193 protein-coding genes are annotated in these 202,285 nt (G+C 73.2%); 87 read left to right on the forward strand and 106 right to left on the reverse strand.

The window, feature by feature from the left end; all coding sequences use genetic code 11:
* Positions 1-188 precede the first annotated feature (188 nt).
* From ABZ459_RS30715 to ABZ459_RS30730, 4 genes are all read right to left on the reverse strand, one after another.
* The gene (locus tag ABZ459_RS30715; RefSeq protein WP_357977596.1) at positions 189-770 is read right to left on the reverse strand and encodes a 2'-5' RNA ligase family protein; all 582 of its coding nucleotides are present in this window, start codon (positions 768-770) and stop codon (positions 189-191) included.
* 164 nt (positions 771-934) lie between these two features.
* Positions 935-1,576 (reverse strand): SDR family oxidoreductase, encoded by a 642-nt coding sequence (locus tag ABZ459_RS30720; protein ID WP_357977599.1) that lies wholly within the window; start codon positions 1,574-1,576, stop codon positions 935-937.
* Entirely contained in the window at positions 1,573-2,418 is an 846-nt protein-coding gene (locus ABZ459_RS30725; protein WP_357977601.1) for an SGNH/GDSL hydrolase family protein, read from the reverse strand. The genes ABZ459_RS30720 and ABZ459_RS30725 overlap by 4 nt, the downstream gene beginning before the upstream one ends.
* 52 nt (positions 2,419-2,470) lie before the next feature.
* Complete coding sequence (locus ABZ459_RS30730; protein WP_357977604.1) at positions 2,471-3,250, reverse strand: SDR family NAD(P)-dependent oxidoreductase; 780 nt, start codon at positions 3,248-3,250, stop codon at positions 2,471-2,473.
* A 69-nt stretch (positions 3,251-3,319) separates the two neighbouring features.
* On the opposite strand from ABZ459_RS30730, the gene ABZ459_RS30735 reads away from it, so the two are divergent.
* On the forward strand, positions 3,320-3,787 hold the full coding sequence (locus ABZ459_RS30735; protein WP_357977606.1) for a MarR family transcriptional regulator: 468 nt from the start codon (positions 3,320-3,322) through the stop codon (positions 3,785-3,787).
* 123 nt (positions 3,788-3,910) lie between these two features.
* A complete protein-coding gene (locus ABZ459_RS30740) occupies positions 3,911-4,678 on the forward strand; it encodes a sigma 54 modulation/S30EA ribosomal C-terminal domain-containing protein (protein ID WP_357977609.1) in 768 nt (255 codons plus the stop codon).
* 50 nt (positions 4,679-4,728) lie between these two features.
* On the opposite strand, the gene ABZ459_RS30745 is transcribed toward ABZ459_RS30740, so the two are convergent.
* Positions 4,729-5,154 (reverse strand): pyridoxamine 5'-phosphate oxidase family protein, encoded by a 426-nt coding sequence (locus ABZ459_RS30745; protein WP_357977612.1) that lies wholly within the window; start codon positions 5,152-5,154, stop codon positions 4,729-4,731.
* A 212-nt stretch (positions 5,155-5,366) separates the two neighbouring features.
* Here ABZ459_RS30745 and ABZ459_RS30750 point away from each other — a divergent pair, with 212 nt between their 5' ends.
* The 9 genes from ABZ459_RS30750 (at position 5,367) to ABZ459_RS30790 (ending at position 14,912) form a co-directional block, all read left to right on the forward strand.
* On the forward strand, positions 5,367-6,533 hold the full coding sequence (locus tag ABZ459_RS30750) for a globin domain-containing protein (protein WP_357977615.1): 1,167 nt from the start codon (positions 5,367-5,369) through the stop codon (positions 6,531-6,533).
* Between the two features lie 71 nt (positions 6,534-6,604).
* Positions 6,605-7,096, forward strand: coding sequence for a hypothetical protein (locus tag ABZ459_RS30755; protein ID WP_357977618.1), 492 nt, complete (start codon positions 6,605-6,607; stop codon positions 7,094-7,096).
* 14 nt (positions 7,097-7,110) lie between these two features.
* Complete coding sequence (locus ABZ459_RS30760) at positions 7,111-7,668, forward strand: hemerythrin domain-containing protein (protein ID WP_357977620.1); 558 nt, start codon at positions 7,111-7,113, stop codon at positions 7,666-7,668.
* Positions 7,661-9,082: a nitronate monooxygenase gene (locus ABZ459_RS30765; RefSeq protein WP_357977623.1), complete on the forward strand. Its 1,422-nt coding sequence runs from the start codon at positions 7,661-7,663 to the stop codon at positions 9,080-9,082. The genes ABZ459_RS30760 and ABZ459_RS30765 overlap by 8 nt, the downstream gene beginning before the upstream one ends.
* Entirely contained in the window at positions 9,079-10,269 is a 1,191-nt protein-coding gene (locus tag ABZ459_RS30770) for a TIGR04053 family radical SAM/SPASM domain-containing protein (protein WP_357977626.1), read from the forward strand. Before ABZ459_RS30765 ends, ABZ459_RS30770 begins: the two co-directional genes overlap by 4 nt.
* Positions 10,270-10,276: 7 nt before the next feature.
* Positions 10,277-10,648 (forward strand): hypothetical protein, encoded by a 372-nt coding sequence (locus ABZ459_RS30775; RefSeq protein ID WP_357977629.1) that lies wholly within the window; start codon positions 10,277-10,279, stop codon positions 10,646-10,648.
* Positions 10,645-11,082: a hypothetical protein gene (locus ABZ459_RS30780; protein WP_357977632.1), complete on the forward strand. Its 438-nt coding sequence runs from the start codon at positions 10,645-10,647 to the stop codon at positions 11,080-11,082. The genes ABZ459_RS30775 and ABZ459_RS30780 overlap by 4 nt, the downstream gene beginning before the upstream one ends.
* Positions 11,083-11,192: 110 nt before the next feature.
* Positions 11,193-12,197 (forward strand): hypothetical protein, encoded by a 1,005-nt coding sequence (locus ABZ459_RS30785; RefSeq protein WP_357977635.1) that lies wholly within the window; start codon positions 11,193-11,195, stop codon positions 12,195-12,197.
* 57 nt (positions 12,198-12,254) lie between these two features.
* Positions 12,255-14,912, forward strand: coding sequence for a multicopper oxidase domain-containing protein (locus ABZ459_RS30790; RefSeq protein WP_357977638.1), 2,658 nt, complete (start codon positions 12,255-12,257; stop codon positions 14,910-14,912).
* 16 nt (positions 14,913-14,928) lie between these two features.
* On the opposite strand, the gene ABZ459_RS30795 is transcribed toward ABZ459_RS30790, so the two are convergent.
* Positions 14,929-15,378, reverse strand: coding sequence for a hemerythrin domain-containing protein (locus ABZ459_RS30795; RefSeq protein ID WP_357977640.1), 450 nt, complete (start codon positions 15,376-15,378; stop codon positions 14,929-14,931).
* A 202-nt stretch (positions 15,379-15,580) separates the two neighbouring features.
* On the opposite strand from ABZ459_RS30795, the gene ABZ459_RS30800 reads away from it, so the two are divergent.
* Positions 15,581-16,372: a class I SAM-dependent methyltransferase gene (locus ABZ459_RS30800; RefSeq protein ID WP_357977643.1), complete on the forward strand. Its 792-nt coding sequence runs from the start codon at positions 15,581-15,583 to the stop codon at positions 16,370-16,372.
* Here ABZ459_RS30800 and ABZ459_RS30805 read toward each other — a convergent pair.
* The 3 genes from ABZ459_RS30805 to ABZ459_RS30815 are packed head-to-tail and all read right to left on the reverse strand — an operon-like array spanning position 16,319 to position 19,367.
* On the reverse strand, positions 16,319-17,314 hold the full coding sequence (locus ABZ459_RS30805; protein ID WP_357977646.1) for a Gfo/Idh/MocA family oxidoreductase: 996 nt from the start codon (positions 17,312-17,314) through the stop codon (positions 16,319-16,321). The two genes, ABZ459_RS30800 and ABZ459_RS30805, sit on opposite strands and share 54 nt — an antisense overlap.
* Complete coding sequence (gene rhmD / locus ABZ459_RS30810) at positions 17,311-18,492, reverse strand: L-rhamnonate dehydratase (RefSeq protein ID WP_357977649.1); 1,182 nt, start codon at positions 18,490-18,492, stop codon at positions 17,311-17,313. Before rhmD ends, ABZ459_RS30805 begins: the two co-directional genes overlap by 4 nt.
* Positions 18,492-19,367, reverse strand: coding sequence for a MurR/RpiR family transcriptional regulator (locus ABZ459_RS30815; RefSeq protein WP_357977652.1), 876 nt, complete (start codon positions 19,365-19,367; stop codon positions 18,492-18,494). Before ABZ459_RS30815 ends, rhmD begins: the two co-directional genes overlap by 1 nt.
* 158 nt (positions 19,368-19,525) lie before the next feature.
* On the opposite strand from ABZ459_RS30815, the gene ABZ459_RS30820 reads away from it, so the two are divergent.
* The 7 genes from ABZ459_RS30820 to ABZ459_RS30850 are packed head-to-tail and all read left to right on the forward strand — an operon-like array spanning position 19,526 to position 27,967.
* Positions 19,526-20,284, forward strand: a complete 759-nt coding sequence (locus ABZ459_RS30820; protein WP_357977655.1) for an SIS domain-containing protein — start codon at positions 19,526-19,528, stop codon at positions 20,282-20,284.
* A gap of 14 nt (positions 20,285-20,298) precedes the next feature.
* Complete coding sequence (ngcE, locus tag ABZ459_RS30825) at positions 20,299-21,699, forward strand: N-acetylglucosamine/diacetylchitobiose ABC transporter substrate-binding protein (RefSeq protein WP_357977658.1); 1,401 nt, start codon at positions 20,299-20,301, stop codon at positions 21,697-21,699.
* A 6-nt stretch (positions 21,700-21,705) separates the two neighbouring features.
* Complete coding sequence (locus ABZ459_RS30830; RefSeq protein ID WP_357977662.1) at positions 21,706-22,608, forward strand: sugar ABC transporter permease; 903 nt, start codon at positions 21,706-21,708, stop codon at positions 22,606-22,608.
* Positions 22,609-22,610: 2 nt separating this feature from the next.
* The gene (locus ABZ459_RS30835) at positions 22,611-23,522 is read left to right on the forward strand and encodes a carbohydrate ABC transporter permease (protein WP_357977665.1); all 912 of its coding nucleotides are present in this window, start codon (positions 22,611-22,613) and stop codon (positions 23,520-23,522) included.
* Positions 23,519-24,730: a BadF/BadG/BcrA/BcrD ATPase family protein gene (locus tag ABZ459_RS30840; protein ID WP_357977668.1), complete on the forward strand. Its 1,212-nt coding sequence runs from the start codon at positions 23,519-23,521 to the stop codon at positions 24,728-24,730. The genes ABZ459_RS30835 and ABZ459_RS30840 overlap by 4 nt, the downstream gene beginning before the upstream one ends.
* Complete coding sequence (locus ABZ459_RS30845; protein WP_357977671.1) at positions 24,727-26,970, forward strand: hypothetical protein; 2,244 nt, start codon at positions 24,727-24,729, stop codon at positions 26,968-26,970. Before ABZ459_RS30840 ends, ABZ459_RS30845 begins: the two co-directional genes overlap by 4 nt.
* Before the next feature lie 28 nt (positions 26,971-26,998).
* A complete protein-coding gene (locus ABZ459_RS30850; RefSeq protein ID WP_357977674.1) occupies positions 26,999-27,967 on the forward strand; it encodes an acetylxylan esterase in 969 nt (322 codons plus the stop codon).
* Positions 27,968-27,980: 13 nt separating this feature from the next.
* Here the strand turns inward: ABZ459_RS30850 and ABZ459_RS30855 are convergent, their stop codons facing one another.
* The gene (locus ABZ459_RS30855) at positions 27,981-28,562 is read right to left on the reverse strand and encodes a hypothetical protein (RefSeq protein ID WP_357977677.1); all 582 of its coding nucleotides are present in this window, start codon (positions 28,560-28,562) and stop codon (positions 27,981-27,983) included.
* A gap of 138 nt (positions 28,563-28,700) precedes the next feature.
* On the opposite strand from ABZ459_RS30855, the gene ABZ459_RS30860 reads away from it, so the two are divergent.
* Positions 28,701-29,303 carry an RICIN domain-containing protein gene (locus tag ABZ459_RS30860; RefSeq protein ID WP_357977679.1) on the forward strand — a complete coding sequence of 201 codons (603 nt, stop codon included), beginning with the start codon at positions 28,701-28,703 and terminating at the stop codon, positions 29,301-29,303.
* Between the two features lie 46 nt (positions 29,304-29,349).
* On the opposite strand, the gene ABZ459_RS30865 is transcribed toward ABZ459_RS30860, so the two are convergent.
* A complete protein-coding gene (locus tag ABZ459_RS30865) occupies positions 29,350-30,762 on the reverse strand; it encodes an FAD-binding oxidoreductase (RefSeq protein ID WP_357977682.1) in 1,413 nt (470 codons plus the stop codon).
* Between the two features lie 95 nt (positions 30,763-30,857).
* Between ABZ459_RS30865 and ABZ459_RS30870 the strand changes: the two genes are divergently transcribed.
* Positions 30,858-31,337 (forward strand): MarR family winged helix-turn-helix transcriptional regulator, encoded by a 480-nt coding sequence (locus ABZ459_RS30870; protein ID WP_357977685.1) that lies wholly within the window; start codon positions 30,858-30,860, stop codon positions 31,335-31,337.
* On the opposite strand, the gene ABZ459_RS30875 is transcribed toward ABZ459_RS30870, so the two are convergent.
* Complete coding sequence (locus ABZ459_RS30875) at positions 31,276-32,694, reverse strand: MDR family MFS transporter (protein ID WP_357977688.1); 1,419 nt, start codon at positions 32,692-32,694, stop codon at positions 31,276-31,278. The genes ABZ459_RS30870 and ABZ459_RS30875 overlap by 62 nt on opposite strands.
* A 99-nt stretch (positions 32,695-32,793) precedes the next feature.
* Here ABZ459_RS30875 and ABZ459_RS30880 point away from each other — a divergent pair, with 99 nt between their 5' ends.
* Positions 32,794-33,438, forward strand: a complete 645-nt coding sequence (locus ABZ459_RS30880) for a TetR/AcrR family transcriptional regulator (RefSeq protein ID WP_357977691.1) — start codon at positions 32,794-32,796, stop codon at positions 33,436-33,438.
* Here ABZ459_RS30880 and ABZ459_RS30885 read toward each other — a convergent pair.
* From ABZ459_RS30885 to ABZ459_RS30905, 5 genes are all read right to left on the reverse strand, one after another.
* Positions 33,428-34,018 (reverse strand): response regulator transcription factor, encoded by a 591-nt coding sequence (locus tag ABZ459_RS30885; protein ID WP_357978136.1) that lies wholly within the window; start codon positions 34,016-34,018, stop codon positions 33,428-33,430. The two genes, ABZ459_RS30880 and ABZ459_RS30885, sit on opposite strands and share 11 nt — an antisense overlap.
* Before the next feature lie 44 nt (positions 34,019-34,062).
* Positions 34,063-35,280: a histidine kinase gene (locus tag ABZ459_RS30890; RefSeq protein WP_357977694.1), complete on the reverse strand. Its 1,218-nt coding sequence runs from the start codon at positions 35,278-35,280 to the stop codon at positions 34,063-34,065.
* A gap of 77 nt (positions 35,281-35,357) precedes the next feature.
* Complete coding sequence (locus ABZ459_RS30895; RefSeq protein WP_357977697.1) at positions 35,358-35,501, reverse strand: hypothetical protein; 144 nt, start codon at positions 35,499-35,501, stop codon at positions 35,358-35,360.
* A 177-nt stretch (positions 35,502-35,678) separates the two neighbouring features.
* Positions 35,679-36,293 carry a TetR/AcrR family transcriptional regulator gene (locus tag ABZ459_RS30900; RefSeq protein WP_357977700.1) on the reverse strand — a complete coding sequence of 205 codons (615 nt, stop codon included), beginning with the start codon at positions 36,291-36,293 and terminating at the stop codon, positions 35,679-35,681.
* A gap of 45 nt (positions 36,294-36,338) precedes the next feature.
* Complete coding sequence (locus tag ABZ459_RS30905) at positions 36,339-36,833, reverse strand: DUF6653 family protein (protein ID WP_357977703.1); 495 nt, start codon at positions 36,831-36,833, stop codon at positions 36,339-36,341.
* Positions 36,834-36,945: 112 nt separating this feature from the next.
* Between ABZ459_RS30905 and ABZ459_RS30910 the strand changes: the two genes are divergently transcribed.
* Entirely contained in the window at positions 36,946-37,923 is a 978-nt protein-coding gene (locus tag ABZ459_RS30910) for an aminoglycoside phosphotransferase family protein (protein ID WP_357977706.1), read from the forward strand.
* A gap of 15 nt (positions 37,924-37,938) precedes the next feature.
* Here ABZ459_RS30910 and ABZ459_RS30915 read toward each other — a convergent pair whose 3' ends face one another.
* Positions 37,939-38,532: a pyridoxamine 5'-phosphate oxidase family protein gene (locus ABZ459_RS30915; RefSeq protein ID WP_357977709.1), complete on the reverse strand. Its 594-nt coding sequence runs from the start codon at positions 38,530-38,532 to the stop codon at positions 37,939-37,941.
* A gap of 75 nt (positions 38,533-38,607) precedes the next feature.
* Here ABZ459_RS30915 and ABZ459_RS30920 point away from each other — a divergent pair, with 75 nt between their 5' ends.
* A complete protein-coding gene (locus tag ABZ459_RS30920) occupies positions 38,608-39,075 on the forward strand; it encodes a cupin domain-containing protein (RefSeq protein WP_357977712.1) in 468 nt (155 codons plus the stop codon).
* A 28-nt stretch (positions 39,076-39,103) separates the two neighbouring features.
* On the opposite strand, the gene ABZ459_RS30925 is transcribed toward ABZ459_RS30920, so the two are convergent.
* Both ABZ459_RS30925 and ABZ459_RS30930 read right to left on the reverse strand, forming a co-directional pair.
* Positions 39,104-40,006 carry a DJ-1/PfpI family protein gene (locus ABZ459_RS30925; protein WP_357977714.1) on the reverse strand — a complete coding sequence of 301 codons (903 nt, stop codon included), beginning with the start codon at positions 40,004-40,006 and terminating at the stop codon, positions 39,104-39,106.
* 13 nt (positions 40,007-40,019) lie between these two features.
* A complete protein-coding gene (locus ABZ459_RS30930) occupies positions 40,020-40,604 on the reverse strand; it encodes an isochorismatase family protein (protein ID WP_357977717.1) in 585 nt (194 codons plus the stop codon).
* Positions 40,605-40,804: 200 nt separating this feature from the next.
* On the opposite strand from ABZ459_RS30930, the gene ABZ459_RS30935 reads away from it, so the two are divergent.
* Complete coding sequence (locus tag ABZ459_RS30935) at positions 40,805-41,323, forward strand: hypothetical protein (protein ID WP_357977720.1); 519 nt, start codon at positions 40,805-40,807, stop codon at positions 41,321-41,323.
* Positions 41,324-41,348: 25 nt separating this feature from the next.
* On the opposite strand, the gene ABZ459_RS30940 is transcribed toward ABZ459_RS30935, so the two are convergent.
* Positions 41,349-42,266, reverse strand: a complete 918-nt coding sequence (locus ABZ459_RS30940; protein ID WP_357977722.1) for an AraC family transcriptional regulator — start codon at positions 42,264-42,266, stop codon at positions 41,349-41,351.
* A 116-nt stretch (positions 42,267-42,382) separates the two neighbouring features.
* Between ABZ459_RS30940 and ABZ459_RS30945 the strand changes: the two genes are divergently transcribed.
* The 6 genes from ABZ459_RS30945 to ABZ459_RS30970 all read left to right on the forward strand — a co-directional run bounded on the left by ABZ459_RS30945 (position 42,383) and on the right by ABZ459_RS30970 (position 49,527).
* Entirely contained in the window at positions 42,383-42,937 is a 555-nt protein-coding gene (locus ABZ459_RS30945) for an NAD(P)H-dependent oxidoreductase (RefSeq protein ID WP_357977724.1), read from the forward strand.
* A 39-nt stretch (positions 42,938-42,976) separates the two neighbouring features.
* Positions 42,977-45,328, forward strand: coding sequence for an excinuclease ABC subunit UvrA (locus tag ABZ459_RS30950; RefSeq protein ID WP_357977727.1), 2,352 nt, complete (start codon positions 42,977-42,979; stop codon positions 45,326-45,328).
* On the forward strand, positions 45,328-46,107 hold the full coding sequence (locus ABZ459_RS30955; RefSeq protein ID WP_357977730.1) for an LLM class flavin-dependent oxidoreductase: 780 nt from the start codon (positions 45,328-45,330) through the stop codon (positions 46,105-46,107). Before ABZ459_RS30950 ends, ABZ459_RS30955 begins: the two co-directional genes overlap by 1 nt.
* 98 nt (positions 46,108-46,205) lie before the next feature.
* On the forward strand, positions 46,206-47,978 hold the full coding sequence (locus ABZ459_RS30960; RefSeq protein WP_357977733.1) for an IlvD/Edd family dehydratase: 1,773 nt from the start codon (positions 46,206-46,208) through the stop codon (positions 47,976-47,978).
* Entirely contained in the window at positions 47,965-48,969 is a 1,005-nt protein-coding gene (locus ABZ459_RS30965) for a C-terminal binding protein (RefSeq protein ID WP_357977736.1), read from the forward strand. The genes ABZ459_RS30960 and ABZ459_RS30965 overlap by 14 nt, the downstream gene beginning before the upstream one ends.
* Before the next feature lie 150 nt (positions 48,970-49,119).
* Positions 49,120-49,527: a nuclear transport factor 2 family protein gene (locus ABZ459_RS30970; RefSeq protein ID WP_357977739.1), complete on the forward strand. Its 408-nt coding sequence runs from the start codon at positions 49,120-49,122 to the stop codon at positions 49,525-49,527.
* Between the two features lie 19 nt (positions 49,528-49,546).
* Here the strand turns inward: ABZ459_RS30970 and ABZ459_RS30975 are convergent, their stop codons facing one another.
* The 3 genes from ABZ459_RS30975 to ABZ459_RS30985 are packed head-to-tail and all read right to left on the reverse strand — an operon-like array spanning position 49,547 to position 52,026.
* Entirely contained in the window at positions 49,547-50,107 is a 561-nt protein-coding gene (locus tag ABZ459_RS30975; RefSeq protein WP_357977742.1) for a GNAT family protein, read from the reverse strand.
* A gap of 21 nt (positions 50,108-50,128) precedes the next feature.
* Entirely contained in the window at positions 50,129-50,836 is a 708-nt protein-coding gene (locus ABZ459_RS30980; protein WP_357977745.1) for a response regulator transcription factor, read from the reverse strand.
* Positions 50,821-52,026 (reverse strand): histidine kinase, encoded by a 1,206-nt coding sequence (locus ABZ459_RS30985; RefSeq protein WP_357977748.1) that lies wholly within the window; start codon positions 52,024-52,026, stop codon positions 50,821-50,823. Before ABZ459_RS30985 ends, ABZ459_RS30980 begins: the two co-directional genes overlap by 16 nt.
* A 155-nt stretch (positions 52,027-52,181) precedes the next feature.
* Between ABZ459_RS30985 and ABZ459_RS30990 the strand changes: the two genes are divergently transcribed.
* Together ABZ459_RS30990 and ABZ459_RS30995 are read left to right on the forward strand one after the other, a co-directional pair.
* On the forward strand, positions 52,182-53,135 hold the full coding sequence (locus tag ABZ459_RS30990) for an ATP-binding cassette domain-containing protein (RefSeq protein ID WP_357977751.1): 954 nt from the start codon (positions 52,182-52,184) through the stop codon (positions 53,133-53,135).
* Positions 53,132-55,405: an alpha/beta fold hydrolase gene (locus ABZ459_RS30995; RefSeq protein WP_357977754.1), complete on the forward strand. Its 2,274-nt coding sequence runs from the start codon at positions 53,132-53,134 to the stop codon at positions 55,403-55,405. Before ABZ459_RS30990 ends, ABZ459_RS30995 begins: the two co-directional genes overlap by 4 nt.
* 9 nt (positions 55,406-55,414) lie before the next feature.
* Here the strand turns inward: ABZ459_RS30995 and ABZ459_RS31000 are convergent, their stop codons facing one another.
* Entirely contained in the window at positions 55,415-56,641 is a 1,227-nt protein-coding gene (locus tag ABZ459_RS31000) for a cytochrome P450 (protein ID WP_357977757.1), read from the reverse strand.
* Between the two features lie 197 nt (positions 56,642-56,838).
* On the opposite strand from ABZ459_RS31000, the gene ABZ459_RS31005 reads away from it, so the two are divergent.
* On the forward strand, positions 56,839-58,452 hold the full coding sequence (locus ABZ459_RS31005) for a hypothetical protein (protein WP_357977759.1): 1,614 nt from the start codon (positions 56,839-56,841) through the stop codon (positions 58,450-58,452).
* A gap of 20 nt (positions 58,453-58,472) precedes the next feature.
* On the opposite strand, the gene ABZ459_RS31010 is transcribed toward ABZ459_RS31005, so the two are convergent.
* Both ABZ459_RS31010 and ABZ459_RS31015 read right to left on the reverse strand, forming a co-directional pair.
* Positions 58,473-59,231 (reverse strand): class I SAM-dependent methyltransferase, encoded by a 759-nt coding sequence (locus ABZ459_RS31010; protein ID WP_357977761.1) that lies wholly within the window; start codon positions 59,229-59,231, stop codon positions 58,473-58,475.
* A 75-nt stretch (positions 59,232-59,306) separates the two neighbouring features.
* Positions 59,307-59,879, reverse strand: coding sequence for a TetR/AcrR family transcriptional regulator (locus ABZ459_RS31015; RefSeq protein ID WP_357977764.1), 573 nt, complete (start codon positions 59,877-59,879; stop codon positions 59,307-59,309).
* A gap of 82 nt (positions 59,880-59,961) precedes the next feature.
* Here ABZ459_RS31015 and ABZ459_RS31020 point away from each other — a divergent pair, with 82 nt between their 5' ends.
* Positions 59,962-61,035, forward strand: coding sequence for a DUF2867 domain-containing protein (locus ABZ459_RS31020; protein ID WP_357977767.1), 1,074 nt, complete (start codon positions 59,962-59,964; stop codon positions 61,033-61,035).
* 47 nt (positions 61,036-61,082) lie between these two features.
* Here the strand turns inward: ABZ459_RS31020 and ABZ459_RS31025 are convergent, their stop codons facing one another.
* Entirely contained in the window at positions 61,083-61,508 is a 426-nt protein-coding gene (locus ABZ459_RS31025; protein ID WP_357977770.1) for a nuclear transport factor 2 family protein, read from the reverse strand.
* 129 nt (positions 61,509-61,637) lie between these two features.
* Between ABZ459_RS31025 and ABZ459_RS31030 the strand changes: the two genes are divergently transcribed.
* The 3 genes from ABZ459_RS31030 (at position 61,638) to ABZ459_RS31040 (ending at position 64,493) form a co-directional block, all read left to right on the forward strand.
* A complete protein-coding gene (locus tag ABZ459_RS31030) occupies positions 61,638-62,135 on the forward strand; it encodes a GyrI-like domain-containing protein (protein ID WP_357977774.1) in 498 nt (165 codons plus the stop codon).
* 133 nt (positions 62,136-62,268) lie between these two features.
* Positions 62,269-63,090, forward strand: a complete 822-nt coding sequence (locus ABZ459_RS31035; protein WP_357977777.1) for a helix-turn-helix transcriptional regulator — start codon at positions 62,269-62,271, stop codon at positions 63,088-63,090.
* A gap of 77 nt (positions 63,091-63,167) precedes the next feature.
* Complete coding sequence (locus ABZ459_RS31040) at positions 63,168-64,493, forward strand: serine/threonine-protein kinase (RefSeq protein ID WP_357977779.1); 1,326 nt, start codon at positions 63,168-63,170, stop codon at positions 64,491-64,493.
* 13 nt (positions 64,494-64,506) lie between these two features.
* Here ABZ459_RS31040 and ABZ459_RS31045 read toward each other — a convergent pair whose 3' ends face one another.
* Complete coding sequence (locus ABZ459_RS31045) at positions 64,507-64,824, reverse strand: hypothetical protein (protein ID WP_357977782.1); 318 nt, start codon at positions 64,822-64,824, stop codon at positions 64,507-64,509.
* A gap of 172 nt (positions 64,825-64,996) precedes the next feature.
* On the opposite strand from ABZ459_RS31045, the gene ABZ459_RS31050 reads away from it, so the two are divergent.
* Positions 64,997-65,806 carry an alpha/beta fold hydrolase gene (locus tag ABZ459_RS31050; protein ID WP_357977784.1) on the forward strand — a complete coding sequence of 270 codons (810 nt, stop codon included), beginning with the start codon at positions 64,997-64,999 and terminating at the stop codon, positions 65,804-65,806.
* Positions 65,807-65,828: 22 nt separating this feature from the next.
* A complete protein-coding gene (locus tag ABZ459_RS31055) occupies positions 65,829-66,734 on the forward strand; it encodes a MerR family transcriptional regulator (RefSeq protein ID WP_357977787.1) in 906 nt (301 codons plus the stop codon).
* Here ABZ459_RS31055 and ABZ459_RS31060 read toward each other — a convergent pair.
* From ABZ459_RS31060 to ABZ459_RS31070, 3 genes are read right to left on the reverse strand one after another with little or no spacing between them, the layout of a single operon-like run.
* The gene (locus tag ABZ459_RS31060) at positions 66,618-67,649 is read right to left on the reverse strand and encodes an alpha/beta hydrolase (RefSeq protein WP_357977790.1); all 1,032 of its coding nucleotides are present in this window, start codon (positions 67,647-67,649) and stop codon (positions 66,618-66,620) included. The genes ABZ459_RS31055 and ABZ459_RS31060 overlap by 117 nt on opposite strands.
* A 29-nt stretch (positions 67,650-67,678) precedes the next feature.
* The gene (locus ABZ459_RS31065; protein ID WP_357977793.1) at positions 67,679-68,158 is read right to left on the reverse strand and encodes a DinB family protein; all 480 of its coding nucleotides are present in this window, start codon (positions 68,156-68,158) and stop codon (positions 67,679-67,681) included.
* A 33-nt stretch (positions 68,159-68,191) separates the two neighbouring features.
* A complete protein-coding gene (locus ABZ459_RS31070) occupies positions 68,192-68,803 on the reverse strand; it encodes a class I SAM-dependent methyltransferase (protein WP_357977795.1) in 612 nt (203 codons plus the stop codon).
* An 88-nt stretch (positions 68,804-68,891) separates the two neighbouring features.
* Between ABZ459_RS31070 and ABZ459_RS31075 the strand changes: the two genes are divergently transcribed.
* The 5 genes from ABZ459_RS31075 (at position 68,892) to ABZ459_RS31095 (ending at position 75,620) form a co-directional block, all read left to right on the forward strand.
* On the forward strand, positions 68,892-69,482 hold the full coding sequence (locus tag ABZ459_RS31075; RefSeq protein ID WP_357977797.1) for an XRE family transcriptional regulator: 591 nt from the start codon (positions 68,892-68,894) through the stop codon (positions 69,480-69,482).
* A 103-nt stretch (positions 69,483-69,585) separates the two neighbouring features.
* Positions 69,586-70,752 (forward strand): glutamate--cysteine ligase, encoded by a 1,167-nt coding sequence (locus tag ABZ459_RS31080; RefSeq protein WP_357977799.1) that lies wholly within the window; start codon positions 69,586-69,588, stop codon positions 70,750-70,752.
* A gap of 31 nt (positions 70,753-70,783) precedes the next feature.
* Entirely contained in the window at positions 70,784-72,571 is a 1,788-nt protein-coding gene (locus tag ABZ459_RS31085) for an N-acetylglutaminylglutamine amidotransferase (protein ID WP_357977802.1), read from the forward strand.
* Complete coding sequence (locus tag ABZ459_RS31090; RefSeq protein WP_357977804.1) at positions 72,571-74,382, forward strand: S9 family peptidase; 1,812 nt, start codon at positions 72,571-72,573, stop codon at positions 74,380-74,382. Before ABZ459_RS31085 ends, ABZ459_RS31090 begins: the two co-directional genes overlap by 1 nt.
* Positions 74,383-74,438: 56 nt before the next feature.
* Positions 74,439-75,620, forward strand: a complete 1,182-nt coding sequence (locus ABZ459_RS31095; RefSeq protein ID WP_357977806.1) for an amidohydrolase — start codon at positions 74,439-74,441, stop codon at positions 75,618-75,620.
* Positions 75,621-75,659: 39 nt separating this feature from the next.
* On the opposite strand, the gene ABZ459_RS31100 is transcribed toward ABZ459_RS31095, so the two are convergent.
* The 8 genes from ABZ459_RS31100 to ABZ459_RS31135 form a co-directional block, all read right to left on the reverse strand.
* Positions 75,660-76,031 (reverse strand): hypothetical protein, encoded by a 372-nt coding sequence (locus tag ABZ459_RS31100; RefSeq protein WP_357977808.1) that lies wholly within the window; start codon positions 76,029-76,031, stop codon positions 75,660-75,662.
* 16 nt (positions 76,032-76,047) lie between these two features.
* The gene (locus tag ABZ459_RS31105) at positions 76,048-78,573 is read right to left on the reverse strand and encodes an ADP-ribosyltransferase (RefSeq protein ID WP_357977811.1); all 2,526 of its coding nucleotides are present in this window, start codon (positions 78,571-78,573) and stop codon (positions 76,048-76,050) included.
* A gap of 69 nt (positions 78,574-78,642) precedes the next feature.
* Complete coding sequence (locus tag ABZ459_RS31110) at positions 78,643-79,152, reverse strand: hypothetical protein (protein ID WP_357977814.1); 510 nt, start codon at positions 79,150-79,152, stop codon at positions 78,643-78,645.
* Positions 79,145-79,549 (reverse strand): YbaB/EbfC family nucleoid-associated protein, encoded by a 405-nt coding sequence (locus ABZ459_RS31115; protein WP_357977818.1) that lies wholly within the window; start codon positions 79,547-79,549, stop codon positions 79,145-79,147. The genes ABZ459_RS31110 and ABZ459_RS31115 overlap by 8 nt, the downstream gene beginning before the upstream one ends.
* 148 nt (positions 79,550-79,697) lie before the next feature.
* Positions 79,698-80,099, reverse strand: coding sequence for a hypothetical protein (locus tag ABZ459_RS31120; RefSeq protein WP_357977821.1), 402 nt, complete (start codon positions 80,097-80,099; stop codon positions 79,698-79,700).
* 36 nt (positions 80,100-80,135) lie between these two features.
* Positions 80,136-81,023, reverse strand: a complete 888-nt coding sequence (locus tag ABZ459_RS31125; protein WP_357977823.1) for an alpha/beta fold hydrolase — start codon at positions 81,021-81,023, stop codon at positions 80,136-80,138.
* A gap of 3 nt (positions 81,024-81,026) precedes the next feature.
* Positions 81,027-83,768 carry an AAA family ATPase gene (locus ABZ459_RS31130; protein WP_357977826.1) on the reverse strand — a complete coding sequence of 914 codons (2,742 nt, stop codon included), beginning with the start codon at positions 83,766-83,768 and terminating at the stop codon, positions 81,027-81,029.
* Positions 83,769-83,820: 52 nt separating this feature from the next.
* Complete coding sequence (locus tag ABZ459_RS31135) at positions 83,821-84,078, reverse strand: hypothetical protein (protein WP_357977829.1); 258 nt, start codon at positions 84,076-84,078, stop codon at positions 83,821-83,823.
* Positions 84,079-84,169: 91 nt separating this feature from the next.
* Between ABZ459_RS31135 and ABZ459_RS31140 the strand changes: the two genes are divergently transcribed.
* Entirely contained in the window at positions 84,170-85,012 is an 843-nt protein-coding gene (locus tag ABZ459_RS31140; RefSeq protein ID WP_357977831.1) for a helix-turn-helix domain-containing protein, read from the forward strand.
* 74 nt (positions 85,013-85,086) lie between these two features.
* Positions 85,087-85,698: a dihydrofolate reductase family protein gene (locus tag ABZ459_RS31145; RefSeq protein WP_357977834.1), complete on the forward strand. Its 612-nt coding sequence runs from the start codon at positions 85,087-85,089 to the stop codon at positions 85,696-85,698.
* Here ABZ459_RS31145 and ABZ459_RS31150 read toward each other — a convergent pair.
* On the reverse strand, positions 85,695-85,880 hold the full coding sequence (locus tag ABZ459_RS31150) for a hypothetical protein (protein WP_357977837.1): 186 nt from the start codon (positions 85,878-85,880) through the stop codon (positions 85,695-85,697). The two genes, ABZ459_RS31145 and ABZ459_RS31150, sit on opposite strands and share 4 nt — an antisense overlap.
* A 65-nt stretch (positions 85,881-85,945) precedes the next feature.
* Between ABZ459_RS31150 and ABZ459_RS31155 the strand changes: the two genes are divergently transcribed.
* From ABZ459_RS31155 to ABZ459_RS31165, 3 genes are all read left to right on the forward strand, one after another.
* Positions 85,946-87,853 (forward strand): histidine kinase, encoded by a 1,908-nt coding sequence (locus tag ABZ459_RS31155; protein ID WP_357977840.1) that lies wholly within the window; start codon positions 85,946-85,948, stop codon positions 87,851-87,853.
* On the forward strand, positions 87,850-88,503 hold the full coding sequence (locus ABZ459_RS31160) for a response regulator transcription factor (protein ID WP_357977843.1): 654 nt from the start codon (positions 87,850-87,852) through the stop codon (positions 88,501-88,503). Before ABZ459_RS31155 ends, ABZ459_RS31160 begins: the two co-directional genes overlap by 4 nt.
* A 78-nt stretch (positions 88,504-88,581) precedes the next feature.
* Positions 88,582-89,841, forward strand: a complete 1,260-nt coding sequence (locus tag ABZ459_RS31165; protein ID WP_357977846.1) for an alpha/beta hydrolase — start codon at positions 88,582-88,584, stop codon at positions 89,839-89,841.
* A 103-nt stretch (positions 89,842-89,944) separates the two neighbouring features.
* Here the strand turns inward: ABZ459_RS31165 and ABZ459_RS31170 are convergent, their stop codons facing one another.
* Entirely contained in the window at positions 89,945-91,687 is a 1,743-nt protein-coding gene (locus tag ABZ459_RS31170; protein ID WP_357977849.1) for a leucine-rich repeat domain-containing protein, read from the reverse strand.
* Positions 91,688-91,838: 151 nt separating this feature from the next.
* Between ABZ459_RS31170 and ABZ459_RS31175 the strand changes: the two genes are divergently transcribed.
* The 4 genes from ABZ459_RS31175 to ABZ459_RS31190 all read left to right on the forward strand — a co-directional run bounded on the left by ABZ459_RS31175 (position 91,839) and on the right by ABZ459_RS31190 (position 94,967).
* Positions 91,839-92,618, forward strand: coding sequence for a class I SAM-dependent methyltransferase (locus tag ABZ459_RS31175; RefSeq protein ID WP_357977852.1), 780 nt, complete (start codon positions 91,839-91,841; stop codon positions 92,616-92,618).
* 114 nt (positions 92,619-92,732) lie between these two features.
* Positions 92,733-93,479, forward strand: a complete 747-nt coding sequence (locus ABZ459_RS31180; RefSeq protein WP_357977855.1) for a class I SAM-dependent methyltransferase — start codon at positions 92,733-92,735, stop codon at positions 93,477-93,479.
* A 54-nt stretch (positions 93,480-93,533) separates the two neighbouring features.
* A complete protein-coding gene (locus ABZ459_RS31185) occupies positions 93,534-94,424 on the forward strand; it encodes a LysR family transcriptional regulator (RefSeq protein WP_357977858.1) in 891 nt (296 codons plus the stop codon).
* A gap of 57 nt (positions 94,425-94,481) precedes the next feature.
* Positions 94,482-94,967 (forward strand): nuclear transport factor 2 family protein, encoded by a 486-nt coding sequence (locus ABZ459_RS31190; protein ID WP_357977861.1) that lies wholly within the window; start codon positions 94,482-94,484, stop codon positions 94,965-94,967.
* 71 nt (positions 94,968-95,038) lie between these two features.
* Here the strand turns inward: ABZ459_RS31190 and ABZ459_RS31195 are convergent, their stop codons facing one another.
* From ABZ459_RS31195 to ABZ459_RS31205, 3 genes are read right to left on the reverse strand one after another with little or no spacing between them, the layout of a single operon-like run.
* Positions 95,039-95,725: a DUF3618 domain-containing protein gene (locus ABZ459_RS31195; RefSeq protein WP_357977864.1), complete on the reverse strand. Its 687-nt coding sequence runs from the start codon at positions 95,723-95,725 to the stop codon at positions 95,039-95,041.
* Positions 95,701-96,093: a phage holin family protein gene (locus ABZ459_RS31200; RefSeq protein ID WP_357977867.1), complete on the reverse strand. Its 393-nt coding sequence runs from the start codon at positions 96,091-96,093 to the stop codon at positions 95,701-95,703. The genes ABZ459_RS31195 and ABZ459_RS31200 overlap by 25 nt, the downstream gene beginning before the upstream one ends.
* On the reverse strand, positions 96,090-96,779 hold the full coding sequence (locus ABZ459_RS31205) for a hypothetical protein (protein ID WP_357977870.1): 690 nt from the start codon (positions 96,777-96,779) through the stop codon (positions 96,090-96,092). Before ABZ459_RS31205 ends, ABZ459_RS31200 begins: the two co-directional genes overlap by 4 nt.
* A gap of 253 nt (positions 96,780-97,032) precedes the next feature.
* Here ABZ459_RS31205 and ABZ459_RS31210 point away from each other — a divergent pair, with 253 nt between their 5' ends.
* Positions 97,033-99,306, forward strand: a complete 2,274-nt coding sequence (locus ABZ459_RS31210) for a catalase (protein ID WP_357977873.1) — start codon at positions 97,033-97,035, stop codon at positions 99,304-99,306.
* A gap of 145 nt (positions 99,307-99,451) precedes the next feature.
* A complete protein-coding gene (locus ABZ459_RS31215; RefSeq protein WP_357977876.1) occupies positions 99,452-100,027 on the forward strand; it encodes a hypothetical protein in 576 nt (191 codons plus the stop codon).
* A 154-nt stretch (positions 100,028-100,181) separates the two neighbouring features.
* Here the strand turns inward: ABZ459_RS31215 and ABZ459_RS31220 are convergent, their stop codons facing one another.
* A complete protein-coding gene (locus tag ABZ459_RS31220) occupies positions 100,182-100,361 on the reverse strand; it encodes a hypothetical protein (RefSeq protein WP_357977878.1) in 180 nt (59 codons plus the stop codon).
* Between the two features lie 534 nt (positions 100,362-100,895).
* Here ABZ459_RS31220 and ABZ459_RS31225 point away from each other — a divergent pair.
* Positions 100,896-101,765: a GNAT family N-acetyltransferase gene (locus tag ABZ459_RS31225; RefSeq protein WP_357977881.1), complete on the forward strand. Its 870-nt coding sequence runs from the start codon at positions 100,896-100,898 to the stop codon at positions 101,763-101,765.
* Between the two features lie 15 nt (positions 101,766-101,780).
* On the opposite strand, the gene ABZ459_RS31230 is transcribed toward ABZ459_RS31225, so the two are convergent.
* Positions 101,781-102,893, reverse strand: a complete 1,113-nt coding sequence (locus ABZ459_RS31230; protein ID WP_357977884.1) for an ABC transporter substrate-binding protein — start codon at positions 102,891-102,893, stop codon at positions 101,781-101,783.
* A 192-nt stretch (positions 102,894-103,085) separates the two neighbouring features.
* Here ABZ459_RS31230 and ABZ459_RS31235 point away from each other — a divergent pair, with 192 nt between their 5' ends.
* Positions 103,086-104,552, forward strand: coding sequence for a multicopper oxidase family protein (locus tag ABZ459_RS31235; RefSeq protein ID WP_357977887.1), 1,467 nt, complete (start codon positions 103,086-103,088; stop codon positions 104,550-104,552).
* Here ABZ459_RS31235 and ABZ459_RS31240 read toward each other — a convergent pair.
* Together ABZ459_RS31240 and ABZ459_RS31245 are read right to left on the reverse strand one after the other, a co-directional pair.
* Positions 104,539-105,300, reverse strand: a complete 762-nt coding sequence (locus ABZ459_RS31240) for a hypothetical protein (RefSeq protein WP_357977890.1) — start codon at positions 105,298-105,300, stop codon at positions 104,539-104,541. The two genes, ABZ459_RS31235 and ABZ459_RS31240, sit on opposite strands and share 14 nt — an antisense overlap.
* A 93-nt stretch (positions 105,301-105,393) precedes the next feature.
* Positions 105,394-105,615 (reverse strand): DUF3072 domain-containing protein, encoded by a 222-nt coding sequence (locus ABZ459_RS31245; RefSeq protein WP_357977893.1) that lies wholly within the window; start codon positions 105,613-105,615, stop codon positions 105,394-105,396.
* A gap of 170 nt (positions 105,616-105,785) precedes the next feature.
* Here ABZ459_RS31245 and ABZ459_RS31250 point away from each other — a divergent pair, with 170 nt between their 5' ends.
* A complete protein-coding gene (locus tag ABZ459_RS31250) occupies positions 105,786-106,742 on the forward strand; it encodes a helix-turn-helix domain-containing protein (protein ID WP_357977895.1) in 957 nt (318 codons plus the stop codon).
* 30 nt (positions 106,743-106,772) lie between these two features.
* Here the strand turns inward: ABZ459_RS31250 and ABZ459_RS31255 are convergent, their stop codons facing one another.
* Positions 106,773-107,462 (reverse strand): NUDIX domain-containing protein, encoded by a 690-nt coding sequence (locus ABZ459_RS31255; protein ID WP_357977898.1) that lies wholly within the window; start codon positions 107,460-107,462, stop codon positions 106,773-106,775.
* A gap of 235 nt (positions 107,463-107,697) precedes the next feature.
* Between ABZ459_RS31255 and ABZ459_RS31260 the strand changes: the two genes are divergently transcribed.
* On the forward strand, positions 107,698-108,606 hold the full coding sequence (locus ABZ459_RS31260) for a hypothetical protein (protein ID WP_357977901.1): 909 nt from the start codon (positions 107,698-107,700) through the stop codon (positions 108,604-108,606).
* A 76-nt stretch (positions 108,607-108,682) separates the two neighbouring features.
* Positions 108,683-109,654: a helix-turn-helix domain-containing protein gene (locus tag ABZ459_RS31265; protein ID WP_357977904.1), complete on the forward strand. Its 972-nt coding sequence runs from the start codon at positions 108,683-108,685 to the stop codon at positions 109,652-109,654.
* Between the two features lie 4 nt (positions 109,655-109,658).
* Here the strand turns inward: ABZ459_RS31265 and ABZ459_RS31270 are convergent, their stop codons facing one another.
* Both ABZ459_RS31270 and ABZ459_RS31275 read right to left on the reverse strand, forming a co-directional pair.
* Positions 109,659-113,144 carry a S8 family serine peptidase gene (locus tag ABZ459_RS31270; protein ID WP_357977907.1) on the reverse strand — a complete coding sequence of 1,162 codons (3,486 nt, stop codon included), beginning with the start codon at positions 113,142-113,144 and terminating at the stop codon, positions 109,659-109,661.
* 203 nt (positions 113,145-113,347) lie between these two features.
* Positions 113,348-115,153 (reverse strand): hypothetical protein, encoded by a 1,806-nt coding sequence (locus ABZ459_RS31275; RefSeq protein ID WP_357977911.1) that lies wholly within the window; start codon positions 115,151-115,153, stop codon positions 113,348-113,350.
* A gap of 108 nt (positions 115,154-115,261) precedes the next feature.
* On the opposite strand from ABZ459_RS31275, the gene ABZ459_RS31280 reads away from it, so the two are divergent.
* A complete protein-coding gene (locus ABZ459_RS31280) occupies positions 115,262-116,272 on the forward strand; it encodes a hypothetical protein (protein WP_357977914.1) in 1,011 nt (336 codons plus the stop codon).
* Between the two features lie 39 nt (positions 116,273-116,311).
* Here ABZ459_RS31280 and ABZ459_RS31285 read toward each other — a convergent pair whose 3' ends face one another.
* Positions 116,312-116,914: a TetR-like C-terminal domain-containing protein gene (locus ABZ459_RS31285; protein ID WP_357977916.1), complete on the reverse strand. Its 603-nt coding sequence runs from the start codon at positions 116,912-116,914 to the stop codon at positions 116,312-116,314.
* A 143-nt stretch (positions 116,915-117,057) separates the two neighbouring features.
* Between ABZ459_RS31285 and ABZ459_RS31290 the strand changes: the two genes are divergently transcribed.
* The 3 genes from ABZ459_RS31290 to ABZ459_RS31300 are packed head-to-tail and all read left to right on the forward strand — an operon-like array spanning position 117,058 to position 119,861.
* Positions 117,058-118,497 carry an MFS transporter gene (locus tag ABZ459_RS31290; RefSeq protein ID WP_357977919.1) on the forward strand — a complete coding sequence of 480 codons (1,440 nt, stop codon included), beginning with the start codon at positions 117,058-117,060 and terminating at the stop codon, positions 118,495-118,497.
* Between the two features lie 33 nt (positions 118,498-118,530).
* Complete coding sequence (locus tag ABZ459_RS31295) at positions 118,531-119,376, forward strand: alpha/beta hydrolase (protein ID WP_357977922.1); 846 nt, start codon at positions 118,531-118,533, stop codon at positions 119,374-119,376.
* Positions 119,373-119,861 carry a hypothetical protein gene (locus ABZ459_RS31300; protein WP_357977925.1) on the forward strand — a complete coding sequence of 163 codons (489 nt, stop codon included), beginning with the start codon at positions 119,373-119,375 and terminating at the stop codon, positions 119,859-119,861. Before ABZ459_RS31295 ends, ABZ459_RS31300 begins: the two co-directional genes overlap by 4 nt.
* Positions 119,862-119,866: 5 nt before the next feature.
* Here the strand turns inward: ABZ459_RS31300 and ABZ459_RS31305 are convergent, their stop codons facing one another.
* The 7 genes from ABZ459_RS31305 to ABZ459_RS31335 are packed head-to-tail and all read right to left on the reverse strand — an operon-like array spanning position 119,867 to position 129,786.
* Positions 119,867-121,273, reverse strand: coding sequence for a glycoside hydrolase family 20 protein (locus ABZ459_RS31305; RefSeq protein WP_357977929.1), 1,407 nt, complete (start codon positions 121,271-121,273; stop codon positions 119,867-119,869).
* Entirely contained in the window at positions 121,266-122,978 is a 1,713-nt protein-coding gene (locus ABZ459_RS31310) for a beta-galactosidase family protein (RefSeq protein WP_357977932.1), read from the reverse strand. Before ABZ459_RS31310 ends, ABZ459_RS31305 begins: the two co-directional genes overlap by 8 nt.
* A 21-nt stretch (positions 122,979-122,999) precedes the next feature.
* Positions 123,000-125,345 (reverse strand): discoidin domain-containing protein, encoded by a 2,346-nt coding sequence (locus ABZ459_RS31315; RefSeq protein ID WP_357977934.1) that lies wholly within the window; start codon positions 125,343-125,345, stop codon positions 123,000-123,002.
* 20 nt (positions 125,346-125,365) lie between these two features.
* A complete protein-coding gene (locus ABZ459_RS31320) occupies positions 125,366-126,259 on the reverse strand; it encodes a carbohydrate ABC transporter permease (protein WP_357977937.1) in 894 nt (297 codons plus the stop codon).
* Positions 126,256-127,206 (reverse strand): sugar ABC transporter permease, encoded by a 951-nt coding sequence (locus ABZ459_RS31325; RefSeq protein WP_357977939.1) that lies wholly within the window; start codon positions 127,204-127,206, stop codon positions 126,256-126,258. The genes ABZ459_RS31320 and ABZ459_RS31325 overlap by 4 nt, the downstream gene beginning before the upstream one ends.
* Position 127,207: 1 nt before the next feature.
* Entirely contained in the window at positions 127,208-128,503 is a 1,296-nt protein-coding gene (locus tag ABZ459_RS31330) for an extracellular solute-binding protein (RefSeq protein ID WP_357977942.1), read from the reverse strand.
* A 5-nt stretch (positions 128,504-128,508) separates the two neighbouring features.
* Complete coding sequence (locus ABZ459_RS31335) at positions 128,509-129,786, reverse strand: Gfo/Idh/MocA family oxidoreductase (RefSeq protein ID WP_357977945.1); 1,278 nt, start codon at positions 129,784-129,786, stop codon at positions 128,509-128,511.
* Between the two features lie 132 nt (positions 129,787-129,918).
* Here ABZ459_RS31335 and ABZ459_RS31340 point away from each other — a divergent pair, with 132 nt between their 5' ends.
* From ABZ459_RS31340 to ABZ459_RS31350, 3 genes are all read left to right on the forward strand, one after another.
* Positions 129,919-131,049 carry an ROK family transcriptional regulator gene (locus tag ABZ459_RS31340; RefSeq protein WP_357977948.1) on the forward strand — a complete coding sequence of 377 codons (1,131 nt, stop codon included), beginning with the start codon at positions 129,919-129,921 and terminating at the stop codon, positions 131,047-131,049.
* 47 nt (positions 131,050-131,096) lie between these two features.
* Entirely contained in the window at positions 131,097-133,082 is a 1,986-nt protein-coding gene (locus ABZ459_RS31345) for a right-handed parallel beta-helix repeat-containing protein (protein ID WP_357977951.1), read from the forward strand.
* Between the two features lie 139 nt (positions 133,083-133,221).
* Complete coding sequence (locus tag ABZ459_RS31350; protein ID WP_357977953.1) at positions 133,222-133,845, forward strand: DsbA family oxidoreductase; 624 nt, start codon at positions 133,222-133,224, stop codon at positions 133,843-133,845.
* Positions 133,846-133,859: 14 nt separating this feature from the next.
* On the opposite strand, the gene lgt is transcribed toward ABZ459_RS31350, so the two are convergent.
* Positions 133,860-134,696 carry a prolipoprotein diacylglyceryl transferase gene (gene lgt, locus ABZ459_RS31355; protein ID WP_357977956.1) on the reverse strand — a complete coding sequence of 279 codons (837 nt, stop codon included), beginning with the start codon at positions 134,694-134,696 and terminating at the stop codon, positions 133,860-133,862.
* A 213-nt stretch (positions 134,697-134,909) separates the two neighbouring features.
* Between lgt and ABZ459_RS31360 the strand changes: the two genes are divergently transcribed.
* Both ABZ459_RS31360 and ABZ459_RS31365 read left to right on the forward strand, forming a co-directional pair.
* Complete coding sequence (locus ABZ459_RS31360) at positions 134,910-135,815, forward strand: RDD family protein (RefSeq protein WP_357977959.1); 906 nt, start codon at positions 134,910-134,912, stop codon at positions 135,813-135,815.
* A gap of 113 nt (positions 135,816-135,928) precedes the next feature.
* Positions 135,929-137,245: a hypothetical protein gene (locus ABZ459_RS31365; RefSeq protein ID WP_357977962.1), complete on the forward strand. Its 1,317-nt coding sequence runs from the start codon at positions 135,929-135,931 to the stop codon at positions 137,243-137,245.
* 44 nt (positions 137,246-137,289) lie between these two features.
* Here ABZ459_RS31365 and ABZ459_RS31370 read toward each other — a convergent pair whose 3' ends face one another.
* Positions 137,290-138,444 carry a serine hydrolase domain-containing protein gene (locus tag ABZ459_RS31370; protein WP_357977965.1) on the reverse strand — a complete coding sequence of 385 codons (1,155 nt, stop codon included), beginning with the start codon at positions 138,442-138,444 and terminating at the stop codon, positions 137,290-137,292.
* 129 nt (positions 138,445-138,573) lie between these two features.
* Positions 138,574-139,743, reverse strand: coding sequence for a cytochrome P450 (locus tag ABZ459_RS31375; RefSeq protein ID WP_357977968.1), 1,170 nt, complete (start codon positions 139,741-139,743; stop codon positions 138,574-138,576).
* Between the two features lie 96 nt (positions 139,744-139,839).
* On the opposite strand from ABZ459_RS31375, the gene ABZ459_RS31380 reads away from it, so the two are divergent.
* A complete protein-coding gene (locus ABZ459_RS31380; protein ID WP_357977971.1) occupies positions 139,840-140,460 on the forward strand; it encodes a TetR/AcrR family transcriptional regulator in 621 nt (206 codons plus the stop codon).
* 71 nt (positions 140,461-140,531) lie between these two features.
* Here ABZ459_RS31380 and ABZ459_RS31385 read toward each other — a convergent pair whose 3' ends face one another.
* From ABZ459_RS31385 to ABZ459_RS31395, 3 genes are all read right to left on the reverse strand, one after another.
* Entirely contained in the window at positions 140,532-142,061 is a 1,530-nt protein-coding gene (locus ABZ459_RS31385) for an FAD-dependent monooxygenase (protein WP_357977974.1), read from the reverse strand.
* 36 nt (positions 142,062-142,097) lie between these two features.
* Complete coding sequence (locus ABZ459_RS31390; RefSeq protein ID WP_357977977.1) at positions 142,098-143,360, reverse strand: erythromycin esterase family protein; 1,263 nt, start codon at positions 143,358-143,360, stop codon at positions 142,098-142,100.
* A gap of 97 nt (positions 143,361-143,457) precedes the next feature.
* A complete protein-coding gene (locus tag ABZ459_RS31395) occupies positions 143,458-144,102 on the reverse strand; it encodes a CatB-related O-acetyltransferase (RefSeq protein WP_357977980.1) in 645 nt (214 codons plus the stop codon).
* A 231-nt stretch (positions 144,103-144,333) separates the two neighbouring features.
* On the opposite strand from ABZ459_RS31395, the gene ABZ459_RS31400 reads away from it, so the two are divergent.
* Positions 144,334-145,269, forward strand: coding sequence for a GNAT family N-acetyltransferase (locus ABZ459_RS31400; RefSeq protein ID WP_357977983.1), 936 nt, complete (start codon positions 144,334-144,336; stop codon positions 145,267-145,269).
* Between the two features lie 112 nt (positions 145,270-145,381).
* Positions 145,382-145,969, forward strand: coding sequence for a TetR/AcrR family transcriptional regulator (locus tag ABZ459_RS31405; RefSeq protein ID WP_357977986.1), 588 nt, complete (start codon positions 145,382-145,384; stop codon positions 145,967-145,969).
* A 714-nt stretch (positions 145,970-146,683) separates the two neighbouring features.
* Here ABZ459_RS31405 and ABZ459_RS31410 read toward each other — a convergent pair.
* Positions 146,684-148,108, reverse strand: coding sequence for an amidase family protein (locus ABZ459_RS31410; protein ID WP_357977989.1), 1,425 nt, complete (start codon positions 148,106-148,108; stop codon positions 146,684-146,686).
* A 725-nt stretch (positions 148,109-148,833) separates the two neighbouring features.
* Between ABZ459_RS31410 and ABZ459_RS31415 the strand changes: the two genes are divergently transcribed.
* Positions 148,834-149,727 (forward strand): Gfo/Idh/MocA family oxidoreductase, encoded by an 894-nt coding sequence (locus ABZ459_RS31415; protein WP_357977992.1) that lies wholly within the window; start codon positions 148,834-148,836, stop codon positions 149,725-149,727.
* 913 nt (positions 149,728-150,640) lie between these two features.
* Here the strand turns inward: ABZ459_RS31415 and ABZ459_RS31420 are convergent.
* From ABZ459_RS31420 to ABZ459_RS31435, 4 genes are read right to left on the reverse strand one after another with little or no spacing between them, the layout of a single operon-like run.
* Entirely contained in the window at positions 150,641-151,597 is a 957-nt protein-coding gene (locus tag ABZ459_RS31420; RefSeq protein WP_357977995.1) for an SAM-dependent methyltransferase, read from the reverse strand.
* Positions 151,552-152,337, reverse strand: coding sequence for an isochorismatase family cysteine hydrolase (locus tag ABZ459_RS31425; protein ID WP_357977998.1), 786 nt, complete (start codon positions 152,335-152,337; stop codon positions 151,552-151,554). The genes ABZ459_RS31420 and ABZ459_RS31425 overlap by 46 nt, the downstream gene beginning before the upstream one ends.
* Positions 152,334-153,404: an isocitrate/isopropylmalate family dehydrogenase gene (locus ABZ459_RS31430; RefSeq protein WP_357978001.1), complete on the reverse strand. Its 1,071-nt coding sequence runs from the start codon at positions 153,402-153,404 to the stop codon at positions 152,334-152,336. Before ABZ459_RS31430 ends, ABZ459_RS31425 begins: the two co-directional genes overlap by 4 nt.
* 52 nt (positions 153,405-153,456) lie before the next feature.
* On the reverse strand, positions 153,457-153,987 hold the full coding sequence (locus tag ABZ459_RS31435; protein WP_357978004.1) for an EF-hand domain-containing protein: 531 nt from the start codon (positions 153,985-153,987) through the stop codon (positions 153,457-153,459).
* A 694-nt stretch (positions 153,988-154,681) separates the two neighbouring features.
* Here ABZ459_RS31435 and rph point away from each other — a divergent pair.
* Positions 154,682-157,279 carry a rifamycin-inactivating phosphotransferase gene (gene rph, locus ABZ459_RS31440; protein ID WP_357978139.1) on the forward strand — a complete coding sequence of 866 codons (2,598 nt, stop codon included), beginning with the start codon at positions 154,682-154,684 and terminating at the stop codon, positions 157,277-157,279.
* A gap of 30 nt (positions 157,280-157,309) precedes the next feature.
* Here rph and ABZ459_RS31445 read toward each other — a convergent pair whose 3' ends face one another.
* The 4 genes from ABZ459_RS31445 to ABZ459_RS31460 form a co-directional block, all read right to left on the reverse strand.
* On the reverse strand, positions 157,310-157,522 hold the full coding sequence (locus tag ABZ459_RS31445) for a hypothetical protein (RefSeq protein WP_357978005.1): 213 nt from the start codon (positions 157,520-157,522) through the stop codon (positions 157,310-157,312).
* A gap of 314 nt (positions 157,523-157,836) precedes the next feature.
* The gene (locus ABZ459_RS31450; RefSeq protein ID WP_357978007.1) at positions 157,837-158,880 is read right to left on the reverse strand and encodes an alcohol dehydrogenase catalytic domain-containing protein; all 1,044 of its coding nucleotides are present in this window, start codon (positions 158,878-158,880) and stop codon (positions 157,837-157,839) included.
* 527 nt (positions 158,881-159,407) lie between these two features.
* Positions 159,408-159,989 carry a DUF1707 domain-containing protein gene (locus ABZ459_RS31455; RefSeq protein ID WP_357978009.1) on the reverse strand — a complete coding sequence of 194 codons (582 nt, stop codon included), beginning with the start codon at positions 159,987-159,989 and terminating at the stop codon, positions 159,408-159,410.
* Between the two features lie 62 nt (positions 159,990-160,051).
* Positions 160,052-160,684, reverse strand: a complete 633-nt coding sequence (locus ABZ459_RS31460; protein ID WP_357978012.1) for a TetR/AcrR family transcriptional regulator — start codon at positions 160,682-160,684, stop codon at positions 160,052-160,054.
* Between the two features lie 153 nt (positions 160,685-160,837).
* On the opposite strand from ABZ459_RS31460, the gene ABZ459_RS31465 reads away from it, so the two are divergent.
* Complete coding sequence (locus ABZ459_RS31465; RefSeq protein WP_357978015.1) at positions 160,838-161,797, forward strand: hypothetical protein; 960 nt, start codon at positions 160,838-160,840, stop codon at positions 161,795-161,797.
* Here ABZ459_RS31465 and ABZ459_RS31470 read toward each other — a convergent pair.
* The 3 genes from ABZ459_RS31470 to ABZ459_RS31480 are packed head-to-tail and all read right to left on the reverse strand — an operon-like array spanning position 161,794 to position 164,646.
* A complete protein-coding gene (locus ABZ459_RS31470; RefSeq protein WP_357978018.1) occupies positions 161,794-162,999 on the reverse strand; it encodes an MFS transporter in 1,206 nt (401 codons plus the stop codon). The genes ABZ459_RS31465 and ABZ459_RS31470 overlap by 4 nt on opposite strands.
* Before the next feature lie 54 nt (positions 163,000-163,053).
* The gene (locus ABZ459_RS31475) at positions 163,054-163,647 is read right to left on the reverse strand and encodes a helix-turn-helix domain-containing protein (protein ID WP_357978021.1); all 594 of its coding nucleotides are present in this window, start codon (positions 163,645-163,647) and stop codon (positions 163,054-163,056) included.
* A 9-nt stretch (positions 163,648-163,656) separates the two neighbouring features.
* Positions 163,657-164,646 (reverse strand): DJ-1/PfpI family protein, encoded by a 990-nt coding sequence (locus tag ABZ459_RS31480; protein WP_357978024.1) that lies wholly within the window; start codon positions 164,644-164,646, stop codon positions 163,657-163,659.
* Positions 164,647-164,750: 104 nt separating this feature from the next.
* Between ABZ459_RS31480 and ABZ459_RS31485 the strand changes: the two genes are divergently transcribed.
* The gene (locus ABZ459_RS31485; protein ID WP_357978027.1) at positions 164,751-165,686 is read left to right on the forward strand and encodes an NAD-dependent epimerase/dehydratase family protein; all 936 of its coding nucleotides are present in this window, start codon (positions 164,751-164,753) and stop codon (positions 165,684-165,686) included.
* A gap of 20 nt (positions 165,687-165,706) precedes the next feature.
* Here ABZ459_RS31485 and ABZ459_RS31490 read toward each other — a convergent pair whose 3' ends face one another.
* From ABZ459_RS31490 to ABZ459_RS31505, 4 genes are all read right to left on the reverse strand, one after another.
* A complete protein-coding gene (locus ABZ459_RS31490) occupies positions 165,707-165,955 on the reverse strand; it encodes a heme-binding protein (protein WP_357978030.1) in 249 nt (82 codons plus the stop codon).
* A gap of 41 nt (positions 165,956-165,996) precedes the next feature.
* A complete protein-coding gene (locus ABZ459_RS31495) occupies positions 165,997-167,196 on the reverse strand; it encodes an MFS transporter (protein ID WP_357978033.1) in 1,200 nt (399 codons plus the stop codon).
* A gap of 496 nt (positions 167,197-167,692) precedes the next feature.
* The gene (locus tag ABZ459_RS31500; protein ID WP_357978035.1) at positions 167,693-168,115 is read right to left on the reverse strand and encodes a spore-associated protein A; all 423 of its coding nucleotides are present in this window, start codon (positions 168,113-168,115) and stop codon (positions 167,693-167,695) included.
* A 70-nt stretch (positions 168,116-168,185) separates the two neighbouring features.
* Entirely contained in the window at positions 168,186-169,358 is a 1,173-nt protein-coding gene (locus ABZ459_RS31505) for a serine hydrolase domain-containing protein (protein ID WP_357978038.1), read from the reverse strand.
* Positions 169,359-169,584: 226 nt separating this feature from the next.
* On the opposite strand from ABZ459_RS31505, the gene ABZ459_RS31510 reads away from it, so the two are divergent.
* Positions 169,585-170,292, forward strand: coding sequence for a MarR family transcriptional regulator (locus tag ABZ459_RS31510; RefSeq protein WP_357978041.1), 708 nt, complete (start codon positions 169,585-169,587; stop codon positions 170,290-170,292).
* The gene (locus ABZ459_RS31515; RefSeq protein WP_357978044.1) at positions 170,293-170,874 is read left to right on the forward strand and encodes a TetR/AcrR family transcriptional regulator; all 582 of its coding nucleotides are present in this window, start codon (positions 170,293-170,295) and stop codon (positions 170,872-170,874) included. It abuts the gene before it with no gap.
* A gap of 11 nt (positions 170,875-170,885) precedes the next feature.
* On the opposite strand, the gene ABZ459_RS31520 is transcribed toward ABZ459_RS31515, so the two are convergent.
* On the reverse strand, positions 170,886-171,776 hold the full coding sequence (locus tag ABZ459_RS31520) for an NAD(P)-binding domain-containing protein (protein ID WP_357978047.1): 891 nt from the start codon (positions 171,774-171,776) through the stop codon (positions 170,886-170,888).
* Between the two features lie 154 nt (positions 171,777-171,930).
* On the opposite strand from ABZ459_RS31520, the gene ABZ459_RS31525 reads away from it, so the two are divergent.
* Positions 171,931-172,284, forward strand: coding sequence for a helix-turn-helix domain-containing protein (locus ABZ459_RS31525; RefSeq protein ID WP_357978050.1), 354 nt, complete (start codon positions 171,931-171,933; stop codon positions 172,282-172,284).
* Positions 172,285-172,380: 96 nt separating this feature from the next.
* Here ABZ459_RS31525 and ABZ459_RS31530 read toward each other — a convergent pair whose 3' ends face one another.
* The 7 genes from ABZ459_RS31530 to ABZ459_RS31560 all read right to left on the reverse strand — a co-directional run bounded on the left by ABZ459_RS31530 (position 172,381) and on the right by ABZ459_RS31560 (position 178,755).
* Positions 172,381-173,349: a helix-turn-helix transcriptional regulator gene (locus ABZ459_RS31530; protein ID WP_357978053.1), complete on the reverse strand. Its 969-nt coding sequence runs from the start codon at positions 173,347-173,349 to the stop codon at positions 172,381-172,383.
* 460 nt (positions 173,350-173,809) lie between these two features.
* Entirely contained in the window at positions 173,810-174,010 is a 201-nt protein-coding gene (locus ABZ459_RS31535; RefSeq protein WP_357978056.1) for a hypothetical protein, read from the reverse strand.
* Positions 174,011-174,087: 77 nt separating this feature from the next.
* Positions 174,088-174,561: an HTH domain-containing protein gene (locus ABZ459_RS31540; protein WP_357978058.1), complete on the reverse strand. Its 474-nt coding sequence runs from the start codon at positions 174,559-174,561 to the stop codon at positions 174,088-174,090.
* The gene (locus tag ABZ459_RS31545; RefSeq protein WP_357978061.1) at positions 174,558-175,376 is read right to left on the reverse strand and encodes an alpha/beta hydrolase; all 819 of its coding nucleotides are present in this window, start codon (positions 175,374-175,376) and stop codon (positions 174,558-174,560) included. Before ABZ459_RS31545 ends, ABZ459_RS31540 begins: the two co-directional genes overlap by 4 nt.
* A gap of 19 nt (positions 175,377-175,395) precedes the next feature.
* Complete coding sequence (locus ABZ459_RS31550) at positions 175,396-176,172, reverse strand: methyltransferase domain-containing protein (RefSeq protein ID WP_357978064.1); 777 nt, start codon at positions 176,170-176,172, stop codon at positions 175,396-175,398.
* Between the two features lie 177 nt (positions 176,173-176,349).
* The gene (locus ABZ459_RS31555) at positions 176,350-177,543 is read right to left on the reverse strand and encodes a cytochrome P450 (RefSeq protein ID WP_357978067.1); all 1,194 of its coding nucleotides are present in this window, start codon (positions 177,541-177,543) and stop codon (positions 176,350-176,352) included.
* Positions 177,544-177,804: 261 nt separating this feature from the next.
* A complete protein-coding gene (locus tag ABZ459_RS31560; protein WP_357978070.1) occupies positions 177,805-178,755 on the reverse strand; it encodes a LuxR C-terminal-related transcriptional regulator in 951 nt (316 codons plus the stop codon).
* Between the two features lie 149 nt (positions 178,756-178,904).
* Here ABZ459_RS31560 and ABZ459_RS31565 point away from each other — a divergent pair, with 149 nt between their 5' ends.
* Complete coding sequence (locus ABZ459_RS31565) at positions 178,905-179,153, forward strand: heavy metal-associated domain-containing protein (RefSeq protein ID WP_352360044.1); 249 nt, start codon at positions 178,905-178,907, stop codon at positions 179,151-179,153.
* 61 nt (positions 179,154-179,214) lie between these two features.
* On the opposite strand, the gene ABZ459_RS31570 is transcribed toward ABZ459_RS31565, so the two are convergent.
* The 6 genes from ABZ459_RS31570 to ABZ459_RS31595 form a co-directional block, all read right to left on the reverse strand.
* On the reverse strand, positions 179,215-180,072 hold the full coding sequence (locus ABZ459_RS31570; RefSeq protein WP_357978073.1) for a fumarylacetoacetate hydrolase family protein: 858 nt from the start codon (positions 180,070-180,072) through the stop codon (positions 179,215-179,217).
* Between the two features lie 31 nt (positions 180,073-180,103).
* Positions 180,104-181,162 (reverse strand): Gfo/Idh/MocA family oxidoreductase, encoded by a 1,059-nt coding sequence (locus tag ABZ459_RS31575; protein ID WP_357978076.1) that lies wholly within the window; start codon positions 181,160-181,162, stop codon positions 180,104-180,106.
* Between the two features lie 59 nt (positions 181,163-181,221).
* A complete protein-coding gene (locus tag ABZ459_RS31580) occupies positions 181,222-182,052 on the reverse strand; it encodes a carbohydrate ABC transporter permease (RefSeq protein ID WP_357978078.1) in 831 nt (276 codons plus the stop codon).
* A 4-nt stretch (positions 182,053-182,056) separates the two neighbouring features.
* Complete coding sequence (locus ABZ459_RS31585) at positions 182,057-182,989, reverse strand: sugar ABC transporter permease (protein WP_357978081.1); 933 nt, start codon at positions 182,987-182,989, stop codon at positions 182,057-182,059.
* An 86-nt stretch (positions 182,990-183,075) separates the two neighbouring features.
* Positions 183,076-183,999 (reverse strand): 3-keto-5-aminohexanoate cleavage protein, encoded by a 924-nt coding sequence (locus tag ABZ459_RS31590; protein WP_357978084.1) that lies wholly within the window; start codon positions 183,997-183,999, stop codon positions 183,076-183,078.
* Between the two features lie 56 nt (positions 184,000-184,055).
* A complete protein-coding gene (locus tag ABZ459_RS31595) occupies positions 184,056-185,429 on the reverse strand; it encodes an extracellular solute-binding protein (protein WP_357978087.1) in 1,374 nt (457 codons plus the stop codon).
* 394 nt (positions 185,430-185,823) lie between these two features.
* Between ABZ459_RS31595 and ABZ459_RS31600 the strand changes: the two genes are divergently transcribed.
* The 4 genes from ABZ459_RS31600 (at position 185,824) to ABZ459_RS31615 (ending at position 189,797) form a co-directional block, all read left to right on the forward strand.
* On the forward strand, positions 185,824-186,864 hold the full coding sequence (locus tag ABZ459_RS31600) for an alcohol dehydrogenase catalytic domain-containing protein (RefSeq protein ID WP_357978090.1): 1,041 nt from the start codon (positions 185,824-185,826) through the stop codon (positions 186,862-186,864).
* On the forward strand, positions 186,861-187,718 hold the full coding sequence (locus tag ABZ459_RS31605; RefSeq protein ID WP_357978093.1) for a sugar phosphate isomerase/epimerase family protein: 858 nt from the start codon (positions 186,861-186,863) through the stop codon (positions 187,716-187,718). Before ABZ459_RS31600 ends, ABZ459_RS31605 begins: the two co-directional genes overlap by 4 nt.
* A complete protein-coding gene (locus ABZ459_RS31610; RefSeq protein ID WP_357978096.1) occupies positions 187,715-188,479 on the forward strand; it encodes an IclR family transcriptional regulator in 765 nt (254 codons plus the stop codon). The genes ABZ459_RS31605 and ABZ459_RS31610 overlap by 4 nt, the downstream gene beginning before the upstream one ends.
* Before the next feature lie 91 nt (positions 188,480-188,570).
* A complete protein-coding gene (locus tag ABZ459_RS31615) occupies positions 188,571-189,797 on the forward strand; it encodes an acyltransferase (protein WP_357978099.1) in 1,227 nt (408 codons plus the stop codon).
* On the opposite strand, the gene ABZ459_RS31620 is transcribed toward ABZ459_RS31615, so the two are convergent.
* From ABZ459_RS31620 to ABZ459_RS31650, 7 genes are all read right to left on the reverse strand, one after another.
* A complete protein-coding gene (locus tag ABZ459_RS31620; protein ID WP_357978102.1) occupies positions 189,785-190,606 on the reverse strand; it encodes a class I SAM-dependent methyltransferase in 822 nt (273 codons plus the stop codon). The genes ABZ459_RS31615 and ABZ459_RS31620 overlap by 13 nt on opposite strands.
* 4 nt (positions 190,607-190,610) lie before the next feature.
* On the reverse strand, positions 190,611-191,246 hold the full coding sequence (locus tag ABZ459_RS31625; RefSeq protein ID WP_357978104.1) for a TetR family transcriptional regulator: 636 nt from the start codon (positions 191,244-191,246) through the stop codon (positions 190,611-190,613).
* 93 nt (positions 191,247-191,339) lie between these two features.
* A complete protein-coding gene (locus ABZ459_RS31630) occupies positions 191,340-192,512 on the reverse strand; it encodes a hypothetical protein (protein ID WP_357978107.1) in 1,173 nt (390 codons plus the stop codon).
* Positions 192,509-193,018 (reverse strand): SigE family RNA polymerase sigma factor, encoded by a 510-nt coding sequence (locus tag ABZ459_RS31635; protein ID WP_357978109.1) that lies wholly within the window; start codon positions 193,016-193,018, stop codon positions 192,509-192,511. Before ABZ459_RS31635 ends, ABZ459_RS31630 begins: the two co-directional genes overlap by 4 nt.
* 97 nt (positions 193,019-193,115) lie before the next feature.
* Positions 193,116-194,312, reverse strand: a complete 1,197-nt coding sequence (locus tag ABZ459_RS31640; protein WP_357978112.1) for a hypothetical protein — start codon at positions 194,310-194,312, stop codon at positions 193,116-193,118.
* Complete coding sequence (locus ABZ459_RS31645) at positions 194,309-194,833, reverse strand: sigma-70 family RNA polymerase sigma factor (RefSeq protein ID WP_357978115.1); 525 nt, start codon at positions 194,831-194,833, stop codon at positions 194,309-194,311. The genes ABZ459_RS31640 and ABZ459_RS31645 overlap by 4 nt, the downstream gene beginning before the upstream one ends.
* Before the next feature lie 53 nt (positions 194,834-194,886).
* A complete protein-coding gene (locus ABZ459_RS31650; RefSeq protein WP_357978118.1) occupies positions 194,887-195,717 on the reverse strand; it encodes a patatin-like phospholipase family protein in 831 nt (276 codons plus the stop codon).
* A 220-nt stretch (positions 195,718-195,937) separates the two neighbouring features.
* Between ABZ459_RS31650 and ABZ459_RS31655 the strand changes: the two genes are divergently transcribed.
* Positions 195,938-196,096 (forward strand): hypothetical protein, encoded by a 159-nt coding sequence (locus ABZ459_RS31655; protein WP_357978121.1) that lies wholly within the window; start codon positions 195,938-195,940, stop codon positions 196,094-196,096.
* A 212-nt stretch (positions 196,097-196,308) separates the two neighbouring features.
* Here the strand turns inward: ABZ459_RS31655 and ABZ459_RS31660 are convergent, their stop codons facing one another.
* On the reverse strand, positions 196,309-197,298 hold the full coding sequence (locus tag ABZ459_RS31660; RefSeq protein WP_357978124.1) for a LuxR C-terminal-related transcriptional regulator: 990 nt from the start codon (positions 197,296-197,298) through the stop codon (positions 196,309-196,311).
* A gap of 119 nt (positions 197,299-197,417) precedes the next feature.
* Here ABZ459_RS31660 and ABZ459_RS31665 point away from each other — a divergent pair, with 119 nt between their 5' ends.
* A complete protein-coding gene (locus ABZ459_RS31665) occupies positions 197,418-198,557 on the forward strand; it encodes a hypothetical protein (protein ID WP_357978127.1) in 1,140 nt (379 codons plus the stop codon).
* A 60-nt stretch (positions 198,558-198,617) separates the two neighbouring features.
* On the opposite strand, the gene ABZ459_RS31670 is transcribed toward ABZ459_RS31665, so the two are convergent.
* Positions 198,618-199,559, reverse strand: a complete 942-nt coding sequence (locus ABZ459_RS31670) for a pyridoxal-phosphate dependent enzyme (RefSeq protein WP_357978130.1) — start codon at positions 199,557-199,559, stop codon at positions 198,618-198,620.
* Positions 199,556-202,285: MFS transporter (locus ABZ459_RS31675; RefSeq protein ID WP_357978133.1), on the reverse strand; the 2,730-nt coding region annotated here is incomplete at its 5' end. The genes ABZ459_RS31675 and ABZ459_RS31670, both read right to left, overlap by 4 nt.

A 202,285-nucleotide genomic window follows, 5' to 3' on the forward strand; every position in this document is an offset into this window, starting at 1 on the left:
CCCGACCACCCGCCGCACCCGCACAGCCTCAGGCACCGCCGCCCGCACCCGCGCGACGACATCGATCCCGCCCTCTTCCCGAGGGGCCGCCGAGAGCGGGCCGCCCCCCGTGCCCTCTGGAAGCGCCACCGTGTCCAGGTCGGCCTCTTCAGGCACCGTGTCCAGGCCAGCCTCTTCAGGCGCCGGGTTCAGGCCCGTGCCATCGCCGCCCGGGAGCGTCCCCTGCATGCTCTGCGGCCCTCGGTGTTCGGGAGGACGGCCACCAGGTCGATGTCGGCGGCGGGGAGGGCGCAGCCCATCCGCCGGGAGCCCGCCACCTGCACGACCCCGGGGCACAGCGCTGCGGTAAGGCGGGCGACGATGCGGTCGGCCAGGTCGCCGGGAGCGGGACCGGACGCCGGGGTGGTGGCGTCGGGGTTCGGGGTGGTGGGGTCGGGGAGCCAGCGGAGGTCGCCCGTGCCCAGGGCGATCACGGCGCGGGGTCGTATGGGTTCCCCGGCTCGGCGTGACAGCAGCACGATGGCACCGACGCGGGCGATCATCGGGTCGAGCCTGATGCCGGAAACGCCCGGAAGGTTCGTACGGCCCAGGGTCAGGTGCGGCGTGAACCCCTCGGGACGGCCCAGGCAGCGGGGGAAACGCTTCTGGAGAACGCGGCGCAGGCGCGCCCACGCCTCAGAACCAGCGGCGGAGGCGACGGTGCCCGAGTCCGCGGTGGCAGGGGCGGGGGCGGCGGGGTCCAGCCAGATGGTTGTGTCTCGCGGCCACATGCCCGCCTCCCGCTGCGTCGTCTGCCGCAGTCTGACACGCCGGACGCGCACGAGTCAGCCGGAGTGTGTCCTTCGCCGGCGTTCGCGCGCCGGGTCAGGAGCCGCCCTTGATCGCGAGGACCGCCGGGGTCAGGAATCGCCCGCGCTCGCGAGGACGGCCGGGGTCAGGAGCCGCCGGCGATCTCCACGACGGCGTGGCGGTTGTGCTCGTCGGTGAGGTGGTCGAGCAGGTAGTGGGCCAGGTCGGCGCGGGAGATCGAGCCCGCCTTGGCCAGGGGCGCGTTCTCGGCGGTGCGGTAGCGGCCGGTCATCGGGCCGTCGGTGAGCATCGGCGGGCGCACGATCGTCCAGTCGATGTCGTGGGCGGCGGTGACGGCGGTCTCCATGCGTCTCATGTCGGCGTAGCCGTGCCGGTAGAGGCGCTGGATCACGAAGCGGGTGACCAGGCGGCGGCCCAGCGGCGTGCCCGGCGGGATGTCCAGGCCAGCCGACGACAGGCACAGCAGGCGGCGCACCCCGCTGTCGCGCATGGCGGCGATGACATTCGCAGTGCCCTGGGAGTAGACGGTGGTGGGGTGGCCGCGGTCGGTGCTGCCCAGGCACGACAGCACGGCCTCGTGCCCGGCGACGGCGTCCCGCCAGGGGCCGGGGGTCAGCACGTCGCCGCCGATCACGCTCACCCGCTCGCCCGCCGGGACGCGGGCGGGGTCGCGGGCCAGGACGGTGACGTCGTGCCCGGCGGCGACCGCCTGCTCGACCACCTGGCGTCCGGTTCCGCCGGTCGCGCCGAGGAGCATCAGCTTCATGCCGCACCGGCCAGGGCCCGTACGACGGCCTCGGCGATCTCGCTCTGGCCCTCGATGCTCAGGTGCACGCCGTCGTCGACGAAGTGGTGGTCCTCGCGGACGGCGAGCCTGGTGTCCACGGTCGGCTCGGGACGGCTCAGCAGGTGGTCGGCGGTGGCGTCGACGTCCTTGTTGGCCCAGGTGATGCCGGCGCGCCGGAAGTGCGGGTAGGCGGCGGCGCGCGGCTCGTCGAAGGGGCTGGGGGTGAGCCAGACCCAGCGCGCGGGCCCCCGCTGCTGGGCCAGGTCGTGCAGCATGGCCAGGTTGCGCTCGGTCTCGGCGGCGCTGACCAGGGTCGGCGCGTCGGGGGCCAGGTGCTGGGCGTCGTTGGCGCCGATCATGCAGAGCACCAGGTCGGGCCGCTGGAAGCCGAGGGCGGGCAGCTGGGTGAGCGCCTGCGTGGTGGTGCTGCCGGAGATCGCCAGGTTGGTGAAGCGGACGGCGTCGCCGGGACGGCGCAGCGCGACCAACTGGCGCAGGATCTCGAACCAGGACAGGCGGTCGGCGGTGGTGCTCTCCCCGACGGCGACGACGTGGAAGGCGTCGCGGGCGTCGCGGGCGTCCTCGGGGTGCAGGGGCAGCCGGTCGACGGCGTCGGCGAGGCCGGGACGGGCCAGCAGCGTCTCGGCGGCCTGCCGGGTCTGGCGGTCGAAGTCGTCCAGCAGCGCGCGGTAGGCGCCGGCGTCGAGGCCGAACAGGGCGGCGACGCGGGCCTCGTCCGCGCCGATCAGGTACGGCAGGGATCCGGGCCGCTGGGACCGCACGAGCCGCACGGTCATCGGGTCGATCATCGGTTCGGTCATGACATGGCCTCCGTCGGGACGGTGGGTGCGAGGGACGGGCGGAGCACGGCGTTCATCCGGAGACCCGTCCGCCGGTGAGGTCGAGGGTCGCCCCGGTCACCCAGGAGGCGGCGGGCGAGGCGAGATAGAGGACGGCCTGGGCGACGTCGGCGGGACGGCCGACGCGCCCGAGCGGGAACGCCGCGGCGAGCTGGGCGAGCCGCTCGGCGGGCAGGGCGGCGAGCTTGTCGTTGAGCACGGCCGAGGGCGCCAGGCAGTTGACCCGCACGCCGTCGCCGCCCACCTCCGCGGCCAGGTGCCGGGCGAACATGACCACGCCGGCCTTGGCGGCGGCGTAGGCGGCGTTGGCGCCTCCGGGCTGCCGGCCCGCGGTGGACGACATCAGGATGATCGACCCGGCGCGCCGCTCCAGCATGCCGGGCAGGAACTCGTGGACGGTGAGGAACACCGAGGTCAGGTCGGACTCCAGCACGGCGCGCCAGCGGCCGGGGTCGAGCCCCGCGGTCGGCGCGGGCGCGCCCTGCCCGCCGGCGAACGGGGCCAGGACCTCCACCGGGCCGAGCGCGGCCTCCACCTCGGCGCGGATGCGGGCCAGGGTGCCGGCGTCGGTCACGTCACCGGGCACGGCCAGCGCCCGGCCGCCCTCGGCGGTGATCGAGGCGACGACGCGGTCCACCGCCTCGGTGTCGCGGCCGGTGACCGCGACCTGGACGCCGTTGGCGGCCAGCGCGTGGCAGGTGGCCGCGCCGATGCCGCGGGAACCGCCGGTGACGAGGGCGACCTTGCCCTCCAGTCCTGGATGTCTGGGCCAGTCAGGCCGGTCGGTGGTCATCGCATATTGCTTCTCTCTAGAGAAAGGTTCACTCTTATGAATGGTTCTGTGCGGAGTACAGTATGCGCTGTGTCCGCGTCCCGCAACCGCCCGATGGGCGTCGCCTTCCTGCTCGCGCAGCTCGGCGCGCACGCCGCCGGCCGGTTCGCCGCGCGGGTCGCCGAGCTCGGTTTGTCGCCGTCCGACGTCGGGCTGCTGCGGATGATCGCCTTCCAGCCCGGCCGCAGCCAGCAGTCGCTCGCCGCCGACCTCGGCGTCGTGCCCAGCCGGGTCACCGCGCTGCTCGACCCGCTCGACCGGGCCGGCCTCGTGGAGCGGCGCCGCTCGGCCGGCGACCGCCGCAACCACGAGCTGCACCTGACCGAGCAGGGCGCGAAGGTGATGGAGGACATCAAGCGCACCGCGATGGCGCACGAGGCCGACCTGACCTCGTGCCTCAGCCCCGACCAGCGCGGCCAGCTGTTCGCCCTGCTGGAGCTGGTCGCCGCCGACCAGGGCCTGACGCCGGGCGTGCATCCCGGCTACCGCCGCTCCTGAGGCCGCCCGCCGCCCCCGCGGGCCGTAGGTCACCGCGCGGTGGGACCTACGGCTCTGGCAGCCGCATCCGCCCAGGCCAGAGGCTTGGATCATCACCACCGGATGCGAAGAAGGTGTTCACGAATGAGGCACAGGCCCATCGCCCTTGACGCCGACGACGTGCAGGTCAGGATCCGCGGCGGCGGCGTGCGCGCGGCCGACGTGCGGCGCGCCCGCCACACCGTGGCCGACCTGACCCGGCTCGCCCACGAGCCGGTGCTCGGCGCGACGGTCAAGCTCGCCGCCACACCGCAGGTCGCGGGGGAGCAGCGGACGGCCGAGGCCGTGGTGGACGTCCAGGGCCGGCTCATCAGGGCACGGGCCGGCGCCTCCTCCACCCGCGCGGCCATCCACCTGCTCGGCGACCGGCTGCGGGCGCGGCTGCTGGAGAGCACCCGGGACTGGGAGAACCGGCGCGGCCGCCACCCCCGGCCGCCCCACCCCGCCCCGCCCGCCGGGGAACGCCGGATCGTCCGGACCTGCACGGCCGCCCGCGCCGTGCCCGACGAGGCGGCGGTGGACATGGACGAACTCGACTACGACTTCCTGCTGTTCACCGAGACCGCGACCGGCCAGGACAGCGTGATCTACCGCACCGGCGACGGCTACCGCCTCGCCCAGCTCGACCCCCGTCCCGACCTGCCGGCGCCGACCTGCGCGGCGATCTCGGTCAGCCCGCTGCCCGCCCCCCGCCTCACCGCCGGGCAGGCCCTCGACCGGCTGGAGCTGACCGGTTTCCCGTTCGTCTTCTTCGCCGACTCCGGCACCGGAGCGGGCTGCCTCCTCTACCGCCGCGACGACGGGGACTACGGCCTGGTGACCACCGCGCACGAGGACCGGCACGAAGGCTGAGGACCGGCGCCGCCCCCGACCGGGGGCGGCGCCGACCTCTCGAAGACCCGTCACAGGACGGGCGCGCGGGCGGGGGCGATACGGCGGCCGGAGATGTGCTCGGCCTCGACCACGATGTAGTGGTCCCGGTCGCCCGGCGCCCACGTCGTCAGCGGCAGCTCCGCCAGCCGGGCCAGCTCGGCGGCGTCGGTCACCTCGCGGGCGTGCCCCACCGCCGTGACCGACCAGCCGGTACGCGGCCCGGCGTCGAAGTCGTCGGCCTCGAAGGCCACCACGGTCCGCCGGGTGGCCGCCGCCAGCTTCGACCCGGCCGCGGTGCGGATCACGATGGACCGCCCGTCGAGACAGAAGTTCACCGGCTGGACGGCGGGCAGGGCGCGATCGGTGAACACGATCCGCCCGATCGGCATCGAGGACAGCAGCAGGAAGCACTCCTCCTCGGAGAGCACCTGAAGTCCGGACGAGTCGAGCTGCATGGTCTCCAGGATCCCCGGTCCGCCGCCGCCCGCGGCAGGGACGAAAGTCCCCTCTTCCCCGGCGACCGGCCCGCGGGTGGCCGGATGTCCCGTCCGGGACCTTCGGCCCTTCAAGTGCGGACGTTCGCCCCGGTCAGCAGGCAGGCCGCGCTCCCTAGCCTGAGAACCGGCCCGCGGTCGCGGGTCTCACCCCTGGGACTGTGGAGGTCACAATGTTGTCCGCGGAATCCGCCGCCGTCGTCCGCGCCACGCTGCCCGTCGTGGGCGCCTCGCTCGACGCGATCACCGAGCGGTTCTACGCGACGATGTTCGCCGACCGGCCCGAGCTGCTGGACGGCCTGTTCAACCGCGGCAACCAGGCCAGCGGCGAGCAGCGCAAGGCGCTGGCGGCCTCCGTCGCCGCCTTCGCCACCATGCTCCTGGACCACCCCGACCAGCGGCCCGACCACCTGCTCGGGCGGATCGCGCACAAGCACACCGCGGTCGGCGTCACCGACGACCAGTACGTGATCGTGCACAAGTACCTGTTCGGCGCGATCGCCGAGGTGCTGGGCGAGGCCGTCACCCCGCAGGTCGCCGCCGCCTGGGACGAGGTGTACTGGCTGATGGCCGGCGCCCTGATCGCGATGGAGGCCCGCCTCTACGCCGAGGCCGGCGCCGTCGAGGGCCGCACGTGGCGGCGCTGGCGGGTCGCGGGCCGCCGGGAGGAGACGCCCGACGTCGTCTCCTTCCTGCTCACCCCGCTCGGCGAGGAGCCCCCGCCGCCCGCCCGCCCCGGCCAGTACGTCAGCGTCCAGGTCGAGATGCCCGACGGCGTGCGCCAGCTCCGCCAGTACACGCTGTCCAACGCCGGCGACGGCCTGCGCAGGATCACCGTCAAGCGCGTGGACGACGACCCCGCCGGCGAGGTGTCCACCCTGCTGCACGCCACCGTCCGCCAGGGCGACGAGCTCACCCTGTCGGCGCCCTTCGGCGACGTCACCCTGGACGACTCCGAGGCGCCGCTGGTGCTGGTGAGCGCCGGCATCGGCGGAACCCCCATGGTGGCCATGCTCGACCACCTCGCCGCCACCGGTTCCCGCCGCCGCGTCCTGGCCCTGCACGCCGACCGCTCGCCCGACCGGCACGCGCTGCGCGAGGACATGACCCGCCTGGCCCCCGAGCACGTCTTCTGGTACGAGCACGGCGCCCAGGCCCCCGACCGCGACGGCCTGATGGACCTCGGGGGCGTGCCGATCCCGCAGGGCGCGGTCGCCTACCTGTGCGGGCCGCTGCCGTTCATGCGCGAGGCGCGCGCCGCGCTGCTGAAGGCCGGCGTGGCGGCGCGCGACGTGCACTACGAGGTCTTCGGGCCCGACCTGTGGCTCGCCGCCGGCTGACCGCCCGCATGCCGATCACCCGCTGACCCACCTGCCGATCCACCGGCGATCCACGTGACCAGGAGTATGAGATGAGCGTTGTCCGAGGCGCGGCGAGGGCGCTTCTGGGCGCCGCCGGCGCCGCGATGGTGGCCGCCGGTCCCGTCATGGCCGCCCGGGGCGTCCAGGCGCGCGGCGAGATCCGCGGCGAGCTGCGCCGGCAGGCCATCAGCTTCCCCGGCAAGGGGCTGCCCGCCGAGCTCGCCGCCCACCAGGGCCGCGCCGTCCTGACCGGCCCGCAGGCCAGGGCCTACGCCCAGGTGATCGGCCGCAACGTGCTGACCGCCACCGGCGGCCGGACGTACGCGCAGGTCAGCGCCGAGCTGTTCGCGGCGGGCGGCGCGGACGCCGAGCTGGAGAGCCTGCGGCAGACCGCCTTCACCGGCCAGATGCTGCGCGCCTCCCTGCTCAACGCCTACCAGGCCTGGCAGCTCGGCAACCTGGCCATCGGCCTGGGCGGGCTGCTGACGCTCACCGGCGCCGCCCTGCTGACCTGCGGCGCCACCCTCGCCGCCGACCGGTGACGGGGACGGGAACCATGCGACCGGCGACGTCCGGAACCATCCAGCTGGAGGACTGTGTGCTGTCCATCGGCCATCACTTCACCGAGACCTTCCACGCCGAGCACCGCGAGGTCAGGGACCTGCTGCTCGCGCTGATCGACGCCTTCGGCACCGGCGACGCGGCGCGGGCCGGGAAACTCGTGGCTGCCCTGTCGGCGGCCGTCGGGCCGCACTTCCGCTACGAGGAGGAAGCCATGTACCCCGGCCTGAAGCCCGTCCTCGGCGCGCACTACGTGGACAAGCTGCTCAGCGACCACGACGACACGATCCGCAACATCCGCGAGCTGGCCGAGCTGGCCGACCTGGCCGCGCTCGACGGCCTGGGCGAGATCGACGAGAACCAGGCCGCCTGGGGCATCGCCCTGGCACGGGAGATCCTGCCGCACGTCAGCGACTGCGACGGCCTGTCGCTCATGGTCGAGACGCTGCCCGAGGACGACGTCGTGCACATCCTGGCCACCCGCGAGGTGGCCAGGGAGATCAACGCCGACGTGCTCACCTGGGCCGGCACGCTGCGGGCGCGGCGTGTCTGAGGCCGGGCTCCCCGTCCTGATCCAGGGCGGCATGGGCGTCGCGGTGTCCGGGTGGCGGCTGGCGCGCGCGGTCGCCCGTACCGGGCAGCTCGGCGTGGTGTCGGGCACCGCCCTCGACGTCGCCCTGGCCCGCCGCCTGCAGCGCGGCGACCCCGGCGGCGACCTGCGCCGGGCGCTGGCCTGCTTCCCGATCCCCGAGATCGCCGGACGGGTGCTCGGACGCTACTTCGTGCCCGGCGGGATCGCGCCCGGCACGCCGTACCGGCCGGTGCCCCGGCTCGGGCTGCGGCCCAGCCGGGCCCGCGACGAGCTGGCCGTGGTCGCCAACTTCGCCGAGGTCTTCCTGGCCAAGCAGGGCCACGACGGGCCGGTCGGCGTCAACTACCTGGAGAAGATCCAGCTCGCCACGCCCGCCGCCGCCTACGGCGCGATGCTGGCCGGCGTCGACTACGTGCTGATGGGCGCCGGCATCCCGGCGGAGATCCCGGCGCTGCTCGACGCCTTCGCCGCCCACCGCCCGGCCGAGCTCACCGTCGCCGTGGCCGAGGCCGGCGACGCCCGCCACACGGTCGGCCTCGACCCGGCGGCGCTGTGGCCCGCGCCCGCCGAGCCGCTACGGCGCCCCAAGCTGCTGGCGATCGTCTCCTCCCACGTGCTGGCCGCCTACCTGGCCCGCTCGCCGGTGACCAGGCCCGACGGGTTCGTCCTGGAGACGCCGGTGGCCGGCGGGCACAGCGCGCCGCCGCGCGGCCGGCTGGTGCTCGACGAGCGCGGCGAACCCGTCTACGGGCCGCGCGACGAGGCCGACACCGCCAAGGTCGCCGCGATCGGGCTGCCGTTCTGGCTGGCCGGCGGCTACGCCACCCCCGGCGGGGCGGCCGGCGCGCGGGCCACCGGCGCCGCCGGCATCCAGGTCGGGACGGCCTTCGCGCTGTGCCGGGAGTCGGGCCTCGACGACGGCCTGCGGCGGCGCATGCTGAGCCGGGCCCGCCGGGGCGCGCTGGAGGTGCGCAACGACCCCCGCGCCTCGCCCACCGGCTTCCCGTTCAAGGTCGCGAGCCTGCCCGGCACCCTGTCGGAGCCCGAGGTGTTCGACCGGCGTCCCCGGCTGTGCGACCTGGGCTACCTGCGCACCCCGTACGTCAGGCCCGGCGGCGCGATCGGCTACCGCTGCCCCGCCGAACCCGTGGACGCCTATGTCCGCAAGGGCCGGCCCGCCGAGGAGGCCGAGGGCCGCCAGTGCCTGTGCAACGGGCTGACCGCCGCCATCGGCCTGGGCCAGCACCGCGCCGACGGCTACCAGGAGCCCGCCCTGCTCACCCTGGGCCAGGACCTCGGCTTCCTGGACGGCCTGCCCGACGACCACTCGGCCGCCGACGTCGTGGACCACCTCCTGCGAGGAGCACCCGCATGACCGCACCACCCGGCGGGCGGCCGCTGCGCCGCGTCCGGCGCGACGTCGCCGCCAGCCCGTTCATCGTGATCTGGGAGGCCACCCGCGCCTGCCCGCTGGCCTGCCTGCACTGCCGCGCCGAAGCCGTGCCCGACCGGCACCCGGAGGAGCTGGCCACCGAGGAGGCGTACCGGCTCATCGGCCAGGTGGCGGACTTCGGCACGCCACCGCCGCTGTTCGTGATCACCGGCGGCGACCCGTTCGAGCGGCCCGACCTGCTCGACCTGGTCCGCCACGCCCGCGCCCGCGGCCTGGCCCCGGCCGTGTCCCCGTCGGCCACCCCCGCCCTCGACCCGGCCAACCTCGCCCGGCTGCGCGAGGCCGGGGCCGCCGCCGTCTCGCTCAGCCTCGACGGCGCGACCGCGCCCGTCCACGACGCCTTCCGCGGCTACGACGGCGTGTTCACCCGCACCCTGCGCGCCTGGCGGGCGGCCCGCGAAGCCGGGCTCAAGGTGCAGATCAACACCACCGTGACCCGCCACAACCTGGCGAGCCTGCCGGACATCGCCGCCCTGGTACGCCAGGAGGGCGCGCTGCTGTGGAGCGTGTTCTTCCTCGTGCCCACCGGCCGGGGCCGCGACCTGTCGGCCCTGACCCCGCAGGAGACCGAGGACGTGCTGCACTTCGTGCACGACGTCGGCACCGCGATCCCGGTCAAGACCACCGAGGCCCACCACTTCCGCCGGGTCGCCGTGCAACGGCTCGTCCTGGCCGGGCAGGGCGTGGACCACGCCGAGGCGCTCCGGCTCGGCCCGCTCTACCGCACCCTGCGGCGACGCGCCGAGCAGGCCGGGCTGATCGAGGAGCGGCGCACCCGCCGCCCGCCCGTCGACGTCAACGCCGGACGCGGGTTCGTCTTCGTCTCCCACACCGGGACCGTGCACCCCTCGGGCTTCCTCCCGCTGGACGCCGGGAACGTGCGCGACCGGCCCCTGACCGAGATCTACCGCTCCTCGCCGCTGTTCACCGCGCTGCGCGACCCCGACCGGCTGACCGGCCGGTGCGGCGCGTGCGAGTTCCGGACGATCTGTGGCGGCTCCCGCTCCCGCGCCTACGCTTGCTCAGGAGACGTCCTCGGCGAGGAGCCGTGGTGCTCCTACGAGCCCGGCAGCTTCCCCTACCAGAAGGAACTGGCCGCCCATGTATGAGCCGCCCGTGCATGACAGGAGAAGGGCCGGCGGGCTGGCCGCGCCCTACGACACGATGCTGGCCGCCTACGCCGCCGCGCTGGCCGGCTCGCCGCTGGCCGCCTCCAGCAAGGCCAGCTACCTGCGCCGCGTCGGCCGCTACCTGACCTGGGTCGCCGCCGCCTCGGCCGGCGGCCTGCTGGCGGGCGAGCCGCTGGCCGACACGACCGTGGCCGTCCGCACCGCCCACGCCTACCACGGTGAGCTGGACGGCCGCTACGCCGCCAGCACGATCAACAGCACCCTGGCCGCGCTGGAGGACTTCTACGCCCGGCTGCACCTCGGCGCGACCGGCATCCCCCGCCGGCCGGCGCCCGGCGACCGGGTGGGCGCGCGATGACCTGGTGGTCGGTGGTGCGCTTCCTGCACGTGCTCGGGGCCGCGCTGTGGGTCGGCGGCCAGCTCGCCGTCTCCCTCGTCCTGCTGCCCCTGGCCCGGCGCCTGCTGGACGACGAGCGCCGCGCCCAGGTGCTCGGCGCCGTCGGCCGCCGCTTCGGGCTGCTCACCGCCGCCCTGTTCCTGCCGCTCCAGCTCGCCACCGGCGTGGCCATCGCCTGGCACAAGGGCGTCACCTGGGCCTCGCTCGCCGAACCCGGCTACGGCCGCATCCTGGCCGCCAAACTTCTGCTGTTCTGCGCCGTCATGGCCGCCGCCGCCCTGCACGGCTGGGCCGCCGCCGGCGCCCGCCCCCGCCTGGCCCGCGCCATGGCCGTCAGCGCCCTGGTGGGGTCGATCGGCGTCGTGCTGCTGGCCGCCGCGCTGCCCGCCACCTGAGCATGGCCGATCGGAGGCGCGGAAAGGGACTTTGGTCCCTGACGGGAGCACCGCCGGCCGCGACATCGTGGAGACATGCCCGCAGTTACCGTCGTGCCGGGAGCCCCGCGATGACCGACGCCGGCGTCCCCGGCGCCCGCCCCTGGGACGGACCCTTCGCCTCACATGCCGGCGTGCGCCGGATCGTCGCCTCCGCCGTCGCGGCGCCCTCGGTGCACAACACCCAGCCCTGGCGCTTCCGCCGCCTCGACGACACCACCATGGAGCTGTACGCCGACCTCGACCGGCTGCTCGCCGTCACCGACCCCCTGGGGCGCGGGCTCGGCATCAGCTGCGGGGCCGCGCTGTTCAACCTGCGGCTGGCGGTCCGGATGACCGGGCACGACCCCGGCGTCCTGGCGCTGCCCGACCCGACCGGCCGGCCCGACCTGCTGGCGACCGTACGGGCCACGCCCGGCGGGCCGCCCACCCCGGACGAGCGGCTGCTGCACGACATGATCCCGCACCGGCGCACCAACCGCTTCCCCTTCGAGCGCCGCCCGCTGCCCAGGGACGTCCTGCTCGACCTGGTCAACGCCGCCCACGACGAGGACGCCACGCTGCTCCTCGTCAAGGGCGGGACGGCCAGACGGGTGCTGGACATGGTGGCCCTGGCCGACGACACGCTGACGGCCGACGCCGCCTACCGGGCCGAGCTGGCCCGCTGGACCCGTCCCGGGGCGGCGGGCCCCGACGGCGTGCCCGCCCACGCCTTCGGCCCGCGCCCGCGCTCCGGCGAGCTGCCCATGCGCGGCTTCGGCGGCGGCGAGGTCGCCGACTTCGAGGCGGAGCCGCAGCTCGTCGCCCTGTTCACCCGGGGTGACGGCCCGCACGACTGGCTGCGCGCCGGGCAGGCCCTGCAACGCGTCCTGCTGACCGCCACCGCGCACGGCGTGGCTGCCTCGATGTTCAGCCAGCCGCTCGACCTGCGCCCACCGCAGCACCGCGGCGACCGGCCCGGACCGTTCGGGCACGTGCAGATGCTGATCAGGCTCGGGTACGGCCCGCCGGTCCCGCGCGTCCCCCGGCGCCCGGTGTACGAGGTGCTCGACCGGACGGCGGCGCGGCGTGCCTGAGCGGCGCGGCTCCCGATTCACCCGGCCTCGCCGGCCACGGACAGGAAGGTGCCCGGGATGCCGGTCGACATCCGTATAGAGAGCGGCAGGCCGATCGACCTGCCGCCGCCGCCGAGGCGGGCCCGCGCGTCCTGGCACCTGCGGGCGAACGCGATCGTCGTCGCCTGGCTGGCGCTGACCGTCGTGGCCGCCCTGGCGGGCGACGTGCTGCCGGCGCCGTCGTGGCTGCTGATCCACGTGTTCCTGCTCGGCGCGGTCAGCACGGCCGTGCTCATCTGGAGCGAGCACTTCACGGTGGCGCTGCTGCGCGTCCGCGGCCCGTCCGAGCGGGGAAGCCTGACCCGGCTGACCCTGCTCAACACGGCCGCGGTCGCGGTGCTGGCCGGGGTGGCGTACGGGCCGTGGCACCTGGCGGCGGCCGGCGCGGCGCTGCTGACGGGCGTGGTGCTGTGGCACGCGGCCGTCCTGGTCCGGCTCGTCCGCGGCGCGCTGCCCGGCCGGTTCGGCCACGTCATCGGCTGGTACGTCACCGCCGCCTGCGCGCTCGCCGCCGGCGGCGTCCTCGGCGGGCTGATGGCCGCCCGGACCGTCCAGGGCACGCTCCACGAGCGCATGAGCGCCGCCCACTCCCAGGTGAACGTCTTCGGCTGGATCGGGCTCACCGTGCTCGGCACCCTGTTCACCCTGTGGCCGACGGTCCTGCGCACCCGCATGTCGGACCGGACCCGCCGGGCCTCGCGCGTGGGGTTGTGGCTGGCCGCGCCGGGACTGGCGGTGGCCGTCGCCGGGCTGCTGGCGGGCTGGCGGTGGGTGGCCCTGGCCGGGCTGGCGGCGTACGCGGCCGGCGGGCTGGCGGTGCTCGTCCCCCTGGGCGACGCGCTGCGGCGCAGGCGGCCGCACACCGGCGCGGCGTGGATGCTGGGAGCGGCGATCGTCTGGTTCGAGGTGGCGCTGGCCGCCGATCTGGTCGTGGTGACCACCAGGCCGGCGCACCAGGTCGCCGCCGCGCTGGCCCCGCTGCTGCCGCTGGTGCTGGTCGGGTTCGTGGCGCAGGTGCTGCTCGGGTCGCTGCTGCACCTGCTGCCCGCGGTGCTGGGCGGCGGCCCGGCCCGGTTCAAGCAGAACGCGGCGCTGCTGGAGCGCGGCTGGCCGGCGCGGCTGGTGGCGCTCAACGTGGGGGTGCCGCTGCTGGTCCTGCCGGTGCCGCGGCCGGTCGTGCTGCTGGGATGGGCGTCGGTGCTGGCCGCCGCGCTGGCCTTCGTCGCCCTGGCGGCGACCGCCCTGACCCGCACCCGCCCGCCCGCCGCCTCCCCGCCCGCCGCCTTCCCGGCCGCCGGGGGCGGCGCGGGGTGGCGGCGGTCGCTGCCCGCCCTCGCCGGGGTGGTCGCCGGCTGCCTGCTGACGGCCGCCGCGGTCGTCGTCGCCACGTCCGGCGGGTCGGGACCGGCGGCGGTGACCGCTACCGGCTCCCGGACGGTCGAGGTGACGCTGTCCGGGATGCGGATCCGCCCCGCCGTGATCGAGGCCCCCGTGGGGACCGTGCTGACGTTGCGGGTCACCAACGCCGACGCCCAGCGGCACGACCTGCGCCTGGCGACCGGCGAACGCACCCCGATGCTGGCCCCCGGCCAGAGCGCGACGCTGCGCCTGGCGCCGCTGGGCGGGCCGGTGGACGGCTGGTGCACGGTCGCCGGGCACCGCGCCGCGGGCATGACCATGCGCCTGGCGCCGACCGGCTCCTCGGCGGCGGCATCCCGGCCCCGGGACGCCACCGGCCACACCGGTCACACGACGACGGAAGCCGCCTCCGCCGCGCCCGCCGTGCCAGGGGCGCTCGACCTGGCGGCGCCCATGTCGTCCGGCTGGCGACCCCACGACGCCACGCTCCGGCCCGCGCCCGGCGGCACCGAGCACCACGTCGAGATCCGCGCCGACGACCGGCTCGTCCAGGAGGTCGCGCCCGGGGTGCGGCAGCGCGTCTGGACGTTCAACGGCACCATGCCGGGCCCGGTGCTGCGCGGCAAGGTCGGGGACGTGTTCGTCGTGACGTTCGTCAACGCCGCCACCATGGGCCACGGCATCGACTTCCACGCCGGCGCCACCGCACCGGACGGGCCGATGCGCACGATCCAGCCGGGCGAGCGGCTGACCTACCGCTTCCGCGCCGACTACGCCGGGGCGTGGCTCTACCACTGCTCGACCATGCCGATGACCCAGCACATCGCCAACGGCATGTACGGCGCCGTCGTCATCGACCCGCCGGACCTGCCCGAGGTCGACCGCGAGTACCTGCTGGTCCAGGGCGAGCTGTATCTCGGCGAGCCGGGCGGCGAGGCGCAGGTCGCCAAGATCCGGCAGGGCGCCCCGGACGGCTGGATGTTCAACGGCACCGCCGCCGGCTACGACCACGCCCCGCTGCCGGCCACGGCGGGGGAGCGGGTCCGCATCTGGGCGGTGGCCGCCGGCCCCAGCTCGGGCACGTCCCTGCACGTGGTGGGCGCGCCGTTCGACACGGTCTACAAGGAGGGCGCCTACCGGCTGCGCACCGCGGACGCGGGCGGCGCGCAGGCGCTCGACCTGGCCCCGGCGCAGGGCGGCTTCGCCGAACTGGTCTTCCCGGAGGCGGGCACGTACCCGATCGTGGACCACACGATGCGGCAGGCGGAGGCGGGCGCGCACGGCCTGTTCAAGGTCGGCGCCCCGCCGGAGGACTGACCCGCCGCCCGGCCGGTCAGCCGGTCGGCGCCGGGGACTGGCCGGGCGTGATGCGGTCCCAGGCGGCCAGCGGCAGCATGATGACGGCCGCGGGGAACAGGCCGTGCTCCTCGTGGTCGATGTGCCGGTGGAGGCGGTCGAGGGCGTCCAGCACGGCGGGCCAGTCGGGCGCGGCCGGGTCGATCGCGCCGAGGACGCCGTGGATGTCGGCGTGCTCGGCGCACAGCCGTTCCACCTCCTCGGCCAGCGACCCCTCGGCGCGCAGCTCGGCGAACAGCCCGCCCTCCTCGGTGTCGGTGTGCGGGACGAGCCGGGCCATCAGGTCCGCCAGCAGCGTGACGGCGTCACCGTGGCGCAGCTCCCCGACGGCGCGGCGCAGCGCCCCCGCGCACTCCTGGATGTCCCAATGCTCCTGGGACAGGCGGCCGATCAGTGGGAACTCCCGGCAGCCGCAGTAATTGCACATGGTCACGTCCTTGCAGGAGGGTCGCTTCTCGACGGCGGCGGCCGGGGCGCGCGCACACGCGTACCGCTCCCCGGGCCGCCCCTTGCCTCCACCCTTTCCGCCGGGACGACGCGCCGGTCAGGGCCGAAAGTCCCTGATCGCCACCGACCTCCGTCGGAAAACCGCGTGACGGGCGGCGGCGTCGTCAGGGACGATCACGGCCATGGAGTACGGCGAACTGGTCACGCGGGCGTCGGCGGCGGCGATCGAGGGCTGGGACTTCGCCGCCCTTCACGGCCGGGTCGTCGAGGAGCCGCTGCCCTGGAGCTACGAGCGCCTCCTGCGCGACCGGCTGCCCGGCGCGGCCTCCCTGCTCGACATGGGAACCGGCGGCGGCGAGTTCCTGTCCGGCCTGGCGCCGCTGCCGCCGCGCACCGCCGCCACGGAGGGCCACCCGCCCAACCTGCCGCTCGCCCGCCGCCGCCTGGAGCCGCTCGGGGTCGAGGTGGCCGCGATCCGGGAGGACGACGTGCTGCCGTTCCCCGCCCAGGCGTTCGCCGTGGTGGCGAACCGGCACGAATCGTACGACCCGCGCGAGGTGCGCCGCGTGCTGGCCGACGACGGGGTCTTCGTCACCCAGCAGGTGGGCGGCCGCGACCTCGAAGAGGTCAACCTGGCCCTGGGCGCGCCGCCGCTCGCGTACCGCGGCTGGGACCTCGCCCGTGCCGCCGCCGGGCTGGCCGGGGCGGGACTCACCGTGACGTGGAGCGCGCAGGCGCGGGTGCGGACGACGTTCCACGACGTCGGGGCGCTCGTGCTGTTCCTGCGGATGGTGCCGTGGCAGGTCCCCGATTTCGACGCCGTCCGGTACGACCGCCGCCTGCGCGCCCTGCACGAGCGGATGGCGGGCGGCCGGCCGCTGACCGCCCACGCCCACCGCTTCGCCCTGCTGGCCCGCCGCTCACCCGGAGCGGGGGCGCGGGGGGACGGTGACAGGGCGGCCCGTCCCGGCTGACTCGTAGGCGGCCTCGACCAGGGCGACCGCCGCCGCCGCGTCGTCGCCCGGCGCGTGGTTCGGGCCCCGGCCGGCGATCAGCTCCCCGAACGCCTCCACCGGCGCGTGCTTGGCCCACGCGGCGTGGCTCGGGTCGGGGGACACGCGGATGCGGGCGCCGTCCGGCCGGTGCACGGTGGCGGTGCCGTGCTGGAGGTCGTGCTCGACCATGCCCGCGGTGCCGTACAGGCGCAGGCGCTGGCGGGTGGGCAGGCCCTCGGGCACGGTCCCGGTGGCGGTCAGCGAACCCACCGCGCCGCCGGTCAGCCGGACGGTGACCGCGTCGACCACGTCGACCGGCAGCGAGCGGTGGTCCATGAAGGCGAAGACCTGCGCGGCGCCCTGCCCCGTGGCCCTGGTCAGCCCGCCGGCCAGGTGCGTGAGCTGCGAGTGACCCTGGCCTCCGGCGGCCGGGGCGGCGTAGGTGGGCGCGCCGGTGAACAGGCTCATCATGACGGAGGAGAAGTCGCCGTTGACGCAGACCAGCTCGCCGATCTCCCCCTCCAGCACGGCCTGCCGCACCCGGACGGCGGCGGCGCTGTACTGCCCGGTGTAGCCGACCGACAGGTGCGTCCCGGTGCGCTCGGCCGTGGCCACCAGGTCCCACGCCTCGGCCGCGGTCGTCGTCATGGGCTTCTCGACCAGCACGTGCACCCCGGCCTCCAGCGCCGCCCTGGCCAGCGCGTGGTGGGAGGCGTGCGGGGTGGCGATGACGACGCCGTCCACCAGGCCGGAGGCGTACAGCTCGGCCGGGTCGGCGAAGGCGGGCACGCCCGGCTCGGCGCGTCCCGGATCGGGGTCGCACACGGCGGCCAGGCGCAGGCCGGGAGCGGCCGCGATGGCCGGAAGATGGGCGAAGCGGGCCCACCACCCCAGCCCGACCACCCCGAGCCGGACGGTCACGCGACCCTCCGCAACGGCACGGACGGGTCGAGCTCCAGCCCGAACCCGGGCGCGTCGCCGAGCCGCACCCGGCCGTCCACAGGGAACGTCTCACCGGTGCAGAGGGGATGTTGCGGGACGAGCCAGTCGCAGTCGCCCACGAACATGCCGAACTCGGCCAGCGGCGGCTCGGGCCGGGTGGCGATGAAGTGGTAGGCGTAGTGTCCGCCGGTGTGGGGGACCAGCCGCACGCCGTGCGCGCGGGCCACCGTCGAGATGCGGCGCAGCTCGGTGAGCCCGCCGCACCAGTTGGGGTCGGGCTGGACGACGTCCACGCCCGACTCGCACAGCAGGCCGAAGCCGGCGGCGGTGTACTCGTGCTCGCCGGAGGCCAGCGCCATCGGCGCCGGCAGGCGGTCGCGCAGCCGCCGGTGTGCGGCGTAGTCGTCGGGGCGCAGCGGCTCCTCGATCCAGTCGAAGCCGAGCGGGGCGACGGCGTGGGCCAGGCGGGCGGCGTAGTCGACGTCGAGCGACATCCAGCAGTCGTACATCAGCGGGAAGTCCGGGCCGGCGGCCTGGCGGGCCTGCTCGGCGATCGAGACGTTGGCGCGGAAGCCGTCCTCGCCCTCGACGGGGGCGTAGGTCAGCGGGATCTTCGCGCCCCGGAAGCCGAGCTTGCGGGCCGCCTCGGGGCGCGGGCCGGTCGCGTACAGCTCGACGCCGTCGTGCACCGCCCCGCCGAGCAGGGTGTGCACCGGGGTCTGGGTGATGCGGCCGTGCAGGTCCCAGATCGCCAGGTCGACGGCGGAGATCGCGTGCAGGGCCAGGCCCTTGCGCCCGTAGTGCAGGGTGCTGTTGAACATGCGGTCCCACAGCCGCTCGTGGTCGAAGGGGCTCTGCCCCCGTACGAGATAGGCCAGGTGGAGGGCGGCCAGGGTGGCGACGACCAGGCCGCCGTTGGTGGTGCCGAGACCGACGTGCCCGGACGCGCTCTCGACCTGGACGACCACCGTCTGCTGCGAGTCGGGCCCGATGGCGGCCATGCGGTCGTCGCGGAAGTCGGCGTGCTGCGACATGGGGCTGGCGACCTTGCGCCGCTTCCACTGGCGTAACGCCTCGCCGTCGCCGGGGTCGGCCGCCGCGGGCGGCAGGTTGACGTAGTCGGCCACGAAGACGCGGACGTCGGTGATCCGGTCCATCAGCTCTCCTGGTTCTTGTACGGCCGGACGGCCTGCTGGGCCGCGGCCATGGTCTCGCCGGCCTGGTCGAAGGTGCGCTGGGCGACGGTGATGAACAGCACGTCGATCACGGCGAGCTGGCCGTGCCGGGTGGCCAGCGCCTCGGTGCGGAACCCGGTCTGTACCCGGGTCAGCAGCGTGAGCTCGGCGCGGGCGGCCAGCGGCGAGGCGGGGTCGTTGCAGATCGCGATGGTCGCCGCGCCGTGCGACGTCGCCTCGCTCACCAGGTCGACCGCCTCCTTGGTGCGGCCGCTGTGCGAGATCGCCACCACCACGTCGCCGGGGCCGAGCAGCGCGGTGCCGCTGAGCGCGATGTGCGTGTCGGTCGAGGTCCAGGCCGGCACGCCGACGTGGTAGAGCCGTTGCTGCAGCTCCGAGGCCACCGTGGAGCTGCCGCCGGCGCCGAACACCCACACCCTGCGGGCCGTGGCGAGCAGCGCGCAGGCGCGTTCGGCCGCCGCCAGGTCGAGCCCGGCCAGCGTCTCGGTGGTGGCCTGGGCGATCGCCGCCGAGACCACCTCGGCGATGCGCGGCAGCCCGTCGTCCTCGGCCACGTCGGCGCCGATGCTCACGCTCCACGGCTCGGCCTTGGACCGGCCGCTGTCGGAGGCCAGCGCCAGGCGCAGCTCGGCGTACCCGTTCAGGCCGAGCGAGCGGCACAGCCGGGTGACGCTGCCGGTGGAGACGCCGCACCGGTCGGCCAGGTCGAGGATCGTCAGCCGGGCCACCGCGCCGGGGTCGGCCAGCACCAGGTCGGCGATGGCGCGCTGCGCCTCCGGCATCGACGGCGCCATCTCGGCGATCCGGTCGACGACGCCCTCCAACGGGCTCTGCATGGATGTCCTGCCTCTCATCATCGCAACGGAGAATAATTTGTCTTCGTGTAACGCGTCAACGGCGAAGTTGTTATCCGAACTCCCTTGACGAAGGGCCGAGGTGTCCCGCACCTTAGCGGCCACAGAGAAAAATTCATCGCTACCAGAACGGGGTGCCGATGTCCTTCCTCTCCGCGGCCGGCTATTTCAGCGCGCTTCAGGACGTCCTGACCAAGGTGAGCACGTCCCAGGCGCCGCTGGTGGACAAGGCGGCGGCGTTGATCGCCGACGCGGTCGAGGCCGGCGGGGTGCTGCAGGCCTTCGGCAGCGGCCACTCCGAGGCGTTCGCCCTGGAGCTGACCGGCCGGGCCGGCGGGCTCGTCGCCGCCAACCGCATCGAGCTGCGCGACCTCGTGCTGCTCGGCGGCGCGGAGCCGGGCGTGCTCTCGGACCCGCTGCTGGAGCGCGACCCCGCCGTCGCGCTCCGCCTGTACGAGCTGGCCGCGCCGCACCCGCGCGACGTGTTCGTCATCGCCTCCAACTCCGGGGTCAACGGCTCGATCGTCGAGCTCGCCGCCCTGGTCAAGGAGCACGGCCATCCGCTGATCGCGGTCACCTCGGCCGAGCACTCCGGCCGCATGCCCTCCCGTCACCCCTCGGGACTGCGTCTGAGCGATCACGCCGACATTGTGCTCGACAACGGCGCGCCGTACGGCGACGCGATCCTGCCGCTGCGCGACGGCGGCCGCGCCTGCGGCGTCTCCTCCATCACCGGCGCCCTGCTGGCCCAGCAGATCGTGGCCGAGGTGGCCCGCCGTATGGAGGCGTCGGGGACGCGGCCGCCGGTGTACCTGTCGGCGAACGTCCAGGGCGGCGACGAGCACAACCGCCGCCTCGAAGAGCGGTACGACGGGCGCATCCGCCGTACCACCAGGTAACCAGGAGTACCACCATGAACCACCTCTCCCGGCGGCAGCTCCTGCGCGGCGCCGCCCTGACCGGGGCCGGCCTGCTGGCCACGGCCTGCGCCACCCCCGGCGACCCCGCCGCCCCCCGGCCGGCCGCCACCGGCGCGCGCAGCGCCGCCAACCCGCTCGGCCTCGACGAGAACGGCCCCCTGGAGATCGTCATCTTCGACGGCGGCCTCGGCGACGCCTACGCCACCACCATCCACGAGCCGCTGTTCCTGAGCCGCCACCCCAAGGTGCGGCTCAAGCACTCCAGCACCAAGGAGATCTCCGGCACGCTGCAGCCGCGCTTCGTCGGCGGCAACCCGCCCGAGGTCATCAACAACGACGGCGCCCAGGCGCTCGACCTGGCCGCGCTGGTGCAGGGCGGCCAGCTCCAGGACCTCACGCCGCTGCTGGAGGCCCCCTCCTGGGACGACCCGGGCACGAAGGTGCGCGACGTCCTGCTGCCCGCCGCCATCGAGGCGGGCTCCTTCGACGGCCGTCCCTACAGCGTGCCGTACGTGTTCATGATCTTCGGGTTCTGGCACTCCGCCAAGCTGTTCGCCCAGAAGGGCTGGACGGCCCCCGCCACCTGGGACGAGTTCCTCACCCTGTGCGGCACGATGAAGAAGGCCGGCATCGCGCCGTTCGCCTACGCCGGCAAGTACCCCGGGTACGTGTGGGAGGCCATCCTCACCATGGCCGTCAAGCACGGCGGCCCCGAGGTGATGAAGCGGGTGGACAACCTGGAGGACGGCGCCTGGCAGGCCGACGCCCTGACCGCGGCGGCCGGCGCGTTCGGCGAGCTGCACGCCAGGGGGTTCCTGCTGCAGGGCACCGAAGGGCTCAACCACACCGAGTCGCAGGCCCGGCAGAACAGCGGCGAGGTCGCCGTCATCCCCAACGGCTCCTGGCTGGAGAACGAGCAGAAGAAGGTCGCCCCGGCCGACTTCGGCTACGCCATGTTCCCCGTCCCCGCGCTGGAGGCCGCCGAGGCGATGCCGGGCACCGCCCTGCACGCGATGCCCGGCTCGGGCTTCGTCGTCGCGGCCAGGAGCCGGAACCCGGCGGCGGGCATGGAGTACCTGCGCGCGATGGTCTCCCGCGAGGGCGCCGGCAAGTACAGCGGCCTGGTCAGCACCCTGACCACGGTCCGCGGCGCGGCGCTGCCGCCGCAGGCCGGGGCCGGGCTCAGGAGCGCCGCCGCCGCGCTCGAGGCCGCCGGGACCGGCCTGGTCAACTGGCGGGTGCACGAGTGGTACAAGGAGATCGCCACCGAGCTCGACGCCGCCACCGGGCAGCTCATGACCGGCGGCGTCACCGCCGCCCAGTGGGCCGAGCGGCTGCAGCGCAAGGCCGACGCCGTCAAGAAGGACTCCTCGATCAAGAAGTTCTCGAGGTAACCCGCCGTGCGGCACGGACGGCGGCGCTTCGCCGCGACCTTCCTGGCCCTGCCCGTCCTCCTCTACGTCGTCTACGTCATCTCCCCGTACGCGCAGGCGTTCCAGATCTCCCTGACCGACTGGCGCGGGATCGACGCCCGGCCCGCGTTCGTCGGGCTGGACAACTTCCGGCGCCTGCTGGCCGACCCGGTCTTCTGGAAGGCCATCTCGCACAACGCGATCCTGCTGGCCGCGCTGCCGGTCATCACCCTGGGGCTGGCGCTGCTGTTCGCGTACCTGCTCAACGCCGGCGGCGACCGGCCCGGCACCGGCGTCACCGGGTCGGGCTTCTACCGGGTGGTCTTCTTCTTCCCGCAGGTGCTGTCGGTCACGATCATCGCGGTGATGTTCCAGTCGGTGCTCCGCCCCGACCGCAGCGGCGTGCTCAACGGCCTGCTCATGCAGCTCGGCCTGGACCCCGTCGGCTTCCTCACCGACCCCGGCCTGGCCCTGTGGTCGATCCTGGGCGTGCTGGTCTGGCAGGCCGTCGGCTTCCACGTCGTGCTGTTCTCGGCCGGTATGGCCGCCATCCCGCGCGAGCTGCACGAGTCCGCGCAGATCGACGGGGCCGGGCGGGCCGCGTCCTTCTTCCACGTCACCCTTCCGCTGCTGCGGCACACCGTGCAGGTCGGCTGGGTCTACCTCGGGGTGGCCGCCTTCGACGCGTTCTCGATCGTGTTCGTGCTGTCGGCCGAGCGCGGCGGCCCCGACTACAGCACCACCGTGCTGGCCAACGAGGTCTACCGCAACGCCTTCGGCTACGCGAAGTTCGGCTACGCCTCGGCCCTCGGGGTCGCCCTGTTCTTCTGCACGATCACCTTCGCCGCGCTCACCCTCCGGCTGACCCGGCGCGACAAACTGGAGTACTGACGATGGCAGTCGACGTCCGTCCCGCCGTGGGGCGGCGCGCCGCGAGCCCGGCCCGGCGCGAGCTCGGGCTCCGGCGGTCGGCGCACGTGGTGCTCGCCCTCTGGACGGTCCTGGTGGTCGTCCCGATGGCCTGGACCCTGCTGGCCTCCTTCAAGGACACCGCGGAGATCTTCGGGCCCGCCTGGACGCTGCCCGCCCGGCTGCGGGCGGACAACTGGGTCCGGGCCTTCGAGCAGGCGCACATCGGCACGTACCTGGTCAACACGGTGGTCGTCGTGGTGCTGTCCACGACGGGCACCATGGTGCTGGGCTCGATGGCCGCGTACGTGCTGGCCCGCTACCCCTTCCGCGGCAGCGGCGCGGTGTACCTGCTGTTCGTCTCCGGCATGGCCTTCCCGGTCTACCTGGCGCTGACCCCGCTGTTCTTCGTGGTCAGGAACAGCGGCTCGATCCCGCTGATCGGCCCGCTCATCGGGCTGGACACGCGCGGCGGGCTGGTGCTGGTCTACATCGCCTACTCGCTGCCGTTCACCGTGTTCTTCCTGACGGCCTTCTTCAGGACGCTGCCCGGCTCGGTCGCCGAGGCGGCGTTCATGGACGGCGCCTCCCACACACGGGTGTTCGTCCAGGTCATGCTGCCCATGGCGCGGCCCGCCCTGACCGGCATCACCGTCTTCAACGTCCTGGGCCAGTGGAACCAGTACCAGTTGCCGCTGATCCTGCTCAGCGGCAACGCCCGGGACAAATGGGTGCTCACCCAGGGCATCGCCGACATCTCCACCGCCACCGGCTACAGCGCCGACTGGGGAGCCCTGTTCGCCGCGCTCAGCCTGTCGATCCTGCCCATGCTGGCTGTTTACGTCGCCTTCCACCGGCACATCCAGGCCGGCATGACCGAGGGGGCGGTCAAATGAGCCTCGTCCTCGGCCTCGACGTGGGCGGCACCACCACCCGCGCCCTGGTCGCCGACCTGGACGGCACGGTGCTGGCCAGGGCGTCGGGCGAGGGCGGCAACCCGGTCGCCCACGGGGCGGCGGCCGTGGAAAGGGTCGGCGCGACCGTGTGTGAGGCGCTGACCGGGCTCGACCCGGGCCGCGTACGGGCCGGGGTGATCGGGCTGGCCGGCGGCATGGGCCGGTACGCCGCCGACTTCGACCGGCTCTGGGCCCGGCTCGGGCTCGGCAGCGTGCCCCGGCTGATCAGCGACGTCGAACTCGCCTTCGCCGCCGGAACGGACCCGGCCCCTGGCACCGGTCAAAGGCCCGGCCTCGCCCCGGCCCTCGGCACCGAGCAAAGGCCCGGCCTCGGGCCGGCCCTTGGCACCGGTCAAAGGCCCGCCCCCGGGCCGGTCGTTGGCACTGAGCAAAGGCTCGGCGTCGGGCCGGAGCCCGCCTCCTGGCCGGACTCCGGCTCCGTCCTGGTCTGCGGGACGGGCGCCGCCGCCTGCCGGATCACCGGCGGGCGTACGGTCCGCTGCGCCGACGGGCACGGCTGGCTGCTCGGCGACCTCGGCTCCGGCGTGTGGATCGGCCGCCAAGCCATCCGCCACACCCTACGCGCCATCGACCTCGCCGCCTCCACGCCCCTGCCGCCCTCAGCCTCCCCGCCCACCTCCACCGCCCTTCCGCCCTCAGCCCCTCTCCCCACCTCCACCGCCCTTCCGCCCTCTACCTCCTGCACGCCCTCCACCTCCTCCGCGTCCTCCACCGGCCTCTCGCCGCTGGCCGCGGCTGTGCTGGTGCAGCTCACCGGCGGACTCGTTGCGGACCGGGCCGTGGCCGGGAAGGTGATCGAGGCCGTGCACGCCGCCCCCGTCGCCGCCATGGCGGCGCTGGCCCCCGTGGTGACCCACCTGGCACTCCAGGACGACCCCGACGCCGCCGGCATCCTGGCCCGCGCCGCCGCCCACCTGCTGGCCACCCTCGCCGCCGTCCGGGAGCCGGGGGAGCGCACGCCCCTGGTCCTGGGCGGCGGCCTGCTGGCAGCCGGATCCCCGCTCGCCGCGACCGTACGGCGGCAGGCCGCCGCCCGCTGGCCCGCGGCCCCGATCAGTCACGCGGGCGACGGCGCCCTGGCCGCGGCCCGCCTCGCCCGCCACGACCTGCGAAAGGCGCTCCGATGAAACGCACCCTGTTATGCCTCGCCCTGCTCGCCTCCGGCCTGACGGCCCAGCCCACCCCGGCGACCGCCGCTGTGACGCCGCAGCTCACCGACACCTTCGAGCACGCCCGCGACACCCACCCCACCTACGGCCTCAACGACTCGCTCGGAGCCCGGCAGAGCGGCGGCGCGCGCGGCGTCACCTACACCCGCGTGTCCGGCTCGTGGACCACCGCCACCCCGCCCGAGCCGTACTACTCCCAGGTCAACCATCCCGACCACCCGGGCAAGCTGGTCTTCGCCCTGGCCCGCTCGGCCGTCCGCCTGGACGCCCCCCTCGCCCAGGACCAGGACGACGCCTACACCGTCTCGGTGACGGTGGACCCCGACCCCGAGCTGCGCGGCATCGACGGCGACTGGAGCTCGGTCATGTTGTCGCGCAGCCCGTCCTCGACCGGGTACGTCACCAGCGCGGACGTCCAGCTCGGGCTGACCGTGGCGCGCAACGGCGAGGTGCAGCTCTTCCGCGCCGGCAACGCCCTGTGGAGCGGCACGCTGAAGACCACCCGCGCGGGCGACGGCTTCCATGTCACCATCGCGGTCTCCGGCGCGTCGAAGGCCGACCCGTCGGTCACCGTCACGGTCAACGGCGTCACCCGCACCACCGGCCTCGGCACCCCGATCGCCAAGCCCTACCTCTACCTCGGCGCGTACGTCAGCAACGACAAGCAGGTCAGCACCGCCGACGACCTGACCGTCAGCCGCCTGTCCCGCTTCGCCGACACCTTCGACGACGCCCAGGACACCGAACCCGGCTACGGCCTGAACGACGCGCTCGCCAAACGGCAGCCGCCGCTCGGCACCTCGGCCTACACCCGCGTCTCGGGCGACTGGCAGTCCTTCGACCAGCCGCCGCCGTACTACTCGCAGGTCAACCACCCCGACTACCCGGGCAAACTGGCCTTCGCGCTGCGCCGCTCGGCGGTCCGCCTGGACGCCCCCGTCACGCCCGGCCAGGACGACGCCTACACCGTGTCGGTGACGGTGGACCCCGACCCCAAGCTGCGCGGCACCGACGGCGACTGGAGCTCGATCATGTTGTCCCGGAACCGGGACTCCAGCGGCTACGTGGCCAACGGCGACGTGCAACTGGGCCTGACCGTGGCGCGCAACGGCGAGGTGCAGCTCTTCCGCGCCGGCAACGCCCTGTGGACCAGCACGCTGAAGACCACCCGCGCGGGCGACGGCTTCCACGTGACCATCGCGGTGACGGGGGCGTCCAAGGCCGACCCGTCGGTCACCGTCACGGTCAACGGCGTCACCCGCACCACCGGCCTCGGCACCCCGATCGCCAAGCCCTACCTCTACCTCGGCGCGTACGTCAGCAACGACAAGCAGGTCAGCACCGCCGACGACCTGACGGTCAGCCGCGTCGACCTCTACCCGAACGTGGAGTACTACGGCTACTTCGCCACCGACGCCCTGAGCAGCTGGGGCAACCACCTGCCCGAGGTCACCGGCTTCGCCAACCTGCACTGGATCAGCGTCTCCCCGGACTGGGACGTCCCCGGCAGCGGCTACCGGACCTCCGACCTGGCCGGCTGCCCGCCCCGCTCCTGCGCCCTGTACGTCGGCGAGGAGTTCTTCCCGCCGGAGACCTGCAAGGGCAACGGCGTGTGCCCGATCGACGCCTCGCTCAAGCGCTGGAAGGCGTTCGTCGAGCTGGTCAAGCCGTACAAGGACCGGATCGGGGCGATCTACCTCAAGGACGAGCCGCAGATCTACGGCGTCACCAACGCCGACCTGCAGACCATGGCCACGGCCGTCAAGGAGTCGATGGCGCCGGGCAAGGGCTTCGGGCCGTACCCGATCATGCTGACCCTGGCCAGCGGGGACGTGAAGCCCTCCACCCTCATCCCCGCCGAGGTCGACTGGATCGGCGTGGACGACTACGCGGCCGACGAGGCCAGGCTCGACGGCCTGCTCACCACCCTCGAACGGATGACCGGCGGCACCAAGCGCACCTACCTGTTCCCGCCGACCGCGGTCGCCCGCTACACCGGCCCGTACGACACCGACGAGAAGATCGAGGCCGTCCAGCGCGTCTACTACGACCTGGCCAAGAAGCACCAGAGCGTCATCGCGATCATGAACTTCGGCGTCTGGGTGGTCACCGACAGCCCGATGACCTACCCGTACCAGATTCCGCGCATCTGGGACGTCCAGGAGAGGTTCGGCGTCGCGGTCACCGTCAAGAACTGACGCCCACCCAGGACCCCGAGGAGAACTCATGCCGCTGTTCGACCTGCCGCTCGACGAGCTCGTCGCCTACCGTCCCGCCGTGCCCTGCCCGGACGACTTCGACGACTTCTGGGCGTCCACCCTCGACGCCCACGCCCCGGCCGCCCCCGTTTTCACGCCGGTGGACGCGGGCCTGCCGCTGGTGGAGGTGTTCGACGTCACCTTCGCGGGGTACGGCGGCGCCCCCATCCGCTGCTGGCTGGTGCTGCCCGCCGCCGCCTTGCCGGTGCCCTGCGTCGTGCAGTACCTGGGTTACGGGCGGGGCAGGGGCGAGCCGTACTCGTGGCTGACCTGGCCCGCCGCCGGGTACGCCACGCTCGTCATGGACAGCAGGGGGCAGGGCCTGCTGTCGGCCGAGCACGCCGGGGCCACCCCCGACCCCGCCGGCGCGACCCAGGGCATGCTGACCCACGGCCTGCCCGACCGTGACGGCTACTACTACCGCAGGCTCTACACCGACGCGGTGCTGGCCGTCGAGGCGGCCCGCGCCCATCCGGCGATCGACCCGGCCCGGATCCTGGTGGCCGGCGGCAGCCAGGGCGGCGGCCTCGCGCTGGCCGTCGCGGGCCTGCGCCGGGACGTGGCGGGCGCGCTCGTCGACGTGCCGTTCCTGTGCCACTTCCGGCGGGGCGTGGAACTGGTCGGCACCGAGCCGTACGCCGAGATCACCCGGTTCTGCGCCGCCAACCGGCACGCCGTGGACCGCGCCTTCGACACCCTGTCCTACTTCGACGGCGTCAACCACGCGGCCAGGGCCACGGCCCCCGCGCTGTTCTCCGTCGGCCTGATGGACCAGACGTGCCCGCCCTCGACGGTCTACGCCGCGTTCAACGCCTACGCCGGGCCCGCCGAGATCGTCGTGCACCCGTTCAACGGGCACGAGGGCGGCGCCTCCACCCGGCTGCGCGGCCAGCTCGCCTGGGCGGAGAAGGTCACCGCGGGCACCCCCCTGCCCTAGGCGGCGTCCGGTCTCACCTGCTCCACGCCTCGTGGACGGTGGTGATGGCCGAGGAGACGGGCCGGCCGCCGGGCCGCGTGACGGCCGGCCGGCCCGGCACGGGGACGCCGTCCACGGTGATCGAGGCGTGCTCGCACGGGATGATCTGCATCGACAGCCCGTGGCTGACGCCCAGCAGCGGGAAGTCGGCCATCGAGAACGGCCTGGCGTCCAGCGGCCCGGTGATGCTGACCGCCAGGCCGGCCGCGCTGGCGTGGGCGCCCGTGACGGGGTCCACGCGCAGGTCCACGGCGGCCTGCTGCACCCGCGCGACGGGCCAGGACGGCAGCGCGGCGGCCTCGTCGAAGTGCCGGACGAAGTGCTCCTCGATCCACGTCCCGAGCTCGGGGTCGTCGCTCACGACGCGCAGGCCGGCGGGCGTCCACACCACCATCACCGCGCCGGCGCCGTGCGTGGACCAGTCGACCTGCCACAGGGAGGCGTACCCGGTGGGGACGTCGCCGTCGTAGAGGGTGACGTACGGGTTGGCGCCGGCGAGCAGTGGCCGGCGGGTCACGTAGGCGCTCATCGGCGCGCCCTCACTGGTGCTGAGCATGAGCCGATCATGGACGCTCCCACCCCTCGATGGCCAGCCCGCCGCCGCATCCCGCTCACCTGAGTAGGGCGGTACTCATGCCCTCCGGCCGCCGGCGGCGCACCCTGCAAGGGACGGAACGGCGGAAAGGAGCATGCGGTGCGCAAGGGCGTACATCTTCGACGGATCGGCCGCCGGGGGCTGCTGGCCGTGATCATGGTCGTGTCGGTCGCCGTGCCCCTGTGGTCGGCGGCGGCCCCGGCCTCCGGGGCCGTGGCGGCCCGCGGGCGAACGCTCGCCGAGCCCTGGTCCTACCTGTTCGAGATCCGCCGGCGCTTCCCCGCGCCGGAGAAATGCGTGGACGTCGACAACGGCTACACCTTCGACGGCGCCAACGTGAAGCAGTGGGAGTGCGTCAACGTCCCGCAGCAGCACTGGCAGTACCAGCGGGTGGCCCCCGGGAGCGAGTGGTTCTTCCTGCGCGCCCAGCACAGCGGCAAGTGCCTGGACGTCGACAACGGCTACACCTTCGACGGCGCGAACGTGAAGCAGTGGGAGTGCGTGAACGTCCCGCAGCAGATGTGGCGCTGGAAGTACGCCTACACCGACGCGTGGTGGAACACCTTCTACTTCCTGGAGAACCAGAAGAGCGGCAAGTGCCTCGACGTCGACCACGGCTGGACGCACAACGGCGCCAACATCCAGCAGTGGACCTGCGACGAGTACGCGGGCCAGCAGTTGTGGTACTTCCGGCCGGTGTGACCCGGCCGGACGGCGCCGGCCCGGACCCCTCCTGGCCGGCGCCGCCTCACCGCGCGGCCGGGGCGATGTTGTGGTTGACGCGGAACAGCCGGTCCGGGTCGTACCGGGCCTTGAGCGCGGACAGCCGCCGGTGGTCCGCCTCGGAGTAGGCCCGCCTGACCCGGTCCGGGGTCGCGTCGTGGTCGAACATGAACCCCGGCAGCATGGCGCCGGTGTCCCAGCGCCGCAGCCGGTCCAGCACCTCGTCGGCGGCCGCGCGCGCCGTCTCGGCCTGGCCGGGCGGGGCCGGCAGCCGCATCCACAGCAGGAAGGCCGCGCCCCGGGTGCCGGCCGCGTGCGGGCGGGCGGGCGGCCGGTCCAGCGCCCCGCCCAGGTGACGCAGCTGGATGCCGGGGAACGGGCCCCGCGTCCGCGCGGGGTCGATGAACGAGGCCAGCTCCGCGGCGGCGTCGTCGTCCAGCTCGCGCAGCAGCGCGCTGCGCAGGTGCGCCGAGACCGGGTGACGGGGATCCTGGTAGATCTCGGTGATCCGGGTGTACGGCATGGCCGCGCAGGTGTCCTTCTCCGGGCCGAGCTCGCGCAACGGCTGCACCAGCCGGGCGCCCCGCTCCTCGTCCCCGACGTACACCGTCCGGACCTGCACCATCGAGCGGCCGCGGAACTCCCGCGGCAACTGCGGCGCGTCGGGGAAACGCACCAGCGTCACGGAGGACGACATCTCCTCCGGCTGCTCCTTCGCCCAGGCCAGATAGGAGCGCAGGACGTGGGCGGTGTGCCCGGGGTCCTCGCCCGGGTAGTACAGCTCGCCGCCGTAGACCGTACGCAGCGGCAGCAGCTCGATCTCGGCCGCGACGACGACGCCGAAGTTGCCCTTGCCGCCGCGTACCGCCCAGAACAGGTCGGGCTCCGCGCCGGGCGAGACGGTCCGCAGCCGGCCGTCGGCGGTGACGACGTCGAGCGAGCGGACGCGGTCGGCGGCGAACCCGTACGTGCGGGCGGCCAGCGGGAGCCCGCCCCCGGTCAGGAAGCCCATCACCCCGACCTCGGCGGACGACCCGCACAGCGGCGCGAGCCCGTGGGGGGCCGCCGCGGCGACCACCTCGCCCCAGCGCAGGCCCGCGCCGATCCGCGCGGTGCCGGCGTCCGGGTCCACCGACAGCTCGCGCAGCTCGCCGGTGGCGATGAGGACGGCTCCGTCGGCGGGCAGCGACTTGCCGTGCCCGGTCGACTGCACCGCGACCGCGCGTCCCGTCCGGGCCGCGTACGTGACGGCGGTGACCACGTCGCCGGCGTCGGCGGCGACCACGACCACCGCGGGCCGGTGCTCGACCGTCAGCAGCCAGCCGGAGCAGGCGTCCGCGAAGCCCTCGTCGCCCGGCTGGAGCGTGCGGCCCCGGATCAGCGCGGCCAGTGCCGCCACGTCGTGCGGCAGGCCGGTCCGGACATCGGTCTCAGACATGTTGCACCTCACCTGATAGTTGGTTGGGCCAACGTTGGTTTGGCCAACAATACAGACAATCGTGGGTGGTGCCAATGACTTGTTAGATTGCCTCTGTGAACACCCCAGAGGGGAAGCTGCCGGAGCGGCTGCGCGCGCTGCCGAGCAGGCTGACCAACCACGCGGCGCTGACCGCCAACCGGATTGTGGACCAGGCGTTCGCCCAGGCCGAGGTCCGGCGCTACCACTACGCGCTGCTCGCCGCGCTGGAGGAGTACGGCCCCGCGAGCCAGGCGGCGCTCGGCCGGCGTACCGGCATCGACCGCAGCGACATGGTGGCGACCGTCAACGACCTGGCCGGGCGCGCCCTCGTCGAACGTGCGCCCGACCCGGGGGACCGCCGCCGCAACATCGTCACCATCACGGCGGAGGGCCGCCGCCGGCTGGCCGAGCTCGACCGCCTGCTGGCCCGCGCCCAGGACGAGTTCCTCGCCCCGCTGCCCCCCGCCGACCGCGAGCGCCTGGTCGACCTGCTCACCCGGCTGGCCGACCACCACGGTGCGCCGGGCGGAAGAAGGCCACCGGGAGCAGAGTGACCAGGCACAGTCCGAAGGCCCACCAGAACGCGGTGCCGTAGGCGTGCGCCGGGCCCGCGCCCTGGCGCAGCCCGCTGTCCAGGACGGTCGTGAGGATGGCGGTGCCCAGCGAGCCGCCGAGCCGGTTGACGACGTTCAGCGCGCCGGCGGCGCCCGGCGTCTGCTCCCTGTCGACCGAGGCGTAGGCCGCGGCCATGGTGGGCGCGGAGACGCCGCCGATGCCCAGGCCGTACAGGACCAGGCAGAGGGTCAGCAGCCAGGTGTCCGGACGGGCGGGGGCCTGGGTGAAGGCGAGCAGCCCGGTCAGTGAGAGCACGAGCCCGCCGGTCACGACGGCGCGCGGGCCGTGGCGGTCGGCCAGCCGTCCGGCGGCGAACGAGCCGACGGCGGCCCCGAGCGCCTGCGGGGTGAGCAGCAGGCCCGTGGAGAGCGTGTCGGCGTGCCGGTCGTGCTGGAAGAACAGCGGCAGCAGGATCATGGAGCTGTAGAGCGAGGCCCCGAGCAGGAACAACGCCACGCAGGCCGCGGTGAAACCGCCCCTGGCGAACAGCCGTACGTCGATCAGCGGCTGACGGCGGGTGCCTAGTGCGTGCACGAGGTAGCCCGCGACCAGCGCCAGCCCCACGCCGATCAGCATGGCCGGCGTCCACGCCCCCTCGCGCCCGCCCGCCGAGGTCAGCCCGTAGACCACCGCCGCCAGGCCGGGTGAGAGCAGCGCCAGGCCGAGGAGGTCGAGCCTGGGCGCGTTGTCGGGCCTGGCCTCGTCCCGGTTCAGTACGCGGGCGGCCACCGGCAGGACGAGCAGGCAGACGGGCAGGTTGAGGTAGAAGATCCAGCGCCAGTCGAGCTGCTGGACGACCAGGCCGCCCACGATCGGCCCGAGCACCGGGGCGAACATGACGGGGATCGTCAGCACGCTCATGGCCCGGCCGATCCTGGACGGCCCGGCCGCCTGGGCCAGGATCGCCTGGCCGACGGGGTTCATCAGCCCGCCGCCGACGGCCTGCACGAGCCGGAAGGCGATGAGGGCCGGCAGTGACCAGGCCAGGCCGCACAGGGCCGAACCGGCCGTGAAGACCGCCACGGCGGCCATCCACGTGCGCTTGGCCCCGAACCGCCGGCTCAGCCAGCCCGACAGGGGCATGACCACCGCGATCGCGAGCAGGTAGCCGGCCGCCACCCACTGCACGTCGGTCAGCGACGTGCGGAAGTGCGCCGCCATCGCGTCGGCCGCGATGCCCACGGCGGTGGCGTCGATGGTGGCCAGGATCGGGGCCGCGATCAGGACGATCCCCATGCGCAGCAGGTGCGGATCGAGCCGGTCGCGCGCGGCCCCGGCCGCAGAGGTGGTGGTCATCGAACACCCTTAGGATCGATTGACTAGGACGACTCCAAACACTAGGTCCGACCTATTCACTAGGTCAAACCTAATGAACGCGCGGAAGGGCGGCAGCTCGTGACCGAACGATCCAAGGGCTTGCGGGAACGCCAGAAACACCAGACCCGGCAGCTCATCTCCGATGTCGCGACCGGCCTGTTCCTGGAGCGCGGCTACGACGACGTCACCATCGCCGACGTCGCGGCCGCCGCCGGCGTGGCCAAGATGACCGTCACCAACCACTTCCCGCTGAAGGAGGACCTCATCCTCGACCGGCACGAGGAGGTGGTCGACGGCCTGGCCGGGGCCGTGTCGCGGCGCGAGCCCGGCGAGTCGGCCCTGGAGGCCGCCCACCGCGACTACGACGAACGGCTGCGCCGCCGCGACGGCGCGATCCCCGACGCGGGCGCCGACTGGCAGCGGATGGTACGCGACACGCCGGTGCTGCGGGCCCGCCTGCGCCAGCTGCACGACCAGGCCGAGGCCAAGCTCGCCGCCCTCCTGGCCGAGGAGACCGGCGACCCCGGCCTCACGCCCCGCCTGGTGGCCGCCGCGCTCGCCGCGGTGGAGCGGCTGCTGTTCGACGAGGCCCAGCGCCGGGTCCTCGCGGGAGAGGAGTCCGAGCAGATCTTCGCGGCCCTCGCCCGCACCGCGCGGCAGGCCTACGACCTGCTGCGGCCCGCCATCGGCGACTACGCCCGCCGCGGCGCGGTCAGCGGTTGAGATAGGCGAGGACGGCCAGGACCCGGCGGTTGTCGTCCTCGGACTCGGGCAGCTGGAGCTTGCCGAAGATGCTGGAGATGTGCTTGTTGACCGCGCTGGCGGAGATCACGAGCTGGTGCGCGATCGCCGTGTTGGACCGCCCGGCGGCGATCAGGCTCAGCACCTCCCGCTCGCGCGGGCTCAGCTCGCCGGTGCGGCCACGCGCGTCGCCGCGGGTCAGCAGCTTGGCGATGACCTGCGCGTCCATCGCCGTGCCGCCCCGGCTCACCGAGGTGACCGCGTCGATGAACTGCCCGGTGTTGGCCACCCTGTCCTTCAGCAGGTAGCCGACCGCCCCCGCGCCGTCGGCCAGCAGCTCGCGGGCGTAGAGCTGCTCCACGTACTGCGACAGCACCAGCACCGGGAAGCCGGGCCGGTCGCGGCGCGCCTGGATCGCGGCCTGCAGCCCCTCGTCGGTGAACGACGGCGGCAGCCGCACGTCGACGACCGCCACGTCCGGCCGCTCCTCGGCCAGCGCCTTGCGCAGCGACGGCCCGTTGTCGACGGCGGCCACGACCGTGAAGCCGTGCTCGGTCAGCATGCGGACCAGCGCGTCCCGGATGAGGAACAGGTCCTCGGCGACGACTACTCGGACCTGATCGCGCACGGCACCTCCAGACGCACCCGGGTGGGCCCGCCGGGCGGGCTGTCGACGGCGATCGTCCCGTCGAAGACGGCCAGCCGGCTCTGGATGCCGCGCAGCCCGGTGCCGTCGGCCGGATCGACGCCGCCGCCGCCGTCGTCCACGACGTCGCAGCTCAGTATCCCGTGCCGGTAGCCCAGCGTGATCTGGACCGTCGCGGCGCCGGCGTGCTTGCTGGTGTTGGCGAGCAGCTCGTTGACGGCGAAGTAGACGGCCGACTCCACCGGCGGCGCGGGCCGTCCGGCCAGGTCGGTGGTGACCTCGACGTCGAGCAGGCAGTCCAGCGCCAGGGCCCGGATCGCGTCGGCGAGGCCGCGGTCGGCCAGGACCGGCGGATGCACGCCGCGTACCAGGTCGCGCAGCTCGTCCAGGGCCTTGGAGGAGGACTCTCGGGCCGTGGCCAGCAGGGCGCGGGCCGTCTCCGGGTCCTCGTCGAACAGCCGCTCGGCGTGGCCCAGGCCCATGCCCAGGGCGACCAGCCGGGCCTGCGCGCCGTCGTGCAGGTCGCGCTCGATCCTGCGCAGCTCGGCGGCCTGGGCGTCCACGCTGCCGGCGCGCGTCTCCACCAGCGTCTCGACCCGCTGCTCCAGCGAGGCCGTGCGCGACGGCCCGAGCAGCGCGCCGGCCCACCGGGCGCGCAGGCGCAGCAGCGCGGGGCCGATGTACAGGCCGAGCGCGATGAGCGCGAGCCCGACCGGGATCGCCGCCAGCGCGGCGGCCGTCGAGGTGACGTGGATGACGCCGTAGGCGTTCGCACCGCCGGCCCGCAGGTTGGCCCGCCACACGAACGGCTGCACCGCCACGCCGTACAGGCCGTAGAGCGGCATGCCGAGCGCCAGCGCGGACGCCCACGTGCCCATGAGCGGGTCGAGGACGCCCCACAGCACGTCCCGCCAGGTCGCCGGGTCCTTCAGCAGCGCGGACGCGTCCGTCCCCGGGCCGTAGGGACGCTCGACGCGCACGCCGAGCCGGCCCGCCAGCCGCCGGGCCGCGCCGGCGACCGTGCGCAGCAGCGACACCGCCGGCGGGAACACCCACCGGCCCAGGCCGGCCACCGCCGGCAGCGCGCTGATGACGACCAGGACGGCCGCGACGACGCCGGCCACCGACAGCCCGATCATGGCCAGCGCCAGCACCGGCGTCGCGAGTCTCGCCTTCACTCCTCGTCTCCCTGTCGTCCGCGTCTTCCCGTTCCGCGCCCGTGGCATCATCGCACCTTCCTCCGGATATCCCATGGTCAGCCCCGGTACGCGGCCCGCCGCAGCACGGCCAGCCCGGCCGGCCCGCCCGAGCTCCGGGTGAAGCGCATGAGCCCGATGGAGAACAGCCACCCGGCCGGCGGGATCGACCACTCGCTGTTCGTACCGAACAGTCCGAGCACGATCCCCGCCGCCGGCCAGGCGTATCTTCGACGGCCGCCGGCCAGGTGGGGGATTGCCGTGGTTGCGGTGTATGCCATGCCCAGGAGCCTCGCCGATCGCGCGGCGGCCGCCATTGCGGCTGACTCTCGACTCTCCCTGTAGATATCTCCACCCCCGGGAGGCCGTCCGCCGGGAGGTCAGCCGCCGGGACGGGCCAGCCCCGCGGCGACGATGTCGATGAGCAGGTCGATGATCCCGGAGTGCAGGGCCGGGTCGCCGAGCCGCTCGGCGAACATCGGCACCAGCAGCACGCACTGCAGCACGCCGATGATGACGGCGGGCTCCGCGTCGACCAGCTCGCCCGCGGCCCGGCGGGCGGTGACGTACTCGGTGAGGGCGGCGGCCGGGCTGCCGGACATCGCGGCGACCCGTTCGGGGTCGAGCTTGCGGGCCACCGCCTGCATCTCCTCCGGATGGGTCATCAGCCGGCGCCACAGGGGGTTGACCGACAACTCCTCGACGGTGGCGTGCAGGAACCGGCGCAGCGCCTCGCGCGGGTCGTCGGCGCTCATCAGCGCGCCGTCGATGACCCGGCGCCGCACCTCACCGGTCTGGCGCAGCATCAGCTCCAGGTACAGCGCCTCCTTGGAGTCGAAGAAGACGTAGAAGCTGCTCTTGGCCACCCCCGTGGGGGCCATCAGCTCCTCCAGGGAGGTCTTGCGCAGCCCCTGGCCGGTGAACAGCTTCTCGCCGTTCGCCAGCAACAGGGCGGTGATGCGGGCCTTCTCCTCTGCGGTGAACGCGGGCGGCATCGGGGACAACCTTCCTGCACGACCAGTTATGCCGATCAGATGTTTTCACGAACCCGCGACGGCGGCGCGGCGCAGGCCCTCCTCGTAGATGGCCACGAAACGGTCGATCTGCCACAGCTGGGAGACGATGATGAGCGTCAGGCCGAAGACGGACGGCCACGGCTCGACGCGGACGAGCCCGTACGCCATGACGCCCAGGCCGACGGCGGCCATGGCGAGCAGCCGGCGGATCGTCTGGCGGTGCGCCGCGGCGGCCGGCGAGTGGTCGGCGGCGTACAGCTTCTCGCCGTAGATGCCCTTCGAGGCCCAGCTGCGCGGCTCGTGGACCGGCCGGAACGCGTGAGGGTTGAGCCACATCCAGATCACGCCCGCCGCGATCGGGGCCAGGGCCCACCAGCCGAGCGCCTCGCGGAAGTAGATCGGCAGCAGGATGGGCGCCAGCCCGGCCATCCGGGTCCACACGCTCCACGGGTTGGCGTGCCGCTTCCATGCCTCGTCGTCGAGTCCGAACGTGGCCGCCGCGGCCTGGGTGAGCTTCATCGTCGCTCCTTGAGGGGGAACCGCCGGGACCTCCCCGGCGGACTGAATCTATAAAACCAGTTTGGAGTTTTGTTTTCAACGCGCGAACCCCGGGAGTGATAGAAAAACGATCATGACCAGAACGTTCCTGCGGCCCGACGACGTACGCGACCTGGTCGCCGAGCAGTTCGGCGCCGACCGGCGGCCGGCCGCGCTCGACCGGCTGACCGGCGGCAGCAAGAAGGGCGTCTACCGGCTCCGGCTGGACGACGCGACCAGCGTGATCCTCTACGTCTGGGCGGCCGGCGAGAACTACTGGCCGCCGTCCCCGGCGGTCGAGGACGACCCCTTCACCGACGCGTCGGGAGCGGACCTGTTCGCCGCCGGCCACGCCGCCCTGACCGCGGCCGGCGTGCGGGTCCCCCGGCTGCTGGCGCTCGACCCCGGCGGCCGCCACCTCGGCGCCGCACTCGCCCTGGTCGAGGACGCGGGCGCCACGACGCTGGAGGCCCTGATGGAACGCGACCCGGCCGCCGCCGCCGGGCCGCTGGCCGCGCTCGGCGACGCCCTGCGCCGCATGCACGCCACCCTCGGCCCGTCCTACGGCAAGCTCGCCCACCTGGCCGACGGTCAGGCCCGGCCGTCCCGGCCCGCCGAGGACGTCATCATGGACCGCGCGCTCGCCCATCTCGCCGCCGTCGCCACCCGCGATGCCCGGATGGGCCGGGCGCACGACCGGATCGCCGCCCACGTACGCCGTCTGCGCGACGCGGTCGCCCCCCGCGAACGGTACGGGCTCGTGCACGGCGAACTCGGGCCGGACCACGTGCTCGTCACGCCCGCGGGCGAACCCGTCATGATCGACTTCGAGGGCCTGACCTACTTCGACGTCGAGTGGGAGCACGCCTGGCTGCACATGCGCTTCGAGGACGCCTACCCGGCGCTGCGACCGGTCGCCCTCGACCCCCACCGGCTGGAGCTCTACCGGTACGCGCAGGTGCTCTCGCTGATCGAGGGTCCGCTGCGCATCGCCGAGACCGACTTCCCCGACCGGCGCTGGATGCTGGACCTGGCCGAGTGGAACATCGCCAAGGCACTCGCCGTCCTGTGACGCCGGTCCGTCCGGTCAGTCGTCGAGGGGGAGCTGGGGCAGCGGGAGCGGCAGCCCGGGAAGGCCGTCGATGCTGGTCGCCACGTGCTCCTTCTTGTGGAAGTACGCGTCGAGCGACTCGTCGTCCTCGCGGGCGAAGCGGGAGCCGTGCAGCGGGCGGTCGGCGTCGTAGGTCATGAACGGGACGGCGTACCCGCAGGTGTCGCGGATCAGCCGGGCGGTCACGACGATGATCGCGCGCAGGCCGTGCGGGGCCGGGTCGATGTCCGGGAAGTGCCGCAGCAGCCCGGCCCAGCGAGGGTCGTCGCGGAAGACCGGCTCGCCGTGGCCGTGCACGCGCACGATGTTCGGCGGGCCGTCGAAGGCGCACCACATCAGCGTGACGCGGCCGTTCTCGCGCAGGTGGGCGATGGTCTCGGCGTTGCTGCCGGCGAAGTCGAGGTAGGCCACGGTGTGGTCGTCCAGGACGGCGAACGAGCCCTTCAGGCCCTTGGGCGAGAGGTTGACCGTGCCGTCGCCGGCCAGGGGGGCGGTCGCCGTGAAGAAGATGGGCTGTGACTCGATGAACGTGCGCAACCGGCCGTCGATCCGGTCGTAGGTCTTTCCCATGATCCGGATTATCCCCTTTCGCCGTTTCGCGTAGGGGCGGGGGCCGTCGTTGCCTCGGATGGCAGAATGCCCGGCATGATCGCGAACGAGAGCTCCGAACCGCGTCCTCTGCTCCGGCGTCCCGCCGAGGGCGAGCTCATCGACGTCGCCGGCGTCCGGCACTTCTTCCGGCTGACCGGGGAGCACACGGGGGACCGGTTCGCGTTCGAGGAGTTCACGCTGGACCCGGGCGTCGTCGGGGCGCGCCCGCACGTCCACCACGGCCACGACGAGTACTTCTACGTCCTCGACGGCGAGCTGACCCTGCACGACGGCGCGGGCGAGGTGACCGTCGGCCCCGGCCACCTGCTGGCGGCGACGCGCGGCACCCCGCACGGCTTCAGGAACGCCGGTGACGACACCGTGCGCGCGCTCTGCCTCTACACGCCCTCGGGCTACGAGGGGTACTTCCGCGAGGTGCACGCGGCCGTCGCCGCGGGCGCGCGGATCACCGACGAGCTGCTGGCGGAGTTCCGCTCCCGCTACCGCACCACCTCGCTCTGACCCGCCGCCTGACCTGCCGCGCCGACGGTCAGGACGCCGTCGCGCGGGTGCGCAGCCGGCGCAGCATCCGGGCGTCGGCGAAGCCCACCTCGCGCGCGGCGACCTCGGCCGTCGCGCCGCGGCCGAGCAGGTGTCCGGCCCGCTCCAGCCGCAGCGCGGTCTGGTAGGCCAGCGGGGTGAGCCCGGTCGCCCGCCGGAACAGCCGGGTCACCGTGCGCTCGCTGCATCCCACGGCTTCGGCCAGCAGGCTCAGCGGCAGCCGTTCGGTGAACCTGGTCTCGATCAGGTCCTGGAGGCGGTGGACCGTCTCGTCCACGTGCGACCGCCGCCGCAGCAGTGGGCTGACCTGCTGCGCCGTGCCGTCGCGGTGGGCGTGCACGAGCATCGCGCGGGCCACCTGCCCCGCCGCGTACGGCCCGTGCCGGGTGGTCACCAGGTGCAGCGCCACGTCGATGCCGCTGGCCACGCCCGCCGAGGTGACGATCCGGTCGTCCTCGACGTACAGCGCGTCCCTGACGACGCTCGCCCGCGGGTAGAGGCGGGCCAGCTCGTCCTGGACGGTGTGGTGGGTCGTGCACCGGCGGCCGTCGAGCAGCCCGGCCCGGCCCAGCGCGTCGGCCCCCGCGCACACGCTGGCCACCGTGCCGCCCGCCGCGTGGTGTTCGCGCAGCCGGCGCAACGTCTCGCCGCTCGCCGGCCGGGCCGGCCCCCGCCAGCCCGGCACGACGATCAGGTCGTCGGGCGTCAGGGACGGCCACGAGGTCCGCGCGTGCAGCGTCAGCCCCTGCACGCTGGCCACCTCGCGCTCCTCGGCGACGTAGTCGATGGTGTACGGCCGGCCGAGGTCGGCGGCGGTGGAGAACACCTGGGCCGGCCCGGCCACGTCGAGGAGGTGCACCCGCGGGATGAGCAGGAAGACGACTCGGGACATGACCGGCTCCTCCTCAGCTCCCGGTGAGCTCGTCCACGGTCCTGATCGTGGCGAAACGGCCCGACAGAGCGTATTCGGTACGGGCGAGGATCTCGTCCACGCCGAGCGTGCGCGGGTCCCGCACGAGCTCGTCGAAGGGGACGTCCTCGGGCGCGTCGCGGTGGGGGAGCGGCGTGGTGGCGGTGGCGTCGATGGCGAAGTCGACCTCGAAGCCCAGGTCCGAGGCCAGGCGCGCAGTGGTCTCGCAGCACTGCTCGGTCCGGATGCCGCAGACGGTCAGCCGCCTGACGCCGCGCCGGGTGAGGAACTGGTGGAGGTTGGTGGTGGTGAAGGCGTTGTGCGCCGACTTGGTGAGGACGGGCTCGTCCGGAAGGGGCTCCAGGCCGTCCATCAGCTGGACGAACCCGCGGGCGGGATCGAAGACCGTGCCCGAGCCGGGCCGCGACCCGAGCACCCACACGACCGCGTCCCCGGCCTGCCTGGCGGCCGCGGCCAGGCGGTTGACCTGCGGGACGATGTCCGGCCTGGAGGTGTGCCGCCAGTCGGGAAGCTGCAGGAAGGAGTTCTGGACGTCGATGACGACGAGGGCGCTGATCATGCCATTCAGGCTGGCCGGACGAGGGCCCCCGGCGGAAGGCACGACCTGGTCAGCGTGTGGACCGATCCAGTCGGCGCTCCCGTGCCGGGCCGATATTCCCCCAGCGTGACACCGTAATCCGCGGGCCCTCGCAAGGGCCGGTGCCGCCTGCCACCATGGAGGCGCCGACTGATCCGGACGATCTCTGGAGGGGGCGTGCCATGAGGTGGTGGGAGGGCGACGACGGACGCCATGAAGGCTGGGATGCCGCCGTCTTCCCGGACGGCCGGGTCTCCACCGGCCCGGCCGACGGCGGGGCGAGGGTGCACCCGATCGGCTCCGACGGCCGCATCGGCTACGGCCGCGGCGACGTCGTGGACGGCCGCACCGCGATCGGCTGGCGCGGCCACTGCGCCTGCGGATGGCAGGGGCCGCTGTGGGAACGCGTGGCCCAGATGCGCCACGACTTCGCGGCCCGGCGCATCTACGCGCTGAGCGAGTGCCTGCTGTCCGGCGCCGCCCCCGACGACGTGGCCGTCGCGATCCGCGCGGAGTGGGAGACCCACCTCGACCCGCCGAGCCTGGTCGCCGTCCGCCAGGCCGCCGAGGCCGTGCGCCGGGCCCAGGGCCACCTGGACGCCGCCGTGCGCGCGGCCCGCAAGGACGGCCGTTCCTGGACCCGGATCGGGGAGTCGGCCGGCGTCCGCCGGCAGTACGCCCAGGAACGGTGGGGGCCCTGACCGGCCGGCTCGCGGGGGCCGGGGATCAGGCCGCCGACCGGCGGTAGCGGCCGGGGGCGACGCCGAACTCGCGCTTGAAGGCGTTGCCGAAGGCGAACTCCGACCCGTACCCCACCTGCTCGGCCACCCGCGCCACCGGCGCGTCGGACTCGCGCAGCAGGCGGGCGGCGCTCATCAGCCGCCACCACGTCAGGTACGCCAGCGGCGGCTGCCCCACCAGCCCCGTGAATCGGCGGGCGAAGCCGGCCCTGGACATGCCCGCGTGCGCGCCGAGCGACTCGACGGTCCAGCGGCGGGCCGGGTCGCGGTGGATCGCGTCGAGCGCGCGGCCGACGACGGGGTCGGCCAGCGCGGCGGCCCAGCCGGAGACCGTGCAGGGCTCGTCCTGGGTCTCGAAGTAGGCCCGCAGGACGTACAGCTGCAACATGTCGAGCAGGGACGACACGACGGTGTCGGTGCCGGGCCGCGGGCCGTCGATCTCGGCGGCCAGCAGCTCGACGGCGGCCCGCAGCTCCGGACGGCTGCCGAGCGTCGCGGGCAGGTGGATCACGCCGGGCAGCGAGCCCAGGATCGGGTGGGTCCGGTCGAGGTCGAGCCGGTAGCCGCAGGACAGGACCACCGTCTCGGCACCCGTGCCGCCGAAGCCGGCCGACGCGAACAGCTCCGAGTGCGGCTCGCAGTCGGCCTCGGCCAGCGGGCGGGCGGGATCGTCGGCCAGCCCGAAGTCGTCGCCGTGCGGCAGGAACACCACGTCGCCCACACTGAGCGGAACGGGCTCGCCGTCCGGCGGGATCAGCCAGCACGAGCCGCGCAGCACCACCTGGAAACCCGCCGACCCCGGCACCGAGCGGAACGCCACCCCCCAGGGCGCCCGCCAGGAGATGCGGGAGGAGGTGGGGCGCCCGCACCGCATGAAGGCCATCACGTCGCTCAGCACGTCCATGGGAGCTGAGTCTAAACGCTGAGACGCTCGCGTATAAATGGTGGATAGCAGCGCATTCAGTATCTCAGCCGCTCTCCCTACGGTTGGTTTCCGTAACCGAACTGAGGGAGAGGGACATGCTCAAGGTAGGCATCATCCTCGGCAGCACCCGTCCTGGCCGCAACGGCGAGGCGGTGGCCCACTGGGTCCGCGATCTGGCGGCCAAGCGGGGCGACGCCGAGTACCAGCTCATCGACCTGAAGGACTACGACCTGGGCAACCTGGACGAACCCGAGCACCCCGCCATGGGCAACTACCGGCACGAGCACACCAGGCGCTGGTCGGCCACGGTGTCGGCGCTGGACGCGTTCGTGATCGTGACCCCGGAGTACAACAACTCCTACCCGGGCGCGCTCAAGAACGCCCTCGACTTCCTGTACGCGGAGTGGGCCGACAAGGCGGCGGGGTTCGTCGGCTACGGTGTGGACGGCGCGCCCCGGGCCATCGCCCACCTGCGGCACGTGCTGGGCCTGCTCAGGGTGGCCACCGTGGCCAACCAGGTCGGGCTGTCGATCCACACCGACTTCGCCGACGGCTTCCGTCCCGCCGCCGCCCACGAGGACCGGCTGAACGCCGTCCTCGACCAGGTCCTCGCCTGGGGCTCGGCACTGCGCCCGCTGCGGGCGGCCTGATCGCGCCACGGTAGCCGTCCGGCGGTGGCACGGCGGGCGATGGGTAGATTGCGCAGAGTGGAAGATGAGGCGGTCAGCGGCATCCGGGTGCGCGGCGCGCGCGTGCACAACCTGCGGGACGTCGACGTGGCGATCCCGCGCGACGCGCTCGTGGCGTTCACGGGGGTCTCCGGGTCGGGCAAGTCGTCGCTGGCGTTCGGCACGATCTTCGCCGAGTCGCAGCACCGGTACCTGGAGTCGGTCGCGCCCTACGCGCGGCGGCTGCTGCAGCAACTGCCGATGCCCGACGTCGACGACATCACCGGCCTGCCGCCCGCGGTCGCGCTCGGCCAGCGGCGTTCCACGCCGTCCGCGCGGTCCACGGTCGGCACGCTGAGCCGGGTCTCCAACTCGCTGCGCATGCTGATGTCCCGCGCCGGCGCCTACCCGGCGGGCGCGCCGCGCCTGGACTCGGACGCGTTCTCGCCCAACACCGTCGCCGGCGCCTGCCCGCAGTGCCAGGGGCAGGGGGTGTTGCACGAGGTCACCGAGGAGTCGCTGGTGCCCGACCCGTCGCTGAGCATCGCGGAGGGCGCGATCGCCTCGTGGCCGGGCGCCTGGCAGGGCAAGAACCAGCGCGACATCCTGGCGACGCTCGGCTACGACATCCACGCGCCCTGGCGCAGCCTGCCGCGGGAGCAGCGCGACTGGATCCTGTTCACCGACGAGGAGCCGGTGGTCACCGTCCATCCCGTACGCGAGGCGGCCCGGATCCACCGCCCCTACCAGGGCAAGTACGCCAGCGCCCGGCGGCTGGTGCTCAAGGCGTACGCGTCCTCGGCCAGCGAGAAGAGCCGCCTGCGCGCCGAACGGTTCATGACCGCCCGCACCTGCCCGCTCTGCGGCGGGCGGCGGCTGCGTCCCGAGGCGCTGGCGGTCACGTACGCGGGCCGCACCGTCGTCGAGCTGGCCGCGATGCCGATGGGCGAACTGGCCGGCGTGCTCGGCCCGCACCGGGACGAACCAGGACCGGCGGGGGCGCTCACCCGCGACATCCTCGACCGCATCGACGTGCTGGACGAGCTGGGGCTGGGCTACCTGAGCGTCGCCCGGCCCGCGCCGACCCTGTCCAGCGGCGAGCTGCAGCGCATCCGGCTGGCCACCCAGCTGCGCGCCGGGCTGTTCGGCGTCGTGTACGTGCTGGACGAGCCCTCGGCCGGCCTGCACCCTGCCGACTCCGCCGCGCTGTCGGACCTCCTGCGCCGCCTGCGCGACACCGGCAACACCGTCTGCCTGGTCGAGCACGACATGGACGTCGTGCGCCAGGCCGACTGGGTGGTGGACGTCGGCCCCGGCGCGGGCGGCGACGGCGGGCGCGTCCTGTACAGCGGGCCGGTTCCCGGGCTGCGCGAGGTCGCCGGGTCGGTGACCCGCCGCTACCTGTTCCACACCGTCGTGCCGGAACGACCGGCGCACCGGCCGACGGGCCGGCTGGAGCTGCGCGGGCTCACCCGCAACAACCTGCGGGACGTGGACGTCGACGTGCCGCTGGGCGTGTTCACCGCCGTCACCGGGGTGTCGGGGGCGGGCAAGAGCAGCCTGCTGGCGGCCGTCGCCGAGGCCGCCGCCGGGGAGCGGCGGGTGGTCTGGGTGAACCAGCAGCCCATCGGCCGTACCCCGCGCTCCAACCTGGCCACCTACACCGGCCTGTTCGACACGGTGCGCAAGCTGTTCGCCGCCACCGACGGCGCGCGTTCCCACGGCTACGGCCCGGCCCGGTTCTCCTTCAACGTGCCCGGCGGACGCTGCGAGACCTGCCAGGGCGAGGGCTACGTCGCGGTCGAGCTGCTGTTCCTGCCCACGACGTACGCGCCCTGCCCCGACTGCGGCGGCGCCCGCTACAACCCCGACACACTGCGGGTGACCTACCGCGACCGCACGATCGCCCAGATCCTGGAGACGACGGTCGACGAGGCCACCGGCTTCTTCGGCGACGTCCCGGCCGTACGCCGCCCGCTGGAGACGCTGCACGAGGTCGGGCTCGGCTACCTGCGGCTCGGGCAGCCCGCCACCGAGCTGTCGGGCGGCGAGGCCCAGCGCATCAAGCTCGCCGCCGAGCTGCAGGGCCGCCGCGCCGAGTCCACGATCTACCTGCTCGACGAGCCGTCCACCGGCCTGCACCCGCACGACACCGACGTGCTCATGGACCGGCTGCACGACCTGGTCGGCGGCGGCGGCACGGTCGTGGTCGCCGAGCACGACATGCGGGTGGTGGCGACCGCCGACCACGTCATCGACCTCGGGCCGGGCGGCGGCTCGGCCGGCGGCACGGTGGTGGCCGCGGGCACGCCGGCCCAGGTCGCCGCCAGCCCGCGCAGCCGTACCGCGCCGCACCTGAAGGGCCTGCTGTGATGCGCCGCGCGCTGTACCTGCCGCCGTTCGGGGAGCTGGCCGATCCGCGGGTGCTCGCCGACCTGGCCGCCCGCGCCGAGGACGCCGGGTTCGACGGCGTCTTCCTGTGGGACCACGTCGTGCGCCCGCTGAGCCCCGGGCTGGCCGTCTGCGACGCCTGGATCGCCCTGGCCGCGATCGCCGCCGCCACCGAGCGCATCCGGATCGGCACCAGGGTCACGCCGCTGTCGCGGCGCAGGCCGTACGAGGTGGCCAGGCAGGCCGCCGCCCTCGACCACCTCAGCGGCGGGCGGATGGTGCTCGGCGTCGGGCTGGGTTCGGACAACGGCGGGGAGCTGAGCAGGCTCGGGGAGACCGGCGACCCCCGCGTCCGGGCGGAGATGCTCGACGAGGGCCTCGACGTCATCTGCCGGCTCTGGACCGGCCTGCCCGTCCGCCACCGGGGCCGCCACTACCGCGTCGACGACCTGGCGTTCCAGCCGCAGCCCGTGCAGCGGCCGCGGATCCCCGTCTGGGTCGCCGCCCAGTCGGTCAAGCAGGGCCCGCTCCGCCGCGCCGCCCGCTTCGACGGTCTCTGTCCCGAGACCACCCCGATCGGGCTGCGGGAGATGCTGGCCGTCGTCGCCGAGCACCGGGGCGGGCTCGAGGGCTTCGAGGTCGCGGTCGGCGTGCCGCCGGGGGTGCATCCCGGCCCGTACGAGGACGCGGGCGCGACCTGGTGGCTCATCGAGTTTCCCGAGGTCAGCAGCGTCGAGCAGGTGATGGCGACGATGATCTGAGGCGTTTGGGCGGTGGCGGCGGCGGGGTAGGCCAGTCATCGCCCGCCCGAGGTGCACCGACACCCGGCCGGCGGCCCGCGCGAGTGAGGAGCGAGCTGATGCGTCCGACCGGGCATCCCGAGAGCGGCGGCCTGCGCAGCCAGGCCTGGTGGGACAACGCCGGCAATCCGGAGATGACGGCTCTCTACCTCGAACGTTTCCTCAACTTCGGGCTGACCCCGAAGGAGCTCCAGTCCGGCCGGCCGATCATCGGCATCGCCCAGACGGGCAGCGACCTCGTGCCCTGCAACCGCCACCACCTCGCCCTGGCCGACCGGGTCAGGGACGGCATCCGCGACGGCGGCGGCATCCCGCTGGAGTTCCCCGTCCATCCGCTGCAGGAGACCGGCAAACGCCCGACCGCCGCCCTCGACCGCAACCTCGCCTACCTCGGGCTGGTCGAGGTGCTCTACGGATATCCGCTCGACGGTGTCGTCCTGACGACGGGCTGCGACAAGACCACGCCCGCGTGCCTGGCCGCGGCGGCGACGGTGAACCTCCCGGCGATCGTCCTGTCCGGCGGGCCGATGCTCAACGGCTACCACCAGGGCAGGCGCATGGCCGCGTCGGGGTCGGGGCTGGTGATCTGGCAGTCGAAGCGGCTGCTGGCCACCGGCGAGATCGACTACGACGAGTTCATGGCGCGCGTGGCCGCCTCCGCGCCCAGCATCGGCCACTGCAACACCATGGGCACCGCCCTGTCGATGAACAGCCTGGCCGAGGCGCTCGGCATGTCGCTGCCGTGCTGCGCGGCGATCCCGGCGCCCTACCGCCGCCGGGCGCAGATGGCCTACGACACGGGCCTGCGGGCGGTGCAGCTGGTACACGAGGACCTCACCCCGCGCAAGATCATGACCATGCGGGCCTTCGAGAACGCGATCGTCGTCGCCTCGGCCATCGCCGCCTCCACCAACGTGCCCATCCACGTCAACGCCATCGCCCGGCACGCCGGGGTGCCGCTGACGATCCACGACTGGCAGCGCGTCGGAGCCGACGTCCCGGTGCTGGCCGACGTCGCCCCCGCCGGCGAGTTCCTGGGGGAGGACTTCTACCGCGCGGGCGGCGTGCCCGCCGTCATGCGGTCGCTGCTGGCGGCCGGGCGGCTGCACGGCGAGGCCATGACCGTCTCCGGCCGTACCGTGGCCGAGAACCTGGCCGACGCCCCGCCCGCCGACCCGGAGGTCATCCGCCCCTACGACGACCCGCTCGCCGCGCGTGGCGGGCTGCTCATCATGACGGGCAACCTGTTCGACTCCGCGGTCATGAAGACCTCGGTACTCGGCGAGGAGTTCCGCACGGCCCGCGACTACCGCGCGATCGTCTTCGAGGGGCCCGAGGACTACCACGCCCGCATCCAGGATCCGGAGCTCGGCGTGGACGAGAGCTGCATCCTCGTCATCCGCTACACCGGGCCGATCGGCTACCCGGGGTCGGCCGAGGTGGTGAACATGGAGGTGCCGTCCGCGCTGCTGCGGCTGGGCGTCACCACGGTGCCCACGCTCGGCGACGGCCGCCAGAGCGGCACCTCCGACGCGCCGTCCATCCTCAACGCCAGCCCCGAGGCCGCCGCCGGGGGCAACCTCGCCATCCTGCGCACCGGCGACCTCGTGCGCGTCGACGTGGACAACGCGCGCGTCGACGTGCTGCTCACGGAGGAGGAGATCGCCGACCGGTGGGCCCGCCACACGCCGCCGGCGCTGGAGAACCAGACGCCGTGGCAGGAGATCTACCGCGCCACGGTCGGGCAGCTCGACGGCGGGGGCTGCCTGGAGCTGGCCCTGTCGTACCAGGACCTCGTACACACCAAGGGGATTCCCCGTGACTCGCACTGACGCCAGAGGCACCATCATGATCGCCGACTCCGACTTCGGCGACGTGGACATCGAACGCGCGATCGTCGAGAGCGCCGGGTTCGAGCTCCGCGCCGAGCAGTGCAAGAGCGAGGACGAGGTGATCGAGAAGGGCCGGGACGCCGACGGCGTCCTGACCCAGTACGCCCGGATCGGCTCCCGAGCCGTCGACGCCCTCACCCGCTGCCGGGTGATCGCCCGCTACGGCACGGGCGTGGACATCGTCGACGTCGAGGCCGCGACCAGGCGCGGCATCCAGGTCACCAACGCGCCGAACGAGTGGTGCGCCGAGGAGGTCGCCGACCACGCCGTCGCGCTCTGGCTGGCCGCCGCCCGCAAGATCTGCGAGTACGACCGCGCCACCCGGCGCGGCGTGTGGCGCTGGCAGACCGGCGAACCGATCCGGCGACTGCGGGGCCGGGTGTTCGGGCTGCTGTCCTTCGGCGCCATCGCCCAGCTCATCGCCGCCCGCGCGCGGCCCTTCGGCGTCGAGGTCTGGGCGCACGACCCCTTCATGGACGACGCCGAGCTCCTGTCGCACCACGTGCGGCCGGTGTCGTTCGACGAGCTGGTGGCGGGCGCCGACTACCTGGTGATCCAGGCGCCGCTCACCTCGGGGACGCACCACGCCTTCGACCGCGCGACGCTGCGCAGGATGAAGCCGGACGCGGTCCTCGTCAACACCGCGCGCGGCCCGATCGTGCAGGACGAGGCGCTCTACCAGGCGATCGCCGAGGGGTGGATCGCCGGCGCGGCCCTGGACGACCTGGAGGAGGAGCCGGCCAAGCAGCGCGACTGGCGTCCGGACAACCCGCTGTTCACGCTGCCCGGCGTGATCGTCACCCCGCACGCCGCCTACTACTCCGAGCAGGCGGTCGAGACGGTGCGGCGGTTCGCCGCGGAGGAGGCCGTACGGGTGCTGACCGGGCAGGCGCCCCGCAGCCCCGTGAACGACGTGACGGCCCGGCCCTGACGGGCGGTCGTGTGGTCCCGGCGCCGTAGCCGCGCGGGGACGTACGACGGCGGGAGTAGCGCCGACCGTCTCCGGCCGTACGACGACGGCGGCGGGCGCCGGCGGCGAGGATCGGGACGGCAGCCACCCCCACTCCCACAAGGACGCTTCATGGGCATCACCTGCGAGCGCGACCTCGCCGACTTCCTGACCACCTACACCCGGGACATGGCCGTCTCCGCCGAGGAGCCCGCCACGATCATCGACCGCTACTTCGTGCCGGACTTCGAGTACTGCAACGACGGGCTGGTGATCGACCGGCAGCGCATGATCGACCATGTCCGCCCCGTCCGGCGGAACGTCGACACAGAGGCGATGGCCGCCGGCGACCGGGCCGGTGTCGAGATCCACGAGACGCTGGTCTCGGGCGACCGGATCGCCGCCCGCTGGACCCTGCGCACCAAGCTGCGCAAGGGCAGGACCTTCGCGGCGGAGATCTTCATGTTCGGGCGCCTGGCCCCGGACGGCCGCATCCGCCGGATCGACCAGACCACCAGGCAACTGGACGAAGCCGGGTAGCCGCGGATCCGGACGCGGTTCAGTCCTTCCGGCGGCCGGCCCGCCATTCCGGGGCGAGCACGGACCAGACCTCGACGTCGTGCCGTACGCCCCGGAGGGGGTAGCTCTCGCGCAGGACGCCGTCCTTGCTCATCCCGAGCCGCCGGGCCACGGCGATGCTGGCGGTGTTGCCCGCCGCGGCCTGCCACTCCACGCGGTGGATGCCGCGTTCCTCGACGGCCCAGTCGATGATCACGCGGACGGCCCTGGTCACCAGGCCCCTGCCCGCCGCCGACGGCTCCAGCCAGCAGCCCGCCTCGGCGGTGCCGTGCCGGACGTCCATCGTCCGGAACAGCACGCCGCCGACCAGCCTGCCGCCGGCCCAGATGCCGTAGATGCGACCGGTGTCGGCCGCGGCCTTGTCCGCGTACGCCTGCAGCACCGACCTGGCGGACCCCACGTCGGTGACGAGGTCGGGCAGGGAGATGAACCGGCCGATGAACTCGCGTCCGCGGTCCATGTGGCTCAGGAACTCCTCGGCCCGCCAGGGCTCCAGCGGACGCAGCTCCGCGCCGTCATCGCCCAGGGAGATCGCGAACATTACTGCCTTTCCGTCCCGGATTCACCCGTCTTGCGGGGAAATCCTCTCACGGGCGGTCCGCGGCGTTGATCCCGGCGGGACGGGCACGGCCTGCAGGTAGGTCAGCACCGCCATGACGCGCCGGTTGTGGTCGTCGGACGGAGGAAGGCCGAGCTTGGCGAAGATGTTGTTCGTGTGCTTGCCGACCGCCTTGTCGGTGACCTGGAAGTGCGCGGCGATGGCCAGGTTGGACAGGCCCTCCGCCATGAGCGTCAGCACCTCCCGCTCGCGGGGCGTCAGCGCGGCCAGCGGTTCGTCCCGGTCGCGGCGGGTCAGCAACTGGGCGACGACCTCCGGGTCCATCGCGGTGCCGCCCGCGGCGACCTGGCGCACCGCGTCGACGAACCGGTCGACGTCGCCCACCCGGTCCTTCAGCAGGTAACCGACCCCGCCGGAGCGGTCGGACAACAACTCCCTGGCGTACAGCTGCTCCACGTACTGCGACAGGATCAGCACGGGCAGCCCCGGCACCCGGGCGCGTGCCTCCAGCGCGGCGCGCAGGCCCTCGTCGGTGAAGCCGGGCGGCAGCCGCACGTCGATCACGGACACGTCAGGACGGTGCCGGACCAGCGCCGCCAGCAGCATGGGCCCGTTGTCCACCGCCTCCACGACGGTGCAGCCGTGCGCCGACAGCAGGCGGACCAGCCCGTCCCGCAACAGCGCGAGATCTTCGGCTATGACAACGCGCACGGGACCTCCATGGTCAGTTCGGTCGGGCCGCCGGGAAGGCTGCTGACGGTGAGCGAGCCGTCGAAGGCCGACAGCCGCTCCTCGATGCCGCGCACGCCGGTGCCCCGGTCGCGCCGGACCGGGCCCCGGCCGTCGTCGCCCACGGTCAGCCGGAGCACGCCGGCCGTGTGCCGCAGCCGCACCCAGGCACGGGAGGCGCCGCTGTGCTTGGCCACGTTGGTCAGCGCCTCGGCCGCGGCGAAGTACACGGCGGACTCCACCGGCGGCTGCGGGCGGCCGGGCAGGTCGATGTCGATCTCGACCGGCATCGGGCAGAGCAGCGCGGACGCCTCGATGGCGCCGGACAGGCCGCGATCGGTCAGCACGGGGGGATGGATGCCGCGCACCAGGTCGCGCAGGTCGCTCAGCGCCTGGCCGGCGATCTCCCGCGCCTCGTCGATCATCCGCAGGGTCTCGTCCGGGTCGCCGGAGCCGCGGGCCAGCCCCAGCTGCATGCGGATGGCGATCAGCTTGGCCTGCGCGCCGTCGTGCAGGTCGCGTTCGATGCGGCGCAGCTCGGCCGCGCGCGCGTCGACCAGCGCGGCCCGGGACGCGGTCAGCTCCCGGATCCGCGTGTCCGGCGTGGGCCGGGCGTCCAGCAGCCGCCGCGCCAGCCGCGCCTGGCCGGTACGGAACAGCGGGACGGCCATGAGGACCACCACGGCGATGGCCACGGTGGACATGCTCAGGGCGAACGTGTTGAGCAGGCTCGTCTCGGCCGGCCGCAGCCGGAGGAAGACGTAGTCCAGGGCGGACAACATCGCCCACACCGCCACCACGGGGGCGGGCCCGGTGACGCCGTGCACGGCCAGCCAGGCCAGCTCCCGCCACCTGCCCGGATCGCCGGAGCCGTCCACGGTGCTGTTCCTGTCGCCGTTCGCGTCGCCGTCCAGGCCGAGCGTCCGGCCCGCCCAGCGGCGCTGGAACCCGGCCAGGCGGCGGGCGGCCCCGAGCAGCCGGCCGAGCGGCGCCCGCCCGAGACCGGCCACCGGCACCAGGACGGCACAGACCGGCACCAGGACGAGCAGCGCCAGCGCGGCCACGCCGGTGACGGCGTTCAGCGCCAGGCCGGTCACCGCGTTCAGCGCGTACGCCGCCAGGCCGGTCACCGCCCGCCACGCCGGCCCGCCGGGCCGGGGTCGTCTCCCCATCACAGATGCAGTCTGCCCGGTCGGCGAGGAGAAGGCGGTGGGGCCGGCCCCACCACCCGGGGTGGCGTTCTCCCACCCCGCCGGTGGGCGCGCCCCCATGGAGGCCGAGGCCGCGGCCCGCGAGGCTCGACGAGACCAGCCGACGAGGGGGAGACGTGATCGAGGTAAGAGGACTGACCATGCGCTACGGCCGCACACTCGCCGTGGACGACCTGAGCTTCACCGTGAGACCGGGCCTGGTGACCGGATTCCTGGGCCCGAACGGCGCCGGGAAGTCCACGACCATGCGGGCGGTGCTCGGGCTGGAGGTGCCCGCCGCCGGCGCGGCGCTGGTGGACGGGCGCCCCTACGCGTCGCTGCGCCGGCCCATGCGCACGCTGGGGGCGCTGCTCGACGCCGGAGCGGTGCACGGCGGCCGCACGGCCCGCGCCCATCTCGGCTGCCTGGCACGCAGCAACGGCATCGGCCCGCGGCGGGTGGCCGCGGTCCTCGGCCAGGTCGGGCTGGAGGACGTCGCGGACCGGCGGATCGGCGGGTTCTCCCTCGGCATGAAGCAGCGGCTGGGCATCGCGGCGGCGCTGCTGGGCGACCCCAAGGCGCTGATGTTCGACGAGCCGCTGAACGGGCTGGACCCCGAGGGCATCCGCTGGATCCGCGACCTGCTGCGCTCGCTCGCCGCCCAGGACCGCGCCGTCCTGCTGTCCAGCCACCTGATGAACGAGCTGGCGCTCACCGCGGACCACGTCGTCGTCGTCGGACGCGGCCGGCTGATCGCCGACACGACCACGGACGCCCTCGCCGCCCGTTTCCAGCGCGACGTCCTGGTGCGCGCGACACAGCCGGAACGGCTGGCGGAGATCCTGCGCGCGCACGGCGCGACCGTCACCGCCCAGCCCGCGGACCCGCCCGCGGACGACCCGCCCGGGACCGGCGGCCTGTCCGTACGGGGGCTGGACGTTGCCGGGATCGGCGACCTGGCGCTGCGGGCCGGGATCGCGCTGCGGGAGCTGACCCCGCGCAGCGCGTCGCTGGAGGAGGCGTTCCTGGAGCTCACCGAGGACAGCGTCGAGTACGGCGCCCGCCCCGTCACCGCGGAGGCGGCCCGATGACGGCCCGGACGACGGACGCCGTCGCCGCCGAGTGGCTCAAGCTGCGCTCCCTGCGCTCGAACGCCTACCTGCTGGCCGTCTCCCTGCTCGCCGTGCTGGCCTGCGCCGGGGTGGCGTACCTGATGGCACGGGGGTTCGACCACCAGACGGCCGAGGAGCGGCTGCGCTTCACCGGCAACGGCAACGGCCTGGGCACCGGACTGCCGGTCGCCTACTTCGTGTTCGGCGCGCTGGGCGCCCTCACCATCACCTCCGAGTACGCCACCGGGATGATCAGGACGAGCCTGGTGGCGGTGCCGCGGCGGCAGCTGTTCCTGTTCGCCAAGGTCCCCGGACTGGCCGCCGTCACCCTGGTCGCCGGTCAGCTGCTGGCGTTCGCCATGCACCTGGCCGCCCAGGCCGTGCTCGGCGAGCGCGCCGGTCAGGTGCTGCTCGACGGGCAGACCCTGGGCACACCGCTCTCCGATCCCGGGGTGCTCACCTCGGTGGTGGCCGCCGGGCTGTCCATGGCGGCCGCGGCGCTGATCGGGCTGGGGGTGGGCGCGGCGCTGCGGTCCACCCCCGGAAGCCTGGTCGCACTTGTCATGATCTTCCTGGTGCTCCCGGTCGTCGCCCAGGCCCTGCCGTCGCCGCTGCGGGCGCGGGCCGGGTCGTACATGATCGAGAACCTGCCCGCCCAGATCGCCGGGGTGGGCGGCGGCCTGCTGCCCCCGGCGGCGGCGGCCGCGCTGCTCCTCGCCTACCTCGCCGCCGCGCTGACGGCGGGCGCGGCGGTCACCGCGTCGAAGGGGGGCAAGGGCAGGGTCCTGGCCGTGGGCGCCGCCGCGACGCTCCTGACGGGCCTGGTGGCGGTGCCCGCCGCCGGCGACTCGACGCACGCCGGACCGTCCGCGCCGGTCTGGCGGCCGTGCGCGGACAAGGACGCACCCCGGGACATGCGGTGCGCCTCCGTCCAGGTGCCCGTCGACTGGAGCAGGCCGGGCGGACGGAAGATCGTCGTCCCGCTCGGCCTCCTGCCCGCCTCCGGCGGCCGACGCCGGATCGGCACGGTCTTCTCCGTCCCCGGCGGCCCCGGCGCGTCGGGCATCGACGACCTGAAGCAGTTCCAGGGGAAGCTCGCGGCGTTGCGTGACCGCTTCGACGTGGTCAGCTTCGCCCCGCGCAACACGGTCAAGCCCGGCGGCGCACTGCCGTACGAGTGCCTGGCCACCGGCCCGTGGATCACCCTGCCGCGCGACCGCGCCGAGTACGCCGCCCTCGCCCGGACGAACCGGGAACACGCGCAGCGGTGCCGCGCCGCCGACCCGGAGCTCTTCGACCACATGGACTCGGCCTCCGTCGCCCGGGACATCGAGGCGGTCCGCGTCGCCCTGGGCGAGGACCGGCTGAGCTTCCTCGCCAACTCCTACGGCGGACGCCCCGCGGCGGCCTACGCCCGCCTGTTCCCCTCCCGCGTCCGCGCCATGGTCATGGACGGCGCCGCCGGCCACGCCGAGGACACCACGGCCGGCGAGCCCCGCATGTACGCGCGGGCCGAGCGGCAGCTGCGGCGCTTCGCCGCCTGGTGCCGCACGGCCACGGCCTGCGCCCTGCACGGCCGGGACGCGGGCGAGGTGTGGCGCGGCCTGGTGACCGGCGCGGACCGCTCACCGGTGCCGGTGCGGAACGATCCGTCCGGGGCCGCCTACACCGGGTTCGACCTGAAGGTCGCCGCCGCCCCCAGCTTCACCTCACCGGGCCAGGAACCCGACGTGCCGCGCTGGGTGCAGCTCGCCGCCGCGATCGACAAGGCCGCCGACGGCGACGCCTCGGGGTTCGCCGACTACGTGCGGCAGGCGTCGGGCAGCCCGAAGGTTCCCTCGCTCGCCGGGCAGAACATGACCCAGTGCCTGGACGGCGCGGGATACGGCAGCTACGCCGCCTATCACGAGGCGCTCCGCAGGGCGCAGGAGCTGTCGCCGGACTTCGCCGGGCAGCGGGCGTGGTGGCCGCTGGCCTGCGCCGGCTGGCCGGCGCCGGTCACCAATCCGCCGGCGCCGCTGCCCGTCCGCGGCCTGACGCCGTTCCTGGGGGTCGGCAGCTGGACGGACCACGACGAGGTGGCGGAGGTCATCCGCCCCGTGCCGGGCTCGTCCAGCGTCCGGTACGAGGGGCACGGCCACATGCTCTACCTCTACGGCAGGACCGGCTGCGTCACCGCCCACGTCAACCGCTACCTGACGAGCCTGCGGCTCCCGCCGCCCGGCACCACCTGCCAGGCCACCGGATGACCGCCGGCCTCACCAGGTCACGGGGAGCTCGTACACCCCGTACACCTGGCCGTCGTGCTTGAAGGGGATCTTCTCGAATTCGGTGGCCAGGGCGAGGGTGGGGACGCGCCTGTAGAGCGTGCCGTAGGCGACCTGCAGCTCCAGCCGTGCCAGGGGCTGGCCCAGGCACTGGTGGACGCCGAAGCCGAAGGCCACGTGCCGGCGGGCGTCGCGGCGCACGTCCAGCTCGTCCGGGGCGGGGAAGATCTCGGGGTCGCGGTTGCCGATGTCGTTGGCCACGATGATGCCCTCGCCCGCGCGGATGATCTGGCCGCCGACCTCGATGTCCTCCTTGGCCACCCGGCGGCGTCCGCCGTGGGTGATGTTCAGGTAGCGCAGCAGCTCCTCCACCGCGCCCGCGATCAGCGCCGGGTCGTCGCTCCCGCGCAGCAGGGCGAGCTGGCCGGGATGGCGGAGCAGCGCGAGGGTGCCGAGGGCGATCATGTTGGCGGTGGTCTCGTGGCCGGCCACCAGCAGCAGCACGCCCATCTGGGCCGCCTCCTGCCTGGTCAGCTCGCCCGCCGTGACCCGGGCGGCCACCTGGGACAGCAGGTCGTCGCCGGGGCGGACGAGCTTGTCGCCGACCAGCCCGTCCAGGTACTGCCTCAGACGCCCGCCCGCGGCCGTCCGGTCCTCGACCGACACGTCCCGCCTGACGATGATCTGGCTGTTGTCCTGGAAGAAGCCGTGGTCGGCGTACGGGACGCCGAGCAGCTCGCAGATCACCAGCGACGGCACCGGCAGCGCGAACGCCTCCACCAGGTCCACCGGTCTCGGCCCGGCCAGCAGGTCGTGGATGAGGCGGTCGACGATGCGCTGCACGGCCGGGCGCATGGTCTCGACCCGTTTGACGGTGAACGCCCCCTGCACCATGCGGCGCAGCCGGTGGTGCTCGGGGTCGTCCATGAAGACGAAGCTGATCGTGTTGTCGGGCCGGTCGGGCGCCGTGATCGGCAGCGGGTAGCCGGGCCGGGTGACGTCGGAGCTGACCTGCGGATGGCTGAGCACCGCCTTCTGCTCGGCGTAGCCGGTGACCAGCCACACGGTGCCGCCGTCGCGCAGCCGTGCCCGGGTCAGCGGCGTGTGCTGCCGGAGCGCCCGCAGGGCCGGCGGCGGGTCGAACGGGCACGCCGCCGCCCTGACACCGGGGAACTCGGGCAACGCGCCGGACATGTCCTGATCCGGGATGGCCGACATGACGGTGTTCCTTCCGCTCGTCGGGGCACGACGGCGCTCATCGACTTCCGGCCTGACGCACCAGCGCTCTCCTCGGTCATGTCCAGTAACCGACGCGCGCTCCCGTAAGTCAAGCGACTGCTTGGACGGCCTCCATGGCCCGGTGCGCTGGACGGCATCACCCCGCTATGCGAATATGTGTTCGATTAGCGAAGATCGTGGCAGCGGCCCTGCTCGTCACCCAGACGCCCGCCGCCGCGACCGCCGCGACCGTCTCCGACCTCGGCGTCGCCGGGGAGGGCGGCGACGTGGTGGCGCGCAACAGGAAGGTCTTCGTCGCCGCCGGCGACCGGATCGTGGTCACCTCCACCGACGGCAAGGTCGTCGGCACGATCCCCGGCCTGTCCGGCGCCGTCGCCCTGGCCTCGCCGGAGGACGGCAGGAGGGTGTACGCGGCGCTGCGCGACTCGAACGAAGTGATCGAGATCGACAGCACCACGCTCGCCGTCATCAGGCGCATCGACCTCGCCGCCTACCCGTGCCCGTCGAGCCTGGCGCAGGAGTACGACCGGCTGTGGATCGGGTTCGGGTGCGGCGGAGCGGGCGGGGGAGGCGTCCTCGGCCTCGTCACGTCGGCGGCGACGCCTGTGCTCGTCCGGGTCGGACCGGCCACGACCCGCGCTCCGCTCGTCGCCGTCGCCGGGAACACGCTGGTGGCCGGGGAGTCCGGGGTCAGCCCCGCCACGGTCGAGGTGTACGACATCGGCACCACGCCCCTGACGTCGCGCGGGAAGATCACCGGGGACGCGAACGGGCTGCCGGCCCTGCGGGATCTCGCACTCGCCGAGCACGGGGCGACGGCGCTGTCGGCGCTGGACGACACCCGCCGGTTCGACGCCTGGGACACGACGGCCCTGACGCGGGGCCGCGCCTACGACCGCAACGGATTCGGCGACCAGGGGATCCCCGCCACCGTCGGGGCCAGCCCGGACGACGCCTACGTCGTGGGCGGCTGGAACTCCCCGGCGGGCGACGCGGCCGAGCTCGTGGTGTACGACGCGACCACCGCGGAGGTCGTCTACACGGCCGCCCACCAGGGGAAGGCCGTGGTGGCGGGCAGCGTCGAGTTCTACGGCACGGTCACCTTCGCGGTCCTGAAGGAGCCCGGCACCGGCCGTATGCACCTCTGGCGGCTGCCGCCCTCGCCCTACCACTCCTCCACGCTCACCCTGACCGCTCCCGCCAAGGTGACCGCGCTCAAGGAGTCGCCCTTCACCGGACGGCTCACGCTGAGCAGCGGGCTGCCGCTCGGCGTGCAGACGCTCGAGCTGTACCGCTGGCTCCCCGACGGCACCTCCAGGCCGTTCACGGAGGTCACCACGGCGGCGGACGGGACCTACCGGTTCACCGACGCGCCGCCGTCCACCGGGGCGTTCAAGTACCAGCTGTACTGGCCGGGCAACTCATGGTTCCGGGGGAGCGGCTCCTCGGTGACCGTCACGGCGGGCCTGTACGAGCCGACGCTCACCGTGACCGGACCGGCGACGGGCGACGTCGGCACGCGCCTGGCGTTCAGCGGCACCTTCGGCGCCGACGGCATCACCTTCCCGCGGACGATCATGACCGTCTCGCTGCGGGTCGTCGGCCCGGACGGCACCGTCACCGCGAGGAACGTGGCGAAGCCGGTCCCCGCCGCCGACGGGTCGTTCAGCTTCGCCGACACGCCGACCACGGCCGGTGAACACACCTACACCGTCAACCTGGTGGGCAACTCGACCGTGGAGTCGGCGCGCACCACCCACGTGGTCACCGTCCGCCGGCCGCCCGCGTGACGTCCTGACGCCGGGCCGCTTCAGCCGGCTTCCAGGACGAAGAACAGGAAGCTCAGGAACCTGGCGCCGGTGATCTCGCGGAGCTCCTCGGGGAACAGCTCGCGGGCCTCCGGCGCGTACGGCGGTTCGCTGATGACGCTGATGCGGAAGCCCGCCGTGGTGAAGGCCTCGGTCATCGCGTGCAGCGGCCGGTCCCAGAAGCTGAGCCGGCCGGTCTGCCCGCCCATGGTCCATTCCTCGACCCGGTTGCGGATCCCGAAGTAACCGGGCCTCTCCCCGGCCTTGTGCTGCGTGAGGGTGATGGCGAAGGGGTGATCGACCGAGACGAGGAGCCGGCCGCCGGGCCGCAGCACGCGGCGCAGTTCGGCCAGCGCCGGCCCCCAGTCCTTCAGGTAGTGCAGCACCAGCGACGCGATGACGTCGTCGAAGGTGTCGTCGGGGAAGGGCAGCGGGCCGGCCAGGTCGGCGACCCGCAGGTCCGCGTCGGCGCCCAGCCTCCGCCGGGCCATCTCCAGCATCCCGGCGCTCGCGTCGAAGCCGGTGACGACGGCGCCTCGATCGCGCAGCTCGGCGAACAGGGGGCCCGAGCCGCAGCCGGCGTCGAGGATGCGCCGGCCGGTCACCTCCCCGGCGAGCTCCAGCATCGCGGGCCGCTCGTAGTACGCGTTCACGAGGCTGGTCTCGTTCTCGGCCGTGTAACCTTCGGCGATCGCGTCGTAGGCGTTGCTCTCGGGTGAGTCCGCGACGCGGTTCTCGGGCATGGTCGTCATATGGGCCATTTTGGTCCGCCTGTCACAAGGTGCGCAGAGATTCGGCCCCTTTGTCGTGGCCGAGCGCACGTCCGCGGGGCCTGGCTAGTCTCCCGCCTTGTCGAGCAGCAGACCGGCCGCCCGCGCGAGCACCTGCGCCCGGGTGCGGCCACCGTGGTCGGCGGCCAGGAAGTGTTCGCCGATCGCCACGCAGAAGGCGAGCAGGCTGCGTGCCTCGACCTCCTCGGGGTCGGAGCAGAAGCTGCCGATCATCTCGCGCAGCAGCGCCATGCGCCGGTTGTCCACCCGCCGCAGGCGTTCGGCGACCGCCTCGTCGCGCCTGGCCCAGTCGCGGACGGCGAGGTCGATGGGCAGCAGGCGGTCGTCGGAGAAGGTGAGCACGCCCGCGCGCCTGATCTTGGTCTTCGGGTCGCCGCCCTCGCGTTCGACGCGCTCGATCACCTCGTCGGTGCTCTCCCGCTCCCAGGTGTCCAGCATCGCATTGAGCAGCGCCTCCCGGTCGGCGAAGTATCCGTAGAACCCGCCCTTGGTGACGCCGAGCCGCTTGGCCAGCGCCTCCACGCGCACCGCGTCGGGGCCGCCGGCGGCCAGCGCCCGCAACCCCTCCTCGATCCACCCCTCACGTGTCGTACGGACCGCGCCCACAGTGTGTGCCACCTCACTCGGAATACATATATACGCCACCGTATAACCGTGGTTAACCTCAGTATATACGGCAGCGTATAGATCTGGAGGGATCATGAGGCTGGCGAACGCCGCCCACACCGGCCGGCCCTGGCGCATCCACGACATCGCCGCAGGTTTCGAGCTGGAGGACGTCTGGCTGATCCGCACCCCCGGTGCCGGACGGGAGGACTTCTCCGCCGTGCTCGCCGCGCTGCGCGACTCCAGCGGCGGTCCCCTGCCGCTGCGGCTGCTGCTCGCGGCGCGCTGGAAGCTGGGCGCCCTGCTCGGCTGGGACAGGCCGTCGGCGGGCGTCGGAAGGCGCGTCCCGTCGTTGTGCGACCGTCTGCCCGCCGACCTGCGCCGGGCCCCGCGCGGCTCCGACGCCGGCCTGGCGCCCTTCTCCCCGGTCTACGCGCTGGACGACGAATGCGCGCTGGAGCTGGCGAACCGCACCGTGCACGCGGTGATGCACCTGGCGTGGGCGCCGGCCGCCGGCGGCGGGCGCGAGCTCCGCATGGCGGTCCTCGTGCGCCCCAACGGCCTGCTGGGGCGGTGCTACATGGCCGCCATCACGCCGTTCCGCCGGACCCTCGTCCTGCCGGCCTTCGTCCGGCGGCTGGAGCGCGCCTGGCGGGAGCGCGGCACGGGCGTCCTGGAGTCCGCCGTCGGGACGGGCGACCTCCCGCCGTCCGCCCGCGCGCTGAGCTCCTTGCCCGTCATCGACTACGCCGACCACTTCGCCCTCGCCACGGACGCCCTCGCCACGGACGCCGCGGATGCCGGGGCGACGGCGGAGCGGTGGGCGCGGGCGATGTTCGGCGACGTGCCCAGCACGGCGGAACAGTTCATCTGGCGGGGTCTCCTGGGGCTCCGGCTCGTCCCCGGCCGATCGCCCGCCACCGTGGCCGGGTGGCGGATCACGGCACGTGGCGACGACTGGATCCGGCTGGAGACCGCGTCCTGGTTCCTGACCGCCAACCTCGTCGTACGGGCGGCGGACGGGCGGGTGTCGCTGACCACCCTCCTGCGCTACGACCGGCGCCTCGGGCGCGTCGTGTGGCCGCCCCTGTCGGCGATCCATCGCCGGCTGGCCCCCGGGGTGCTCCGCGACGCCGCCGCGCGGATGACCCGCGGCGGCGTCCGGTAACGCCCGGTCAGGCCGCCGGAGCCGCACCCTGACCGGGGACGGCGGGGTCAGCCGCGCCTGGCGGACGGCCAGCCGTGCCCCCAGCCGCCCTGGACCATGGTCTGGAACGCCCACCCGTCCTCGGTGCGCACCAGCAGGTCGGCGTAGTGCATGCGGTGCTCCTCGCCCTCGATCGTCATCGTCGCCTCGGTCTCCACGACCACCAGGTTCCGGCTGACGAAGCGCGGGGTGCGCGTCGAGCGCAGGTCGAGCCCGGCGGTGCCGCCGCCCATGGCCTGCTTCATGCCCTCGACGTACTCGGCCCGCGTCCACTGGCGGACGCTCGCGTGGCCGTCGGGCACGTCGGTGGCCACGTTCATCGGGAAGACCGCCAGGTCGGCGAGCCGCTCGATCGCGCCCTCCTCGGCCAGCGCGTCGTAGGCGGCGAACCAGTCGTCGATGTTCTTCAGTTCCTCGGCGCTCGGCTGGTACATGCTGCTCCTCCTCAAGTCGTACAACGTACCGTACAGCATACGGAGAGCAGTCGCGCACCGATGTTCAAGCCTCGCCCCGACCGGTTCGGACAGGATGAGACGCGACCAGCCGGCCAGGAAAGGACGACGATGACGCAACAGCCGCACGGGCCCACGTTCGAGATCCTCCACCGCGGTCCCCGGACCACGGTGAGCATCAGGACGACGGTCGCGATCGCCCGCCTGGCGGAGGCTCAGGGTGAGGGGTTCGCGGAACTGTGGAAGTACACCCAGGAGTCCGGCGTGAGAGTGGATGGACAGCCTTTCGTCAGGTACCACACCTTCACCGACGGCGAGACGGACGTGGAGGTCGGCGTGCCCGTGGCCGGACGCCCGGTCAGCGCGGGACGCGTCGCCGCCGCCGAACTGCCGGGCGGCACGGCCGTCGCCACCTGGCACCTCGGATCGCACGACAGTCTGGGCGAGACCTACGCCCTGCTGGACGCATGGCTGAAGGAGCACGACCGCGAGCCCGACGGCGGGGCGTGGGAGATCTACCACTGGTTCGACCTCGACACGCAGCCCGATCCGGCGAGCTGGCCGGCCCCCGAGACCTGGCGCACCCAGCTGATCCAGCCGATTCGCTGACGCCGGTCGTCCGCCGCCGGAGCCCCACCGCCGGCGTCGCGCTCCGCAGGCGATCGCGCGACCGGCCCAGGTGTTGCCGAATCGCGATGATCTCGACGCCGGTGAGGGCGATCGGGCGGCGAGTCTGGATGTCATGTGGCGACAGGAGCTCGGCAAGGATCCCGGCTTGGGCGTGTCCGTCCATGACATGCGCAGTGGAGGGCAGGTCAAGGGCTGGTCGCCGTGGGCTCCGGACGTCGGCCACGCCGTGGTGCTGATGCGGATGGGCGGCTTCCGCCGGCACGCGTCGGGGCAGGACTCCTTCCTCGACGCGGCCGGCGGCTACGTGACCAGCGAGGGGCTGGAGGAACGCTTCGCCTATCCGTCGGCGGGCGAGATCCGCTACACCTGGATCGCGTTGACCCCCGACGCCTACGACGAGCACGTCGCGGGCGTCCAGGGCGCCCCGGGCTGGATGCTGGCGATCACCGCCCTGCTCGACCTGCGCCATCGCGAGCTGCTGTCCGCCTGCAGGAAGGGCGCCGACCGCCTGGAGGTGGGTGAACGGGTGCAAAGCCTGCTGGCGGCCCTCCCGCCCCGGACCGAGCGGCCCGGCCCCGGCATGCCGCCCACGACGCGGGTGATCCACCGCCGCATGACCGTCGCCGTGCAGGAAGCGCTCTCCTGCGGTCATCTCAACGACGGAGTCGAGGACCTGGCGCGGCTGGTCGGCGCCTCGCCCAAGCATGTCGGCCGGATCTTCCGCCACGTCACCGGGCGCACGATCAGCGAGTACCGCAACGAGCTGAGGGTGCGGGCCGTGCTGGAGCACCTGGCCGACGGCGGCGCCCAGCTCGCCGAGCTGGCCACCATGTACGGCTTCGCCGACCACGCGCACCTGACCCGGACGGTCCGCAAGCATCTCGCCGAGACGCCCAGCGCCCTGCGCGCCCGCCTCGACCCCGGCGAACTCTGATCGTCAGGTGACCCGCCGGCCACCCCGTCCAGTGGCTATTGTGATCACCGTCATACAGGGCAAGAGGGCGGATGGTCATGACATCGGCGCAGCCTGGTCACCTGGTCGGCGGACGTTACCGGCTGGTCGCCCTCCTCGGCGCCGGCGGGTTCGGGCAGGTCTGGCGCGCCCACGACCAGGTCCTGGACGTCGAGGTGGCGATCAAGGAACTGCGGCTGCCGCCCGGCCTGCCGCAGGCGGAGCAGGACAGGCGGCTGGAGCGCACCGCGCGCGAGGCGCGCAACGCCGTCCGGCTGCGGGCGCACGAGAACGTCGTCGCCGTCCACGACGTCGTCCAGGACGGGCTGCCCTGGATCGTGATGGAGCTGGTCGAGGGCCGGTCACTGCAGGAGCACCTCGACACGCACGGGCCGTTGCCGGTGGACCGCGTCGCACAGCTGGCCGCCGGGCTGCTGGCGGCGCTCGGCGCGGCGCACCGGGCCGGGATCGTGCACCGCGACGTCAAACCGGCCAACGTCATGCTCGCCACGGACGGCAAGGTGCTGCTCACCGACTTCGGCATCGCCGTCCACACCGCCGACACCGCCCTGACGACCGCCGGGATGCTCGTCGGCTCACCCGAGTACACGGCCCCCGAACGGCTTCGCGGCGCCGACGGGCTCCCGGCCGGTGACCTGTTCTCCCTCGGCGTGACCCTCTACCAGGCCGTCGAGGGCGTCTCGCCGTTCCGCCGCGACACCCAGCCGGCGACGCTGACCGCCGTCCTGCTGGAGGAGCCCCCGCCGCCACGTCGGGCCGGCCGGCTCGCGCCGCTCATCACCCGGCTGCTCGACAAGGAGCCGCACGGCCGGCCGACCGCCGAGGAGGCGCCGGCCCTGCTCGGCGGGCAGCAGCCGGGCCGGGTCGACGCCGGGGACCGCACCAAGGTCCTGCCGCCCGCCGAGGTCCCCCGGCGGGGGTGGCAGCGCAGGGCCGTCACGGTGATGACGGCGGCCGTCGCCGTACTGGCGGTGCTCGGTCTCACGAAGGTGCTCGGCCTCGTCGAAGCCGGCGACCCCTGGCATTACATGAGCTCGCTGGCGACGGGACACCGTTGGGGCGCCGCCCTCGCCGCCGTCCTCGTCGTCGACGCCGGCCTGGCCGGCCTGCTGTGCGCCCGGGTCGCCCGGTTCCTGGCGCCGGTCACCGGTACGACCGTCGCGGTCGCCGGAGGAGCCGCGGGGTTCCTCGCCGGGGCCGCAGCCGTGGCGCTCGCCTTCGACGGCATCGCCGTGTTCCTGGCCATGGCCGGCGTCGAGCGTGGCGACCGGATCTGGGTGATCCCGTTGATCGTGATCACGTCCGTCCTGGTGCTCACGGCCGGTTGGGCCTGGGAGTCGAGGCGCCGGACGCACCCGTCGTAGGGGCGCCCGCCGGTCAGCGGGGCCGGCTGAGGGCGGCCTCGGCCAGATCCGTCCACTTCTCGGCCGAGGAGTGCGGCACGACCACCCAGTCCTTGACCACCCTGCCCTTTCCCGAGGGATCGAACAGGCACGCCCCGGCCAGCTCCAGCGCGGCCGCGTGCTCAGAGGTGTCCCTGACCAGCCGGAACACCATCGCGCCGTCACGCTGCAGGCTGGCGAACACCTTGCCCGCCTGATCCTTGAGCGCCGGCCTCCCCATCATCCTGGAGACCTGCACCCCCAGGTCGGCCAGCTCGGCGCCGACCTGCAGGAAATCCTCTTCCGCGCTCATCGTCAGTCGGCCCCAGACTCCATGGCGGCGCAGGCCGAGCGGCTCGGCTCCCGCACTCCGGCAGAAACGGCGATCAGGTTAGCAGGATCATGCCGAACCGGGAGAACTCGCGCCCCCGGGCCGCGTCCGGCGCTCTTCCCCTGACGCAGGGTCAATGTCCCAGCATGGGGGCATGACCTCTCCCACCAGTACGAACCGCCCGCCGTCCGGCGAGCTGACGGCCCACCACGACGGCCTCGCGATCCCGCTGTCCCGCGGCGGACGGGGACGCCCGCTGGTGTTGTGCCCCGGGCTGAACTCGACCCAGGCCGACCTGCGCGAGCTGATCGGGCTGCTGCGGCGCGACCACGACGTGGTGACCTTCGACCTGCGCGGCCACGGCCGCACCCCGGCCGCGGACCGGTACTCCTTCGAGGCGTTCCTCGGCGACCTGGACGCCGTGATGGCCCGGGTGGGCCGGCTCGGCCTCGACGAGGCCCCCGTGCTCGTGGGGTACTCGCTGGGGGCCGACCTGGCCGTGCACCACGCCGCCGGGCATCCCGGGAGCGTCGCCGGGCTCGTGCTGATCGACGGGGCGAACCCGGTGCCCGAGCCGTTCCTCACCGAGGACGTCCTGCCGGAGTTCCGCGCGATGTGGGAGCAGCTGGCGGCGCAGCAGCTGAGCCGGCGCGGCACCCCGCGCCAGGTGCTGCTCACCGCGCGGCAGATCCTCGACCTGAACGTCGAGATCGACGTGGTCCGGTCCGGGATCCTGTCCCGGTACGGCATGATCGACCGGCCGATCAGCATGATCATGTCCACCTCGATGGCGGGCGAGGGCGGCGAGCCGGCCGCGCGGTTCAACCGGAACTGGCGGGCCGGGATCGAGCGGCTCGTCCGGCGGCAGCCGCGCATCGCCACGACCTGGCTCGACGCCGACCACGGGCTGGTCTTCACGCACGCCCCCGAGATCGCCCGGATCATCCGGACGGCGGCTTCTTGACGACCCCTGGAAGGCTGGACCCATGCTGACGATCGGCGAACTGGCCTCGTACGCGGGGGTGACCGTGCGAGCGGTGCGGCACTACCACGCCAAGGGGCTGCTGCCGGAGCCCGGGCGCGACCGCCACGGCTACCGCAGGTACGACGCCGCCGCCGTGGTCGAGCTGATCAGGATCCGGACCCTCGCCGAGGCCGGGGTGCCGCTCGCGCGGGTGCGGGAGCTGCTGCGCGCCGGAGAGGAGGAGTTCGCCGCCGCGCTCGCCGACATCGACCGGCGGCTGCGCGCCGAGATCCGGCGGCGGCAGCGCCACCGGGAGCGCATCGCCCGGCTGGCCGCCGGGGACGGCCTGGCGCTGCCGCCGGAGGTGGTCGGCTACCTCGACCGGCTGCGGGCCCTCGGCGTGGACGAGCACATCGTCCAGGCCGAACGCGACGGCTGGATCCTGCTGGCCGCGCACTCGCCCGGACGCGTGCCGGAATGGATGGCCCGCAAACGGGAGCAGCTCGCCGACCCCGACTTCGTCGGCTTCTTCCGCATCCTGGGCAAGGCGCTCACGCTGTCCGCCGACGACCCGCGGCTGGCCGAGCTGGCCGGCGAGCTGGCCGCCTGCCTCACCCGGCTGACCGGCGAGCAGGGTGAGGGCTACGTCGACGACCTCGACGTGGAGCCGCAGTTCGTCCGCCTGATGGACGCCCTGGCGTTCGACGCCGTCCCGCCCGCCCGCCGGCTGATCGAGCTGCTGCGCCGACGAGGCTGGACCGGCTGGTCCAAGCTGGCGCGGGTGGACCCGCCGTCCTGGTCGTCGGCCGGGTCAGCCGTCGAGGAACCGCTCCAGCTCCGCGGTGACGAAACCGGGATTCTCCTCGACGAGCCAGTGCCCGGCGCGCGGGACGTCCACCGCGCGGACGATCCTGGTCAGGCGCGGTGACACCGTGGCCCGGATCGCGTCGAGCTGCCCCTGGGCGGTCATGAGCAGCGCCGGGACGCGTACCGGCGGCGCCGCCGTCGTGTCGCGCACGTCCTGGTCCAGGGTGCGGTAGAGCTCGAAGCCGCCCGACAGGGCCTGCGGCCGGCTGTAGGTCCGGGCGTACTCGGTGATCTCGGCGTCGGTGAACGGGGAGCGCTCCGAGGTGCCGCCGAACGCCGTTCCGCCGTAGGAGACCTGGGGGTAGAACAGCGCCAGGTACTCGCGGACGTCGTCGCCCACCACCGCCTCGGGCACCCGGCGCTGGGAGTGGAAGGCGATGTGCCAGCTCAGCGACCGGTAGGTGGCCGCGTCGACGGCCGGGCCGGGCAGCGGCAGGTCCAGGTAGCCGAGGCGGGCGGTGTCGGCGGGGAACCGGCTCGCGTACTGGAACGCCACCGCGGCGCCGAAGTCGTGGCCGACGACGGCGGCGTCCCGGATCCCGAGCCGCCCGGCGATCAGCTGGTGCACGTACCGCGCCAGCGTGGCCTTGTCGTAGCCGGTGGGCGAGCCTTCGCTGTCGCCCAGCCCCGGCAGGTCCACGGCGTAGACGGTGTGGTGCCGGGCCAGGTCCGGCATGATCGGCCACCAGCCGTACCAGGTCTGGGGCCAGCCGTGGATCAGCACCACCGGCGTGCCGGTCCCGCCCTTCACGTAGTGCATGCGCACGCCGTCCACCTCGGCGAACTCGTGCCGGAACGTCTTGCTGAACCGCGGGTCGTCCTGGGTGGCCGTGGTGTGGGAGGCGGCGGGCGGGGGAGCGGCGGCCGGTGTCGAGCAGGCGGCGGCCAGCGGGAGCAGGAGGGCGAGCGCGACGGTCGCCGCCGTGCGCGCGGATCGGGCGAGGCGGCCCGGCGACGGCCGTGGAGCGGTGGTCATGTGGTCCCGTCCTGAGAAGAGTGGCGGCGTCAACGGCCGGTGCTGCCGTCGATGAGTTCGCGGAGGATGTCGGCGTGGCCCGCGTGCCGGCCGGTCTCCTCGATCATGTGGGTGAGCGCCCAGCGCACGCTGGGCGCGGGCCGGCCCGGCCGTGGGCGGGGGACCGGCGCACCGAGGTCGGAGCAGGTGTCGAGCACGGCGTTCGCCTGCTCGACCGCCTCCCGGTAGCGGGCGACGACCTCGGCCACGCCGTCCGCCGGGTCGGCGTGGAAGGTCGCGGGCCAGGCGGTGACCTCCGCGCCGAGGAAGATCGCTCGTTCGACGTGGGTGACGTGGTTGAGCAGGCCGAGCAGGTTCGTGCCCGAGGGCACGGCGGCGGTCCTCACCTGCGGTTCGGGGGCGTCCTCGACCTTCGTGGCGATCGAGGAGCGTAGGTGATCGAGGAAGCCGCGCAGGGTCTCGATCTCGCTGCCTCCGGTGCGGGGCGGCGGGGTGTCGCGGCGGCGCACGGTCGTCTCCTTTCGTGGTCGTCTTCGTGGTGGTCAGGCGGTGCGGCGGAGCACGAGGACGTGGTCGGTGACCTCGGCGGTGCGCCCGTCCGGCCCGGTGGCGGTCCGGCGGGGTGCGTCGGCGCGCTCGGTCGTCCAGGCCGCCGCGTCCAGCGCGAGGTCCGCGGCCACCTCGCGCGGGCCCGGGTGCCGTACGCCGGGGTCCTGGTTCCACGACCAGGGCGCGGTCGAGCCGTGGTCGACCACCAGCAACCGGCCGCCGGGGCGCACGGCGCGGGCGGCCGCGCGCAGGACGCTCGCCCGGTCCAGGTCGCCCGGGGTGTGCAGGTAGTGGGCGCAGATCAGGTCGAACTCCCCGGCGGGGAAGGACGTGCCCAGGTCATGCCGTACGGGGGTGAGCCGGTCGGCCAGCCCGTGCCCGCGGGCCAGGGCGGCCAGCCGCTCGACCGCCACGGCCGAGACGTCGGCGGCGGTGACCCGCCAGCCCCGCCGGGCCAGCCACAGGGCGTCGCCGCCCGCGCCGCATCCCAGGTCCAGCGCGTCGCCCGGCGGGAGGTCCGCGACCACCTCGGTGAGGCGGACGTTCGGCCGCGGATCGGCCGCCGGGGGACGGGCGGCGTACACGTCGTCCCAGAACGTGCTCATAGGTGCTCCTTCCGTGGGTGTGGGAGCAATCCGACCAGCCGCCCGCCGATCTGGCACGAAAACTTGCGGTTATGGCAAGATGGCCGTCGTGCACGACGACATGGACGAGGTGCTGGGCGCGGTGGGCCCGCGCCTTCGGGCCCTGCGCCGTCACCGCGGCATCACCCTCGCCGAGCTCGCGACCACGACCGGCGTCTCGGAGAGCACGCTGTCCCGGCTGGAGAGCGGTCAGCGCCGGGCGACGCTGGAGCTGCTGCTCCCGCTGGCCCGCGTCTACGACGTCCCGCTCGACGACCTGGTCGGCGCCCCGCGCACCGGCGACCCCCGGATCCACCTCAAGCCGATCACCCGGTTCGGGATGACCTTCGTGCCGCTGTCCCGGCGGCCGGGCGGGGTCCACGCGTTCAAGATGATCATCCCCGCGCGGCCAGGACCGCTCGAACCGACCCCGCAGACCCACGACGGCTTCGAATGGCTCTACGTCCTCACCGGGCGCCTGCGGCTCGTCCTCGGCGACCGCGACCTCACGCTGCCGGTCGGCGAGGCGGCCGAGTTCGACACGTCCATGCCCCACTGGCTGGGCAGCGCCGACGGCGGCACCGTCGAGCTGCTCATCCTGTTCGACCCCCAGGGCATGCGCACCCACATCCACGCCGGCCCGCACCGGCCCGCCCACTGAGCATCCGACGGGCCGCATTCGCGGCCTGACCTTCATTTGTGGAGGTCAACAGGTGCTGAAGCCCGTTTTCGGGGGAGAAGGGGGTGGCTTCGAGTGCCTAGTGATGGGAGTGGTGACCGTGGAGGGGTCCGGGGGAGCGATCCGGGTCGGTGTGGAGGAGGAGTACCACATCGTCGACGCGACCACACGCCGGGTGACCGCGCGGGCGGGGGCGCTGCTGAGCGCGCTGCCCGAGGAGAGCTTCACGCACGAGCTGCAGCGGTCGATGGTCGAGGCCAACAGCGCGCCGTTCCTGGCCCTGGACGACCTGGCCCGCGACGTGTGCCGCCTGCGGCGCAAGCTGATCTCCACCGCCGACGAGCTGGGGCTGGGGATCGCGGCGGTCGGCACGCCGCAGCTCGCCGACCTCGACGAGGTGAAGGTGTTCCCCGACCAGCGTTACGAGAAGATGCTCAGCGACTTCCAGGTGCTGACCCGTGAGCAGCTCATCTGCGGCACGCACGTGCACGCGGAGGTGCCCGACCCGGACCTGGCGGTCGCAGTGGCGCACCGGCTGACGCCCTGGCTGGCGCCGTTGCTGGCACTCAGCGCCAGCTCGCCGTTCTGGGACGGCGCCGACACCGGTTATGCCAGCTATCGCACGCTGGTCTGGCAGCGGTGGCCGACGACGGGGCCGATCGGCAAGTTCGACTCGGCGGCCGAGTACCAGGAAATGGTGCGGGGCCTGATCCGGTCCGGGGTGATCAGCGACGCGGGGATGCTCTATTTCGACGTCCGGCCCTCGCAACACGTGCCGACGGTGGAGCTGCGGATCTGTGACGCGTGCCCTCGGGTGGAGGACGTCGTGCTGATCGCCGGGCTGTTCCGGGCGCTGGTGGCCAGGGAGGTGGCCGCGGCGCGTCGCGGTCCTGGGCCGGAGGTGCAGGTGGAGGCGGCGCGCGCGGCGACCTGGCAGGCGGCCCGGTGGGGGCTGGAGGGTGACCTGGTCGATCCGGTGGAGGGCCTGCCGCGCCCGGCCAAGGAGGTGGTCGAGAACCTGGTGACGAGCCTGCGCCCGCAACTGGAGGCGGCCGGTGACTGGGAGCTGGTGACGAGGCTGACCCGGCAGGTCCTGCAGACGGGCACGTCGGCGGCCCGCCAGCGGGCGGCGTACGCCGAGCGGGGCAGTCTGGCGGACGTGGTCGACCTGGTGCTCAGCGAGACCCGCACGTGCGAGTGGGACCGGCCGACGGGGGACCACGACCTCCCTTCGTACCGGCCGGCGGCCTGATGGCCGGCGGTCGCGAGGCGGGGGTGGCGACATGTGCGGGCTGAGCGGCGAGTTCAGGTTCGACGGCGAGGAAGCCGACATCGGCGCGGTGGGCCGGATGACCGACGCGATGCACGACCGCGGGCCGGACGGCTCCGGCCTGTGGGCGCAGGGGGCCGTCGCGATGGGCCACCGGCGGCTCAAGATCATCGACCTGTCGGAGAAGGCGGCCCAGCCGATGGTGGACGCCGGGCTCGGCCTGGCGGTGGTGTTCAACGGCTGCCTGTACAACTATCGCGAGCTGCGCGAGGAGTTGCGCGGCGCGGGCTACCGGTTCTACTCCACCTCCGACACCGAGGTGCTGCTCAAGGCGTACCACCGGTGGGGCGCCGACTGCGTCGGCCACTTCAAGGGCATGTTCGCCTTCGCGATCCACGAGCGTGACAGCGGCCGGCTGGTGCTCGGCCGCGACCGGCTCGGCATCAAGCCCATGTACGTCAGCCACGACGCCCGCCGCCTGCGCTTCGCCTCGACCCTGCCCGCGCTGGCCGCGGGCGGGGGCCTGGACACCGGCATCGACCGGGTGGCGCTGCACCACTACATGACCTTCCACTCGCTCGTGCCCGGCGAGCGCACGATCCTCGCCGGCGCGCGCAAGCTGCCGGCGGCCACCGTCCGGGTCGTCGAGGCGGACGGCACGAGCACCGACCACCGCTACTGGGAGCCGCCCTACACCCGCTCCGCCCTGCCCGAGCACGCGGGGCTGAGCGAGCAGGAGTGGCGCCGGGCCACCCTGGACGCCCTGCGCACGGCGGTACGCCGCCGGATGGTCTCCGACGTGCCGGTCGGCGTGCTGCTCTCCGGCGGTCTCGACTCCAGCCTCATCGTGGCGCTGCTGGCCGAGGAGGGGCAGAGCGGCCTGACCACGTTCAGCATCGGCTTCGAGCCGGCCGGCGGCGAGAAGGGGGACGAGTTCGCCTACTCCGACCTGGTCGCCGGCTGGTTCGGCACCGACCACCACCGCATCCGGATCCCCGACGAGCGCCTGCTCGACGGGCTGGAACGGGCGGTGGGCGCCATGAGCGAGCCGATGGCCAGCCACGACTGCGTCGCCTTCTACCTGCTGTCGCAGGAGGTCGCCCGGCACGTGAAGGTCGTGCAGTCGGGCCAGGGGGCCGACGAGGTGTTCGCCGGTTACAGCTGGTTCCCGCCGCTGGCGGGCGTGCCGCGCGAGCGGGCGGCCGAGGTCTACCTCAGGGAGTTCGCCGACCGCCCGCACCACGAGCTGTCCGGCGTCCTGGCGCCCGGCTACCTGCTGGAGCGGGACGTCAGCGGCGACTTCGTCCGGGAGCACGTGGCGCGTCCTGGCGCCGACACCGCGCTCGACGCCGTGCTGCGCCTGGAGACCACGGCCATGCTCATCGACGACCCGGTCAAACGCGTCGACAACATGACCATGGCCCACGGGCTGGAGGCCCGCACGCCGTTCCTCGACCACGACCTGGTCGAGCTGGCCGCCGCCTGCCCCGACGGGCTCAAGCTGGCCCACGGCGGCAAGGGCGTGCTCAAGGACGCCGCCCGCCGGTTGCTGCCCGCGCAGATCATCGACCGGCCCAAGGGCTACTTCCCGGTGCCCGCCGTCCGGCACGTCGAAGGGGCCCTGCTCGACCTCGTCCGGGACGCCCTCACCAGCCGGGCCGCCCGCGCGCGGGGCCTGTTCCGGCCGGAGTTCGTGCGGCGGCTGCTGGCCGACCCCGAGTCCGACAGGGCGACGACCGGCGTCAACACCCTCTGGCAGATCGGCCTGCTCGAACTGTGGCTCCAGGCCCACCAGATGTGATGCCGGACATCCTCGGCGACCTGTCGCACCTGCCGTCGGGCGCCGCACTGCGCGCCTGGAGCTGCCGCCGGCCCGCGCTGGCGCCCGACAACAGCGCCGTGGCCTTCGTCAGCGACCAGGACGGCGTGCCCCGGGTGTGGGTCCAGCCGCTCGGCGCGGACCTCGACGCGTGGCCGGTCGACACCGGCCATCACCCGGTCGTGGACGTGAGCTGGGCGCCCACGGGGGAGCACCTGGCGGTCCTGGTGGCGCCGGGCGGCGGCGAGCACACGCAGGTGTGGACCGTGCGCCCGCACGGCGGCGAGCTGCGGCCGCTCGCCGTCCCGCCGCACGGGTCGGCCGCGCTCGTGCGCTGGACCGGCCGGGGCGAGTCGGTCCTGGTGGCCGAGACCTCCGCCGCCGGCCTGACCCGGGCCGAGCTGGCCGACGCCGTCACCGGCGCGCGCCAGGTCATCGCCGCGGGCGAGCTGCTGTGGCCGGCCGCGGTCAGCCGCGACCACGCGCGCATGCTGCTCCGGCGCGGGCCGCGCGGCCTGCGCCGGATGTACGCGGCCGACGCCGTCCCCGGTCATCCGCCGGGCGGCGAGCGCGACCTGCTGCCCGGCCTGCCCGGCTCGACCGACCAGGGGGCCCTGTCGCCCGACGGCGAGGTCGCGTACCTGGTGTCGGACGCGGGCCGCGACCGGGCCGCGCTGCTGGCGGTGCGGCGCAACGCCTATCCCGTCGTGCTGGCCGAGCGGCCGGACGCCGAGCTGGACCGGTTCGCGCTCAGCGCCGACGGCCGCCGCGGCGTCCTGCTGTGGAACGAGCACGGCCGCTCGGCGCTGGACGTCGTGGAGCTCCCCGCCGCGCACGTCCGGTCGCTTCCGCCGCCACCCGCCGACGTGGTCACCTCGGTCCGCGTCGCCTGGGACGGCGGCACGGCGGTGCTCGCCGCCGAGAGCCCCGAGGAGCCCTCGCACGTGCTGCTGTGCGACCTGACCACAGGGACGTACCGGTACGCCGCCGGGGCCGGGCGGCTGCCGGCCGCGACCGGCGCCGAGCTGCTGCGCTTCCCGGCCCGTGACGGGCTGGAGCTGGCCGCGTGGCTCTACCGGCCCGCGCACGTCCATGGGCCCGCGCCGTTCGTGGTGTCGCTGCACGGAGGGCCGGAGGACCAGGAACGCCCCACCTTCAACCCGCTCTACCAGAACCTCCTGGCCGCCGGGATCGGGGTGCTCGCGCCCAACGTGCGCGGTTCGGGCGGGTACGGGCGGGCCTTCCGCCAGGCCGACGACCTGGCGCTGCGCTTCCGGGCCGTCGAGGACGTCGCCGACTGCGCCGCCGAGCTGGTGCGGACGGGCGCGGCGGACCCGTCCAGGCTCGCCTGCATGGGCTGGTCGTACGGCGGCTACCTGACCCTGGCCGCCCTCGTCACCCATCCCCGCCTGTTCCGCGCGGGCGTGAACATGAGCGGCATCGCCGATTTCGCGACCTTCTACGCCCGTACCGAACCGTGGATCGCCGCCGCGGCGGTGTCGGAGTACGGGCACCCGGAGGCCGACCGCGACCTGCTGCACGCCCTGTCCCCGCTGCGCGCCTTCGACCGGCTGGCCGCGCCGCTGCTGGTCGTGCACGGGACGCAGGACACCAACGTGCCGGTGCACGAGGCCCGGCAGGCGTTCGGGGCGGCCCGCGCCCGCGGGGTGCCCTGCGACCTGCTGCTCTTCGAGGACGAAGGCCACGAGATCCGCAACCGCGCCAACCGCGTCAGCCTCGTCTCCAAGGTGCTGCACTGGCTCGACGAGCACCTGCGGCCCTTCCCGCATTGATCGGGCGGCCGGACGCGTCCATCATGGTGCCTCCACCGGCACGGAAGGACCCGCTCGTGACCGACCTCGACACCCGGCTGCGCGCCTGGCGGCACGACCTGCACCGGCGGCCCGAGCCGGCCTTCGCCGAGCACGCGACGAGCGCCTACCTGGCCGAGGCGCTGGCGGCGGCCGGCCTCGACGTCGTCACCGGCGTCGGCGGCACCGGCGTCGTCGCCTCCCTGACCAGGGGCGGCACCGGCCGGGCCATCGGGCTGCGGGCCGACATGGACTGCCTGCCGCTCGACGAGCCGGGCACGCACGCCCACGTCTCCCGCAACCCCGGCTTCATGCACGCCTGCGGCCACGACGGGCACATGGCGATGCTGCTCGGCGCCGCCGCCGTCCTGGCCGCCGAGGGCGGCTTCGAGGGGACCGTCCGGTTCGTCTTCCAGCCGGCCGAGGAGCCCGGCCGCGGCGCGCGGGCCATGCTCGACGACGACCTGCTCGTCCGCTTCCCGGTCCAGGCCATGTACGGCCTGCACAACTGGCCCGGCGCCCCCGCCGGCCACTTCCTGACCCGAGCCGGGAGCATCATGGCCGGCGAGGACAACTTCGAGATCCGCATCCGGGGCCGCGGCGGGCACGCCGCCCGCCCGCACATGGTGGTCGACCCGATCGTGGTGGGCGCGGAGATCGTCCTGGCCCTGCAGACGGTCGTCGCCCGCAACGTCGACCCCGCGCTGCCCGCCGTGGTGTCCTGCACCGACATCAGCACCGACGGCGCGCGCAACGCCATCCCCGGCGAGGTCGTCATCAGAGGGGACACACGCAGCTTCGACCCCGCCGTCGCCGAGCTGATCGAGGACCGCGTGCGGCGGCTCTGCGAGGGCATCGGCGCCGCCCACGGCGCGACGTGCGCCGTCACCTACACCCACGAGTTCGCCCCCACCGTCAACGACCCCGCGTGCGTCGCCGCGGCGGTCGAGGCGGCCGTCGCGGTCGCCGGCGAGGACGGCGTCGACCCCGACTGCGCGCCCGTCATGCCGAGCGAGGACTTCGGCGTCTTCGCCGCGGCCGTACCGGCCTGCTTCGCCTTCCTCGGCAACGGCACCGAACCCGGCCGGGGCGGCGACCCGCTGCACAGCAGGGAGTACGACTTCAACGACGCCGTCCTGCGGACGGGGACGGACTTCTACGTGACGCTGGCGCGCCGCGTCCTGGCCGTCGGCGCTCCCGCGGAGGCGCCCACCCGGTGACCCCAGCCCACGAGCGGCGGCACGGCGGGACGCCGGGCGTCACGCGGCCGCGGCCAGCTCCTCCAGCGCGCGCAGGGAAGGCAGCTCGAACGGCTGACGCACCGGAACCTGGCCGGCGCGCGCGTCCTCGGCCTCGCCCGCCCAGTGCCGCAGCGCCCGCAGCGGGGTGACGTCGTTGGCCTTGGCCCAGCGCAGACGCCGGGTCCAGACCACGGCGGCGTCGAAGGCGGCGTCGCCGGCCTGCTCGCGCGGCACGTACTGGGCCGCGTCGTCCGTGGCGGCGGCCCACAGGTAGCCGATCACGGTGTCGTCCTTGAGCACCGGGACGTAGCGGACCGCGGACGTCGTCGTGCGGGGGTAGGCGTCCGGGGCGTGGAGGGTCCGGAACTCGGGCTGGTCCTTCAGCGACACTTCTTCGTCCTTCCCGTCATCCGTCGGCCTCCGGCGGCAGCACCCAGCCGTAGACGAGCCATCGGCTGTCCTTCCGCTGCACGTCCTCGGCGAACCAGGACGTGCCGGGGCCGAGGAGCAGCTCGTTCTCGCGGTGATGGCTGATCAGGTCCAGGTAGAAGGCGGGGGTGCCCTCGGCGACGCGCAGGTGCAGCAGCACGTCCCCGGAGAAGATATTGCTGTCGCCGAGGTTCGTCGAGAAGAAGGCGGGGTCGCGTTGCACGGTTCCCGGCAGCTCGTGGACGGGCACGGTGAACAGATTCGGGGTCAGCCGCAGCGTCCGGAACACGTCGATCGCCTCGGGGACCGTCCGGCGTTTCGTCACCGCCTGGAGCGTCTCGATCTGTTCGATGAGACGTGCCTTGTTCGCGGCGATGTCCTCGGCCGTCACGCCCTCGACGGACGAGTCGCCGTTCCGCAGGTAATCGTTCATCCCGATGTAGCCGATGCCGGAGTAGGACTGCCCCGCCGCGCGCTCGGCTTCGGACAGCCCGGCCGCGACGTCCGACCAGACGGCCTGGCCGAACGTGGGCGAGACCAAGCGGGAGCCGAAGGGCGCGTCCAAGGGGACGTGTGGCGCGGGCGCGGTGTAGTACAGGCCCGATTCGGTACGGCGGATCGTCTGCCCCAGCGACGGGCTCGGCCCGTCGCCGACCAGCCCCGAGTACGCGGGCGGCGCGCTGCCCTTGCCGTGGGCCAGAGCGGAGGAGGGCAGGTCGCCGGAGTGCGCGCCGAAGTCCACCGGGGGCTTGATCCGGCCGGCCGTGTCCGGCGCGGTGTAGTGGTCCTTCGGCGGGCCGGCGGCCGGGCCGGCGTCCTGGTGGTAGAGGCCGAGGACGTCCGGCAGGGCCCTGGCCAGGGCGGGGTGCAGCTGGTCGCCGTTCGCCATCGAGGTGAGCTCGTTCAACGTGAACCACTTGGCGCCGCCGGTCTCGAACGTGCTGAGCTTCGGCGCGAACATCGGCCCGTCGGCGGCCAGGTTGGTGTACGCCCAGCCGCTGTCCCCTGCGTGCACGGCGTGCTCGCCCTTGAGCTGCAGCCTGTCCAGGTAGACCTGGTTGACGCCCAGGCCCTCGCTGATCTGCCGGGCGGCTCCGTGCGCGGGGCTCTCCAGGCTGCCCAGCGCGCCGCCGGGCAACTGCCACTTGCCGGGGCTGGAGCCGAACTCGCTCTGCCGCGTGAGCAGGTAGCGCGGCTCGCCGTGCTGGTCGATGCCCCGGATCAGCACGCCTGCCGCGCCGTACTTGCCCCACTGACCCCCGCTCGCGTGACCGTCGCCCGACTTGCCGGGGTTCTCCAGGATCCGGAACGGTCCCTGCGGCTTGGCGCCGGCGGGTGGGACGCCCTCGCCCGCGTGGGAGGCGGCCGGCCCGTCCCCGGTCCGCGCGTCGTTGAGGAGGGCGTCGAAGTTGTGCCCGCTACCGAAGGACGGGTCCTGCTTGGCGCCCGCGCCGGCCAGCGTGGTGTTCTCCGGGAAGTGCCCGGAAGGAAGCCCCGCCGAACCGTCCCCGTAGTACGAGGAGGTGTACGACGACGAGGAGATGTCGTCCAGGGAGGAGGCGTGCGAGGAGTTGTACGAAGAGGACGAGTGCGACGACGAGTGGGACTGGTACTCGTAGGACTGGTACAGGCCGCCCATCCACTCGGGAGGAGGCGTGGCGGCCGAACCGGAGTGCGCGCCGGGCTTCACCCCGGAGTCCACGCCGGACTTCACACCGGAGTTCACCGGCGGGCCGGCGTCGGGCTTGACGTGCGCTCCCGGGCTCCAGCTCGCCCAGTGCGCGTCCGCGCCGCCCACCACGCCGGAGGTGAAGCTCTTGAGCAGCCTCTCCAGGTCGAACGGCTGCCCGCCGGCGTACTGCGCGATCCCGTCCGTGGCCATGCTGGCCAGGCCCGAACGGCCCATCAGCCCGAGCATCGACCGGGCGGGCAGGATCCCGGTGAAGCCCGTCAGGAAGGCGCCCAGGAGGGCGCCCGTGCCGGCGGACGTCCAGACCTGCTCCCAGTCGATGTGATCGCGCCGGGACTGCGTGGCCTGCACCCCGAAGTCCATGCCGCCCATCAGGCCGCCGAACAGCCCGATGTTGATCAGCAGCCGCTTGCCGAGCTGGCCGATGACCAGCCGGGTCAGCTGGATGCGGGAGCCGGCCACGGCCATGGCGGCCGGTCCCCAGGGGCCGGCCGCCGCCGCCAGCAGCCAGATGAGCTGCAGGATCAGGAACCAGACCGAGACCTCGATCATCCGTTTGGTGTACTGGACCTGGACGCCGAGATCGTTGTAGTGGAGGGCGGCCGTGACGAGCTCCTTGATGAGCTCGGCCAGCAGCTGATCGGGCCCCTCCTGGACGTGCTTGAGGAACTCCCGCAGCGCGTCGCCGTCCCAGTCGTCGCCCAGCCCGGTGTAGACCGCCACGCCCCGCGCCTCCAGCACGCCCTTCGCGGTGGCCACGCACGCGTCGGCGAGCCGGAAACAGCCGTCCTCGTCGCCTTCGGGCCAGTCCATGCCGACGGCGTAGCCGATGAAGGGCTTCGCCCAGTCAGGGACGAGGAAACCGTCGAACCCCAACGAAGCTCACACCCCCGGCGGCATCGGCATGGACGGGTCGTCGCCCGGCGGCGGCATGTCCCCGCGCGGCGCGTCCGCGGGAGGCGGGACGTCGGTCTGCGGGGGGACCCCCCCGGGCGGAGCGTCCGCGGGAGGCGGGACCTGGCCGTCGAGCGGCGGATACCCAGCGTTCCCGCCGTCCGGGTCCGGATACCGGTAGTCCTCGCCGCCGGGGTCGCCGTAGCCTTCGGCGTCCTCGTAGTTCCTCGCGTTGTCCCGGAGGCCGTCCCGCACGTCCTCCACCGCCTGGATGTAGGCGTCGAAGGCGGTGAAGATGCCGTCCTCGATCCTGTACCGGTTCTTCTCCAGCTCGATGCCGTACTGGTCGTCGCCCAGCGGGTTGCCCTCGCGGTAGAAGACGGTGCCCAACGCGGTGCGCAGGTCCCACAGGGCGTCGGCGCTGGAGTCGGCCTGCGCCGAACGCTGCCGCAGGCCGCTGAAGACCGCCTTGTATCCCTGGCCGCGGGCGTCACTCATGCGCCGCGCCGTCCTCCGGCGCAAGCCGCACGGGCTTCGGCAGGAACGACTCGATGCCCGCCCCCTCGCCCAGCACCTCCTCCAGAGGCAGCCCCTTCGGCATGAACGGCGTCATGAGCTCCTTCGTCCGGCCGGCCACCTGCTCGGTGGCGGCGCCGATCTGCTCCATGATCGAGCGGGCCAGCTGCGACGGCGCGAGCTTGCGGTACACCCGGGGGTCCAGCGCGATGTCCTGCACCTGACCGCGCGGCCCCACCGTCACGCTGACCAGGCCGTCGCGGCTCTCCGCGGTCGCCACCAGCTCCGACAACTTGCCGTACGCCGTGCGCAGCTCGCGGGCCTGCCGGTTGTACTCCTTGGCCAACGCTTCGACGGTCAGCCCGAACTCGTCGCTCAAACGGCGTACCTCTCGTACCGGCGGCCGATTCCTGCCACAGCTGTAAGGTGGAGGCCTACCGTACTAAATCTCTTTACGGACGGAAAACGAGCAGTTCAGGGCATCCGAAACCCGTCCGCCGACGGGCCGACGGGCCGCGGAACGGTCGTCAATCGCCCTCGTACGGGCCGGTCCACACCTCCGTGACGGGACCGTCCGGCAGCGCGACCTCCAGCCGCCGGCACCACGGCCCCGGCGGCGTCCACCCCCAGGCCGGTTCGAAGCCGATGCTCAACCGGCGGGCCGAGCGCGGGACCACCCCGCCGAGGTAGCGGCTCCCGTGCGCGGCCCTGCCGCCCTTCCCGTCGAAGCCGCCGATGTTGTCGCCGGAGTACTCGGTGCCGAGGTCGTCCTCGGCGGACAGCCTCCAGTACCAGAACGGCCCCTTGCCGTCCGTCTCCTCATCCCGCACCCCCGGGACGAACTCGTAGTGCAGCACCCCGCCGACCTCCGACAGCTCCAGCCCGCGGGCCACCACGTCGGTGGCCGTACGCGGCGGGATGCTGATCACCGGCCCAGCATCGGGCATGATCGACGAGCCCGCCAGTCAGCGATCGCGAGGGGCCGTGTGCGCGAGGACGGCGGCGGCCAGCTCCTCGTGCACCTCCGGCGGCAGCGTGTGCCCCATGCCCTCCACGATCATCAACCGGGCCCCCGGCACCTCCTCGGCGATGAGCACGCCATGACCCGGCTTGGCCACCTCGTGCGTGCCCTCGATCACCAGCGTCGGCGCCTTGACCTGGTGCAGCACGCCCACCGGCTCGAAATCCGGCTTGGCGCCCGCCGCCAGCCGGTGGTTGACCGTCGCCGACAGGTCGCGCGCCCGGTCGTAGATGCGCTCCTGCAACCGGCGCGCCGCGTCCTCGTCGAACGGCAGCCCGGTCCCGTGCAGCAGGCGCTGCTCGGCGATCATGCCCTCGATCGCCTCCCGCCGGTCCCGCGGCGCCGGCGCCGCGATCAGGGCCTGGTAGAAGGCCACGAACTCCGGCGCGGGCACCGGCAGGCTGCCCTCCGGCTGCGGCTGCCCCAGCAGCGCCCGCATGATGACCTGCCCCTCGCCCCCGCCCAGCGGCGAGGAGCCGATGACCGTCAGGGAGCGCACCCGCTCCGGCCGCTCCACCGCGACGAACTGCCCCAGCAGCCCGCCCGCCGAGTGACAGACCAGATGCGCGCTGTCCAGGCCGTGCGCGTCCATCACCCGGTAGACGTCGTCCTTGATGTCGTCCCACGTGTACGGGTGCGCCGCGAAGTCGACCGTGTCCGACATGCCGGTGTCACGGTGGTCGTACCGGACCACCCGGCGGCCGCCCGCGGTCAGCAGCCCGACGAACTCGTCCGGCCACAGGACGCCCTGCGACATCGAACCCATGATCAACAGGATCGGCTCGTCGGTGGCGGCGCCGAACTCTTCACTCCAGATGTTCACGTTTTGCATGCCTCACAGCTTGCCCGGCCCGGCCACGGGCGCCTTCTGTAGAACTACTAGCCGCGCCAGATCCGTACGGGAGCCGATGCCCAGCTTCGGATAGATCTTGTACAGGTGGTACTCGACCGTCCGCGGGCTCAGGAAGAGCTGGGCGGCGATCTGCTTGCTCGACAACCCGTCGGCGACCAGGCCCGCGATGCGCAACTCCTGCGGGGTCAGCGCGTCGAGCACGGCCGCGGCCGGCGCCTGCCCGCTCTCGCCCGCCGCCCGCAGCTCCTCCTGCGCGCGCCGCGCCCACGGCCGCGCGCCCGCCCGTTCGAACGTCTCCCACGCCATCCGCAGATGCGCCCGCGCCTCGCCAGGACGTTGCCCGCGGCGCAACCGCTCGCCCAGCAGCAGGGCCGTCCTGGCCGCCTCGAAGGGGTTGGTGTGCAGCCGCAGCGCCTCGTCGAAGGCGTCCTCGCGCGATTCGGCCAGGCCCCGGCAGCGTGCCAGCAACGCGCGTGACTCCGGCGTCGCCGCGTGCCGCGACCAGCGTTCGTACGTCTCCAGCGCCGCCCGCGCGCCCGCCTCGTCGCCCGCTCCGACGGCGGCCTCGACGCGGTCGGGGGTCGTCCGCCAGACGACCGCCGGATGCCCGGTGCCCGGTCCGGCCGCGGCGATGGCCGCGAACCGGTCGCGTGCCGCCGCGTACCGGCCCAGGCACAGGTCGAGCATCGCCCGCGCGTACGCCGCCACCCCCGCGCGCAGCCCCACCCGGTGGGGGACGGCGATGGCCAGCGCCGCGCGGGCCTGCCGCTCGCAGTCCTCCTCCTCGCCGCGCAGCGCCGCCACCACGGCCAGGTTGGCCAGGTGCGCGGCCACCGTGTTCTCGTAGCCGGCCTCGCGGGCCAGCTCCAGGCCCTCCTCCGAGAGGGCCTGGCTGCGCGCCAGCCGCCCGGCCAGGCGTTCGGCGGTCGCCACGAACTCCAGCACGACCGGCAGCTGGCCCGCCATCCCCGACACCCTGGCCACCTGCCCGGCCCGGTCGCTCAGCTCGGCGGCCAGGTCCGTCTCGCCGAGCTGGCTGGCCGCGGCCGCCGCCCACAGGTGGCCCGCCGGGTCCTCCAGCTCACCGGCCCGCGCCAGCGCCCGGCGCAGCAGACCGGGCCCGGCGGCGTCGCCGCCCAGGGTCAGGCCGATGCCGGCCACCGTGTCCCGCAGGAAACCCTCCGGATGCGCGGCGGCCCGCCGGCCGAGCTCGACGATCATCGCGGTGTCGCCGACGTACGCGGCCGCCTCGGAGGCGTCGGCCAGCATGTCCAGGCTCTCGCCCGCCGCCAGGATCCGCACGGCCTCGGCGGCGTTGCCCGAGTTCAGCTCGAACCGGCCGCGGAGCTGGGCGATCTCCATGGTCACGGCGACGTCGCCGCCGGCCCGTTCGCGCGCCTCGGCCAGCAGCGACTCCGCCAGCCCCGGACGGCCGCCGAGCCAGGCCGCTACGGCGGCGTCCTTCAGCCGGACGGCCCGTGCGCGTGGCTCGGGGGTCAGCTCGGCGGCTCTGGCCAGGGCGGTGGCGGCGGCGCCGTACCCGCCGCGGTCGCGGGCCCGTCCGGCGGCGGCCACCAGGGCGGCGGCGACCTCCTCGTCCTGGCCCAGGGCGGCCCCGGCCAGGTGCCAGGCGCGGCGGTCGTCCGCGGTCAGCTCCGCCAGGACGGCGTGCACCCGGCGCACCTCGGCCGCAGCGGCCGCCTCGTGCACCGCCGAACGGATCAGCGGGTGGCGGAAGCGCACGCCGGTGCCCGACACCTCCACCAGCCCACCCTCCTCCAGCTCGGCCAGCGCCACCCGCCCGGCCTCCGCCGTCACCTCGGCCCCCGCCTCCGCGGAAGCCCCCGCCTCCGCGGAGGCCGGCGCCGCGCGTTCGGCGAGCAGCCGGGCGGTGGCGCGCAGGGCCACGTCGAGGTCGCCCTCCACGGCGGCGACCAGGGCGGCCAGCCGGGCGGCGGCGGACAACGCGGCCACCCGGTCGCCGAACAGCCGGGCGCCCCCGGGCAGCGGGTCGGGCAGCGGTTCGCGTCCGGCGAGCTGGGCGGGCGTCAGGCGGGCGGCGATCTCGCGCAGGGCGAGCGGGTTCGCGCCGGTCAGCGTGACGAGCTCGCGCCGCACCTGGACGGGCAGCGCGCCGTGGCGGGACTCCAGCAGCTCGTCGGCGGCGGTCTCGGCCAGGCCGCGCACCTCCACCGTCAGCGGCACGCCCTTGACCGCGGCGTCCCCGCGTACGGCGAGCAGCATCGCGATGCGTTCCGTGGAGAGCCGCCTGGCGGCGAACAGCAGCGCGTCGGCCGAGGCCCGGTCGACCCACTGGAAGTCGTCCACCACGCAGACCAGCCCGTCCGGCGCGGCGGCCTCGACCAGCAGCGAGAGCACGCCGGCCGCCAGCAGGAACCGGTCACCGGCGCCCCCGGCCGCCAGCCCCAGGGCCGCGCGGACGGCGAGGCGCTGCGGCTCGGGCAGCGCGTCGAGCGTGTCGGGCGAGCCGGTCACCGGCCACAGAAGCTGGTGCAGCGCCGCGAACGCCAGGTCGGACTCCGACTCGACGCCGGTGAGCCGCAACACCCGCATCGCGCCGCCGCGCGCGGCCGCCGCGTCGAGCAGGGCCGTCTTGCCCGCCCCCGCCTCGCCGCGCAACACCACCGCGCCGCCGGCGCCGTCGCGGGCGCGCGCGATCACCTCGTCGAGAACGCTGATTTCCGCAGATCTGCCGTAGAGCACAAGCCCCTACTGTAGGCGCGCGGCCCGGCCCGGCGAGCCCCGGCGGCCGTCCCTACGAGGGCAGCCACGCAGGCCACCAGGGCAGGACGCAGTCGTCAGGGGTGCCTTGGGTGGCCAGGTCGTACAGGGTCAGCGCGACCGGCCCGGCGACCGTGACGGCGAGGGCGAGCACCGTCAGGAGCAGCTGCGGCCACAGCCGCCCGGCCACCCACGGCAACCGCGCGAGCAACTGGACGGGCAAGGAGAGCAGCGCCGACCCGGCCCAGCGGACGTCCCCGGCCCTGGTCGTGGGCCTGCTCCGATCGGTCACGCCGACATCGAAGCAGACCGGTGTGCGGCCGATGCGCACCCGAGGTGAAGATCCGGTGCAGGGACACGATCACCTCGGCCACACTGGTCCCATGGAGTACGTCGGACGGGTGCCCGCGCCGCCGCTCGACCGGTTCATCGACGACATCTACTGCCTGACCGGGGTGCCGCGGCACCGGCTGATGAACGTCCCGCCGATGCCGTCGGGGCACCTGTTCGTCAACCTGGGCGACCCCGCCCGCCTGTGGGACTCCGACCCTTCCGTGCCACCGGCGGTGTTCGCCGACGGCTGGTTCATGGGGATGTGGACCAGGCGGTTCTGCTACGAGTACCCCGAGCGGGTGCGGCTGGTCGGGGTGCACTTCAAGCCGTGGGGGATGTCGCCGTTCGTCGGTGTGCCGGCGGGCGAGCTGCGCGACCGATGGGTGCCGGCCGACGCCCTCTGGCAGCGGTCCCTGGACCGGATCCGCGACCGGGCCGGCGAGCTCACCTCGGCCGCCGGCGTCCTGCGGGTGGTGGAGGAGGAGCTGCGGGCGCGGTTCGCGGGGACGGCCTCGCGCAACCTCGACCTGGTCCGGCACGCGGGTGGGCGCCTGGCGGCCACGTACGGCGCGGTCCCGGTCGGCGCGCTGGCCGACGACGCCGGGGTGAGCGGCAACCACCTGGCCGCCCAGTTCAAGTCCCATGTCGGCGTCACCCCCAAGCGGGTGGCCCGGATCTACCGATTCGCCCGGCTGATCCTGTCCGTGGACGCGCTGCGCCCGGTCGACTTGCCGGCGCTCGCCCACACGGCGGGCTACTTCGACCAGGCCCACTTCAGCAGGGAGTTCAAGGACTTCACCGGCCACACCCCGACCGAGTACCTGGCCCTGCGGCGCCGGTTCCCGGCCGAGCCGGGCTTCCCGCCGGACGACGGCCCGATGCCCGCCGATTGATTTTCTACAAGCCCGGCAGCCCTCCGGGGCGGCAGGATCACAGGCGAGCTTCTGACGAGGACCGAGGAGACCCTGTGGGCGCAGTGATCATGAACAGCGCGGTGTCGGTGGACGGCTTCATCGCCGAGGGCAACGACGACGTCGGCCCCCTGCACGACTGGTACTGGAACGGCGACACCCCGATCACGCCGGGCGACGACCAGGACTACGACCATTCCGGCGCCGGCGGCCGCTTCAGGGTCTCCAAGGCGTCGGCGGAGTACGTCCGGCCGATCTGGGAGTCGGTCGGCGTGATCATCATGGGCCGCACCCTGTTCGACCTGGTGAACGGCTGGGAAGGGCGGCCGCCCGCGGGTGACCATGTGGTCGTGGTGTCCCACCGGCCCAAGCCCGAGGGCTGGCACCCCGAGGCGTCCTACCATTTCGCCGCCGACGTGACGGCCGCGGTCGCCCGGGCCCAGGAGCTCGCCGGGGACCGGGTCGTCAGCGTGAACGCCGGCGACGTCGGCGGCCAGCTGCTCGCGGCGGGTCTGGTGGACGAGGTGGCGATGGACGTCGTGCCGGTGGTGTTCGGCTCGGGCAAGCCCTACTTCGGCCGCGTCGCCGGGCAGCACCTCCTGGCGGACCCCCACATGGTCGTCCAGGGGGAAGGGGTGCTGCACCTGCGGTACAAGGTGAGCCGCTAGTCGCGGCCGATGATCCGCGCGAGGTCCCGGCGGAACGCCGACCCGTCCAGCGACGGGTGGCTCATCCGCCGGTCGGCCAGGATCTGCTCGACGTGGTCGAAGCAGAGGGCGTAGCCACGCATGATCGTGTACGCCTCGGTGGAGCGTTTCTGCTGCAGGCAGGCCAGGCAGTAGAGGGTCATGTCCCGACGGTAGCCAACGAAGGCGGGCATGGGCGCGGCCGGTGCACGGAAGCTAGCCTGGCGCCGTGAGCTCCGTTCTGCCGTGGTGCGTGCTCGTCGGCGTGGCCCTCCTGTACGGCGCGGCCGTCCGCAGCACCGCCGGGATCACGATCACGGTCGCCGCGGCCCTGGTGACGGCGGCGACGGTCGTCGCGGCGGCCCGCGGATGGCCGCCGCGGGCGCTGGCGGGCGTGGCGCTGCTGGCGGGCGGCGTGGGCGCGGTCGTCTGGGCGTTCGGGCGGGCGCACCGGCGGGGCCGGACGCGGCGGGCCGCCCTGGCCGCGCACCGGGCGGCGCGCTCGCAGGCGGCCGCGGCCGTGGCGGACGCCGTGCGCCTGAGGATGGCCGCCGAGCTGCACGACACCGCCGCCCACCGCCTCACCGGCATCGCGGTGGCCGCGGCGTCCGCGCTGCACGTGGCCGATCCGGCGATGCGGGAGTCCGCCCTGCGCCACGCCGGTGACGCCGCCCGGCTGGCCCGCGCGGAACTGGCGGGCGCGCGGGACGCCGTCTGCGACCTGCCGGCGATCGACGCCCTGGTCGCCGGCTGGCCCGTGGCCGGCGCGGACCCCGGCCGGGTCGGCTACCGCAGGACGGCCGCCGCCGCGCCGCCCGAGGTCGCGGCGGCCGCCTACCGGGTGGTCCGGGAGGGCCTCACCAACGCCGCACGGTACGCGGGCGGAGCCCGGCTGGACGTCGCCGTCCTCGCCGAACCTGGCCGGCTGACCGTCGAGGTGCGCGACACCGGAGGCACGCGCGAGCACGACGACCTGGGCACCGGCCACGGCCTGTCCGGGCTGGCCACGACCGTGGCGGCCGGCGGCGGCACGCTCACGACGGGCCCGGACGCCGGCGGCTGGACCGTCCGGGCCGCCTTCCCCGCCCCCGCCGGGCCGCCCCCGTTCCGGCGGGCGTGGTGGCGCGGGCGGCGGGCGTGGGACGCGGCGCTGGCCGGGCTCGCCATCGCGTTGACGATGGGGGCCGGCCTGCTGCCCGGGGGCACGCCGGCGCCGCGGGAGTTCCTCGTGCTCGGCCCCCTCTTCGTCCTGCACGCCCTGCCCCTGTGGTGGCGAGTGCGGCGGCCCGCGTGGAGCCTCGCCGCGATGCTGTCGATTCATCCGGTGGCGATGGCGGGCCTGACCCCGACCCCCGCGGGCGACCTGTTCCTCTGGGCGTGGTGGGTGGAGCTGGCCCAGCTCTACGCCTTCGGCGCCCATCACCCCAGACGCCGGGGTGTGCTCGCGGTCCTCGCCGTCGGCCTGGTGGGCGGCCTCGCGCTGGCCCTCGGACCGGGCATCACCGGCGACCGGACGGCCGCGTGGGCGGTGCTCGCGACGGCCGTGGCGCTCCTGTCGGCTCCGGCGTGGGCGGCGGGCGTCCTGGTCGCGCGGGCGCGGGCGCGCCGTCGGGCGGCCGCGACGGCCGAACGCGACCTGCTGGCCGGCCGGCTGGCGGACGTGGCGCGCGGCGAACGCGAACGGATCGTCGAGGGGCTGCGCCGCACGGCGGCCCGGCACGCGGACGCGGTGGTCACGGCGGCCGGCAAGGGCGATCTGGCGGCGGTGCGCGACGCCGCCCGCGCCGGGATCGACACGCTCCGGCGGCTGCTGGACGAGCTGCGCCGCCCCGCCGGAGCCGACGGCCCGCCGCCGACCCTCGCCGGGATGGAGGTGCTGGCCGCCCGGCGGCAGGCGGGCGTGCGCCATGTCGGCGACCCGGACGGCCTGGCCCCCGAGCTGGAGGTGGGCGTGTTCAGGGCCGTCGAGGAACTGGCCGGGGACCGGATCACCGTGTCCTACCTGCCCGACGGCGTGCTCGTCGAGGGGACGGCGGCCCGGCGCGCCCACCGGAGGCTGCACACCCTGGCCGACGGGTACGGCGGGACGCTCGCCACCGGCGGCCCGGACGACGTGCGGGTATGGTTGCCCGGATGATCAGGGTGATCGTCGTCGACGACCAGGCGGTGGTCCGGGTCGGGATCGCCGCGGTGCTGGCCGCCGAACCCGACCTCGACGTGGTCGGGCAGGCCGCCGACGGTGAGTCCGCCGTGGCGCTCGCCGCCGAGCTGCGCCCCGACGTGGCGCTCATGGACGTCAGGATGCCCGGCCTCGACGGGCTCGCCGCCACCGCCCGGATCACCGCCGGCACGCCGGGCACGCGGATCGTCGTGCTGACCACGTTCGGCCTGGAGGAGTACGTGTTCGGCGCGCTGCGCGCGGGCGCGTCCGGGTTCCTGCTCAAGGACGCCGAGCCCGCCCGGGTCGTGGACGCGGTGCGGGTGATCGCGCGCGGCGACGCGCTGCTCGACCCGGTGATCACCCGGCGGCTGCTCGAACGCTTCGCCGCGGCGGCCGACCCCGGCCCGCCCGCGCGGCCCGACGGGCTCACCGCCCGCGAGCGCGAGGTGCTCGGGCACGTCGCGCGCGGGCTGTCCAACGCCGAGATCGCCGCCGTCCTGGCGCTCAGCCCCGCCACGGTCAAGGACCACGTGGCGGCGATCCTGGCCAAGCTGGGCGTGCGCGACCGGCTGCACGCGACCATCCACGCCTACGAGTCCGGCCTGATCCGCCCCGGGGCCGGATGACCCCCGCCGCGCGGCGGGGGCACGGTTCGATCGCCGGCAGGAGGAGACGCGGCCCGCGCCTTCCTAACGTTGTGGCACATGAAACGTGTGTCAGGCGCGATCCTGCTGGTGGGCGCCGAGATCGCCGCGGTCGCCGCCGGGGCTCTGGTCTTCCTGCTCGTGGCGGCCGTGACGGCCGCCGTGCCGCTGTTCGCGGGGGCGGGGGTGCTCGCCGTCGCGGCCGTCACCTGGTTGCTCGGACGTCCCGCGCTCCGGCTGCTGGGGCTGCCCCGGCTGGTCCTCGCCTACGTGGTGGTGAACACCGTGGCGGTCACCGCCCTCGCCGGACTGGCGGCCTTCCGGCCCTTTCCCGTCCCGCCGCCGGCCGCGACGCCCGCCGGGGTCGCGTACTGGCAGCTCCCGACGGGCTCCCGGCTCGCCTACGTCAAGCTCGCCGGATCCGGCACGGCCGGCCGCCCACCCGTGATCTTCCTGCACGGCGGGCCGGGCACGCCCGGGGAGGGGCTGCCGGAGGGCAGCGAGGAACTGGCCGCCGCCGGGTTCGACGTCTACGCCTACGACCAGGTCGGCGCCGGCCGCTCGACCCGGCTGGCCGACCCGGCCGGGTACACGGTCGCCCGCCACGTCGCCGACCTGGAGGCCGTCCGGCAGGCCATCGGCGCCCCGAAGATCGTCCTGGTCGGCAGGTCGTGGGGCGGCACCCTGTCGGCCGCCTACCTCGCCGCCCACCCCGACCGGGTGGCCAAGGCCGTGCTCACCTCGCCGGGCGCGATCTGGGAGCCCGCCTTCCCCGGCGGCGTCGGCAGCCCGTGGGACGGCCTGCCCGCCCCCCTCCAGGCCCGCGCCGACGCGCTGACGAGCTCCCCGCGCATGCTGGTCCAGTCGCTGCTCGTGGGGGTGAACCCGGCCGCGGCGCGGGCGCTGGTGCCCGACGCCGAGGCCGACGCCCGGATGCGCGCGCTGCTGCTGGTGGCCAAGGACGCCACGGGCTGCGCGGACGCGAAACCCGCCCCCGTGCACGGGAACCTGCCCGGCTTCTACAGCAACCAGGTCACCGCCGAGGACGCCGCCGCCGTCGCCGACCCGCGGCCCGGGTTGCGCGGGGTACGGGTGCCGGTGCTCATCATGCGCGGGCAGTGCGACTACCTGAAGTGGGAGGTCACCTACGACTACCGGCGCACCCTGCCGGACTCGACCCTGGTGTACGTCCCCGGCGCCGGGCACTCGATCGCCAACGGCCGTCCCGACCTCTACCGCGGCCTGATCCGCGCCTTCCTCCTCGACCGCCCGCTCCCCGTCCCCGCCTACACCGGCACCACCGATCCCGCCCGGTCCTAGTAGTACTTTGTTAGGTCCCCTTGCAGATCGCGGCGATCGGTGAGTGGCTGTGATCCCCGGCGACCGGCTCCGCTGTCACGGCGGCCACGCCGACCTCGAACGCCTACTCGAAGTCGAGCTGGGCGGTCGGGTGTGCGGCGGTGATCCGGTCGCGGACCGGCCCTGGGAACAGGTTGCCGTACAAGTTGGCCACCGCCAGATCGGGGAGCGTGTCGAAATCCGCCGGCAGGTCGTTGAGCTGATTGAACCTCAGGTCGACGATCCGCAGCCGACGAAACGTCCCGATCCCGGCGAAGTGCTCGGGCTTGAGCTTGAGGCGCTTGGTGTTCCGCTGCCACCAGCTGATCCGGAGCTCCTCCAACCTGGGCAGCTCCATGGCGAACAGCTCCCGCAGGAAATCGTGCGACGGCAGGGGTGTGCTGGTGCGGCGGCTGTCTCCGCCGAAGCCGAGGACCCGCAGCGCGGGCAGGCGGCCGAGGTCGGGCAGCGGGTCGCGCAGCAGACCGAGGCTGTCGCCGAGGTCGAGCTCTTCGAGGCGGGTCAACCGCAGCAGGCTGTCGGGGACGGTGTCGAAGAAGTTGCCGCTCAGGTCGAGCCGGCGCAGGTTCGGGAAGGTGGTGACGGCCTCGGGGAAGGTCCGCAGGAAGTAATGGCTCCCGCCGGTCATGGACACCTCCTCGACGGCGGCCAGCCCGTGCGCGGAGTCGGGGAACACGACGTCGGTCCCGTCGGCGACCAGCTTGCGCAGCGCGACCAGGTCGCCGAAGGCGTCCGGCAGGACGAACCGCGTCACCTCCGGCAGGTCCCAATCCGACCCCGACTCCGTGTCGACGGAGGCGGACAGGTAGGAGATGTCGAGTTCCTCCAGAGCGGTGAGCCGGCCGATGGCGGCCGGCAGCGTGAACTCGACCGTGTCCAGGTCCGTGTCCCGGTTGCCGGCGACGCACAGCATCCGGAGCGCGGCCAGGTCGCCGATCGATTCCGGCAGGGCGGTCAGCTCGCAATTGCGCACCGACAGGTGCTCCAGCCGGGTGAGCGTCCCGAGCGCCTCGGGCAGCTCGCCGATCGGGTTGCCGTCCAGGATCAGGGTACGAAGCCACGGCATCCGGAGCACCTCGGCGGGAAACTCCTTGAGGTTGCGACCGGTCAGGTCGAGGTGCTCCACCCGGTCGGCCCGGGACCGGGACACGTCGGCTTCGGCCGACTCGGCCGCCGTCCGGGCTCCGGGCCGCAGGACCGGCAGCCCGGCCCGCAGCCGGTCCAGGAACGCATCGATGTCCAGACAGCGGTCCTCCGCGTCGACGACCTCGGGCACGAACGCCTCGACGATGCCCGGCCTGGTGTAGTCGGCGTTTTTGGCGTCGCCGAAGTTGTCCACCCAGCGCCCGCCGACGGCGTGCACGTCCATGGCGTGTCCGAAGTCGATCACCCAAGGGGTCTCGACGGTCCCGGTCCGTAGCCGGCCGTGGTTGTAACAGCCGTAGACGAGGTGCGTGAAGGCGCCGTCGTGGATGTAGATCTCGCAGTCGCCGGCCTCCAGGGTCTCGGCCTCGGTGCGACCGCCGACGTAGAGTCCGGGCTGGTCCTCATAGAGCGCGATCGGGCCGTTGACCGTCAGATCGCCGGTGATCACGATCAGCTCGACGTCGTCCTCGTCGTCCCCGCTTCGCAGGGCACTGACGGCGTCCAGGAAGTCCCCGTCGACCGCGAGATCGCCGTCGAAGAACAGCACGCTGTCATAGTCGGACGACTCTGCGTCACTCTCGAACGCGGCGGACAACGCGCCGCTCAGACGGGCGTCGGCGTCGGCATAGGACAGGGATGCGGGGGTGGCGGATATCGACATGGCGACGAGCATAGGTTCGCGCTGTGACAGCCCTACGGGAAAGTCCAGCGCCGTCGTGAGGCTGCCGGCCGCCGCGCGTCCCGGGATCCGTGATCTTAGGATGCGGGTGACTCAGGGCCTCGCCGGGCGGCGGGGCGGGAGGGAAGATCGCATGGAGCGGGACGAACGGCTGCGTCACAGCTCGTCATTCGGAGCCGCGGCGGCGGCGTACGCCGAGCACCGGCCGGACTACGCGCACGCCGCGGCGCGCTGGGCGCTGGAGGCGGCGCCGGGGCGGCGGGTGCTCGACCTCGGCGCCGGCACCGGCAAGCTGACCGCGACGCTGGTCGAGCTGGGCGTCGAGGTCGTCGCGGTCGAGCCCGACCCGGCGATGCTGGCCGAGCTGCGCCGCTCGCTGCCGGACGTCCGCGCCCTGCCGGGCAGCGCAGAGGCGATCCCGCTGCCGGCCGCGTCCGTCGACGCGGTGCTGGCCGGCAACGCGATGCACTGGTTCGACATGGCCGTCGCGGGGCCCGAGATCGCCAGGGTCTTGGCGCCCGGCGGCGTGCTGGCCGGCCTGTGGAACGTGCTCGACGACGGCGTCGACTGGGTGGCCGGGCTCGCGCGGGCCGGCGGCGGCGAGGCGGTCGGCCCGCGTGACACGCCCGCCGCCTGGCGCGCCGCGACGGCCGGGATGCACCTGCCCAGGTCGGGCGCGCCCGCCCGGTTCGGGACGCCGGAGCAGGCGCAGTTCCCGCACGGCCAGCGCCGCACCGCGGACTCCCTCGCCGAGACGCTCGCGACCAGGGCGGGCATGCTGGTCATGCCCGAACGGGAACGCGCGGACCGGCTCGGCCGGATCCGCGCCTACCTCGCCGGCCGGCCCGAGACCGCCGAGGGCGAGTTCACCCTGCCGATGCTGACCGCCGTGTTGCGCGTCCGGCGGTTGTGAGGGGCACGACCGGTCATACCGCGGCCGTGATGAGGTTTCACCTGCCGATCGATCCGAAGACAACGATCAAGCGGCCTCCCCTCGGACGGGTGACGGCCGGGAAGGCGGTGCCGCATGTCCGGAGCGCCGTTGTACGACACCATCGGAGCGGCCTACACCACGACGCGGCGCACCGACCCGCGCATCGCCGCGCGGATCTCGGCCGCGCTCGGCGACGCCGGGACCGTGCTGAACGTCGGCGCGGGCACCGGGTCCTACGAGCCGCCCGACCGTTACGTCCTGGCGGTGGAGCCGTCGGCGCTCATGCGCTCGCAGCGCCCCGCGGGGGCGGCGCCGTGCCTGGCGGGGTCCGCCGAGCGCCTGCCGTTCGACGACGGGTCCTTCGACGCCGCGATGGCCGTCTCCTCCGTCCACCACTGGCCGGACGTGCTCGCCGGCCTGCGCGAGATGCGGCGGGTCGCCCGGCGCGTGGTGGTGTTCACCCACGACACCAGCGACGCCGGCTGGCGCGACCGGTTCTGGCTCTCCCGCGACTACCTGCCCGAGGTGGCCGGCCTCGTGGCGGGCCGGCCCTCGGTGACCGAGCTGGCGGCGGCGATCGGGGCCCGGCTGGAACCGGTGCCCGTCCCGTGGGACTGCGCCGACGGCCTCTTCGAGGCCTTCTGGCGCCGGCCGGAGGCGTACCTGGAGGAGGACGTCCGTCGCGGGATGTCGGTCTGGGCCAGGCTGGGGCCGGACGTCGAGCGGCGCGCGGTGCGCGACCTGCGTGACGACCTCGCCTCCGGCCGGTGGGCCGGACGCAACGGGGACCTGCTCGATCTCGACGAGGCGGAGCTGGGCCTCCGCCTGCTGATCGCGTAGCCCGGATCCGGCCGACGCGGAACGCATGAAGGGTCTTCATGCGTTGTCGTCGCCGTGGACGATCTCACCCCCGCGGAACTCCGCGTCCTGGTCGCCGTCGACGGCGAGGGCAGCGTCACGGCGGCCGGCGTACGGCTGGGGCTGACCCAGTCGGCCGTCTCGCACGCCCTGCGCGCCGCCGAGCGGAAGATGGGAGCCGTGCTGTTCCAGCGGGGCCGCGCCGGCGCGCGGGCCACCGCGGCGGGGCAGGCCGCGGTCGGGCACGCCCGGCACATCCTGCGGCTCATGGACGTCATGCGGGCCGACACGCGCACCGCCGCCCGCGGCGAGGCCATCGGGACCATCCGGCTGGCCGCCTTCCGCAGCGCCGCCTTCCACCTGCTGCCGCGCGTGCTGGTCCGGTTCGGGCAGCGGCACCCCAAGGTCACCGTGGACGTGCGCATCGTGCCGGACCTGGGCAGGGGCATCGCCGGCGAGGTGGCCGACGGCCGGGCCGACGTGGGCGTCCTCACCCTGCCGATGTACGTGGACGGCCTGGTCTGCAAGGAGCTGTACGAGGAGCCGTACGTGCTGGCCCATCCGCTGGGGCATCCGGACCCGCGGTCGCTCCCCATGATCGACTGGCACGAGAACTGCTCGGGCGAGACCCGCCGCTGGCTGGCCGCGCAGGAGTGGATCCCGCCCGGCGACATCACGGTCGAGGACGACGGCGTCGTCATGTCGATGGTCGGGCACGGGCTCGGCGCGGCGATCGTGCCCCGCCTGTCCACGGTGGACGCCCCGGCCAAGGTCGCCATGGCCGAACTCGGCGAGGGCGCCCCCCGCCGCCGGGTGGGCTACGTGACCACCCGCGAGCTGGCCGGCTCCGCGCTGATCCGCGACCTCCTCGGCGAGCTGCGCACCCTCCGCCCGCCCGCGGGCCCGATGGCGGCCACCCATCCATGAGCCGCTGCTGACGACCGTTTGGCCGTGCGCTGCCCTGCTCTGGGTACGGTCCCTGGCATGGAAGAGGTGCCGCCGCCGACGGACGACATCGTGCACCGGCTGCTCGGCGCGGCCAACGCGCACGACGTCGAGGCGGTGTCGCGGTGTTACGCGCCGGACGCGGTCGTGGTGAGCCCCGAGATGGAGGCGGGCGACCCTGAGGAGATCGCCTCCTATTTCACCCAGATCTGGGATGGCTTTCCCGACCTGCACTTCACGCTGTGGGACACCGTCGCCCTGGGGGACACGATCGCCACCGAGCTGACGGCGACCGGGACGCACGCCGGCCCCTACCTGACGGTCGGGGGCGAGGTGCTGGCCGCGACCGGCCGCCAGATCACCGTGCGGGCCTGCTGGTTCTGGGACCTGCGCGACGGGCTCGTCGCCAGCCAGCGCCTCTACTACGACCAGCTGGAGATCTACGCGCAGATCGGCCTGTGCCTGCCGCTGTCCTTCGAGCCCCCGGACACCGGGGAGGCCGGGGACACCGCGGCCCCGGGGTGACTCGCCCGACAACGGCGCAGGCCCTCACGGCCTGACGCGGCTGTGAGGGCCCGGGCGCGTGCGGTCGCGCGTCAGCCGGAGTGGTGACCGCCCACCTGGCGGGCCTGCTCGCGGGCCTGGTCGGCGGTGGCGGCGGCCGCCTCCGACGCGCTGTCCTTGACCTGCTGGACGGCCTGCCCCGCCAGCTCCTTGGCGTCCTGGCCGAGCTGCTGCGCCGACTCGCGGCCGGCTTCCACGACCGGTTCCAGCACGTCGCCGACCTGCTCGCGGAGCTGGCCGACGGCCTGCTCCTCCGCCTCGGTGGCGGGGATGAGCGTGGCGGCCAGCAGACCGGCGCCGAAGGCGATCAGGCCGGCCGCCAGGGGGTTGCCCTGGGTGCCCCGCCTGGCCTGCTCCGGCGCGGCCCGGACGGTCTCGGCCGCCACGTGGGCGCCGTGCCGCACGGTGCCGGCCGCCTGGTGGGCGCCCTCCCGCACCGCCTGACCGGCCTGGTGCGCCCCCTCGCTCACCGACCCGGCGGTGGCGGCGACGCCGTGCCGCGTCCGGTCGGCGGCATGGGACGCCGTGTGGGACACGCCATGGGAGGGGGTTCCCATCACCCGCTCCCGCCACGATCGTGCCGCCTCCCGCACCCGTTCGGTACGGCGGCGCGCGATCCGCGCCGGGCTCGTCCGGTCGGCCAGCCGGTCCACGTCGGCCGCGAGTTCGGCCCTCGTGACGGCGATCTCGTTTCTCACTTCCTCAGGTCGCGTGCCCATTGCGCGTCCTCCTTGAGCGTCTCGATGGTCTGCTCGGGTCTCGGGTTGATCTCGCGCAGCCGGTTGCGGCCGTTGACGTACAGGACGCCGCCGATGGCCGCCCAGACGACCGCGAGAACGAGCGCGGCCCAGCCCAGGCCCATGACCTCGCCCAGGCCGAACATGACGGCCAGGGTCACCAGCAGCGCGATCATGTAGCCGGCGAAGCCGGCGCCGCCGAGCATCCCGGCCGCCTTGCCCGCCTTGGTGGCCTCCTGGCGGAGCTCGATCTTGGCCAGCTCCACCTCCTGGCGGAACAGTTTGGAGATGTCCTCGCCGATCTCGCCGACCAGCTGGCCGAGCGTCGGTTCCTCGGGTTGCGCGGTCATGGCAGGTCACTCCCGGTGCCGTAGGCGGGCGCCGCGGGGGCGGCGGGAGCGGCCGGTGGCGTGGTGAGCGGCGGCACCGGGCGGGTGTCGTCCTGCCCGAGTGGGTCGCCGAGCGGCCGGTGGAGCGGTTGCGGCGGCGCCGTGCCGGGCTGGGCGGCGCTCGGCAGGGTGGGGTCGGCGGGCGGCGCCGGGGTCGCGGGCTGGGACGCCGTCCCGGAGCTGTCGCCGGAGGCCTTGATGATGCGGCCCACCAGGAAACCGGCGGCCAGGGCGCCGGCCAGGAACGCGGCCGGGCGGCGGCGGGCGAAGCTCTGCACCTCGCTGACCACCCCGGTCAGGCCGTTCCTGTCGAGGTAGTCGGCCGCGCGCCGGCCCTGGTCGGCGGCCTGGCGTACGACGTTGGTCACCGGCGAGTCGGGCTTGGCCTGCTCGTGCATGGCCGCCAGGTCCTCCGACCACTCGCGCAGGCTCTGCGCGGCACGCCGGCTCTGCTGGTCGGACTGGGCGCGCACCCGGTCGCGCAGCTCGTCGACGGCGCGGCGGGTCTGCGCCCTGGCCTCGCCGGCCACCTGGACGGTGGCGTCCCTGGCGGTCCCGGCGACCTCCTGCGCGGCGGCCTTGCCTTGATGGAGCGTTCCCTCCTGGCCGGGCGCCGGCCGTCCGGTCCCCGTCGGGTATTCACTCATGGGTGCCCTCCTCGTGGGATTGATGCCGCCTGCGGCTACCCGGACGGCCCCGGCCAAACCAAAAACACCCCAACGCAGGGCAAAGAGCGCCTAAAGGGGATCGGTGTCCTGCGCTGCTCCAGAAGCGCTCCAACCATGCTCGTCCCGGTCACGAACCGCCCTGAAGTGCGATTATTCGCGTGATGAGGCTGGGCATGGGTAGGGAGGCGCCACACCTGGTCAATCCGTTGTGGCCCTTCCTAAGGAACCGAGCATGAACGAGTCGCACCCGCTCAAGTCCGCCGTGGACAAGGTCGTCGGCGCCGTCACCGACCGTGACGCCGTGCAGCCGGCCGAGATCCCCGGCGTGCCGAACAGCCTGCCGCCCGAGCTTGAGGAGCCGACCGAGCCGCGGGAACCGCTGCCGCCCAAGCCGGACCAGACCGGGCCCGAGACCGTCTCGCCCACCGGGCAGCCCACCGGCGCCTCGCAGGACCAGATGGCACAGGCCGGCGAGTACCTGACCACCGCCCAGGGGGTGCGGCTGCGCGACACCGACCACTCGCTGAAGGCCGGGCCGCGCGGCCCGGTGCTGCTGCAGGACCACCACCTGCGCGAGAAGGTCATGCACTTCGACCACGAGCGCATCCCCGAGCGGGTGGTGCACGCCCGCGGCGCCGCCGCCCACGGCGTCTTCCAGGCGTACGGCACCGCCTCGAACATCACCAAGGCGGCCTTCCTCGCCGAGGGCGTCAAGACCGACGTCTTCGTCCGCTTCTCCACCGTGCTCGGCTCGCGCGGCTCGGCCGACACCGTCCGCGACACGCGCGGCTTCGCCACCAAGTTCTACACCGCCGAGGGCGTGTTCGACCTGGTCGGCAACAACATCCCGGTCTTCTTCATCCAGGACGGCATCAAGTTCCCCGACGTCATCCACGCCGGCAAGCCGCATCCCGACCGGGAGATCCCGCAGGCGCAGAGCGCGCACGACACGTTCTGGGACTTCGTCTCCCTGCACACCGAGGCCACCTTCCACACGATGTGGAACATGTCCGACCGCGGCATCCCGCGCTCGTTCCGCATGATGGAAGGCTTCGGCGTGCACACCTTCCGCCTGGTCAACGCGGCGGGGGAGACGACGCTGGCCAAGTGGCACTGGAAGCCCAAGCTCGGCGTGCACTCCCTGACCTGGGAGGAGGCCCAGATCGCCGGCGGCGTCGACCCCGACTTCCACCGGCGCGACCTCGCCGACGCCATCGAGGCCGGCGCGCACCCGCAGTGGGAGCTGGGCATCCAGGTCTTCCCGGACACGCCCGAGCAGATGTTCGAGGGCATCGACCTGCTGGACCCGACGAAGATCGTGCCCGAGGAACTGGCCCCCGTCCATCCGGTCGGCCTGATGACGCTCAACGCCAACCCGTCGAACTTCTTCGCCGAGACCGAGCAGGTCGCCTTCCACGTCGGGCACCTCGTGCCGGGCATCGACATCACCGACGACCCGCTGCTGGCGGCGCGGCTGTTCTCCTACCTCGACACGCAGATCACCCGCCTGGGCGGCCCGAACTTCGCGCAGATCCCCATCAACCGGCCGCACGCGCCGGTCAATGACATGCTGCGTGACGGCTTCCACCAGACGGCCGTCCATCGCGGGGTGGCGCCGTACCGGCCGAACTCCCTGGACGGCGGCTGCCCCTTCCAGGCCGGGGCCGGGGCCGGGCAGGGCGCCTACGTCGAGGTGCCGCTGGAGGTCGCCGGACGCAAGGTGCGCGAGGCGCCCGCGACCTTCTCCGACCACTACAGCCAGCCGCGGCTGTTCTGGCTGAGCCTGTCCCCGGTCGAGCGCGAGCACCTCATCAGCGCCTACACCTTCGAGCTGGGCAAGTGTTACGAGCAGGCGGTCAAGGAGCGCCAGCTCCGGGTGCTGGCCAACATCGACCCGGTCCTGTGCCGGCAGGTCGCCGACGGCCTCGGGCTGCCCGCGCCGGAGCCCACCGTGCCGCTCGCCGACCCGGCGCCGAGCCCGGCGCTGTCGCAGGTCGGCCGGCAGTGGCCGCTGGACGGCCGGATCATCGGCATCGTCGCGGACGAGACCAGCGACCTCGGCGTCGTGGGCGCCGTCCGCCAGGCCGTGCTCGACGGCGGGATGACGCCGCTCGTCATCGCGCCCAAGGGCGGCAAACTGGGCGGCACGCTGGCCGTCCAGCGCACCTTCGCCACGGCCCGCTCGGTCGAGTTCGACGCCGTGCTGCTGGCCGGGGCGCCGGCGCCGGGCGACGACGCGTACGGCGCCCGCGACGCCAAGGCCGGCGACGGCGGCACCCCGGTCGACCCGCGCGTGCTGCTCCTGGTCGGCGAGGCGTACCGGCACGCCAAGGCGGTGGGCGGCTGGGGCGCGGCCGCGCAGGCGCTGCAGGCCGCGGGGATCCCGGCGCAGGCGCCGGGCGTCGTCACCGGGCAGGACGGCGAGGGCGTGCTCCGCGACGTGCTGGCCCTGCTGCCCCTGCACCGGGTCTGGGACCGCTTCCGCGTCCACCCCGACGTGGCCTGAGCCGGCAGAACGGCCCTCCGCCACCTCTCCATTCGCGCGCCGCGACGCCATGTCGCGGCGCGCGACGCGTGTTCCGGCCGCCCCTGAGCGCGATGCCTCCACCCCGGCCGTGAAAGAAGATCGCCCCACCGGTGGAGTAAGGGGTGTGACTGCCCATTCGACGGCTCATCCGACGGTTCGGAACCGCACCGGCCCGCCGGCGGCGATCAGCGACGAGGCCCTGCTGGAACTCTCGCGCCGCCGCCCCGAGCGGTTCGGCGAGCTCTACGACCGGTACGTCGGCGAGATCCACGCCTACCTGGGCCGCCGGCTCGACCAGCAGGCCGCCGACGACCTGACCGCCGAGGTCTTCCTGGCCGCCCTCGGCTCCGACGACCGCGCGACCGTCGGCGCGGCGGCGCGGCTGCTGCTGTTCGCGCCGGTGACGAGCCGGACCAGGGCGGCCGCGTACCGGCTGCTCGCCTCCCTGCCCGGGGTCACCGCCGCCGGGCCGGTGACCGACGTGCTGGGCCGCGCCGGTCAGGCGGTCGAGTACGACGCCGGCGAGTTCGCCCCGTCCGCCCTTCCCGGCGCGGCCAGGACCCGGTTGGTGATCGACCCGGTCTCCGGCAGCCCGCTTTCCGTCGAAACCCGTTCCGTCGCCGACGGCCTGCTCCTGACGTACGTCGCGATCAAGGACAGCCGCTGGGCGGACGTCAACCCCTTGAAGGAGAACCGATGAGCCACACCCATGCCCTCGCCGCCACCGCTCTGGTGCTGGCCGCCGGCCTCGCCGCCACCGCGGCCCCCGCCGCGGCCGACGCGCCCAAGGGGGCGTACTGGCGGGTCGAGTCGATCCGTACCAGCGTCCATCCCCGCACGGTCGGCAGCGGCTATCACGTGACCCAGCGCAGCGTCAGCACCCACTGGTCGTCGCCCGAGGGCAGGAGCTGGAACGGGTACCGCGACCTGGGCGCCAGGCCCGCGACCGCGAAGGACGAGGCGGCCTGGCGTGCCGACGGCTCGCCGTCGAGCTGGGCGTACCGGACGGAGGGCATGAAGATCCGCCTGTCCACCGGCCCCGGCAAGGGCACCCTCGTGGCCGAGAAGCGCCCGCCCGGCTTCCGGCTCGGCGACGGGAAGTACGTGAGCCTCCAGCAGCTGCAGTCCCTGCCCGCGGACGCCGAGGGGCTGCGGACGCGCCTGGCCGCCGACGTCGACGCCTGGATCGACAAGGCGTCGCAGGAGGCGAGGCCACGACCACCGACCCGAAGGCGCGCAAGCAGGACTGGCTGGACCAGCGCGACCGGTACGTCGCCGAGGAGGCCGTCACCCTGCTGTACGCGGTCCCGGCGCCGGACAAGGTCAGGGCCGCCGCGTACCAGGTGCTCAGGACCACCAAGGGCGTGGACGATCTCGGCGTCGCCAAGGACCCGCTCGGGCGCTCTGGCCGGAAGCTGGCGCTGCCGGACTCGGCAAGTCCGGCGTCACGACGATCACGGCGGCCTGGACCGACGACCGGCTCGCGGCCCCGCGGGTTCCCTAGCCGTCCTCCTCACCCGCGGGAAATCCAGGTGCGGTGCGCGGGCGGGATGGTGTGTGATCGGGAGATGACGATCGAGACGGGCAGGCCGGGGATCGACGGGCTCGGCGACGTGGTGCGGCTGCTGGGGGAGTGGCAGCACGACGGAGAGCCCGTGCAACTGCATCCGGGTGACGTGGGATGGTTCTGGCGGTTCGGCGCGCGGCGCACGGCGGAGGCCACCGTGACCTGGAGCCGGGCCGGGCAGATCGTCGCCGCCGGGCTGCTGGACGGCGCCGACCTGCTGCGGCTGGCGTTCGCGCCGGGGGCGTCGCAGGACGAGGAGCTGGCCCGGCGGGTGGCCGGCGACGTGTCGGTCCCCGGCCGCGGGGTGCTGCCCGAGGGGCCGGTGTACGTCGAGTCGCCGCCGGGCGCGCTGGTCCGGGAGCTGTTGCTGAAGGACGGCTGGGTGGCCGACGACCCGTGGACGGTGCTCGGGCGCGACCTCGGCGCACCCGTCCCGGATCCCGGCGTGCACGTCGAGGCGGTCGGGCCGGGGCAGGCGCACGAGTGGGCCGCGGTCCTGCGGGCGTCGTTCGACGGCTCGACCTTCACCGAGGAGCGCTGGCACGCGATGGCGGCGGGCGTCCCGTACACCGGCGCGCGGTGCCTGCTCGCCCGCGACGACCAGGGCGAGGCCGTGGCGGCCGTGGCGGTGTGGTCGGCCGGTGAGGGCAGGCCGGGGCTGATCGAGCCGATGGGGGTGCACCCGGCCCACCGGGGGCGCGGGCACGGCCGGGCGATCACGGTCGCCGCGGCGCGCGCGCTGCGGGAGGCGGGTTCGTCCAGCGTGCTGGTGTGCTGCCCGAGCTCCAACGCCGGTGCCGTCGCCACCTACCGGTCGGCCGGCCTCGAGCGGCTGGCGGAGAGACTCGACGTGTCCCGCCACCCCTCCTGAGGCGCCGGGTGGGGGTCAGGCGGTGTGCAGGGTGCGGAAGTGTTCCGGGTTCGCCGGGTCGCGGTCGGCGACCTGGATCGGGGGCCAGGCCCACTGCCAGACGCTGATGCCCGGCGCGCGGGAGAACCGGATCGGCCCCCGGGTGCCCTCGACCGCGACCTGCGGCCAGGATCCGGCGACGGCCGCCCGGTCCACCCCGTGCGAACGCAGCGCCTCGGCCAGGACGGTGACCGTGTCGTAGCCCTCGAAGGCGACGAACGACGGCGTTCCGGCCAGCCGCTCGCGAAGGGCCGTCCCGGCCCGCACGCCGAGGGGGCTCAGGCTTTCGGGCAGGTAGCGCAGGAACGGGATCGCGGCGCCGTCGTCGCCCAGCGACTCGGCCCACCCCGGGAACTCCGGCTGCCCGGCCGGCGCGCCGATCAGGGTCCCGGCCAGCCGCGGGTCGCGGCGCACGGCCCTGACGATCGGCACCGCCGGCTCCGGGTGGCCGACCAGGAGAAGCAGGGCCGTCGCGCCGTCGCGGGCGAGCTCGTCGCACACGGCCTCGGGGGTGCGGGCGGTCATGTCGAGTTCGGTGACCGTGCCGCCGCGGGCGGCGAGGTGGTCGCGCAGGATGCCGAGCCCCGACGCCCAGTAGACGCTCGGCTGCGTCGCCACCGCGACGCGCTCGTGGCCCGCGCCGAGGAGGAAGTCCGCGTAGATCCGCCAGCCGCGCGACTGCGCCGGGGCCAGGCGCGCGACCCACTTCGCGGGCTCGTCGGTGAGCGCGTCGAGGACCGCCGAGGAGCAGAGGAACGGCAGGCCGACGGCGTCGGCGCGGGCGGCGGCGGCACGGGCGACCACGCTGTGGTACTCGCCGGCCAGCGCGGCCACCCCGAGCCCGGCCAGCTCGTCCACGGCCGCCTCCGCCTTCCGAGGGTCGGCCGCGGTGTCACGGACCACCAGCTCCAGCGGCCGTCCGCCGATGCCGCCGGCGTCGTTGACGTCCCGCACCGCCAGTTCCAGCCCGGCGAGCAGGTGGCGGCCCGCCTCGACCCAGCCGGGCGGGGTGAGCGGGACGAGCGCGCCGATCCGGACGGACGGCCCGCCGGCCCGCTCGGCTCCCGGCTGCGATGACGGCGTGCTCATACGCATGATCTCCCTCAGGTGATGATCTGTCGGCCCAGTATGCCGGGATCGCGGCGTCGCGTCGGCGCCGGGTCCGGGTGCGGATCGTCCCTGGGCCCGAGTACGGCGATCTTGAACCGCCCCGACGCGCGTGGCGTCGTCGTTTCGCGGTGACTCTCCGTTATTTTGCGAGATGGATGAGGGGGATCCGTAGTGACTGATTCGCGTGGGACCGTATCCCGCAGGTTGTTCGTCAGCGGCATGTTCGCCGCCCTGGGCACCGTTCCGGCGGCCGCCGCCGGAGCGTCCGCCGGGCCGTCCGCCCGGCCGCCGGGGGGAGGGGCCGCCTGGGAGTCCGGCAGGAGGGTGTTGCGGGCCGCGCCCGCCACCGTGTCCCTCGGCGGGCGGACCGTGTCCACCTGGGCCTACGACGGCCTGCTGCCCGGCCCGACCATCCGGGCCACGGCCGGCGGCACCGTGCGGACCAGGCTCGTCAACGACCTGCCCGCGCCGACCACCGTGCACTGGCACGGCATCAGGATCGCCGCCGACATGGACGGCGCGCCCGGCCTCTCGCAGCGGCCGACCCAGCCCGGCGGGACGTTCGACTACGTGTTCACCGTCCCCGACCCCGGCACCTACTTCTACCACTCCCACGTGGGCATGCAGAGCGACCGCGGCCTGTACGGCCCGCTGATCGTGGAGGACCCGGCGGAGCCGCTCGAGTACGACCAGGAGTTCACGGTCGTGCTCGACGACTGGCAGGACGGCGTCAACGGCACGCCCGACGACACGCTGCGCACGCTGAACACCACCCCGCACGACGACACCCTGAGCAGCCACGTCCTCGGCGGCACGTCCGGTCACGTGCGCTACCCGTACTACCTGGTCAACGGCCGCACCGCCGACGAGCCCACCACCTTCGTGAGCCGTCCCCGCGTGCGCGCCAGGTTCCGGGTGATCAACGCGGCCGCCGACACCGCCTTCCGGGTGGCGCTCGGCGGCCACCGCCTGACCATCACCCACACCGACGGTTTCCCGGTCAAGCCGGTCACCGTGGACACGGTCGTGATCGGCATGGGGGAGCGCTACGACTTCGTCGTGACGCTCGAGGCGGGGGCGTTCCCGCTGATGGCGATGGCGGAGGGCAAGGCCGGGCGGGCGTTCGCGGTGGTGCGCACCACGCCGGGCGCCCGCACCCCGTCACCGGACGGCGCCGTGCCGGAGCTCCAGCGGCGGCAGCTCGCCTACCAGGACCTCCAGGCGCGCCGCCGCGACCAGCTGCGCCCGCCGTCCAGGACCGTCACCGTCACGCTCGGCTGGCGCCAGGGCACCGCCGGCAGCGAGTGGCCGCTCAACGGGCACCTCTCCGACGACCCGCTGCGCCTGCGGGTCGACCGGGGCGAGACGATCCGGATCGTCATGCACAACGACACGCACATGTGGCACCCGATGCACCTGCACGGCCACACCTTCCAGGTCCGGACGACCGAGCGCGGCGGGCCGCGGAAGGACACCGTGAACGTCATGCCGTACAAGCGGATCAGCATCGACGTGCACGCCGACAACCCCGGCGAGTGGATGTTCCACTGCCACAACCTCTACCACCAGGAGCAGGGCATGATGGGCCTGCTCGGCTACGGCAAGCCCCCGAAGCGGCGGCACGTCATGAGCCACTGACCGGCGTCCGCGCGGTCGTGTGCAGGTAACCGGCCACGGCGGCGAGCAGTGACGCCCCCCAGAGCAGGAAGACGGGGTAGGTCCCGGCGAAGCCCCAGCTCCCGTCGAGGACCTCGGTGCCGCCGCCGGGCGCGCACGTGCGGGTGACGCCGAACGCGAGGCAGTTCGTCATCATCGCGCCGTACTGGCCGACCAGCATGCCGACCACGGCCGCCGGGACCACCGCGAGCGCGCGCGGCACTCGCCGTCCCCCCGCCAGGGGCACCCGGCGCGGGACGACCTGTCCCCATCGGGCGATCAGCCCCAGGGTGAGCAGGCCCCCGGCCACCGGCCCGGCGACGAGCAGCACCCAGAACACCGCCGAGCCGCCCAGCTCGGCCAGGCCCGCGCGGGAGCCCTCCGCCACGCCCAGCGGCAGGCCCAGCCCCCACAGCAGGTGCGGCACCGAGAAGCCCAGCACCGGCAGGACGGCCGCCGTCCAGGTCGCCGTCCTGGCCCAGAGGGCGGGCCGGACCGTCCCGTCGGCCCGCCGCCGGTGCGGCTGCGCGGCGGTACGCGTCCCGAAGCGGACGGCCGCCAGCGCCAGCAGCACCCCCAGCGCGGCGAGCAGCGACTGCCGGGCCAGCGCGGGGTCGTCGAGCTTGCCGAACGCCAGCCGCATGACCAGGTTCCCGGGCGCCACCAGCACGAGGGCGGCTGCCGCCGCCCAGCCCGCGGCCAGCAGCGCGGGCCGTGTGAGTGATCTCATGGCCGCCCACGGTAGGCCGCGCGGCCCGCCCGCGATCTCCCTCCCGAGGGGGAAACGCCTCCCCTGCGCGGGGCAGAGCCGGGACGCGCCGGATCAGCCGGTGCCCTCCGGCGGAGTGCCGGACGCGCGCAGGCGCTCGCTGTTCTCCTGCAGCTCGTCGATCAACCGGGACGCCTCGGCCTTGCTCAGCCCGCCGGGCACCTCCCTGCCCACCTCCCTGGCCAGGGTGTGCAGGTAGGACTCCTGCGGGCCGGTCATGGGCTCGTCCCCGGTCGTCCAGTCGTCGGGGTCCTTCTCCACCGGTCCGTGACTCATGCCGACTCTCCTCGAACTCACGTTCTCCTGGGTCAGCACGCCATGCCCGCAGAAGCGCGCCGCAAACGCGAAGACGCCGGTGGTCCGGCGGGCTCTTCCACCGGTGCGGGCCATCGACTGACCGTGGCGGAAATGCCGTGGTTCGGGAAGTTCCTGCCATACTGGCGGGCGTGATACGCAGGGTCGTGGCCGTGGTCGGAGACATGGTCGCCGCGTTCGAGCTCGGGATCGTCTGCCAGGTGTTCGGGCTGGACCGCACCGACGACGGGCTGCCCGTCCACGACTTCGCGGTCTGCGCGGCGGAGCCCGGCGCCATCCCCACGACCTCGGGGTTCGCCGTCCACGTCGAGCACGGGCTCGACCGGCTCGCCGACGCGGATCTGGTGGCCGTCCCGGCCTGGCCGCGGCTCGACGCGCCCGTCCCCGCCCCGCTGCTGGCGGCGCTGCGGGACGCGGTCGGGCGCGGCGCCAGGGTGCTGACCGTCTGCACGGGCGCGTTCCTGCCGGCCGCCGCCGGGCTGCTCGACGGCAGGCGCGCCACCACCCACTGGCAGTTCGCCGACCTGCTCGCCCGCCGTCATCCCGAGATCACCGTCGAGCCCGGCATCCTGTACGTCGAGGACGGCCCCGTGCTCAGCAGCGCAGGAGCCGCGGCCGGGATCGACGCCTGCCTGCACCTCATCAGGCTGGAGTACGGCGCCGCCACGGCCAACGCCCTGGCCCGGCGCCTGGTCGTACCGGCCCATCGCGCCGGCGGGCAGGCCCAGTACGTCGAGGCGCCCATGCCGCCGCAGCGCACCCCGTACGAACTGGCGGAGCTGCTCGACTGGATCCTGGCGCACCTCGACCGGCCGCTGACGGTGGAGGCGCTCGCGGCGCGCGCGGCCATGTCGCCGCGCACGTTCGCCCGGCGGTTCAAGACCCTGACGGGCACCACCCCGCACCGCTGGCTGCTCGAACGCCGCCTTCAGCTCGCCGAGGAGCTGCTGGAGACCACCGATCTGGGCGTGGACGCCGTGGCCGTCCGGGCCGGGTTCGGCGGCGCCGACACCCTGCGCCACCACTTCGCCGCCCGCCGCGGCGTCGCCCCCGCCGCCTACCGCCGGGCCTTCCGCCGCCTTCCGTGACGCCGGGCCGCGACAGCTCGGCGACGGCCCCTACGGCCGCGTCACGGGCCGGTCCGGCGTACGGGCGGGGGAGAAGGGGCCGCTCAGCGCCGCCCACTGCAGCAGCATGATGGTCTTGGCGTCGGCGATCCCACCGCGCCCGACCAGATCGAGGGCGTGGTCGAAGCCGAGCTCCACGACCTCGATGTCCTCGCCTTCCGCGGCGACCCCGCCGCCCGCGGAGGTGCGGGTCGCGGCGCTGTAGGGCGCGGCGTAGAAGTGCAGGCGTTCGGTCACCGACCCCGGGCTCATGTAGACGGAGAAGACCCGCTCGACCTCGCCGACGGTGTGGCCGGTCTCCTCGGCGGCCTCGCGCCGGATCGCCTCCTCCGGCGCCTCGTCGTCCAGCAGCCCGGCCGCGGTCTCCAGGAGCATCCCGTCGGGGTGGCCGTTGACGTAGGCCGGGTAGCGGAACTGCCGGGTCAGCAGGACGGTGCGGCGGTCGGGGTCGTACAGCAGCACGGTGGCGCCGTTGCCGCGGTCGTAGGTCTCCCGCTGCTGGATGCTCCAGCGGCCGTCGGCGTGCTGGTAGTCGAAGGTGGTGGTGCGCAGCACGTACCAGTTGCAGGCCAGGAGCCGCACGTCGCGCACCCGCACCCGGGGGTTGCCGGTCAGGTCGCGTCCCGCCTGGTCCAGGCCGGTACGGCCACGCCCGTCGGGAACGTCGACGCCCGCGGTCACGACGACCGTCCACGCCCGGCGGACGCGCCCGCCGCGGGGATGTGGCGGCCGGGAGGGACCGGCCTCTCCGCCGCTCTGCCCGCGCGGACGGGAGCGGGCTGTCGTGCCGATCGTGGCGTCATGTCGCCCTTTCGTGATGGATGCCGGATCCCGGTCACCGAGTATGGCAGGAAATTCCCGTAGGTGAGCAGTGCTGCCACTGCCGCACGATCCCGCCCCCGCGCAGACTCGGACCATGACCGCAAGCACGTACTCCCGTCCTCCGCTCGTGCCGTCCTTCCCGCTGCCCGGCTCCGGGACCGGGCGCCACGCCGTCGCCGTTCCGGCGCCCGGCCGCGGGCCGCGGCACTGGGCCGGCGCGCCGAGCGCCACGCTCGACGCCGACGGCACGTACGTCCTGGCCTACCGCGTACGCGACGGCGGCGAGGACCACAACGCGGTGGCCCGCTCCACGGACGGCGAGCGTTTCACCACGGTCGCCGTGCTGCCGCGCGGCCGCTTCGGCGCCGCGATGGTGGAGCGCCCCGCCCTGGTACGCCTGCCCTCCGGCCGGTGGCGGTTGTACGTCAGCTGCGCCACGCCGGGAACCAGGCACTGGTGGATCGGCGTCGTCGAGGCCGCGTCCCCGGAGGGCCTGGCCGGGGCGGACGTGCGGCCGGTGCTCACCGGCGACGCCCGGACCGGCGTCAAGGACCCGGTGATCCGGTACGACGGCACCGGATGGCGGGCCTGGATCTGCTGCCACCCGCTGGAGACGCCCGGCGCGGAGGACCGGATGAGCACCGCGTACGCCACCAGCCGCGACGGGCTGAGCTGGCGCCGGCACGGGACCGTCCTCACCGGCCGGCCCGGCTCGTGGGACGCCCGCGGAGCCCGGCTGACCAGCGTCCTGCCCGACGGCCGGGCCTGCTACGACGGGCGGGCCTCGGCGGCGGAGAACTGGCGCGAACGCACCGGCCTGGCCACACCGGCCGGCGCGACCGGGGCAGGCGAAGCGCCGCTGCTGACGCCGGTGGACGGGCCGCCGGTGGCCGGCGTCCGCTACCTCGACGTGCTCCCGCTCCCCGACGGCACCCACCGGCTCTTCTACGAGGCCCGGCTCCCCGACGGCAGCCACGAACTGCGCACCGAACGGGTGACCTGACAGGCGCCGTCACCGGCCCGGCCGCCGGCCCGGCGGCCGCTCTCTACAATGGCCGGGTGAATCTGGATCGGGCCGTGTGCGGCACGTGCTGAGCGCGGCGGGGCTGGGCGCGGAGGAGGAGGCCGCCTACCGGCTGCTGGTCAGGACCACCGAGGTGGAGTCCGACGCCCTGGCCGAGGAGCTGGGCGTGGCGGCCGAGGTGGCGCGGCAGGCGCTCGGCTCGCTGCTGGCCAAGGGCCTGGCGCGCGCCGTGCCGGGCGAGCCCGGCCGGTTCACGGCGGTCGCCCCCGACGTCGCGCTCGCGGCCCGGCTGCACCGGCGGCAGGCCGAGGTCGACCGCGCGCGGCATGCCATGGAGCAGCTCACGGGGGAGTACCTGGCGCACGCCCGGCGGCGCGAGGCCGCGCAGCTCATCGAGGTGATCACCAGCCGGGCGGCGCTGCGCGAGCAGCTCCGGCTGCTGCAGGACGGCGCCCGCCACGAGGTGCTCAGCCTCTGCCGGGCCGGGCACGTGGCCATGAGCTCGCAGGAGAACAGCGAGGAGCTCGCGGCCCTGCGGCGCGGCGTCGGCTACCGCGTCATCTACGAAGGGGCGTTGCTGGAGGAACCCGGCATGCTGGTCAACCTCGCCGACGGCATCACGCTGGGGGAGCAGGCCCGCGCGCTGCCCGTCCTGCCGGTACGGATGATCATCGCGGACGGCGAGCTCGGGGTGCTCCCGCTCATCCAGCACACCCACGGCCTGACCCAGCTCACCGCCGCGCTGATCCGGCCCAGCAGCCTGCTCGACGCCCTCAAGGCCCTGTTCGAGAGCCTGTGGGAGCGGGCCACCCCGGTCAGCCTCACCAACCCCGGCAGCCCGCTCGACGCCGACCATCTCTACCTGCTGTCGCTGCTGGTCGCCGGCGTTCCGGACAAGTCGATCGCCACCCAGCTCAAGATCTCCCAGCGGACGGTGCAGCGCAGGATCGCCTACCTGATGGAGCGGGCGGGTGCGCAGACCCGGATGCAACTGGCCTGGCACGCCGCCCGCGAGAACTGGCTCTGACCGATCAGTAGGCCCTGATCACCGTCTGCCGGACCGTGTTGCCGGCCGAGTCGGTGGCGGTGACCCGCAGCGACGGGTGCGGGCGCAGGACGATCGCGTCGTAGCGGCCGCCGCCGAGCGGGATCACCGGCTGCCGGCGCCACGTCGCGCCGTCGTCGTAGGACAGCTCCAGCTTCAGGTCCTTCGGGCGCGCGCCGGTCACGCCCTCCTGATGCCGTACGGCGAAGCCCACCAGACCGGGGCGCTCCGGGCGTACGTCATAGTCGACCTGCAGCAGCGGCAGCACCCGGTCGCCCGGCTTGGAGCGGAATGTCCAGGCCGTCTCGGTCGCGGTGGCCGTGGTCCACTCCTCCGAGGTGCGCTTGGTGGACAGCTCCAGCCGGTAGGCGGCCTCCTGCGGCGCCGCGGGGAACGCGCCCCAGGCGGCCTCGCGCTCGGCCACCAGCGTGCCGTCGCGGAAGAACCGGGCCGAGGCGGTGTCGTTGTCGACGCCCGCGCGGGAGACGTGCCCGGAGGAGTCCACGAACTCGGGGATGCGGATCTCCATCGTGTCGCCCTCCCGGGTGGACGGCTTGAGCCAGCCGGGGATCGCCGGGCGGACCACCGGGGCGTGCCAGCTCTCGCTGATCCGCGTGCCGGGCTGGTAGGTGCGCGGCTGCTCGGTCATGCCGTCGAGCAGCCGGCCCATCTCGTCCCAGACGTACTGGTGGTTGACGAGGTGCTGCCAGTAGGAGCCGTTGGCGCTGACGTACTCGGTGCGGCGCAGCGGGGTCTTCACGATCCGCTGGGTCTCCATCTGCTGGCCCAGCGAGTACGACTGCCAGGGACGCCAGCCGAAGCGCTGCTCCTTGGCCCAGCCGAAGCCCCCGTTGTCGGCGTAGGTCGTGGCGGCCCGGGCGGTGTTGCCGTCGTTCACCTCGTGCACGATCTTGTCCGGCACCCGGCCGTCGGAGACCTGCATGACGTCGTAGAGGTAGGGCGAGTCCATCTGCCCCGTGACCTCCAGCCTGGCGTTGCCCTTCTTCATCCGCTCCAGCATCCGCTGCCCGTCGTCATTGGCGACCACCAGCGCCGGGATCGGCAGGTCCGCGCCGACCGGCTTCCAGCCGTGCCCGAACGCGTCGTCGGGGGACAGCACCAGGATCACCGCGACCGCGCCCGCCTTGATCGCGGCCCCGGACGGGTCGGACCAGTCGATGTCCTCGCTGCGGACGACCGCGGCCTTGCCCTTGGACCCGGCCGCCCCGTCGGCGAGCCGCCACATGTGCCGCCCGTCCACGCCCGGCGACCGGCCCAGGAACCCCATCGGGTACGGCTCGCCCGAGCCGGGCATGCGGGCGGTGAGCTTGGGCGCGACGAGCTGCCAGCGCGAGGCGAACTCGAACGAGCCGTCCCGCACGGGCTGGGTCGGTGAGACGTTGAGCCCCTCGATGACGTCGAAGTTCATGACGCCCTGGGAGATCTTGCGCGAGCCGAACGCACGATAGGTGAAGTAGGTGTAGATGCCCACCTGCTCGGCGGGCTCCTTGGTTCTGATGGTCACCGGGGTGGTCTTGCGGAAGTCGAGCACCACGTCCAGGTCGCGGTCGACCTTGAGCTCGGGGATGACGACCATGCCGTCACGCGGGTGCGTCCGGCCCCAGCCGCTGCCCAGGTTGAGCGACTGCGTCATGTAGGTGCCCTCGGACACCTCCACGGTCAGCCCTTCCTGGGGCAGCCAGGTGAACAGGTCGTCCTGCTGCGACGCGCCGAACATCGACAGCGTGTCGGCGCCGGTCTGCTCGCCGGCGGCGTCGATGGCGGTGAAGCGGACCTTGTGCTGCGGCCCCTTCCAGGTCAGCGCCAGCGTGGTGTGCACCTGCTCCGCGCCCGCCGTGGCGGTGACCAGCCCGCCGTACCGGCCGAAGGTGAGACCGGGCAGGTCCACCGTGACCCTGACGTCGGCGGTGCCGCCCGCCGGGACCGTCACGGTCCTGGCGCTGAGCTCGGCCTTGTCGAGGGTGGTGGCCAGCTCCAGCGTGACGGGGGCGGCCGTGCCGTTGGCGTAGGTGATGGTGCCCCCGGCCGTGGCCGGGCCCTGGTCCTGCTGGTGCTTGCCGAGGTCGACCACGCCGGTCGCGGTCACGCCCTGGCGCACCGCGCGGGCCACGTCCAGGCGGCCGGCGCCGGCGTCGTCGATCTGCTGGCCGGCGATGGGCTTGGCCGAGCCGACCAGCGCGTCCTTGATCTGCCCGGCCGTCCAGCCGGGGTGGCGCTGCTTGACGATCGCGGCGGCCCCCGCCACGTGCGGCGTGGCCATCGAGGTGCCGGACGCGGCCGTGTAACGCTCGTCCACCGGCTCGCCCATGCTGGTGCCCGCCGCGCGGGCCGCGACGATGGCCACGCCGGGGGCGGTGAGGTCGGGCTTGGGCGCGTCGTCCAGGCGCGGGCCGCGGCTGGAGAAGTCCGCCAGCACGTCCTTGCCGTCGACCGCGCCGACGGTCAGTGCCGAGGTCGCCGCGCCGGGCGTGCCGATCGAGTAGGCCGCGCCGTCGTTGCCCGCCGCGACCACGAACAGGGCGCCGGTGCGCTCGGTGAGGGTGTTCACGGCCTCGCTGAGCGGGTCGGTGCCGTCGGTCGCGCTGCCGCCGAGGCTCATGTTGATCACCGACGCGCCTTCGGCGGCGGCCCACTCCATGCCCTCGATGACGCCGGACAGGGTGCCCGAGCCGTCGTCGCCGAGCACCTTGCCGACCATCAGCTCGGCGCCGGGGGCGACGCCCTTCCTGCCGTCGCCGCCGGCGATGGTGGCGGCCACGTGGGTGCCGTGCCCGTTGCCGTCCTGGACGCTCGGCTCGCCGGTGAACACCTTGCTCTGCTTGACGCGTCCGGCCAGGTCGGGGTGGGTGGCGTCGACGCCGGTGTCCAGGACGGCGACCTTGACGCCCTTGCCGTCGAACCCGGCCTGCCACGCCTCCGGCGCGCCCACCTGCGGCACGCTGTGGTCGAGGGTGGCCTTGACCTTGGCGTCCAGCCAGATCTTCGACACGCCCTGCGACAGCGTGGCCCGCTGCCCGTCGAGCGACTTCCACAACCCGCCGATCGTGCGTTTGTCGGCGGCGACCACCCGGCCGTTGACGCTCTCCAGCTCGGGCGCGGACGCGCTCTTCGGCGCGGCGCCGTCGTAGAGGAACAGCAGCGGCAGCTTGTCCGCCTTCGCGTCGTCGTACCCCTGGGCGATCAGCCGGGTGACCGAGAACAGGGCCGGGTCCAGCCGCTTGGCCGCCAGGAAGGGCACGACGTCCTTGGGCAGGACCCGTAGCTCGCCGTTCTCCTCGGTGGTGGTGAACGCCATCCGCTCACGGCCCGGCCCCGGTTTCACCTCCACCGCGTGCCTGCCCGGCTCGGCCTGCCTGACGGTCACCACGTCCCCGGTGATCAGCGTGACGCGGTGGACGCTCCCACCGGCGGGCTCGGCCGCGGCCGAGGCTGCCGATAACGGGGAGCTCAACAGGGCGGCGGTGGTGACTCCTGCCACCGTCACATGGGCGGACCAGTGCATGGGGGTGAAACCTCTCGTAGCAACAACCAGTGCACACGAGAGTGAGTGATCAGAGGCGCGGCGCGCCAGGTGTCACCCGTGCCGTTTGTCTGCCATGTCGTGATTGCGACACGGCGCCGACGCCCACCTGGGACGCCCGGACCCCGGCGAGGTCAGCCGCGCGGGCGGTGGACGACCTTCTCCGTCGAGCGGCCGGGATAGACCACGATCAGGTGCTCCTCCAGCGGCGCGTCGGGGTCGTCCTCGTCCCAGGGCATCGTGCGGGCGTGCACGCGCAGGCGGTAGCGGCCCGGACCGGCGACGGCCATGCTGGGCAGCGGCCCGGCCGCCCCGCTGTCGCCGCCCCTGGGGTAGGCCGGCACCACCAGACGGCCGCTGCGGCTGATCACGCCCACCTCGACCACCCGGTCCCAGCCGGCGAGCCGCAGCGGCGGGGCGCGGTCGAACGCCTTGACCGTCAGGCACATCGGCGCGTTCTCCTCGGCGGTCACGATGGCGGCGCCGCTGCCCGCGGCGTCGATGAACCCGTCCTCGACGGCGTCGAAGATGTCGGCGGCCTCCTCGCCGGCGTCATAGATGTTGCCGGGGTCGCCCGCGCTGTCGTCGCGGTCGTCGAAGACGGCGTAGCCGCCCCCCTCGAACAACATGTACGCGGCGGTGCCCTGCCGCCTGGCCCGCACCCGGGGCCACGGGTCGGCGCACCGGGCGTTCGCCTCGGCCTTCCACCTGGCCTCCTGAAGGTCGCGCTCGGCCTGGCGGCGGTCGGCGTCGGCGGTCTGCCGGGCGACGATGCCGGGGCACAGGTACTCCAGGGCCGCGGCCAGCTCGATGGAGTCCCCCATGCCGCCGGCCCGCTCGTGCAGCGCGAGCCGTTCCTGGTCGCCGCGCAGCGCGCACAGCTGCCCGCCGTAGGCCAGGACGCGCTGGTCGGCCAGCCGTCCGGGGAACATCGTGCCCGCGGCGAAGGTCTCGCTCCTGGCCAGGCAGAGGAACGACCGCCGCCGTTCCTCCGGGCCGAGGCCGGCCGCGGGCCGGAGCCGGCCTCGGCAGCCCTCGTCCGCGGCCGTGTATGTGAGCCGGGCGTCCCGCTCCGCGCCGACGACCGCCATCGGCAGCACGAGCAGGATCGCGGCGGCGGCGAGCAGCCGTGGCGCCCGCCCGGTCCCGGACGCCGCGCCGTCCGGGACGGGCACGGCGAGCTCGTGCGCGGTGCGCGCCGCCCACACGACGAGCAGCCCGTCGAGCGCGTGCACGACGAGCGACAGGCCGTCGAACGTCAGCCGTCCGGCCTGAAGGAGCGAGTAGGCCTGCGGGACCAGCAGGGCCGTCCAGCCGACGGCGATCGTGACGGCGCCGAACCGGCTGTCGCGTCCCTGCCCGGTGATGATCAACGCTTTGCACGCGAGGGTGGCCAGCGCGAGCGGGAACGACAGCGCCAGCAGCGGGATCTCGGCGAACGGCCGCGACGCCGCGCCCAGGACCCCGGCCAGGCCGAGCCCGAGCGTGATCATCCGGAACCGGGCCGTGACCCCGGCGAGTGTCCGCACCAGCAGCAGCATGGTGGCGGCCCACACGGCCCAGCGGGCGACGTACTCCGCGAGGCTGGAGAGGTCGTCGAGGAGGTCCCAGAGCAGCAGGTCGCCGGCCACGTCCGCGTAGAGCAGGCGCCGCAGCCACACCACGTCACGCGGCAACGCCGCGGCGCCCGCCCGGACGGGCCCGCGCAGGATCTGCCACAACGCCCACGCGTTGAGCACGCAGACCGCCGCGGGCAGGAGCCGCGCCTCGTCACCCCCGGGCCGGACGCCGGCCGCCGCGACGGCGACGAACCACCGCCCGCCGTCGTACCAGGCGGCGACGGCGGCAGCGGTCAGGTAGAGCGCGACGGCGGCGACGGCCGGACGCCCGAAGCGGTGGCGGGCGACGGCCCGGAGTAAGGCGGCGATGCGAATGATCATATTGGGCCGTCGCGCCGCCCCGGTGCCCCGCGCCACGCCGCCGCCGCGGTTAGCATGGAACGGGATCGGGGATCGTGGCGACACTCGGCGACGAAGCGAGATCTCTGCATGCGTACGACTCCTCGCAAGCTGCGCAACACCCTCAGCTGGTACGCGTTCGGCCTCTCCTGCGCGGTGACGCTGCTCGCCGCGGTGCTCATGCTGTTCTTCGACCCGGCCCTCACCAGGGCGGCGGTGCTCTCCTCGATCGGCCTCAACCTGATCGCGTCCGTGGCCTTCGCCGTCGTGTTCTCCGTCCTGAGCTCCCAGGTGCAGCAGCGCAGCATGGAGGAGAACATCGCCCAGCACCTGGACGACCTGGCCACGGGGCTGCGCACCGAGGTGGCCTCGATGCACAAGGGCTTCATGCCGACGGCCGTCTACCCGTCCTTCGACCCGGTGGACGGCACGTACGGGGACGCCTTCAACAAGGACGTGACCGCGAGCCTGGAGGCCACCGGGTTCTACGCCTTCTGCGGCCCGAGCGCCCGCTACGTGTCGGCCCGGCTGACCAGGTCCCGCCACTTCCCCCACCAGGTCCGGGTCGCGATGCTCAACCCCGGCGACAAGCTGGCCATCTCGCGCCGCGCCACCGACCGGACCAGCTGGGCCAGGCTGGCGGGCAAGGACAACTCCACCCTGTCGGAGGAGCTGCGCGAGGAGCTCATCATGAGCACGGTCGCGCTGTTCGACTACCGGCACATCTGCCCGGTGGACCTGGCCTACATCGAGGACACCGCGACCTACCGGTTCGAGATCTTCGACGACGCCATCTACCTCTCCTGGTACCACGGCCCGCAGTCGATCTCGAAGGAGATGCCGGAGTCCCTCAGGTTCGCCGCCGAGTCCTTCCTCTACCAGCTGCTCCGCCTCGACCTGATGCGCAGGTTCGAGATCGTCGAGAGTCGGGTGCGGTTCGAGGCGGGCCAGGACGACACCTTCCTCATCGCCCACCTGACGGAGGTCCTCGGCTCCTCGGTGTCGGCCGCCGACCTGGAGCGCTGGCGCAGGCGGTACCGGGAGTACACCGCGGACTTCGCCGGCTACCTCGACACCGTCTACGCCGAGCTCAAGATCTGACGGGCTCGCGGGACGGCGGCATCAGGCCGGAGCCCGGCCTCAGAGGGCCCCGGCGCGGGCCGCCGCCAGCGCCGCCGCGGCGGCCCGGTCGGCGGCCGCCTCGTCCAGGGCCTCCCCGGTGTTGAGCAGGGCGTAGTACAGGGGCGCGGACACGGCGGCGATCACCCGGCGCGGGTCGGTGCCCGGCGGCAGTTCGCCGCGCCCGATCGCGTCGGTGACGCAGCCGGCCCACTCCTCGATGCGCACGGCGTAGAAACGGTGCAGCGCCCGGGCGGCCTCCCCGTCGCAGAGCGAGGCGGCGATCAACGCCTTGAACAGGCGGCCCTGCCGGGGGTCGGTGAGGGTCCGCACGACCAGGCGGGCGTTGTCGCGCAGGTCCGCGTGCACGTCGCCGTTGCGGGCGCGGGGCAGCGAGGTCTCCGCCATGTCCTTGAGCAGGTCGGCGGCGAGCGCGCCGGGCGTGCCCCAGCGGCGGTAGACGGTGGTCTTGCCGACCTCCGCGAGGTGGGCGATGTCGGCGAGGTCGAGCCCGGCGAAGCCCTTCTCGACCAGGGTGTCGCCGGCAGCCCGCAGGACGGCCTCGCGGACGCGGGCGGTGCGCCCACCAGGACGGACGGCACCCGGCGGTGGGACGGCGGCCATACGGACTCCTCCTCGTTCGAACGCTTATCGGAACCGTAGTTCCCTTAGTGACGGTTCTGGTGCTACTGTTCTCTCATCTTAACGGAACTAAAGAACCGTTTATGGCGGCATGCCGACCGGCACGCCCGAGAGAAAGCCCTGCCATGACCACCACCACACCCCTGCCCACGTCCGCCGCCCAGGCCCCGCCGCGGCACCTGACCGGCCGCCTGCGTCTCGTCCTCGCGGTGCTCCTGGTCGCCCAGTTCATGCTGGCCGTCGACTTCTCGATCCTGAACGTGGCCCTGCCGGCCATCGGCGACGACCTCGGCTTCTCCCTGTCCGGCCTCCAGTGGATCGCCACCGCCTTCGCCCTGTGCGCGGCCGGCTTCACCCTCTTCTTCGGCCGCATCGGCGACCTGGTCGGCCGCAAGCGCATCTTCCTCGGCAGCCTGGCGCTGCTCGGCGTGGCCTCGCTCGCCGGCGGGCTCGCCCCCACCCCCGAGATCCTCATCGTGGCCCGCATCGCCCAGGGCCTGGCCACCGCCGCCGCCACCCCGGCCGGGCTCGCCCTGCTCACCACGTCCTTCCCCGAAGGGCCGCTGCGGCAGAAGGCGCTGGGCCTCAACGGAGCGCTCATGTCCGCCGGGTTCACCGCCGGAGCCGTGCTCGGCGGCGTCCTGACCGACCTGCTCTCCTGGCGCTGGGCGTTCTTCGTCAACGTGCCCGTCGCCCTCGCCGTGCTTCTGGTCGCGCCCGCCGTCATCGCCGAGTCCCGGCCCGCCGACCGTCCCCGGCTCGACCTGCCCGGCGCGCTCAGCGTGACCCTCGGGCTGCTCGGCGTCGTCTACGGCCTGACGCAGGCCGGCGAGCACGGCTGGACCCACCCGCTCGCCCTGACCGGGCTGCTGGGCGGGGCCGTCCTGCTCGGCCTGTTCCACCTGGTCGAACGCCGCGCCGCCGCGCCGCTCGTGCCGCTGCACGTCCTGCGCAAGCCGACCGTGGCCTGGGGCAACCTGCTCGGCCTGCTCGCCTTCGTCACCGAGACGTCCCTGGTGTACCTGCTCACCCTCTACCTGCAGAAGACCCTCGGCTTCACCGCCCTGGCCGCCGGGCTGTCGTTCGGCGTGCTCGGTCTCGGCACCGTGGCCGGCGGCCTGCTCGCCCCGAAGGCGATCGCCCGCACCTCGACCGTGACCGTGCTGGTCGGCGGCGGGCTGCTGCAGGCCGTCAGCACCGGCGCCCTGCTGCTCCTCGGCGGCACCTCGGGCTCGATGGGGTTGCTGCTGCCCGCCACCTTCCTGGGCGGCGTGGGGAACATGCTGGTCATCGTCGGCTTCATGGTCACCGCCACCACCGGCCTGCCCGACCGGGAGCAGGGCCTGGCCACCGGCCTGGCCTCGATGTCCCAGCAGATCGGCATCACCATGGGCACCCCGATCATGTCCGCGATCGTCACCGCCGCGACGGCCGGGGCCGTGACCGGCGCGGCCGTCCTGCACGGCGTCACCGTCGCGATCGCCGCCAACACCGCCCTCGTCCTGCTCGGCGTGCTGGTCGCGGCGCTCTTCCTGCGCGGCCGGCGCGATCGCGCGCACGCCTGACCCGCCATCCCTCTCTCGTTCGCGGAGCACATCATGGATCCTCAGCCCAGCGGCGCGGTGATTCCCGAGACCGGCGTACGCCCGGAACCGTCGTGGTCACGTCTCGTCCTTCCCGGCTCGCCTCCTGTGCCGGTCCGGGTCCATCGGCCACAGGGCCTGCCGCCCGCCGGGCTGCTGGTCTGGGCGCACGGCGGCAGCTGGCAGCGCGGCTCGGCCGCCGAATGGCACGACGCCACCGCGGCCCTGGCCGCCTGGTCCGGCTGGACGGTGATCAGCGTCGACTACCGGCTCGCGCCGCGCCACCGCCACCCCGGCGCCGTGCGGGACGTCCTCGCCGCCCTCGCCTGGGCCCACGGCCAGGCGGCCGGGATCCCGCTCGCGGTGGGCGGCGACAGCGCGGGCGGCACGCTCGCCGCCGGCGCCGCCCTGGCCGCCCGGGACCGCGGCCTGCCGCTGGCCGCGCAGGTGCTGGCCTATCCGCCGTTCGACCCCGCCTGCGCCGGGGCGTCCTACCGCCGCTCGCCGTCGGCGTTCCCGCAGGCGGAGCCGCTGCGCCGGGCCTGGCGCGCCTGGCGCGGCGACCGGCCGGCCGCCGTCCGCGACGCCGACGGCACCCGCCTGTACACGACGCACTGGGAGGCGCCCACCCTGGCCGGGGTCGCCCCCGCCGTCCTCGCCGTCGGCCGCGACGACCCCGTGCACGACGACGTCGAGTCCTACGCGCGACGGCTGCGCGCGGACGGCGTCCCGGTGCGGCTGCTGCGCCCGCCGGGCGCCGTCCACGGCGACGTGCTGCGCCCCGACCGTCCCCTTCTTCCCCTGCTGGCCCGCGCCCTGCGCGAGCAGGCCCCCTCCGACCAGCGAAAGGACCACCGATGAACGTTCCCCCCGCCCCCCTGGAGGCGCTCGTCCGCCACTTCGCCGACCTGCGCGACGGCACCCACGCCGGGCACGTCACCCGCCAGGGCAAGCAGGACGCCTTCCGGCGGGCCGTCGAACTCCTCGACGCGCCCGCACGGCAGGTGCTGGCCGAGTTCGACCGCCACCTGCTGCTGGGCGCCGGCGCCGTCGAGGCCACCGGCACGCGGGCCGACGCCACCGGCGGCAGCTTCGCCGTCTGGTCGCTGTCCTGGCCGGCGCAGCGGGCGGCGGGCCTCGCGCCGATCACCCTGACCGCCCACTACGGCGCCGGATTCCACCATCCGCACCTGCGGGGCGCCACCGTCGGGGAGTGGCCGCTCAACGTCGCGGACGCGGAGCAGGCGGCGGAGCTCGTCCCCGTCCTGCGCGCCATCGCCGCCGCCGACCTGCACAACCTCGTCTTCCAGCGCGACTGGCGCATCGTGCCGGCCGTCCATCCTTGACGGAACTACGGGCCCACCGGCCCGCCGGCCTCCCGTACGGCGTCCATGAAGGCGTGGTACGGCATGCCCCCCGCGCCGCTCCACATCTTCTGGGCCAGGACGGCGAAGGTCGGCTCGACCAGGTCGCGCACGTCGTCCTCGGTGTAGGGCGCCGCGGTGATGTCGTTCCACACCGCCGACATGGCGCCCAGCAGCCGCGGATCGCCGGGGGCGACGCTCTGGCCGTCGGGGAAGACGTGCGGCGCCCAGTGGTCGTACAGGTACTCACCGTCCAGGCCGTCGGGGTGGTAGTAGGTGGCGGCCGGGACGATGTAGAGCAGGGAGTCGCTGGTGTTGACGAAGGCGTAGCCGTCCCGCCTGGCCTCGTGCGGGCCGTACCAGACGGTGGCCCAGCAGTTGATCACCACGTCCGGGTCGTAGCCCTCGGGGACGCCGCCCGCCATCCTGGTCAGGCTGCCCCACGCGCGCGGACGTTTGCCCAGCGCCCGCAGGTGGGCCGCCATCGCGTTGAAGAACTCCTTGTAGCGCGGTTCGTCGGCCAGGTACTCGTCGGCGCCGAAGTGCGCGTGCGGGCCGCGGAACCAGGGGACGAACTCGGTGAACAGGTCCTTGACGAACTGCGTGGACTCCGGCTTCGACAGGTCCAGATGGTCGTCGCCCAGCCCGAGCGAGGGACGGAACCGGACGAACGCCAGCGCGTGGGCGGGCGCGTCGATCTCGGGGACGAGGGTGACGCCTTCGGCCGCCGCCGCCTCCTCGAAGGAGTCCCAGTCCGCCCGGTCGTAGGCGCCGTCGGCCGAGGCCAGCCCGGCCAGCGCGGGGTCCTCGGGCACCAGCCGGAAGCCCGCCTGCACCTCCGACCACGTGCCGTCAGGGGCCAGGAAGCCGTTGTCGTTGAGGTGGAGCTGCAGCTCGTTGAGCTTGAACCAGCCCATGACGGCCAGCTGCTCGCGGACGAAGCCCGGCGTGAAGAAGCGGCGGCCCACGTCCAGCATGAAGCCGCGCACCGGGTAGTCGGGCCAGTCGGCGGCGGCGCCCACCGGCAGCTCGGCGGTGGTGCGCAGGATCTGCAGCAGGCTGCGCGTGCCGTAGAACAGGCCGGTGGCCGTGGGCGCGGAGATCCGGACCTGCTCGCCGGTGACGGCGAGCAGGTAACCCTCCTCGGCGAAGCGGGCGCCGCCCGCCTCGCACGTCAGCGCCGGGTCGAGGGTCAGCACGACGTCACCGGCGCCCGCCGGCCCGCCGGCCGCGGCCAGGGTCAGGCCGGTGACCTGCCCGATCTCCCGGACGAGCCGGTCACGCAGGCCGGCCTCGTCGCTCACGACCCTGGCCAGCGCGGCCCGGGGGAGTACGCCGGCGCCGCCGTCCCACCGCTGCAGGCGGGGGACGACGACCGGGCACGCGTTACCCAAGGCCGACCTCCTCCCGGATCTCCACGACCGGCTCCTGGCAGCCGTCCAGCTCGAGGACGACGAGCTCGTTGCCGCCCGCGCGCAGCAGCGGCCAGGGCAGGTAGAGGGTGCGCTGGGGGCCCCGATCCCAGTAGCGGCCCAGGCAGAACCCGTTGACCCACACGTACCCCTTGGTCCAGCCCGGCAGGGCGAGGTAGGCGTCGCGCGGCTCGGCCACGGTGAGCGTGCCGCGGTGGAAGACCGGCCCGGTCGTCGCGCCCGTACGGCCCCACGGCAGCCCGGACACGTCGTCCAGCGGGATGGGCACGGCCTCCCAGCCGTGCACGTACTGCCGCTCGTGCCGCACGCCGCCGACGATGCCCTTGCGGTCGCCCAGCCGGGGGCCGTAGTTGACCCGGCCCATCGACTCGACCAGCAGCTCCACCACCGCCGACGGGCCGGGCACCGCGACGGGCACGCCGGTCAGCCGGTCCCGTTCGAGCACCGCCACCGGCTCGCCGTCCACGAACAGGTGGGCCCGGTCGGCCAGGCCGTCGACGTGCAGCTCGTACGGCCCCCGCGGCCCATGCACGGTGGCCCGGTAGAGCACCAGCCCGTGGGCCAGCCCGAGCTCCTCGAACGTCGGCGGCCGCGCCGAGCGGCCCGCGACCGGCGGGAGCGCGTCGAACAGCCGCAACGACTGCGTCAGCTCGACGGCGCCGGGCGGCAGCGTCGGCGGCAGCGTCGGCGGCAGCGGCTCCGGCTCGGGCACCGGGCCTTGCCGGTGGGCGGCCAGCACCTTCCTGAAGGCCCAGAACTTCTCGGTCGGCGCGCCCCGCTCGTCGATCGGGGCGTCGTAGTCGTAGGAGGTGACGGTCGGCTGGTACTCCCCGTCCTGCAGGTCGCCGCCCAGGTTGGCGCCGGCCCAGGTGCCGAAGTTGGTGCCGCCGTGGGCCATGTAGAGGTTGACCGACGCGCCCGCGGCGAGCATGCGTTCCAGGATGCCGGCCACCTCGGCGGCGTCCCGGGTGGTGTGGGTGTCGCCCCAGTGGTCGAACCAGCCGTTCCAGAACTCCATGCACGCCGGCGGGTCCTCGGGCCGGAAGCGGGCCAGCTCGGCGAAGGAGCCTTCGGGGTCGGAGCCGAAGTTCACCGTCGCCCGCACGCCCGGCAGGGTGCCGCCGGAGAGCATGTGGTCGATCGCGCCGTCGGAGGTGAACAGCGGGACGTCCAGGCCGCGCTCCCGCAGCCCGTCGGCCAGCCAGGCCAGGTAGCGCCGGTCGGAGCCGTAGGAGCCGTACTCGTTCTCGACCTGGACCATGCTCACGTTGCCGCCCCGGGTGACCTGCCGGGCGGCGACGACCGGGATCACCTCGTCGAAGAAGCGCCCGACGTGGCCGAGGAAGGTCTCGTCGTGGCAGCGCAGCGGGGCGTCCCGGTCGGCGAGCAGCCACCAGGGCAGGCCGCCGTTGTCCCATTCGGCGCAGATGTAGGGCCCCGGCCGCACGATCGCCCGCAGCCCCTCCTCGGCCGCCAGGTCCAGGAAGCGGCCCAGGTCGGCCCGGCCGGTGAAGTCGAAGTGGCCGGGCCGTGGCTCGTGCAGGTTCCAGGCCACGTACGTCTCGACGGTGTCCAGGCCCATGGCCCGCAGCATGGCCAGGCGCTGCCGCCACTGCTCCGGAAGGACCCGGAAGTAATGCATCGCTCCCGACAGCACCTGAGTCATGCCTTCATTCTCCTGATCTGGTCAGCGGGTGACGATCTCGTAGAGGGCGAGGTTGCCCCATTCGAGGTTCGCCTTGTGGACGATCAGCCGGATCTTCTGGGTGGAGACCGGCGCGGGCAGCCGCATCGTGCTGGTCTCGACGGTGGCGCTGCTGGACGGCCAGTCGATGAGGTGGTGGTCCACCCGGGTGACCCAGGAGTCGCCGTCCCAGGTCTGCAGCGACACGTCCGTGATGCCCTGGCCCTTGGCCCAGGCGGTGTGCAGGGTCACCTCCGAGACGGTCCGCGGCGTGCGGTAGTCGACGGTGATGTCGCCGGGGAAGGTCACCCCGGTCGAGGCCGAGGCCCACGGCGTGCCGGGGTCGCCGTCGATCAGGTTCTCCAGCGCGGACGCCGACACGAACGACGAGGTGGCCACCGGCACGCCGCCGGGCGGCAGGTACGGCTCGGTGGCGGCGGGCACGCTCAGGCGCACCTCACCGATCCGGAGGCGGCCCTCGCCCGTGACGACCAGCCGCACCCGGCGCGTGGTGACCTCCGCGGCGAGCGTCACCGCCTGCTTCGCGCCGCTCGCCCTGGTCTGCCAGGTGCGGCCGTCCTCGGAGGTCTGGACGTCGAACACGATGTCCGGCGAGCCGCTCACCTCGACGCGGCTGAAGGTGCGGGGCAGGGCGTAGGTCAGGTCGACGGTGCCGGGGAAGCGCGGCCTGGGCACGCTCTGCCAGAAGGTGGCCGGGTCACGGTCGGCCAGCCGCTCCAGGTGGCCCTTGGGCGTGAACGTGCTGCTCACCTCGGGCAGCGGGACGGCCCGCTGGTAGGCCCCGAGGTCGGGCGCCGCGTCCGGGACGGGCGTGCCGGCCAGGTCGGAGCCGGCGGGCAGGGTCACGCCCGCGTCGAACACCGGCGAGCCGTCGAGCGGACGGTAACCGGCCAGGCCGCCGGAGCCGGGCGAGGCCAGCCGGGGGTCGGCCACGATCGCCTTGTGGTCGGGCCCGGTCGGCGGCTGCGGGGTGCCCCAGTAGAGGTTGTGGTCGTAGATCGCGCCGTTCTTGCCGTCGAACCCGGCGCCGGCCGCGTTGAGGAACACGTTGTCGCGCACCGTGACGCCCGCGGCGTCGTTGTAGATGCGCACGACCTTGCCCAGGGGATACTTGCCGGCCCCGGCCAGCGGCGGCTTGACCTCGACCACCCGGCCGTCGGCGTAGACGGTGTTGTTGTGGATGACGGTGCCGTGGGTGGCGGTGGACAGCCCGAAGACCTCGTAGCCGTCGCTCTCGCTCACGTTGTAGCGGACCACGGTGTCGCGGGTGGGCGCGCCGGCGAAGGACACCGCGATGAAGAACCCGCCGTCGTTGTGGTGGCTGTAGTTGTACTGCACGATGCTGCGGTTGTTGTCGGCGTCGGAGTCGAAGCCGTGCCCGTCCGAGCCCGGACCGTTGAACCCGGTGCCGCTGACCTCGTTGCGCTGGACGACGAGGTCGTCGTTGCCCTGCCACCAGATGCCGACGTTGCCGCCGGTCGGCTTGGTGCGGCCGGTCACCGCCCGCTCGACCTTGTTGCCCTCGACGAGCGCGCCCTTGGTGTGCATCGGGGTGATGCCGCCGCCGGTCACGTCATGGACGCGGTTGCCGCGGATGACGACGCCCGTGCTCGGCGTCCAGGTGACCACCTCGCTGTCGGGGATGCCGGTCTCGACCGGGTAGAGGCTGGTCATGCCGTTGCGGCGGGACCAGGTGGACCACATGATGATCCCGTAGGAGCCGATCTTCGAGATCTCGTTGTCCTCGATGACCAGCCGGTCGAACCAGGTCGGCGTCCGGTTGCCCCTGATCGAGATCAGCAGCCCGGCCGTGGCGACGCTGTGGCCGCCGGCGCCGTCCACGTCGTGGATGTCGAGGTTGCGCAGGGTGACGTTGGCCAGCTTGCCGGAGTCCTTGGCGTACAGGTTGACGCCGGTGCGGTAGACGGCCCGGCCGTCGCTGTTGGTCACCTGGAGGCCGTCCACGACGAAGTCGTGCACGTCGGCGATCGTGACGGCGGCGGTGTCGAGCCCGCCGCCCTCGATCAGCGGCTTGGCGCCCTGGCCGTAGGCGCCGACCGTCGCCGGGTCGCCGGGCCTGCCTGCGCCCTTCAGGGTGAGCCGGCCGGTCCAGCGCTGCCCGGCCCGGAACAGCAGCCGGTCGCCGGGGCCGAGCGTCAGCTCGCTCGCCTTGTCCAGGCTCCGCCAGGCGGTGTCCGGGCTCGATCCGTCGGCGGCGTCGTCGCCGGCCGAGGCGTCGACGTAGTAGGTGGTGCCGGTCGCGGCCTGCGCGGGGGTGGCGGCCAGGAGTCCGGCGAACAGCGTTAAAGCGGTGACGATGACGCGCAAGAGCGGGCGTCCTTTCCAGGTCATTTGCCGATACCGGCCGTCATGCCTTCGACGACCCGCCGGCCGAGCCAGATGTAGAGGATGACCATCGGATAGATGAGGATCACGATCCCGGCGAACAGGCCGCCCCAGTCGGAGCTGTACTGCATGGTCGAGTACAGGTTGAGCAGGGCCGCCGGGAGCGTGCGTTCCTCGGGCAGCGGGGTGATGAGCAGGACCAGCAGCGTGGAGTTCCACAGGCCGATCACGTTGAGCACGAGCACGGTGGTCAGGCCCGGCCGGGCCAGCGGCGCGATCACGCGCACGAACGCCGTCAGCGGCCCGGCGCCGTCGAGCTCGGCGGCCTCCTCGACCTCCCTGGGCAGCGACCGGAAGTAGCCGGTCAGGACGAACACCGCGAACGGCAGCGACAGGACGACCTCGAACACCAGCAGCGTGATGCGGTTGTCCCACCAGCCGGTGACCCAGTCCTCCATGAACGTGTAGACCGACAGCTTGGCCACCACGATCGGGATCGCCATGGTCTGCAGCGGGATGCTCAGCCCGACGGCGAAGAACCCGGTGATCGGCCCGGCGATCCGCCGCGACGAACGCGACAGCGCGTAGGCGGCGGGCGCCGCGATCGCGACGATGAGGAACGAGCCGAGCGCGGTCAGGACGACGCTGTTGAGCGCGGCGATCGAGAACTGGCCGGCCTGCCAGGCCGAGTCGTAGTTCTCCCAGGCGGGGGAGTCGGGCAGCGCGAACGGGTGCAGCCACACCTCGCCGGAGGACTTCAGCGACTGCAGACCGACCCAGGCGACCAGGGCCAGGTTGAAGGCCACCCACGCCCACAGGGCGAGGGCGGTCAGCCGGGGCAGCAGCAGGTCGCCCACCAGCCGGGCCAGGGGACGCCTCACCGGGACGGTCGTCATGACAGCTCCACGCTCTCTCGGCGGGTGATGCGGCGAACCAGGACGATCAGCACGATGGTGATCAGGGTCACCACCACCCCCATCGCGGCGCCGGACCCCAGATCGGGCACGCCGCCTCCGGTGATCACCGTGTACTGCTGCACGGCCACGGTCCTGGCCTGCAGCGGCGGGGCGCCGGGCGTGCCGCCGGTGGTGAAGGCGATCACGATCTCGAACACCTTGAGGCTGTTGACCACCCACAACACGGCGGCGACCGCGAACACGTCCCAGGTGAGCGGCAGCGTGATGTGGCGGAACTGCTCCCACTTGGTCGCGCCGCCGAGCACCGCGTCCTCGTACAGGTGGGGCGGGATGCCGTCCACGGCCGACATCATCAGCGCGATGTAGAAGCCGGTGGAGGACCAGACCAGCCCGCCGATGACGCACCGGAAGACCAGGTCGGGGCCGAGCCAGGGGAGCCCGTCGATTCCCGCCCAGCCCAGCACCTGGTTGACGACGCCGCCGGGGTTGAGCAGGAAGCCGACCGCGGCGCCGACCGCGATCGCCGAGATGATCATCGGCAGGAAGACGACGGACCGGATGAAGGCCCGTCCCTTCAGGTGGCGCAGCGCCATCATCGACAGGAACGTGATCCCGAAGACCAGCGCGCCGCCGGCGACCGCCAGGAGGAACGTGTTGGCGAACGACTGCAGGAACGCGTCGTTGCGCAGCAGCGCCTGGTAGTTGCGCAGGCCGCGCCACTCCATCTCGGCGCCCGGACCGGCCCAGCGGTACAGGCTGACCCACACGCCGTAGAAGGAGGGCAGCACGAACAGCAGCGTGTAGAGCGCGAGCGCGGGCAGCAGGAAGGGCCAGAAGGCCCGTTCCCGCGCCGGCCGCAGGATCTTGCCGCGGTACGGATCCCGCGACGGGAGCGCCGTCTCCGCAACGAGGGAGCCGTATGCCATGTCAGCCCTTGTTCGCGAGGTAGTCGGCGGTCTTCTTCTTGCCCTGCGCGACGAACTCGGCGGCGTCGATCTTGCCCGCCAGGAGCTGGTCGTCCAGGGGCAGCAGGAGGTCGACCCAGTAGGCCTTGTCGGCGGCCAGGGTGTCGTAGGTCTTGTGCACGGCGGGCGCCTCGGCGATCGCCTTCTGCACGTCGGCGAGGAAGTCGGGGGCGGGGATGTCGGGCCGCGAGGGGATGTTGAGCGCCTCGGTGGAGATGCGGCTCAGGTGCTTGCTCTGCAGCGCGAAGGCCAGGAACTCCTTGGCTGTCCCGACGTTCTTGCCCTTGACGTTGACGCCCCAGCCGAGCGCGCCGACCTCGACGGAGTCCTTGCCGCCGGCCGGGAGCTGGAAGGAACGGATCTTGGCGCCGGCCGGGGTCTTCGCCTTGACCTCGCTGGCCAGCCACGTGCCGTTGATGTTCAGGGCCGAGTTGCCCTGCGCCCAGTCGTCCTGCGCGGCCGGGTACTTCGTGGCCATGTGGTCCTTCTGGAAGTAGCCGCCCTTGGTGAGCTGCTCGACCTGCTTGGCGGCGGCGAGCACCTCGGGCTTGTCCCAGGCGGCGGCGTCCTTCGACAGCGCCAGCAGGCTGCCGGCGCCGTTGGCGCGGACCAGGGCCGAGTAGAACCAGTAGACGTTGTAGAACGGGATGGTGCCGTCCTGGCCGATGGCGGTCCGGCCCGCGGCCTTCTCCTTGTCGAGGAAGGCGATCAGGTCCGCCCAGCTGCGCGGCGGGTTGTCGGCCAGCTCGGGGCGCTTGGCGGCGTCGTACCAGACGGCGGTGGAGATCACGGTGTGCGGGAGGAAGCCCATCCCCTTGTCGTCGGAGGCGGCCTGCCTGACCGACTCGGGCAGCACGTCGCCGACGGTCTTGCCCTCGCCGGGCACCTGCTTGGTGAGCAGGTCGTCCAGCGGGGCGGCCAGGTTCTGGGCCCGCCAGCCGGGCAGGTTGTCGGTCGCGACGTCGAACAGGTCGGGGCCCTGGCCGGCGGCCATCTCGGTGGGCAGGTTCTCGGTGCCCTTGCGGCCGACGAACTTGGCATCCACCTTGACGTTGTTCTGCTTGGCGAAGTCGTCCAGAATCGCCTTGAAGATCTTGGCCTGCGGCTCCTGCTCGCCCCAGGAGGAGCGGTAGACGAGGGACTTCTGCTCGGCCTGCCCGGCCGGGCCGCCGCTGTTCTTGTTGCCGCACGCGGTCACACCGAACGCGAGCGCGCCGACCGCCACCAGCGCGGCCGTCCGGGAGAGGACGTTGGTCATGGTTGTCACCTTTCAAGGGGGGAGGGCTCGGCGAGAGTGATCACCGTGCCGGACAGGCGGGCGCGCTCGGCCGCCCAGACCACGCGGTGCGTGGCCAAACTCTCGTGACCGCTGGAACGGATCATCGTCGGGTCGCCGCAGGCCACGGCGTCGAGGAAGGCGTCCATCAGGCCGTCGTCGCCGCCTCCGTGGCCGCCGGCCATCGAGGCTTCTGCGCCGGTCCGGGTGTCGATCTCGGTGATCCGGTCGGTGAGGAAGTCGTGCAGGCGCAGGCGCACGCCGTCGCCCTCGATGGAGCCGTGCGTGCCGAAGATCCGGGTCTTGCGGTGCTCCAGGGCGGCGAAGGCGGTGACGGTGAACGAGGCGGTGACGCCGTCGGCGAACTCCAGGTTCACCACCTGGCTGTCGACCACGTCGTTGTCGCAGGCGAACACGCACCTGCCGTACGGGCCCTCGCGCAGTGCGGTCAGCACGCCCCGCTCCGTGTGGTCGGCGGTGACCGCCGACAGCGGCCACCACTCCTTGTCCGGGTCGCCCAGGCAGCCCAGGTAGAGCCGCTTGGCCGAGTACGGGCAGGTGGCCTCCACCGGGCAGTCGAGGCAGTTGGCCGTGGCACCGGCCGGGGCCTGCTCCTCGCGGAAATAGAGGAGATCGCCGAAGGAGGAGACCCGGTGCGGCAGACTGCCCTTGATGTAGGCCATCCAGTCGAGGTCGTGGCAGGCCTTGGCCAGCAGCAGCGGAGCCGACTCCGCCTCGTTGCGCCAGTTCCCGCGGACGAAGGAGTGCGCCTGGTGCCACCAGCCGACCTGCTCCAGATGCTGGATGTTCATGATCTGGCCGACGGCGCCCTGGTCGACGAGCGACTTGAGGGCCCGCGTGTAGTGGGTGTACCGCATGACGTGGCAGACGGCCAGGATGACCCCGTTGCGCTCGGCGGCCTCGGTGATGCGCCCGGCCTCCTCCTCGGTCGGGGCCATCGGCTTCTCCAGCAGGATGTGGTAGCCGAGGTCGGCCGCGGCGACCGCGGGCTCGGCGTGCATCCGGTCCTGGGTGCCGATGATCATGGCGTCGGCCAGCCGGCCCGCCGCGACGAGGTCGGCCCAGTCGGCGAAGACGTTGCCGGGCGCGATGCCGTGCTCGGCGGCGAAGGCGGCGCGGCGTCGCGGATCAGGCTCGGCGACGGCCACGATCCTCGCGCGGCCGGTCGTCAGGGCCCGGCGGGCGTACAGCGTGCTCCGCAGCCCCGCGCCCGCGACGGCGAGCGTGACGACGGGTTCCGACATCGATGTCCTTCCGGTTTGCCACTTAGTAATTAAAGCTGTTTTTATTAGTCCCTGTTTGTATTGGTCGCCAGGCAGCACTGTCAAGGGGGGTCCATGCGGAAGGTCGCGCTCCAAGGAAGCGACGCACATCGCTTGCGGCGGATCAACATGATCGCGACGCTGCGGGCGATCCGCGCTGCGGGCGTCGTCCCGCTCACCGACCTGGCCCGCCGCGCCGGGCTGTCCAGGCCGACCGTGGAGGGCCTGGTCGAGGAGCTGCACGGACACGGATGGCTGGAGGAGGTCGCCCCCGAGGCCGGCCAGATGGGCAGGCCGGCCCGCCTCTACCGGTTCCGGGCCACGACCGGCTACGTCGTCGGCGTCGACATCGGCTCCTCCAGCGTCCGGGCCCAGGTGACCGACCTGGAGGGCGACCCCGTCGGCCTCGGCTTCACCCGCGTCCAGGCCGACTACGGCAGGGCCGAGCGGCTGGCGGCCGTCCGCGCGACGATGGCGGCCGCGCTGCGGGACGGCGGCGTCACCGCCGACCAGGTGTTGTCGGTGGCCGTGGGCACCACCGGCGTGGTGAGCCCGTCCGGGACGGTCCGCCTGTGCGTGGGGCTGCCCGAGTGGACGGGCCTGGACCTGGCGGCCGAGGTGGGCCGCGACTACCCCTGCCGGATCCTGGTGGAGAACGACTGCAACCTCGCCGCCCTGGCCGAACGGTGGGCCGGGGTGGCCCGCGAGGTGGACGACGTGGTGTTCGTGCTGTCGGGCGTGCGCACCGGCGCCGGCATCCTGGTGCGCGGCGAGCTGCACCGCGGCGGGCGCGGCATGGCGGGGGAGATCGGCGCGCTGCACCTGGTCGGCTGGCACCGCGCCCCCGACCACCTGGCGCGCTTCGCCCCCGGCGCCGCGCCGGAGGAGGTGGCCGGGCTGGTCTTCGCCGCGGCCAGGGACGGCGACCCCGCCGCCCGGTGGGCGGTCGAGCAGTACGCGCACGACCTGGCCGAGGGCATCGCCGCCATCGTGCTGACCGTGGACCCCGACCTCGTGGTGGTGGGCGGCGGCGTCTCGCGCTCGGGCGACGTGCTCATGGAGCCGCTGCGCCGGCACCTGGACCCGCTCTGCCTCGAACCGCCCGCCCTGGAGATCTCCACCCTCGCCGACCAGGCCGTCGTCCTCGGCGCCGTACGGCACGCGCTCAACCACGTGGACGAGCTTCTCTACGACGTGGATCTCCCTCTTGACCTGACCCTCTTCAGGCAAGATATTAAACCTTGATTAATTAGTAACTCGGGCGCCCGACCGTCACCTCCCAAGGAGTTGCCGTGTTCCGAGTTCTCTTACCGTGCGCTGCGCTGGTCCTGACCTTCGTGGCCGCGCCCGCCCCCGCCTACGCCGCCACCTCCTACTACGTCGACCCCGCCGGGAACGACACGGCCGACGGGCACTCCCCGTCCACCGCCTGGCGGACCCTGGACAAGGTCAACGCCCAGACCTTCCAGCCCGGCGACACCGTCCGCTTCAAGGCCGGCGGGCAGTGGACCGGCCGGCTCGCGCCGCGCGGCTCGGGCTCGGCCGGCAGCCCGGTCACCTTCACCTCCTACGGCACCGGCGCCCGGCCGTCGATCGCCGGCGGCGGCGTCGTGGACGCGGCCGTCAAGCTCGCTGACCTGCACGACGTCGTCCTGGACGGGTTCGAGGTGACCAACACCGGTTCGGGGAGCACGCCGCGCATCGGCATCGCGGTCACCGCGACCGACCTCGGCGCCGTCCCCCGGATCACCGTGCGCGGCAACTACGTGCACGCCATCCAGGGCGCCACCTCCGGATCGCAGTCCTCCAACCCGTCGGCGGGCGGGATCATCGTCAGCGCGCTGGGCAAGAACACCGCCACCTACTACCAGGACCTGCTCATCGAGGGCAACGAGGTGGCCGACTCCCGCTCGTACGGGATCGTCACCTGGTCGCAGTGGATGCAGCGCGAAGGCTGGACGTCGCTGTGGAGCGACCTCATGGGCATCCCCGCCGCCGACTACCGGCCCTGGACGCCGAGCACGGGCGTCGTCGTCCGCGGCAACGACGTGCACGACATCTCGGCGGGCGGCATCACCGTCATGCAGGCCCAGGGCGCGCTCATCGAACGCAACCGGGTCGCCAGGACCGCCCAGAACCACGGCAACGTCGGCATCTGGTGGGCCGGGGCCGACGACACCGTCGTCCAATTCAACGAGGTGTCCGGGACGAAGTACTGGGGCCTGGCCAGCGACGGCAACGCCTTCGACGCCGACGCCTCCGTCCACCGCAGCCTGGTCCAGTACAACTTCAGCCACGACAACGAGGGCGGCTTCTTCATCGCCGTCTCGACCGGCACCGGGCCGGCCGAGGCGACCATCCGCTACAACGTCAGCCAGAACGACGCCAACCAGGTCTTCGCCTTCTCCACCAACACCAGGAACATCGACGCCTACAACAACACCGTCTGGGTGCCGCTGACGCCGTTCATCCAGAACCATCCGGACCGGGCCTCGTTCAGCCTGGTGAAGGTGTGGAGCAGCTCGGTGAGCAACATCCGGCTGCGCAACAACGTCATCCACAACGGCGCCAACCTGCCCTACAACGACGGCGGCGCCGTGCAGTACGACCGCAACCTCTACTACTCCGGGCCGGTCCCCGGCGGTGACAGGGCGGCCCTGTCCGGCAACCCGCTGCTGACCGCGCCCGGCACCGCCACCACGCTCGCCGACCTGTCCGGCTACCTCCCGGCGGCGTCGTCCCCGGTCCTGCGGCAGGGCCTGGAGATCGCCTCCGACGGCGGCCGCGACGTCTCCGGCACGGCCCTGCCCTCGGGCATGCCCGACCTCGGCGCCGCCCAGCGGACGGCGGGCGCCGGCCTGTCCGAGCCGGCCGCGACCGTGACCACCTCCTTCGGCAACGGCCAGAGCACCACCCCCGCCGCCCTCACCGACGGCTGGGACTACACGACCTGGGCCAGCCCGTCCTCCGGCGTCACCTATCCGGGCACCGTCACGCTCACCTTCCCCAACCCCAGGACGGTCGGCGAGGTCGTGCTGGCCACCCACTTCGGCCAGGGCCAGGGCATCACCTCCCTCGACGTCCAGACCTGGAACGGCTCGGCGTGGGTGACCCAGACGGCCGGCGCGGCGATCAGCTGGGCGAGCAACACCGCCACGGTGGAACGCCGGTCGGTGCCGCTGCCCGCGCCGGTCACGACCACCCAGGTGCGCCTGGTCGTCAAGGCCGCCAACCACACCTGGGGCAACCTGTCCGTCAGCGAGATCACGACCCGCTGAGCCTGTCCCTCACCGAGGTCGCGCCGGGGCTCCCGGCGCGACCTCCCCGCCGCCGGGTTGACCTCAACCGCGGTTGAGATTGCACGATGTCCCGGACACCCCCCGTCTTCCGACCGCTTTCCCGACGGACAGGACGTTCATGAAGCTTGAGATCTACGCCGACGTGCTGTGCCCCTGGTGCTACATCGGCAAGAGACGCCTGTCCCGCGCGCTGGCCGGGCACCCGGCCCGCGACGGCGTCGAGATCCTCTGGCGCAGCCTCGAACTCGCGCCCGAGGAGGGCCGGACCCCCGGCCCGACCGCCGCCGAGGCCATGGCGGGCTGGTGGGGGGAGCAGGCTCCCGCCCGCGTCGCCCACATCCGGGAGCTGGGCGCGGCCGAGGGCCTGGAGCTGAACCTGCACCTGGCCCGGCCGGTGAACACCTTCGACGCCCACCGGCTGGTCAAGCTGGCCGCCGGCCGCGGACGGGCCGAGGAGATGATGGAGGCTCTGCTGTACGCGTACCACACCGAAGGGCTCAACGTGGCCGACGCGGAGGTCCTGCGGCGCCTCGCCGGCCAGGCCGGGCTGGACGACGCGGAGGTGCGCGCCGTCCTGGCCGGCGACGAGCACGCCGAGCAGGTGCGCGCCGACCGGCGCCGCGCGGCCGAGCACGGCGTCACCGGCGTGCCCAGCCTGGTGATCGACGGCCGTCCGCCGGTCTCCGGGGTCCAGCCGGTCGCCGACCTGCGACGGCTGCTCGACCCGGCCCCGGCCCGCTGACGCCGTCCCGGCCGTCAGCGGCTGTGTTCCAGGGCCGGTTCGTTCTCCTTGTGGCGGGTCGCCCAGAGGAAGATCAGCGCGCCGGCGAACAGCACGATCGAGGTCCACTGGTTGATCCGCAGGCCCAGGAGCGTCACCGCGTGGTCCACGCCGCCGACCGGGTCGATCCGCAGCCCCTCGATCCAGAAGCGTCCGGCGGTGTAACCGGCGACGTAGAGGGCGAACAGCCGGCCGCGGTCCGGCCTCAGCCGCCGGCCGGCCAGGATCAGCGCGAAGCCGAGGGCCACGTCCCACAAGGACTCGTACAGGAACGTCGGGTGGTAGAGCGTGCCCGGCAGGCCGCCGTGTGCCTGGTCGATCTCCAGGCCCCACGGCAGGGTGGTCGGGCTGCCGTACAGCTCCTGGTTGAACCAGTTGCCCCAGCGGGCGATGGCCTGCCCGAACGCGATGCCGGGCGCGATCGTGTCGGCCACCGGCCCAAGGGGCAGCCCCCGGCGGCGGCAGGCCAGCCACACGCCCACGCCGCCCAGGGCGACCGCGCCCCAGATGCCGAGCCCGCCCTCCCAGACGAACAGCGCCTGGTACGGCTCCTTGATCGCGCGCGGGCCGAAGTAGGTCTGCCAGTCGACGAGGACGTGGTACAGACGGCCGCCGACCAGCCCGAAGATCACCGCGGGCATCGCGATGTCGCCGATCGTGCCCCGCTCGCCGCCCCGGGCGCGCCAGCGGCGCTCGCTCAGCCAGATGCCGAACCCGATGGCGACGATGAAGCACAACGCGTAGGCCCGGATCGGGACGAATCCGAGATACCAGACCCCTTGGGCAGGGCTGGGAATCGAGGCGAGGGGCATGCCGGTGACGCTAGCCAACGAACGCCCCCGGAGCCGTTCCCGTGACCTGATCGCGAGCCATCCGCGACCACCCCGCGAACATTCCCCGACGGCCCGTGCGCCTCCCGCGACACCCCCGAGGCCGCCACGCCCGGCGCCCCCACCCGCCCGGCCGCCGCGCGAGAGTCTTCCGGGCCGTCAGCGCTAGGGTGTCGCGAAAAACGGAGATCATTCGTGTCGCGATCCACTCCGCTCGCCTGGCTGCTCTCCCTGGCCGCCGCCGCTTACCCCACGTGGGACCTGCACCAGCCCGAGGACGGCGGCGAGTACACCATTCACGGCTGTGTGGGCGCCTTCTCCGGCCACGGCCGCGAACTCGCGCACCTGGTCTCGCCGCCGCTGGCGGACGCCTACGGCCTGGCCTGCTCGGCCCTTCAGTGGGGAGTGCCCGCGCTCGCCGTCCTGGCGGGATGGCTCATGTCGGCCGGCACGCGCGACGGTGGCATGATCGGCCGCCGCGTGGCCGGCCTGCTCACCCTGCTCGCGGTCGCCGGGCCGCTCAGCCCGTCCTACACCGCCGACGACGGCTGCTCGACCATCCCCGTGCTGACCAACGACTGGTTCGCGGCCGTGGCGAACGCGTACGGGCCATACGAGTCGGCCCTCCTGCTCTCCGCCCTGCTGGTTCTGGCGGCCACCGGGACCGGTGGGCGGCCCGTCCCGGACGGGCTCACCGGTCGCCGGGCGGTGGCCTTCGCGTTCGACTACCTGTTCTTCGTGACCTTCCTGGCCGCCCTCGAACCGAGGTGGAGTCGTCTGGACTTCGGGCTGCGGAACTGGGTGCGGCTCGACGAGCCGACGCCCCTGATCGCCGTGGCCGCCATGTTCCTGTACGTCCTGAGCGGACGGACGTTCGGCAAGCAGCTCATGCGCATCCGCGTCGTCTCCGACACCACGGGACACTGGCCGGGCGGGCGCCGGGCGGCCGTCCGGGCGCTCGTGTTCCCCGTGCTCGTCTGCCTGCCGGAGTTCGGGCTGATCGTGCTGCTGGTGGACGGCCTGTGGGCGGTGCCGGACCCGGCGGCCCGCACCCTGCGTGACCGCCTGGCCGGCACCCGGGTCGTCCGCGATCTGCCCTGACGGAAGGAATCTACATTGTAAAGGCGTCCGGTCGTATCAGGACCGGCCCAGGGCCGCTCCGGGACAGGGCAGGGCACCCGACGCCGGGTGCGGGGATCAGGAGGAGAAGCCCCATGCCGATCGACTACACGTTCGTGAGACTTGAGGATCTGCGGCTGCCGCAGCCGCTGAACGCCGACGTCGCCGCGCTGATGGTCAAGGAGAGCGGCCTCGCCACGGCGGACGTCGCCTTCCCGGACGGACGGCTGACCGACCCGGAACGCCACGCCCTGACGTGGCTGCTCGCCTCGTACGTCCCGCGGCCGTACCGCACCCAGACCAACCACCAGATCCTGCCCATCACGGCCACCACCGTCGGCCAGGTGATCCTCGCCTACGGCGAGGGCCGCCACGCGACCGCGACCCTGGTCGGGCGCGGCCTGCCGGCCGGTGTCGAGCCTGTCAGCCGCGACCTGAACCAGCTGGCGCAATCGCTCACGAACACCTACGGCCTCGCCGGGATCACCGGCCCGTGGACGGTCGAGGAGCTGGTCAAGCTGCACGAAGCGCTGCGGCTCGTCCCCGTCGCCGACCGTCCCGCGCTGCAGGGCGTCGAGATCCAGCGGGTGGGTGGACTCGCCGGCGCGGACGGTCACGACAAGGGCAAGTTCAGCTACGAAAGAGGCCCCTGGGCCGGATCGCCCGGCACCCTCAAACTGGCGGACGCGATCTTCCGGGAGGACGGGATCGGCTTCTACGGCGGCGTCACCTCGCGCGGCTGCCTGCCGAGCGTGCGCGACATCCTGCACGAGGTCGGCCATGCCGTGGAGAGCGCCGCGTGCCGGGTCGACTCCTGGAACAACGCGGCCCGGGTCGTCCAGGGCGCCGGTGGGCAGCGGTACCGCCCGTTCGCGCGCGTCCCGGAGGACGTGGTGACCGAGGCCCTCCAGCTCAACACGGACAACACCGCGCTGAACAAGCTCGGCGCCAAGCTCTCGGGCGCCACCGCCAAGGCCGAGTACAACGCCCTGCTCGACGCGATCGAGAAGGTCCAGGAGTGGATAGAGGCGGGCGAGCAGGGCGTCTACCAGCCGGAGAACGCGTTCGCGCAGCTCAAGAACGACGTGACGGCCAAGGTGACCCAGGCGACCTGGCAGACCTACCGCGACGAGGTCGTCCGGTGGTGCGACGCGCAGATCCTCGAGGCTCGCTGGCGGGCGAAGTACAGGACGCCGCAGGGGCGCGACATCACCCCGTGCCTGCGGAACTTCGTCACGTTCGTGAGCAAGGAGAACGTGGGCCAGGACCTCACCCCGTACGCGCGGACCTCGGCGGGGGAGCTGTTCGCGGAGACGTACGCGTTCTGGATCGTCGACCCCGGGGCCGTGGAGAGGCACAACCAGCGGCTTCGTGCCTACTTCGACGACTTCCAGTACCGGCGCGCGGACTGAGCCCGGCTCCACGTCCGGCCACGGCGGTGACGGCGCGGGCACGTTCACGCACGGCTGCCACCTCGGGTGCGAGGACCCATGACCTGCCGGCTGAAGGCGGCCAGGGCGGCATCGATCGGATGGGGCCGGGGCCTGCCCGACGAATCCGGCCTGTTCCATCTCGCGAGGTTCGTCGTGATGGACATCTGCCGCCTGCCGTCGTCGCGGGTCAGCGACATCGTCGTGGCTCCCCAGACCGTGCCGCCGTGGCCCCAGCAGGTGCCGCCTCCCGGGATCTCGACCCTCTGCAGGCCGAGGCCATAGTCGATCATCTCCCCGGTGTGGGCGCGGACCGGGACCGTGCGGTGCATCTCCGCGAGGAGGGACAGGCCCACGACCTCGCCGCAGAGCAGCAGGCCGTAGAAGGTGTTGAGGTCCTCCATGGTGGACACCAGGGAGGCCGCCGTCCGCACCCAGGACATGTCGTACACGCTGTAGTCGCGGGGCGGGTCGATCATGCCGAAGAACGACTCGTAGATCCGCGGGTGCGGTTCCTCGATCCGCGGCCCGCCGGGGAAGGCGGTGTTGCGCAGCCCGGCATGTTCGATGACGTGCCGGGTGACGTACCCCTCGGCCGTGGCACCGGTCACGTGCTCCAGAAGCCGGCCGAGGATCATGTAGTTGGTGTTGGAGTAGACGCCGGGCGAGCCGCCGGGCTCGCCCGTCGGCGGCGCCGCGAGCCCCATCCTGATCAGCTCGGCCGGGGGGAAGTACGTGAACCGGTTGCCGTCCAGGCTCGCCGGCGAGATGTCCGGCAGGGAGGGGAATCCGCCCAGTGACGGGAACGCGGCGGGAAGATACTCGGCGATGCCGCTGGTGTGGTTGAGCAGCATCCGGACGGTGATCCGCTGCCCGCGCCCGCCCGGCACCAGCCGGGGCAGGTAGCGGCCGATCGGGGCGTCGAGCTGGATGTCGCCCCGCTCGGCCCGCTGCAGGACGGCGGCCGCGACGAAGGTCTTGGTGATGCTGCCCACACGCTGCACCATCCCCGGCTCGACGGGACGGCCGGTCTCCACGTCGGCGACCCCGGCGGCACCCCGCCACACCCGGCCGGCGTCGCGCACTTCGGCGTACACGCCCGGCACTCCCGCGCGGCGCACGCCGTCCAGCGCGGAATCGAGAACCTCCGACCGCTTCCGGTCGTTCACTGCTGATCTCATGCCCGTCATGATGGCCGCGCCGCCGTCCGGTGGCGTCCTGCCGGCGGAGTGAACTGCCGCTACCGCCGGGGGATCAGTGGACGGTCGGCTACGACGCCGGGAGTAGTCCGAGCCGGTCCGCGGAGTCCGTCACCAGGTGACCGGCAGCCTCTCCAGGCCCGATCCGCGGGTGGTGGTCAGTTCGCCGGCCGGTGCGGCCAGGGTGAGCGTGGGGATGCGGGTGAACAGGGCGCGGAAGGCCGTCTCCAGTTCGGCGCGGGCCAGGTTCTGTCCGAGGCACTGGTGGATGCCGTGGCCGAAGGTGAGGTGTCGTCCGGCTGGCCGCCGCACGTCCAGCTCCAGGGGGCGGTCGAGCAGCGCCTCGTCGCGGTTGGCGACGGAGGTGACGATCAGTACGCCGTCGCCCTCGCGGATGAGCTGCCCGCCGATCTCGACGTCCTCGATCGCGACCCGGGGGAGTGTGCCCTCGCCGGCGACGTACCGCAGGAGCTCCTCCACGACGCCGGGCCACGCGGGCGTGCCGTCGCGTACGGCGGCGAGCTGTTCGGGGTGTTCGAGCAGCGCGAGTGTGCCCAGCGAGATCATGCTGGAGGTGGTGACGTGGCCGGCGATCAGCAGGACGAGCGCCAGCCCGGTGACCTCGTCCAGGTCGGTCGCGCCCTGCTCGGCCTGATGGGCGAGCAGGGCGTCGATCAGGCCGTCGCCGGGGGCCGACTGCTTGGCCCGCACCAGGTCCTCGAGGTAGCGGCCGAGTTCAGCCATGGCCGCCGGGGCCTGCTCGGCGTCGTGCCGGAGCCTGGCCTGCCGCTCGAAGAAGGCATGGTCCTCGTACGGGACGCCGAGGAGCTCGCAGATCGCCAGCGAGGGCACCGGCAGGGCGAAGCCGGCCACCAGGTCGGCGGGCGGCCCGGCGGCCAGCAGGGCGTCGAGCCGCTCGTGCACGAGGTGTTCGAGCCGGGGACGCAGCGCCGTGACGCGCCTGACGGTGAACGCGGAGATCAGCGCCCTGCGCTGTCGCTGGTGCTCCTGCCCTTCGGCGCCGAGCAACATCGGCCGGGTGCGCGGGCCGGGTGTGAACGGAAGCGGCAGGGGGGAGCCGGGGTGCGCGCGGTCGCCGGTCAGGCGGGGGTCGGCCAGCAGGGCGCGGCCCTCGGCGTATCCGGTCACCGCCCAGGCCTGGCGCCCGTCGGGCAGCCGGACCTTCGTGACAGTGCCGGGGCCGTGGCCGTCGGCCGGGAGGTACGGGCAGGACTTGACGGTCGGCAGGCCGGGCAGGCCGCCGGTGGCGGGTTCCGTCATGATCTTCTCACCCTCCATAAGATGCACAACGTATCTAATCCCACTTCGCACGCTAGCACAGATAAGATTCGAAGCGCATCTTAAGGAGTTGGTTCGATGACGCCCACGCGCCGACGGGGACAGCGACTGGACGACGCCATCCTCGACGCGACCTGGCAGATCCTGCACGAGGCCGGATACGCCAGGCTGACGTTCGAAGCGGTCGCGGCGGTGGCCGGCACCAGCCGCCCGGTGCTCAGCCGGCGCTGGCCCACGCGGGCCGAGCTCGCGCTCGCGGCCATGGAACGCGCCGCGCCGCCCGTCGCCGCGGTGCCGGACACCGGCGGCCTGCGCCCGGACCTGATCGATCTGCTGCGGGAGGCCGTCAACGGGTTCGGCGCCGTCCGCGGCGAGGTGCTGGCCGGGTTGCTCGCGGAAACGGCCCGTGACCCGGACGCCGCCGCCGCGGTGCGCGCGTGGATCGCACGCTCCACGACCGGGCCCGCGATGGCCGCCATCCTGGCGCGCGCGGCCGGGCGGGGGGAGATCCCCACCGCCGACCTTCCCGCGCGGGTGCTCCGGCTGCCCTTCGACCTGGCACGCAACGAGGTGGTCCTGGGCGGCCTGCCGCTCGCCGACGACGTGATCGCCTCCATCGTGGACGACGTCGTCCTCCCGCTCGTCGGCGCGGCGGGGCGGGAGCGGCCGGGGTCCGCGAGCGGGTCACAGGATTCCTGATCCTCTGGTCCCAGTGGCGCCTACCCGACCGGGTACGAACCTGCCCGCACCCGGTCGGCTTCCGGTCCACGTCAGGGGGTGCCGAACCAGACGGAGAGCGCTTCGCGCAGCGCTGGTACGGCGGTGTCGGCGGGTTCGTCGACGGATGCGGCCCAGGCGATGTGGGCGTCCGGCCGGATCAGCAGGGCGTCGGACGGTCGCCGGTCGGTCCTGGCGGTGTGGACGTCGACACGCTGTCCCCAGGGACGGGCGGCCTCGCGAAGGCCGGGGCGGTCGGCGAGGTCGAGGAGGACGGGCCGGGCGGGATGCAGGAGTTCGGCGACGCGGGTGGTTCCCTGGCCGGTGTGCAGGGTGAGGTCGGGCGCGAATGTCCCGGCCAGGGGGTGGGGGTTCGTGCCGGGCATCGGGTAGCGGATGTCGGCGCCCGCGACCATGGATCCCATACGGCGCAACGGCTGCTCGTCGGTGAGCAGCTCCTGGAACATCTCCCGGAGCGCTTCGGCGGCCGCGTCGTGCCCGCGTCGCAGCGCGACCTGGGCGCGGGTGTGCAGCATGGTGCGGGCGCCGGCGAGGTGGCGTTCGGCGTGGTAGGTGTCCAGCAGGTCGTCCGGCGCCCGGCCGTGCAGGTCGGCGGCCAGTTTCCAGGCCAGGTTGACCGCGTCCAGCAGGCCGGCGTTGAGCGCCACGCCGGTGGCGGGGAACAGGTGCGCCGCGTCCCCGGCCAGCAGGATGCGCCCGGCGCGGTAGCGCTCGGCCTGGCGGGCCTTGAAGGTGAAGCGCGACAGCCGGGTCGATCCCGCCAGTGGCAGGTGCACGCCGAGCACGCGACGCAGGCTGTCCTGCAGTTCGGTCAGGGTCATCGGGACGTCGTCGTCGTACTCGGTGGTCTCGTCCTCGATGGTGTAGAGGGAGACGCTCGGGGCGCCGGGTGAGGAGCCGACGCCGAGCAGGCCCTGGTCCGTGCGGGTGAAGCCCGCGCGGACCGTGCCGAATCCGGGGACGTCCAGATCGCCGGTGTCCAGCACGGTGACCTCGTCGGGCAGGGTGACCTGGGCCAGCCGGTTGACCTCGGGATAGACGGTGCCGGGGAAGCCGATGCCGGCCCAGTCGCGGACGCGGCTGCGCGCGCCGTCACAGCCGACCAGGTAGCGGGCGCTGACCTGGTACGGTCCGTCCGGGCCCCGCACGTCCACCCTCACCCCGGCGTCGTCCTGGTTCACGCCGGTCACCTCGTGCCCGCGGTGCACGTCCACGCCGAGCTCGCCGGCGCGTTCGTCGAGCAGCCGCTCCAGGTGCTGCTGCGGCAGCGGCAGCGCGTGCAGCGGCGGATCCGCCAGCCGGGTGAGGTCCAGGTGCACCCCGCCGAACGGGAACCGGGGTGCCGGGGCGGGGCCGGGGCAGGCGGCCTGGAAGCGTTCCAGCAGGCCCCGGTAGCGCAGCAGCTCCAGGATCTGGCCGCCGAGGCCGCCGGCCTTGGGGGTGTCGCGGCGGTTCGGATGCCGCTCCAGCACCAGCGGCCGCACCCCGGCCAAGCTCAGTTCGATCGCCAGCATGAGGCCGGTCGGTCCGGCTCCCACAATGATCACGTCGGCGTTCTTCATCGGTAACTTTCCTTGCGATCTGTCGGGTGTCGGGTTTCAGAGGTCGGCGACGGTGGAGGTCGGGGTGTTGAGGATGCCGTCGAACGCCTCCAGGACGGGCGTGTGCACGTAGGCGCTCTGGATCCGGATGCGGTCGGGGCCGGCGATCCCGTGCGCCTGGCGCAGGTCGGCGATGCTGAGCCCGAGTCCGGCCTCGGCGAAGGCGGCCTCGACGCTGCCCGGCTCGGGCGGCTGCAGCGGGGTGTCGTCGACGGCGAAGCCGAAGCGCGCGTTCTCGTCGGGGCGCATGTCGGCGGTGTGTCCGGCGGGGCTGGTCAGGGCGAGGGCGACGTAGTCGTCGCCCAGGCGGTCGTGCAGGTGCAGCCCCATGGGCAGCCCCGTGAGCCGGCCGTCGAAGGAGACCGGCGTCTTCTGGATGTGGGCGTTGTGGGCGGCCAGCACGATGCGGGCCTCGGGGCCGGAACGTTCCAGATGCCACTGGACCGACCCGGCCATGTAGACGTCCCTGGCCGAGGTGTCGGCGGTCAGGCCGGTGCCGGCGTACAGACCGGCCATGGCGCGAAAACCGTAGTCGGCGCTGCAGGCGGCCTCAAGGCGGCGCAGGGCGAGGTCGTAGCCGGGCCGGTCGGCACGGGAGAGGTACAACGCCTCCACGGCACGAAAGCGCATGTGCAGCCGCATCAGGATCGCGCTGAGAGCGTCCTGCTCGGCGGTCGCCAGGCGGGTCCAGGCCGGTGCGGCCGAGGCCGCGGAGGCGCCGGCGAACGACCCGGCGATCCGCATCGCCTCCTCGACCATCGGGAGGGTCTCGGGATCGACCTGGCGCAGGTAGTCGGCGACCGGGGCCAGGGCGGGAAGCAGGGACCCGCCGGCCGCCGGGACGTCGATCCCGGCGAAACGCACCGGCTCGGCCGCTGCGGCGTTGTGCCGGCGCATCCAGCGCAGCGGCTCGGCGACCCCCACAGGGATCGCCGTGGCGAGCCGGGCCGCCAGCTCGTCGTCCGTGCCTTCGCCCTGCGCCCAGGCGTCCAGGGGGACGCCCTCGCTGAAGCCGTACTCGAAGGCCAGGACGGTGAAGCCGCAGCGCTCGGCCAGGAACCGCAGGATGCGCCGGCGCATGACCGAGAACTCGGTGATGAAGTGGGAATTCTCGCCGACCGCGACGACGCGCGCGTCGCCGACGACGTCGCGCAACGGCTCCAGGTCGTCGAGCGGAGCCTCAGGGTCGAGGTGGGTGAGCGGGACGGCGTGGCCGCGAAGCCAGTCGGCGAACGGGTCGCGGCAGGATGAAGCGGGCATGGGGACAGCTCGATTCTGATCGTGGAAGGTGAAGGAACGACAGATGGAGGCGCGTGACACCGTAGGCGCAGGCGTCACCGGAGCCCGGCGGCGCGTCCTACCGCCTGTCGGCCGCCGCTTCCTCCAGCGCCGCGACGCTGCCGGACATGATCGTGGCGACGTGCCGGGTGAGGTGCTGCAGCGGCCAGTCCCACCAGGCCAGCGCGAGGAGACGGGCGATGTCGGCGTCACTGTGGCGACGTCGGATGAGCCTGGCCGGGTTGCCGCCGACGACGCCGTAGTCGGGCACGTCGTCCACGACCACGGCGCCGGAGGCGATGATCGCTCCGTGGCCGATGCGGACGCCGGGCATCACCGTCGACCGGTAACCGAGCCAGACGTCGTTGCCGACCACCGTGTCACCCCGTCCGGGCAGGCCGGTGACGAGGCCGAAGTGCTCGGCCCAGGAACCACCCATGATCGGGAAGGGGAAGGTCGAGGGGCCGTCCATGCGGTGGTTGGCGCCGTTCATGATGAACCGCACGCCCTCACCGAGCGCGCAGAACTTGCCGATGATCAGTTTCTCCGGGCCGTAGTGGTACAGCACGTTGCGGGTCTCGAAGGCGGTCGGATCATCGGGGTCGTCGTAGTAGGAGAACTCGCCGACGTCGATCAGCGGTGCGGTGATCAGGGGCTTGAGCAGCACGACTCGGGGCTGCTCGGGCATGGGATGCAGCACGGTCGGGTCAGGGGGGACGGGCATCACGCGATCGTCTTCTTCTCGTGAGGTGGCGATGAGGTGGTCTTGCACTTCTTATGTGTACGGAACGTTCCGTACCGATAGGATGATGTCCAAGGCGGGCTACCGTGTCAAGTACGGAACGTTCCGTACCGATAAGGTGTCGGCGGAACCGGCACGCCCGGTGCGGGACGACCGGGATGTCCCACACCGAACGGGCGGTCACCGGACCCGCTTCCACTTTCTGGAGGATCTGTGATTTTCCGTCCCACGGTCGAGGCTGATCTCGACCGCCTGCTCGGCTGCGTCGTCGTTGAGGGCATCAGCTGGGCCCATCCTGAACGGCTGCTGTCCTTCCTCGAATCCGGCAACTACCGCCACGCGTGGATCTGGATCGCCGAGGAGAACGGCGAGATCTTGGCCCGCGCCGTGTGGTGGGGGTCGCCCGACGCCGGCAAGCCTCTCGCGCTGGACTGCATCTACGTCCACCCGTCGGTCGATGACCCCGTCGGCCTGGCCGCCGACCTGCTCGGTCACGCCCACGCCGGCTACGAGGACAAGCCCGCGTACCACGTGTTCGTCTCGAACGGCTGGCGCGACGACCCCACGTCCGCGGCCGCGATCGCCTGGCGCTGGACGGCCGCGGGCCGCGCGGGGCTGACCGAGGAGCTGGAACGGCTACGCTACGAGTGGACCGCCGAAGCCGGGGTGCCCACGCCGTCGGGCCGGCTGGAGTTCCGCGGCGAGGACGACGACGAGGTGTTCGTCGAGGCGTTCCGCCGGGTGGCCGTCGGCACGCTCGACCACCACACCCGCGAAGCCCTGGTCACCATGGACCCGGACGCGCAGGCCCGCCAGGACGTCGCCGGGTACCGCTCCATGCCCGGTGAGCGCTCCTGGTGGCGCCTGGCCTACACCGGGGACGGCGAACTGGCCGGGGTCGCGCTGCCGTCGGCGAACGGCGGCGGCCCGGTGGTCGGCTACCTCGGCGTGGTGCCCGAGCACCGCGGCCGGGGCTACGTGAACGACCTGCTCGGCGAGATCACCCGCAACCACGCGGAACGCGGCGTGCAGCGGATCGTCGCCGACACGGACGCGGGCAACGTCCCGATGGCCCGCGCCTTCGAACGCGCCGGCTACCGCAATTTCGCCGTCCGCCTGGTCCTGTCCCCACCCCCGTCCCATACCTGATCGGCCGCCCGGCGCCGGACAGGGCGGGTACGCGCCCAGCCGTACCCGCGCCGGAGCCCGTGCCCGCAGTCCGCCGCCCGTACGGAACGCGCCGTACCGATAAGGTGTCGGCATGACCGACACGCCCCACCGTCGCGGTGCCGACCGGACCGAGGCCATCATGCGGGCCACGCTGGAGCTCGGCCAGGAGATCGGCTACGCCAAACTGAGCATGGAGGCGGTCGCCGCCCGAGCGGGCGCCAGCAAGCAGACCATCTACCGCCGATGGCCGTCCAAGGCGGCCCTGTTGTTCGACTCGCTGTTGTCGGTGAACGGGCCTGCCCTGGACTACCCTGACAGCGGCGACATCGTGGCCGACTTGCGCGCCCAGATCCACTCGGCCGTTGATCTGCTGGCCGGGCCGCCCGTCGGCCCGTTGTTCAAGGCCCTGATAGGTGAGGCCCAGCACGATCCCCAGATCGCCGCCGCGCTCAACGAACGCTTCATCGCCCCACAGGCGGACAAGACCGTCGCCCGCTTGAAGGCGGCCCGCGACCAGGGTCAACTGTCGCCCGCCTTCGACCTCGCCCTGGCGATGGCGATCCTGTCCGGCCCGCTGTACTTCCAGCTCCTGATCACACAGGAACCACTGACTCACGAGTACGTCGACCGGATCCTCGACGCCCTCTTCACCGGCATCGGCCCCACCCGCGCACACTGACGTCCCACGTCATCCCGGCGACCTGTCCCTGCGGAGTGTGTCGGGGCCTCGGCCTCTGACGACGACCTGAGTGATCGACGGGTGCCGCAAGATCGTCTGCCCGTCCACCGGCGTGAAGGCGGGAACGGCCGCGAGGCTGCCCCGGCTCCTGCGGAAGCCGAACCCGTCGCCGATCTCGGACGAGCCGTTCGAGTCGGTGGCCGGGGGCGGCGCCGGTAACCGGATCAGGGCAGAGGGGGAGCCGGCGCGGTCCATCTGTCGTCCGCCGAACGCGGGCTCAGGCGCAGGATCTCCGCGTCAAGGACTTCGACCAGGCAGGGACGGCGTCGGTGTGCTGCGGGCGGGTGCCGGGCGAGAGCTCACGCCCCCGGCACGAGCTCCTGTCCGCCCAGTCGTCCGCGTCGGGCAGCACGCCCACCTTCGAGTACGCCTTGTAGCGGTGTATCTCGCGTCAGACAGGGTCGTACTGAGCGGCATGTGGTTGAGCCTTTGCAAGGCAGTGGTGTCGCCCGTCTTTCACCCGAGCCAGGAATCGCGTTCACGCGGCGCGGCCGTTCGCAGGTGCTCGCGATGGGGCTCACCGCCATCCGCCATGCCGGAGCAACGGCCCCCGGCACCGGACGCGAGGGCGACTACGACCTCAAGCGGGTGTGACCTGCCCCCGCTCGACGCCGAGCCGCCCTCGCCCACGGCCTCAGAGAGACCGCCTGCCCATCACCCGGACAGACCGCCCGCGAAGATCGGCGGAACCCGGTCCCGCCACGGCATCGCCCGTTCCAGGTGCGCGGCGACCTGGAACAGCAGGTCCTCGCGCCCGTACGCGGCGGCGAGCTGCACGCCTATGGGCAGCCCGCCCGCGCTCTGCCCCAGCGGCAGGCTGATCGCCGGCTGCCCGGTGGTGTTGAACAACTGCGTGAACGGCCCGAACCCGGACAACGTCTCCAGCCATCCCCGCAGCGTCTGATCGGGATCGTCGTACCGCAACGTGCCGTGCGGCACCGGCAGACGGCCCAGGGTGGGCGTGACGAGCAGGTCGTACCCGGTGAAGAAGGCCGCCGCCGACCGGGTGACCCGGTTCTGGGCGTCGAAGGCGGCCAGCATGTCCAGCGCGGTGGCCTGCCTGGCCGCCGTCAGGAACTCCCGCGAGACCGCCTCCATCCTGGCCTCGTCGGGCTGCCGTGGCGCGAGGAGGCACGGGGAGGCGACTCCGACGGCCTCGATGATCCACGCCCTCATGGCGTCCTCCCGGTCGACCGCCGGGCTCGCCTCCTCCACGACGTGCCCCGCCTGCTCCAGCACGCGGGCCGTCGCGACCGCCGCCGCGGCGACCTCCGGGTCCACGTCCGTGCCCATCCAGGAGGTGGTGGTCAGCGCGACCCGCAACCGGCCCGGATCCGTCACGAGCTCCCGCGCGTACGACCCGCGCGGCGCAGGCGCGGTGTACTTGTCGCCGGTCCCCGGCCCGTGGACCGCGTCCAGCAGGCGGGCGGCGTCGCGGACCGTGCGCGTGAGCACGAACTCGTCCGCCATGCCGAGGACCAGCTCACCGGCCTCCGGGCCGCAGGGGCCGCGCCCACGGCTCAGCTTGAGCCCGACCAGCCCGCAGCAGGCGGCCGGGATCCTGGTCGAGCCGGCGCCGTCGCTGGCGTGCGCGACCGGCACGGCCCCGGCCGCCACCAGCGCCGCGGCGCCGCCGCTCGACCCGCCCGCGGTGCGGCCGAGGTCCCAGGGGTTGCGTACGGGCCCGTAGCGCACGGGCTCGGTGGTGAAGCTGACGCACAGCTCAGGCACCGTGGTCAGTCCCAGCGTGACCAGGCCGGCGGCGCGGAACCGCGTCATCAGGTCGGTGTCGCGCCGGGCGAGGACGCCGGGATAGGCCCGGCTGCCCAGCGTGAACGGCACCCCTTCGGCCACCGGCCCGTGATCCTTGATGAGGAACGGCACCCCCGCGAAGGGGCCGTCGGCGGCGTGGTCGAGCGCTGGCGAGAACACCGGCAGCGCCAGCCCGTTCACGTGTTCGTCAACCTGCGCCAGCGCCTGGCGGGCCGCCGTCTCGACCTCGCCGGCGCCGGCCTCGCCCGTCCTGATCAGGTCGCGGAGGCCGGTGGCGTCGTACCTGGCGTACTCATGGATGTCCATGGAAAGCCCTTCTCCGGGCGCGCTCGGGCGCCCGCACGTCGATCGTCTGAGGGAAGAGTCAGAGGGTTGCCGGCAAGGGGGTGACGGCTCCTGGGCCGTCCCCCTGCCGGTGATCGACGTGTTCCTACGCTCGGTACATCACCGGCCATGCTCGCAGCGACCGGCCCTCAGGTCCACCGAGTTTTCCGCCAGGGTCAGGCGACCGGGTTCCTCATGGCCGACCTGCGCGGCACGAACACCTCGCTCAGACCGATGATGCTAGGACCGGAGAGCAGGACGCCCGGCTGCAACTGCCCGTCCACGCCGAGCAGGACTCGCGCACCCCCACGGACTGCGACCGGAAACCACAAACTACGGGCCGGTCCGGCTGTACGCTCCCGGCCGACCGCTCCGGAACCGGAGGCCGAGGAGCGGCTTCGGTCGGGGACCAGGAGCGGGGCTGCCCTCGTGCTCCTGGAATGGCTTTGCTTCTGACGGCCAGGCGTGGGTTGCCCCGGTGTCTCAGGGATGGCTTTGCTTCTGGCGGCCAGGGGCGGGGTTGCCCGCGTGCTTCCAGGACTGGGTCCGCTTCTGGGGGCCAGTCGTGGGGTTGCCCTGGCGCGCCAGGAGGGCGTTTGTCCCCGAGGTCCAGGAATGGGTTCACCCCTGAGGGGCCCGGGGCGGTTCCCGCGGCCCTGACATGATGTGGATCATTTCCTGAAATATCGCCCATTTGGAGGAAAGCTGTGCGCATCGCGCTCGCCGGGCTCGCCACCAGCCATCCGTACACCGACGCCCGCACCCTCGCCCGCCACGCCGAGCTGGCCGTCTGGGAGCCCGACGCCGAGCGGCTGCGGCGCTTCACCGAGGAGCATCCCGAGGCGAAGGTGGCGGGCGACCTCGACGAGCTGCTGGCAGCGGACCCGGACGGCGTCGTGCTGACGTTGCCCAACCCCCGCGTGCCCGCCGCGCTCGAACGGATGCTGGAGACCGGCGTGCCGTGTTTCGTGAACAAGCCCGCCGCCGCGACCAGGGAGCAGCTCGACGCCCTGCGCCGGCTGCCGGTGCACGATCGGGTGATGTCGGGCTCGGTGCTGCGTTTCGCGCCCGCCTTCGCCGAGGTCCGCGCCGACGCACAGGACGTGCTGTCGGTACGGGCGACGGTCCGGCACGACGTGGGCCAGTGGGCCGACGGCCACAACGCCTGGCAGGACACGCCCGGCGAGGGCGGCGGGACGATGGTGACCATGGGCATCCACGGCGTCGAGCCGCTGGTCGCCCTGCTGGGCCCGGACGTGCGCCTGGTCGGGGCCGCCGGAGCCAGACGGCACTACCGCACACTCAGGTCGGAGGACACCGGCGTCCTGGCACTGCAGTGGGCGAACGGGACAGTCGGAACGGTCGAGATCCTGGGCGTCTCGGACGACAACGCCTACACGGTGACCCTCCACGGCCGGCACGGCAGCGAGTCCGTCGTGATCGAAAGCGGCCCCGACCCGGTCCACAACCTGGGATACGTCCGGACGATGGAGGCGTTCCTCAGCATGGTGCGCGGCGGCCCGAGCCCGGTGCCGTGGGCCGAAACCATCGCAATCCTGGACATCCTGATCTCGGCCCGAGAACACACACCCACCACCTGAGAACCACTCCAACCATCAAGCCACCCGACGGACACCAAGCACCAAGCCCCGCCCCGAACCAACCCACACCCCGACGGCCACAGCCGGCACACCGTCCTCGGCCGCGCCACCTGGGCCACCGCGCTCCCCGACCGTTCACGATCGCCACCGTCCGGAGTCCCACCGTCCGGAGTCCCACCGTCCGGAGTCCCACCGTCCGGAGTCCCACCGTCCGGGTCCGGGGTTGCCACCGGTCGGGGTCGCCACCGGTCGGGGTCGCCACCGGTCGGGGTCGCCACCGGTCGGGGTCGCCACCGGACGGGGTCGCCACCGGTCGGGGTCGCCACCGGTCGGGAGCGCCTCGTGGGCGGGGGCATCGCCTTCTGGTCGTGGCTGGTTCGGGTGCTGGCCATCAGCAGTCGTGGTGCGTCGGCGCGGATACCCCCAGTACGTGGCTCTGTTGTCCGGGGGCGCCACTGTCCGGGGGCGCCCCCGTCCGGGGGGTGGCGCCGCGCCGCCGGTCGGGGTTGCCGTCGGACGGGAGCGCCTCGTGGGCGGGGGCATCGGCGTCTGGTTGTGGCTGGTTCGGGTGCCGGCTGTCAGCAGTCGCGGTACGTCGGCACGGAAACCCCCAGCACGTGGCTCTGTTGTCCGGGGGGCGCCACTGTCCTGGGGGCGCCGCCGGTCGGGGTTGCCGCCGGTCGGGAGCGCCTCGTGGGCGGGGGCATCGGCGTCTGGGCGTGGCTGGTTCGGGAGCCGGCTGTCAGCAGTCGTGGTGCGTCGGCGCGGAAACCCCCAGTACGTGGCTCTGTTGTCCGGGGGCGCCACCGTCCGGGAGGCGCCACCGCGCCACCGGTCGGGGTCGCCGTCGGACGGGAGCGCCTCGTGGGCGGGGGCATCGGCGTCTGGTCGTGGCTGGTTCGGGAGCCGGCTGTCAGCAGTCGCGGTACGTCGGCACGGAAACCCCCAGTACGTGGCTCTGTCGTGGTTTGTCGGCGAACACCCAGCGGTTGGTGGCCAAGGCGTCGTCGGGTTCGGGCAGGGGGCCTCGACCATGCTGACGGGTGAAGTCGAAGGGCGTACGGACGGTGGCGGACCAGCCCCGCCCCCTCAGCAGCCCGATGGAGTCGGGACGCGGCTTCCTGTCGAACAACGCGAGCAGATCCACGCCGATCTGTGCCTTGGTCGCCGCGTAGACCGGGTTGGCGCGGACCGCCGGCGACCCCAGCCCGAGCTTGGCCTCGAACGCCAGGACGCTGCCTTCGGCGCTCAGGACGTCGATGGTCCGCTGGAGCCGCCGTTCGACCTCCGGATCCAGGTAGAGCAGGAGCCCTTCGGCCAGCCAGGCAGTCGGCGCGTTCGCGTCGAAGCCCGCGGCCAGCAGCGCGCCGGCCCAGTCGTCGCCCACGTCGGCCGCGACCACCCGACGTCGTGCCGCCGGGACGACCGGAACCGGGGGAGACGGCTCGACGGCGAGCGAGGCGAGCACGTGCTCCTTGAACGCCAGCACTCCCGGCCGGTCGATCTCGTACACGACCTGTCCCCGAGGCCAGCCGAGCCGCAGAGCCCGCGTGTCGAGCCCCGCGCCGAGCAGGACGACCTGCCGGACGCCCGCCTTGGCCGCGCGCAGCAGGAAGTCGTCGAGGACCCGGGTGCGCAGACCGAAGTAGCGCCCGAGCCTGCCCCAGAGAGGGTTGGCGTCGCCGCCGGGCACGTGCTGCGGACGGGTCGGCCAGGCGGCCGACGCGGCGGAGGCGCGTACGAAGTGTTCGGCGTAGGGGTCGGCGGCCAGCGAGTCGGGGCGGTGGGTCTCGATCGCCCGCGCGGCGGCGACCATGAGCGCGGTCAGGCCGACGCCGGTGTCGATCTCGAGCTGTCGGTTGTCCGGCACGTGCTCTCCTCTCGGGCCGGTCGACCGGCCGCTGACACCGCGGCGGTCTCCTGTTCCGGGATCCACGAGCCTGGGACGTCGTGGGAGGTGAGATGGGCGCCGTAGAGGGCGGCCATGAAGCGCAGGATCTCCGAGTCGGGCAGGTGGCGGCTGGCGGTGCAGTCGGTCAGCACCGTGATGTGGAAACCCTTCTGGAACGCCGTGCGGGCGGTGGTGTCCACGCAGACGTCGGTGTACAGGCCGGCGAAGACCAGGCGGACGATGCCGCGCCCGCGCAGGTGCCGCTCGAAGCCCTCGCTGAGGAAGGCGTCGAAGCAGGCCCACTTGGTGAAGACCGGCTCCCCAGGCGCGGGCTCGACCTTGTGGAACTGCGCGCCCCAGGTGCCTTCAAGGCATTTGAGCGGTTTGCCCTGGGCGAGGTCGCGCCGCCGCCAGCTCGGCCCCTGATGCTCGGCGTCACCGACGAAGCGGACGAAGACCACGTCCATGCCGCGGGCTCGCGCCGATGCGAGGGCCTTGGCCGTGTTGGCCGCGGCCGCCTCCAGAGCCGCAGGGTCACCGGCGTAACGGGCACGGGCGGTGAGGCCGGTACAGAAGTCGTTCTGCAGGTCGACGACGACCAGGGCCGCACGTTCGCTGGAGGACTGGCGCTCCTCGGTGGCCAGGCCGGCACGTTCCTGGTGTTCTCCGGTGTCCCTGTTGGCACGTTCCTCGAGGGGCTCGGGCTGCTCGGCGGTCATGAGTCCGCCATCAGGACCGGGCGGGCCGTGGGCTCCAGGGCGTCGAGGAGGGCGTCGACCACGCCGGTGGTGGAGTGTCGTCCGCCGGCGTCAGGGGTGGCGACGCCGTGGCGGTCGAGCGCCATCAGGGCGCGCTCGACCATCCGCACCGCTCCGGCGCACCCCGCGTGCCGCTCGGCGATGGCCGCCGCGGCCCGGACCGTGGCCACCGGATTGACCCTCCCGGTGTCCGCCAGGTCGTCGGCGGAGCCGTGCACGGTCTGGTACTCGACCAGACCGCACGCGTCGGGATGCAGGTAGACGTTCTCGGTGCAGCGGTTCTCCTGCCGCTCGGAGCCGAAGCGGTCGAGCAGCACCACGTGCATGATGTCGGCCCACTCGTTGCCCGCGATGATCACCGTGCGGGGGCGGGGGCCGCGTTCGATGAGGTTGCGGTTGACGGTGTCGGGCTGGAACAGGCCGATCTGCACGCCGTGGCGCGCGGCGCTCTCGGCCACCCACTCGTCGAGCGCGCCGTCGAGCAGGTGGAACTTGTAGGCCATGACGATCTCGTCTATGCGGCCGTCGGGCCACTCCTGCCGGGCCCGGCGCACGGCCAGCGCGATGACCTTCTCGGTGATCTCCCTGGTGAAGGTCATCGTGCGGACGAGCGCGCCGGGAAGATGCACGTTCTCGCCGGTGTAGAAGCCCTGGGCCTGGTCCCTGACCAGCAGCAGCGACGCCCCGGCCGTGGTGATGGTGTCGATCTTCACCGCCTGCAGGCGCTGGCGGACCAGGTAGAGCGACTGGGCGTTGATCGCCGTACGGAAGACGGCGGGGACCCCGGCGGCCGCCAGTGAACGGCAGAAGCGCGTGTAGTGGTCGGCGTCCTGCCGCGTGCTCTCGCGGATCTCCTCGGCCTCCGCGCCGGCCTTCAAGGACACGTAGGAGTGATAGATCCGCTCAGAGCGGGTGAGGGCCACCTTCGTGCCGCAGGCGTCGGCGATCCCGGCCAGCACCCGCTCGAAGACGGCCGCGAGCTCGGGGCCCGTTCCCTGGCCGATGGCAAGTCCGATGACTGGTTCCACTACTGCTCCCTTTTCGTCGTCGAAGGCCGGACGCACCGGCTCGTGGCGGCCGTCAGCTGGACTCTCCGAGCAGGAGGTCGCCCGCGATGTCCGCCTTCTCGGGGCTGTAGTACTCCTTGATGCCCTCGGCCCAGACCGGAACCTTGACCTGGTCGTCCTGGGAGGGGCCGAACGCGTCGAAGAGGGTGTTGACATTGCGCCGCTTGAAGCCGATGGCGGTCATGAGCGCCATGAAATCGGTGCGGTGGATGAGGCCGTCGCCGTCGGGGTCACCCAGCTCGGCCAGCGCCTCGGCGAAGTCGGTCAGCGCGTCGTCGAAGCGCTCGGGGGAAAGGACGCACGCGCTGTACTCCTCGAAGCTGATGCGGCCGTCTTTGTCCAAATCGAGTTCCTCGGCAAGAGTTGTCCAGTAACGACGGAAAGCGTCACTGATCGCGCTCTTGGCGGCTTCGGTGGAACGAGGGGAAGCCGCCAATACGCGGTTGGCCATGCGGTCGAAGTCTTCGGCCTCAAGGTAACCGGTGCCGTCGGCGTCGAACAGGGTGAAGATGAGCTTTACTCGGTCGATGGCCGCGTCTTGCATGCCTGTCACCTTTCTTCGGCGGGGTCCGGGTGCAGACTCTATAACGGAACCTGGCGCGCGGGTGACCAGGTCTTTGGCGGTGGGGGAAACGTAAAATCCCGCATTTGGAATAATTCGCCAGAAAGCCTCGCTGGGCGACAAAGGCGGAGAACTCATGCGATTTCCGCACGCGCGGCGCGCGGGGAGCGCCGGGAAGTTGGGGATATTTCGTGTTATATGGGGATTTGCGACTCGCGCTTCGGGGGCACCGTGTTTCCATATCCCGGGCGCTAGTTTTTCATGTCCCGGGGTGAGGGTGGGGGGAGGAGCGTCCCGGATGGGGGTACCCTTGGCGCCTTTCTGGTGATTGCGCGTGCCGGCGTGTCGTCCTCATCGCCGCGTCCCGAGGCGGCACCTGGGCCCGACATGTTTCGGGCGTGCAGACGGTGTGGAATGGTCGCTTGGGTCCGCCGGAATGCTCTCCTAGGCGGGACTCGAAGGCGTGCCACGGTATTCGCCGCTGCGACTGGTGGCCGCTACTAATAATCTACAAAGTAAGGGCCACGGCGGCGGTGGTCGGGCTCGATGCCGGGGGAACGTCCCCTCACTTTCACTTTATAGCGGATCCCCGCCCCTCATGAGACCTCGAAAAGTCGTTCATACTGCCCGTTGCGAACCAACCCCGACGAAGGATGGAGCGACGGAATTGGGTTACGTGCTGGAGTTCGGGCAGATCAACGCGGCGAATCTCGCGGACGTCGGCGGGAAGGGCGTCGCCCTGGGCGAGCTCTCGCGGATCGACGGCATCCGCGTGCCGGACGGCTTCTGCGTCACGACCGACGCCTTCCAGCGGGTCGTGTCCGCGGTGCCGTCGTTCGACGCCCAGCTCGACCTGCTGTCGAAGGTGGATCCGGACGACCGTGCGGCGCTCCGCGCGCTGAGCGCGGAGATCCGCGCCGCCATCGAGGGCGCGCCGGTGCCCGACGATCTGGTGGCGGCGATCGGGGAGTCGCTGGCCCGGCTCGGGGAGCAGGCCGCCTGCGCGGTGCGTTCGAGCGCGACGGCCGAGGACCTGCCGACGGCGTCCTTCGCCGGTCAGCAGGATTCGTACCTGAACGTCGTGGGGCCGGCGGAGGTGCTTCGGCACGTGCGGCGGTGCTGGGCCTCGCTGTTCACGGAGCGGGCGGTGGTCTATCGGCGTCGTAACGGGTTCGATCACCGTGGGGTGCGGATGGCGGTGGTCGTGCAGCGGATGGTGTTCCCGGACGCGGCGGGGGTGCTGTTCACGGCGGATCCGTTGACGTCGAACCGGAAGGCCGCCGTCGTGGAGGCGGTGTGGGGGCTGGGTGAGGCGCTGGTCTCGGGCGTGGTCGCGGCGGACGTCTACACGGTGCGTGACGACCGGGTCGTGGACGTGTCGGTCGGGGCCAAGGCGCGGGTGGTGCGGGCGTCGCCGACGGGCGGTACCGAGGAGGGACCGGTCGAGGCCGAGCGGTCGGTCCGGCGGGCTCTGACCGATGAGCAGGCGGTTCGTCTGGTGCGTTTGGGACGGCAGATCGAGGCGCGGTTCGGCCGGCCGCAGGACATCGAGTGGTGTCTGGCCGGTGAGGACTTCCACATCGTCCAGAGCCGGCCGATCACGACGCTGTTCCCGGTTCCGGTCGCCGACGACCAGGACAACCATGTCTATGTCTCCGTGGGCCATCAGCAGATGATGACCGACGCGATGAAGCCGCTGGGATTGTCCTTCTGGCAGCTGACGACGTCGCGGCCGATGGCGGAGGCGGGCGGGCGGCTGTTCGTGGACGTGGCCCCGGTCCTGGCGACGGCGGCGGGCCGGGCGAATCTCATCGGGACGTTGGGGAAGTCCGATCCGCTCATCCGGGACGCGTTGCAGACGGTGGTGGATCGTGGCGACTTCATCCGCGCGGTGCCGGAGGAGGAGTCGGGTGTCGCGCCTGCCGCTGCTCCGCCCGCGCCGATCGAGACCGACCCGGAGCTGGTCGCCGAGCTCGTCCGGGACGGCCGGGAGTCCGTGGCCGCGTTGCGGCGCAGGATCGAGGGGCTGTCCGGGCCGGAGCTGTTCGAGTTCATCCTGGCTGACATCGCGGAGCTGAGGCGTCTGCTGTTCGGCCCGCGCAGCTTCCAGGCGATCATGGCGGGGATGGAGGCCGCCTGGTGGCTGAACGATCACCTGGAGGAGTGGCTGGGGGAGAGGAACGCGGCCGATGTGCTGACGCAGTCCGTTCCGCACAACGTCACGTCGGAGATGGGGCTGGCGCTGCTGGACGTGGCCGACGTGATCCGTCCGCACGCGGAGGTGGTGGCGTTCCTGCAGCGGGTGGCGGCGGAGGAGCGGGATGGCGACGGTTTCCTGGAGGAGCTGGGTGAGCTGCCCGGCGGCCAGGAGGCGGGCGAGGCCGTCCGGGCCTTCCTGGATCAGTACGGCATGCGTTGTGCGGGGGAGATCGACATCACCCGGACGCGCTGGAGTGAGCGGCCCGCCATGCTCGTTCCGGTGATTCTCGGCAATGTCCGGAATTTCGAGGCGGGTGCCGGTGCGCGGCGTTACGAGCAGGGGCGTCAGGAGGCCCTGCGGAAGGAGCGGGAGGTGCTGGCGCGCCTGCGTGCCCTGCCCGACGGGGAGCGGAAGGCGGAGGAGACCGAGCGGATGATCGCCCGGGTGCGCACGTTCGCGGGATATCGGGAGTTTCCCAAGTACGGCATGGTCTGCCGCTATCTGGCCTACAAGCAGGCGTTGTGGCGGGAGGCCGACCGTCTCGTCCGGGCGGGTGTGTTGCGGGAGCGGGAGGACGTCTTCTTCCTGCGGTTCCAGGAGCTGCAGGAGGTCGTGCGCACGGGCGAGGCGGACGGCGAGCTCGTCCTGCGGCGGCGGGAGGACTTCCGGTGGCACGAGACGCTGCGCCCGCCGCGGGTGCTCACGTCGGACGGCGAGGTGCTCGCCGGCCGGTACCAGCGCGAGGACGTGCCGCCAGGGGCGCTGGCCGGGCTGGCGGTGTCGGGAGGGACCGTCGAGGGCCGTGCCCGGGTGGTGCTGGACATGGCGCGGGCCGATCTGGCGGCGGGTGACATCCTGGTCACGGCGTTCACGGACCCGAGCTGGACCCCGTTGTTCGTGGGCATCGCCGGCCTGGTGACGGAGGTGGGCGGTCTGATGACGCACGGGGCGGTGATCGCCCGGGAGTACGGGCTGCCGGCGGTGGTGGGCGTGGAGGGGGCCACCCGGCTGATCCGGGACGGGCAGCGGATCCGCGTGCACGGGACCGACGGGTACGTCGAGATCCTCGACTGAGCCGCGGCGGACCTGTCCCGTGTGCCGGGGTCAGAGCGCCGGTGCCGGCACGTTCAGCGGCTGCCGGCTGCCGTGGTCGGCGGGGGCCTGGAGGCGGGGCGGCTGTTCGGGGGCCGGGCAGTGGCCCTGGCAGTAGCCGTTGACGACGACGAGGCGTCCGCGGGCGGCCGTGTAGTCGCTGCGCTGCCGGCCGGGGAGGACTCCCTTGCAGGTGGGGCAGCAGATGGGCTGGTCGGCTGTCATCAGGGCCTTCCGACGTCGTGGATGTAGTGGGCGCGGGTGCTCCGGGCCGACGGCGGCTCCGGAGCACCGGGTCGGCGGGAGGTGCCGTGGTGGTCTGTGCTCAGGCCACCAGGGGGCTCTTCACCGTGCGCCTTCTGCAGTATGGCGACCGTGCGCGGGGGAGGGGCGGGCGGGGTGGGGCGGCGGGCTGAGGATCATCCCTCGCGGGGTTGTTTCCTTCCTCCCGCTTGGCAGCGGCTTCGCCCGCAGGTGGGGTTCCGCGGTCGATCACGGCTCTGCTGTTCCGGCCGGCGCCTCGGGTGAGCTTCGCAGGGTCAGAGCTTGATGAGGACTTTGAGGCTTTTGCGGTCGGCCATGTCCCGGTAGCCGGCCGGGACGCCGTCGAGGCCGGTGGTGGCGTCGAAGACCCTGCCGGGTTCGATGGCGCCGTTCAGGATGTCGGGCATCAGTTCCTCGATGTAGGCCCGGACCGGGGCCGGGCCGCCGGCCAGGCGCAGGTTGTGGCGGAACAGGCTGCCCATGCCGATCGGCGCGTCGTCGTACTGCGGGACGCCGACGCGGCTGATGACGCCGCCGGGCCGGACGACCCCGAGCGCCTGCTGATAGGCGGGCATGTTGCCGACGGCTTCCAGGACGACGTGGGTGCCGTCGCCGCCGGTGAGGTCGCGTACCTGCTCGACGCCCTCCTCGCCGCGGGCGGCCACGACGTCGGTGGCGCCGAAGTCGCGGCCGAGGTCGGTGCGGGCCTGGTGGCGTCCCATGAGGATGATCTGCTCGGCGCCCAGGCGCCTGGCCGACAGCACGGCCAGCAGGCCGACGGCGCCGTCGCCGATGACGGTGACGCGGGTGCGCCGGTCGACGCCGCCGGCCACGGCGGCGTGGTGGCCGGTGCCGAGCACGTCCGCGAGCGTCAGCAGGGACGGCATGAGGGCCGAGTCGGCCTCGACCGGCAGCTTGACCAGGGTGCCGTCGGCGAGCGGGACGCGTACCGCCTCGGCCTGGCCGCCCTCGTCCGGTTCGGCGTCCCAGAAGCCGGCCTGCGGGTCGGCGCAGGAGGTGTGCAGGCCCTCGCGGCAGAACCGGCAGGTGTTGTCGGAGATGGCGAACGGCGCCACGACCAGGTCGCCCCGCTTGAGGGTGGTCACCTGCGAGCCGATGTCCTCGATGACGCCGATGAACTCGTGCCCCATCCGGGCGGGGCCGTCCTCCGGTTTCATCGAGCCGTAGGGCCACAGGTCGCTGCCGCAGATGCAGGACGCGGTGACGCGGACCAGCGCGTCGGTGGGCAGCTTGACGGCCGGATCGGGCACCTGCTCGACGCGGACGTCGCCGGCGCCGTACATCAGGGTTGCGCGCATCGAAGGTTCTCCGATTTCGTTCTTGGGCGGTGGCGTTCGCGAGCGGGTCCGAGCGTCCCGGCTTCCTGGCTCCTCCCCTCCTGACCTGGGCATACACCAGGCCGCGGAGATCCGGTGCGGCGGTGGCGCCGAGCCCGGAGACCCCCGGCGGCACGTCCGAGGAGCGGCCCAAGCCCCTGGCCGGCCTGGCGGCCGGCCGTCTCCAGGAGACACCCTCCGCCGGTACGATCCGGCCGTGTGAGCGTGGGGCGAACTCTGCAGGAGCGGGTCACCGTGCTGCGCGGCGAGCTGCCGTGCCCGAAGGTCCGGGTGGGCCGGGTGGCGGCGTACGAGTTCGACATCGGGATCCGGGAGAGCGGCGACAGCTCACCGCGCGGCAGGTCGCGGAGGTCCTGGCCGCCGCGCAGGCGTTCGCCGACAAGTACCTCCAGGGTGAGGGGCACCACGGGCCGGAGTGGCCGGACTTTCCGCCGGCCGCGCTGTCGGCCGTGCGCGAGGTGGAGATCCCCCGTACATGGGGGACGGGTTCACCTGGTGGCGGGCTTCTTGGTCTTCGTTCCGACGCCGCCGAACAGGGCCAGGCCGCTGACGACGACCCGCGGCGCCCCCTGCCTCCTGTTGACGGCGCGCCGGTCGAACGCGCCGAACAGCCCGAAGCCCTTGACCTCCACCTCGACGTCGTCGGGGACGACGACCTCGGTGTACCCCCACAGGGCGAAGGCGCGCACCCGGATCTCCTGGCCGGCGAAGCGGGCGTCGCGCAGGTCGATCTCGCCGCCGCCGAAGACCGACAGGGAGGTGAACACGCGCGGGGCGATCCAGCGGCCCTTGCGGCTGAACCAGCCGAACACGCTGAAGGCGAAGCGCGAGTGGGGCTCGTCCCGGACCACCAGTGAGTCCGTCCTGGCGGGTTCGGGGAGGTCGCGGCCCGCGTGCGCGAGCTCGCCCTGGGTGCGGGCCGAGTAGATCTCGCCGAGCCGCTGGTCCAGCTCGGCCAGCTCGATCCGGCCCGCGGCGGCGGCGTCCTGGAGTCGCCGGGCCGCCCGCTCGCGCTCCTCGTCGGAGGGGCGTACCGGCCGGGCGGGGATGAGGTCGGGGTGCTCGGGCATGCGCGGTCCTGTCCGTGTGGTCGAAGTGACGGGACCATCCTATTCTCCAAGTGGAGAACAAGTCAGCCGGCCGGCTCCAGCCCTGACTCCTCCACCATGTGGGCGCCCATCATCCGCGCGAGCTGGACGCGGAACTCCGCCTCGCGGGCCGGGTCGTCGGGATCGTGACCCAGGCCCGCCAGCCACGACCGGCCGCCGATCGCGAACCCGTACGCGGCCGACAGGCCCACCAGGACCACCGCCTCGATGCGCGACCGGCTGGGCACCGGCCGTCCGGCGAGCGCGGCCCGGATCCCGGCCTCCATCGTGTCGATCAGCTCCACCAGCTCCGGCCGCGCGGCTCCCCGGTAGTCGGCGTGCATCTCGGTCCAGACGAACAGGCGCAGATAACGTTCGTCGGCCAGGGTGTCGAAGAGCACGCCCATCATTCCCGCCGCGGTGGGCACGCCGTCCTCGGCCTGGATGCGCTCGCGTACGCGGGCTTCGATCCGGTCGTTCTCGGCCCGCAGCACCTCCCGGACCAGGGCGGCGTAGGTGCCGAAATAGTGGGACACGAGCCCATGGGCGACCCCGGCGGCCTCGGCGATCTGCCGCAGGCTGACGTTGTCCGGGCCGCGTTCCCTGATCAGCTCGGCCGCGGCGGCCAGCAGCTCGGCACGTGATTCCGCAGGGCTGCGCCTGCGTCTGGGTGGCATGACCGGCAGTGTATTGTCCGCCGGTCCACGGGGGGCCGGTCCTCGTGCGCCGGTCCGCGCGTGCCGGTTGAGCTGCGTGGATGCCGGCGCGGCAGATCGCATCCGATATGTTCTTGTTTGTCAGGTCTTTGCGCTTTCTTGGGGGGATTGTCGGTGCGCGCGATACCGCTGATCGTGGCTCTCGTGCTGAGCCTGGCCGGTTGCGGCGCGATCCCGGGACTGCCCTATCGCCCCGCCGACCCGCCGACGCCGAGCCGGGCCGCCTCGCCCGTCACCTCGCCGTCCCTGTCTCCGGCTCAGTCTCCGCCGCCGGACGCCACGCCGTCCGCGAGCGCCACCCCCGCTCCCTCGGCGACCGCGGAGGCCCTGACCGTCCCCCGGGCCCGGACGGCCATGCGCACGTGGGTGGCCCAGTACAACGCGGCGCTCAAGAAGCGCAAGTGGTGGCGGTCGAACGCCCGGCTCGACGCGCTGTTCGTCGAAGGGGCCCTGTACGAGGGCGTCCTGGAACGCAGCCGGGAGGGCTTCGGATGGAAGCCGGGGCACAAACCGATCAACCCGACCGGCACCCCGACGATCTATGTGCCCAGGCCGGAGCGGCAGCCGCCGGCCGGGGACTGGTTCATCGCGAAGGCGACCTACCGGGACACCAAGGGCCACAGCCGCCCGCACCTGCTCGCGTTCCTGCGCTCTGCCGGGCAGTCCTTCCGGCTGGCCGTCGTGACCCCGATGCACTGGGGCCAGACGATGCCCAAGCCGCTGCTCGACGCCGACGGCTACATCACGGACATGGACGACGCGATGGCGGCCGCCGTGGCCGAGGAGTACCGCAACTTCTGGAACGGGGACAGGAAGAAGGAGGGCGACTCCGGCTACCGCCTGGCCAAGGACAGCTACAGCCGCAAGGCGTTCCCCGCGGTCAACAAGGGGATGTACGTCGGGTTCGCCGGCCGCGGCTCGGTGTTCGGCTTCCGTACGGCGAGTGGCGGCATGTTCTTCCTGTTCGCCCTGCTCAACGACGCCAAGAGCGTCAACAACGTGCTGAGCGAGGCGGTGCTGGTGCCCAAGGGCAGCAAGGCCGTCCAGGAGCTCGGCGGCAGCTGGTTCTCCTAGGGACGCTCCTGCCCCGCGGGCGAGGCCGGGCAGGGGGCGACGCGGCCCGGCGCCGACGCCCGTGCCGCGGTACGGCGGCCGAGCTCGGGCAGCAGGGACACCACGCCGAGCACGGCCAGCCCGGCGCCCAGCCAGAGGGGAGCACGCAGCCCGAAGCCGTCGATGACCAGCCCGCCGGCCGACGAGCCGATGATCACCCCGAGGGTGATGAAGGAGGCGTGGACGGTGTTGACCAGCGGCCCCGGGTTGCCGACGCGCTGGACGCGTACGGCCATCGCCGGGTTCATGGTCACGCCGACCAGCCCGACGCCCAGCATCGCGATCACCGCCGGGACGCTGAGGTGGGCGAACAGCGCGAACCCGGCCAGGAAGACCGTGTTGAGGATCAGCCCGGACAGCAGGACGCGGATGGTGTGCCGGTCGGCCAGGCGTCCGACGACGTGGTTGCCGACCACGGTGGCCGCGCCGTACGCGACGAGCAGGAGCGGGACGGCTCCGGAGGTGAACCCGGTGACCTGGGTGAGGATCGGGCTGAGGTAGCTGAAGGCGGCGAACGTCGCGCCGATGATGAGGGTGCTGGTCGACAGCGCCAGCCACAGCCGGCCGTTCCTGAAGACCGCCGTCTCCTGCCTGAAGCCGCCGTCGCCGCCGGCGCGTCCGAGGCCGGGAACGCCCGCTGTCGTGGCGAGCGCGGCGAGCACGGTCAGGGCGCCGACGGCCCAGAAGGCGGCGCGCCAGCCGAACTGCCCGCCGATCAGGGTGGACAGCGGCAGCCCGAGCAGGGTGCCGAGCATCAGGCCGTTCAGGACGACGGCGAGGGCGCGGCCGCGCACCTCCGGGCGGCTCAGCTGGACGGCCACCGAGATGGCGACGCCGAAGAACGCCTGGGAGGCGACGCCGGTGATGACGCGCGCGACCATCATGACCGCGTAGGAGGGCGCGACGGCGGCGAGCACGTTGCCTGCCAGGAAGACGGCGAACAGCAGCATGAGTGCGGGTTTGGGGCGGATCCGTACCAGGGCGACGGTCATCAGCGGGCCGCCCGCCGACATGGCCACCGCGAAGGCGGTGATCAGGTAGCCGATCTGGGAGATGGTCACGCCGAGCCCGCCCGCCATCTGGGGCATCAGGCCACCGACGGCGAACTCGCTGGTCACCATGGCGAAGATGCCGATGGCCAGGACATAGACGGCTCTGGGCATGGGAGCTCCTTTTTGCATCGATCGGTGTAGAACTCGGGAACGAAAAAACAGCGGTCAGGCCAGGGCGTCCATGGCCGTGGCGGCGATGGCCTCGATGGTGGCGTCGTCGGCGCCGCCCTGGGCGGCCACCCGGATCCCGGCGATCACGGCGTTGACGAACCGGGCGAGCTCGGCGGGGTCGCGGGTGGAGCCGATGTCGCCGTCGCGCTGCCCGCTCCTGATGACCGCGCTCAACCCGGCGGCCCGGCGCTCGGCGTCGCGGGCGAGCATCAGGGCGATCTCCGGGTCGCGGCCGGCGAGCTCCATCGTGGTGTTGACGGTCAGGCAGCCGAGGCCGTGGCCGTCGCGCCGGTTCTCCGCCTCGGTCCGCAGGATCCTGGCGAACAGCGCGCGGATGCGCTCGATCGCCGGCAGCTCGTGATCGTCGAGGATGCGCAGCTGGTCGGCGGTGGTGGCGTCCATGTAGCGGGTCAGTGCGCGCTTGAACAGCTCGCGCTTGTTGGTGAAGGCGTTGTACACGCTGCTGCGGTCGAGGCCGAGCACCTCGCACAGGTCTCTGGTGGAGGTGGACTCGTAGCCGTTCGCCCAGAACGTGCGCATCGCGGTGTCCAGGGCACGGTCCTCGTCGAACGATCTCGGCCTCGCCATGCGAGCACGCTACCGGTTTTGCATCGATTGGTGCAATACGCCGGGCGCGCCGGACGCGGCTCCGCGAGTGAAGGCCGCACGGTAGGCGGTGGGCGACAGGCCGGTGCGGTGGGAGATGTGCTGGCGCAGCGAGTCCGTGGTGACCAGGCCGCTGAGCTGGGCCACCTGGCCCATGGGCAGGTCCGTGCTCTCCAGCAGTTCCCTGGCCTGCTCCACCCGCTGGTGGAGCAGCCACTGCAGCGGGCTGTGGCCGGTCTCGGCGTGGAAGCGGCGGGTCAGCGTGCGCACGCTGGTGCGGGCGTGGGCGGCGAGGTCGGCGCGGGTGAGGGGCTCGTGCAGCCGCTCCAGCGCCCATGCCCGGGTGGCGGCGAGCGAGAGGCCGGTCTCGGGCGGCAGCGGGGAGGCGATGAACTGGGCCTGCCCGCCGGGACGCACCGGCGCGGCCACGACCAGCCGGGCCACGGCGTTGGCCGCGGCGGCGCCGTAGTCGCCGCGCACCATGTGCAGGCACAGGTCGATGCCGGCGGACAGGCCGGCGGAGGTCCAGATGTTGCCGTCCTCGACGTAGAGCACGTCAGGGCGCAGGTCGACGGTCGGGAAGCGGCGGCGGAACTCCTCCGACCTGGCCCAGTACGTGGTGGCGCGGCGGCCCTCCAGCAACCCCGCCCGCGCCAGGACGAAGGCGCCGGTGCAGATCGAGGCGACGCGCCGGCTGGCCTCCGCCGCCCGGCGCAGGGCCCGCAGGACCCGGGGGTCGACGTCGTCGCGGGCGCCCGTCCCGGTGACGATGACGGTGTCGGCATCCTCGACGATCTCCAGCCCGTGCGTGACGGTGACGTGGAGGCTGCCGCTGGTGACGACGGGACCGGGTTCGGCGGTGCAGATCCGGACGTCGTACCCGGGTCGGCCGTCCACGGTCATCTCGCCGAGCACCAGCTCCGGGATGGACAGGTCGAACGTCGTGGCCGGCGGGACGGCGATGACGGCCACACGGTACATGGCCCGAACCTCCGGATACTTGGCATTCGGGCCACTATCGTACTGATCGCCGGCGGTACAGGGTGGACAACCGGTGTCACTGTCCCCTGTGTCTGGAGAAGATCGTGTCTTTTCATGTCGTCGTCGGTGCCGGAGCCACCGGATCGGCCGCCGCGCGGCTGCTGGCCGAGTCCGGGCAGCAGGTCCGATTGGTCACCCGGAGCGGCAGTGGCCCGGTCCATCCCCGGATCGAACGCGTGTCCGCCGACGCCGGCGACGCCGCCCGGCTGGCGGAGCTGGCCGAAGGGGCGGCCGTCCTGTTCAACTGCGCGATGCCGCCCTACGATCGCTGGCCGGCCGAGTGGCCGCCGCTGGCCGCCGCGTTGCTGGCCGCCGCCGGGCGCAGCGGGGCCGACTACGTCATGCTCGGCAACACCTACGGGTACGGGCCGGTCGAGGGCCCCGTCGCCGACGGGGCGCCGATGGCGCCGACCAGCCGGAAGGGCCAGGTCCGGGCGCGGATGTGGCAGGACGCCCTCGCCGCTCACGAGGCGGGCCGGGTCCGGGTGACCGAGGTCAGGGCCGCCGACTTCCTCGGCGCCGGCGCGTACTCGCCGTTCACGCTCATGGTCGGGGCGCAGGTGCTGGCCGGCGCGCCCGTCTCCTATCCCGGTGACCTGGACGCGCCCCACAGCTGGTCCTACACCGGCGACACGGCCCGCACGCTCGTCGCCGCCGCGGGGCACGAGGCGTCCTGGGGACGGGCCTGGCACGTGCCCTCCACCAGCGAACTTCCGGTGCGCGGGCTCGCCCGGCGCCTGGCCGAAGCCGCTCAGGCGCCCGAGCCGCGGCTGGCGCGCATGTCCCTGGGCGAGCTGGAGGAGATCGGGCGCACCGACTCGATCATGGCCGAGTTCCCCGAGATGTTGTACCTGTACGACCGGCCCAACGTGCTCGACGCGTCCTCGACGGTCGAGATCCTCGGCGTCGCGGCGACCCCGATCGACGACGTCCTGACGGAGATGGCCGTCGCGGCAGGGAGCGTGCAGGGCGCGCGATGACCTCGCCCGCGAACCGCGGGTCAGCGGGGGAGTTCGTCCAGTGCGGCGGTCGGGGCGTTCAGCTGGAGGGCGGTGTAGGCCTTGCGGGTGCTGGTCTCGCCGGAGATCAGCACGGCGCGGTCGTCGCGGCGGAAGGCCAGCAGGTGACCGCCGGCGTCGAGGACGGTGACGCTGACCGCGACCCCGGCCGTCTCGGCGGCGGTGCGGGCGGCCGAGACCAGGGCCTCGGCGTCGGCGGTGGTCAGCGGGGTGAGGGTGGTGGCGTTCATGATGACTCTCCTACGGTGAGACGGATGCGAAGCCAGGACGGTCAGTCGTGGACGAGCGCGGGAACCGGGACGGCGGCGCCGGCCGGTTCACGCGCGGGCGCGCGGCGCTCCAGGGCGGCGGACCAGAAGGCGAGCGCGAGGGCCGCGGCGGCGAGGATGGCGCCGACCCAGTTGGGAGCGGTGTAGCCCAGGCCCGCGGCGATGACGAGGCCGCCCAGCCAGGCAGCGAGCGCGTTGCCGAGGTTGAACGCGCCGATGTTGACCGCGGAGGCCAGCGTCGGCGCGCCGTGCGCCTGGTCGAGGACGCGCTTCTGCAGCGGCGGCACGGTGGCGAAGCCCAGCGCCCCGACCAGGAAGATGCTCGCCGCGGCGGCGACCTTGTCGTGCGCGGTCAGGGTGAACAGCGCCAGCACGACCGCGAGGCCGCCGAGGGTGGTGTAGAGCAGGGGCATCAGGGCGCGGTCGGCGAAGCGACCGCCGAGCAGGTTGCCGAGGAACATGCCGGCGCCGAACAGCACGAGCAGCCAGGTGACCGCGTCGGCGGAGTAGCCGGCCACCTGCGTCATCATCGGCGCGACGTAGGTGATCGCGGCGAAGACGCCGCCGAAGCCGAGCACGGTCATCGCCATCGCCAGCAGCACCTGCGGGTTGCGGAACGCCGTCAGCTCCGGGCGCAGGCGGGTGCCTTCCGGCCGGGGCATGGCGGGCACGAGCACGGCGATGCCGAGCAGGCCGACCAGGCCCAGCACGGCGACGATCGCGAAGGTGGTGCGCCAGCCCACCGCCTGCCCGATGAAGGTGCCCAGCGGCACGCCCACGACGTTCGCGACGGTCAGGCCGGTGAACATGGTGGCGATGGCGCCGGCCTTCTTGTGCGGGGCGACCAGGTCGGCGGCGGCCACCGAGCCGATGCCGAAGAATGCGCCGTGGGCCATCGAGGCCACGATCCGGCCGCCGAGCATCACGCCGAAGCCGGGCGCCAGCGCGGACAGCAGGTTGCCGACCACGAACAGGCCCATCAGCACGAGCAGCATCGTCTTGCGGCTGATCCTGGTGCCGAGCACCGTCATCAGCGGTGCGCCGATGACCACGCCGATCGCGTAGCCGGTGACCAGCAGGCCGGCGGTGGGGATGGAGACACCGTAGTCGCCGGCGATCTCGGGCAGCAGGCCCATGATCACGAACTCGGTGGTGCCGATCCCGAAGGCCCCGATGGCCAGGGCGAGGAGTGCGAGAGGCATCGCGCGACCCTTCTTACTATTGCTACTGCTTCTTGCAAGCTTCGACAATAGTTGCACACGCGCTATAAAGGCAAACGCTGGCATTCGGCTTGGGTGTGTGATCTCGCGGTGGTCGCGGAGGGGGAGGGACGCGCCTGGGGGTGAGGGGCCGCTGGTCGGGGCGGCGATGCGGGCGGGCTGGAGCCGGCTTGAAGGGCCAGGTGTCGCGGCGCGGTGGCCCCGATGTCGGGGCGGGTGGGCCGCGGGTGGCGCGGGCTCGAGAGGTGTCGCCGTGGGTGCGCGGGGCGCTGCGAGGGGAGCTGAATGGCCTTGTGGGGCGGGGCCGTTGTGTCTTGCCGGGGGTTCCCGGCGCTTGCGTCGTGGTGGCAGCGGGGGTTCCGGGTCCTGGTGGCGGCGGCTGCGGGGGTTCCCGGTCCTGGTGTTGTGGCGGCACGGCCGTCCGGTGTCCGGGCTCCGGGCGGCCGTGCTCCGCGTGAACGGATCGGTTCCGTTCGGGTCAGCCGCAGTTGCCCCACGTGGAGCGTCCGCCGATGGCGCGGGCGCCGCTGGGCGCCTCGATGACTGCCGAGTACTTCACGCAGGCGCCCTTGGCGCCGGCGTAGACCGGGCCGCCGTAGTACTTGACGGTCTCGCTCACGCCGTAGCTGCTACCGCCCTGGACGGTGAGCGTGACGTTGGTCCAGGTGCTGGTGCCGACGTAGTTGCTCTTGACGACCGTCACGCAGTTCTTGCCGGTGCTGCTGTTGTAGGTCAGGTACACCGTCCCCCAGACCTTGGTGTAGTTGTGCATCTCACTCTGGTGAACGACCTTGTATCCGGAGCCGCAGTAGACGTCCGCGTTCGCGGCCGTCGGGATCGCCATGAGGGAGGTGGCGGCGACGAGGGTGAACGCGGCGGCCGTGAGGGTCTTCCTGAGCACAGGCATCCTTCAATCTGCTGGCATTTCGGTCATGATCTAACTCCCTTTTTTTACCATATGTTCGAATGTCTCAAGATCCATAAGCGGCGGAGGAGGAGCAGAACTCCGCGGCCAGGGCGTCGTTGAAGACGCTCAGGGGCGCCCAGTCGCCGTTGACCTGGGTGGTCAGGCGGTGCTTGCCGTCGCGGGTGCCCATGCTGTAGCTCCATGATCCGTACGTGGCGCCGGCGTTGCCCCACACGCTGGTGCCGCAGGGCAGCTTCTGTTCGAAAATGCCCAGGCCGTACCGGGTGCCGGGGATCCAGCCCGCTCCCTCGGTGGAGACGGTCGTGAGCATCTCGCGCAACTGCGCGCCCGGCAGGACGCGCCCGCCGAACAGGGCGGCGAAGAACCGGTTGAGGTCGGTGGTGGTGGAGATGAGGCCACCGGCGGCCCAGGCGAAGGACTGGTTCATCCGGGTGGCGTCGTGGACGGTGGGCTGGGGGTCGCGGGAGAACAGGATGGAGTAGTGCACGGGGTGCGGGCCCCGGATCCCGGGGTCGGCGCCGGGTAGGGAGGTGCCGTTCAGCCGCAGGGGGCGGATGACGGTCCGGTTGAGTTCCTGGTCGAACGTCCGGCCCGTCGCCTTCTCGACGATCATCGCGGCCAGGATGTAGTTGGTGTTGGAGTACTTGAAGCGCCCGCCCGGCTCGCCGGTGGGCGGGTGGGCCAGGGCGATCTTCACCAGCTGCTGGGGGGTGTAGGTGTCGAAGCGGTGCTTGAACCACTCCGCGCCGCCGCCCGTGTTGAAGAACTTCTCGTCGTCGGTGTAGGCGAAGATGCCGCTGGTCTGGTTGAGCAGCTGCCTGATGGTGATCTTGCCGGGTTCGTAGGCGCTGCCGTCGAACAGGCCGGGCAGGTGCCTGTCGAGGGTGTCGTCGAGGCTCAGCTTCCCTTCGGCCGCGAGCTTGAGCACCACGGTGGCGGTGAACGCCTTGGAGGCGCTGCCGATGCGGAACCGCTCGTTCTGCCGGCGCTCGCGCCCGGTCCCGGTGTCGGACACGCCCGCCGAGCCGAACCAGGAGCGGCGGCCGTCGCGGACGTCGGCGACCATGCCGGGCGCGAGCTTGGCGGCCACCGTCCGGTCGAGCACCTCCTGCACCGCGGGATGCCCGGGAGCGGGGGAGGCGGTGGCGGGCAGGGCCGTGGCGGCCAGGGTGGCGGCGGTGAGCAGCGCCGCTTTCGCGGACTGGGACGCGGTCATGTCGGTTCCTTCCGAGGGGTGGGCCGTCGCGATACTTGATGTTCGCGACAACGGAAAAGCTAACTTGCATTTGCAAAAGTGTCAATCGAAAACTGCCTGTTCATCAGGTATTTAGCGCTACTTGCAATGGGATGCCGATGAATGCAAGTCGCCGAAGTTGCAATGAGATGGAGGCGAATGCAAGACTGCACCCGTCCGTGTGCGTACGACCAGGAAGGTGCCGCCGATGCCCGGAGGCAGGCTGACCCAGCAGGACCGCCGGCAGATCGCCGAGGGGCTGGCCGAAGGGCTGACCCAGACCGAGATCGCCGCCCGCCTGAACCGGCCGCTGTCCACCGTCACGCGAGAGGTGGCCCGCAACGGCGGCCCCGACGGCTACCAGGCCGACCAGGCGCACCAGGCCACCCGCGACCGCGCCCGCAGGCGTCCGGCGGACCCTGGGTCACGTGACCGCAAGGCGGTCACCGGTCTGGAGGAGGAGTTCACCGCGGTCATGATCGACACCGGGTTGTCGCGGATGACCGCCCGCGTCCTGGCCAGCCTCTACCTCACCGACAGCGGCAGTGCCACCGCGGCCGAGCTCACCCGCAGGCTGCAGGTCAGCCCCGCCTCGGTCTCCAAGGCGATCGGCGAGCTCGAACGGCAGGAGCTGATCCGGCGCGAACGCGACCCGCGCCGGCGGCGCGACCGCTACGTCATCGACGCCGACGCCTGGTTCCGCGGCTGGACGGCCAGCGCCCGCCAGAACACGGTGCTGGCCGACGTCGCCCGCCACGGAGCGGCGACGCTCGGAGCCACCTCGCCCGCCGGGATGCGGCTGCAGGACATCGGCGACTTCTTCGACCACGTCGGCCAGGCCATGCTGCAGGCGGCCGAGGAGTGGCGGCAGGCGTACGCCGCCAAGCAGCTGAAGGGGGACGGCTCATTCAATTGATTGATTGCGCGAGACCAAGCCGTCGACTGGGAGCGAATCGTCCGGACGACCTCTCGACTGATGCAGCGGCAGGGGTACCAGGCGACGGGCCTCAAGCAGATCTCCCAGGAGGCCCAGGTCACGCTGGGGTCGGTCTACCACTTCTTCCCGGGGGGCAAGCGGGAACTGGCGGTCGAGGCGGTCCGCCATGGGGACAGAGAGTTCGCGGAATTCCTGCGCGCGGCGTTCGACCGGGAAGATGATCCGGCCGCGGCGATCGTCGCCTGCACCCGCGAGCTGGCCAAGGGGCTACGGGAGTCCGGCTGGCTGGACGGTTGCCCCGTCACCACCACGGCGCTGGAGAGCGCGGGCCGGGAGCCCGAGATCCAGCAGGCCGCGGAGGACGCCTACGAGAACTGGCGCACGCTGGTCCGCGACAAGCTCAGCCGCTCCGGCCTCGCCGACGACGTGGCGCACGACCTCGCCCACAGCGTGATCAACATGCTGGAAGGCGCGGAGCTGTCGGCGCAGGTGTCCCAGAGCGAGGCGCCGCTGGAGATCGCCGGCAGACATCTCGCACGGCTTGTCGACTCCTACCGATGAGTTGAGCCCGCTCACGGCTGTCGCGCCGGCTTTCTGAGCACCTCGGTGAGGGCGGAGATGCTCTGATCACCGTAACCCGCCTCGGCCGCCTGCCTCACCAGGGCATGCAGCGGGGCGAGCCAGGCCGTGTCGACGTTCGTCTCCTCGGCCAGGTCCTCGTCGTGGGCCGCTCCCGCGAGGAAGAGGTTCACGGAGGAGGCGGCGTCGGTGTAGTCGCCGCTGTCGATCTCCCTGGCGTAGATCGGCAGCAGGGACTTGATCATATCCAACCACTTGCCGGCGAAGCGCACGATCGTGTTCACTTCCAGCCCGCGCGCCTGGACCGCGGCGGCCCCCTGGAAGAAACCGGCGAGAGCCGGCAGCAGCATGGCGCCCACCGCCATCTCGTACAGGGCAGCCAGGTCGACCTCGTCGCCGAGGAGGACGGTGTCGCCGCCCAGCACCTTCAGGGTCGTCCGGAACTCCTCGAAGATCGCCTTGTCGCCGCTGTAGTACAGCAGGGTGTCCGGGGCTCCCACGGCCGAGGGCACGTTCTTGACCGCGCCGGCCAGGAACCGGGCGCCGTAGCCGGTGGCCCAGGCGGCCGTCTCGCGGGCGCCGGCCGGGGAGCCGCTGTTGAGGGTGACCAGGGCCCGTCCATGCAGCGACGCGCCGGCGGGCCGCAGTGCCAGCCGGGTGTCCTCGAAGGTGGTCAGGCAGGTGATGACCAGGGGACTTGCCGTCACCGCGTCCTCGATGGCCTCCGCATGCCTGGCTCCCATGGCGATGAGGGGCGCGGCCTTGGCGGCGGTCCTGTTCCAGACGGTGGTCGGGTGTCCGGCCTTGACGAAGGCCTCGGCCAGTGCCGTGCCCATCGAGCCCAGTCCGATGACGGTCACGGGGGTCATGTTCTCGGCAGTCATGTGCATGCTCCAGCCACAGAGATAGGGAGAAGGCGCGCTGTCCTGGAGACCGTTGTGGTCCGGTGCGGGCCTGGTTCATGCTGGCTGGAGCACTTGCGTTCTCACAAGTACCTACATTTTTGCCGGGTACTGACATAAGTGTGAGTATGGGCCGGTGAAGGAGACGAAGAAACGCACGTTCACCTGCGGTCTCGACGCTGCCATCGCCGTCATGGGAGGCAAGTGGAAGGGGCTGATCCTGTTCGCGCTCCACGACGGCCCCCTGCGCTTCGGGGAGTTGCGGCGCGCGGTGCCCGGCATCAGCGAGCGGGTGCTGATCCTGCAGTTGCGGGAGATGGCGACCGCCGGGCTGCTGCATCGTGAGGTCTATCACCAGGTCCCGCCGAAGGTGGAGTACTCGCTCACCGAGTTCGGCCATTCGCTGAACACCGCGATGGCGCCGCTCGGGGAGTGGGGCGAGGAGCACATCGAGCGCATCGAGGCCATTGTGTGGGACCAGGTGGGGTGAACCGGCGCGGATCGATCGGCGGGCCTCATCACCGCCCGGCCCTACACTCCCGCCCGCCGTCGATACCGCTGTCATCGGCCGGCTGACCTGGCTGTGCTAGTCGAGCCAGCCCAGCCGGGTCGCGCGGACACCTGCCTGAAAACGGCTGGTGGCGCCGAGCAGCGCGCTCACCTCACCCACCACCCGCGTGACCGTCCGGGTGGAGACGCCCAGAGTGCGGGCGATCGCCGAGTCCTTGGCGCCGACGGCCAGCAGGCGCAGGACGGCGCGCTGCTGCTCGGTGAGCGCCCCGGCGTCCGAGGAGCCCGGGACGTCCTTGGGCTCCGACGCCGTCATCCAGCAGTTGTCGTACAGCGATGCCAGGGACCTAACCACGCCGCCGCCGCGGATCACCAGCGCGCCGTCGTCCAGGTCGGCGGGGTCGGCCTGGACGACGGCGGTGTGCCGGTCGTAGATGAGCATCCGGGTCGGCACGACGGGCGCGGCCCGCACCTCGCGGCCCTGCCGCGTCCACCGATCCACGAACCCGCGCATCACCGGCTGGGAGAAGGAGCTCTGCGCGTGCAGGGCGCGCACCCGTACCCCTCTGGCGAGCGCGCGCTCGGATCTCTCCAGGCCCTCGGTCAGAGACGCGGGCGTCCAGTCGGTGACCGGATGCATGCTGAGGATCTCGTGCCCGGCCTGTTCGCTCAGTTCCGTGATGCGCCGGGCCAGCCGGGTCGCCATCTCGTCCCGTGCGAAGAACTCGACGTCCATGTCGCGCTCGGCGCGGGCGGGCAGGTTCAGGTAGCTCCGGGCAACCGCGGCGGCCCTGACGTGCTGCTCCACCAGGCGGTCCAGGAGGCGGTGGCTCTCCTCGAGGCTCAGCCTGAGCGTCGCCGCGGCGTCCACCGGAGCCTTGGCCTCCGGGTCGAGCAGGCGCAGCCGGGTGAGATGCTCCCGGGCGCGGGCGATCTGCGCTGTGGTGACGCCCATCGCCGCCGCCGCGTCGGTGAGCGACTCGGCACGCTCCAGCATGCGCGCGTAGATCGCCCTGCTGACCTGGTCGTCATCCTCGTACGGCACGCGGCCGCTCCCTTCTCTCCGTCTTCGACGAGGCCGGGGTCGCGGGCGGGCAGGCACTCGGCGCGGGGACGTGGCATGCCCCACTACTAACCCTGATGGTAGATGCCCTCTTCGCTGCCGGTGTCGCTCGCTCGACGGTGCGGAGTTCGCTGGGCGCCCGGTGGGCCGGAGTGCGCGTACCTGGGCACGGGCCCAGGAGCTGGATGGCGGTTACCGCTGCGCTCCAACGATGCTCCTTAGTAGTAAGGACTCCAGATTGTAGGGGTATGCGGCATATGTGGCTGAAGGTGCCGGTAATTGGATCCGCCGGCGTCGGCTGGTCGGCTGGGCTCGATGTCGGGCGGGCCGGGGCGCGCTGCGGGACCACCTGGCCGGCCGAAGGGCGAAGGCGGCGGCGCCGTCGCCGGTGTTCCGGCAGGAGGCGCGGCAAGGGGCGCGTCGATGGCCGCTGCCGGGACGGTCAGGACGTCTCTAGCCGGGCCTGGTTCGCCTTCGCGTTGGACTGCCGCATCAGCAGATCGGTCGCCAGTTCCACCTCCACCTCGACCCGCCGCAACGCCCGCAGCGCGTCGCCCAGGTCGGTGAGGTCTTCGCCCAGGGCCGCGGCGGCCTCCCGTACGGGGCGGAGAACGTCGGGGATGCTCTGGCGGTGCTCGTCCATGATGTGACGGTATGACACCGGCGGCCGGGTCGTCACCACTGACCCCGGGCCCCTTGATCGACTGCACGGGGCGGACGCTACCCGCCGGAGGAGGAGCGCGGGGTGTCGGGGCCGGGGCGTCGTTCCCGGTGTCTGGCCAGCATCTGGCCGCCGACGTCGACATAACCGGCGAACAACCCGATCACGTCCTGCAGTCGCTCCTGCGCGGGCCCGGGGTGCACCAGGGCCTCGCCCTCGCGCAGGGCGGCGATCAGGGTCCTGGCCCGCGCCTGGCTGGCCTCCAGCAGCGACTCGATCCCCCCGGTGGCCTCCACCAGGAGCCGCCGGCTGCCGGGCTGCGGGATCACCCTGGCCAGCCCCCAGGAGTCGAGCTGCCGTACCGCGGTGCTCACCGCCCCCTTGCTCAGCTCCAGTTCGGCGGCGATGGTGTCGAGCGAGATCGGCTCCTCGGTGAGGAGCAGCAGCCCGTAGACGCGACCGGTCGCGTGCGGCAGGTTCCACGAGGCCAGCAGGTCGCCCACCGAGGTGACGAACGTGTGCCGCGCGCTCATCGCCGTGCCTGCCCCGGCGCCGGGAGCGTGCACAGGAACGCGTCGATCGCCTCGTTGACCGCCTGCGGATCGTCCTGGTTGGCGATGTGACCCGCCCCCGGGACGACGACCTCCTCGACGCCTTCTGTGCGGGCCCAGGCGGGCATGGCCGAGGCGATGTTGCCGGTGGTGTCCCGCTCGCCGCGGATCAGGCACAGGGGCACCGGCGTGCGGTAGCCGGGGTCGGGGGAGAGGAAGTCGACGGTGGCCCGCCACACCTGCACGAACTCCTTCTTCGGCAGCCGGCCGAAGGCCCGCCGGGCGTCGTCCCTGGCAGCCGGGGTGGTCGCGGAGGCGTCGGCCATCAGCCGCGGAAGCCTGCCGGCGGGGATCATCGACAGCATCGGCGCGGCCGCTCGCAGCAGCAGGCGGTCCCGCCAGGACAACGGCGCCGTGTTCGGCGTGGCGTCGATGACGACCAGGGCGCGGGCGAGGCCGGGATGCCGCCGTACGACGGCCTGGCTGAGGTTGCCGCCGAGGGACTGCCCCACGAGCACCGGCCGGTCCAGCGCCAGGTGCTCGACCAGCGCGCACAGGTCGGCGATCGCCTGCTCGGCGGTGAAGCGCACGCCGGCCGGGCGGGAGAGGCCGTGGCCGCGCAGGTCCCAGGTGACGACGCGGTACCCCCGGGCCCGCAGGTGCCGGGCCTGGGCGTCGAACATCACGTGATCGGCCCCGGCGCCGTGCGAGAACACCACCGGCACGCCGCCGCCCCCGCTGTCGGCGTAACGCAGGTCGCAACCCCGCAGGGAAAGGACGGACGGTAGATTCACCATATTCTGAATATAGCGAACCTCAGGCGGGACGGGCGACGTACAGGATCCGGTCGTGGGCCTCCTCATCGGCCGGGTCGCGCACCGAGGTGCCCACCACCCCGTGGGCGGCCACCACGCGCAGCCCGGCCAGCTCGGCGGCCCGGCGCACCGTACGGTCGGAGTGGTGACGCTGCACGTGCCGCATCGACAGCCGCTCCCAGCCCGCGCCGGCCCGTTCGAACAGGTCGAACTGGGTGATCACCACCTCGTCGGCCTCGATCCGCGGCGAGTGTGCGAACCAGGCCACGTACCGGTCACCGCGGTCGGCGACCACCGGGACGCCGAACGTGCGCCGGTAGTAGCCGATGGTGTTCAGGTCGAAGACCACCAGCCCGCCCGCGGCCAGCCGGTCGCGCGCCGCCGCCAGCGCCTGCCGCAGCTGGCCGGCGCTCGTCAGGTACGTCAGGGGCACGTCCACGCAGGCGACCACGTCGAAGCCGGACAGCTCCGGCGGCGGCCGCAGGAGTGAGCCGACCAGGAACGGGATGTCGGCGGCGCCCGGTCGCCGCCGCGCGGTCGCCACCATCGCCGGGGACAGGTCGTAGCCGGTCACGTCGAAGCCGAGTTTCTTGAAGGCCGCGCTGCTGCGGCCGGTGCCGCAACCGGCGTCCAGCAGCCGCCGCCCCCCGTCGCCGTGCCGCTCCACCGCCTCGGCGAAGCGGTCCACCAGCGCCTCGGTGTCCATCTGCGCGTTCAGCTCGTCGTAGCGGGCGGCGACGCCTTCGTAGGCCGCCAGGGTCTCCTCGACATGCGACATGCGTGCCTCCTGAACGGCCGGCGGGCTCTGGTGACCGCGCCGGACCCTCGGCCCGGCGCGGCCGCTCGAACTCGATTACCAGATGTACCAGGCCTGCCGGTTGACCCGGCGGCCGGTGACGCGGCGCAGCAGCTTCCTCATAAGGGATCACCTCCTTCCTCGACGAACCGCTGGTGGTCAGGTCTGGCGCGCCGTACGGCGCAGCTGGAAGGGCGGCGGCGTGATGATGCCCTCGACGTGGGGCCGCCCGGTGCCGCCGCGCACCTCCAGGCGGGCGGCGTCGGTCAGGGCGGCGAGCAGGTCGCCGGCCAGCGCCTGGGCGACGCCCGCTCCCGCGCAGGTGAACGGGCCGCCACCGAAGGGCAGGTAGGGGCCGCGCGGCTCGGGGCCGTCCCAGCGATCGGGCCGGAACGTGGTGGCCCGCGGCCAGTGCCGCTCGTCGCGGTGGAGCAGGTAGGGGCAGACGGACACACTGTCGCCCGGCTCCAGCGGCACGCCGCCGACCTGGTGGGCCTGGCGTACCGGGCGGCCGAGCAGCCAGGCCACCGGCCACAGCCGCAGCGACTCGCGTACGGCCGACTCGGGCGGCACGGCGGCCAGGTCGACGCCGTCGGCCGCCGCCGACAGCAGCGCCCAGGCCACCGCATGGCCCACCGGCGCGACCGAGGTGCGGAAGAGCAGCAGGTACACCTGCGCCACGTGCTCGGCGGGCGTCTCGGGCGGGGTCGCGCCCAGCACGGCGTCCAGCAGGTCGCCGGGCCGCGCCTCGTCCGCCGGCGCGTCCCGCCGGGCGCGCGCCTCGGCGGCGATCGTCCGTACCACGCGGGTCCACAGCGCGCTCCGCGACAACCGGGCGAGCCGGCCGGCGGGACGGATCAGCACCTCGCGCCGCACGACGTACGCCATCAGCTCCCGCAGTGCGGGCGGGCTGTCGGGCCGCAGCAGGGCGTCGGCCAGGAACCGGTGCACGGCGGCCCGCCCGGCCGACGGCCACTCGCTGACCTCGCCCAGCTCCGCCACGACGGCGGGCAGCCGCTCGCGACGGGCGGCCACGTGGGCGCGCAGCGTCGTACGGGCCGCCCGGCCGATCGCCACCTGCGTCGCCCGCGGCCCGAGCAGCCCGCCGCCGACGTGGAAGAAACCGGACACGTCGTCGTAGGCGCCCGCTTCGTCGTGCAGGATCCGCAACGCCTGCTCGGGGTCGGCCACGCACAGCGACCCGTCGTCGGGCAGGCGGAACACCGGCCCGCGCTCGCGCGCCGCCCGCTCCACGAACCCCAGTGGATCACGACGGTAGTGCCGCGCCGCGCCGCGCGGCCACGGCCGCCCCTGCTCGGGCACGACCCGATCCGGTTTTCCGACCGTCGTCATCCCACCTGCCCCATGCCATCCGTGAATCGGGTGTACACGCAGGCGGCGCAGGTGCGCCCCCCAGGAGAACGGTGTCGCACGGCCGCACCGGCCGGGCGCCACGAAAACCAGGAACAGCGGCAGTGTATAGGCCGTGCTCCGGCACGCCGGTGGCCAAGTGATCAATGGGATCAGCGTGATCACATTGACCAATGTCACCCGCGTGCCGGCCCCGGGCGCTCAGGCGCGCACGCTGCCGACGGCGTCGGCGGCCTTCCCGGCTCAGATCCAGCCGAGCTTGGCGGCGCGGACGCCTGCCTGGAAGCGGCTGTCGGCGCCGAGATGGGCGGTCAGCTCGGCCACGACCCTGGTCACCGTGCGGTTCGAGACGCCCAGGGCGCGGGCGATGGCGTCGTCCTTGGCTCCCGTGGCCAGCAGGCGCAGCACCGCGCGCTGCTGCTCGTTGAGCTCTTCGCCGTCGGCCGCCCTGGGGACGTCGCCGGGTTCGGAGGCGGTCATCCAGCAGTAGTCGAACAGGGCGGCGTAGGAGGCGACCAGTCCGCGGCCCTCGATGAGCATCGCACCCGCCATGAGGTCGCCGGGCATCACCTCGACCACGGCCAGCTCGCGGTCCAGCATGATCAGCCGTACCGGGACGAACGGCATGGTGCGCACCTCGACCCCGCCCTCCAGCATGCCCTGGACGTGCTCGCGCATCGCCGGCTGGGCCAGCTGGCTCTGGGCGTGCATGATGCGCACCCGCACGCCGCGGGCCACCGCGCGCACGTCCTCGGCGCGGGAGTCCCGCAGCCGTTCCGGCTCCCAGGCGTGCGGCATGTGCATGCCCATGACCTCCTCGCGGGCCCGGTCCGTCGCCGCCCGCAGCTTCACGCGCAGGGCCTCCACGTTGGCGCGGGGGAAGAACTCGACGTGGGCGTCCTGGGGGTCGCCGTCCAGCCGCAGGTAGTGCTCGGTGAGCTCCCTGGAGGCCGCCCGCTGCTCGGCGAGCATCCCGAGCAGCTCCTCGCCGCCGAGCAGCATGCGGCTCAGCGCCGCCATCGCGTCGACGGCGATCTCGGCGCCGGGGTTGAGCAGGCCGAGCCTGGTCAGCCGGTCGCGTGCCCGCTCGACCTCGGCGCCGCGCAGCCCCAGCCCGGCGGCGGCCGCGCCGAACGACTCCCGGTGCCGGCGCATGCGTGTGTACACCCGCCTGGCGGTGGCCTCGTCGCTCACGTACCTCTCCTGTCCGCTTCCCGCCATGGCGGGAAGGGGAAGTCGTCATCCCTGTCATCGCCGCTCGTCATGCGGCAAGCTCAGAAAAGGGTACGGCGTGGTGAAACGGACCCCATACCCAACCCCTGTACGGCACTTCGGAGGACTTTATGATCACCCTTGTTCACAGCCTCGTCACCTATGGCATCCCCGACCTGAACACCGGGAGCTGCGCCACGTGTGTGGAGGCGGTGAAGCGGGAGCTGGCCCTGATCCCGGGGGTGGTGGGCGTGGACGTGAACCTGGCAGCCGGCCGGGTGAGCGTGCTCACCGAGGGGCCGGTCGAGGAGAGTTTCATCGTGGCGGCGATCGAGGACGCGGGTTGCGAGACCGACCGGTTGCCCGGCTGGCGTTCCTGAGTCGCCGCCCCGCCCCGCCCCGCCCCGCCCCGCACGGTGCGGGGCGGGCCGCGCCGGTCGGTCAGGGGGCGGCCACGACCGACTGCCTCTGGCGGCCCAGGCCGTCGATGCCGAGCTCCATCCGGTCGCCCGGCCGCAGGTAGACCGGCGGGTCGAAGCCCATGCCGACGCCCGCGGGGGTGCCGGTGTTGATCAGGTCGCCGGGTTCGAGCGCCATGAACCGGCTCAGGTAGCGCACGACGAAGACGGGGTCGAACAACATCTGGGCCGTCGAGCCGGTCTGGCGGCGCTGCCCGTTGACGTCGAGCCACATGCCCAGGTCGGTCACCTCGCCCAGCTCGTCCGGCGTGACCAGCCAGGGACCGCACGGGTTGAACGTCGGGGCCGACTTGCCCTTGACCCACTGCCCGCCGTGGCGCAGCTGGAAGTCGCGCTCGCTGACGTCGTTGACCAGCACGTATCCGGCGATCGCGGCGCGTGCCTCGTCGTCGCTCTGCAGGTAGTGGGCCCGGGTGCCGATCACGACGCCGAGCTCCACCTCCCAGTCGGTGGCCGAGGAGCCGCGCGGGATGTGCACGTCGTCGTCGGGTCCGACCAGCGTGTTCGGGGCCTTGGTGAACACGATCGGCTCGGCCGGCGGTTCCTGGCCCGACTCGGCGGCGTGGTCGGCGTAGTTGAGGCCGACGCACAGGATCTGGTGCGGACGGGCGATCGGCGCGCCGACGCGTTCACCGGCGAAGCGGCGGGCCGCGCCGGCGGCCACCCGGTCGGCGACGGTCGCGGCGAGCGTGTCCAGGCCGGCGGCGAAGAAGGATCCGTCGAAGTCGGCGACCACGTCGGACACGTCGATGTAGGTCTCGTCGTCGATCGCGACGACCGGACGTTCGGCGCCGGCGGCGCCGATGCGCATGAGTCTCATGGGGAGGTCCAGATTCTGCTGTCGGGGCGGATCAGAGCTGCGCGCCGGCCGGGACGGTGACGGTCTTCCCGGACTGGATGGATTCGTAGGCGGCCTCGACGACGCGCATGGCGTACACGGTGTCGCCGGAGTCGATCAGCGGCGGGCGTCCCTCCACCAGGGCGCGCACGTAGTCGGTGACCTCGGTGATCACCGACTCGTAGTGCCAGCCGCCGGGGTGCCAGGCGTCGGGGCCGAAGGGCACGCCGGTGACCGCCTCGCCCTGGTAGTCGTGCTGGCCGCGGAAGATCTTGACCACCGGGTCGGACATCTGGTCCACCAGGATGCCCCCTTCGGTGCCGTAGAGCTCCAGGCGCTCGCTGTGGGGGACCTCCGACACGGAGGTGAAGCCGCACGAGAAGTGGGCGCCGCTGCGCATGCGGCCGTACACCTCGGCGGTGTCCTCGATCTCGTTGTCGAGCGGGAACACCTTCCTGGAGACGCCGGTCAGCTCCTCGAACTCGCCGAGCAGCCACTTGAGCAGGTAGAACGAGTGGGCGCCGGTGTCCATGACCAGGCCGCCGCCCAGCTTGTACTGGGTCCGCCAGTAGCCGGGCATCGACAGGTGGGCCTTCTCGTTGGAGCGCAGGTACGTCCTGGCGTGGATGACCTCGCCGATGGCGCCCTCGCTCAGGAGCCGGTGCACGGCCTGGTAGGCCGCGATGTACCGGCTGTTCTCCGCGACCATGAAGTGCACGCCGGCCTCGGCCGCCCGGCGCTGGATGGCCACCGACTGCTCGTACGTCGGCGCGACGGGCTTCTCCAGGATCAGGTGCTTGCCGGCGTCCAGCACCGCCATCGCGGCGTCGTGGTGCAGGTGGTGGGGGAGGATCAGGTCCACCACGTCGACCCGCGGGTCGTCGATCAGGTCCTGGAGGTCGGTGTAGGTCTTGGCGCCGGTCTCGGCGGTGAAGGCCGACGCCGCCCTGGGGTCGACGTCGCAGCCGGCCACCAGGTCGACCACGTCGGACATGCGCTGGTAGGCCGCCGCGTGCGTCTTCGAGATCAGCCCGAGACCCGCGATGCCGACACCCGGCTTCGACACTGACATGTGATTCTCCTGTACAGGATGTAACGAATGAATGGTTGGTGGCGGCCGGCGCCGCGGGCTCAGCCCTTGAGGGAGCCGGCGAGCACGTCGGCGCCGTACCGGCGCTGGAGGAGGTAGTAGACGATCATCACCGGCAGCGCGACCATGATCGCGGCGGCGCAGGTGATCTGGTAGTTGCTGCCGTACTGCAGGCCGACGAAGAAGTTGAGCGCGGCGGGCACCATGCGCAGCTCCGGCTGGGAGATCATCACGACCGCGAGCAGCAGGTTGTTCCAGGTCCAGATGAACAGGATGGTGGCCAGGGCGAAGATCGGCGAGCTGGCCGTGGGCACGACCACCCGCCACAGCGTCTGCCACCGGTTCGACCCGTCCGTCCGCGCCGCCTCCAGCAGCTCGCGGGGGAAGGACTTGAAGAACGACGTCATCCAGTACGTGCCGAAGGCCATCGAGCCGCCGATGCACGGCAGCATCATCGACCAGTAGGTGTCGATGAGGTCGAAGGCCCTGAACTGGTAGTAGAGCGGGATGACGGTCGCCTCGTACGGCACGATCAGCCCGAGGACGAACAGCGGGAACAGCAGCGACGAGCCGCGGAACCGCATCGTCCCGAACGCGTAGCCGGTCAGGATCGAGAAGAAGACCGACACGCTCACCACCACCCCGGACAGCAGGACGCTGTTGAGCAGCGAGCGCCCGATGCCGGCGTCCGGGTTGTCCCAGGCGCTGACGAAGCTGTCCAGAGACCACCGGCTCGGCCAGGCCAGCCCGCTCACGGACGCGTCCGGCGGGTTGAAGGCGACGAGCGTCGTGGAGATGAAGGGGTAGATCGCGAAGGCCGCGAACAGGAGCAGGACCACGTAGGACATGGTGTTGCTGCGGCGGGAGACCATCGTGTTATTCCGATCTGACGAGCCGGTTGACCAGGCCGACGCCGATGAAGATGACCAGGGTGAGGAGCACGGCGATGGCCGCTCCCGGACCGATCTGCCCGTTGACGAAGACGTCGCGGTACATCATCAGCGACGGCGTGGTGGTGGCGTAGCCGGGGCCGCCCTGCGTCGCCATCAGGGGCAGGTCGAAGATGCGCAGCGACAGGGTGAGGGTCATCACCAGCGACACGCGCAGCTCGTGGCGGATCCCGGGCAGGGTCACGGTGAAGAACTCGCGCACCGGCCCCGCGCCGTCGATGCGCGCGGCCTCGTACAGCTCCTTCGGGATGTGCTGCGTGCCGGACAGCAGCATGACCACGACGAAGCCGAACGTCGCCCACAACGCGACGACGCCCAGGGCGGGCAGCGCCAGGCCGGCGTCGCCGAGGAACGGCCGCACCAGGTCGGGGCCGAAGACGGCCTCGATGATCGCGTTGAGCGAGCCGTCCAGCGAGTAGAGCCAGCGCCAGGCGATCGCGACCACCGCCAGGGCGATCGTGTACGGCAGGAAGAACACGAACCGGAAGAAGCTCAGCCCCCGGATCCTGGTCCGCGCGATGATGCCGACGAGCAGCAGGGCGAGCGTCACCGGCAGCACGCAGCCGAAGACGACGAAGACGAGCGAGACCCGCAACGAGGTCCAGGTGTTCGGATCGGTCAGCACCTGGAGGTAGTTGTCGAACCCGACCCACGTCTGCGGGGAGAGCCCGTCCCATTCGAGGAACGACAGGCGGACCGTGTCGGCGATGGGCACGAGGACGAACAGCGCGTAGAAGATGAATCCGGGCAGGATGAGCAGGTACGGCATCCCGCGGACCTCGCCCCGCCGGACTCCCCGGCGAGGTCGCCTGCCGGCGGGCGTCGCCGGGCCGGCGTCTGTGGTGACCGTGACGGCCATGGTGCGATCCACTTCCCTACGTGGCGCGCCCGGTGCGGCGCGGTCTCCCGCGCCGCACCGGGGCGCCGGCGTGTCCTGACGGATTCCTAGGCGCTCTGGCCCGCGGCCGCGGCCGCCGGCTGGGCGCCGCCCTGCCGCGCGGGCAGGCCGATGATCTCGCGGGCCTCGTCGGGGGTCGCCACCTCGCGGCCCATGAGGTGCGCGATCTTGACGATCTCGTCGACGAGCTCGGCGTTGGAGCGCGACGGCGATCCGTCCGGCAGGTACGGGTTGTCCTCCCAGCCGACCCGTACGTGGCCGCCCAGGCTCATGGCCATGGCCAGCAGGCGCCACTGCATCTTCGGGTTCATCACGCTGACGTTCCAGTTGACCCGCGGCGGCAGGTGCCTGACCAGGTACAGCAGCGAGTCCTCGGTGGGGGGCGTCCACGCGCCGCCGGGCCAGCCCAGGAACAGGGTCGTCCAGACCGGGTCGTCGAGCAGGCCCTGGTCGCGGATGAACTCCAGGTTCCAGAACGCGCCGGTGTAGAAGGACTCGACCTCGGGCTTGACGCCGTGCTCCTTGGCCGCCTTGCAGAACGCCTCCAGCTCGGGGCGGGTGTGGATGGCGTACTGCTCGTTGGCGGGGTAGGCCGGGTCGGGCCGGAAGTACTCGTCGTGCACGTTGAAGGCGTAGGACATCATGTCCGGGCGCAGCTTCATGAGCGCGACCTTCTCCTCCAGCCGGGCGCTGGCGATGCCGAACTGGATGATCGAGTCGCGCTCGGCGCGGATGCGGTCGGTCAGGTCGGCCCAGCCGTCGTAGTCGGTGCGGGAGAGCTGGCGGCCGTCCTCCTGGATCGAGTCCTCCAGGTAGTGCACGCCGTGGTGGTGGACGAGCGACGCGCCGGAGTCGATCGCCCGTACGTACTCACCGGCGACGGCGGGCACGTCGTCGATCCTCGGCATGCCCTTGAAGCCGGGATACGACATGGAACAGTCGACGGTTACGGTGATGACTACCTTGTCCACGAATGGCCTTTCTCACAGGGGGGACGGGACGGGCGCCTCGTGCGCCGCCCGCCAGGTCAGGAACGGGTCTTCATGTAGTCGGCCCAGTTCTTCTGGACCGACTCGTTGTACTGCTTGGGCGTGACCTCGCCCGACAGCAGGCGCTGGGCCTCGGCGCCCTGGAAGGTCAGCATCGTCGGGGTGGGCCAGTCCTCCCAGGTGAACAGGCCGTTCTCGGAGGACAGCCGCTCATAGGCGTCGACCATCTGCTTGAGCAGCGGGTCGTCGATCTTGGCGTTGACGCCCGCCTTGGTCGCCGAGGGACGGCCGGCCGCGATCTGGGCCGCGACGGCCTCCTCGCCGGCGGTCACGTAGTCGATGAACGCCGCCGCGCAGTCGGGGTACTTGGTCTTGGCCGAGATGCTGAAGGGCAGGCTGTAGCCGCCGACGGCCGCGTGCTTGCCGCTGTCGCCGGCGGGGAAGAGCATGAAGCCGGCGTCGTCGCCCAGGGCCTTGCCGACGTCGCCGAGGGCCCAGGAGCCGGTGACGAAGAAGGCGGACTGTCCCTTGCCGAAGCGGTTGGTGGCGTCGGTGAAGCTGGTCGCCAGCGCGTCGGAGTTGAAGTAGCCCTTCTCCATCCAGGTGCGGAAGTCGGTCGAGCCCTTCAGGTGGCCGTCGTCGTCGTAGGTGCTGCCGGGCTTGTTGTAGACCCAGTTGTTGATCGTGTCCGGGGCGACGTACCAGCCGTTGAACAGCGACAGGTTGTGCAGTGCCGGCCACTTCTCCGAGTCGCCGAGCAGGACGGGGGTGACACCGGCCGCCTTGGCCTTGTCCAGCGCCTGGAGGAAGGCCGCCTTGTCGTCGAGGGTGGCCGGGTCGATGCCCAGCTTGCCCAGGACGGCCTTGTTGTAGAAGACGCCGACGTACTGGATGGCGGGCGGGACGGCGACGAGGTTGCCCTCGCCCAGCGCCTTGCCGTCGGCGGTGAACTTGTTGACCGTCAGCGCCGATTCGGGGAACTTCTCGGCCCACCCGAACGCCTTGGCGTACGGGTCCAGGTTCAGCAGCAGGCCCGCCTTCCACAGGGCGCCGTTGATGGCCCAGCCGGAGTTGCCCTGCATGACGTCGGGCGGGTTGTTGCCGGACATCACCAGCTTGATGGTGCTGGCGGAGGAGGCCCAGTCCTTGATCTGCAGGTCGACCGTGACGTTCTTGTTGGCCGCCTGGAAGGACTTCACCTGCTCCTTGAAGCCGTTGGCGATGGCCTCGCCGGCCTCCGACATGCCGACGGTGAGCTTGACGGTGCCGTACTTGGCGCACGACGTGCCCACGTCCGTCGGCGCGGCGGCCGGCTTCGTGGTGATCGAGGAGCCGGCGCAGCCCGTGGCGCCGATGGCGGCGGCGGTGGCGACAGCGGTCAGAGCTCGTGCGGAGCGATGGTGTCGGAGCATCCTGTCCTCCTTGAAATGAGCCATGAAGCCTCCGGTCGGGGGTTCTCGGAGGGATTTCGATGGCGGTGACTCCTCGCGTCCTGAAGTCTCAATCCACAAGGTCGGCGACGAAGAGCACCTGCGGGCGGCCGTTGGGGGGCTCGACCTCTCGCTGTGATCAGTAGCGAGGTGTTGCGTCAGACGAACTGTGTTGCACCAAGGGACGTTAGTGGTGCCCGACGCTATGGCGGACATTCAAGGCATGTCAACCCCCGTGACCCGCATGTTTCCTGGCAATTCACTGCTCAATGGGTTCGAACAATGTGTTGCGTGAGACGTCAAGGGGTTGCATGTCTCGCAACACTTGTGGATGCTGTTGTGCACACCGAACCTGCCCCCCGGAAGAAGGCGACCAGTGGGAGCAACGTCAGCCACGGCCACCATGCAGGCCGCCGTGGCCACCTCGATCCCGAGCGAACGGCTCGAGGTCACGCGCGTGCCGCGTCCGGTGCCCGAGACCGACGACGAGGTCGTCCTGCGTGTGCACGCCTGCGGCATCTGCGGCACCGACCTGCACGTCCTGGCCGGGCACTCCTACCGGCCCGAGACGCCCTTCGTGCTCGGCCACGAGCCGGTCGGGGTCGTCGTGGAGGCCGGCGCCGGAGCCCGGGAGTGGCTCGGCCGCCGGGCCACCATCACCCTGTTCACCGGCGAGGGCTCGTGCGCGGCGTGCCGGGCCGGCGACGAGCGGCTGTGCCCGGAGCTGGTGTCGATCACCGGCGTGCTCGGCGCCTGGGGCGGCTACGCCGACCACCTGCGCGTACGGGCGGCCCAGCTCGTCGAGCTGCCGTCGCGGTTGTCGTGGGCGGACGCCGCCTCGCTGGTCGACGGCGGGGCGACCGCCGCCAACAGCGTCCGGGTGGCGCTGGAGCGCGACCCGGGCCGCGTGCTCGTCCTCGGCGCGGGGCCCATCGGTCACCTGTGCGCCGAGCTGCTGCGCGTGCGCGGCGTGCCGGTCCAGGTGGTCGAGCCCGGCTCGCTGCGCCGCCGGGCGCTCCAGGCCGTCGGCCACGACGTCGTCGCCTCGGTCGAGGAGGCCGGCGGGCCCGTCGACGCCGTCATCGACTGCACGGGCGTGCCCGCCGTCATGGCGCCGGGCCTGGACGCACTGAACCCGCACGGCACGTACCTGCTGGCCGGGTACGCTCGCGTCCCGGACGTGGACTTCGCCGTCGTCGCGCGCAAGGAGGCCCACATCCGGGGCATCCGGTCGGGCCGCCGCGAGGACCTGGAGTCGATCGTCGCGCTGGCCGCGGCCGGGAAGATCCGGCTCTCACCGACCGCCCGGTGGCCGCTGTCCGGGGTGAACGACGCGCTCGACGCGCTTCGCGCCCGGCAGGTCCCCGGCAAGGCGGTCATCGTCCCTGACAGTGTCTGGAAGGAAGAAGTGGCATGAAGATCGCTCTTGACCCGGCGATGCTCCAGGGCAGACCGGTCGAGCTCGCCGCCCGCGCGGCGGCCGAGGCCGGCTACCGCCATCTGGAGATGGGCAACCGCGACGACTTCATCCCGGCGTTCGGCCCCATGCACGCCTCGGCGGCCGACCTGCGTGGCTTCCGCGACGCGGCGGACGCCTCCGGCGTCGAGATCGTCTCGGTCGCCGTGATCCAGGCGTGGTCCAGCCCCGACGAGGACGTCCGCCAGCAGGCCGTCGCGTGGTGGCGGGACGGCATCGCGGCCGCCGTGGAGCTCGGCTGCCGGCGGATCAACACCGAGCTGTCCGGCCACCCGGACCAGCCCGACGCCTGCCGCAAGGCGTTCCTGCGCTCGATCGAGGACCTGCTTCCCGTGCTCGACCGCGAGGACGTCGAGCTCGTCGTCGAGCCGCACCCGTGGGACTTCATCGAGACCACCGCCGGCGCCGTGGACCTGATCAAGGAGATCGGCAGCCCGCGGCTGCGTTACCTGCACTGCGTGCCGCACGCCTACCATCTCCAGGGCAGCACCACCGAGCAGGTGGAGTACGCCCGCGGCTGGTTCGACCACGTCCACGTCGCCGACACCTTCCGGCCCGGCCGTACCATCGTCAACCCGCCGGGCGTCGCGTGCCGGATCCACCAGCACTTCGACCTCGGCCGCGGCGAGATCGACTGGGCCGAGGTGCGCGGGGCGCTGGAGTCGGTCGAGTTCGACGGCATCCTCACCGTGCAGGTCTTCGGCTGGGAGGACCAGGCCGAGAGATCCTTCAGGGCCAACCGCGAAGCGGTTGATCACCTCTTCGGCCTGAACGGCGGACAATCCTTGTCATGACGACGAACCAGAGCCCCGGTACGAACGACCCCTCCGACGGCCGTACCGCCTCTCCCATACAGCGCGCGCTGCGGGCGCTGGAGCTCCTCTCCGCAGATCCGCTCACCGCCGCCGAGCTCGCCCGCGAGCTCGACGTCAACCGCAGCACCGCCCTGCGGCTGCTCGCCGAGCTGGTCGCCACGGGGTACGTGGCCCGCAACGAGGCGACCAAGCGCTACACGATCGTCCCGGCCAAGTTCTACGGGCTCATCCAGGCGCCGGAGACCGACTGGAGCCAGATCATCGACCCGGTGCTGGCCTCGATCCGCGACGAGTGCGGCGACGCGACGATCCTGGCGGTGCCGGCCAAGGACACGATGGTCTACCTCGCGTTCTTCCCCACCCGGCACGTGGTGGCCGTCTCCGAACAGTTAGGGACGATCCGGCCGATGCACTGCTCGGCGCTGGGGAAGGCCTACCTGTCGGCCCTCGATCCCGAGGCCCTCGACACCCACCTGGCCCGCCTGTCCTACGCGGGCGGCACGGAGAACGCCGCCAGGGGACCCATCGAGTTGCGGCGCCGGGTGGAGGAGTCGCGCGAGGCCCGCTACGCGGTCGACAGGGACGAGACCTTCGACGGCGTCCGGTGCGTCGCGGTGCCGGTGCGGATCCGCGGATCCCTGATCGGCGCGGCCGGCATCTCCGGCCCGTCCAGCCGCCTGTCCGACGCGCGGATCCCGCAGCTCGGGCAGTACCTGGCCGCGTCCATGTCGGGGTTGTGACCCCCGACGGGCGCGGCCAGGCGCGCGACACGGCCGCCGCGGTCTGGACGATCTTAAGGCTGTAAAAGGCATTTCTCACTACGATGTCCGGATGCTTCGTGCTCCCCTCGCAGTCGAAGGCACGACCTCGCCGCATGCCGGGCGGCTCGCCTGGCTCGACGCGCTGCGCGGGCTCGCCGCGATGGTGGTGGTCCTCGAGCACGCGCTCGAACCGCTGTGGCCGGAGGTACGGCCGCCGATCAAGGCCGTCTTCGATCCCGGCTGGTACGGCGTGCTGGTGTTCTTCCTGGTCAGCGGCTACATCGTGCCCGCGTCGCTGGAACGCCGGGGCAGCGTGCGGGCCTTCTGGATCTCGCGGTTCTTCCGGTTGTGGCCGCTGTTCACCGTGTGCGTGGCCGGCATGCTGCTGCTCGCGGCGCTCGGCTGGGACGACCTGCACATCTGGTGGGACACCCGGCCCTTGGCCATGGCCCTGGCGCACGCCGGCATGCTGCAGAACCTGCTGTACGCGCCGAACGTGGCCAACGTGCTGTGGACGCTGTCCTACGAGATGGCCTTCTACCTCCTGCTGACCGCGATGTTCACCCTCGGCGTGCACCGGCGCAGCACGGCCGCCGCGCTCGGGTTCGCGGCGGCCGCCGTGCTCGGCGGCGGGCTGCTGCCGGTGACGCTGCTGTCGGCGGGCGGCGCTGCCCGGATGCTCACGGTCGTGGTCGTGGTGACCGCCGTCCTGGCCGCCGGGCTTGCCGCGATGTTGCGCGGCGGCCGGCGCGTCCGGCAGGCGGGGGCCGTGGCCGTCGCGGGCACGATCCTGCTGCTGCTGGCGGTCAACCAGAGCTACCCCGGGCCGTGGCAGGGGCTGTTCATCCTGGCGACCATGTTCGCCGGCACCGTGCTCTACCGCGTCGAGGCCGGCCTGCTCGGTCACCGGCACCTCGTCTGGGTGGCGCTGATCCCGTTGGCGGGGTTGTGGCCGGCGCGTGCCGAGCTCGGGACGCAGGTGGCGACCGTGGCGGCCTGGCTCACCTTCGCCGCCGCGATGGCGCTGCGCCGCCGCGCGATGCCGTCGTGGCTGACCTGGCTGGGGCTGGTGTCGTACTCGATCTACCTGCTGCACCCGTTGCTGCTGGAGAGCGTCGAGTTCTTCCTGCCGGAGCCGTCGGACGTGCCGCCGGCGGCGCGCCTGGCGGTCCTGGTCGCGGTGTGCGCGGCGCTGCTCGGTCTGTGCGCGCTGACGTGGCGGTGGGTGGAGGCGCCGGCGCAGCGGCTGGGCAGACGCCTGATCCGGCGGGCCGAGCCCGCCCCTCAGAAGCGGTAGTGCTGGACGGCGGTGCCCTTGCGGGACAGTGAGGTGCTCCAGGAGGTCAGGCGGCTCGCCAGCCGGGTCGTCCACGGGTAGCCGGCGACCTCGGGCTCGCGGGTCAGGAAGATCTCGCGGACCAGTTTCAGCCGGGGCTCCAGGCGCACGATGTCCTGCGGCGTGTCGAATCCGGGCGACTTCAGGAAGGGGGCGACGGACCGGGTGCCGGCGTACTTCCTGGCCGCCCACACGTGGAACCGCGTGTAGCCGTTGAAGCAGATCTCGCCCGCGGGGAAGTGCCGGACGAGGCGGTCGAGGAGGGTGGCCAGCTCCTCCTTCGACAGGAACCCGATCAGGCCGTCGGCGACGATCACGGCCGGACGGTCGCCGGGCACCTCGTCCAGCCAGCGGGGGTCGTTGAGGTCGCGGCCGATCACGTGGGCGTGGGGGCGCTCCGGGAGCAGCAGGCGCCTGGCCTCGGCCACGCCGGGCAGGTCGACGTCGTACCAGTCGACGGTCGGCGGCGGGTCGACGCGGTGGACGCGGGTGTCGAGCCCGGCGCCGAGGTCGAGCCCGACCGCGTCGGGATTCGCGGCGAGGAACCGGCGCACGATGTCGTCCATGACCAGGGAGCGGTGGGCGATGCCCACGACGGGGCTGGCGGAGAGCTTGAACTGCGCGGCGTCGTGGCCGAGCTTCCTGACCAGGTCGTAGGCCGTACGGTCGCGCAGGATCGGGTGCTCGGCCTGGTAGTCGAGCGCCTTGCCGGCCAGGGTGAGCCAGAGCGTGTTCTCCAGCGGGGTGAGGTCGGGGAGGGGGATGGCCATGGTGTCAGTCCTCTTCTCGTGGTGAGTCGTCCAGGGCGGCCCTGGCCGCCTTGAGGGCGGCGTCGTCGGTGAACAGCCCGTGGGTGTAGAGCTCCAGCGTGGGCAGCGCGAGGCGGCGCAGCACGTCGGGGCCGAACCGCTCGTGGCCCAGCGCGCGCGCCAGGGACGGCGGCATGGTCAGCGTGGCCACGCTGTTGAGCACGGTCAGCACCGCCAGCGCCCGCACGTCGCGGGACGGCCGCATCGAGCCGTCGGCGATCCCGGCCCGCAGGACCTGCTCGGACTCCGCCACCAGCGTGTCGACGAACGTGGCCGCGGCGGGTGTGTCCTCCTCGATCGCGCGCAGCATGTACCGCACCTGGAGGCGGTACTCCTCCGGGTTGGACAGGTATTCGCGGAAGAGGTCCTGCATGCCGCTCGGGCGGGCGCGGCCGGCCCGCCGGACCAGGATGCCCAGGACGTGTTCGTCGCAGGCGCTCCGGAGCTTCTCCTTGCTGCCGAAGTGGTGGATGACCAGGGCGGGGCTCACTCCGGCGGTGGCCGCGACGGCGCGCAGGTTGGTCCTGTCGAAGCCGTCACGGGCGAAGTGCGCGATGGCCGCGTTGCGGATCTTGGCCTGAGCGGTCAGGTCTGAACACATGTTCAGTAGACTAAACACTTGTTCAGCAACCGGCAAGCGGCAGGGACGAGCCCCGTGCCGGAGGGGGCACGGGGCTCGGGGTGTGCGCCGGACCTAGTTACGGCGGGTGAGCACCCACTGCCAGGTCTCGTCGCCGCCGCGGTCGCGGCTGCCGGTGAGCTGGATCATCCGCTCACCGTCGGCACTGGCCAGCGCCAGGCCGTTGTCGAACTCGCTCTCGCACGCGCCCGCGCAGCCCAGCACCACCACGTTGTCGTTGTCGGCCCAGGCCAGGTGCTGCAGCACCAGCTGCCTGCCCGGCACCGACGGCGGCAGGTCGCGGTCCAGCACCAGCCGGCCGTCGGGCGAGACCTTCGACCAGCCCGAGTAGTCGATGTACCGGTCGCCGGCCGGGCCGTCCCGGCGGGCGCCGTCGAGGCCGAGCCACAACCTGTCGGGCATGGTGTCGGTGGGCTCCCAGAGCATGGACCCGTCCAGGCTCCAGCCGAGGTCCTGGCGCGCGTTCATGTTCCCGGGGTTGCCGTCGCGGTCCAGCGGCGGCAGCGCGTGGTAGGCCGCCTGGCCGGTGGCGACGTCGATGACGTAGTAGCCGATCCGGGGCCGGACGAACTCCTCGACGGTGTAGGAGTCCTTGCCCACCTGCTTCCGGCTCTGCTCCGGATACTGCGAGTACGCCGTGGCCAGCACCTTGGTGCCGTCCGGCGACCAGACCAGCGAGCCGACGTCGTGCTCCAGGTCGATCCAGGCCAGGGCCTGCCGGGTGTTCATGTCGACGATCCCCACCCGCCTGCCGATCCGCTCGCCCTGGAGCACCGCCGCGAGCTGGAGCCCCGGCGCCACGTCCAGCCAGGCCCACGCGGTCTTCTCGTAGCCGTCGGAGCGGGGGTCGTACAGGTACCAGGTGCGCCGCACGCGCTCGCCGCCGTCGGACGCCTTCTCCAGCCAGGTGGTGAAGTAGGCGGAGACGGCCACGTCCCCCGCCGCCACGAACTTCTTCGGCGGCGCGTTCCCGACGTCCGCGCGCACGTCCGTGGACGTCACCGAGGGACGAACGGGCACGGTGACCCCGTTCGCCGGGCGCACGGTCGTGCTCCGGCCGTGCAGCCCGACGGCCAGCACCGCCACGACGACGGCCACCCCGGCGGCCAGCACCATCGCCATGACCGGCGGCCGGGCACGCCGCCGTAGCGCCCGGTCGGCCAGGTCGTGCGGCACCCGCACCTCGTCGGCCCACTCCTCCATGGTGTCGCGAAGCAGCCGGTTCATGTGGTGACCTCCAGTTCCGCAGCCAGTTCCGGGGCGATCTGCCGCAGCCGGGCGAGCGACCGGAACGTGGTGCTCCGCACCGTGCCGACCGAGCAGGCCAGCATGGCGGCGATCCGGTCCTCCGGCAGGTCCTCGAAGTAGCGCAGCACCAGCACGGCACGCTGCCTCGGGGTGAGCCGGGCCAGGGCGGCGCGCAGCACCATGCGCAGGTCGCTCTGGTGCGTGCCGTCGGCGCCCGGCCGGTCGGGCGGCTCCGCCTGGACCACCTCGCCGCGCCGCCCGATCGTCCGCCACCAGTTCACCTGCTGCCGGTACATGATCTGCCGGACGTACGCCTCGGGGGCGTCCACCTGCCGCCACCGGGCCGCCAGCTTGGCCAGTGCGGCCTGCACGAGATCCTCGGCCGCGTGCTGGTCGCCGCCGCTGAGCATGAACCCGAGCCGCATCAGGGCAGGCGAGCGCGCAGAGACGAACTCGCGGAAGCCTTGCTCGTCCGCAGGGTCCACGACCACCTCCAAACGTGTGAATGACATCCCTGAGACGCGCGCGGGGCACTCCCGCTATGCCTGTCCGGCCGGACGTTTCTCGAGCGGCGGCCCTCGCTCAGCGGCCGGCCGCCTTCAGGTCGATCACCACCTGGGTGCCCTGTGCCGTCCGGAACCAGACCACGCCCTCCTGGGTGTTCAGCGTGGGCGGGGCCTTGTCGCCCCTGCGCGTCGGCACGGGGAACAGCCGGCCGGTGCGCTTCGTGGCGACGTCGTGCAGGGCCAGAACCTGGCCGCCGCTGGCGTCCTTCTGGTTGAGCAGGACGAAGCGGCCGGAGATGAGCGTGCCCACGGCGGTCCCGGGCAGGTCGCGGCGGTCCGTCCCGTCGCGTCGCCAGGCCGTCGTCCCGTTGAGGCACCACACCTGGCCGCAGTCGGTCCACGACGAGCGCTTCTTGGCCGCGACGGCGTTACTGGACCGGCCGGTGAGCACGTTCTTCAGGTGCTCCAGAGGCCGGGCGACGGGATGGTCGACCGTCCGGTCCTGCGCCGGCCAGCCGGCCCAGGGCCACTCGACCAGGTAGAAGCCCCTCGTCCCGCTGATCAGGGACACGTTCCCGCCCTTGAGCGGGGCCCGGTAGACGCCGCCGTCGGGAGGCGACCACACGGCCATGCCGTCGGCGATGGCCAGCTTCTTGAGCCCGCTGTAGGCGTTGTCGCTGGAGAGCACGGCCCTCAGCGCCGCGATCCGCTGCGGCACGCCCCCGGTGACGGGCACCGCCCAGATCTCCGACCGGTCGTCCCGGACCGCCGACCACGCCAGGTAGCCGTCGCCGAAGACCAGCGGCTCGTTCATGACCTGGACGTCCTGCAACTGCGCGACCTGGGTGAACACGCGCTTGTCGAGGTCGTACGCCCAGATGCCGTCGAGCCGGTTCCCGGAGAGCCCGCGGCCGGCCACCACCCGGTCGGCGACGAACACGTCGGGCTTGAAGACCCGGCCGCCGGGGCCCGTCGCCGGGATCTCGTGCACCGCGCCCGGCCACACCTGAGCGACCGGCGGCGACAGGCGGCCGGCGGCCGCCGCCTTCGGGGCCGCGGCGGACGGCGGCGCGGAGCCGATCGTCCGGGTCCCCAGGACGGTGACGCCCACCACGGCGGCGGTCGCGGTCGCCACCGCCACCGGCGCCCACCACCATCGGGCCGCCGCCGGCCCCCGGCGCGGCGACGGCGCGACCCTCGGCCGCCCGTCGTCCTGAACCGTCTCGGCCCTGGCCGCCATCGCGTCCCTGAGCCGGTCCTCGATCGTGGTCATGCTCGGCCTCCCAGCTCGCGCTCAAGCCGCTCCAGAGCTCTGGAGGCGGTGGACCGTACCGTGCTCTGCCGCAGGCGCGTCGCCTCGGCGATGTCGGCGTCGGACAGGTCGAGGTAGTAACGCAGGACGAGAACCTCGCGCTGCCGCCCGGGCAACCGGCTGAGCGCCGCCAGCATCTCCTGCCGCGACTCGCCCAGGAGTGCGATCGTCTCGGCCGAGTCCACCGGGTCGTCGCGCCGCCGCAGGATCGCCCTGGCGGCGACACTCCGCCTGCGCAGCAGCGAGCGCGAGGCGTTCAGCACGCAGACCCGCACGTACGACAGGGTGAGGGTCTCGGGGCTCTTGCCGTGCAACCTGGAGAAGACGTCCTGGACGACGTCCTCCGCGCTCTCCCGATCGCCCACGAGCAGCAGGGCCAGGCGGACGAGGGCGAGCCGGTGCTCGCGGTACAGGCCGGCCACCACCGCGCCGGCGGCGTCGGCCGGCGGCGGGGACGCGCGGGCGACGATCTCAACACTCATGCATAAGGAACGCGCACCCGCCCCGATCCGCTGCGTGCCGGGCACGCCCCGGTTCAGGCCGGGGCGGAGCGGCCCGGCAGGTACGGCCCGACCAGGTCGGCGAGCCCGGCGGACTGGCGGCGCCCCTCCAGGTACACCCGCCCCCACCGGCTCCGGTCGCCGAGGTCCGGCCCGAACGCCTCCAGCGCCGCCTGGTCCGGCAGGATCCGCACGCCCCGCTCGACCTCCGGGCCCGGGAACAGGTGCCCGAGCGGCTCGACGAGGACGATCGTGCCCGCGCCCGCGGCGAGGTGCAGGTTGGACCCGCCGCCGAGAGCACCGTCCATGTACCGGCGGGCGTCGACGGTGATCGGGACGGCGTGGCCGGGGGCGGCGCTGCTGGCGGCGATGGCGACGTGCAGCGGGACGCCGCTGTCGCCGCTCCAGACCACCGGCTCGCCGCTGACCGCGTCCATGGCGGTGACCAGCAGCGGGCGGCCGGGCCAGGGGCCGGTGCCGACGAGCCGGCGCATGGCGGTCAGATGCTGCTCCTCCGGCAGCGCGTCCGCCTCCAGGGCGAGCGCGCCGGCCTGGCGCAGCGCCTCCCGCGGGTCGGCGCCGGGCGCGTTGAGTATCCGCAGGACGCGCGGCATCACGGTCGGGTCCCCGATCCGCCGGTCGGAGGACGCGGGCGGCAGGTCGGCGAGCTCGTCCAGGTCTCGTCCGGCGGCCAGGGCGGCGGCGGCGATCGCGCCCGCCGAGGTGCCGACGAGCAGATCGGCGTCCGACAGCTCCACGCCCGCCGCGCGCAGGCCCGCCGCCAGGCCCAGCAGCCAGGCGGTACCCACGGGACCGCCCGGCCCCAGGACGACGGCGACGTCGGCCGCGCTCGCTGTGAAGATCATGCCCCGATGCTACAAGGCGGCGTCCGGCGCGGTCGTGCCGATTGTCCGGACCGGTGCGGGGGGCTGCCGGACAATCGTCCGGTCACCGAGACTGGGACCCCGCCGACGGCGTGAGCTGCCTGTTCCCGCTCGGGCCGGAACAGGGTGACGGGCGGCGGCCCCGGGTTGTGCACTGGATCCCGCCCGGGGAGCACGTATCGGACCGACGAGAGGTGACGGCATGACCAAGACGACGCTCAGACTGGCCGCGATCGGCCTGCTGACCGCGACCGGACTCGCCCTGGCGGCCGGCCCGGCAGTCGCGAAGGAGGACTACTACCCCGGCCACGGTGGCATCGCCCCCATGAGCGAGAACATCTACCCCAGTTCAGGGGGGTGAGTGCTGGGCCGGCCTTCCGGGCTGGGCCTTGAGCGAGGCCAGGCTCGCGACGCCGCGGGGGCCGCGGGCCTGGTGGGCGGGGCCAGCGGCCCCGCCCAGCTCTGCGAGGCCGTGCGCTCGGCCGGGCGCGACAGCGCGACGTCGCCCGCCGGCGTCTCGATCTGCAGCCGACGCAGGCCGCGCGGGACGAAGCCGTACGGGCGGGACGGCGGTCAGGCGTCCAGGTCGCACCAGCCGCGGCGCGCCGCGAGCAGGCCGGCCTGGAAGCGGGTGCGGGCGCCGAGCCGGTCCATCAGCTCGCTGACCCTGCGGTGCACCGTGCGCAGGCTCACCCCGAGCTGCCGGGCGACCGCCTCGTCCTTGAGCCCGGCCGCGAGCAGCGTGAACAGCTCGGGGTCCGGCATGTCCGCCGGGCGGGAGCGCGCGTCGTAGAGCGGGAGCGGCAGCGCGGCCCGCCACAGGACCTCGAACAGGGCGACCAGCGCGTCGAGCAGCGACGAGGAGTGCACGATGACCGCGCTGCCGGAGTGGGCCGAGGCGTCGGCGTTCAGCGGCAGGATGGCGGTCCGCCGGTCGGCGATGGCCAGCTTCATGGGCACCTCGGGGCTCACCCTGGCCTGCTCCCCGGCCGCCGCCGACTCCTGGGCGAGGCGGAGCTTGCCGGGGATCTCCAGGGCGGAGGCGTCGTAGATGCCGCGCACGACGAGGCCGTGCGCGAGGCGTTCCATCTCGGGGGCGTTCTGCTGGGAGGGGTCCTGGGCGTACGGGGGGCGGTCGAGCACCAAAAGCTCCTCGGTCGCCGTCTGCTGCAACTGGGTGAACCGCTGCACCACGGCCGCCTGCCCCTGGACGACCTCGACCAGTTCCTCGGGGGCCAGGTTCTCCGTCCGCGGTGTCTCGGCCAGCAGCGCGAGCGCGGCCAGCCTGGCCTGGGCCAGCCCCTCCTCGCGGCGCGAGATGAGGGCGGCCACCGCCACGTCGGGCCTGGTCGGCACGTACCGGACCGGGCGGCCGGCCATGCGGCTGACCAGGCCGAGCGCCTCCAGCCGGGAGCACGCCCGGCGCAGGGCCACGGTGGTACGGCCGGTGTGCGCGGCCAGCTCGGGCAGCGTGGTGCGCGGCCGGCGCAGCAGCGCCCGGTAGATCTGCTCGTCCTCTGCGTCCACGCCGACGGCGGCGAGGGCGTTGTCGTCCGCGTTCATGATCGAACAGTGTGTCAGATACCTGCCATGGCGTGAACCAGCCGCCGGCAGACCTAGCCTGAGCATCGAATTCACCGATAGGAACGGACGCGTACCACTTTCCTGTCGGGGAGGCAGTGTTGAAGAAGGCGTTCACCATCGGACTCGCGACCGCGCTGACGGTCCTGTCGGCCGCCACGCCCGCCATGGCGCGGAGCGCCGGCGACGGTTTCGACGGCTCGGGCTGGAGCCGGCCGGTCTGTCAGACGGTCGCCGGTGACGGCTCTGTGACGTACGCGTGGAACGACGGCAAGAAGATCGCGTCCACCAGCGAGGTGCTCGGCCCGATCGTCTACACCACCGGCCTGGCCGCGCTCGACCGCCCGAACCAGTTGCTGGCCATGTCCAACAGGCAGTTGCTGGCCTCCAAGGACGCGGGCTGCACCTGGAACGTGGCCGGCGAGGTCAAGGGCTCCTCCATCGAGCTGGTCGCCGCCCCGGGTTGCCGGGCCTACGCCTGGGACCGCGACGGCAACCTTGCGCTCGCCACGCCCGAGGGCGTCACGCCCCTCACCGGGCCGGGCGGCGACCTGATCGGGATCGGCGTGGACCGGGGCGACGGCGACCGCCTGCGGACCTCCGACCTTCAGGGCCAGCTGCGCGAGTCGCGGGACGGCGGGCGCACCTGGCAGCCCGTCGGGGTGCCGGCCTGGTCACCCAGCAACACCCGCATGTCCTACACGGCGGTGTTCGACCCGCACGACCTGGACCACGTGGTGCTCGGCGCCTCCGACATCAGCGCCTCCGACACCGGCGCCCGCGTCACCTTCGACGGCGGCCGCACCTGGGCCGCGGCCGCGGGGCTGGCCGAGGACGGCGACCGGGTCAACGTGTTCAGCGCCGCGATCTCCCCGGCCGCCGGGAACGTCGTGTGGGCGATGGGGCTCAACCTGGCGGAGCTGGACGCCGGCGCGCCGTCCGGCGGCCGGCACATCTACCGCTCGGACGACGGAGGCCGGAACTTCACCCCCGCCGTGGACCAGGACGCGGCGGTGACGATCCCCAACGGGCCGCTGCTCGCCCCGCACCCGAAGGACGCGGACGTCCTCTACTTCGACTTCGGGACCGGATGGGCGGGTATCGGCACGGACATCTACAAGTACGAGTCCCGCAAGGACCGCGTCACGATCAACCACAACGCCTACGACCGGGTCACCTCCATCGCCTTCAACCCCGCGCACCCGAGCGTGATGTACCTGGGGGTCTCCGAGGAGTCGTAGCACCCGTCCCCGGGCTCGCGTCCCATGGTGGTCCCGCGACCATGGGACGCGAGGCCGGGGTCACTCCGCCTGCCGGGCCGCCGGCTGGAGGGCGGGCGCCACGTTGCCGCCGGAGATGATCGCCACCACCGGGCCGTCGGGCAGAAGCGCCTGGTGGGCCAGGTGGGCGGCGGTGGTCACGGCCCCGCTGGGCTCGGCGCGCTCGCCGAGCCGCTGCCACAGCAGCTCGGCGGCGGCGTCGATGTCGTCCTCGCGAACGGTCAGCATGTCGTCGACGTGCCGCCGGATGTGTTTCCAGGCCAGCTCGCCCAGGACGGGGCCGCGTAACCCGTCGGCCCGGGTGCGGTAGGTGAGCTCCACCGGCCAGGCCGTACGGCTGCCGCTGCGGAAGCTGGCCGCGCCGTCGGCGGCGAGCTCGGGCTCGACGCCGATCACGGTGATCGCGGGGTCGGCGGCCTTGGCCGCCACCGCGACGCCGGCCAGCAGACCGCCGTTGCAGACGGGCACCAGGATCGTGCCCGCCTCCGGAAGGTCGAGGGCGATCTCCGCCCCGGCGCTGCCGTGCCCGGCGATCACGTCGAAGTCGTCGGACCGCACGACGGTCGCCCCGAGATGGTCGGCCAGCGCCAGGCAGGTGACCTCGCGCAGGGCCGGCGGCACGATGACCACCTCGGCGCCGAGCCCGCGAGCGGCCTCCACCTTCAGCTCCGGCGCGGTGTCGGGCAGGACGACGGTGGCCCGCAGGCCGTGCCGGGCGGCGGCGTAGGCGATGGCCTGGGCGTGGTTGCCCGAGGACTGGGCCACGACGTGCGTGATGCCCCGCCCGGCCAGCCGGGCCACCGCGTTGGCGGCGCCGCGCACCTTGAACGAGGCGGTGGGCTGCCGGTTCTCGGGCTTGAGCCACAGGCGCTCGCCGGGCAGCCGCAGCAGCGGCGTGCGCCGGACGAACGGGGCGATGCGCGCCGCGGCGGCCCGCACGTCGGAGGCGGATACCAAGGTCATCCGTTCAGCACCTTCTCCTGGATCGCGTTCAGGTCGGCGGCGGCCTCCGAGGGCGGCGCCGCGTCGGGGATGAGGTCCTCGATATGGTGCAGCGGCCGGTGACGCAGCCCGAGCAGGCCCCAGACCACCAGCAGGACGCCGCTGGCCAGCAGCACCGACGCGGCGCCGCCGCCCGGCCGCGAGGACAGCGGCTCCGCCCATTCGGCCAGCGGCCCGGCCGACAGGAAGCCCAGCGGCTGCATGGCCGTGGCCAGCATGACGTTCACCGCCAGCACCCGGCCCTGCAGGTCCGGCCCCACCTTGGTCTGGATGACGGACAACCAGTGCGCGTTGCCGATGCTCATGCAGGCCAGCCGGACGAACAGGCCGACCGCGACCAGCCCCACGACGGGCCACGCGCCCATCAGGACGACACCGACCCCGGAGCCGATCACGAAGGCGATCATGCCGGTCGCCCGGCGGCGGCTGCCGCCCCACACCAGGATCACGCCCGTGCCCACCGCCACGCCGAGACCTCCGGCGGCCGTCACCACGCCCAGGTCGGCCGAGCTGCCGATGGACAACACGATCGGGGTGATGAGCACCCACATCAGCGCGGTGCAGAAGTTGACCACCGCGAAGAAGACCGCCATCACCAGCAGCGGCCGCCGCCGGCGGATGAAGCGCCACCCGCCGCTCAGCGCCGCCCGGAAGCTCTCCTCCCGCCGGTGGAACAGCCGGTTCGGGAACCTGACCGCGAGCAGCGTCCCCACGCCGATCGCGAAGGTGGCCACGTCGACGGAGATCACCGCCGACAGCCCGAACAGGCCGATCAGCGCCCCGCCCGCGAGCGGGGCCACCACGTTGCCCGCGCCGAACCCCAGGTTGGCCATGGCGTTGGCCTGCGGCAGGTACGGCTTGGGCACCAGCTGCGCGATCGCGGCCAGGTAGGCGGGCTGGTGGAACGCCGTGACCATCGAGGTGACGGCGACGACGAGACAGACGTTCCACAACTCCAGCCGGTCGGTCGCCATCAGCAGCACCAGCGCCCCCATCGCCAGCCCGGACAGGGCGTCGCAGGCGAGCATGATGCGCCGCCGGTCCACCCGGTCGGCCAGCGCGCCGCCCAGCGGGGTGAGCAGCACGGCCGGGATCTGCGCCAGCATCGTGACCAGCGCGAGGTCCAGGATCTCGCCGCTGCGCTGGTAGGCCCAGATGCCCAGCGCGAAGGCGCTGAGCGCGTTGCCCACCGCCGACGCGAACTGTCCGCCGGCGACGGTGTAGAAGGAGCGCAGGCCGGTCCGGTCAGGTGCGCGCACCGGATCCGGCAGCTCACCGTCCGACCAGCGCCGGAGCTGGTCGAACAGCAGGGCGGCGAGCGGCTCGGCCTGATGGCGCAGGAAGTAGTGCCCGGCTCTGGGCAGCACGGCGTGCGCCACCCTCGACGCGAAGGCCCCCCATTCGGCGTAGCGCTCCTCGTGCAGCTGGGTGGCCCGGTCCCGCTCGCCCACCAGGCACAGGATCGGCGCGCCCAGCCGCGGGCCGTCGGCGGCCAGCTCGCGGGTGAACCACTCCTGCGCCTGCGTGGAGTCGTGGCGCATGGCGCGCACCGCGGTCTCCTTGGCGGCCTCGTCCATGTCGTCGAGCAGGCCGCCCGACGCCCGCAGCGCGTCGCGGAACAGCCGGTCGGAGACCAGGCGGTCGCCGCGGAACAGCTTCCTGGCCAGGCCGGGCAGCCGGGCGGACGGGAAACTGCCCGCCGCGATCACGCCCAGCACCGGCACGCCGTCGGCCTCCAGCCTGCGGGCCAGCGCCACGGCCGGCGCGGAGCCGACGCAGTGGCCGTACACGGCCACCGGACGGCTGATCGAGGACTTCGCCACCTCGGCGGACAACGCCTCGACGAGGTCCTCCAGAGGCAGCGGCAGCTCCTCGGGCCGGGCGGGGTCGTGGCCGGGCAGCTCGACCGACAACACCTCCACCCGGTCTCCGAGTGCGGCCGCCAGCGGCTGGTACACCGCCGCGGAACCGCCGCCGTACGGCACGCAGAGCAGGGTGAACTCGCTGGCCGGGCCCCCGCCCAGCCGGTGCAGCAGCCCCGCGCCGCCCTCCTGGCCGAGGAAGGCGGCCAGCTGGGCGACGGTCGGCCGGGTGAACAGGTCGATCACGCGCAGGCCGCGGCCGATCTCCTTGACCGCGCGGACGGCGGCGAAGGAGTCACCGCCCAGCGCGAAGAAGTCGTCGTGGGCGCCGATCTCGGCCACGTCGAGCACCTTCGCCCACGCCTCGGCCACCAGTCGCTCGGCCGCAGTGCCGGGCGGCACGAAGGCGGTGGCCTCGGGCTTGGGTTCGGGGAGGGCGGCGCGGTCGATCTTGCCGTTGGGGTTGAGGGGGAGGTGGTCGAGGGTGACGAGGTGGGTGGGGACCATGTAGTCGGGCAGGCGTTCGCGCAGCGCCGACCGGACCGCCGGTATGTCCAGTGCTGCTGGTGTGACCCAGGCGGCCAGTTGTCTGGCCTTGCCTTCGCCGATGGGGAGGACGACGGCTTCGGCGATCTGGGGGAGGGCGCGCAGGGCGGTGACGACTTCGCCGAGTTCGACGCGGTAGCCGCGGACCTTGACCTGGTCGTCGACTCGGCCGCGGAATTCGATGTGTCCGTCGGTGGTGAGGCGGAGCAGGTCGCCGCTGCGGTAGCAGCGGTCGTGGCCGGTGAGCGGGTCGGGGACGAACCGTTCGGCGGTCAGTTC

Origin of the sequence: Nonomuraea sp. NPDC005692 (assembly GCF_040631115.1) — a bacterium.
In the GTDB taxonomy this organism is placed as follows: Bacteria; Actinomycetota; Actinomycetes; order Streptosporangiales; family Streptosporangiaceae; genus Nonomuraea.

Coding starts and splice junctions, on each gene's coding strand:
- ABZ459_RS30715 (WP_357977596.1), bottom strand. CDS start 770: ATGTGGCCGCGAGACACAACCATCTGGCTGGACCCCGCCGCCCCCGCC.
- ABZ459_RS30720 (WP_357977599.1), bottom strand. CDS start 1,576: ATGAAGCTGATGCTCCTCGGCGCGACCGGCGGAACCGGACGCCAGGTG.
- ABZ459_RS30725 (WP_357977601.1), bottom strand. CDS start 2,418: ATGACCGAACCGATGATCGACCCGATGACCGTGCGGCTCGTGCGGTCC.
- ABZ459_RS30730 (WP_357977604.1), bottom strand. CDS start 3,250: ATGACCACCGACCGGCCTGACTGGCCCAGACATCCAGGACTGGAGGGC.
- ABZ459_RS30740 (WP_357977609.1), top strand. CDS start 3,911: ATGAGGCACAGGCCCATCGCCCTTGACGCCGACGACGTGCAGGTCAGG.
- ABZ459_RS30745 (WP_357977612.1), bottom strand. CDS start 5,154: ATGCAGCTCGACTCGTCCGGACTTCAGGTGCTCTCCGAGGAGGAGTGC.
- ABZ459_RS30750 (WP_357977615.1), top strand. CDS start 5,367: ATGTTGTCCGCGGAATCCGCCGCCGTCGTCCGCGCCACGCTGCCCGTC.
- ABZ459_RS30755 (WP_357977618.1), top strand. CDS start 6,605: ATGAGCGTTGTCCGAGGCGCGGCGAGGGCGCTTCTGGGCGCCGCCGGC.
- ABZ459_RS30760 (WP_357977620.1), top strand. CDS start 7,111: ATGCGACCGGCGACGTCCGGAACCATCCAGCTGGAGGACTGTGTGCTG.
- ABZ459_RS30770 (WP_357977626.1), top strand. CDS start 9,079: ATGACCGCACCACCCGGCGGGCGGCCGCTGCGCCGCGTCCGGCGCGAC.
- ABZ459_RS30780 (WP_357977632.1), top strand. CDS start 10,645: ATGACCTGGTGGTCGGTGGTGCGCTTCCTGCACGTGCTCGGGGCCGCG.
- ABZ459_RS30785 (WP_357977635.1), top strand. CDS start 11,193: ATGACCGACGCCGGCGTCCCCGGCGCCCGCCCCTGGGACGGACCCTTC.
- ABZ459_RS30790 (WP_357977638.1), top strand. CDS start 12,255: ATGCCGGTCGACATCCGTATAGAGAGCGGCAGGCCGATCGACCTGCCG.
- ABZ459_RS30795 (WP_357977640.1), bottom strand. CDS start 15,378: ATGTGCAATTACTGCGGCTGCCGGGAGTTCCCACTGATCGGCCGCCTG.
- ABZ459_RS30800 (WP_357977643.1), top strand. CDS start 15,581: ATGGAGTACGGCGAACTGGTCACGCGGGCGTCGGCGGCGGCGATCGAG.
- rhmD (WP_357977649.1), bottom strand. CDS start 18,492: ATGGACCGGATCACCGACGTCCGCGTCTTCGTGGCCGACTACGTCAAC.
- ABZ459_RS30815 (WP_357977652.1), bottom strand. CDS start 19,367: ATGCAGAGCCCGTTGGAGGGCGTCGTCGACCGGATCGCCGAGATGGCG.
- ABZ459_RS30820 (WP_357977655.1), top strand. CDS start 19,526: ATGTCCTTCCTCTCCGCGGCCGGCTATTTCAGCGCGCTTCAGGACGTC.
- ngcE (WP_357977658.1), top strand. CDS start 20,299: ATGAACCACCTCTCCCGGCGGCAGCTCCTGCGCGGCGCCGCCCTGACC.
- ABZ459_RS30835 (WP_357977665.1), top strand. CDS start 22,611: ATGGCAGTCGACGTCCGTCCCGCCGTGGGGCGGCGCGCCGCGAGCCCG.
- ABZ459_RS30840 (WP_357977668.1), top strand. CDS start 23,519: ATGAGCCTCGTCCTCGGCCTCGACGTGGGCGGCACCACCACCCGCGCC.
- ABZ459_RS30845 (WP_357977671.1), top strand. CDS start 24,727: ATGAAACGCACCCTGTTATGCCTCGCCCTGCTCGCCTCCGGCCTGACG.
- ABZ459_RS30850 (WP_357977674.1), top strand. CDS start 26,999: ATGCCGCTGTTCGACCTGCCGCTCGACGAGCTCGTCGCCTACCGTCCC.
- ABZ459_RS30855 (WP_357977677.1), bottom strand. CDS start 28,562: ATGCTCAGCACCAGTGAGGGCGCGCCGATGAGCGCCTACGTGACCCGC.
- ABZ459_RS30865 (WP_357977682.1), bottom strand. CDS start 30,762: ATGTCTGAGACCGATGTCCGGACCGGCCTGCCGCACGACGTGGCGGCA.
- ABZ459_RS30875 (WP_357977688.1), bottom strand. CDS start 32,694: ATGACCACCACCTCTGCGGCCGGGGCCGCGCGCGACCGGCTCGATCCG.
- ABZ459_RS30885 (WP_357978136.1), bottom strand. CDS start 34,018: ATGCTGACCGAGCACGGCTTCACGGTCGTGGCCGCCGTCGACAACGGG.
- ABZ459_RS30900 (WP_357977700.1), bottom strand. CDS start 36,293: ATGCCGCCCGCGTTCACCGCAGAGGAGAAGGCCCGCATCACCGCCCTG.
- ABZ459_RS30905 (WP_357977703.1), bottom strand. CDS start 36,833: ATGAAGCTCACCCAGGCCGCGGCGGCCACGTTCGGACTCGACGACGAG.
- ABZ459_RS30910 (WP_357977706.1), top strand. CDS start 36,946: ATGACCAGAACGTTCCTGCGGCCCGACGACGTACGCGACCTGGTCGCC.
- ABZ459_RS30915 (WP_357977709.1), bottom strand. CDS start 38,532: ATGGGAAAGACCTACGACCGGATCGACGGCCGGTTGCGCACGTTCATC.
- ABZ459_RS30920 (WP_357977712.1), top strand. CDS start 38,608: ATGATCGCGAACGAGAGCTCCGAACCGCGTCCTCTGCTCCGGCGTCCC.
- ABZ459_RS30925 (WP_357977714.1), bottom strand. CDS start 40,006: ATGTCCCGAGTCGTCTTCCTGCTCATCCCGCGGGTGCACCTCCTCGAC.
- ABZ459_RS30930 (WP_357977717.1), bottom strand. CDS start 40,604: ATGATCAGCGCCCTCGTCGTCATCGACGTCCAGAACTCCTTCCTGCAG.
- ABZ459_RS30935 (WP_357977720.1), top strand. CDS start 40,805: ATGAGGTGGTGGGAGGGCGACGACGGACGCCATGAAGGCTGGGATGCC.
- ABZ459_RS30940 (WP_357977722.1), bottom strand. CDS start 42,266: ATGGACGTGCTGAGCGACGTGATGGCCTTCATGCGGTGCGGGCGCCCC.
- ABZ459_RS30945 (WP_357977724.1), top strand. CDS start 42,383: ATGCTCAAGGTAGGCATCATCCTCGGCAGCACCCGTCCTGGCCGCAAC.
- ABZ459_RS30950 (WP_357977727.1), top strand. CDS start 42,977: ATGGGTAGATTGCGCAGAGTGGAAGATGAGGCGGTCAGCGGCATCCGG.
- ABZ459_RS30955 (WP_357977730.1), top strand. CDS start 45,328: ATGCGCCGCGCGCTGTACCTGCCGCCGTTCGGGGAGCTGGCCGATCCG.
- ABZ459_RS30960 (WP_357977733.1), top strand. CDS start 46,206: ATGCGTCCGACCGGGCATCCCGAGAGCGGCGGCCTGCGCAGCCAGGCC.
- ABZ459_RS30970 (WP_357977739.1), top strand. CDS start 49,120: ATGGGCATCACCTGCGAGCGCGACCTCGCCGACTTCCTGACCACCTAC.
- ABZ459_RS30975 (WP_357977742.1), bottom strand. CDS start 50,107: ATGTTCGCGATCTCCCTGGGCGATGACGGCGCGGAGCTGCGTCCGCTG.
- ABZ459_RS30985 (WP_357977748.1), bottom strand. CDS start 52,026: ATGGGGAGACGACCCCGGCCCGGCGGGCCGGCGTGGCGGGCGGTGACC.
- ABZ459_RS30995 (WP_357977754.1), top strand. CDS start 53,132: ATGACGGCCCGGACGACGGACGCCGTCGCCGCCGAGTGGCTCAAGCTG.
- ABZ459_RS31000 (WP_357977757.1), bottom strand. CDS start 56,641: ATGTCGGCCATCCCGGATCAGGACATGTCCGGCGCGTTGCCCGAGTTC.
- ABZ459_RS31010 (WP_357977761.1), bottom strand. CDS start 59,231: ATGGCCCATATGACGACCATGCCCGAGAACCGCGTCGCGGACTCACCC.
- ABZ459_RS31020 (WP_357977767.1), top strand. CDS start 59,962: ATGAGGCTGGCGAACGCCGCCCACACCGGCCGGCCCTGGCGCATCCAC.
- ABZ459_RS31025 (WP_357977770.1), bottom strand. CDS start 61,508: ATGTACCAGCCGAGCGCCGAGGAACTGAAGAACATCGACGACTGGTTC.
- ABZ459_RS31030 (WP_357977774.1), top strand. CDS start 61,638: ATGACGCAACAGCCGCACGGGCCCACGTTCGAGATCCTCCACCGCGGT.
- ABZ459_RS31035 (WP_357977777.1), top strand. CDS start 62,269: ATGTGGCGACAGGAGCTCGGCAAGGATCCCGGCTTGGGCGTGTCCGTC.
- ABZ459_RS31040 (WP_357977779.1), top strand. CDS start 63,168: ATGACATCGGCGCAGCCTGGTCACCTGGTCGGCGGACGTTACCGGCTG.
- ABZ459_RS31045 (WP_357977782.1), bottom strand. CDS start 64,824: ATGAGCGCGGAAGAGGATTTCCTGCAGGTCGGCGCCGAGCTGGCCGAC.
- ABZ459_RS31050 (WP_357977784.1), top strand. CDS start 64,997: ATGACCTCTCCCACCAGTACGAACCGCCCGCCGTCCGGCGAGCTGACG.
- ABZ459_RS31055 (WP_357977787.1), top strand. CDS start 65,829: ATGCTGACGATCGGCGAACTGGCCTCGTACGCGGGGGTGACCGTGCGA.
- ABZ459_RS31060 (WP_357977790.1), bottom strand. CDS start 67,649: ATGACCACCGCTCCACGGCCGTCGCCGGGCCGCCTCGCCCGATCCGCG.
- ABZ459_RS31070 (WP_357977795.1), bottom strand. CDS start 68,803: ATGAGCACGTTCTGGGACGACGTGTACGCCGCCCGTCCCCCGGCGGCC.
- ABZ459_RS31080 (WP_357977799.1), top strand. CDS start 69,586: ATGGGAGTGGTGACCGTGGAGGGGTCCGGGGGAGCGATCCGGGTCGGT.
- ABZ459_RS31085 (WP_357977802.1), top strand. CDS start 70,784: ATGTGCGGGCTGAGCGGCGAGTTCAGGTTCGACGGCGAGGAAGCCGAC.
- ABZ459_RS31090 (WP_357977804.1), top strand. CDS start 72,571: ATGCCGGACATCCTCGGCGACCTGTCGCACCTGCCGTCGGGCGCCGCA.
- ABZ459_RS31105 (WP_357977811.1), bottom strand. CDS start 78,573: ATGGACTGGCCCGAAGGCGACGAGGACGGCTGTTTCCGGCTCGCCGAC.
- ABZ459_RS31110 (WP_357977814.1), bottom strand. CDS start 79,152: ATGAGTGACGCCCGCGGCCAGGGATACAAGGCGGTCTTCAGCGGCCTG.
- ABZ459_RS31125 (WP_357977823.1), bottom strand. CDS start 81,023: ATGCAAAACGTGAACATCTGGAGTGAAGAGTTCGGCGCCGCCACCGAC.
- ABZ459_RS31140 (WP_357977831.1), top strand. CDS start 84,170: ATGGAGTACGTCGGACGGGTGCCCGCGCCGCCGCTCGACCGGTTCATC.
- ABZ459_RS31150 (WP_357977837.1), bottom strand. CDS start 85,880: ATGACCCTCTACTGCCTGGCCTGCCTGCAGCAGAAACGCTCCACCGAG.
- ABZ459_RS31160 (WP_357977843.1), top strand. CDS start 87,850: ATGATCAGGGTGATCGTCGTCGACGACCAGGCGGTGGTCCGGGTCGGG.
- ABZ459_RS31165 (WP_357977846.1), top strand. CDS start 88,582: ATGAAACGTGTGTCAGGCGCGATCCTGCTGGTGGGCGCCGAGATCGCC.
- ABZ459_RS31170 (WP_357977849.1), bottom strand. CDS start 91,687: ATGTCGATATCCGCCACCCCCGCATCCCTGTCCTATGCCGACGCCGAC.
- ABZ459_RS31175 (WP_357977852.1), top strand. CDS start 91,839: ATGGAGCGGGACGAACGGCTGCGTCACAGCTCGTCATTCGGAGCCGCG.
- ABZ459_RS31180 (WP_357977855.1), top strand. CDS start 92,733: ATGTCCGGAGCGCCGTTGTACGACACCATCGGAGCGGCCTACACCACG.
- ABZ459_RS31190 (WP_357977861.1), top strand. CDS start 94,482: ATGGAAGAGGTGCCGCCGCCGACGGACGACATCGTGCACCGGCTGCTC.
- ABZ459_RS31195 (WP_357977864.1), bottom strand. CDS start 95,725: ATGGGCACGCGACCTGAGGAAGTGAGAAACGAGATCGCCGTCACGAGG.
- ABZ459_RS31200 (WP_357977867.1), bottom strand. CDS start 96,093: ATGACCGCGCAACCCGAGGAACCGACGCTCGGCCAGCTGGTCGGCGAG.
- ABZ459_RS31205 (WP_357977870.1), bottom strand. CDS start 96,779: ATGAGTGAATACCCGACGGGGACCGGACGGCCGGCGCCCGGCCAGGAG.
- ABZ459_RS31210 (WP_357977873.1), top strand. CDS start 97,033: ATGAACGAGTCGCACCCGCTCAAGTCCGCCGTGGACAAGGTCGTCGGC.
- ABZ459_RS31225 (WP_357977881.1), top strand. CDS start 100,896: ATGACGATCGAGACGGGCAGGCCGGGGATCGACGGGCTCGGCGACGTG.
- ABZ459_RS31230 (WP_357977884.1), bottom strand. CDS start 102,893: ATGAGCACGCCGTCATCGCAGCCGGGAGCCGAGCGGGCCGGCGGGCCG.
- ABZ459_RS31240 (WP_357977890.1), bottom strand. CDS start 105,300: ATGAGATCACTCACACGGCCCGCGCTGCTGGCCGCGGGCTGGGCGGCG.
- ABZ459_RS31245 (WP_357977893.1), bottom strand. CDS start 105,615: ATGAGTCACGGACCGGTGGAGAAGGACCCCGACGACTGGACGACCGGG.
- ABZ459_RS31260 (WP_357977901.1), top strand. CDS start 107,698: ATGACCGCAAGCACGTACTCCCGTCCTCCGCTCGTGCCGTCCTTCCCG.
- ABZ459_RS31275 (WP_357977911.1), bottom strand. CDS start 115,153: ATGATCATTCGCATCGCCGCCTTACTCCGGGCCGTCGCCCGCCACCGC.
- ABZ459_RS31280 (WP_357977914.1), top strand. CDS start 115,262: ATGCGTACGACTCCTCGCAAGCTGCGCAACACCCTCAGCTGGTACGCG.
- ABZ459_RS31285 (WP_357977916.1), bottom strand. CDS start 116,914: ATGGCCGCCGTCCCACCGCCGGGTGCCGTCCGTCCTGGTGGGCGCACC.
- ABZ459_RS31290 (WP_357977919.1), top strand. CDS start 117,058: ATGACCACCACCACACCCCTGCCCACGTCCGCCGCCCAGGCCCCGCCG.
- ABZ459_RS31295 (WP_357977922.1), top strand. CDS start 118,531: ATGGATCCTCAGCCCAGCGGCGCGGTGATTCCCGAGACCGGCGTACGC.
- ABZ459_RS31300 (WP_357977925.1), top strand. CDS start 119,373: ATGAACGTTCCCCCCGCCCCCCTGGAGGCGCTCGTCCGCCACTTCGCC.
- ABZ459_RS31310 (WP_357977932.1), bottom strand. CDS start 122,978: ATGACTCAGGTGCTGTCGGGAGCGATGCATTACTTCCGGGTCCTTCCG.
- ABZ459_RS31320 (WP_357977937.1), bottom strand. CDS start 126,259: ATGACGACCGTCCCGGTGAGGCGTCCCCTGGCCCGGCTGGTGGGCGAC.
- ABZ459_RS31325 (WP_357977939.1), bottom strand. CDS start 127,206: ATGGCATACGGCTCCCTCGTTGCGGAGACGGCGCTCCCGTCGCGGGAT.
- ABZ459_RS31330 (WP_357977942.1), bottom strand. CDS start 128,503: ATGACCAACGTCCTCTCCCGGACGGCCGCGCTGGTGGCGGTCGGCGCG.
- ABZ459_RS31335 (WP_357977945.1), bottom strand. CDS start 129,786: ATGTCGGAACCCGTCGTCACGCTCGCCGTCGCGGGCGCGGGGCTGCGG.
- ABZ459_RS31350 (WP_357977953.1), top strand. CDS start 133,222: ATGAAGCTTGAGATCTACGCCGACGTGCTGTGCCCCTGGTGCTACATC.
- lgt (WP_357977956.1), bottom strand. CDS start 134,696: ATGCCCCTCGCCTCGATTCCCAGCCCTGCCCAAGGGGTCTGGTATCTC.
- ABZ459_RS31365 (WP_357977962.1), top strand. CDS start 135,929: ATGCCGATCGACTACACGTTCGTGAGACTTGAGGATCTGCGGCTGCCG.
- ABZ459_RS31370 (WP_357977965.1), bottom strand. CDS start 138,444: ATGAGATCAGCAGTGAACGACCGGAAGCGGTCGGAGGTTCTCGATTCC.
- ABZ459_RS31375 (WP_357977968.1), bottom strand. CDS start 139,743: ATGACGGAACCCGCCACCGGCGGCCTGCCCGGCCTGCCGACCGTCAAG.
- ABZ459_RS31380 (WP_357977971.1), top strand. CDS start 139,840: ATGACGCCCACGCGCCGACGGGGACAGCGACTGGACGACGCCATCCTC.
- ABZ459_RS31385 (WP_357977974.1), bottom strand. CDS start 142,061: ATGAAGAACGCCGACGTGATCATTGTGGGAGCCGGACCGACCGGCCTC.
- ABZ459_RS31390 (WP_357977977.1), bottom strand. CDS start 143,360: ATGCCCGCTTCATCCTGCCGCGACCCGTTCGCCGACTGGCTTCGCGGC.
- ABZ459_RS31395 (WP_357977980.1), bottom strand. CDS start 144,102: ATGCCCGTCCCCCCTGACCCGACCGTGCTGCATCCCATGCCCGAGCAG.
- ABZ459_RS31405 (WP_357977986.1), top strand. CDS start 145,382: ATGACCGACACGCCCCACCGTCGCGGTGCCGACCGGACCGAGGCCATC.
- ABZ459_RS31410 (WP_357977989.1), bottom strand. CDS start 148,108: ATGGACATCCATGAGTACGCCAGGTACGACGCCACCGGCCTCCGCGAC.
- ABZ459_RS31425 (WP_357977998.1), bottom strand. CDS start 152,337: ATGACCGCCGAGCAGCCCGAGCCCCTCGAGGAACGTGCCAACAGGGAC.
- ABZ459_RS31435 (WP_357978004.1), bottom strand. CDS start 153,987: ATGCAAGACGCGGCCATCGACCGAGTAAAGCTCATCTTCACCCTGTTC.
- ABZ459_RS31445 (WP_357978005.1), bottom strand. CDS start 157,522: ATGACAGCCGACCAGCCCATCTGCTGCCCCACCTGCAAGGGAGTCCTC.
- ABZ459_RS31450 (WP_357978007.1), bottom strand. CDS start 158,880: ATGCGCGCAACCCTGATGTACGGCGCCGGCGACGTCCGCGTCGAGCAG.
- ABZ459_RS31455 (WP_357978009.1), bottom strand. CDS start 159,989: ATGCCCGAGCACCCCGACCTCATCCCCGCCCGGCCGGTACGCCCCTCC.
- ABZ459_RS31460 (WP_357978012.1), bottom strand. CDS start 160,684: ATGCCACCCAGACGCAGGCGCAGCCCTGCGGAATCACGTGCCGAGCTG.
- ABZ459_RS31470 (WP_357978018.1), bottom strand. CDS start 162,999: ATGCCCAGAGCCGTCTATGTCCTGGCCATCGGCATCTTCGCCATGGTG.
- ABZ459_RS31475 (WP_357978021.1), bottom strand. CDS start 163,647: ATGGCGAGGCCGAGATCGTTCGACGAGGACCGTGCCCTGGACACCGCG.
- ABZ459_RS31480 (WP_357978024.1), bottom strand. CDS start 164,646: ATGTACCGTGTGGCCGTCATCGCCGTCCCGCCGGCCACGACGTTCGAC.
- ABZ459_RS31490 (WP_357978030.1), bottom strand. CDS start 165,955: ATGAACGCCACCACCCTCACCCCGCTGACCACCGCCGACGCCGAGGCC.
- ABZ459_RS31495 (WP_357978033.1), bottom strand. CDS start 167,196: ATGCCTCTCGCACTCCTCGCCCTGGCCATCGGGGCCTTCGGGATCGGC.
- ABZ459_RS31505 (WP_357978038.1), bottom strand. CDS start 169,358: ATGACCGCGTCCCAGTCCGCGAAAGCGGCGCTGCTCACCGCCGCCACC.
- ABZ459_RS31510 (WP_357978041.1), top strand. CDS start 169,585: ATGCCCGGAGGCAGGCTGACCCAGCAGGACCGCCGGCAGATCGCCGAG.
- ABZ459_RS31520 (WP_357978047.1), bottom strand. CDS start 171,776: ATGACTGCCGAGAACATGACCCCCGTGACCGTCATCGGACTGGGCTCG.
- ABZ459_RS31535 (WP_357978056.1), bottom strand. CDS start 174,010: ATGGACGAGCACCGCCAGAGCATCCCCGACGTTCTCCGCCCCGTACGG.
- ABZ459_RS31540 (WP_357978058.1), bottom strand. CDS start 174,561: ATGAGCGCGCGGCACACGTTCGTCACCTCGGTGGGCGACCTGCTGGCC.
- ABZ459_RS31545 (WP_357978061.1), bottom strand. CDS start 175,376: ATGGTGAATCTACCGTCCGTCCTTTCCCTGCGGGGTTGCGACCTGCGT.
- ABZ459_RS31550 (WP_357978064.1), bottom strand. CDS start 176,172: ATGTCGCATGTCGAGGAGACCCTGGCGGCCTACGAAGGCGTCGCCGCC.
- ABZ459_RS31555 (WP_357978067.1), bottom strand. CDS start 177,543: ATGACGACGGTCGGAAAACCGGATCGGGTCGTGCCCGAGCAGGGGCGG.
- ABZ459_RS31565 (WP_352360044.1), top strand. CDS start 178,905: ATGATCACCCTTGTTCACAGCCTCGTCACCTATGGCATCCCCGACCTG.
- ABZ459_RS31570 (WP_357978073.1), bottom strand. CDS start 180,072: ATGAGACTCATGCGCATCGGCGCCGCCGGCGCCGAACGTCCGGTCGTC.
- ABZ459_RS31575 (WP_357978076.1), bottom strand. CDS start 181,162: ATGTCAGTGTCGAAGCCGGGTGTCGGCATCGCGGGTCTCGGGCTGATC.
- ABZ459_RS31580 (WP_357978078.1), bottom strand. CDS start 182,052: ATGGTCTCCCGCCGCAGCAACACCATGTCCTACGTGGTCCTGCTCCTG.
- ABZ459_RS31585 (WP_357978081.1), bottom strand. CDS start 182,989: ATGGCCGTCACGGTCACCACAGACGCCGGCCCGGCGACGCCCGCCGGC.
- ABZ459_RS31595 (WP_357978087.1), bottom strand. CDS start 185,429: ATGCTCCGACACCATCGCTCCGCACGAGCTCTGACCGCTGTCGCCACC.
- ABZ459_RS31605 (WP_357978093.1), top strand. CDS start 186,861: ATGAAGATCGCTCTTGACCCGGCGATGCTCCAGGGCAGACCGGTCGAG.
- ABZ459_RS31610 (WP_357978096.1), top strand. CDS start 187,715: ATGACGACGAACCAGAGCCCCGGTACGAACGACCCCTCCGACGGCCGT.
- ABZ459_RS31615 (WP_357978099.1), top strand. CDS start 188,571: ATGCTTCGTGCTCCCCTCGCAGTCGAAGGCACGACCTCGCCGCATGCC.
- ABZ459_RS31620 (WP_357978102.1), bottom strand. CDS start 190,606: ATGGCCATCCCCCTCCCCGACCTCACCCCGCTGGAGAACACGCTCTGG.
- ABZ459_RS31625 (WP_357978104.1), bottom strand. CDS start 191,246: ATGTGTTCAGACCTGACCGCTCAGGCCAAGATCCGCAACGCGGCCATC.
- ABZ459_RS31630 (WP_357978107.1), bottom strand. CDS start 192,512: ATGAACCGGCTGCTTCGCGACACCATGGAGGAGTGGGCCGACGAGGTG.
- ABZ459_RS31640 (WP_357978112.1), bottom strand. CDS start 194,312: ATGACCACGATCGAGGACCGGCTCAGGGACGCGATGGCGGCCAGGGCC.
- ABZ459_RS31645 (WP_357978115.1), bottom strand. CDS start 194,833: ATGAGTGTTGAGATCGTCGCCCGCGCGTCCCCGCCGCCGGCCGACGCC.
- ABZ459_RS31650 (WP_357978118.1), bottom strand. CDS start 195,717: ATGATCTTCACAGCGAGCGCGGCCGACGTCGCCGTCGTCCTGGGGCCG.
- ABZ459_RS31655 (WP_357978121.1), top strand. CDS start 195,938: ATGACCAAGACGACGCTCAGACTGGCCGCGATCGGCCTGCTGACCGCG.
- ABZ459_RS31660 (WP_357978124.1), bottom strand. CDS start 197,298: ATGAACGCGGACGACAACGCCCTCGCCGCCGTCGGCGTGGACGCAGAG.
- ABZ459_RS31670 (WP_357978130.1), bottom strand. CDS start 199,559: ATGACCTTGGTATCCGCCTCCGACGTGCGGGCCGCCGCGGCGCGCATC.